The following is a 227,468-nucleotide window of genomic DNA, read 5'->3' as shown; positions in this document are numbered from 1 at the left end:
TTTATCGAGCGTTACCGTGCCCTGTCGGGGCATCGCCCGGGGCTGGCTAACATGGCGGAAAGCTTGTACGCCCGTTTCCAGGGCACATATCCGCAGGCGCTCAGGCTGATGGAGCTGGCCAGTGAGCAAGAGCCGCTGGACACTCGTATCCAACTGGAGCTGGCCCGGTTGTGGTTCGAGGACTATCAGGAAAAACGTGCAGGCAAAGGTTTTGAGCGGGTGTTGGCCATGGGCCTGCCCGAGCAGGCCCGGATGTTGGTGCAGCAATATCGCCAGGCACTGGATATCCGTGCCGACTGGCATGGCAGTGCGGCGCTGGGCTGGGGTTATAACGACAATATCAACCAAGGTAATGGTTACCAGCGTTGCGCTTCCTGGATCGGCAGCCACTGCTATATCAGACAGAAGATGCCCGAGGCCATCGATTCGGAACTAGTCAACTACGAGCTGTCGCTACAGCGCCGTTTCAATCTAGTCGGTAACCACAACCTGCAACTGCGTCCGCTCAGCTACGGCAACTACTATTCAGAGACCAATCCGTCCACGACCTCCAGGGTCAGGGACTACAGCAACAACCTGGCGATCCTGCAGGCGGGCTACCAGTATCTGAATGCTCGCGACAGTGTCACGCTCACGCCCTATGTGGAGCATTACTACCGCAATCGTGCCAGCGATTACCTGGCCCATGGACTGCAAGCGGAATGGCGCCGCTCCCTGAGCCGCCGCTGGCAGGTCGGCACCAGCCTGGATGCCAAGCGCTACGAATACACCTCCAAGGGTCTGCTGACCGGCGCTGACTACAAACAGTATCAGTGGGGGTTGTCCGCCTCCTTCTCTGCCAGCGCCGGCACCAGCTTGTACGGCGGCGTCAATCTCACCCGCAAGAAGTACGAAGTGGACCAGGCCAGCAGCCGCGAATGGGCCGTGCGTGGCGGCGTCTACCATGCCTTTGCCGGCAGCGCCGGGCTATTCGTCAACGCACTGGGCATCTACCGGGAAAGCCGCAACGATGCCTACGACTTCTTCCTCGGCGGACGGCGGCACGACAAGCAGCAGGTCTATATCCTCAGTGTGGGTGCCAATGGTTGGCAGGTCGCAGGGCTCACCCCCGAGCTGCGCCTGCGCCACAGCATCAATCACAGCAATATCGATTGGGCCTTCGGCTTCCGGCAGACGGAAGCGAGCCTGATGCTGAGGCGAAATTTCTGATTTCAGCCGGGAGCGATGGCGATGTGATGGAATCGGGTGCTAGTATTTTTCATTCGATACTATTTCTCATCTCTGGCTGAGGCATTTCACTGAGTCGTGGGGGATGGAAGCGACTCTTTCGGAAAAGCGTACCTTTGAGACAAGCGCCCAATGAAAACTCCAGGTCTGATTCAGATGCTTGCCGGCTCTTCGATTTTCGCCAGGGTCGGGAAGGACAAGCTGCAAGTGCTGGCAGAGGGCGCTTCGCTGGTGCGTCTGGAAAGCGGCCAGCATCTGTTCCGCATGGGCGACAAGGCGGCTTATTTCTTCCTGCTGCAGGCGGGCAGCGTGGTGCTGTACCGCCCCAGCTACACGGGGGAGCAGAAGGTCTTTCGCAGCATGGAGGCGGGCGACCTGCTGGCGGAGACGGCGATGTTCGCCGAGCCTTGTCGCTACCCTCTGTCGGCGCGGGCTGGCAGCGACTGTTCGATCTACCGCCTGCCGCGTGCGCGGCTGCTGGAGTTGTGCCGCGTATCCCCGGATTTCAGCATCGCGATGCTGGAGGGCATGGCGACGCGGATTTCCCAGTCGCTCAACCGTATCGACCTGCTCACCATCGGCAACTCCGCCCAGCGACTGGTGGCGTACCTGATGGACCTCTACCTGCAACAGCGCAGCGCGTGGCTGGCCTTGCCGGCAAGCCACGGTGTGCTGGCGCGCCAGTTGAACATTACGCCGGAAACTTTCTCCCGCCAGTTGAGCGCCTTCAGGCGCGCCGGTTTCATTGGTGGGCGTCCGCCAGAGCTGGTGCTGCTGGACGCCGATGGTTTGTGCCAGGAGGTGGGGTTGCCGGCGCCGGACATGACGTTCGAAGGCACAACGGCGATGGATCACCTTGGCAGCAGCCTGTTCGACTGCTGCAACTATGCCAGGCAGGCGCTGGGCAAGGGCTGAACCCAGCCTGCATTCAGTGTTGCTTGCCTTGCTCCCTGGGTGTCGCGCAGCCGTCCTGGCCATCCTCCCGAGGGCTGCTCAGGCGAATCCAGTTGTAGCCGCAGTAGACCGCGAAGCACGCGGCCCAGAGCAGCCCCGAGAGCGATAGCAGCGTTGGTGCGACCGTGCCCCACGACGGCAGGCTGGCCAGCAGTCGCAGCAGGGCGGCCATGCAGAGAACGATGGCGCAGGCGGGTAGCCAGAGACGCCGGTCGAGCCAGTTACCGTTGTGGATACGCCCGGCGATATTCATCACGGCGAAGATCGACAGTGCCATTGCGCCGCTGGTCAGCAGGTGGCGCCCGGCCGAAGGGCTGAAGCCGCCCGTCAGCCAGGCCAGCCCCATGGCTGCGTAGCCCAGCCCGATCAGCCAGTAGCTGGCGTACATCATCAAGGCCCAGCGGGTGAACAGCGGGCGACCGATGTGCCAGTCGTTGAGCAGGTTGAACATGGCGGCGGCGACTGCCAGTGCGGTCCAGCCGGTGATGCCGCCAGGCCCGTATACCAGTTCGGCGAGGCCGCAAAGGACGATGCAGAAGATCGCCAGGTTGCGCCGGGGCGGGCGTGCCAGGTAGCGGGTGCCGGGTGCCGTATTACCCGGAAGGCCTTCCTCGACCTGGCCGTTGAGTACGCTCATGGAGATACGGCTGGTGGCGATGATGATGAGGATCATCACCGCGCCGGTGGTGGCGCGCAGCCAGTCCATGGCATTGCCGGCCATAGCGTGCGAGATGAAGAACCCCACTTGCAGCCCCGCCAGCGTGGCGATGATCCAGGCGAAGCTGATATGCCGGCGGCCGGAGTCCCGCCAGAGGCGTGGAGCGATCAGGCGCAGCAGGGCCAGCCAGAATGCCAGGTTGCACAGGGCTACTGGCCAGAGTCCAAGCAGCTCCGGCCACAGCGGCGCGAGCAGGTAGCCGAGGCGCGCCAGCAGCCAGAGTACGATCAGCGGCAGCAGTGGTTTGCCGCTGATCTGTGGCGTGTTGGTGAACTCCGGCACCGCCGTCAGGGCGAAGCCGGCGGTGGCCGCGGCGGCGAAGCCGAACAGCAGTTCATGGGCATGCCAGAGCAGGCTGCCGCCAGGGGGATTCCAGCCGGGCAGCCAGCCGCCGAGGATCATCAGCCAGATCAGCATGAACAGTGCGGCGCTGCTCGCGGTCAGCAGGAAGAACGGGCGAAAGCCGCAGGACAAAAAGAGCGCAAGCGGCTTCATGCCTGGCACCCGGTGTGCCGTGGGTGACTGGAGGGTGGCGCCTCCAGCGTGCCAGGCTCCAGGCCGAAGCCGATACGTATTTCCCGGCTTTCCATCAACTCTCCGGTGATCTTGTGGACCCAGCTTTCGCTGCGCTCGGACTGTGGCAGGTCGAGGGTGAACTCATGCACCAGGCGACCGGGCGAGGGCACCATCAGCAGGATGCGGTCCGCCAGGCGCACGGCCTCCATGATGTCATGGGTGATCATCAGCACCGCGCAGCCGCGTTGCGCCACTTGCTCGCGCAGCAGGCCGTAGAGTTCGAGCTTGAGGCCGATGTCGAGGGCGGAGAAGGGCTCGTCGAGCAGTAGCAGGTCGGGCGAAACGGCCAGGGCGCGGGCCAGGGACACGCGGCTCTGCATGCCGCCGGAAAGCTCGTGGGGATATTTGTCCAGGTCGTCCTCAGCCAGTCCCAGGCGTGCGGCGATGCTGGCGGCCTGCTTGCGCCGTGCTGCTCGGGGCACGCCGAGTGCCTTCAGGCCCAGGGCGATATTGTCCGAGGCATTCATCCAGGGCATAAGGCTGGGTTGCTGGAAGACGCAGCCGATGCCGCGGAAGTCGCATTGCATAAGCACTTCCGTGGGGGTGATCAGCCCCGCAATCACGTGCAGCAAGGTGCTCTTGCCGCAGCCGGAGGGGCCGACCAGGGCGAGGGTCTCTCCGCTGTAGAGGTCGAGGCCGACATCGGCCAGCACCTCCGTAGGGCCGTAGCTGTGATAAAGGTGGCGAAGGTGCAGGGCGTTCATTCGGCCTCCGTGCGCCAGCGTTCCACGCGGCGCTTCAGCGGCTCGAGGAACAGGTATTCGGCCGCCAGCAGCAGGCCGAGCACTGCCAGGATCCAGGCCAGCGAAGTGGCGGTGTCCAGTTGTGCGCGGGAGGTCGCCAGCGCCGCGCCGACACCGTCGTTGGTGCTCAGCAGTTCAGCCATCACCACGACTTTCCAGGACGTGCCCAGGGCGGTGATCCAGGCCGGGAACAGGTAGGACATGACATGGGGAACGTACAGGTCGGTCAGCATCATGTGCCAGGGCAGACGGTAGGCGGTGGCGACCTTTTTCAACTGGTTGTCCAGGGTGCGCGTGCCCTGCATGGCGCCGGCGAAGACGATGGGAAAGCAGGCGATGAACACGGTGAACACCGGCGTGGCATCGCCCAGGCCGAACCAGAGCATGGCCAGTACCAGCCAGGCGATCGGCGGCATGCCCAGCAGCAACGTGACCAGCGGGCGCGACAGCATGGCCGCCGTCAGCGAGCGCCCGGCCAGCAACCCCAGGGCGCTGCCGATCAGTAATGCAGCGCCGAGGCCATACAGCGTGCGGCGCGTGGAAATGACCAGTTGCGGCTGGGCGATGCCGGCCTGGAACATCGCCAGCAGGCGTTCCAGGGTCGCCAGTGGGCCGGGCAGCACCAGTGGGCCGTAGACCTGCCCGGCCAGTTCCCAGGCGGCGCAGAACAGCAACAAGCTGGCAATGGCGCCCCAGCCACTCCACAGGTAGCTCAGCGTATGGCGTAGTGCGTGCAGGATGTATTTCATCTATTGCGGAGCGGCAGCTCCCCCATAGAAAGCGGCATCGGGCAGTTTGCCGCCCAGGGTTTGCGGTTGCCTCTGCAACAGGATACGGAAGAATGACTCCAGTTCTTCCCTGGCCTGGGCGGCACTGGCGTGGTGCCTGGGCAGTGTCTGCAGGGAGTCGGCGACGGCCACGGCATCGAGCAGCTTGATATGGCGGGCGACGAGTTCACCACAAGACTGCGGATGCTCGTTGCACCAGGCATTCGAGTGGGCGTAGGCAGTCTCCAGGCGTTCGACCAGGCGCGCGTCATCCCGGTTCTTGCCGAGCACGGCCAGGCCGGCCTGGGGGATGCGGGCCGGGCCTCCGAGCAGTTGTCCCCACTGTGCCTGCATGTCGACGCTGCGGAAGAGTTCCGGGGCGACCAGAGACACCGGGAAGGAACCGGTCTTGCGCAGCACCATGGAAACCGCCGGCTCCGTCAACAGGGCGTGGTCGACGCGACGCATCAGCAACAGTTGCAGGGCGTCCATCGGTGTGGCGGTGTAGCGCAGGCGAAAGTCCTTGAGCGGGTCCAGTCCCTGGCGCTCGGCCAGGGTGCCGAAGACGATGTCGGGCATGTCGGCGCGGAAGGGGATGGCGATCTCCTCGCCACGGAAATCCGCCAGGGTCAGCGGGCCGGGGTTGCGCGACACGATCCAGAGCGCGCCCCAGGTCGACACGTTCAGCAGGCGGATATCCGCGCCACGGTTATAAAGGTTGGCGGCGACATTGGTCGGGACGGCGATGAAATCAGCCTGGCCCTGTACCACGAGGGCGCGCAACTGGTCGGGATTGCTCCACTGGACGAAGCTGACGTCGCGCGCCAGGTCACTCAGTGCACCGCTTTCCAGCATATGCAGCAGCGCATAGGACACGGGAGCGGGCGGCCCGGCCAGCACCAGGCGTTCGCGTATCGGCGGTGCGGACCCCTGGGCCGCCGTCACGCTTGCATGCGCGAAAAGTGAGAGCGTGGTGGCGACCAGGAGCAGTGCCGGCAGCAGATGGCGTGTCAGGCCGGGCATCGGTTGTGGCCCTCGCAAGATGGCATGGCGGCTCCTGGCGATATTGGATTCGCCGGGGAGTGTATCTGCCGCCGCCTGGGGCCGGCATGACAATTATCAATATCATGCTCAAGAAACGGAATGCGCGGGGGCTGCGCCTGGAGCGTCGGCATGATTCGCGCCGAAACGGTCGTGAGCCACTGGGCACTTTACCGTGTGATTGGGGTCATCGCGTGATCGTCCTGTTGCCCTATGCGCGGACGGTTGTTAGAGTTTGCGCCACTTTTTTATCCGCGCCTTGTTTGCGCCATTTTCTTCCCACGCGTTCGCCTCAGGGCCCTTCCCTATGTTCAAGAAACTGCGTGGCATGTTTTCCAGTGATCTTTCGATCGACCTGGGCACTGCCAATACCCTTATTTATGTGCGCGATCGTGGCATCGTTCTGGATGAACCTTCCGTCGTCGCCATTCGTAGTCATGGCAACCAGAAAAGCGTAGTGGCCGTCGGGACCGACGCCAAGCGCATGCTGGGTCGTACACCCGGCAACATCAATGCCATCCGCCCGATGAAGGACGGCGTGATCGCCGACTTCAGCGTCTGTGAAAAGATGCTGCAGTACTTCATCAACAAGGTTCACGAAAACAGCTTCCTGCAACCGTCCCCGCGCGTATTGATCTGCGTGCCCTGCAAATCGACCCAGGTCGAGCGCCGCGCCATCCGCGAATCCGCGCTGGGTGCCGGTGCGCGTGAAGTCTTCCTGATCGAAGAACCGATGGCCGCAGCCATTGGTGCCGGCCTGCCGGTGGACGAGGCACGGGGTTCGATGGTGGTCGACATCGGTGGCGGTACCACCGAGATCGCGCTGATCTCCCTCAATGGCGTGGTCTATGCCGAATCCGTACGGGTCGGCGGCGATCGCTTCGACGAAGCCATCGTCACCTATGTGCGCCGTAACTACGGCAGCCTGATCGGCGAGTCCACCGCCGAGCGCATCAAGCAGGAAATCGGCACCGCCTTCCCTTGCAACGAAGTGCGCGAAGTCGACGTTCGCGGCCGTAACCTGGCCGAGGGCGTGCCGCGCAGCTTCACGCTCAACTCCAACGAAGTACTCGAGGCCCTGCAAGAGTCGCTGGCGACCATCGTGCAAGCGGTCAAGAGCGCTCTGGAGCAGTCGCCGCCCGAGCTGGCCTCCGACATCGCCGAGCGTGGCCTGGTGCTGACTGGCGGTGGCGCCCTGCTGCGCGACCTGGACAAATTGCTGTCCCAGGAAACCGGCCTGCCGGTGATCGTCGCCGAAGAGCCCCTGACCTGCGTCGCCCGTGGCGGCGGCAAGGCACTGGAGATGATGGATCGCCATGCCATGGACCTGTTGTCCACGGAGTGATTCGCTCGTCGCGGGCCGTGTTCCGATCGCTTGTGCCGGTCGGTGGAGCGCGGCCTGTCGCCTGACGTTGCCTCCCTGAGGAGCCGGCCATCAAACCACTATTCGCCAAGAAGACTTCGCCCGGTGTACGCCTTCTGGTGTTCGCCGTGCTGAGTGTCGCCTTGATGGTGGTGGACGCGCGCATGGACACGCTGAAAAGCGTGCGCAGCCACATGGGCATGGTGCTGACGCCGTTCTACTGGCTGGCCGACTTGCCGGTGCGTGTCTGGGAAGGTGCGACGCAGCAGATCACCTCCAGCAGCAGCCTGTTGGCCGAGAACCAGAAGCTCAAGGCCGAGCTGTTGCTGATGCAGCGCCGCCTGCAGAAACTGGCGACCCTGACCGAGCAGAATGTACGCCTGCGCGAACTGCTCAACTCTTCGGCCCTGGTCGATGATCGCGTCATCGCCGGCGAGCTTATCGGCGTCGACCCCAATCCCTTCACCCATCGCATCCTGATCGACCGGGGTGCGAAGGACGGCGTGTTCGTCGGCCAGCCGGTGCTCGATGCCAGCGGCCTGATGGGGCAAGTCGTGGAAGTGATGCCCTATGCGTCGCGCGTCCTGTTGATCACCGACGTGACCCACAGCATCCCGGTGCAGGTCAATCGCAATGGGTTGCGGGCGATCGCCGCCGGCACCGGGAATTCCGACTACCTGGAGTTGCGCCACGTCGCAGAGACGGCGGATATAAAGGTTGGTGATCTGCTGGTCAGCTCCGGGCTGGGCCAGCGTTTTCCTGCCGGCTACCCGGTGGCCCAGGTGACCGAGGTGATTCATGGCTCCGGTCAGCCGTTCGCCATCGTGCGTGCCGCGCCGACCGCCATGCTCAATCGGAGCCGCTACCTGCTGTTGGTCTTCAGTGATTCCAGAAGCCCGGAAGAGCGAGCCAATGCGGCCGCCGAGGCGCAACTGGATGCTGATCGTCAGGTTGAGGAAACCCCGGCCGCCGAGACGGCTCCAGCGCCTGAGCCGACGCAGGAGACCGCACAATGACTTCGCGAAACAGTTGGGTCATCTGGCTGAGCTGGGCGCTGGCATTGATGCTGAGCATCGTACCGATGCCGGAGGGCATGGCCCTCGGCCGTCCGCTCTGGCTGGGCATGGTGGTGGCTTTCTGGGCGCTGGCCCTGCCGCACCGTGGCGGCATGACCGTGGCCTTCTGCCTGGGGCTGGCGCTGGATGTGCTGACGGGGACGCTGCTTGGGCAGAACGGTTTGCCGCTGGTGCTGATCGCCTTCCTGGTCCTGAGCCTGCAACAGCGGCTGCAAATGTTTCCCCTGTGGCAGCAGAGCATGGTCCTGCTGGTGATTTTCGGGCTTGCCCAGTTGGTACAGCTCTGGTTGCGGACGCTGACGGGTAACCATCCGCCCACGCTGTTGTTCCTGGTTCCGGTGCCGATCAGCGCATTGCTGTGGCCTTGGGTCTACATTGCCCTGCAGGGACTTCGCCGTCGATTCCGCGTCAACTGACTCCGAATACTGTCGTTTCGCCGCAAATCATTGACGTGGGGCATGGCTTATGGCCATGAGAATCTTGAATGCGGGCGTTTTTTCTGAAACCATGCCGAGTCTTTCCGTTTTGAGCACCGTCTTTTCCGATGGTGATGGGGTGGGGCAAACGGTAGGTCGTGCGTCACTGCGTGGGGTTGCGCTGTGATCGTGATGAAACGTCGACAGGCTCCGATCCAGGCGGCCGTTTTCCAGAAGAAATAGAAACACCAACACAGAGCATGAGCGAGTGGTTATGGAAACTGATGTTTCGTATTGTTCCAAACCGGTTAGATATCTGGGCATAAGCAAACCGGTCTTCCTGACGGTATCGTTCTTCTCCGCATTGCTGGTGCTTTCTCTGGTCGGTGGCGGGGAGTCGCAGGCTGAGGATCGCAAGGCCGCACCGTCGCTGCTGGTCACCACCGGTGCCGGAGAAGAAGCCCCGGGTGATTCCTCTCAGGGAGCGCCATCCTCCCGTGCCCAGGCACTGGCGGCGAAGATTGCCGAGCTCGACGCGATCCTGCTGGAGCGCAAGCGCATGGAAGACAGCCTGCGCGTCGAGAAGAGCGCCCAGAGCGCCGCAGCGCTGCAATCGTCCAATGTCAAGAAGCTGGTACGGCTGGAGGTCGAGGATTTCTTCGAACAGACCTCCAACCGCGAGCGCCTGGACAGCCTGCTGGAAGACTACAAGCGCAGCGCCGACGAAGAGACTGCCGTGCGCCAGCGTGTCCAGAATGTCGAGCAGGAGCTCGGCGACCAGCACCTGCGCTTCACCCAGGCGGCCCGCGACGTCGAGCGCCTGAAGGCGCAGCTCGCTTCCGAGGTTCGCCAGCGTGACAGCAAGCGCATCCAGGCCATCGCCAGTCGTCTCGACCGCACCATTCACTTCAATGAAGCCGTCACCTTCCGTTGCTCGACCGCCAAGAGCCTGGCCGCATGCCTGGCCGACTACGAGTATGACGGTCGCATGCCGCAGTGGGTGCAGGAGCACTACCAGCGTGTCCTGGGCGAGGAAATTCGCGATCAGGTGAGCAGCCTCAAGGTCAGTCCCAACTGGTTCAGCTATCGCACCAAGAGCGACTTTTCGCAGGCCAGCATGAGCCTGGACGGCACCGTCTCGGCACAGGTCAGCATCGAAGCGGCGGTGACCGCCAAGAAGATGATGGCGTGCGCCATACTCGACGTGTCCTACGAGCTGTGCGACAGCAAGAGCCATTCGCTGATCGTGCGCAGCAACAAGTTCAACGATCAGGTGACCATCAACGATCAGGTCTATGGTTCCACGCCGGTATCGCTGATGCTCGACGGCGGCGTCTATGAGATCAAGGTCACTGTCGGCGGCCTGACCAAGAGCCGTTCCCTGACCCTGAACGGCGACCAGGTCGTCAATTTCAACTTCTGATACCCACGGAGCTGGCCGGCTTGCGGCCAGCTCCGATCCTGCCTCCCTCTTTCCTCGCTGATCCGCGCCCTTGGCGCTTCCCGCCGCATGCCGAGATATGCGAATCTGTCCGCATTTCCAACAAGGAGCCGGCATGGCCGCACTGTTTCTCGCCTCCGCATCGCCACGCCGCCGTGAACTGCTCGAACAGATTGGCGTTCCGTTCTCCCTCTTGCATGCCGCCATCGATGAAACCCCGTTGCCCGCTGAGGTCGCAGGCGACTATGTGCTGCGCATGGCGCGGGAAAAGGCCGAGTCGGGGCGGCAGCGGCTGGAGGCCAGCGTTGCGGCCTCATCATTCGTCCTTGGCGCCGATACCTCGGTGGTGCTGGATGGCCGCATTCTTGGCAAGCCTGCCGACCGTGAGGAGGGCATGGCGATGCTTGAATCACTGGGGGGGCGTGAACATCGCGTGCTGACAGCTGTCGCATTGGCCGGGCCGGAGGGCTGCGAGGCCGTTCTGGTGGAAAGCCGTGTCGGCTTTGGCGAGATTTCCACGCAGCAGGCCGAGCGCTACTGGGCAACCGGCGAGCCGCTGGACAAGGCGGGCGGTTATGCGATCCAGGGCGCGGCGGCGGTGTTCGTCGAGTACCTGTATGGCAGTTATTCCGGCGTGGTCGGTCTGCCCCTGCATGAGACGGCGCGCCTGCTCGATCGCTATGGCATTCCATGCTGGGATTTTCACGTCGACCCTGCGCAATGACGCTCACCCCGCCGTATCGAACAGCAAGAACCCGCTTACCAGGAGAGAAGAACAATGAGCGAAGAGATCCTGATGAACATCACCCCCATGGAGTCCCGTGTGGCGGTGGTGGAGAACGGCGTCTTGCAGGAAGTGCACGTCGAGCGCACGCAGAAGCGCGGGATCGTCGGCAATATCTACAAGGGGCGGGTGGCGCGTGTCTTGCCGGGCATGCAGGCGGCCTTCGTGGACATCGGGCTGGACCGTGCGGCCTTCATCCATGCCTCGGAAATTTCCAGCCGCGAAGGGAATGCGGTCGAGCCGATCAGCGCCCTGGTACACGAAGGCCAAAGCCTGGTGGTGCAGGTGACCAAGGACCCGATCGGCACCAAGGGCGCACGCCTGACCACCCAGCTTTCGATTCCCTCGCGCTATCTGGTCTATATGCCGAGCACCAGCCATGTCGGCATTTCCCTGCGCATCGAGGATGAGGCCGAGCGCGAGCGCCTCAAGCAGGTGGTGGCCGAATGCGTGGCCACCGAAGGCATCAAGGAGAACGGCGGCTTTATCCTGCGCACCGCCGCCGAGGGCGCGGGCAAGGATGAAATCCTCATGGATATCCGCTACCTGCGGCGGCTCTGGGAGCAGATCGCCGGACAGATCAAGACCGCGCCCACGCCTACCATGATCTATGAAGACCTGGCGCTGTCGATGCGCACGCTGCGTGACCTGGTCAATCCGCGTATCGAGAAGATCCGCATCGACTCGCGGGAGAACTTCCAGAAGGTCGGGCAGTTCGTCGAGGAGCTGATGCCGGAACTGAGCGAGTACCTGGAGCACTATCCAGGCGAGCGACCGATCTTCGACCTGTACGGGGTGGAGGACGAGATCCAGCGTGCCCTGGAGCGCAAGGTGCCGCTCAAGTCCGGTGGCTACCTGGTGATCGACCCAGCCGAGGCGATGAGCACCATCGACGTGAACACCGGCGCTTTCGTCGGGCATCGCACTCTGGAAGAAACCATCTTCAAGACCAACCTGGAGGCGGCTACCGCCATCGCCCGGCAACTACGGCTGCGCAACCTGGGCGGCATCATCATCATCGACTTCATCGACATGGAAGACGAAGAGCATCGCCGCCAGGTGCTGCGGACGCTGGAGAAGCAGCTCGAACGCGACCACGCCAAGACCAACATCATCGGCATCACCGAGCTGGGCCTGGTGCAGATGACCCGCAAGCGCACCCGCGAGAGCCTGGAGCAGGTGCTGTGCGAGCCCTGCGACCATTGCCATGGGCGCGGCAAGCTGAAGACGCCGGAAACGGTGTGCTACGAGATCTTTCGGGAAATCCTGCGTGAAGCGCGGGCCTACCAGGCCGAAGGCTATCGGGTGCTGGCCAACCAGAAGGTGATCGACCGCCTGCTGGACGAGGAGTCGGGCAATGTCGCCGATCTGGAAGCATTCATCGGGCGATCCATCAAGTTTCAGGTGGAAAGCATGTATGGCCAGGAACAGTACGACGTGGTGCTGCTCTGAATAGAGATTCAGGGCGTATCAGGAGAACACCCCTATGAAGCATTTCGCCGATCTCGCTGCCCGCACGCTCTACCGCTGTGCCGGCCTGCTGGGCATCGGCCTGGTGCTGTTGGCCCTGTATGTGAGCCTGGGGCGGCAACTGGTGCCATGGGTGGCCGAGCACCGCTCCGACATCGAGGCTGTCGTGGAGCGGCAACTGGGGATGCCGGTCAGCATCGGGCGCCTCGAAGGGCAGTGGGATGGCCTGCAACCACGGCTGCTGGCGCATGAAGTCTCCATTGGCGAGGGCGATAGCCCCTTGCACCTGGACCGCCTGGAACTGGTGCCTGATCTGGCCGAAAGCCTCTGGACACGTCAGCCGCATCTGGATGAGTTGCGGGTGGCTGGCCTGCACCTGAGCGTCGTGCAGGATGAGCAGGGCGCCTGGCGGGTCGACGGGATCGTCGCGCAGACGCCGCAGGCCGCGCCGGACCCGGCGGCGATCCTGCAAGGGCTGCGCAGGGTGCGTAACCTGGCTTTGCTCGACAGCCAGGTCACACTGCTGCCCCATGACGGTCCGGCCCAGACGCTGAGTTATGCCAATCTGTTGCTGCAGACCGCCGGCGAACGCCTGCGCCTGGAAGGGCGCCTGCTGTTGCCCAATGGCAAGCCGCTGGCCTTGCAGGCACAACTCGCTGTCGACAGCCGCCAATGGCAGGATTCCGCGCTGGACCTCTACCTCGATCTGCCCGAGAGCGAGTGGAGCGCCTTGCTCGCGGACCGACTGCCTGCGGATTGGGCAGTACGCCAGCTCGACCTGGGCGGAGAACTCTGGCTGCGGGTGCGCGAACGCCGTCTCGAACGTGGTGTGATGCGCCTGCACATGCCAGCCCTGGAGCTGGCACAGGGCGAGCGGGCGATAGCGCCCCTGAACGATCTGGCGGTCACCGTCTACGCCGAGCAGCGCAAGGAAGGCTGGCACATGCAACTGGACGGCCTGTCCTTCGCCCAGGGCGAGGCACGGCAGAGCGATATGCGTTTGCTGCTGGACCAGCAACAGGACAGCGGGCATTGGCGCCTGGGCATCGATCATGTGGGCCTGCAGCCGCTTGCACGCCTGGTGCGGGAGGTCGTGGCATTGCCGGAGGTCGCTGCCGGCGTGCTGGACGACCTGGCGCCGACGGGGCAGCTGCGCAACGTGCAACTCGTGTATCGCCCTGAAAAAGAGCTGGCGGAGCGCTTCTCCTACCACGCCAACCTGGACGGCGTGAGCATTCAGGAGCACGGCTGGGTGCCGGCGGCCGGCAATGTCTCAGGCAGTTTCACCGGCAACCTGGGCGGCGGTGAACTGCGCTTCGACAGCCAGGATTTCTCCCTGCACCTGGCACGCCTGTTCCCCGAGGCCTGGCACTACCGGCGTAGCCAGGGCAGCCTGCAATGGCGCCTGGATGATGAAGCCTTCACATTGCGTGCCCCTTATTTGCGGATCGACGGTGAAGAAGGGCAACTGGCGGGGGATTTCCTTATCCGCCTGGTGCGCGACCCGGAGGCCGAGGACTACATGGACCTGCGGGTCGGCATGCGCGACGGCGATGCGCGCTTCACCGAGCGTTATCTGCCGACCCTCTCGCCGGCGTTGAAGCCGGCGTTGTCCGATTGGTTGAAGGAGGCCATCCGTGGCGGGCATGTGGAGCAGGGTTATTTCCAGTACCAGGGCTCGCTGAACAAAGGTGCCCCGGCTGAGGCGCATAACCTCAGCCTGTACTTCAAGGTGCGTGACGCCGAGCTGGCCTTCCAGCCGGGCTGGCCCGCCCTGCGCGAAGGGCGCGGCGAGGTGCTGATCGAGAATGCCAGGGTGCGCGTGCGCTTGAGTGAAGGTCGCATTCTGGAGAGCCATATCCGACAGGCGCAGGCCGAGATTCCGCCGGCCAAGGCAGGGCATGCGCCGCGACTGGCCTTGCAGGGCGATATCAGCGGGACGTTGGCCGATGGCATGCATATCCTGCAGGGGGCGCCTCTGGGAACCGAGGGTATGTTCTCCGGTTGGAAGGCCGAGGGCCCGTTGCAGGCGCGGCTCGATCTGGACATTCCGTTGGCCCATGGCGAGCGGCCCCATGTGCGGGTGGATTTCTCCAGCCAGGACGCCAGCCTGCGCCTGCTCCAGCCGGAATTGAAGCTGAGCGCCCTGAGCGGCGATTTCACCTATGACTCGGACAAGGGCCTGAGCGCGGCACAGGTGCACGCCAAGGCATTCGGGCGTGACGTGAGTGGGCGGATCCTAGCGACGGGTAGGCCGGGTAAGCCGCTGTCACGGATCGAGGCGCGTGGCAGCGTGACACTGGCGAATCTGGTGCGTTGGCTTGAGGTCAAGCAGGCGTTGCCCGCCCGTGGCGAGTTGCCCTATCAGGTGCGTGTCGATATTGGTGGCGGTGCCGGGCGCCTGCAGGTGGACTCGTCGCTGCAGGGGCTGGCCATCGACCTGCCCGAGCCTTTCGGCAAGCAGGCTTCGGCGCGCAGGGATACTAGTTTCAGCATGACGCTGCAGGGGCCGCAGCGGCGTTACGAGATTCAACATGACGCACTGGCTGCGCTCGTCTATACGGCACCCGAAGGGCGCCTGCTGGATGGCCGTGGCGAGTTGCGGCTGGGCGGTGGTGCAGCCGGATTGCCGGGTACGCAGGGGCTGCGCGTGCGTGGGCGGCTGTCCCGCCTGGACTGGGATGCCTGGCAGCGTGCGTTGAAGACGGCGCAGGGCGATGGGCAGAAGAATCCCTTGGCAGAGGCTTCGTTCATTCGCGAGGTGCGCCTGCGCCTGGACCGCTTCGAAGGCTTCGGAACACGTATCGATACACTGGATGTGGACCTGCAACCGATCCAGAACGCCTGGCTGCTGGGGCTGCGCAGCCAGGTCGTTGGCGGCCAGGTTCGCCTGCCGCTGACGAGCGGTGCCCCTATCGCGATCAGCCTGCGGCACCTGCGCCTGCCGGCGGCGAAGGAAGCCGACGGCCCGCAAGCCGATCCCGTCGACCCGCTGGCGGGTATCGACCCCGCCAGCCTGCCTGCTGCCGATGTGCTGATCGAACAGCTGTTTCGCGGCGACAACCTGCTGGGGCGCTGGGCGCTGAAAGTGCGGCCGGTGGCCGGTGGTGTGGCGATGAGCAATCTCGATCTGGACCTGAAGGGCCTGAAGATCGGTGGTGAATTGATCTGGAAGGATGGGCGAACGGCCTACAAGGGGCGCTTGCAGGGTGGAAACCTCGAAGATGTGCTGCTGGCCTGGGGCTTCGCGCCCTCGACCAGTAGCAGCAGTTTCCGCCTGGATGCCGACGGCAGTTGGCCTGGCTCGCCAGCCTGGTTCGGCCTCAAGCGTTATTCGGGGACGTTGGCCCCGAACATGCGCAATGGTCAGTTCAAGGAAGTCGAGGGCAGTGCCCAGGCATTGCGGGTATTTGGATTGCTGAATTTCAACGCCATTGGCCGACGCCTGCGCCTGGACTTCAGCGACCTGTTTGGCAAGGGACTCGGTTATGACCGTCTCAAGGGCACCTTGCTGGCCTCCGACGGCATCTTCATGACGCGTGAACCGATCACGGTCACGGGGCCATCGAGCAACCTGGAGCTGGACGGTCGGCTGGATATGGTCAGCGATACCATCGATGCCAAGCTGCTGGTGACGTTGCCGGTCAGCAACAACTTGCCATTGGCCGCGCTGATCGTTGGCGCACCCGCTATTGGCGGTGCGCTGTTCATCGCCGACAAGCTGCTCGGCGACAAGGTGGCGCGGTTCGCCACTGTGCAGTACGACGTCAAGGGGCCGTGGCAGTCGCCGAAGATCACCTTCGACAAGCCGTTCGAGAAGCCGAACTGATAGTGCGGGTGGCGGCATTGTTTGGCTTTTGCGTACACCTGCAACGGGTGTGGTGGCTGGGCCACCGGTTGCGCCCTTACGGCGCCTCCCTTTCTTGGCTCGTGCAAAGAAAGGGAGCAAAGAAACACGCCCCCCTGTCATACGGCCCCTGCGCTGTGCTCCGGGGTTCCTTCACTCCGGCATCGCTCCGGGGGCCGGCGTACAAGGGCCGTCCTGGCCCTTTACGCCTCTCGTGGCATCCATGCCACTCGCTCCCCTACGCAATGCCTGCGTTCAGCCTTCTGAAAGGGGGGGGATGCTGCGCCTGTGACATCCACAACTGACCAGATCTGAAGATAAACTTCAATCAAGTCTGTTTAATTCGATCTTCCAGTCACCGCCCGCTTCACCACCCCCATCAGGAGGCCGAGCGGAATCGTCGTGCAAGGGGTTGAGCGGCAGGGATGCCGCGAGAGGTGCGATGGGCCATGGATGGCCCTTCGCGGCGTGCCCCTGGAACGGCGATGGAGCGAGGGAACCCCGGAGCGCAGCGCAGGGGCCGTATGCTGGGGGCGCATTCTCTTTGGTTACTTTCTCTTGTGCGAACAAGAGAAAGTGACTCGGCGTAAGGCCGAAACCGGTAGTTCGGCCATCAGACCTGTGACGGGTGTACACCAAAACCTCACATATATTGCAACCAGCCTCAGTCAGCTACCGGCCAGCGTCATACGCTCCACCAGGATCGAACCCGTACGGATGTTGCCACGGCTCTCGATATCGTTGCCGATCGCCACGATCTGCTTGCACATGTCCCGCAGGTTGCCGGCGATGGTTACCTCCTGCACCGGGAACTGGATCTCGCCGTTCTCCACCCAGTAGCCACCCGCGCCACGGGAATAGTCGCCAGTCACCAGGTTGAGTCCGTGGCCCATCAGTTCGGTGACCAGCAGGCCCCGTCCCATACGGCGGAGCAGGGCGGCCTGGTCTTCGTCGCCGTGGCTGACGAACAGGTTGTGGATGCCACCGGCGTTGGCGGTGCTTGGCAGCCCCAGCTTGCGTCCGGAGTAGGTGCCGAGCACGTAGCTGGCCAGCCGTCCGTTGTCCACGAAGGACTTGCCATAGGTGGCCAGGCCGTCGCTGTCGTAGGCGGCGCTGCCGAGGGCGCGGGGGATGTGGGGGCGTTCGTCGAGGCTCAGCCACTCGGGGAAGAGAATCTGCCCCAGAGCACCTTCCAGGTAGGACGACTTGCGGTAGAGGTTGCCGCCGGAGATCGCCGACATGAAGTGCCCCAGCAGGCCGCCGGCCAGGTCCGGGCTGAACAGCACCGGGACATCGCAGGTCGGCACCGGACGGGCGCCAAGGCGGCGTACGGTGCGTTCGGCTGCGCGTCGACCGATCAGTTCGGGGGCGGCCAGTTCGCCGCCGATGCGCTTGACGTCATAGTCGTAGTCGCGCTGCATCTGGCCATCGTCGGTTTCGGCGATCATCACGCAGCTCAGGCTGTGGCGCGTGCTGGCGTGGCCGCCGATGAAGCCATTGCTGTTGCCATAGGCCCGGCAGCCCTGGTGTGTGCTCAGGCTGGTGCCGTCTGCCTTGCGTACACGTGGGTCGCTGGCGAAGGCCGCCGCTTCGCATTGCAGGGCGCGTTCGATGGCCTGTTCGGGGGTGATGTCCCAGGGATGGTAGAGGTCGAGGTCGGGCAGGCTGGAGGCCATCAGCTCCGGCGCGGCCAGGCCCGCATAAGGGTCTTCCGAGGCGTGCCGGGCAATCGCCAGGGCTGCGGCGACGGTCTCGCGGATGGCTTCGGCACCGCTGCCGGTGGTGCTGGCCGAACCTTTGCTCTGGCCAACGTAGAGGGTGATGCCGAAGCCCTGGTCGCGGTTGAACTCGACGGTCTCGACTTCGCCCTGGCGCACGCTGGTGGACAGCCCCTGGTCCAGCGACACCGATACTTCGCTGGCCGTGGCGCCCTGGCGGCGTGCCTCGTCGATGATGCGCTCGACGGTTTCGTACAACTGCGGCAAGGCCTGCGGGCCTACCTGTGATGCTTCACTCATAAACACTCCAATTCCTGGAAGCTGCGAGCGACCGGCCGGTTCTTGCCCCGTCGCATGCAGCTCGCAGCTTGTCGCTGCTGTTATCATGGCGGCGTTTCCCTCTGGACCCGCCCCATGCCTGATTATTCCGACGCCGACGATTTCGGCGAAAAAAGCAAATCCCAGGTCAAACGCGAGCTGCATGCCCTGCAGGACCTCGGCGAACGCCTGACCACGCTCAAGCCCGAACTGCTCGACCGTCTGCCGCTGACCGACGCACTGCGCAAGGCCTTGCAGGACGCGTCCAAGCACACCGCGCACATCGCCAGCAAACGCCATCGCCAGTACATCGGCAAGCTGATGCGCGACCAGGATATCGACGCCATCCTGGCGCTGATCGAGCAGGTGGATGCCTCGACCCGGCAGTACAACGAGCGTTTCCACGCCCTGGAGCGCTGGCGCGACCGGCTGGTGGGCGGTGGTGACGATGACCTTGAGGCTTTCGTCAACGAGTTCCCCGAAACCGACCGTCAGCACCTGCGCAGCCTGGTCCGCCATGCCCAGCACGAAGCCGCGCGTAACAAACCCCCGGCCGCCGCCCGTAAAATCTTCAAATACATCCGCGAACTGGATGAAGTACAGCGCGGCCTGAAGTAAAAACCGCTACAGGCTACAGGTGTAGAACTGCTCTTGCCTGTAGCCCGTTGGCGCTACGCGCCAGTGCCTCCCACCGTGATCGCATCGATCTTCAGCGTCGGCTGGCCGACCCCTACCGGTACCGACTGCCCGTCCTTGCCACAGGTGCCGACGCCGGCATCCAGCGACAGATCGTTGCCGACCATCGACACCCGGCTCATCGCCTCCGGGCCGTTGCCGATCAAGGTGGCGCCCTTGACCGGAGCGGTGATGCGGCCATTCTCGATCAGGTAGGCCTCGCTGGTGGAGAAGACGAACTTGCCGCTGGTGATGTCCACCTGGCCGCCGCCGAGGTTGGCGCAGTAGATGCCTTTCTGCACCGAGCGGATGATTTCCTCCGGGTCGCTTTCCCCGGCCAGCATGTAGGTGTTGGTCATGCGTGGCATGGGCAGGTGCGCGTAGGACTCGCGGCGACCGTTGCCGGTCGGTGCCACGCCCATCAGGCGCGCGTTCAGGCGATCCTGGATATAGCCCTTGAGTACGCCGTTCTCGATCAGCGTGGTGCACTGGGTCGGGGTGCCTTCGTCATCGACGCTGAGCGAACCGCGTCGACCCGCCAGGGTGCCATCGTCGACGATGGTGCACAGGCTGGAAGCGACTTGTTGACCAACCTTGCCGCTGTAGGCGGAATGGCCCTTGCGGTTGAAGTCGCCCTCCAGGCCATGGCCGACCGCTTCGTGCAGCAGCACGCCGGACCAGCCTGGGCCCATCACTACCGGAAGGGTGCCGGCCGGCGCCGGTTGCGCGTCGAGGTTGACCAGCGCCTGGCGCAGGGCCTCGCGGGCATAGCCCATGGCACGGTCCTCGGCGAGGAACCAGGCATAGCCGGTGCGGCCACCGCCGCCCTGGCCGCCACGTTCGCGGCGGCCGTTCTGCTCGACGATGACGCTGACATTGAAGCGCACCAGTGGGCGGATATCGGCGGCCAGTACGCCATCCAGGCCCGCCACCAGGATATGTTCCCAGACGCCCAGCAGGCTCACGGAAACCTGCTTGATACGTGGATCGAGTGCACGGGTGGCGGCGTCGATGCGTTTGAGCAGCTCCACTTTCTCGGCACGGCCCAGGTCGTCCAGCGGGTTTTCCATGCCGTACAGCGAGGTGAACGATGGGCGCTGGGTCAGGCCGACCTGCTGCGACTGCCCGCTGCGGGCAATGGAGCGGGCGGCCTGGGCGGCCTGGCGCAGGGCGTCGGCGGTGATCGCGTTGCTGTAGGCGAAGCCGGTTTTCTCGCCGGACAGGGCGCGCACGCCGACGCCTTGCTCCAGGTGGAAGCTGCCTTCCTTGACGATACCGTCCTCCAGCACCCACGACTCGCTGACCTGATCCTGGAAGTACAGGTCGGCGGCATCGATACCGGGGCCGGCCAGGTGGCCGAGTAGCCCTGGCAGGTCATCGAGCGCCAGGCTGCCTGGGGTCAGCAGGCGGTTGGCAACGGGGACTAACAACTCACTCATATTCACTCCTGGGTGGCCGCGTCGATGCGCGGCACGGAAAATCGTCGGTGCGCCATCACCGGCATGCGTTGGCGAATACTGTCCTGCTCGGCGCTGTCGCGCCGGGCCAGCACTACACCGGGCGCCTGTTCCAGTTCGCCCAGCGTGCGCCCCCATGGGTCGATGATGGCGGCGTGACCGTAGGTCTGGCGTCCGCCGGGATGTTCTCCGCCCTGGGCAGCGGCCAGCACATAGCATTGTGTTTCCAGCGCCCGCGCGCGGACCAGCGTCTGCCAGTGGGCCGCTCCCGTCAGCGCAGTGAAGGCGGCAGGGGCGCTGATCAGTTCGGCGCCCGCCAGGCGCAACGCCGTATACAGTTCGGGAAAGCGCAAATCGTAACAGACCGTCATGCCCAGGCGCCCGTATGGGGTGTCCGCCAGTACCAGTTCATGCCCGGCGGCGTAGTCATCGGACTCCCGGTAGCGGCCGCGCGCATCCTGCACATCCACATCGAACAGGTGCAGCTTGTCATAGCGCGCCACCCGTTCGCCGTGTTCGTCGATCAGCAGCGAGCAGGCGTTGGGCTTGCCCTGTGGTTGACCGTCCGGCGGCAGCGGCAAGGTGCCGGCGACTATCCATAACTTGAGGTCGCGGGCGCTGCGTTTCAACCAGGGCAGGATCGGTCCCTGGCCCTGTGCTTCGGCCCGGGCCAGCGCCGGCATGTCAGGGTGGCCCATGGCGGCGAAGTTTTCCGGCAGCACGACCAGCTGCGCACCGTCCGTCGCGGCCTGCTCCAGCAGTCGGCGGGCCTCGACGAGATTGGCCAGGACATCGGCCTGGGTGGTCATCTGGATAACGGCGAGGGACATAAGGGCTCCGGTCGAGCGGTGTTCAGGGAAGCGGGTTCTCATCAAGGTAGGGTGCGCCGCGCGCACCGACGCGCCCTCCAGATGCTGTGCCGAGCAGCCCACGACATTAACCCATATCCAGCCGCTGCGGGTGGTAGCGCTCCAGGCTGGCATGGTGGGCCACGCTGACCACGGCGGTCATGGGCAGGTGCTCGTCGAGCAGGTGGTAGAGGTTGTCTTCGTTCTGTGTATCCAGTGCCGAGGTGGCTTCGTCGAGGAACAGGTAGTCGGGCTTGTGCAGCAGTACGCGGGCGAAAGCCAGGCGCTGCTGTTCGCCGGGTGACAGGCGTTTCTCCCAGTGATCGCGCTCATGCAACTGCGCCACGTACTGCGGCAGTTGCACCAGCTCCAGTGCCCGCGAGCACTGGGCATCGTTGAACGTGTCAGCGGCGGCGGGGTAGCACAGTGCATCCTTCAGGCTGCCGGGTGGCAGGTAGCTTTTCTGCGGCAGGAACAGTTGACTGCCGCGTGGCAACTGGACCTGCCCGTCGCCATGGGGCCAGAGCCCGGCCAGGGCGCGCAGCAGCGTCGACTTGCCGATGCCCGACGGGCCGCGCACCAGCCAGCGCTCGCCGGGGCGTACGTCGATGTCGCGAATGCTGCTGAGCGGTGAGCCGTCCGGGCGCTGCAAGTGCAGCGAGCGGGTGCTCAGGCTGTCGCTCGCATGCTGTTCCAGGCTGATACCTGACGTGGCGGGCTGGCGCAGCACGTGATCGAGTTCGTCGAGACGGCGCAGGGCCGAGCGCAGCAGGGCCAGTTCCTTGTAGTTGAACAGGAACCAGGACAAGGCGGTGCGCAGACGAGCGAAACCGACGCTGAGCTGCATCACGCCGCCGATGGTGATCTGTTTGGCGAAATAGCGCGGGATGGCGATCAGGTAGGGGAGGATGGAGCCGACCTCTATATAGACCGATTCGGTGAAGGCGACGCGCTTGGTGTAGGTCATCAGCCCTCGCCAGTTCTGGCGTATGACGTGGAAGGCGGTGCGCAGGCGGTTGTGTTCGACCGTTTCGCCCCGGTAGAAGGCGATCTGCTCCGCGTTCTCGCGCATGCGCACCAGCAGGTAGCGGAAGTCTGCTTCGTACTGTTGCTGGCGATAATCCAGACCGACCATCGGCTTGCCGATCTTCTCCATCAGCCAGGAGCCGAACAGGGCATAGATAATGGCCGCCCAGAGCATGTAGCCGGGCAGTTCGATATCGAGGCCGATGGCGCTCAGTGGCAGGCTGCCGGAGAGTCCCCAGAGAATGATGGCGAAGGACACCGCGTTGACCAGGTTCTTCAGCAGCCCGAGGCCGAGTTCGAGGGTCTTGCCTGCCAGCAGTGCGAGGTCTTCGGCGATACGCTGGTCCGGGTTGTCCGCCAGCCTGGCCGATTCGATGCGCTGGTAGGCATGTTCGCTCGTCCAGCGTGCGAGGTAATCCTCGGTCAGCCAGCTGCGCCAGCGTATTTCCAGCAACTGGCGAAAGAAGATGCTGAAGGTCGCGCAGAGGGTGCTCAGGATGATCAGCCCCGCCAGGCGCCACATCAGCGGCGAGATGAGCTCGCGCTGGTATTCGGACAGGGCGTCGAAGAAGCTTTTTTGCCAGGTACTGATCTGTACCGCGCTGTAGACCGTTCCCAGGTCCAGGCCGATGATCAGCGCCAGCAGCCCCCAGGCTCGCCACTTTTCTGCCGACGACCAGTAGGGGCGGATCAATTGCCAGGGGGATGCTGTGGTTTTCATGGTGGGTTTCGGTCAGGAGGGCGGTAGGACAGGGCGCGCGTGGCGCACCCTGCGACTCAGTACTTCAGGCGCAGCGACAGGGTGAAGTTGCGCGGGTCTCCGTAGGTGTTGTAGGTGTTGTTGCCAAGGCTGACATAGTACTTGCGGTCCGTGAGGTTTTCGCCATTCAGCGCCAGGGTGGCGTGTTCGTTCAACGCATAGCTGGCCACCGCGCTGGCGAGGGCATAGCCGCTCTGTTCGCGGTCCGAGGCGAAGCGGTCGCTGCCGTAGGCGCTGGTGGCCTGCACGCCGCCGCCCAGTGCCAGCCCCTTGAACAGGCCGTCCTGGACGCGGTAGTGGCTCCACAGCTTGAAGCTGTGCTTGGGCGAGGAGTGGCTGAACTGTCCGATGTTGCTGTCGTCGCTGAGGTAGCGTGTTTTCAGGTGGGTATAGCCCGCGCTGAGATCCCAGCCCGGCAACGGGCGACCACTGACGTCCAGCTCCCAGCCACTGCTCTCGACCTCTCCAGCCGCGATGTAGTAACTCGGATCATTCGGGTCTTCGAAGGGGCGGTTTTCGTCGCGGATGCGGAAGGCGGCGAGCGAGGCGTTCAGGGCATCGTCGAAGAAGCTGGTCTTGATGCCGACTTCGTATTGCTTGCCTACCCGTGGCTCCAGGGTGCCTCCGCCTGCTTTCTCGTAGTCCTGCGGGATGAAGATGTCCGAGTAGCTGGTGTAGAGCGACACCTCTGGCGTCACTTCGTAGACCAGTCCGCCATAAGGGGTGAATTCGTCGTTGCTCGACTCGCCCTTGCTCCAGGCACCAGGGGTGGAAGGCGCACGGTTGCGGCTCTTGTAGTCATAGTTGGTGAAGCGACCCCCTGCGACCAGGGTCAACGGGTCCAGTACGCGCAGGCGGACCTGGCCGTAGACGCCGCTCTGTTCGGTCAGGCGCTCCGAGCCGCGGTTACGGATTAGGTTGGGTTCCGCGAGGTTTGGGTTGGACAGGTCGAGGCCGCTGGCCGCGCTGCCCACCAGGCTCGATGCGCTGCGGTTGGAGCCCCAGGTATCGCTGGAGCGTACGCGGTAGTCGTCCTGGTTGTAGCCGATCAGCGCATGGTGTTCGCGGCCGAGCAGTTGGAACGGGCCGGAGGCATAGAGATCGGCGGCGCGGCGGCGCGACTCGCCGTCGTATTCGCGCAGGAAAACGTAGCTGAACGTGTTGTTGTTCAGGTTGACGCCTGCGCCTCCGGGGACGGCATCCTTCCACTCGCTGTCCTGGGTCAGGTAGCGCAGCTTGGCGGTCAGGCTCCAGTCATTGGCGAAGCGCTGCTCGGCGGCCAGCACGGTTTCCTTTGTATGGGCGCGGCTGTAGCTCCAGTCCGGGTAGGGGTTGGTCGAGCGGGAGACATCCAGCAGGCGTCCGGCGGCCCCGCCTGGCGCGCTGACCGGCAGGCCGGCGAATGGCACGTCGATGTCGTTGTCCTGCTGGGTGTGGCTCAGCGACAGGGTCAGGTCGTCGGTGGCGTCGAACTCCAGTACCCCATAGCCGACCCATTTGCGCTGGTGGGTGCGGTCGTAATAGAAGTCGCGATCCTGGCCAACGCCGACGAAGCGTCCGCGCAGACGGCCATTGGCGTCCAGCGGGCCGGTCACATCCAGCTCGCCACGGTGGTTGTCCCAACTGCCGGTGCTGATGGTGCCATTCAGGCCGAACTGGCTACGCGGCTTCTTGGTCACCACGTTGACCGTGCCGCCGAGGTCGCCGCTGCCTTGCAGGACGCCGGCAGGGCCGCGCAGGACTTCGACACGGTCGTACACCGCCAGGTCGAACTGTTCCGCGCCGCTCAGGCCGGCAGTGCTGGGTACGCCGTCGATGCTGACGTTGAGTCCGTAACCGCGCGCCCAATACTGGCTCTGGGCGGTATCGTTGGGTATCACGGTGACGCCGGGCACCCAGCGCAGAGCGTCTTCGAGGGTATTGAGGTTCTGGTCTTCGATGCGCTGGCGTGTCACCACCGAGACGGATTGCGGGATTTCCTTGAGTGACACGGGCAGTTTGCTGGCGACGGTGCTCTTTTCCGCACGGTAGGCATCGCTGTCTTCCGTGAGCGACTGGCCCCATACGGTGATCGTCTGCAGTTCGGCGGTTTCTTTTTCGACTGACTGGCCGTCTGCCAGGAGCTGTCCGGAGAGGCCGAACAGGGCGCCCAGGCTGATTGCCTGGCTGATCTTTGTATACCGGGTATGGGTATGCTTATGAGCGTGACGTTTGCACATGGTTTCCCCCACGGGAATGAATCCGAAAAACGGTGAGAATGGAGTACTTCCGCCAGATTCTGTGGCTGGTCAGTGGCGTGGATGTTAGGAGCGTTGAAAAAAGTTCTTAAAAGATTATTTTGATATATCTGAAGTTATAAAAATTCTATCAAAATGTAACATGTTGAATTCGTTGTGTTTTTTATTTGATGAATCGCTGATTTTATTTTTTATACCCCGTGTGGGTATTTCAAAAATACCCTGCATGGGTATGATCGTCGTGTCAGTCAATGGAAGCGTCCGCATGTCTTCTCAGCAGCCAAGAATCATCAGTTTTCCCATCGGTGGCATGACCTGCGCTGCCTGTGCCAGTCGTATCGAGCGTGTATTGAACCGCCTGCCGGGGGTCGCGGCAAACGTCAATTTCGCGACTGAGAAAGCCCAGGTCGAGTTGTCCGGCGAGCAGACACAGGCCGGCGAGGTGATTGCCGCCGTACGCAAGAGCGGCTTCGAGGTCGTTCCCGAGCGCGTCGAGCTGGCCGTCGGTGGCATGAGCTGCGCGGCCTGTGCCGCACGCATAGAAAAAGTGCTGAATGCGCAGGAAGGTGTCAGCGCCACGGTGAACTTCGCGGCCGAGCGTGCCCATGTCGAGTACCAGCCGGGGTTGGCCGAGGTCGACGGGCTGGTCGCGCGTATCGAGAAGGCGGGTTTTTCCGCCAGCGTCGTGGACGATGCCGCGCGGGATGCCGCCAAGCAGCGCAAGCAGCAGGAGTGGCAGTCCCTGCGCTGGCAGTTCGGACTGGCTGCGCTGCTGACGCTGCCGCTGATGATCGAAATGGTCGCCATGTTCATGGGCTATCACGAGGCGGTGCCGCGCTGGCTGCAATGGGCGCTGGCGACACCGGTGCAGTTTTTCTGTGGCCGGCACTTCTACCGCAATGCCTGGAACGCCTTGCGCGGCGGTTCGGCCAATATGGACGTACTGGTCGCCCTGGGCACCAGCGTCGCCTACCTGTACAGCGTCGTGGTGATCCTGGCGGGTGATCATCACGGCCATGTCTACTTCGAGGCCAGTGCCGCGATCATCACGCTGGTGCTGCTGGGCAAGTTGCTCGAAGCGCGGGCCAAGGCCAAGACCGGCGCGGCCATCGAGGGGCTGCTCGGGTTGCAGCCGCAGATCGCCCATGTCGAGGTGGACGGTGCGTTGCAGGACCGTGCCGTGGCCAGCCTGCGGGTCGGCGATATCTTCGTGGTCCGCCCTGGCGAGAGCATTCCGCTGGATGGCCTGGTGCTGGAAGGCGCTTCCGAGATCAACGAGTCGATGCTGACCGGCGAGAGCGTCCCGGTGCTCAAGGGCGAAGGTGACAAGGTGTTCGCCGCCACGCTCAACCACAATGGCGCGTTGCGCGTGAAGGCCAGCGGTGTCGGCAGCGATACCGCCCTGGCGCGTATCGTTCGCCTGGTCGAGCAGGCCCAGGGTTCCAAGGCCAGCGTGCAGCGCCTGGCGGACAAGGTGTCGGCGGTGTTCGTGCCGGTGGTGGTGGCCATCAGTGTGCTGACTTTCCTGCTCGGCTGGTGGCTGACCGGCGCTTTCACCCCGAGCCTGGTCAGTGCGGTCGCCGTCCTGGTCATTGCCTGCCCCTGTGCCCTGGGGCTGGCGACACCTACGGCGATCATGGTCGGCACGGGCCAGGGCGCGCGCAACGGTATCCTGTTCCGTAATGTCGACGCGCTGGAGCGTGCGCAGCAATTGAAGACGCTGGTGGTGGACAAGACCGGGACGCTGACCGAAGGACGGCCTTCGGTCAGTGACCTGTTGCCGGCCGAGGGTGTTTCGCCGGAGCGTCTGCTGGCGCTGGCGCTGGGTTTGGAACGCGACTCCGAGCATCCGCTGGCGCGGGCGCTGGTCGAGCATGCCAGCAGCCGTTCGGTGGCCGCCGTCGCTGTCAGTGATTTCCAGGCCCAGCCAGGCCGCGGCCTGACCGCGACTGTCGAAGGGCAAAAGGCCCTGCTGGGTTCTCCGCGCTTCCTGGCGGAAGAGGGCGTCGCCTTCGACCAGGCACGGATGGAAGCACTGGAGAGCAGCGGCAAGACCGCCATCGGCATTGCCCTGGATGGAACCCTGCAGGGGTATATCGGTTTTGCCGATCGCTTGCGCGAAGACGCGGTTGCCACCGTGGCGGCGTTGCAGGCGCGAGGTGTTCGCGTGGTCATGCTGACCGGCGACAGCCCGCGAGTCGCCGCCGTGGTGGCGGCCCAGGTCAAGGTGGATGACTTTATCGCCGGCGTGCTGCCCCAGCACAAGGCCGAGGAGGTCGAGCGCCTCAAGTCCCAGGGCGATGGCCTGGTCGGCATGCTCGGCGATGGCATCAACGATGCGCCTGCGCTGGCGTCGGCCGATATCGGCTTCGCCATTGGCGCGGGCTCCGACATTGCCCTGGATACGGCCGATGTGGTGCTGATGAGAAGCCAGCTGTCGAGCCTGCTGGATGCCATCGACCTGTCCGCCGCGACCCTGGGCAAGGTGCAGCAGAACCTGTTCTTCGCTTTCATCTATAACGTGCTGGGGATTCCCCTGGCGGCGTTCGGGCTGCTCAATCCGGTCGTGGCCGGTGCGGCCATGGCACTGAGTTCGGTTTCGGTACTGAGCAATTCACTGTTGTTGCGCAAATGGAAACCGGCGGCTCGCCAGGTTTCCACTCATAAACATTAATCCGATCAGGAGAAGATCCATGTCATCCATCACTTTCGAAGTCCAGGGCATGTCGTGCGGCGGCTGTTCCGGCAAGGTCAAGCGCGCACTGGAGGCCCTGGAGGGTGTCAGTTCCACCGAGGTGGTACTGGAAAGCGGCGCCGTCACCGTGGAGTATGAGGCGCCGGCCACTCCGGAAAGCTTCCGCAGCACGGTCGAGGAGTTGGGTTTCGACGTCGCATCCTGACACGACTGCCTCGCTGTCGTGCCTGATGCCGTAGGGATTTGCGGGTGTGCTTTGTTACACTCGCGGTCCCTCGACGATATGCCCGTGCCATGAGCCCTCAGAAACGTCCCCGCAAGACCCAGGCCGCCACTGGCGCCAGTCCCTCCGAAGCGCCACGTTGCGCACACTGTGAGCCGGATACCACGACAGCGGACGGCAAGACCGTTGTGCAGCCACGCAAGAAGGCGCTGCTCAATCGCCTGAGCCGCATCGGCGGGCAGGTCAACGGCATCGCGCAGATGATCGAGAAGGATCGCTACTGCGTCGATATCCTCACCCAGGTTTCCGCCGTGCGTTCAGCCCTGGATGCGGTGGCCAGCCAACTGCTTGCCGACCATGCCAATGGATGTGTACGCCAGGCGATTCTCGAGGATGGTGGCGAAGAAGCCATCACCGAGCTGCTGGGCATCATCAAGAAGATGCGTTGAGCCGAAACGATTCGACTGACCGCACCGGTGGTGCACTGGAGAAAACCATGAAAGCCAGGTTCCTGTTGTTGCCGGCGTTGTTCGCAGCACCGTTGTTCGTCGAGGCCGCCAGCCTCGATGTGGTGGTACAAGGCGTTCAGCATGATCAGGGGGCGTTGCGGGCCAGTCTCTACGACGTGCCCGAGACATTCCGCAAGGAAGCCAGGGCGGTTGCCGTGCAGCAGGTTCCTGCGGCCGAAGGTGATGTCGTGCTGCGCTTCGATGACGTGGCGCCGGGACGCTACGCGGTGATGGTCTACCATGACGAAAACGCCGATGGAAAACTCAACCTGCGCCTCGGCATGTTCCCCTCCGAGGGCTATGGCCTGTCGAACAACCCCAGGGTCATGGGGCCGCCGAAGTTCGAGGCCAGTGCATTCGAGGTGAGCGAGCCGGCGACCACCGTGCATATCGACGTTCGTTATTGATGCGACCGATGCGGTTGTGAGCGGGCGCGCCAGGCGTTTTTGTCGTTTGCCGGCGGACGCGGTATGTTCTGCTGGTCTTCAATCCAACCGGGAATCCCCATGAGCCTATACGGTGCTTACGACGACCAGAACATCTTCGCCAAGATCATTCGTGGCGAGGCGTCCTGCTACAAGGTGTACGAGGATGAGGATGTGCTGGCATTCCTCGACCTGTTCCCCCAGTCCTTCGGCCATACGCTGGTCATTCCCAAGCGCGCCAAGGCGCGCAACCTGCTGGAAGTCGATGCGGACAGCCTGACGAAGCTGACGCTGGTCGCGCAGAAGCTGGCCAGGGTGCTGGCCGATGAGTTGCAGCCGGACGGGATACAGGTGGCGCAGTTCAATGGGGCGCCGGCAGGGCAGACGGTGTTCCACCTGCATGTCCACATCATTCCCCGCTACAACGATGCGTCTCTGGGCGCACATGCCTCGGGCAAGGCCGACCCGGCCGAACTCAATGCCTTGCAGGAACGTCTGGTGCGCCGAATCGCGCAGGCGTGATGCTCAGTCGGATGACCCTGCCCCATGGACTGCCCGGCCAGGCCGGAACGGTAATGCACGGAGCGGGTCGCCCGACCGCTGAAGGGATCAGTCCTGGCGGCTGGTCACTTCCAGCAGGTGGTAGCCGAACTGGGTCTTGACCGGACCCTGCACGGTGTTCAGCGGGGCGCTGAATACCACGGTGTCGAATTCCCGGACCATCTGGCCCGGTCCGAACGAGCCCAGGTCGCCGCCCTGGCGGCTGGACGGGCAACTGGAGTTGTCCTTGGCGACCTGGGCGAAGTCGGCACCGGCCTCGATGCTGGCTTTCAGTTCGTTGCACTTGTCTTCGGTGGCGACCAGGATGTGACGCGCTGTAGCTTTGGCCATGTCGTTGCTCCTCTCGATAAAGCCGCCGAGCCTACCGGAATCATGTCCTGAGTCAACCGATGCCGGTGGCGCGAGTGCCCTGCATTCCTTATGCTTGCGGCTTTCATCGGAATCAAGATACCTGCCATGTTCGAAACAACCCTCGCCCAGCTTGAACACGTCGTTTCCCAATTGCTGGAGCAGAATCAAGCTCTGCGCGGCACCTGCTCCGAACTCGAGCAGCAACTGCAACAGGCCCGGGAGGAAAACGACAACCTGCAACTGGCCGCCCTCGAGCAGGAAGAGAAGCAGGGCGCTACGCTCGCCCGCATGCAGGCGCTGGTGCAGCGCGCCGGGGCTGGTGAGGTGGCATGAGCGATATTCGCGCACTGAACATTCTTGGGCGCGACTATTCGATCCGCGCCTGTGCCGAGGACGAGGCCGTCCTGGCGCAGGCCATGCAATTGCTGCAGACGCGCGTGCAGGAAAGCCAGCAGCGTTTCCCCCATGCCAGTCACCAGGAGTTGCTGGTGATGACGGCACTGAACCTGTGTGTGCCATTGATCCAGCAGGAACAGCGCCTGGGCGCCGCCGAGCAGGCCCTGGCCGATAGCCTGGCGCGTGTCAGCCGGCAGTTGGCGCAGTCAGAGACACAGGCACCTCCGTTGTAGCCATCTGGCATGCGGCGTAGAATCCGCACCATTCCAATTCTTCCAATATTCTTCCTGCTCCTTGTGGCTGCTTGTCGTGCAGCCCGGAGCTGCCTTTGACCGTGCCCGTGAGCTGCCTTTTCCCGACAGGGGAGTGGCGGTTCGCCATTCGAGAGTTTTTTCATGAGTGCGCCCACAAATGCCCAGAATGGCAGTTGGCTCAGCGTCATTGCGCTGGCGCTGGCGGCCTTTATTTTCAACACCACCGAGTTCGTACCGGTCGGTTTGCTGAGCGGTATTGGCGAAAGCTTCGACATGCCGATCGCCCAGGTCGGGCTGATGTTGACCATCTACGCCTGGATCGTGACGCTGGCTTCGCTGCCGATGATGTTGCTGACACGCAATATCGAGCGGCGGCGCCTGCTGGTCGCGGCCTTCGTGGTCTTCATCCTCAGTCACATACTGTCTGGCCTGGCCTGGAGCTTCGGCATGCTGATGCTGAGTCGGGTCGGTGTCGCCTTCGCCCATGCGGTGTTCTGGTCGATCACGGCTTCCCTGGCCGTACGGGTCGCGCCGCCAGGCAAGCAGGCCCAGGCGCTCGGGTTGCTGGCAACGGGCACTTCGCTGGCGCTGGTGCTGGGTATCCCCCTGGGGCGCGTGGTCGGTGAGGCGTTGGGCTGGCGCATGACTTTCATGTCGATCGCCGTAGCCTCCGGCGTGACGGTGCTCTGCCTGATGCGCGCCTTGCCGTTGCTGCCAAGCCAGAATTCCGGCTCCCTGAAAAGCCTGCCGAGCCTGTTCCGGCGCCCGTTGCTGATGGCGTTCTATGCATTGACGGCATTGGTGGTGACGGCTCAGTTCACGGCCTACACCTATATCGAGCCATTCTCCAAGCTGGTTGCCGGGTTGAGTGGGGAGCGGACCACATTGATCCTGCTGTTGTTCGGTGGGGCGGGGTTGGTGGGGTCTTTCCTGTTCAGCCGCTACAGTGGCCGTTATCCAAAAGGCTTCGTGATCTTCGCCATCGTCCTGCTGGCATCCTGCCTGTTGCTGTTGTTGCCATCGGCGGGTTCCTTCTCGCTGATCGGCACCCTGAGCGTGTTCTGGGGCATATCGATCATGTGCTTTGGCCTGGCACTGCAATCCAAGGTGCTTTCGCTGTCATCGGATGCGACGGACGTCGCCATGGCGCTGTTTTCCGGCATCTATAACCTCGGCATCGGTGGCGGCGCCTTGATTGGCAGCCTGGTTTCGACCCATGTGGGCCTGCCTTATGTCGGGTTGGCGGGGGGCGTGATAGCGCTGTGCGGCCTGGGGTTGTGTGTGTATGCGCTACGGAGTTTTTCTCCGGAGTCTGGGAGGTAGCAGGTGTAGGGTGGATGACGCTTTTCATCCACTGCTTGGGCGAAAACGAAGAGGCTGCCTTTCGGCAGCCTCTTCGTCGTACAGGGTGTGCAAAAAGGGGATATCAATCCCAGCTCAGCGCGCCCCCTGTCTGGTACTCGATCACGCGGGTTTCGAAGAAGTTCTTCTCTTTCTTCAGATCCATGATCTCGCTCATCCAGGGGAAGGGGTTGGTGGTGCCCGGGTATTCTTCCTTGAGGCCGATCTGGGTCAGGCGGCGGTTGGCGATGAACTTGAGGTAGTCCTCCATCATCGCCGCGTTCATGCCCAGGACGCCGCGGGGCATGGTGTCGCGGGCGTATTCGATTTCCAGTTGGGTGCCCTGCAGGATCATCTGCGTGGCATCGTCCTTCATCTGCGCGTCCCACAGGTGCGGGTTCTCGATCTTGATCTGGTTGATCATGTCGATGCCGAAGTTCAGGTGCATGGATTCGTCGCGCAGGATGTACTGGAACTGCTCGGCGGTGCCGGTCATCTTGTTGCGGCGGCCCATGGAGAGGATCTGGGTGAAGCCGCAGTAGAAGAAGATGCCTTCCAGTACACAGTAGTAGGCGATCAGGTTGCGCAGGAACTGGCGGTCCGTGTCCGGCGTGCCGGTCTCGAACTTGGGATCGGAGATGGAGCGGGTGTACTTGAGGCCCCAGGATGCCTTTTTCGCGACGCTGGGGATCTCGTGGTACATGTTGAAGATTTCGCCCTCGTCCATGCCCAGTGATTCGATGCAGTACTGGTAGGCGTGGGTGTGGATGGCCTCCTCGAAGGCCTGGCGCAGGATGTACTGGCGGCACTCCGGGTTGGTGATCAGGCGATAGACCGCCAGCACCAGGTTGTTGGCTACCAGCGAGTCGGCGGTGGAGAAGAAGCCCAGGTTGCGCTTGACGATGCGGCGCTCGTCCTCGGTCAGGCCATCGGCACTCTTCCACAGTGCGATGTCCGCCGTCATGTTCACTTCCTGCGGCATCCAGTGGTTGGCGCAGCCATCCAGGTACTTCTGCCAGGCCCATTCGTACTTGAACGGCACCAGTTGGTTGAGGTCGGCGCGGGCATTGATCATCTGCTTGTCGCCGACCTGTACGCGGGCGGATTCGCCCTCCAGTTCGTCCAGGCCTTCCTGGATGTCCAGCTCGTTCAGCGCGGCCTTGGCACGGGCCACGGCTTCGGAGTCGTCGGCGGCGACAGCGCGGGCTTCCTGCACGGAGCCGGCGGCCTGCTCGTCCTGTTGCTCGGTTGCAGTGGCGGTGGGCTGCGCCTTGGCAGCGACCGCAACGGTTTCGTCATCTTTGTCGAATTCGTCCCAGCTCAGCATGGTGGGGGCTCCTTTCAGGAGCAGCTTCAAGCGGCACGCTTCAAGCTGCAAGAGGGATGAGTGGCAGCGGGCAGCGATTCACTGCCCGCTCTTCGCGGCACGTCAGGCAATCATGGACAGCTTGCCGCTGCTTTATTGGCAGGCTTCACAGTCCGGGTTGTCGATGCTGCAGGCCAGCGGCACGGGAGCCGGCTGGGGCGCAGCGGCCGGTGCGGCCTGTACGGTGTCGCCACCACTGGATACGGCGTTCAGCTTGCCGGTGTTGATGGTCGACTTCTCGGTGCTGGTAGCGGCCAGGGCGCGGAGGTAATAGGTGGTCTTCAGGCCACGGTACCAGGCCATGCGGTAGGTCACGTCCAGCTTCTTGCCGCTGGCGCCGGCGATGTAGAGGTTCAGCGACTGAGCCTGGTCGATCCACTTCTGGCGGCGGCTGGCGGCGTCGACGATCCACTTGGTCTCCACTTCGAAGGCGGTGGCGTAGATGTCCTTCAGGTCTTGCGGGATACGTTCGATCTGCTGCACCGAACCGTCGTAGTACTTGAGGTCGTTGACCATGACCGGGTCCCACAGGTCGCGGGCCTTGAGGTCGCGTACCAGGTAGGGGTTGATCACGGTGAATTCGCCAGACAGGTTCGATTTCACATAGAGGTTCTGGTAGGTCGGCTCGATCGACTGCGAGACGCCGGTAATGTTGGCGATGGTCGCGGTCGGGGCGATGGCCATGATGTTCGAGTTGCGGATGCCTTTCTTCACGCGCTCGCGCACCGGTGCCCAGTCCAGCGTGGCGTTCAGGTCCACGTCGATGTACTTCTGGCCACGCGACTCGATGAGGATCTGCTGCGAGTCCAGCGGCAGGATGCCCTGGCTCCACAGCGAACCGTCGAAGGTCTGGTAGGCGCCGCGCTCGTCGGCCAGATCGCAGGAGGCCTGGATCGCGTAGTAGCTGACGGCCTCCATGGAGTGGTCGGCGAACTCGATGGCGGCGTCGGAACCATAGGCGATGTGCTGCAGGTACAGCGCATCCTGGAAGCCCATGATGCCCAGGCCCACCGGGCGGTGCTTGATGTTGGAGTTACGCGCCTGGGGCACGCTGTAGTAGTTGATGTCGATGACGTTGTCGAGCATGCGCACGGCGGTGCGCACGGTGCGCTCCAGCTTGGCGGTGTCCAGCTTGCCGTCGCGGATGTGGTTCGGCAGGTTGATCGAGCCCAGGTTGCAGACGGCAATCTCGTCCTTGTTGGTGTTCAGGGTGATCTCGGTGCACAGGTTCGAGCTGTGTACCACGCCGACGTGTTGCTGCGGGCTGCGCAGGTTGCACGGGTCCTTGAAGGTGATCCATGGGTGGCCGGTCTCGAACAGCATGGAGAGCATCTTGCGCCACAGGTCCTTGGCGGCGATGGTCTTGAACAGCTTGATCTTGCCGTACTTGGTCAACTCTTCGTAGTACTCGTAGCGCTCCTCGAAGGCCTTGCCGGTCAGGTCGTGCAGGTCCGGCACGTCGCTCGGCGAGAAGAGGGTCCAGGAGCCGTCGTCGAAGACGCGCTTCATGAACAGGTCGGGCACCCAGTTGGCGGTGTTCATGTCGTGGGTGCGGCGGCGGTCGTCGCCGGTGTTCTTGCGCAGCTCGAGGAATTCCTCGATGTCCAGGTGCCAGGTTTCCAGGTAGGCGCAGACCGCGCCCTTGCGCTTGCCGCCCTGGTTGACCGCGACGGCGGTGTCGTTGACCACCTTGAGGAAAGGCACTACGCCCTGGGACTTGCCGTTGGTGCCCTTGATATAGGCGCCGAGGGCGCGTACCGGGGTCCAGTCGTTACCCAGGCCGCCGGCGAATTTGGACAGCAGGGCGTTGTCGCGGATGGCGTCGTAGATGCCGCCCAGGTCGTCCGGCACCGTGGTCAGGTAGCACGAGGACAGTTGCGGGCGCAGGGTGCCGGCGTTGAACAGGGTCGGCGTCGAGGCCATGTAGTCGAACGAGGAGAGCAGGTTGTAGAACTCGATCGCACGCTCTTCTTTCTGTTCTTCCTCGATGGCGAGGCCCATGGCCACGCGCATGAAGAAGATCTGTGGCAGTTCGAAACGCACGCCGTCCTTGTGGATGAAATAGCGGTCGTAGAGGGTCTGCAGGCCGAGGTAGGTGAATTGCTGGTCGCGCTCGTGGTTGATCGCTGCGCCCAGCTTGGCCAGGTCGTAGTCCTTGAGCTTGGGATCGAGCAGCTCGAACTCGACGCCTGCTTCTACATAGGCCGCCAGGGCCTTGCCGTAGAGGTCGGCCATTTCATGGTGCGTGGCGCTTTCGGCGACGTTGAGGAACGACAGCGCTTCGGCGCGCAGGGTGTCCATCAGCAGGCGCGCGGTGACGTAGCTGTAGTTCGGCTCGCGTTCGACCAGGGTACGGGCGGTCATCACCAGGGCGGTATTGACGTCTTTCTCGGCCACACCGTCGTACAGGTTCTTCAGTGTTTCACGTTCGATCTGTGCACCGTCGACTTCGGCCAGGCCTTCGCAGGCGTCGGCGATGATGGTGGCCAGGCGAGCCATGTCCAGCGGCGTGACCGAGCCATCGGCACGGGCGATACGAATGCTCGGGTGCGGTTGGGCGACGCTGTTCTGGCCGCTCTCGGTCGCGCGCTTACGCTCCTGCGAGCGGGCTTCGCGGTAGAGCACGTAGTCGCGGGCGACTTTCTGCTCGCCGGCACGCATCAGGGCCAGTTCGACCTGGTCCTGGATTTCTTCGATATGGATGGTGCCGCCCGAAGGCATGCGACGTTTGAAGGTCGTGGTGACCTGCTCGGTCAGGCGCTGCACGGTGTCGTGGATACGCGACGAGGCAGCGGCGTTGCCGCCTTCCACCGCGAGAAAAGCCTTGGTGATGGCGACGGTGATCTTGTCATCGGTGTAGGCGACGACGGTGCCATTGCGTTTGATGACACGCAGCAGGCCGGGGGCTGTGGCTGCTACGTCGTCCAGTGCGCCACCTGTGGCCAATGGGTTTTCTCGGGATGGGTCGCTGTGCATGGAGGCTCCGAATGCTTTCACTAACTATCTATATGGCGGAAGTCTTTACCTTGCTGCTTGGGTGGGGCGGCAAGGCGGTCTTGAATCGGTACTGCAAAACGGGCTGTTTCGAGCCGGGGTAAGGCTCGAAAGGATTGCCTGGAAGAATAGCTAATCAGACGAAAAACACAACATATAGTGTTTTTGTTTTTTCTGTGACACTACTCGCGAGAAAGAGTTTCGTGAGAATGTCTCAAGGGCTCATCGTGTCCGCGGGCCAGGTAAGCCTGCGCCACGTCTGGCCTGGGAGGATGCTGGTGCATGGGGAAAATTCTTTCGCTGGCTACTTGCCAATTGTGTCTTCTATCTGCTTGTGACCCCATATATAGGGGCTCTGGTCTCGCGGCGCGACAAGATAATGGGCAGGGGGCGGGAATGCAAGGCGCCGCCTGTGGGTAACTTGTGAGTAAGTTGTGGGCTGATTGTGGGCTATTCGTGATCTGAGAGGCGCAGGCCGCATCCCCCGAGGCTTTGCCGGGGGCAGGTAAAATTAAGCGTTTTTATGGCCGCGCGAGCCTTTTGTCGCATGATGGCAAAACACTATATGTTGTGTTTGCCAATATGCGCTGCCAGGCGTGCAGGCAAGGGCTGGCATGGGCGACAATATGCCGGTCGAGTGCAGTGGATGGAGGCGCAATGGAGCAGGAAAGATGGAGCGTCCTTATCGTCGAGGATGACCGGCGTCTGGCTGCCCTGACCCGCGAGTATCTGCGGGGCAACGGTTTTTCTGCATCGGTCGAGAACGACGGCGAGCGGGCTGTCGAGCGGATCATCCATGAGCGGCCGGATCTCGTGGTGCTCGACCTGATGTTGCCAGGCCTCGACGGTATCGCCGTGTGCCGCCTGGTACGCGAGCACTATGCCGGCCCGATCCTGATGCTGACGGCCCGTGCCGACGATGAGGACCAGGTGCTCGGGTTGGAAAGCGGTGCAGACGACTATGTCTGCAAACCCGTGCGTCCGCGGGTGCTGCTCGCTCGTATTCGCGCTCTGCTGCGGCGGCTGGAAGGCAGCGAGCAGCTATGTCTGCAGTTCGGGCCGCTGGTCGTGGACAGCCGCCTGCGGGAGGCGACGCTGGGTGGTAGCGCGATCGAGCTGACCGGTGCCGAGTTCGACCTGCTCTGGCTTCTGGTGTCCAATGCCGGGCGCATCCTCTCGCGGGAGGAAATCTTCGCCCAGTTGCGTGGTATCGAGTACGACGGGCAGGACCGTTCCATCGATGTGCGCATTTCGCGCATTCGTCCGAAGATCGGCGATGATCCCGATCACCCCAGGCTGATCAAGACCGTGCGCAGCAAGGGTTACCTGTTCGTTGCCGCGGCTACCGGAACGCTGTGAACTCGATCTTCCTGCGTATCTATGGGGGAATGCTTGCCGTCCTGGTGCTGGTCGGCTTGCTGGGGGCGTTCAGCCTGCACTGGCTCAACGAAGTGCGCACCGATCGGTACCGTGAAGCCATGGCCGGAGGCACCTTCAGGCTGATGGCGCAGGCCATGCAGGAGATGACTGCTGTGCAGCGCCGCCAGGCCGCCAACGACTGGGGCCGCATGCTGGGTGCTGCACTGCGTGTGCGCACCTTCGATGATGCCCGCTTAGACCCCGGTATGGAGAGCCGTTTGCTGCGCGGACGGCTTCTGGTCGAGCAACTGCGACCCGGACAGTTCACGCTGTACAGCTTGGTCAGTGCCGAGGAGCGGCTGCTGTTGGCGGGTGAGCTGGCGCAGATCGGCGAGCAGATGGCTCGGACGACCAGCCGTCTGCTGATCGCCGAACTGATCCGCTACCCCGAGGATGAACAGCCGGCACGTTTGGCCGCGCTCACTGCTGAGCTGCAGTTCGGCTTCGATATCCGGCTGCTTGCCCCCGGTGCTGGCGGTGTGAGCCAGGAGCAGCGCTTGAGGCTCGCAGAGGGCGAGGCGCTGGTGCAACTGGAGGGCCCGGGTGAGGCGTTGAGGTTGCTGGATGCCGTGCCGGGGTCGTCATGGGTGCTGCAGGTCGGGCCGCTCTACCGGATGAGTCGCTATCCCGCACAATTACTGTTCCTGATCGCGGCCTTGGGTCTGACGCTGATAGGGCTGACGCTCTACCTGCTCGTGCGTCCGCTCGAGCGTCGCTTGTTCGAGTTGGAACAGGCGGCCAGCGATATCGCTGGAGGGCACCTTGAGGTGCGAGTGCCTGACTCCGGCAGTGATTCCGTCGGCCGCCTGGCGGCGGCGTTCAATCATATGGCCACGCGCCTTCAGCGCCTGCTGGCGATCCAGCGGGAGATGGTCAGTGCTGTGGCGCATGAGTTGCGCACACCGGTCGCCCGGCTGCGCTTTGGCCTGGAAATGAGTGCCGAGGCGCAGTCCGATGAATCCAGGTGCCGCTACCTGCAAAGCATGGACACGGACCTCGAGGAGCTGGACCAGTTGCTCGATGAAATGCTGGTTTATATCCGCCTGGAGAAAGGTGCCCCTTCGTTGAGTTTCACACCGGTCGCACTGGATGTGCTGATCGCCCAGGTCATCGCTGAGCTGGCGCCCTTGCGGCCGGGTGTCGAACTGCTGTGTGGTGCCTGTGACGGAGAGGCTGTCGCCGATGCAGAGCCGCGTTATCTACGGCGTGCCCTGCTCAATCTGGTGAGCAATGCCATGCGTCATGCGGAGTCGCGGGTGACGGTGCGTTTTTTTCACGACGGCGCGCGAGTGGGGTTGGAAGTGGAGGATGACGGGCCCGGCGTCCCCGAGGGGGATCAAGAGAAGATTTTCACACCCTTCCTGCGCCTGGATGACAGTCGCACACGCGACTCGGGAGGGTACGGGCTGGGGCTGTCCATTGTGCGCCGGGTGATCTACTGGCATGGCGGGCGTGTGGAGGTCGGGCGCGCGGCATTGGGCGGAGCCCGTTTCACCCTGCTCTGGCCGGCACGGCATGACCGGGGCTGAGCCTCAGTCTGCCAGGCGTACCTGATTGCGCCCGCCCTGCTTGGCGCGATACAGCGCGGCATCGGCCCGTTGCAGCAAGGTGTCGCTCGATTCCCCTGGCTGGTAGAGCGCGCAGCCGAGGCTGGCCGACAGGCGGACTGTCGCTGAGCGCAGTTCAAGTGGCGTTGTTTCTATGGCCAGGCGAATACGCTCGCCCACCAGTGCGGCGGCGTTGACTGGTGTGTTGGAGAGAATGAGCAAGAACTCCTCTCCACCGAAACGAAAGACCATGTCGATGTTGCGCAGTTGTGCCTTGAGCAGCTTGGCGACGCTTTTCAGGGCCTGGTCGCCAGCGTCGTGGCCATGCTCGTCGTTGAGTTTCTTGAAATGATCCATGTCCAGCATGATCAGCGAGAGTGGCTGGTTATAACGCCGGGCCAGTTCCGTTTCGCGTTGCAGGCTCTGTTGCAGCGCCGTTCTGTTGCCGGTACTCGTCAGTGGATCTTTCAACGACGCCTGCACGGCGCTGCGATAGAGCAGTGCATTGCGTAGCGGGAAGCGCAACGCATCGACCAGGTTTTCCAGCAGCAGGCGCTTCTGCGCATCGAAGGGGCGATCCTGATACAGGGTCAGTCTGCCGAGGGCTTCGGATTCATGGCTCAGCGGAAAGATGCAGGTCTCGCCAGTCGCCGAGCCAAGCTGCAAGTGCAGGTCGGTTTCCTCATGGCAATAGGCAAGCCCGTCGAGTGCGATAAGGGAGGTGATGTCTGTGAAGAAGTATTCGAGGAGGCGGTCCACTTCCAGGCTGGTCTGCAGGTGCTGTGTCAGCAGGCTGTGGAGGTCGTCCAGGTTTCTGGCGGTATGGCGGGTGTGCTGATAGGGCGGCAGGCCAAAAGACTTCAGGCGTGCTGTATCGAAGTTGATGGTTGTGCTCTTGGACGAGAGTGACAGCATAGCCAATGCCCCTGGTGCGATTACACTGAGTACAGGCAATAAGCGAATTTGATGCCAGATTTTTAAATTGATTTTAAATCAATGGGTTATGTTTTTCCATGGCAGGGATTGCCAATTTCTTGCCGGGCAGGAGGCAAGGTGATGCCGCTTTGACATCCTTGCGCTCCTGCTCGTGCCGGTAAAACGTCACTTTTAGAAGGGGCTTCCGCTTCTGGCGTCGAGCGCCTTTCCATTGACGCCCATGCTGTCTTTGCCCATCAAGTACAGGTAGAGCGGTGTGATCTCGTCCGGGTGCGGATTGCTGGCCGGATTTTCGCCTGGGTAGGCTTTCGCGCGCATGTCGGTGCGCGTGGCGCCGGGGTTGATGCTATTGGCACGGACAGGGACGGTATCGTCCACTTCGTCGGCGAGCACTTGCATCAGGCCCTCGGTTGCGAACTTGGAGACGGCGTAGGCGCCCCAGTAGGCCCGGCCCGTGCGGCCGACGCTGCTGGAGGTGAAAATCACCGAGGCGTTGTCCGACAGTTTCAGCAGGGGCAGCAGCGTGCTGGTCAGCATGAACATGGCATTGACGTTCACCTGCATCACCCGCATGAAGTTGTCGCCGGATAGCTGTTCCAGCGGTGTGCGCGGGCCGATGATGGCGGCGTTGTGCAGCAGTCCGTCCAAGTGGCCGAACTCCTGTTCCAGGGTGGCGGCGAGCTCGTCGTACTGATGGGGCAGGGCGGTTTCCAGGTTGAAGGGAATCACCGCAGCCTGAGGGTGTCCGGCGGCTTCTATGTCGTCATAGACCCGGTTGAGATTTTCTTCGTTCTTGCCCAGCAGCAGGACTGTCGCTCCGTGTGCTGCATAGGCCTTCGCGACCGACTCTCCGATTCCGCGTCCGGCACCGGTCACAAGAATGATGCGGCCCTTGAGCAAGTCGCCGGGTGCAGAGTAATCGAACATCATGAACCTCTATATATAAGTGGTGCCGCGTCAGCAGGAGCAGAGTGCGCGATCCAGCAGCGAGCGTAACTCGAAGGGGCTGTCGACCACGATGTCCGCTCCCCAATTGTTCGGGTTGTCCTGTGGGTGGATATACCCATAGCGCACGGCTGCGGTGCGGGTACCGGCGGCCTGGCCCGACTCGATGTCGCGTATGTCGTCACCGACGAACAGGACGCTGGACGGTTCGAGCTGCAGGCGTTCGCAGGCCAGCCGCATCGGCTCCGGGTCCGGCTTGCTGCGGCTGACATGGTCAGGGCAGATCAGGATCGAGGAGCGTTCGGCCAGACCAAGGCGCTGCATGATCGGTTCGGCGAAGCGTACGGGCTTGTTGGTGACCACGCCCCAGACCAGCTTGGCCTTCTCGATATCGGCCAGCAGCTCCGGCATGCCCTCGTAGAGACGCGAATGGACGGCGCAGCTCTCCTGATAGCGATCGAGGAACTCAAGGCGCAGATGCTCGAATTCCTCTGACTGCAGGGCAACCTCGAAGGCGGCCAGGACCATGGCCTGCGCGCCTCCGGACACTACGTCACGTATGCTTTGCTCCGTGACAGGCGACAGGCCGCGGGCAGCGCGCATGGCCTGGATGACGGCAATGAAGTCCGGCGCGGTGTCCAGCAGGGTACCGTCCATATCGAACAGAATGGCGCGCAGGCGCATCAGGCCTCCTTGAGAGTCTGGATCATGTAGTTGACATCGGCATTGTTGGTCAACTTGTACTCTTTGCTCAGCGGGTTGTAGGTCAGCCCGACGATATCCTTGATGTCCAGGCCGGCCTCGCGGCACCAGAAGCCCAGTTCGGAAGGGCGGATGAATTTCTTGTAGTCGTGGGTACCGCGTGGCAACAGCTGCAGCAGGTACTCGGCACCCACGATGGCCATTGCATAGGCCTTCAGGTTGCGGTTGATGGTCGAGAAGAACACCTGGCCGCCTGGTTTGACCAGGGTATGACAGGCGCGGATGATCGAGGACGGATCGGGTACGTGCTCAAGCATCTCCAGGCAGGTGACTACGTCGAACTGCCCGGCAGCTTCGGCAGCCATGTCCTCGGCTGTGATCTGGCGGTAGTCGACCTCGAGGCCGGACTCGAGCAAGTGCAGGCGTGCGACCGAAAGAGGGGCTTCGCCCATGTCGATCCCTGTCACCTGGGCACCACGCCTTGCCATGGACTCACTGAGAATGCCGCCACCACAGCCAACATCCAGGACTTTCTTTCCAGCCAGGCTTATGCGTTCGTCGATCCAGTTGACGCGCAGGGGATTTATCTCATGCAGTGGTTTGAATTCGCTGTCCTTGTCCCACCAGCGATGGGCCAGTGCTTCGAATTTGGCGATTTCTGCGTGGTCGACGTTGCTCATGCTCTGTTCCATCTCAAAACGGGTTTGGCTGGGTATCCGGGAGGGTCGCTTCGCAGAATACCGGTATCTTTCCTCACGAGGGGCGTCCGGATGCGATCTTGTCTGCCCACTGGCGAGCAGTGGCAATGATTCTCTGCTCGTCCATACGCAGCAACTGGCGATTATCCACTAATTGCCTGCCTGCGACCCATACATGTTTGACGCAGTCCCGGGTGGAGGCATAGATCAATTGCGAAACCGGATCATAGAGTGGTTGCTGCGCCAGGCTCGACATATCGAACGCAACCAGGTCGGCGAATTTGCCGATCTCCAGTGATCCAATCTGCTCATCCAGCCCGAGGGCGCGGGCGCCGTTGAGTGTGGACATGCGTAATGCCTGGTGGGCATTCAGTGCGCTGGCCGAACCGGCGACAGCCTTGGCCAGAAGGGCGGCAGTACGTGTTTCGCCAAGCATGTCGAGGTCATTGTTGCTGGCGGCTCCGTCGGTGCCCAGGGCTACATTGACGCCCGCTTCCCACAATCGCTCCACAGGGCAGAAGCCGCTGGCCAGCTTCAGATTGGATTCCGGGCAGTGAATGACACTGCAATTGTGCTCGACCAGCAGTTCGAGATCCTCATCTTTTATATGCACCATATGCACGGCCTGGAAGCGTGGGCCCAGCAACTGCATTCGCGCCAGCCTGGCCAGTGGGCGTTCGCCATGCGCTTTCTCGGCATCGTGAACTTCCTTGGCCGTCTCGTGTACATGCATCTGGATGCCAGCGTCCATCTCCGCGCTGAGCACCTGCAAGCGCTCCAGTGTCGTGTTGCTGACCGAATAGGGGGCGTGTGGGCCGAAGGATACGCTCAGGCGAGGGTGGTGCTTGAGGTCGTCATACAGGGCGACCGTCTTGCGGATGGCTTCATCCGCGTCCCGGGTGCCAGGAACCGGAAAGTCCATGATCGGAACGACTATCTGCGCGCGGGCACCGCTGGCATGCACTCGTTCGGTAATGCTCTCGGGGAAGAAATACATACTGGAGAAGCAGGTGGTTCCACCTTTCAGTTGCTCGGCGATCGCCAGCTCTGTTCCTGCCTGGACAAATGACTCATCGACCCAGCGTTGCTCGAGTGGCCATATATGTTGCTGCAGCCATATATGCAGAGGGCGGTCATCCGCGACGCCGCGTAGCAGTGTCATGGCCGCGTGCCCATGGGCATTGACGAACCCTGGGGCCAGAAGCGTCTCCGGCAGTTCCAGTCGTTGGGTTGCCTGAAGCCTTGCGGTTTCTGTACGTGGGCCGATAAAGACGATTCGACCGTCCCTGACGCCCAGTGCATGTTCGCGAAGCACGACTCCGGCGGGTTCGACAGGAACCAGCCAGGTCGGGAATAAAAGAAGATCCATTGGGGTCAGTGGCTTTGCAGGCATTGGCAGTCCATCTCCGAGGGGGTTGTCGGAGTGTATAGATTGTCCCAACTGCTTTGAAGGAAGGCGGGGTGTGGCCGTATTTCATGTGGGTTTGAGATATTTGTCACATGATTGAAAACAACGCTTGACGTGTTTTTCCGTTGGCCTATAATGCGCACCACTTCCGGCGCGGTAGCGAAGGAAAATCTCTTACAGATCAACGAGTTAAGTTGGATTTGAATGGTTTTTCCGGTGTGTCGAAGTGGTCGATTCGATAGCTGAATCGAAGCGAGAAAAGCGGTTGACAGTTCGGTAACGATCTGTAGAATTCGCCTCCCGCTTCAGGCTGGATCGAAGCGCAAGGGGTTGAGAAGAAACGAAAAGTTCTTCAAAAACAACTTGACAGGTAACAAGGCTGCTGTAGAATGCGCGGCCTCGGTTGAGACGAAAGACTTGATCGAAACGCTCTTTAACAACTTGAATCAAGCAATTCGTGTGGGTGCTTGTGAATGTAAGACTGATAGTCACCAGATTATCAGCATCACAAGTAACACTCGTTAATTTGAGAGTTTTTTGCGATTGCTGAGCTAAAATTTGAATCCTTCGGGGTTCTAGCAGTATTGAACTGAAGAGTTTGATCATGGCTCAGATTGAACGCTGGCGGCAGGCCTAACACATGCAAGTCGAGCGGTAGAGAGGAGCTTGCTTCTCTTGAGAGCGGCGGACGGGTGAGTAATGCCTAGGAATCTGCCTGTTAGTGGGGGATAACTCGGGGAAACTCGAGCTAATACCGCATACGTCCTACGGGAGAAAGTGGGGGATCTTCGGACCTCACGCTAACAGATGAGCCTAGGTCGGATTAGCTAGTTGGTAGGGTAAAGGCCTACCAAGGCTACGATCCGTAACTGGTCTGAGAGGATGATCAGTCACACTGGAACTGAGACACGGTCCAGACTCCTACGGGAGGCAGCAGTGGGGAATATTGGACAATGGGCGCAAGCCTGATCCAGCCATGCCGCGTGTGTGAAGAAGGTCTTAGGATTGTAAAGCACTTTAAGTTGGGAGGAAGGGCTTCAAGTTAATACCTTGGAGTTTTGACGTTACCGACAGAATAAGCACCGGCTAACTTCGTGCCAGCAGCCGCGGTAATACGAAGGGTGCAAGCGTTAATCGGAATTACTGGGCGTAAAGCGCGCGTAGGTGGTTTTGTAAGTTGGAAGTGAAAGCCCCGGGCTCAACCTGGGAACTGCTTTCAAAACTGCAAAGCTAGAGTATGGCAGAGGGTGGTGGAATTTCCTGTGTAGCGGTGAAATGCGTAGATATAGGAAGGAACACCAGTGGCGAAGGCGACCACCTGGGCTACTACTGACACTGAGGTGCGAAAGCGTGGGGAGCAAACAGGATTAGATACCCTGGTAGTCCACGCCGTAAACGATGTCGACTAGCCGTTGGGATCCTTGAGATCTTAGTGGCGCAGCTAACGCATTAAGTCGACCGCCTGGGGAGTACGGCCGCAAGGTTAAAACTCAAATGAATTGACGGGGGCCCGCACAAGCGGTGGAGCATGTGGTTTAATTCGAAGCAACGCGAAGAACCTTACCTGGCCTTGACATGCTGAGAACTTTCCAGAGATGGATTGGTGCCTTCGGGAACTCAGACACAGGTGCTGCATGGCTGTCGTCAGCTCGTGTCGTGAGATGTTGGGTTAAGTCCCGTAACGAGCGCAACCCTTGTCCTCAGTTACCAGCACTTCGGGTGGGCACTTTGAGGAGACTGCCGGTGACAAACCGGAGGAAGGTGGGGATGACGTCAAGTCATCATGGCCCTTACGGCCAGGGCTACACACGTGCTACAATGGTCGGTACAAAGGGTTGCCAAGCCGCGAGGTGGAGCTAATCCCATAAAACCGATCGTAGTCCGGATCGCAGTCTGCAACTCGACTGCGTGAAGTCGGAATCGCTAGTAATCGTGAATCAGAATGTCACGGTGAATACGTTCCCGGGCCTTGTACACACCGCCCGTCACACCATGGGAGTGGGTTGCACCAGAAGTAGCTAGTCTAACCTTCGGGAGGACGGTTACCACGGTGTGATTCATGACTGGGGTGAAGTCGTAACAAGGTAGCCGTAGGGGAACCTGCGGCTGGATCACCTCCTTAATCGACGACATCAGCTTCGTCATAAGCACCTACACGAATTGCTTGATTCACTTGCGAAAAGCGATTGGGTTTAGACCCGAGAGTAAGACGATTGGGTCTGTAGCTCAGTTGGTTAGAGCGCACCCCTGATAAGGGTGAGGTCGGCAGTTCGAATCTGCCCAGACCCACCAATTGTCAAGGGTCGTGGCCAGTCAGTAGATGGGGCCATAGCTCAGCTGGGAGAGCGCCTGCTTTGCACGCAGGAGGTCAGGAGTTCGATCCTCCTTGGCTCCACCATTCACTCTGAAATCGCTGAAAGCTCAGAACTGAGCGCCACTCGAAGCCGCAAGGTGGGAAGGGTGTTGAGTTCTGGACTTTGCGCCAGAACTGTTCTTTAAAAATTTGGGTATGTGATAGAAGTAAGACTGACTGATTGTTTTCACTGACAATCAGTTTGGTCAAGGTAAAATTTGTAGTTCTCAAGACGCAAATTTTCGGCGAATGTCGTCTTCACGTTCGAGATCGTAACCAGATTGCTTGGGGTTATATGGTCAAGTGAAGAAGCGCATACGGTGGATGCCTTGGCAGTCAGAGGCGATGAAAGACGTTGTAGCCTGCGATAAGCTTCGGGGAGTCGGCAAACAGACTTTGATCCGGAGATCTCTGAATGGGGGAACCCACCCAGCATAAGCTGGGTATCATGCACTGAATACATAGGTGTATGAGGCGAACCAGGGGAACTGAAACATCTAAGTACCCTGAGGAAAAGAAATCAACCGAGATTCCCTTAGTAGTGGCGAGCGAACGGGGATTAGCCCTTAAGTTGATTTGAGATTAGTGGAAGGCTCTGGAAAGTGCCGCCATAGTGGGTGATAGCCCCGTACACGAAAATCTCTTATCAATGAAATCGAGTAGGACGGAGCACGAGAAACTTTGTCTGAATATGGGGGGACCATCCTCCAAGGCTAAATACTACTGACTGACCGATAGTGAACCAGTACCGTGAGGGAAAGGCGAAAAGAACCCCGGAGAGGGGAGTGAAATAGAACCTGAAACCGTATGCGTACAAGCAGTGGGAGCCTACTTTGTTAGGTGACTGCGTACCTTTTGTATAATGGGTCAGCGACTTATTTTCAGTGGCGAGCTTAACCGAATAGGGGAGGCGTAGCGAAAGCGAGTCTTAATAGGGCGTTTAGTCGCTGGGAATAGACCCGAAACCGGGCGATCTATCCATGGGCAGGTTGAAGGTTGGGTAACACTAACTGGAGGACCGAACCGACTACCGTTGAAAAGTTAGCGGATGACCTGTGGATCGGAGTGAAAGGCTAATCAAGCTCGGAGATAGCTGGTTCTCCTCGAAAGCTATTTAGGTAGCGCCTCGTGTATCACTGCTGGGGGTAGAGCACTGTTTCGGCTAGGGGGTCATCCCGACTTACCAAACCGATGCAAACTCCGAATACCGGCAAGTGTCAGCACGGGAGACACACGGCGGGTGCTAACGTCCGTCGTGAAAAGGGAAACAACCCAGACCGTCAGCTAAGGTCCCAAAGTCATGGTTAAGTGGGAAACGATGTGGGAAGGCTTAGACAGCTAGGAGGTTGGCTTAGAAGCAGCCATCCTTTAAAGAAAGCGTAATAGCTCACTAGTCGAGTCGGCCTGCGCGGAAGATGTAACGGGGCTCAAACCATGCACCGAAGCTACGGGTTCAACGTAAGTTGAGCGGTAGAGGAGCGTTCTGTAAGCCTGTGAAGGTGAGTTGAGAAGCTTGCTGGAGGTATCAGAAGTGCGAATGCTGACATGAGTAACGACAATGCGAGTGAAAAACTCGCACGCCGAAAGACCAAGGGTTCCTGCGCAACGTTAATCGACGCAGGGTGAGTCGGTCCCTAAGGCGAGGCTGAAGAGCGTAGTCGATGGGAAACGGGTTAATATTCCCGTACTTCTGGTTACTGCGATGGGGGGACGGAGAAGGTTAGGCCAGCTTGGCGTTGGTTGTCCAAGTTTAAGGTGGTAGGCAGGTTTCTTAGGTAAATCCGGGAAATCAATGCCGAGAACTGATGACGAGCTTTCTTTTAGAAAGTGAAGTGGTTGATACCATGCTTCCAGGAAAAGCCTCTAAGCTTCAGGTAATCAGGAACCGTACCCCAAACCGACACAGGTGGTTGGGTAGAGAATACCAAGGCGCTTGAGAGAACTCGGGTGAAGGAACTAGGCAAAATGGCACCGTAACTTCGGGAGAAGGTGCGCCGGTGAGGGTGAAGTATTTACTACGTAAGCCTTTGCTGGTCGAAGATACCAGGCCGCTGCGACTGTTTATTAAAAACACAGCACTCTGCAAACACGAAAGTGGACGTATAGGGTGTGACGCCTGCCCGGTGCCGGAAGGTTAATTGATGGGGTTAGCGCAAGCGAAGCTCTTGATCGAAGCCCCGGTAAACGGCGGCCGTAACTATAACGGTCCTAAGGTAGCGAAATTCCTTGTCGGGTAAGTTCCGACCTGCACGAATGGCGTAACGATGGCGGCGCTGTCTCCACCCGAGACTCAGTGAAATTGAAATCGCTGTGAAGATGCAGTGTATCCGCGGCTAGACGGAAAGACCCCGTGAACCTTTACTATAGCTTTGCACTGGACTTTGAGTTTACTTGTGTAGGATAGGTGGGAGGCTTTGAAGCGTGGACGCCAGTTCGCGTGGAGCCAACCTTGAAATACCACCCTGGTAACCTTGAGGTTCTAACTCTGGTCCGTTATCCGGATCGAGGACAGTGTATGGTGGGTAGTTTGACTGGGGCGGTCTCCTCCTAAAGAGTAACGGAGGAGTACGAAGGTGCGCTCAGACCGGTCGGAAATCGGTCGTAGAGTATAAAGGCAAAAGCGCGCTTGACTGCGAGACAGACACGTCGAGCAGGTACGAAAGTAGGTCTTAGTGATCCGGTGGTTCTGTATGGAAGGGCCATCGCTCAACGGATAAAAGGTACTCCGGGGATAACAGGCTGATACCGCCCAAGAGTTCATATCGACGGCGGTGTTTGGCACCTCGATGTCGGCTCATCACATCCTGGGGCTGAAGCCGGTCCCAAGGGTATGGCTGTTCGCCATTTAAAGTGGTACGCGAGCTGGGTTTAGAACGTCGTGAGACAGTTCGGTCCCTATCTGCCGTGGACGTTTGAGATTTGAGAGGGGCTGCTCCTAGTACGAGAGGACCGGAGTGGACGAACCTCTGGTGTTCCGGTTGTCACGCCAGTGGCATTGCCGGGTAGCTATGTTCGGGAGAGATAACCGCTGAAAGCATCTAAGCGGGAAACTTGCCTCAAGATGAGATCTCACTGGAGCCTTGAGCTCCCTGAAGGGCCGTCGAAGACTACGACGTTGATAGGCTGGGTGTGTAAGCGTTGTGAGGCGTTGAGCTAACCAGTACTAATTGCCCGTGAGGCTTGACCATATAACACCCAAACAATCTGCTGCACAGCAGAGGGTGTCGAAGGTAAAGTCGACAAACCGAAAGTTTGCAAGAGCACTACAAAGCATTACCATAGACATCACATACCCAATTCGCTGTAGCGGCTAAACCCCGAGACAGCAACCGAATTGCTTGACGACCATAGAGCGTTGGAACCACCTGATCCCATCCCGAACTCAGTAGTGAAACGACGCATCGCCGATGGTAGTGTGGAGTTTCTCCATGTGAGAGTAGGTCATCGTCAAGCTTCTAATCAAACCCCCCGGTCCTAACGGATCGGGGGGTTTGTCTTTGCGATGAGAAAAATATTTTTGAAGACTTGGCGCACTTGTGTTGTGGCTCTTATATGTTTGTATTTGAGCCGTTGCGGTAGTTAGTGTGCTCAGATGTTCATGGCCTTGGGGGTATGGTGAAGTATTCGTCTCGCTGGTTTCTTTTTCTGGCCTTGGTTCTTGCAGCAATCAACCTACGCCCGGCCATTACATCATTTGCCCCTCTTATCGAGCGCATCGCCTCGGATCTTTCCTTGAGTCGTGGCTTCGTCAGCCTCGTAACAGCCCTACCCGTTCTATTGATGGGGTTGTTGGCCCCGCTGGCTCCACGACTGGCGGTACGGCTGGGGTTGGAAAGGGCTATCGCTTTCTGCATGGCGACCCTGTTCACTGCCTTGGGATTACGCCTGTTTTCACATCAGGAGTGGATCCTGATTGGAACCGCCGGGGTGGTCGGTATTGCCGTTGCCGTTGCTGGGCCACTGCTTTCTGGCTACATCAAGCGCTATTTTTTCGACCAGATGGGGAAGATAGGTGCCTGGTATGCCTTGAGCATGGCCGTTGGGGGGACGCTTGGTGCTGTTGTGACTGCACCTGTAACGGATCACTTGGCGGGTGACTGGAGTCTGGGTTTATCTGTCTGGGCTTTGCCAACGTTGGTGGCTTGTGCTGTCTGGCTCTGTTTGCCAAATCAACCGGAGAGCGTCCGAAAAGCTGCTGGCCTGCCTTGGCGATCTAGGCGAGCGTGGTTGATCAGTCTGTTCTTTACTCTGCAAGCTGGGCTTTTCTATGCCTTGGTGACCTGGTTGGTCGCTCGCTATCACGAAGCGGGTTTCAGTGTGGGAGAGGGGAATACGTTTTTCAGTGCCTTCATGCTTATCGGGCTGCCCAGTTCTTTTGCAATTCCATGGCTAGTGCAGCGATTCGGTAACAGACACATATGGATGGCCACGTGTGGCCTGGTTGCGGCTTGCGGTCTGGCGTTGATTGCTTGGCTGCCGAACTGGTCGCCTTTGCTCGTCTGCATGGTATTGGGGATCGCACTGAACGGTAGTTTTTCGCTGTCTCTGGTATTGCCCATGTACGAGGCCGCTACCCCGATGGATGTGAGTCGACTGACAGCCATGATGCTGTGTACGGGCTATGGGCTGGCCTGTCTGTCGCCGGTGCTGGTCGGGATAGGTCGCGATATCGGGGGGAGCTATCTGGTGCCATTTGCCGTTCTGGCTCTGCTGGCTATTTGCATGTCCCTGCTGGCGCTTTGCTTGCGGCCAAATCCTGTGCTCATCGAGACGAAGTAGGCCTGTCTGGGGTTAATGCTCTTCTTCCAGCCACTCTTTCGGAACCTCTTGCCGAAGTGCCAGTTGGCATTGCTGGGACTCACTGTCGAAGACGATGACTGCCTGGCCTTTCACTAAGGCTGCCCTGGCACGCTCCGTGCGGATATGAAAGGGCGTGTCATCGCCATTATCCGTCCCGTCCCGGGTGACAAAGTCTTCCAGGAGCCGAGTCAAGGTGTCCGGCTCCAGCATCTCGTATGGAATCAGCATTCCCCGCCTTCCTGTTGATTGTCTTTCGAGGTTGATTGTCGAGTCACGTCCAGGCCTTTTACCAGGCCGCGCAGCAGGTAACGATTCGGGTGGCAGGCTTCGGCGATTTCCCTTGGCAGTGGCAAGGGCTCATTGTCTATCCAGGCGGCCAGCAGTTCTCCGGACAAGGGCGCGCTGATCAGGCCGCGAGAACCATGTGCTGTATTGACATAAAGGCCTTGGTTCCAAGGGCATGCCTGGTCTGGAGTCTGCCGGGCGTTCTTCAGCAGGCTTGCATAGGCATGGCGGAATGCTTCTGCGTCTGCCACGGGGCCGACCAGTGGCAGGTAGTCGGAACTGGTACAGCGCAGTGAGGCTCTGCCTTCGAGGTTGGAGAGCCGAGGGGCGAGACGCTGGTGAAGATCTGACGATATTTCTTCGAGCATGCTCAGGTTGCTGGCGTGTTCTTCCTGGCTGGGTTCATTGTCATGACGCTGGAAGTTGAAGCTGGCTCCCAGTGTGTGCTCCCCATTTCTTTCTGGCGCGACATATCCTTCAGCGCAGATGACACATTTCAAATCGCGGCTTTGCTCATTTGCCGGAAGTCGTGTGATCTGGCCCCTGATACGCTTGAGTGGTAACCAATCCGTCTGGTTGAACCGTACACATTCCGCCGCGCCGGCCAGTATGACTACCGGTGCTTTTGCTATGGGTTCGTTGTTTTCGAGGACCTGCCATTCACCTGCTTGATGCCGCAGGTGCAGCGCCTGTCGTTGCATCACTCGCTCGATGCCCGGATGGCTTGCCAGCCACTGGCAGAGTGCTGGCGGGTGGACCCAGCCGGCTTCCGGGAAAAACAGCCCGCCGCTGTGTAGGCCGACACCGCATGCCTGTTCTGCAGTGTTCTGTTCCAGCAGTTGCAGGAGGCTTGTTGGGAAGTGCTGTGCCAGTGCCTGTTGGCGAGCACTTTCCTTGTCGTCGAAGCCCAGTTGCAAGACGCCGCAATCGTCCCACTCCACGCCTTTCTGCAGGTGCTGCAACAGGCGCCGTGTGTAGCCAAAGCCACTGACGATCAGGCGCGAAAGAGCCGTTCCATGTGCGGAAAGCTTCAGGTAGAGCACACCTTGCGGATTGCCTGATGCTTCCTGGGCGATGTCTGCATGTCGATCGATCAGCGTCACACGCCAGCCGCGGCGCGCCAGGCTGAATGCACTTGAGCAGCCGGCCATGCCGGCACCTATGACGATGGCATGGCGTTCTTGGGGCTGGTGGTCGGGTCTGGCATACCAGGGTTTGTATGCAGTGGCAGGTAGGCCGGTAAAGTTGCCTTGCAGAATCTCTCTCTTGTGGCCGAAGCCCGGCGCGCGCTTCATGGCGAAGCCTGCTTCGATCAGTCCGCGCCGAACAAAGCCGGCGCTGGTGAAGGTGCCGAGTGTCGCTGTCGGAGCCGAGAGGCGTGCCAGTTGCCGAAACAGTTCGGGTTGCCACATGTCCGGATTCTTGGCTGGGGCGAAGCCATCGAGGAACCAGGCGTCGACCTGTGCATCGAGCTGCGGCAAGCTTTCCAGTACATCCCCGACCAGCAGCGTAAGGGTTATGCGTCCGCTCCCCAGTATGAAGTGCTGGAAGCCCGTGTGGACGGCGGTGTATTGCGCCAGTAATTGACTGGACAGTGCGCTCAGGGATGGCCATAAAGCCATGGCGCGTGCCAGGTCTTCCTGCGTAAGCGGGTGTTTTTCCGTGCTGATGAAGTGCAGGCGGGTATCCGCTGATGCCGTCTCTTCGAACAGTTGCCAGGCACATAGAAAATTGAGACCGGTGCCGAAACCGGTTTCCCCGATGACCAGGCTTCGTCCCGAGCTCAGCGCTGCAAATCGTTCAGGTAGTCGGTTTTGCTCCAGGAACACATGCCGGGTTTCCTCCATGCCTGACTGACGGGAGAAGTAGACATCGCCATACTGGCGTGACTGCGGCTGGCCGTTCTCGTCCCAGTCGAGGTCGGCGTGTTGTAGCGGCTCTTGGTTCGGCATGACGGTTCTCGGGTTGTCAGGCGGGCGATTCTATCAGCCATGGCGTTGTCTATAGCTGCTCTACTGTCGCAAGCGGCCCATGGATGGCTATATGCCACTCGCTAAGAAGCCGCACGGCCTGTTAGGGTATCGAGCCAGTCGCTATACATTTTTCGATTGCTGGAAAAGGGAAGGTAGATGTTCGAGTCTGCGGAAATTGGTCACTCGATAGACAAGCAAACGTATGACGCCCAGGTGCCAGCCTTGCGCGAAGCGCTTCTGGCTGCTCAGTACCAGCTCAAGGAGCAGGCTCGCTTTCCTGTGCTCATTCTCATCAACGGTATCGAGGGTGCGGGGAAGGGGGAGACGATCAAGCTGCTCAACGAGTGGATGGACCCTCGTTTGATCCGTGTCGACAGTTTCGATACGCCCTCCGATGAGGAGTTGGCCCATCCGCCCGCGTGGCGTTATTGGCGCAGACTCCCCGAGAAGGGGCGCACCGGGATTTTCTTCGGCAACTGGTACAGCAAGATGCTGGAAGATCGGGTGCATGGCCGGATCAATAAAGCCGGCCTGGCACTGCAGATTGCCCAGGCACAACGTCTGGAGCGGATGTTGTGCGATGAGGGCGTGCTGATTTTCAAGTTCTGGATGCACCTGTCCAAGGACCGGATGATGGCGCGGCTCGAGTCGTTCCGGAGTGATCCGCTGCAGAGCTGGCGTATCAGTCCGCTGGATTGGCAGCAGTCCAAGACCTATGACAAGTTCGTCCGCTACGGAGAGTACATTCTGCGCCACAGCAGCCGTGAGTTCGCGCCCTGGTATGTCGTGGAGGGGACTGATGAGCGCTATCGCAGCCTGGCTGTTGGGCGCGTTCTGCTGGAGGGATTGCAGGCAGCCTTGAATGCAACGGAGGCCGAGCGTCATACGGTCCAGCCCCATACGGCGCCATTGATGCTGGACCTCGATCGCTTGAGCCTGCTTGATAGCCTGGATATGACCCAGTCGCTGGATAAGGCTGACTACAAGCAGCAGTTGGCAACGGAACAGGCGCGCCTTGCGCAACTTCTGCGTCATCGCGTGATTCGCAAACGGGGTGTGCTGGCGATGTTCGAGGGGCATGATGCCGCAGGCAAGGGCAGTGCCATACGACGGATCACGGGCGCACTCGATCCCCGTCAATACCGAACTGTCCAGATCGCCGCGCCTACCCAGGATGAGCTGGCCAAGCCTTGGCTATGGCGCTTCTGGAACAATATTCCCGAGCGAGGCAAGTTCACCATTTTTGATCGCTCCTGGTATGGACGGGTCCTGGTGGAGCGTGTCGAGGGGTTCTGCACGCCGGAGGAGTGGCTGCGCGCATACAGTGAGATCAACCATTTCGAAGAGCAGATGGTCGATTCAGGTGTGGTGTTGGTGAAGTTCTGGTTGTCGATCGACAAGGATACGCAGCTGGAGCGTTTCAAGGAACGAGAGGTTACGCCGTTCAAGCGCTTCAAGATCACGGAAGAAGACTGGCGCAATCGCGACAAGTGGGATGACTACAGCCATGCCGTTGCCGACATGGTGGACCGCACCAGTACGGAAATCGCGCCTTGGACATTGGTCGAGGCCAATGACAAGCGCTTCGCGCGTATCAAGGTCTTGCGCACGCTCAACGAGGCGCTGGAGGCGGCAATAGGAAAGGATCGCTGACACAACAGTGCGCGCCTGGAGACGTTGGTCATCCTGGCGCGCGCTTGGTTCTGTCAGGCTTCTTGAGCGGCTTGCTCTACGTCATGTGCGATCAGGGCAACCAGGGCATTCTGCTGACGATGGGTCAGTTGCCTGAAGCGCTGGAGCAGCTCGCGTTCGTGCAGGGAAAGCTCTGGGCTGTCTAGGCGAACGCTGGCATCTGAATCCAGAGCGCCTTCTTGAAGCAGGCTCTGTTCGATACGCGCGATGATTTCCGAGTTCATGCTGCGGTGGTGGTTGCGAGCCACCTCCGCGATGCGATCACGCATGCCGTCAGGAAGGCGAACCACGAACTTGTCAGCCGTGCGACTGGAATAAACTGCCTGTTTGATAGGGTTCATACTTAACCGTTTAGTCAGATGGACGATGCTGGCGTATTGCCGTAGTAGACACCGCGTGTGACAACTCAGGGGGCCGGCATGTTCCATGCGAGCAGAAATAAAGTTGCCTTGGACGGTTTCATGACGTCAATTGTACGGCGCCTTTTTGATTAGTAAAGGCATTATGGCATCAAAAATTGAATGGCCTACGTTGTCAGCCCATGGATGTTTGCCTTGGGTGGTCATGAGATTTGGTGCTGGCCAGTGTATCGAGCGGTTGTAAGTTCCGGATAAGCCAGTAGAATGTGCGAGCCCGCCGTTGTGCGGGCATGCTCGATGGTGGCCCTGTCGGTCCCCTCGCAATGATCAGCCGTGAACCCGGTCAGGCCCGGAAGGGAGCAGCCGCAGCGGTGACATCGTGTGCCGGGGTGTGGCTGACAGGGTCGCCTCCATTAAAGAGCATCTCTCCTGTGGTCCTTCGTTTCTTCTTCTTCTTCTTCATCATGTTCTCTCTGCATGTGTTTTCATGGCTGCGGCAGGTTTCGCCGTTGCTGCATGACGGAGGTCGCTGTGTCCAAGTCTGATGCGTGGGATATTTTTTGCAGTGTCGTCGACAATTTCGGCGATGTGGGCGTTACGTGGCGCCTCGCGCGGCAACTCGCCTCCGAGCATGGTGTGCCGGTCCGCCTGTGGGTCGATGATATGGCGACGTTCACCCGCCTTGCGCCCTCCATTGATATTCGTCTGGAGCGGCAGTATCTCGACGGCGTACAGGTCTGTCATTGGTCCCTCCCCTGGGAGCCTGTCGAGCCTGCCGATGTGGTGATCGAGGCCTTTGCCTGTGAATTGCCAGAGCATTACGTGCATGCCATGGCAGCGGCCAGTCGCCGGATTCTCTGGCTCAACCTCGAGTACCTAAGCGCAGAAGATTGGGTGACTGACTGTCACGCCATGCCATCTCTCCAGCCGGATGGTCTGCAGAAGTACTTCTTCTTTCCCGGGTTCGTGGCGAAAACCGGTGGCCTGTTGCGCGAGCGCGATTTACTGGCGCGACGCAGTCAGTTCCAGGCAGATCCTCGATGCCGTGGAAATTTCCTGGCGACTCTGGGTGTGAAGCCTGAGCCGGAGTGCCGCATCATTTCATTGTTCGCTTATGAAAATACCGGCTTGGCGAGCTGGTTCGATGAGTTGTCCAGGGATTGTCGCCCTAACCTGGTGCTGGTTCCGGAGGGGCGTGTCCTGAAGGATGTGGCGGCCTGGTGCGGGGAGGATGCGCTGAAGGCAGGGGGCGATCATGTGCGGGGTTCCCTGCGTATCGTGGTCTTGCCGTTTCTGGATCAGGACGCCTATGACCGCCTGCTGTGGTGCTGCGACTTCAATGCGGTGCGTGGGGAGGAGTCCTTCATTCGTGCGCAGTGGGCGGCAAGGGCTTTCGTCTGGCATATCTACCCGCAAGAGGACGATGCCCACTGGGACAAGCTCTGGGCATTCTTCCACCTTTATACAGAGGGCTTGTCCGATCCAGCGCGGGCTGCGCTGGAGGCTTTCTGGGCTTCCTGGAATGCCGGGCAGGCGGTTGGTTGCGCGTGGCGAGAGCTGCAGGCACATGAGGGCGAGCTGAGTGCTCATGCCTCGAATTGGGTTGATATTCAGGCATCCAACGGCGATCTGGCGAGTAATCTGCTGCGTTTCCATGCCGACTGGCACTCTGCATAAGTCGGTGGAGACTCGTGCTGGAACCAGTTATTATTGCCCCCCATTTGCTGCCTGCGGTCCTGTATGTGTGTCGTGGGCAGAGAAAACGGGCCTCTCGCTTGGGGGCTTAACAAAGGCTTGAGCTTGTCCGTACCTGCTATGGGCAATTCTCAGGGGATGGAACGCCTCGAGGTTTTTCTTCCCTGACTTTTCAATTCCATCGGATGTTCGTATGAAAACCGCACAAGAATTCCGTGCCGGCCAGGTGGCCATCGTCAATGGCGCGCCCTGGGTTATCCAGAAAACCGAGTTCAACAAGTCCGGCCGTAACAGCGCCGTCGTCAAGATGAAGTTGAAGAACCTGCTCAACGGTTCTGCGACCGAGACTGTCTACAAGGCCGATGACAAGCTCGAGCCGGTTATCCTCGAGCGCAAGGAAGTGACCTATTCCTACTTCGCCGATCCGCTGTATGTGTTCATGGATGGTGAGTTCAACCAGTACGAGATCGAGAAAGACGACCTCGAAGGCGTGATGACTTTCATCGAAGACGGCATGACCGACGTCTGCGAAGCGGTCTTCTACAACGAGAAAGTGATCTCCGTCGAACTGCCGACCACCATCGTGCGTGAAATCGTTTACACCGAGCCGTCCGTCCGTGGCGACACGTCCGGCAAGGTAATGAAGACTGCACGTCTGAAGAACGGTGCCGAGCTGCAGGTTTCCGCATTCTGCGAAATCGGTGACTCGATCGAGATCGATACCCGCACTGGCGAGTACAAGTCCCGCGTCAAAGGCTGATCAGCCGATACCGGTACTCGATACCCCGCCCTTGGAAAAGGTCGGGGTATTTTTTCGCCTGCGATTCCGTCTATGTGCTGGTTCCGGGGGATTACCCCTTGTCTTCGTTCGCCAGAGGCAGGTGCAGGCTGGCGATGAAGCCGCCTTCCGGGTGGTTGGCCAGAGCGAGCTTGCCGCCGTGTCGCTCGGCTGCGCGCTGTGCAATGGCCAGTCCCAGGCCGTGCCCTGCGGCAGTTTGGCCTGGGGCTCGGTAGAACGGCTCGCTCAGGTGGGGCAGGTAGGCGGGGTCTACACCTGGCCCTTGATCCTGCACGCTGAGGATCAGTTGTCCGGACTCGACCTGGGCGCTCAGCCTTATTTCTGCCTGTGCTGGGCTGAAGCGCAGGGCGTTGCGTAGCAGGTTGTCCAGGGCGCGTTCGAGTATGTCGGGCCACCCCAGGAAGTCGATGTCTGGCTGCACCTGGCTCATGATCTGTACGCCGGGGGCGGTTATCCGGGCGTTTTCCTGCAGTTGGAAAAAGATCTCTTCGAGATCGACTGGCGTCGGAGTGCCAGGCTCCGCATCCATCCGGGCGAGTTCCAGTATCTCCGCGATAAGGGTCTCCAGCCGGTCGCATTCCTTGCCCAGCCTGGGCCAGATGCTCTGGCGCTCTTCGGGTGTTGCACGTTCTGCCAGTGCCAGTGCGATACGCAGCCTTGCGAGGGGCGAGCGCAATTCATGGGAGACGTCGCGCAGGAGTTGGCGTTGGCTGCCGATCAGCTTTTGCAGGCGTGCGCCCATGCGGTTGAAGTCATTGGCCAGTAGGCCCAGTTCGTCGCGGCGCCGCGCCAGGCGGGCCAGGGAGGTCTGTTGATAGCTGGTCTGGCCCAGGTCGTGCACGGCGCCGCGCAGTCGGTCGAGTGGGCGGGTGATCGAGAGGGTCAGGAGCAGGCTGAAGCCTGTCAGCACGATCAGGGCGATGCCGATGGCACTCAGGGGCCAGAGCAGGCTGTCGCGGTGCCAGTCGTTGAGCTCGGGGTGCGGGATTCGGTAGATGAACAGGTAGGTCTCGCCGCTGCTGGGGCTGGTGTATTCAGTGGTCAGCCGCCGCCAGGGCAATTGTTCCTCGCGGTATTGCTTGCGCGCTTCGAACGCGGCGGCGCGAGGCGGGAAGGTGCCGGGGATGACGGGGTGGCCGTTTTCCGACAGTACTTGCGTGTCGATATGGAAGCGGTGCTTTTGCTGCTCCAGCAGCCGTTGTGCCGCCGATGAGCCTCTTTGCTCGTAGGTCTGCACCCAGTCGGCGGCGAGTCCCTTGATCGCAGGATGCCGGCCGATGATCCAGGCGTCCTGGTTCAAGGCGCGCCCCAGCAGCATGGCGAGTACTGCGACCAGGGTGATGGCCAGCCAGAATGTGGCGAGTATTCGCCAGAAGAGTGAGCGCAAGAGGCCTCCGCAATGTGTTCGCCCCGGCTGTCAGAGCTGCCGGGGCGTTGGATGGATCAGTTTTTCTTCTGTTCGCGCTCGGCTTTCCATTTCAGGAATTCAGCGTGTTCGGCGCGTTTTTCCTGTTGCTTGCGCTGATGTTCGGCGAACTGCTTCTGCTGTTCCGGGGTGAGCAGGGCCTTGATTGCCTTGTCGGTGTTTTCCCGGTTGGCGTTCAGTTCATTCTGGAACGCATTGCGCTCGGCTTCCGGCAGTTTATCGAGGTAGCGCTGGGTGATCTCGTGGCGATTCTTCATTTGGGTGCCGATCAGTTTGCGTACTTCTTTCTGCTGCTCCTTGCTCAGGTCCAGTTGGTGAAGCGGCGGTTTGCCATGGTGTTCGAAGGGGCGTGCCGGGTGCCCTTCGGGCGAGGCCATGGCCAGGGTTGGCAGGGCGGCGACGAACAGCAGGCTGATAAGGGTTTTTCGCATGATGGACTCTCCTGTGTATGACTCCCGGTTGTCTGGTTGCCTGGCGTTTGTCCGACAGGCTTGCCGAACCGGATGTACACAGTCTAGGGAGGGCAAGGTCAAGCGTGGTCAGGCATGGGTAAAGGCTTGGTAAAGGCGACCAATGCGTTGGCCGGGTGCATTTTCCGTCTGGCTCGATGTATTTGCCAGTGCGCTCATGTTCTGATTGGCGCCGATCATGGCATTGAACGTTCCCGCTTTCATATGAGTCTGTGTAGGCTCCGGGGTTGGAGCATGAGTGCTCCTGGGCGGTTTAAAACAAGGAGGCCCCATGGGCAATCTGATCTTCGAACAAAAGGTGTTCCTGAGTCTGTTGGTGCTGGTGACGCTGGCGTTCGGCTGGATACTCTGGCCCTTCTATGGTGCGGTCTTCTGGGCCGTCATTCTCGCCATCCTGTTCTCACCCCTGCAGCGCCGGCTGTTGATCCGCTTCAACAACCGGCGCAACCTGGCCGCCCTGACGACTTTGCTGGCCAGCCTGCTGATTGCTGTTCTGCCGGTCATTTTCATCACGGGATTGCTGGTGCAGGAAGGAACCACGCTGTACGCGCGTATCAACAGTGGCGAGCTGGACGTCGGCAGTTATGTCATCCAGGTCAAGGAGATGTTGCCCGCCTCGATCCAGGGCTATCTGCAGCGCTTCGGCCTGAGCGACATGAGTGATCTGCGCGAGCGCCTCGGCAGCAGCGCGTTGCAGGGCAGCCAGTATCTGGCGACCAAGGCGTTCAGCTTCGGGCAGGGTACCTTTCAGTTCGTCATCGGCTTCTTCGTGATGCTTTACCTGCTGTTTTTCCTGATTCGCGATGGGCGCGATCTGGTCAAGCGCCTCTATCAGGCCGTCCCGCTGAGCGGCGATCAGAAGAAGAAGCTGTTCAGCAAGTTCACCCAGGTGGTCCGTGCCACGGTCAAGGGCAATATCATCATCGCCGTGGTGCAGGGCGCGCTGGGTGGCTTGATCTTCGCCATCCTGGGTATTCCCAGCGCATTGCTGTGGGGTGTGCTGATGGCATTGCTGTCCCTGCTGCCGGCGGTGGGGGCGGGCTTGATCTGGACGCCCGTGGCCATCTACTTCCTGCTCAGCGGGTCGATCGTTTCCGGCGTGGTGCTGATTGCCTACGGCATCCTGGTGATCGGCCTGGTCGACAACCTCCTGCGTCCGACCCTGGTGGGCAAGGACACCAAGATGCCGGATTACGTCGTGCTGATCTCGACCCTCGGCGGTCTTTCGTTGTTCGGGCTCAATGGTTTTGTCATCGGTCCGTTGATCGCCGCGTTGTTCATGGCCAGTTGGGATCTGTTCACCGAGCGTGAGGAGGAGGCCGGTGTGGAGGGCGCGTAGGCATCGATGCGTCCGCCGGCTGTCGTTTCCTGTAGAATCCGCGGCTTGTTGATTCGGGACATGGGCAGTTTATGCGTATCGGTCATGGCTATGACGTGCATCGTTTCGGTGATGGAGATCATCTCGTCCTGGGAGGGGTGAAGATCCCTTACCACCGGGGGTTCGTGGCCCACTCGGATGGTGACGTGCTTCTGCATGCGCTGAGCGATGCCTTGCTGGGTGCCTGTGCCTTGGGTGATATCGGTCGGCATTTCCCTGACACCGATCCGCGTTACAAGGGTGCCGACAGCCGGGTGCTGTTGCGGCACGTGGTGTCGCTGGTACTGGGCAAGGGATGGCGGATCGGCAATGTCGACGCGACCATCCTGGCGCAGGCGCCGAAGATGGCACCCCATATCGACGCCATGCGTGCGCTCATCGCCGAAGACCTGCAACTCGATATCGATCAGGTCAACGTCAAGGCAACCACCACCGAGCGCCTGGGTTTCGTCGGGCGCGAGGAAGGTATCGCGGTGCACGCCGTGACCCTGTTGCTCAAGCCATGACCGAGCAGGAGTTGCTGGGGCCATGGGCCTATGGCGGGCCGTGCGGCAGCGCCGTGCTCAAGGAGACTGCCGAGGACTTCCAGGTCGACGAGGTGCTGGACATCCCGCTGGCAGGAGAGGGTGAGCATCTCTGGCTGTGGGTGGAGAAGCGCAACCTCAATACCGAAGAAGCCGCCCGGCAGATCGCCCGGGCCGCCCGTGTGCCGTTGCGGGCCGTCAGCTATGCCGGGCTCAAGGACCGACAGGCGCTGACCCGACAGTGGTTCAGCCTGCACCTTCCCGGCAAGGCCGATCCTGACCTCTCTTCCTTGCAAAGCGAGACGCTGCGCATCCTCGAGCAGACCCGGCACCTGCGTAAGCTGCAGCGTGGCGCGCATTCGGCCAATGGCTTCCGTTTGCGCCTGCGGCATCTGCAAGCGGACATCGCGGCCCTGGATGAGCGGCTGGAGCGTGTGCGCCAATCCGGCGTGCCCAATTATTTCGGTATGCAGCGTTTCGGCTTTTCCGGTTCCAATCTGATTCGGGCCCAGGAGTTCGCGCAGGCTGGCGTATTGCCGGAACAACGTAACCTGCGCTCCCGTTCACTGTCCGCCGCGCGCAGCTATCTCTTCAATCACGTGCTGGCGGGGCGGGTTGCCGATGGCAGTTGGGATCGCGCAACGGTCGGGGACTTGCTCGTGTTCACGGACAGTCGCAGCTTTTTTCCCGCAGGCGAGCCCGAGTGTCAGGACCCACGCCTGGCTGCGCTGGACCTGCATCCCAGTGGCCCGCTGTGGGGTGATGGCCCATCGCCCGCAGCCGGTGCGGTGCAGAGCGCGGAGCAGGCGGTGGCCGACAAGGCCAGGCAGTTGAGCGACTGGTTGTCTTCGGCGGGCATGAAACATGAGCGACGCATTCTGCGCCTCCCCATAAGCGGTTTGTCATGGCATTATCCCGAGCCTGAAATTCTGCAACTTGAATTCGTCCTGCCGACCGGATGCTTTGCCACAGCCGTGGTGCGTGAACTGGTCAGTCTGGCGGGGCAGACGGACATCTGAATGCATATTTTGATCGCCAACGACGACGGGGTTCATGCTCCCGGGCTCGCCGCGCTTCATGGCGCGCTTCGCGACGATGCCCGCTGCACGGTGATTGCACCTATCCGGGACATGAGTGGCGCGAGCAGTTCGCTGACGCTGGACCGTCCCCTGCATCCCGTGACGATGCCCAACGGGTTCATCGGGATCGATGGCTCGCCCACCGATTGCGTCCACCTGGGGATCAACGGATTGTTGCCCGACGTACCCGACATGGTGGTTTCCGGGATCAACCTGGGCGCCAACCTGGGCGACGACGTGCTGTACTCGGGGACGGTGGCCGCCGCCATCGAGGGGCGCTTCACCGGGCGGCCCGCGTTCGCCTTCTCCCTCGTCTCGCGTGAGCCGGACAACCTGCCGGCCGCCGCGCACATCGCTCGCATCCTGATCCAGAATCACGCCGCGCTCGACGTGCCGGCGCGTACCGTGCTGAGTGTGAACATTCCCAATCTGCCTCTGGAGCGCATTCGTGGCATGCAGCTGACGCGGCTGGGGCATCGGCAGCGCTCCAAGCCTCCGGTCCAGCAGGCCAACCCCCGTGGCAAGGTGGGGTACTGGATTTCCGCTGCAGGTGACGCGGAAGAGGGCGGCCCGGGAACGGACTTCCACGCCATCATGCAGGGCTATGTCTCGATCACGCCTCTGCAATTGGATCGCACCTTCCATGAAGCTTTCCAGGGGCTGGACAGCTGGCTGGGAGGCTTGATGTGAGCAGTCGGCAGGAAGAGTTTCTGCGTCATGGAACCGGCATGACCTCCCAGCGCACACGCGATCGCCTGATCCAGCGGCTCTATGAGGAGGGGTTGTCCAATCCCCATGTGCTGGAAATCATCAGGCGTACGCCCAGGCACCTTTTCGTCGACGAAGCGCTGGCGCACCGAGCCTATGAAGACACGGCACTGCCGATCGGCCATAACCAGACGATCTCCCAGCCCTTCATGGTCGCCCGCATGAGCGAGTTGCTGGTGGCGGATGGTCCGCTGGATAAGGTGCTGGAGATCGGCACCGGTTCCGGTTACCAGACGGCCGTGCTGGCGCAACTGGTCGAGCGGGTGTTTTCGGTGGAGCGTATCCAGGCGCTGCAGGATCGCGCCAAGGAGCGTCTGGCCGAACTCAGGTTGCGTAATGTGGTCTTTCGCTGGGGCGACGGTTGGGAGGGCTGGCCTGCGCTGGCGCCTTACAACGGCATCATCGTCACGGCGGCAGCGGCCGATGTGCCACAGGCGCTGCTGGAGCAGTTGGCGCCGGGCGGGCGCCTGGTCATACCGGTCGGTACGGGCGATGTGCAGCAATTGATGCTGATTGTCCGGGAGGAGGGTGGTTTCTCACGTCACTTGCTCGATACCGTGCGTTTCGTGCCCTTGCTCAACGGGCCTGTCATTTGAAGATTCAGCGGATGAATTCATGAAAAACACGTTCCTGCTTTACATCAAGGGCATGGCCATGGGCGCCGTCGATGTAGTGCCTGGGTTTTCCGGCGGGACTGTCGCCTTGGTCGTGGGCATCTATGACAAGTTGCTGCAGTCCATGGCCTCGATCCCGACTGCGTTGCTGATGTTCCTGCGTGGCCGTTTCCGCGATGCCTGGGCGCATTGCAACGCCACCTTCCTGCTGGTGCTGATCGTCGGCATTCTGACCAGCGTCTTCACCCTGGCGCGTGTCATTACCTGGCTGATGCAGGCGCATCCGGTACTGCTCTGGGCCTTCTTCTTCGGATTGGTGTTGGTGTCCGTCTACCTGGTCGGGCGCGAGGTGGCAGCCTGGAGCCTCGGCAGGCTGATGTTCTTCGCCGCTGGCCTGGCGCTGGCGCTGTGGATCACCATGGCGGCGCCCCTGCAACTGACGGCGACCCCGTTCACCCTGTTCTGGGCGGGTGCCGTGGCGATCAGTGCGATGATCCTGCCGGGGATTTCCGGTAGCTTCATTCTGGTGTTGCTTGGTCTGTATCCCGTGGTGCTTGGCGCGGTCAAAGGACTGGAGATCGGCACACTGGCTGTATTCAGTGCGGGTTGCCTGATTGGCTTGATGAGTTTTTCCAGGCTGCTCAGTTGGATGCTGCAGCATGTGCGTGACGTTACCCTGGCGTTCCTGACCGGTATCATGCTGGGCTCGCTGGGCAAGGTATGGCCGTGGAAGCAGACGCTGACCTGGCAGACCAACAGCCGGGGCGAGTCTTTCCCGCTGTTGCAGGAGAACCTGCTGCCCTGGGACTACGCCAGCGTCATCGGAGACGATCCTCAGTTGTGGATCGCCATCTCCCTGGCCTTGGCCGCCGTCGTGCTGGTGCTCGGTCTGGAGCGCCTGGCCGTGCGTGATGAGGTGGTTCTGGGCGAGGGTAGCCAGCATCTGCCGCAACGGACAAAGGAGTGAGTGTTTGAATCCCCACCTGCTGTCATCGATGCCGACTCTCGTGGCGCTGCTCGCGGCAGCCCTGTTGTTGTCCGGTTGTGCCTCTTCACCTGCTCCGGGCAATGTCCAGGTCGTGGATCGCAACAGCAGGCCGGCGGTTACCTCGGGGCAATATGTGGTACGGCGTGGGGATACGCTGTGGTCGATCGCATTCCGCTTTGGCTGGGATTTTCGCGCATTGGCGCAACGCAACAATATTCCCGCGCCCTATACCATCTACCCGGGGCAGACCATCCGCTTCGATGGGAGGGCTTCGCAGGCCGTGGCCAGCAGTCGTCCATCGGCGTCCTCACGGCCCGTGCAGAGCACGACGACATCTTCGCCGGTGGTGGTTTCGACCGTTCCCGTCCCTCCGCCCGTCACGCCTGTCCAGACGCCTGCGACGCCCCCCGTGCAGACGCCGGTATCGACTCAGGTGCGCTCATCGAGCGGCTGGGCGTGGCCTGCAAGCGGTACGATCATCGGGCGTTTTTCATCAAACGGCAGTTTGAATAAAGGCATTGATATCGCGGGGGAATTGGGACAGCCTGTCCTGGCTGCTTCTGATGGAACTGTGGTGTACGCCGGCAGTGGTCTACGGGGTTACGGCGAACTTGTGATCATCAAGCACAACGATACCTATGTAAGCGCCTACGGCCACAATCGTAGGCTGCTGGTGCGGGAAGGCCAACGAGTCAAGGTTGGGCAGACCATAGCCGAGATGGGATCGACGGGCACTGACCGGGTGAAGCTGCATTTCGAGATACGCCGTCAGGGTAAACCTGTGGATCCTCAGAACTATCTGCCCAAGCGCTGATTCATGGCCACCCGCTCCCGCACAGGGAGGCTCGGGTGATGACAAGGATCATGTGTGTTGCCCGAGTCTGTGGTCGAACTCAGAACGGGAAAACAATAATGGCACTCAAGAAAGAAGCGCCGGAGTTTGACGTGGATGACTGCGTCGTACTCATGGAGTCAACCACACTCCAGACCCGAAGCAAGCGGCGTCCTGCCGCTTCGCTAGCACAGCCCGCCGTCCGGCAGAATGCGTCCATCGAATACCACCGTGCGCTTGACGCGACCCAGCTCTATCTCAATGAAATCGGCTTTTCCCCGCTACTGACGCCTGACGAGGAAGTGCACTTTGCCAGGCTCGCCCAGAAGGGCGACCCGGCAGGGCGCAAGCGCATGATCGAAAGCAACCTGCGCCTGGTCGTGAAGATCGCCCGGCGCTACCTGAACAGGGGACTTTCGCTGCTCGACCTAGTCGAGGAAGGTAATCTCGGTCTGATTCGCGCTGTCGAGAAGTTCGATCCGGAGCGGGGGTTCCGGTTCTCCACCTATGCCACCTGGTGGATACGGCAGACCATCGAACGGGCGATCATGAACCAGACCCGTACGATCCGACTGCCCATCCACGTGGTCAAGGAACTCAACCTGTACCTGCGGGCGGCTCGCGAACTGACGCAAAAGCTCGACCATGAGGCTCGCCCCGAAGAGATCGCACAGCTGCTCGACAAGCCAGTCGCAGAGGTCAAGCGCATGCTCGGGCTCAACGAACGTGTCACCTCGGTGGATGTCTCGCTTGGGCCGGACAACGACAAGACGTTGCTCGACATGCTGAAAGACGAAACGCCAAACGATCCCTGTGAGTTGCTGCAGGACGATGACCTGGCGAGCAGTATCGATGCCTGGCTGTCTGACCTGAACGAAAAGCAGCGGGATGTGGTTATCCGCCGCTTTGGCCTGCGGGGGCATGACAGCTGTACGCTGGAGGAGGTCGGGCAAGCCATTGGTTTGACCCGTGAGCGTGTCAGGCAGATTCAGGTCGAGGCCCTCAAGCGCTTGCGGGAAATCATGGAGCGCAATGGGTTGTCCGGGGATTTCCTGTTTCGCTAGCGGTTCGTACAAGGCCTTTGCTGTCGTTTGACTATCGGGGCGCCATCCGCATGCGGATGGCGCCCTGTGTCATTGGGAGGATCGCTATTGTCGCGAAGGTTGGGCAGGTCTGCTCTTATTCGTGTAAGCATTCGCTTACAGGTGTTGTAAGTAATGTCTGAAAAAACCATATGAATCCTGGCTGTTTTCCCAGGGGGATTTTTAACTGACTGATTTGCAAAGGGTTCGCGTTCCTAGGGCGATGGCCTCGTAGGGTGTCCGATGTTTTTGCGAGGTTGTGCCCCTCACTGGAATCATTATCATCGGTTCCGTGCTCAGGATGGCGCAACCGCTCAAGGATTGAGTGGTAGGGACAATCCAGGGAATAGATTCATCAGGACGATGACAGGAACCAAGGGACAGGGAAGAAGGCGGGCGGGGTTTCCCCGCCCCTTTTTTATGCGCGCAATTCAGGCGCTGGTGCCGTGCCCGGTCTTTTGCATCTCTTCGAGCAGTGCTGGCAGAACGTTGTTTCTGAGCAGGGGTGCCAGTCTTTCCGGGGCGCTGCCTGGCCATTCCAGCCATTCGAGTTCTTCCAGTTCTGCCTGCGCTGCGACGGGCATATCCAACCTGGCAACGAATACAGTGGCCTGGACCGTGAAGCCCGGCTCGTTGGCTGCTTCTGCCTGAAAGTGCCCCAGGAGACGGAAGTCTTCGGGAGTCATCTGCACTCCCAGCTCCTCCATCAACTCACGAGTCAGGGTCTGCAGCGGCGTTTCGCCCTGTTCTGCCTTTCCCCCAGGGAGCATGAAAAGCTGCGTACCGCGCTTGCGCACGATCAGCAGTCGGTTGTCGCTGTCCAGCAGGCATGCGCTGGCGATGTTCAATGTATTCATGTTCGGGGCCTTGCTCATGGCTATCAGTGATTTGCTGCGCTGGTAGCGGGTCAGTCTTTCTGTGAGTGATTGTGGGAGCTCGTCGCAAGGGGTGAGGCCAGCCTTCTCGTACATGGGCTGTAGTGATGGATGACAGAACAGCCACACCGGGGCCTGAATGCGGGAGGACAGCTCCCGTAGCAGTACGCTGGCGATGCCTTGCATACGCTCGCCCGGTGCGACGAAGAGGCCCGTCAGCCAGAATCCTCCTGGCACTGCCGTCAGGCAGCAGGCCGCCACGATTTCGCCTTTCCTGGCGATCCAGTATTCGATGCCCTTTGGCGCCCGTGTCGGGCTTTTATGGCTTTTATAGAAGCCGTTCACCAGGGGCTGCTGTTCTGCGCGTAGGCGTTGAATGCTCAGCGTGTGCATGCCATGGCCCTTGATGCGAGGTCGTTAACGTGGCGTGGGGCGGCATTCTAAACCGATAAAGCCCCCTTGGCCCGGTTGCGCCGGGCGTTGCACCTCCAGGGATGATTTGCGCAAGCCATGTCGCCGCCGTCATTGCCGCTGTTTGCCCCCTGGCGGCAATGGCTTGCCGCTTTTTCTCGGGGAGACGGGCGCAAGGCCGCAGAATGGGCCATTCGAGAGTTGGCACATCTATTGCTAAAACTATTCAAAAGGTGCTCGTTTCGGGCTGTGAAGGAGGTAGGCAATGAGTACGACTGACGGTGTATCCAGCAGCAATTCGATATTGTCTCAATACTCCGGTACCACGACCTCCACGACCAATAAGTCCAGTTATGACAGCCTCGGGAAGAACGACTTCCTGATGCTGCTGGTTACGCAACTGAATAACCAGAATCCGCTCGATCCCCAGGACAACAGTGAGTTCGTGGCCCAGCTTGCGCAGTTCAGCAGCCTCGAGAGCCTGTCCAACCTGTCCACCTCGATGGATACCCTGGTGAGTTCGTACCAGTCGTCGCAGGCCTTGCAGGCTTCGTCACTGGTCGGGCGCAACGTGATCGTCTCGACAGGAACTGCTTATGTCGAGGCTGGCACTGAAATGAAGGGTTCTATCGTGATTCCTTCTGCCGCCGACTCGATATCGGTGAAGGTCTATGACTCCGCAGGAAGCCTGGTCAAGACGATCCCCCTCGACAGTCAGAGCAAGAGCGGGACCGTGGACTTCACTTGGGATGGCACCGATCAGGATGGCAATGCGATGGCGAGCGCTGCCTATACGTTCAAGGCCAGCGGCTCGCTGGATGGCACTACCACGGCATTGACGACTCACCTGCCAGCGAAAGTGAGCAGCGTGACCATCGGCAGTGGAGAAATGAATTTGAATCTTGCAGGTGCTGGCAGCCTTTCCTTGTCGAAAGTCATCAGTATCGGTCAGTAACGGAATTGCACGCGGGAGTATTCGGATATGTCGTTCAATACAGCGCTTAGTGGGTTGAAGGCCGCAAGTACCCACCTCAACGTGACGGGTAACAACATTGCCAACACGGGTACGACGGGTTTCAAGTATTCGCGTGCGGAGTTCGCTGACCTGTATGCCAGCACCATGTTCGGTACGGGCAGCAACCCGGTCGGTAGCGGTGTGCTCACCGCCGATATCGCCCAGCAATTCACGCAGGGCAACATCAGCTATACCGACAACAGCCTGGACCTTGCCATCAACGGCAGCGGTTATTTCATCGTCAATGACGGCGGTTCGCAGCTCTACACCCGGGCCGGGGCCTTCAAAGTCGATAACCAGGGCAATGTCGTCGACAGCTCCGGTAATAACCTCATGGGCTATGGCGTGGATGCCGACGGCAACCTGGTGAATGGCGTGCTGACCAACCTGGTGGTGGATACCAGCAACCAGGAGCCGAATGCGACCACTACCGTGACCCAGTCGCTGGCGCTCAACTCGGCGGCCAAGGTGCCGGCAACCACGCCGTTCAACCCGTCGACGTCCACGTCGTACAACTGGTCGACCTCCGTCTCGTTGTACGACTCCCAGGGCAACGCCCACACCATGAGCCAGTACTTCGTCAAGACGGATGGCAATGAGTGGACCATGCACGTGCTGATCGACGGGCGAAACCCGCAGGATCCGACCAGTACCACGCCTTATACGGCCGACCTGACCTTCACCACGGCGGGCAGCCTGGATCTTTCCTCGCTGGACTCCTCCGACTTCACCGTCAATACCGATGGCACCCTGAGCCTGACCAACTGGGTGCCGGCGGCGATCACCGATTCCACGACCAGTCCTGTCACCTGGGGCGAGAATGGGGCGGAAGCAAGTGGCACCGGCGTGACGCTGGACATGCGCAAGATGACCCAGACCAACACCAGCTTCGCGGTCAACAGCCTGTACCAGGATGGCTACACGACCGGGCAGTTGTCCGGTCTGTCGGTCGATGAGACCGGCCAGCTGTTCGCCACCTACACCAACGGGCAGTCGAAAGTGATCGGCCAGACCGCGCTGGCGACCTTCGCCAACATGCAGGGTCTGGTCCCGGTGGGCGGTACGGCCTGGAAACAGTCCCTGGCCTCGGGTGAGCCTGTCATCGGAACGCCGGGCTCCGGCACGCTAGGCTCCATCGCCGCTGGCGCACTGGAAGACTCGAACGTTGACCTGACCTCGCAACTGGTCGATCTGATCGTGGCGCAGCGCAACTACCAGGCGAACGCCAAGACCATCGAAACCGAGAACACCATCTCCCAGACGATCATCAATATCCGTTGATGAGTAGGATGGAGTGCCTGCGTGAAGCCGGAGGCATTCTTTTCATTGGCAAGGCTTTGATGTGTGTCGTCGTACTGTGCATGGGTGTCGTTTTTAGCTGGAGGTTGGTGTGAACAAGCTGCTTTATATCGTCATGACTGGCTCCGGCCAGCACCGATCCAGCCCGGAAGAGGCATTGTGCGAGCGCGTGGCGCTTTCAACAGAAGACTCCGAGGTGACTCATGGCTGACCTTCTTGCAATCGGAGTTTCCGGGATCCGCGTGAGCCAGACGGCACTGACGGTCACGGGTAACAACGTCACCAATACCGATACTGCTGGTTATACACGCCAGCGGGCTGTGCAGGTGGCCAGTTCGTCCCAGCAGCTAGGCGCAAGTTACCTTGGCAGCGGCTCGACCATCACGGATGTACGGCGCCTGTACAGTGGCTATCTTACTACCCAGGTGCGGACGTCGACGGCACTGGATAGCGAAGCGCAGACCTATCTGACCCAGATCAATCAGGTCAACTCGATGCTGGCTGACAGCACGACAGGTGTCACGAAGGTACTCGAGAGTTTTTTCGCGTCACTGCAGACGGCCTCTGCCAGCCCGACGGATACCGCCTCCAGGCAGTTGCTGCTGACCCAGTCCAAGTCTCTGGCAGAGCGTTTCAACTCGATACACAGCCAGTTGGTCGAGCAGAACGGCTATATCAACCAGCAGTTGTCCAGTATGACGCAGCAGGCCAACAGCCTGGCATCCAGCGTAGCCCAGTACAACCAGTCCATCATTACCGCAGCGGCATCAGGCTCATCCCCCAATGACTTGCTCGACAAGCGTGATGAGGCTGTTCGCGAGTTGTCCGAACTGGTCGGTGTGACGGTCGTCGAGCAGGGCAACAGTTATAACCTCTTCATCGGCAATGGCCAGCCTCTGGTCGTGGGTAGCTCCGCCTCGCAACTGAGTGCCGTGCCCAGCGCGGAAGACCCGTCGCGCTTCGCGCTGCACATGACACAGAATGGCTACTCGACACTGGACATCAGCACGGCAGCCAATGGGGGGCAGATTGGTGGCTTGCTGCGCTATCGCGACGATGTGCTCGACAGCACGCGCAATGATCTCGGGCGTATGGCCCTGGTTGCGGCTGACCGGATCAATAGCCAGCTGGGGCAGGGGCTCGACCTCAACAGTGAGCTCGGTGCCATGCTGTTCGGTGATGTCAACGACCCTGTTTTGCAAGGGCAGCGTAGTCTGGCCCGGGTCGGGAACAGCGATACGACAGCCAACCTCGGTGTCGTTATCGCCGATACCAGTCAACTGACCACCAGCGACTATGAGGTGACGTTCAGCAGTGCGAGTGAATATTCGGTACGGCGCTTGTCGGACGGCAAGAGCATAGGCAATTTCGATCTGACTACCAGTCCGACGCCCGTGATCGAAGGTTTTTCCCTACGGATCGATGCCGGTACTGTCGCGGCGGGCGATACATTCACTATCCTGCCGACCCGTTCGGGCGCGGGCGATATTTCCGTGAAGATGACTGATTCGAATCAGTTGGCCTTTGCTGCTCCGTTGAAGGGCTCGCTGTCGACAGGCAATGTCGGTACGGGCAGTCTCACCCAGCCGATCCTCACAACGCAGATTGATAGCCTCAATGGTGCTGCGGTAGCCGACATGCAGGCCAGCCTCGAGAACGGGACGCCGATCAAGTTGGTATACGACGCGGCCAGTGGCGGCACCCAGGGCTATACCCTCTACGATGCCGCGGGCAGCAGCATTGGTGTGGGCAGTATCGTGCCGGGGCAGAGTAATAAAATAAGCGTCACCGTTCCGTCCAATCCTCCCAGTGTGCCTGTCAGCTATTCGTTCGAAATGACACTGGCAGGCTCTCCAGCAGCGGGGGACAGCCTGACGGTCGCTTTCAACATCAATGGCAGTAATGACAACCGGAACGCATTGGCAGTGGCAGACTTGCAATCGGCCAATACAGTTGCGGTCAATGGCGGCAGTGGCATGAGCCTGACTACCACCTACAGCTCCCTGATCGAGACAGTAGGTGCCAAGACCAATCAGGCCAAGCTCGATGCGGCTGCTACCGAAGCCATCCTGACCCAGGCGGTCAGTAGCCAGCAATCGCTATCGGGGGTGAACCTCGATGAGGAAGCGGCCAACTTGATTCGGTTCGAACACTATTACACGGCGGCCTCACAGATTATTCAAGTTGCACGCTCTACGTTCGATACCCTGATCAATAGCTTTTGAGGCATGACGATATGAGTACGCGTATCTCGACCCCACAGATGTTCAACTCCAACATCTCTGGCTATCAGAAGGGGTATGCCGATGCCGTCAAGACCCAGCAGCAGATATCCAGTGGTGTGCGGATACAGACGCCAGCCGATGACCCGGTAGGTGCCGCGCGACTTTTGCAACTGGAACAGCAGAGTGCGCAGCTCAAGCAGTTCAGTAATAACATGACAGCGGCGACCAACCTGCTGACCCAGGAAGATGTGTTGCTCGAAACCGCCAAAAACGTGTTGCAGCGTGCGCGTGAGTTGACGGTGAGATCGGGAGGGGGCTCGCTGTCCGACGAAGATCGCAAGTCGAACGCCAGTGAACTGGATCAGATAACGAATCAATTGCTGGACATCATGAACAGCAAAGATGCCAGTGGGAACTATGTGTTCGCTGGCGCCAACAGCAGCATCCCTCCTTTCATTCGTAATCCCGATGGTTCCGTCTCTCATCAGGGCGATCAGACCAGCCTCGATTTGCAGGTTTCGGCATCGGGTGCATTGGCGGCGAATGATACGGGCTGGAGTATTTTCGAGAACGTCACCAACGCCAGCCGTACGCAGTCCAGTCTGACCAATGACCCTGCTACCGGTGGCCAGCGTGTCTACCTGTCACAAGGCCTGGTAGGCAACACGCCTCAGTACAACAAGAATTTTCGTGATGGGCAGCCCTATACAGTCGAGTTGCTCAGCAGTACGCAATTTCGCATTCTGGACGGTGCCGGCAATGATGTGACCAGCGAGGCCTCCACGCTGGCGGGAACGTTCGATCCAACTAATCTGGATCCCACGAAAATCAGTCTTCGTGGTGCTACGTTCGAGTTGGATGTGGTCTTGCAGGAGGGGGATGACAAGGAGAACCTGGACAGCCTGTTGACCGGTTACAGCTTTACCTTTGGCGCTGCTGTCCCTGAGATATCGGTGACGCGCAACTCCAGCAACACATCGGCGGCTCAACTGACTTCGGGGGCTGTGGTCAACCAGACTGCCTACACGACCCAGTTTCCAAGCGCGGGGGCACAGATTCGTTTTACCAGTGCCACCGATTACGAGGTCTATGCACAACCGTTCAGGGCGGGTAGCGCGCCGATTGCCAGTGGTTCGCTTTCCGGTACTTATCCCGAGACCATCAGCTTTGCTGGCACTCAGTTGCAGATCAGCGCAGGTGCAGCAGCAGGTGACTACTTCGTCGTACAAGGGCAGTCGCCCGAAGCCCAGAGTGTGTTTGAGACCATCAGTAATCTCAGTGCCGTGCTCAAGACGCCTGTCACCGGGGATCCGGCCGCACGTCTGGCCTTGCGAGATGCCGTGGCCTCTGCGCTCAGTAACCTGGATAACGGCAGGGACCAGGTCCTGGCCACGCAGTCTTCCATCGGTGCGCGCCTGAACGTCATCGAGACGCTGACCACCGAGAACGAAAGCCTGCAGATCAACAATGCCAGCAACCAGTCATCCATACGGGACACCGACATGGTCGAGGCTATTTCACGATTGCTCCTTCAGCAGAGCAAATTAGAGGCGGCGCAGTCCTCGTTCGTGCGTATCTCTCAGTTGAGCCTGTTCAACAAGATGTGATGCTGTTGCGTTGGGCGTTGAAGGGGCGGCAGGGTGATCTGGGTGGCGGCTCGGTCGCGACGAAACGGCAACAGCCGCTAACTGCAGGTTTCGAGAGCTTCAGCGGCGGGTTGTTGCGAGCATTCTTGTGCTCACTCGGTGCGACGAAGAGCCCTGTCAACCAGAACCCTCCGGGCACTGCTGTCAGGCAGCAGGCTGCCACTATTCCGTCTTTCCTGGCTTGAGCCCTTTTGGTGCCCGCGTCTGACTGTTATGGCTTTTATAGAAGTCGTTCACCAGAGGTTGCTGCTCTGCGGGCAGGCGTTGAATGGTCAGGGTGTGCATATCACATGACCTTGAGAGGGCGCTTGTACTCCTGATAGGAGCAGGTATGAGGTCTATAGTGTCATGAAGGCTGGTCGGTCCAAATGGACTAGGGACAAACATCTGGGTGACGGGTTAGGGTGCTGGATATCGTTTTGCTATTATGAGTCGCCAGTCATGTGGCTTGCCATGCCCGCACCTGCTATCCAGGGTACTGTACCAGTAGTATTGGACACTGAGAATTGCGTTACGCAATGCACCTTCAGGGGCTGATGATCAGGAATCTATGAAGAAAGTCATACCGGTCACAAGTCCTCTGCTTCCTCCTCTGGAAGAGTTCATTCCTTATCTGGAGGAAATCTGGCAGAGCCGCTTTCTCACCAACGGTGGGGCGATGCATCAGGCCTTGGAGCAGGAACTCTGCGACTATCTGGGGGTGGAGCACCTGTCCCTGTTTGCTAATGGCACTCTGGCGCTGATTACGGCCTTGCAGGCGCTGCGCATTTCTGGCGAAGTGATCACTACTCCCTATTCATTCGTTGCGACCAGTCATGCCCTGAATTGGAATGGGCTCAAGCCGGTTTTCGTCGATATCGACCCTGTGACGCTGAACTTGAATCCTCGGAAGATCGAGGCTGCCATCACGCCGCAGACCACGGCCATCATGCCTGTCCATTGCTATGGCAATCCCTGTGCGACCCGTGAAATCCAGCGCATTGCCGATACCTACAACCTGAAGGTCATCTACGATGCCGCCCACGCCTTTGGGGTGAAGGACGGAGGGGGAGGAAGCATCCTGCGCCATGGGGATCTCAGTATCCTGAGCTTCCATGCCACCAAGGTTTTCAACACCTTCGAGGGTGGCGCAATAATTTGCCCGGACGAAAAGACCAAACAGCGTATCGATCACCTGAAGAATTTCGGTTTTCTCGACGAGGTTACGGTGCTGATGCCAGGAATCAACGGGAAACTGAATGAAGTCAGTGCTGCATTCGGTCTGCTGCAGCTAAAGCATATCGACAAGGCCCTAGCTCAGCGTCGCCAAATCGACCAGCTTTACAGGTCGTTGCTGGCGAATGTTCCCGGAATACGCTGCCTGCAGGCTGGGAAGGAGGGCTGTTCGAACCATGCTTATTTCCCGGTGCTGGTCGAGGAGGGCTTCCCGCTGGGCCGGGATGGTCTTTACCACCACCTGCGTCAGCACGATGTTCTGGTGCGTCGTTACTTCTACCCGCTGATCAGCGACTTTCCCATGTACAGTAGTTTGCCGTCTGCAACTGCCGAGACTCTTCCGGTTGCGCGCGCTGTCTCGGCCAGAATCTTGTGCTTGCCTATTTATCCGGGCTTGAGTCGGCAGGAGGTAGAATCCATTGTTGAAGTGATTTCCGGAGCAGGTCGCTGATATGTTCTCAAGCTCCAGCCTCCACATGCCGATAACGCATTAACGCCACAGAAGGATCAAGTCATGAGTCAAGAGCAATTCATCGAGAGTTTCCTGTTCGCTACCGATTTTCTGAAGCCGGTCGAGGTAACGATGGATACTGCTCTGCGCGATCTGCCCGAGTGGGATTCGATTGCCGCCTTGGCTGTGATCGTCATGTTCGACATGGAATATGGCAAGACCATCACCGGAGCAGACCTGAAACAGGAGCAGACCCTCGGTGGCCTCTACACGTTGACGGGACTGTAACCATGTCCACTTCAACGTTGCGGAATGTCCGTTTTGCCGGTATGGCGACCTGTGTACCAAAGCAGGTCGTTCATAGTATTCATGATGTCTCGCCGCACCTGCGCGCCGAGCGTGAGCGACTGGTGCGTAATATCGGTATTGAGACGCGGCGTGTATGTCCTGATTGGCAGTGCTTCTCCGACCTTGCATACGATGCTGCCGAGAAACTGCTGGATGATCTGCAATGGGCACGCGAGGACGTCGGTGCGTTGATCGTGGTGACCCAGTCTCCCGATTACTTGGTGCCTGCCACAGCCATCATATTGCAGGACCGACTGGGGCTGCCGCATTCCACTATTGCCTTTGACGTCAACCTTGGCTGTTCGGCTTATCCGTTCGCCTTGCAAATCCTTGGCAGCATGATTGCCTCCGGAGTGATACGCAAGGGCCTGATATTGCTGGGCGATCGCTCCAGCTATAAGCACAAGGATCCATTGAAAGATCCGCTGTTTTCCGATGCAGGGACAGCAACTGCATTGGAATATAGCGAGGATGCTGCTCCCATGTATTTCGATCTGAACAGTGACGGCAGTGGCTATAAGGCGATCATCGTACCGGTTGGTGGGCACCGTAGCCCCTTCCAATTGGAGCATGCTATCGCTCGTAAGGGGGAGGATGGGTTTTGGCGTTCTGACCTTGATCTGATTCTCGATGGTCCGGCGATCATTAGTTTTTCGACCCAGCGTGTTCCTCCAATGGTGGAAAATCTGCTGGGGTATGCTGGTGTTACCAAGGGCGAGATTGATCATTTTGTCTTTCATCAGGCTAATAGGATGATCAATGAAACCATCCGCAAGAAACTTGGGCTGCCTGAGGACAAGGTGCCCTCGACCTTGCGCGAGTTCGGCAATACCAGTGGCGCCTCGTTGCCGGTGACGGTAACGGTACGTCTGCGCGATGCACTGGCCCAGGGGCGAACACGTTTATTGTTGTGCGGTTTTGGCGTGGGGCTCTCGTGGGGAGGTGCCATCGTCGATGTGGAAGGTGCCGTGTTCCCGGAGTTGATCGTTTCATGACGGCCAAGTCAGATCCGTTCTCGCTCAATGGCAAGCGAGTGCTGGTCACAGGGGCATCGTCCGGTATTGGCAGGCAGATTGCGATTACCTGCTCGCAGGTGGGGGCGCAGATGGTGATCTGTGGTAGGGATGCCAAGCGTCTGCAGAGTACATTTGCTGAGTTGTACGGTGAAGACCATGCTCTGATCGTCGCCGACCTATCCACAGAGGAGGGTGTGACGCGGGTCGCCAACGAAAGCGGAGCACTCGATGGCCTGGTTCACGCTGCCGGTATTGCTCGGCTGGTGCCTTTTCGCCTGATCAATGCCAGTCACCTGCAGACCATTTTCAATACCAATACCTATGGACCGTTGCTACTGACTCAAGCGGTGCTTGCAAGGAAATGCATCGCACGGCAGGGTTCCATCCTGTTCATCTCTGCGCTGGCCTCTCATAGCGGCGCGATGGCCACAGGCGCGTATGCTGCTAGCAAATCGGCGCTGCTGGGCGCCATGCGAACTCTTGCAATCGAGCTTGGCAGGCAGGGTATACGTGCCAACTGCATTGCTCCGGGCTATGTCCGAACCCCCATGTTGGAGGGGCTTGGGCAGGGTGGTGCGAACATGGCCGAATTGATTGCCAGAACCCCGCTCGGCATGGGCGAACCGGAAGACATTGCCTATACCTCGGTGTTCTATCTTTCGGATGCCAGCCGTGGGCTCACGAGCAATTACACCATCGTGGATGGTGGATTGAGCATACCCCTGGACATTCATTCATGAACAATTTGCCGTCGAGCGTGTTTTCTCTGCATGGCAAGATGATACTCATCAATGGTATCGACTCGAGTCCGGGCAGGTATATTTCTGAGGCCTGCATGCAGCGTGGCGCAACCATCATGCATGCCCCGCATCCAGGCCAGTTGATCCATGGTCTGGTGCATTGCGTGGATGAGCCATCATGGCAGGAGGTTGCCGATCTTGACGTTTCCTGCCTGACACGGGTGTTACAAGCCAACCTCGTACAGCCGGTGATGCTGACACAGCAATTGTTGCAAGGAAGTATGGCCAACAAGGCATCCATCGTATTCCTGCTGTCGGCCGCAAGGGGGGAGCGGGGGCGAGGCGCCTATGCGGCGAGTAAGGCGGGTCTGCTGGGAATCATCAGGTGTCTGGCGCTGGAGCAGGCTGGGCATGGTATCCGCGTCAATGGTATTTCGTCTCGGCTAGATGAGTCTGTTTGGCCGGACATCGCCAATACCATCACTTTCCTCCTGTCGGATGCCAGCCGTTGGATTACAGGTATCAACCTGCCGGTCAACGGAGGCGGAACTGTCTGATGAAAAGGTTGTACATAATCGGTGCTGGCGGCTGGGGGCGGGAAGTCCTGGTTCTCCTGCAGGATCATACTGACTATGACAGGGAGTGGATGCTGGCCGGCTTTCTCGATACGCGCCCGCACATGCTCGACGATATCGACTGTGGCTTCTCTATTGTGGGTAACCCACTGAGTCATCAGCCGCAGGAGGACGACATTTTCGTTTGTGCTGTTGGCCTGCCTAAGGGGCGCCAGCAGTTCGTGTGCCCGATTCTGAATAAGGGGGGAGAGTTTCCAGCGTTGCATGATGCTCCCCAGGGCTGGATCAGCGTGCGCGTGCGGATAGGTCGGGGGGCGATTCTGTCACATCGGGTTCAGGTCAGCCCCGATGTCCATATTGGCGATTTTGCCAATATCCACAGTGCAACCATCATCAGCCATGACGTATGTATCGGCGACTATGCGCAGATCGGCGCGATGGTGTTCATCGGCGGTGGGGCGCAGATCGGCGATCAGGCCATTGTCTACCCCAACGCCACCATTATTCCGGGCGTAAGCATAGGCAAGGGTGCCACGGTTGGCGCTGGCTCGGTGGTCGTCAAGGACGTTCCTGCCGGAGTGACAGTTTTCGGTAACCCTGCACGCATCATTTTCTAGCCGCGTATTCATAGGAAGTTTCGCCATGCAGTCGCGCATGCTACCCAGCTACTACCTGTCGCAGGATGTCTTTGCGCGCGAACAGCGCAAGATTTTCCGCAAGCTCTGGCTGTTCGCCGGGCTGACTTCTCTCGTGCCTGACAACAACTCGTTCATCGTCCGCAAGACCGCCGGAATTCCCGTGGTCATCCAGAATTTCCACGGCCAGCTCAAGGCTTTCGAGAATGTCTGCCTGCACCGTAGTGCTCCGCTACAGCAGGGGTTCTGTGGACGGAGGGCTCTGGTATGCCCCTATCATGCTTGGAGCTATGACGTTTCGGGGAGGGCTAAAAACATACCTGACTGCGATGCGATCTACGGTTTCGGCGAGGTGGAGAAACAGTCTCTGAAGTTGCGCGAGTTTGCCCTGAAACAGGTGGGGAGCCTGCTGTTCATCAATCTGGCTGATGAGCCCATGCCATTCGAGGAGCAGTTCCAGGCGGAGTTTGTCGAGTCCCTGCAAAGCGCTGCGGAGTCCTTCGACAGCGAGGTGATGGTGACCACCTGGCATGGTCGTTTCAACTGGAAACTGGTCTATGAGAACCTGCGGGACTTCAATCACGTCAAGTACCTTCATGGCAAGAGCCTGGCCAGTGTGGCCAGTTTTCCCTTCCTGGCCGAGGGGAGTGCTGAGCAGGCGCTGGAGCCGCTGATGGATATCTCGTCTGCCGGTTTGCGCAAGACCATGCGCCCATTCAGTTACGGCGGGCCTGAGGGGGTGATTGAAGCAATACGTGACGTTCCCTGGTTGCAAAGGGTGGAGCGTTGGGGCTCGCAGGATGCCTATTTTAATTGGCTGGCCTACCCGAACCTGCATATCGCCTCTGGCAACGGTGGCTATTCTTTCACCATTGAGCATCATGTGCCTGTGGCGCCTGACAGAACCGATGTGGAAATCTACTTCGTCACCGCGAAGAGGAAGGCGCCCTACGCCGCCTCATACCAGGTGCTGCTGGCGAACATGCACTACAGCAAGAAGATTCTGAGCGAAGACATCGAAATGCTGGAACGGATACAGAGTGTACTGCACGATGATGCCCCGATTCCCACGCAGGGGGCGTACGAGAGTACCAATCGGAAGATCGAGCGCTGGTACGCCACGCTGATGGAGACCGGGCATGAACTCTAGGTGGATCGTCGGAGGGGGGGATTACCTGGAGCTGGTCTTCCAGGCATGGCGCGGAGCCAGGCCGCATGAGCATGTGCAACGAGTGGAGGTTGCCCAGGGCGCAGATTATGAATTTGATTTTCGCGCGCTCGATGCCTTGAACCCGGCGCAGGGTGATGTGTTCATCGCCTTTGACGAGCGTTTTGGGAATTTCAAGCGTATGGAGCTGTTTCAGGCGGCGTTGGCGCGAGGGTTTTCCCTGCAGCCTTTCATCAGTGAGCGTGCCGATGTCGCGACGCATGTCGTGGTGGGTAAGAACGTATTCGTCGGGCCACTGGCGATTGTCGGCCATGGCAGCCGGCTGGATTACAACAGTGTGGTGCATGCCGGAGCCAATATCGGCGGCAACAGCCATATCCGCTCATCCGCCTGGGTGGAGCCTGGCGTGCAGATCGGCGCCCGGGTGGTCGTGGGGGCGCATGCGATCATTCGTAGCGGAGCGGTGGTCGGTAGCGGAGTCAAGGTGGGCAAGGGGGCGGAACTGGGATGGCCCAGGCGCTATGACGCCGATGTCGCCGACAAGACCATCTATGACCTGCGCTACGACGAACCCATATGTGTCTATGGCAGTTAATGGTGAACGCCATGAGCAGGTTTTTGTCGCGATCTGCCAGACGGGCGCGTGCCATCTTTGCTGATGGGGGAAAAGACACGAAAGTCGTAATCCTGGGAACGCACGGTATGGGGAATCGATTACTGTGCTTGCCCCACGAAAAAAGACCGTTCCGTCTCGTCGCTATCGTGGACGATTTTCGGGCGAGCAGTTCCCCGGAGTATTTCGGTGTTCCATTGCTGAGCTCCGAGGCATTGCGGGAAATGGCCTCGGCAACTCCCGGCATCATTGCCGTGAATACCTGCGAGCGAGCTGCACCGAGAAAGTATTTCCAGCAATTGTGCCGCAGCGCCGGCGTGGCCTGCATCGATTACGCACAAGCGTTGGAGGTGTTTTCCCTTGATCACGCGTTGGTTGGCGAGCGAGCCCGGAAAAGCAGGGGGAGGTATTTTCACAGGTTGGTATCCGTCATGGATCAGATCATTGCCACTTTCCCATGGCCGTCCGCGCAGAGTGGAAAAGTCGCACTGATCAAACTGGACGGTACGGGGGACTTCATGATCTGGCTGCATGGCGTCCCCTCCATTCGTCAACATTATGCCGAGAGTAGGATCGTGTTGTTCGCCTATGCGGCCTGGGCGGATTACGCGGCCACATTGCCTTGGTGGGACGAGGTCATAGCGGTCGATCACTACCGATTCAGCAGTGAGCTGCTTTATCGTTGGGCGATCCAGTGGCGTATGCGGCTTGCGGGATATTCGGTTGCCATCAATGCAATGCTGCCTCGTTTCGTCTATGGCGATGACCTGATCCGCTCAAGCCGCGCAGCTGTCCGTATCGGTTGTGCGGATGAGTCTCTGGAGATGACGAGCGAACAGAAAAGGCAAGGGGATGCCTGGTATACGTACTTGGTCTCGACCAGGCTTGAACCCTATGCCCACCAGATGTTCCAGCATGCGGTGTTTTGCTCGCCTTTCGGGAGAACACTGCATGCTGCAAGCCTGCCGCGAACCTACGGCGTGGCACTGCCGCAGAGAGACTACTGCATCCTGTTTCCTGGCGCGGGGTGGCGTTACAAGCGGTGGCCGGCAGAACACTTTGCTGCGTTAGGCCAAGCCCTCCAGCAGCGCTTCGGGTGGACAGTCGTCCTCTGTGGCGGCGAGGAGGAGAAGGCGCTCTGTGCGACTGTGGCAAGCGCCCTGGGGCCCGATGTGGTGGATCTTGGTGGGAGGACGACACTGGCCGAGTTGATCGAATGGGTCCGCGGCGCCAGGGTTCTGGTCAGCAACGATACCTCGGCCATTCATATTGCCCCGGCGGTCGAGACGGCATCCGTCTGTATTCTGGGTGGTGGGCACTATGGCGCCTTTCTGCCCTATCCCGAGCGTTTTCCTGGCCGCAGGCCGCTGATCGCGATGAAACAGATGGAGTGCTTTCAGTGCAATTGGCACTGCCGGCACGAGAGGTTGGAGGGGGATGCTTTTCCTTGTGTGGCGAATGTCTCCGTTGCTGATGTCTTCAGCCTGGTTGTCCAGGCGTCTGAGGACGACCGGATATATGAGGGTGATTCAATGAATGCGTCAGGCCGATAAGGTAGGAGTAGGGAATGTCTGAACTTGCATATTTGTACGACCTGCTCGCTAAAGGCTATTCCGGTGAATGGGTATTGCGGGAGTTGAGCCGGTTGGTGCGCTCGCAGAAGCTTGCTACCGCGAAAGAGCGCGAGGGCGTAACGGAAAAAGTGGCGTCGCTGCGTTATGCCGTGCAGTTGGGCGGTGGGTTGGGTGACATGCTGGTCTGCGCGCGATTCGTCCGTGATCTGCAGAGCGCCTTTGCCGGGGCGGCGCAGGTAGATGTTTACATCGATGGTGTGCCCAGCGAGCAGGTTGGTTTTCTCTTTGCCGCGCTTGAGGGCGTGGGCGGTGTCCACCCGCATACCCTGCTCAACTATAACAAGGGCGACTATGACTTCATCCTAGTGTGCGCTACCTGTGTGAGCTTCGACGAAGAACATATCAAGTGGGAACGTATCATGGCTTGCGAGGGCGCCAGGCAACTGGTCTGCTCCATTCACAGTGCCATTGTCAGAATCTGGCATGTGGTCGAGCCCTACATCAGGAATGCCCCTTGCCTTGATGGTGCCTATGCGCACAAAGAAGTCTTTCGCGGGCGTACACGCAGAAAGTCCCTGCATGCCATGAGCGGTATCGCCTACGGTGGCGATCATTATCCCATGTCCCTGCCCGCCCGGCCGGTGGAGCTTGCCGGGCGTCGGTACATTACGCTGAACGATGGCTGGGGCAAGAACTCGGGGGCACAGATGGAGCGACTGACAAAGTCCGTGCGTTTCGAGTTCTGGAATGAATTGGTCGTTCTTATCAAGTCAGCGTTCCCGGATATTCTGGTCGTGCAGATCGGCGGTGGCTTCGGCAAGAACATTGACGGTGTGGATCTGAATTACCGTGGCATGGCGAATTTCCAGAGTTCGCTGGCGGTACTTGCCGGTTCCATGCTTCACCTCGATATAGAAGGTGGGCTGGTTCATTATGCCGCTGCGCTGGGCGTGAAGTCGGTCGTCATGTTTGGCCCGACCAACATAGGCTGGTTTGGCTATCCGCAGAATCTGAACGTGCCGCCAGCTGCTTGTGGCAACTGCTGGTGGACGACGCGGGAGTGGTATAACCAATGCCCGGCTGGGCATGAGCAGCCTGTCTGCATGGAGCATTCGGCAATTTCTATTTTCGAGAGCGTTGCTCGTGAGTTGAAGGTGTTATCCGGCTCCAGCGAATGCGAGCATATGTTCGTTGCTCAGTGATGGGGAAATACTGAGAAAGCCCTTTGGTACTAGAGCCGTGTAGGAACGAGCAACGATCTTTTCAGAAGGAGCCTATTGAATTGCTCCGCATTGAAATACGAATGTCCTTCTGCTCAATGCAGTAGTGCAGGAGTTTGACGGCGGATAAAGCACAGCTATTCAAGGGGTAAGAGGGGGGTTGGCCTTGCCTGATATGGGGGGCTTTTTCGTACTTGGCGGCTAATTTTAAATTCATTGGGCTAATAGGCTAAGGGGGTATCAATCATGCAGCAGCGCTCCATATTTTTACTCGCGCCGATGTCTCGACTTGGTTCCGTCTGTGGGGAGCTGATTGCCTCTAGCTTTTTTAACGTGATTGCGGCTATTGATGATGAGAGAAACAGTACACATATTCATGGCGTTCCTCGATGGACAGCGGAGCAATTTCTGGCTCGCGCAAGTCAATATCCCGATGCACTTGCTATAGATCTGTCTGTCAGCCAAAAAGGTCATGAATGGGGCGGTCGGCTGTGTTCATCCGCAGGGATGGAGTGTTGTGATTTTGATGTTGTGAAAGCAGAGCTGATGTCGCTGCCGGCAAGGCCCCAGAAAGATAAATATAATTTTGATGTTCTCAGGGTGCTAAGGTCATGGTCTGCGGTGGAGGTTGAGCGCAATGCAAACCCCATCATGAGTCTTGGTAAAAAGGTCTATTCGCAGAATGAGGAAGATGGAATCATATTTGAAATCCTGCGGAGGATAGGTATTCGGCAAGGTGTGTTTTTTGAATATGGCGTTGAGTATGGAGCAGAAAATAACACATTGGCGCTACTGGCTTGTGGTTGTAAGGGGGAGCAAGTAATGAGGGGCTGGCATTCTCTCTATCCCGTAAACCAGAAACTGGTTTTCTATATTCAAAGAGCGGGATTACCCTGGATAATTTCGTTGATATCTACCGGGCGGGTTTGAGTCTGATAGGACAACGGGATTGCGATTTTATCTCGATGGATGTCGACGGTAATGATTGGCATTTTGTCAAGGCGTTGCTTGATGCGGGGACTCGTCCAAGCCTGTTTGTTACTGAATATAATGCAAAGTTTATTCCTCCGATAAGATTCGTGATGGATTATGATAGGGCCCATCAGTGGACGTTTGATGACTATTTTGGTGCCGGCTTCTCTTCTTTTTTTGATCTTTTCTCGGAATATGGCTACTTCCCTGTGTGCTGCAACATTACGGGCAGTAATGCATTTTTTGTACATTCGAGATACAAGTATCTTTTCCAGGATGTCCCGGGATATGTGGATAGGATTTTTGTGCCGCCAAATTATTTTCTCTCAGGGCTGGAATGTGCAGGTCATCCCATATCATTGAAAACAAGTTCAGCTATTGTCAATCGCGGTTGACATTGTAATGTTTTTGGTTTGCGGGCCATGTGGCGAATGATTTCAGGCCCCGTTAGTTTTTATGGGTGACACTGAGGAGGTGTGATGAAACTGTACATGGGAAGCAGGGAGTACAAACCAGAGGGTTATCTGACCGTCGATCTGGATGGGTCTTATACGCCTGATATCGTGGCAGATGTGTGTTGCCTTTCCATGATCAAGAGCGAGACGGTGGATGAGGTATATGCCAGCCATGTCCTGGAGCACCTCGCCTGGCCGGATAGTTACAAAGCACTGGCAGAGTGGGCGCGCGTTCTGAAACCGGGCGGTGTGCTCAAGGTTTCCGTGCCAGACCTGAAAATGCTCTGCTCCCTGCTCATGAATGGAGTGAACCCAGCCTTCTGCCTTGGCCTGATGTATGGTGAGCCTTACCGCGGTGAACTTGCTGCGCATCGCTACGGGTACACACGCGAAACATTGTCGGAAATGCTTGGCGTGTTGGGATTCGATGATTTTGATACGTGGGAGTCCGATATTCCCGACGCCTCGAATGGCTGGATGTATGTTCAGGATGCTGAGCAGGTGGCAATCGCGCTCAATATTGCCTGCCGCAAAAAGCGAGAGCCGTTGGTGGTACTGAACGAGCTGTTCCCTGTTCTTGCTGGGAATCTGACGGTGCCGTTCATGTCGGCTGTCAGGGAGTTGCTCAGTGAACGTGAAGAACCTATCGGACGAGTTGATATCGCTGCCGTCACCCAGCAGCGGTTAATGTTCAAGCTGATTGAAACAAGAAGAAATGTCACGTTCCTGAAGGAGGAAAATGCCCGCTTGGAGAGTCGGGTTCGGCGTTTGGAGGGGCAAGGTCGAGTCATTGAGCTTAAAGGTGGGGATACGCGAGAAAACAGGCGTGAGGGAGCGGTTTTCTTGTTTGCTCCCATGTCACGGTTGGGCGGAATCTATGTGGATAGTGTCGTGGCGTTTTATGGCAATGTCGTCGCTGTGGTCGATGACTGGTGCCAGGATGCACTTCTGTGTGGCGTGCCGCGCTGGAGCAGTGATCAGTTCCTGGCTCAGGCAAGAGAATATCCAGATGCGCTGATCATTGATTTTTCGGTGAGTAGCAAGGCTTGGAAGTGGGCCGTTGACATATGTGATGCTGTTGGCTTGAGAAACTGTCGTTTTCTGGATGGGCTGCGTGCATTCCATGGTTTGCCGGGGGGCGAGTCCTCGACTGCTCGGATAATGCCTATGATCGGTAAGGTTGCAAGTGATGGGGGGCGGTCTCATCCCGGAGTCATCAGTGCACTTTGGCCTGAAGCGTTGATGGCCGGCTTTCCGCAGCGCTATTTCGTGAATTATGAAAAATATATAGCTGCTGCAGGACAAATTCTGCCTGCGCTGGATGTGAAACCCTACATCGAGGGCAATGAAAACAATACGCTGGATATGGCTCGTTTTTTTAACTTCTGTTTGATCTTCGATCAGATTGAAAAAGAGGGGATTACAGGCCATATGGCTGAGTTGGGAGTGTACAAGGGTAATACGGCGGCAGTGATTGCCTCTTTCGCCAGAAGGTTGGGGCGCCAGGCATATTTCCTTGATACCTATGAAGGCTTTTCCCGAGATGATTTAACTGGGCCGGATCGTGATCAGGCCATTCAGTTTCAGGACACGAGCCTGGAAAAGGTCAAGGCTTTGGTAGGCGAGGAAAGTGCGTTCTTTATAAAAGGTTTTTTTCCGGAAACACGATCCGCCTTGCCGAATGATGTTCAGTATTCTCTTGTGCATCTGGATTGTGATCTGTATGCGCCTATGCTGGCTGGGCTCGAGTATTTTTACCCTCTCATGTCCCCCGGAGGCTTTATCATCATGCACGATTATTCAAGCCTGTATTGGCCGGGTGCCGAGAAGGCAATTGATGAGTTCTTTTCGGATAAGCTGGAGTATATCGTGCCTGTGGCTGATTGCTCGGGGAGTGTGATCGTTCGTAAAGTCGCTGCGTCCTGATATTGATGGTCGTCTTGATATGTGGTTTGTCCAACGTTTGTGCTAAACAAAAGATCAAGGCATTTTATAACTATGTCGCTGTGGGTTGTTGCGCATCTGTAGGCGCGGATTGATCCGAAAATTTGCGCCGCTGTGAGGTAATTCGGAGCAACAACAGCTAGTGGGGATATAGCCTTTTTTATACTGTCGATCAGCGAGAGGTGTGTTTGGAATGAAAGGCTGTGATCCGCTGGTGAGCGTTGTGATTCCTGCATTCAAGCGGGAGTATATTGAGTCAGTGCTGACCAGTGTGTTTGCTCAGACCTATACTGCCCTGGAAGTGGTGATTTGCAATGACAGTCCAACCTCCCATGTTGCAGATGCCATTGAGCGTGTACGTTGGCGATCGCCATTTCCGATCCGCCATTTCAAAAATGAGACCGCTCTGGGCGAACTCGATAATACGGTCAAGGCCATTCGCCTGGCGCAAGGAAAGTACATCAAGTTCCTCCATGATGACGATCTGCTGGAGCCCGATTGCATCCGTGAACTCGTCACGGTGATGGAGAACGAGCCGGACATCGTGTTGGCTTCTTCCCGTAGACAGCGTATTGATGAGCACGGCGAACCGTTGCCTGATATTCTGGCGAGCTGTTTTCCCTTTGCGGGTGATGTGATCATCGATGGTAAGGAACTGGTTTCTTTTCTCGCCGATCACACCATCAATTTTATCGGCGAGCCCAGCTGTATCCTGGCGCGGCGTGATGATGTACTGGGAATTGCCGACCAGTTGATGTCCCTCAATGGCAAGGCGATCCACTGGGTTGGTGATCTGGCGTTGTACGCCAAACTGTTGCAGCGCGGCAATCTGGCCTTTCTCTCCACGCGTCTGACTAGGTTCCGGGTTTCTCGTCAGCAATTCAGCCAGCAAGGCCGTGACCAGCCCGGTATCGGCGCGCAGGGCCATGAAGACTTCCGCCAGGCGATTCGTGACCTGGGTTGGTATCGCGCATCCGGAGATAACCGCTTCGTTCGGGTCGCACCGATCACTCAGCTCAAGGCGCGGGTGTTCAAGCCCATCAATGTGCTTTCGGCCATTCAGCGAGCTGGAGGCCTGGGCAGTGTGCCGCTGTCTGCCTGGCTGGGTGAGCGGTGGCCCAAGGATGTACAGCAGGGGCTGATCGACCAGCGTCTGCAAGCCAATGCTGGCGGACCTCGCATTGCGGTAGTGGTGCTCGATGGCAAAGGCGAGGTGGAGGCAGTCGAGCGGACGCTGCTCAGCCTGGAAAACAAGAACCGATATCGCAATCTGGACGTTTGGGTGCTCTCGCCAGTGGCTTTGCCGGGCGTCGAAGGACGGGCCGAAGTGTTACCGCTTGCCGATGGCCAGGAGGTGGCGGCACTCAATGCGGCGGCGGTCTCCAGTACGGCTGATTGGCTGCTGACCGTGGAGGCAGGAGTTGAATTTACCACCAGCGGGCTGCTTATTGCGGCGTTGGATTTGCTGGGGGCGCCAGACTCCTGCCTGGCGGTGTATGCCGATGAGCTGATGCGCCTGGAGGATGGTGAGCACGGGATTGCCCTGCGCCCGGATCTGAACCTGGACTTGTTGCTCAGCTTCCCGGCGGGACTTTCCCGGCACTGGCTGCTGCGGCGTGACGTTCTGTTGGAGCAAGGCGGTTTTGCGGCGGAGTGTGACGAGGCGTTCGAGCTGGACTATCAGTTGCGCCTGATCGAATGCCATGGCCTGGCTTGTATCGGCCATATCAGTGAGCCTCTTCTGACCAGTGACGCCTTCGCGTTGCGGGATAGTCTGCAGGAGCGAGCAGTGATCGAGCGTTATCTGCAGGCTCGCGGTTATCAGCAGGCCCGAGTGAGCAGTCGTCTTCCGGGGCGTTACGAGCTGGACTACGGACATGCGCAGTTGGGCTCGGTGAGCATCCTGATCGTGGTCCAAGATCGTTTGCCGCAGATACAGCGTTGCATGGAAACCCTGCTGGAGCATACCGGATACACCAATTACGAAGTGTTGTTACTCGATCATGGCAACCAAGCTCCGGAAATGCGCGAGTGGCTGGCAGGTGTGGAGGCAATGGGTGCAGATCAGCTGCGGGTGTTTCGCTTCGGTTCTGCCTTGTCGCGTTCGGCCCTGTGCAATCAGGCAGCTCAGCAGGCGAGAGGGGATTTTCTCCTGTGGTTGGGCGATGGCGCGGGAGTCATGGACAATGACTGGTTGCAGCAACTGCTCAATCACGGCCAGCGTTCGGAGGTTGGCGCAGTGGGCGGAAAGTTGCTCTCGGCGGATGGCAAGGTGCGCCACGCCGGATTTTTGCTCGGTCTTTGTGGGCCTGCGGGGCGTGCCTTCGAGGGCGCCTCGTTCGACGATCCCGGTTATATGCAGCGTTTGCAGGTCGAACAGAACTATTCGGCCCTCAGTGGTGAGTGCCTGATGATTCATCGCGAGGTTTTCCAGCAGGTCGGTGGTTTCGATGAAGCGCCTCTGCTGGCGCCTTGGCTGGATGTGGACCTCTGCCTGCGGCTACAGCAGGCTGGCTACCTGAATGTCTGGACGCCTCGGGTGCAACTGTTGATGGAGGCTGCGTCCGAGGTGCCGGCGACGTCCGAGCAAGAAGATGCGATGTATGCGCGCTGGCTTCCATTACTTGCTCGCGACCCTGCGTATAACCCGGGGTTCAGCCTGCAGACCGATCAGGGCTTCAAACTGGCCGATCCTCAGTTGTCCTGGCAGCCCCTGCAATCCTGGCGGCCCTTGCCCGTGGTGCTGGGGCATTATGCCGATCGCCAAGGCTGTGGCCATTACCGGGTGATCCAGCCGTTCAATACCGTGCGGGATGCCGGATTGATCGACGGGTATCTGTCCATGGAGCTGTTGTCGCCCGCCGAACTGGAGCGCTATACGCCGGACGTGATCCTGCTGCAGCGACAAGTGGGGGAGGCGCAGCAGGAAGCGCTGCGCCGGATAAAAGACTTTTCGAAGGCCTTCAAGGTGTTCGAGCTGGACGACTACCTGCCCAACTTACCGCTCAAGAGCATCTATCGCCAGCATATGCCCAAGGATATCCTGCGTAGCCTTCGGCGCTCGTTGGGGCATGTCGATCGTTTCGTCGTATCGACCCAGCCCCTAGCGGAGGCTTTTTCAGGCTTGCATAGAGATATCCGGGTCATCGAGAACCGCCTCCCGCTGGACTGGTGGTTAGGACTGCGCAGCGAGCGGCGTACTGGTAGCAAGCCGCGTGTCGGCTGGGCGGGTGGAGTTGGCCATACCGGCGACCTGGAACTGATCGTGGATGTGGTCAGGGAACTGGCCGAGGAGGTCGAGTGGGTCTTTTTCGGCATGTGCCCGGACAGCCTGCGGCCTTATATCCATGAGTTCCATGTCGGGGTGCCCATCCACCAGTACCCCGCGATGCTGGCGGGCTTGAACCTGGACCTGGCACTGGCTCCAGTCGAGCAGAATCTGTTCAACGAGTGCAAGAGCAACCTGCGCTTGCTGGAGTACGGTGCCTGCGGTTTCCCGGTCATCTGTTCTGATGTGCGTTGTTATCAGGATGACCGCTTGCCTGTGATGCGGGTGAAGAACCGCTTCAAGGATTGGGTCGATGCCATACGGGCACATATCCATGATCTGGATGCCGCTGCCAATGCCGGGGATGCACTGCGTGCGGCGGTGCAGCGTGACTGGATGCTGGAAGGAGGAAATCTGGAAGACTGGCGCAAGGCCTGGTTGCCGGACTGAGCAGGTCGCCAGAGTGAGTCATCTTGGCGGTTTATTCATGAAGCGTTTAGGGGGCTGCACCCCGTGGCACTAAAGAAATCTCGGGGAGAGCCGAAAGCTTTATCAAGCAGGATCGTCGAGTGGCTGCGGGGTTCGCACACCGGAAACGGTGAGCGGTAAAAAATCTCAAGGCCCCCTAAAGCTCGACGGAAATGCGCCGATAACAAGTTTGAATGCGAACTTCATGGTGCCTGGTTACAGCGCTCACCGAGCTCGCAACCAGGCAAACAAGCTAGGTCCGATGGAGGACAAACATCATGGCTTTGACCGTCAATACTAACGTTGCTTCCCTGAACACTCAGCGCAACCTCAGCAACTCGTCCAACGCGCTCAACACCACCATGCAGCGCCTGTCCACCGGTAGCCGCATCAACAGCGCCAAGGATGATGCCGCCGGCCTGCAGATCGCCAACCGTCTGGGCAGCCAGATCAGCGGCCTCAACGTTGCGGTGAAGAACTCCAACGACGGTATCTCCATGGCTCAGACCGCCGAGGGTGCTCTGCAGCAGTCCACCAATATCCTGCAACGTATGCGTGACCTGTCCCTGCAGGCAGCCAACGGCTCCAACAGCAAGTCCGAGCGCACCGCGCTGAATGATGAAGTGTCCCAGTTGAAGAAAGAGCTGGACCGTATCAGCAATACCACCACCTTCGGTGGTCGTCAGTTGCTGGATGGCACTTTCGGAACCACCAGTTTCCAGGTGGGAGCTGCTGCCAACGAAATCATCAGTGTCGGCATCGACAAGATGAACACCGAATCCCTGAAAGGAAACTACTTCGAGGCGTCTTTCGCGGCTGCCACTGCTGGCGCTACGGCAAGTGGCGGAGTGGGCACCGTAGAAATTACAACATCGGCAGCCGCGGGTGGTGGTACGGCCAAAACCGTCAAGGTGGATGTTGCACTCAAACAGGGCGACTCTGCAGCTGTCGTAACAGAGAAAATCGCGGCGGCCATCAACGATGCCAACCTGGGCATTGGTATCAGTAAGGATGCAAGTGGTGCATGGAAGGCTGTCGTCAAGGCAGACTCTGAAGGTGGTATTGCGGTAACGAACATTGGTGCGTTCACCGACGCTCCGGCGCCCGCGACTGCGACAGGTGCTGCCCGTATAGCACAGGATCTTTCCACTACGCAGCCGGTAGCTGCTACGGCGAATCGGGTGAAAGATATCAATATCAGCAATGCCGCCGGGGCTCAGGCTGCAGTTCTGGTAATCGACGATGCCATCAAGCAGATCGATAACCAGCGGGCCGATCTGGGTGCGGTGCAGAACCGCTTCGAAAATACCATCGCCAACCTGCAGAATATCGGCGAGAACGTTGCGGCAGCCAAGGGTCGTATCCAGGATACCGATTACGCCGCTGAAACCGCCGCGCTGAGCAAGAACCAGATCCTGCAACAAGCCGGTACTGCGATTCTGGCCCAGGCCAACCAGTTGCCGCAGGCGGTGCTCAGCCTCCTGCAGTAAACTGAAACAAGGTCTGCAATGACTGCGGGGGGAAGTGCTTGGCGCTTCCTCCCGTTTTGCCTTTGTGAGGTGATGAAATGGATATTGCACTTTCCAACCGCCTGCCCGGCAATACACCAGCCCCTCAGGCTGTCCAGGATGGCTTGCGCGGTACCGCAGCCAGACAAGCTGACTCAGGTACCGTGGCGGGTGTTGAAAAAGCCAGCGTGGCCCAGGAAAAACCTGCGCGCGTCGAATCTGTCGAAGAGGCTGTTTCCAGCATCAAGGATTTTGTCCAGACCATCCGTCGTGATCTGAACTTTGATCTGGACGATTCCAGTGGCAAGATGGTCGTCAAGGTGACTGATCGGGCCTCTGGCGAGATCATTCGCCAGATTCCGTCTGAAGAAGCGCTGCGTCTGGCTGAAAACCTGGAAGAGGCACGTAGCCTGTTATTCAAGGCCAAGGCCTGAGCCATTTTCCTCGGTCTGATTATTGCTTCATGTATTCTCACGCAAACTAAAGTGTCAACTCCATGACGAGGTGGTGAAATGGCAGGTATTACAGGCATCGGTTCAGGAATGAACATCGACACGATGGTCTCGACCTTGATCGCAGCAGAAAAGGCACCTAAAGAAGCCCAACTGACGCGCTTGACCACTGCCAACACCACAAAGATCACTGCGCTGGGAACCCTCCGCAATTCCTTGACTTCTTTTCAGAGCGCGCTCAAGGACCTGAATGATGTCAAGTTGTTCCAGAACCGCTCGGGCAAGTCATCCAATGAAGAATTGCTGACGGTCACAGCAGACAAAACAGCGCAATCTGGTAGTTACGCCGTCAAAGTGGAGCAGCTAGCCACTGGCAGCAAGACTGCGACAGCTGTGCTTGATGATGACTTCAAGACAGGCTCAGCAGGGCAGTTGACCGTCAAGGTCGGCAGCAGCGACAGTGGTGTCAGCGTAGACATCGCAGAAGGCGCATCCTTGAGTGACGTACGAGATGCGATCAATGCGGCACTGAAGGACAAAGGGGTCAGTGCCAACCTGCTGACCAATCCGAGCAATGGCGAGACACGCCTGGTACTGTCCTCGACCAATACAGGGGCAGACAAGGATGTTCTCATTGAGGCGGATGGCGTCGATAGCCGTTTGAACATCGGCTCGAACAATGTGGCCGGACCAGGTGCGGGCGTGCTTGAGCGTGCCCAAAATGCCAAGTTCACTGTGGATGGTCTTTCGCTCGAAAGTGCCACCAACAAGGTCGAAGGCGCTATTCCCGATGTAACCCTGAACCTGGCCAAGGCGGATAAGGACAAGACAACGGTTGTCACCGTAGGACAGGACATCGAAGGGGTGACGGCCAACATCAAAAAGTTCGTCAGTGCTTACAACGATCTGGTCAAGACTGCGAACTCACTGACAAAAGTAACCAAGGTCGGCGAGGATGGGACGCCGTTGACCGGTGGGCTGGTAGGGGACTCCAGTGTTCGCAACATCTTGTCCGGCTTGCAAAACGAACTGGTGTCTGCCGCGGGGGGGGATGTACGTCTGCTGTCCCAGCTTGGTATTACAACCCAGCAGGATGGCACGCTGGGCATTGAGGATGATGAGCTCAAGGCTGCTCTTGAAAAGAACTTTGATGCTGTCGGTAACTTTTTCGCGGGTGAGAATGGCTTGATGACTCGGATGAATGACCGGGTCGATGGATTCAACCAGACCGGTGGTGTGCTCGCACAACGGGTTTCTGGGCTTGAAGCCAGCAACAAGGACATTACGGCGCAGCGTGAGAAGCTGACACTGCGTATCGAGAGCATGACCAAGCGCCTTTATGCTCAATTCAACGCCATGGACAGCATGGTAGCTAGGCTCACCAACACCAGTAATAGCCTGGCCTCGGCGCTTTCCAACTTGCCCGGTGTCGTCAAGAAGAGCTCATAAATGACCAGTCCCATCGATGTTTACAGGCAGACCAGTATCAGTCAGGAAGTCAGCAACTACCGAGCTGTGCAGTTGTTGCTTGATGGTGCCATAGAGCGTGTATACCAAGCTCGGCAGGCGCAGCAGCAGGGAGATGCAGCCGTGCGGGGGCTGGCTGTCGGTTCTACCCTGGATATCCTGAGTGTCTTGCAGGCCAGTCTTGACAAGGAGTTGGGTGGTGCTATCGCCGAGAATTTGGATGTGCTCTATGACTATATGATTCGCCGTCTGGGCGGTGTGGCTGTGGAAACGAGCCAGGGCAGCCTGAATGAAGTGCTGGAGTTACTGGTACAGATTCGTGATGCCTGGGTTGCCATTGGCCCCGAGGTGGAGCCTGCCGCAGGCTGAGTGCTCCAGGTAGATCCAAGCCCGGTACTGCTGGTGAGTGCCGGGCTTTTGTGCATTCAGTTCCATGTATTTCAACCTCTTTGCCGAGGTGCTGTAGGTGGGCTGGCATCCGGTATGCGCGGATTTTTCATCTTTCCAATCCTTCCGCGCAGGGTGGGGGCGCTGGAGCAATGGAGGCAGATCATCGCAACGGCCAGCCCTCGCTTTTCTAGATGATGTAAGCCTGCTCAGGCTCAGGGGCAAGTTATCGGGTGCGGTGCTGATCAGAAGGTATGTCTACTGATTCGGGCGGGGTCTTCATGCAGACAGCTTCCGCACAGGTCTCGATCTGCAGGAGCCGTCGCTGTTTCACCGATGATCGTAACAACACCCAGGCCCAACTGCGCGAAACGGGTTTGTACCTGACGGAGAGCGGACAGGCCGGCCTGATTCGGCAGATCGATCTGTCGGTCTAGCCTGCGGGCCCCACTGGGTGGTAGGCGGATACGCTTAAGTGATTGTTCTGATTTCAAAAATCTTGGCGGTGCGCGAAAAATAATGTTGACAGGGCAGTGGCCTGACCCTAATATGCGCCCCGTCCTTGAGAGGGGCTATAGCTCAGCTGGGAGAGCGCTTGCATGGCATGCAAGAGGTCGACGGTTCGATCCCGTCTAGCTCCACCAAATCTCTCAATGAGTTTTAGCGATTCGCCGATTCCAGCCGGCGAGTTGCAGAAGGGTTAGCGTCCCCTTCGTCTAGTGGCCTAGGACACCGCCCTTTCACGGCGGTAACAGGGGTTCGAGTCCCCTAGGGGACGCCATATTCGGGGCTATAGCTCAGCTGGGAGAGCGCTTGCATGGCATGCAAGAGGTCGACGGTTCGATCCCGTCTAGCTCCACCAATTCCACGGTGAGTCGCAGGCTGCGATTCATTCATCGAAGGTTTCGTCCCCTTCGTCTAGTGGCCTAGGACACCGCCCTTTCACGGCGGTAACAGGGGTTCGAGTCCCCTAGGGGACGCCATTTTTGATTGCCCATCTTGGGCACTAGAGGGCCATCTCGCATGAGATGGCCCTTTTTGTTTTCACGGGTATGATCTTTCTCGGCAGGCTGCCATCCGGGGTCTGTCGTTTGCCGGTGTATTGGGAGGTCAGCATGGTGTGGGATCGGCCAGGCGCATTCGTCATCGACCTGAGGGTCGAGGCGGCGCATATCGATGAACTCGAACATGCCAACAATGCCGTGTATGTCACCTGGCTGGAGCGTTGCGCCTGGGCTCACTCACGCAGCCTGGGGCTCGATTTGGATGACTACCGCCGCCTGAATCGGGCGATGGCGGTGCTGCGGCATGAGATCGATTACCTGGCGGCAGGTTACCTGGGTGACGATTTGCAACTGGGGACCTGGATCGTCGAGTCCGACCAGCGCCTGAAGATGAAGCGTCGTTTCCAGTTGCTCAGGCCGGCGGATGGCGCTGTCCTGTTGCGTGCGGAAACCACGTTCGTCTGTATCGAGCTGTCCAGCGGCAAGCCGAAGCGTATGCCGCCGGAGTTCGTCGAGGGTTACGGCCGGGCACTGGCCTGATCGACGTCGTCGCGGCCATTGGCGATGACGACCCGGTTACGGCCACTCTGCTTGGCCTGGTAGAGCGCTTCGTCCGCGAGCTTGAGGGTGCGCTTGGGCGTTGCCTCGCCATTGGGCCAGAGGGCGATGCCGGCCGAGACGGTGATTTTCCCGACCTCGGGGATGAGGTTGGACTCGACCTTGCTGCGCAGCCGTTCGGCCACCATCGCAGCAATCTCCGGGCTGGCACCGGGCAGCAGCATGAGGAATTCCTCGCCACCGCTGCGGCAGAGAATGTCGTCGCCACGTGAGCAACTGCGCATCAGTTCGGCCATGTGGGTGATGACGTTGTCGCCGATGTCGTGCCCGTGGGTGTCGTTGACCTGCTTGAAGTGGTCGATGTCCAGCGCGATGGCGGCGAAGGATTGGCCCGAGGCTTCCCAGCTTTCCAGTGCGCTTTCCAGGCCGCGTCTGTTCTGCAGGCCGGTGAGCGGGTCGGTCTGGATATCCAGATTGAGCTTGCCGATTTTCTGTTGCAGCAGGCTGATGCCGACCAGCATGGCTTTCTTCAGTTCGGCGGCTTCGAAGTACCAGGAGCGGATGCGCTGGATGGAGTCGGAACTGCGCGGGTGGTCCATTTCCTCGGCGTGTTTGGCCAACTGCCAGAGCGGCTTGGAGATCTTGCGTGCCAGGATGCCGGCCAGCAGCAGCGTCAGTACGGCCAGTGGGGCGGAGTTCTTGAGCACCTTGAGCATCAGGTCGTGCAGGGGCGCCAGGGTGGCCTCCATCGGGCGCTGGGCAACGATACCCCAGCCTGAAAGCCCGATCGGCGTATAGCCCGCCAGCATCTCCGTCCCTTCGCTGTTGATGATGATCGAGGCGCTATCCTTGCCGTTGATCACGTCGCTGATGGCCTGGTTCGCTCCTACACGCTTGCCGACCCGTTCCGGTTGCGGGTGATAGAGCAGGGTGCGGTTGCGGTCGACGGCATAGAGGTAGGAGCCGTCACGGTGGTAATGGCTGCCGAGCAGGTTGTGCAGGATGTTGCCTTCGTTGAGATAGAGGGTGCCGCCGACCAGGCCCAGGTATTCGCCCGCGTCATCGAAGATCGGGCTCGATATGAAGATCACCAGCCGTCCGGTGATGGCGATATAGGGATCGCTGATCAGTGGGCGCCGCTCCTGCAAGGCCTGGATCGGGCCGGGGGTCGTCAGGCGTCGGCCTTTTATTTCCAGTGTTTCTGGCGAGGTGGCCAGCACCCAGCCCTGGGCATCGGTGATGACGACAGAGTTGAAACTGTTGAATTGCAGGCGCAGGCGTGAGGCCTGTGCCAGCAATTGCTCGGTGTCGTCCATGTTCTTGCGCAGGATTCGTGTGCTGTAGGCCAGCACTTGCTGTGTCGCCTTGAGAAAGTCCTCGGTGCTGTTGGCCAGCTTGGCGGCGTAGGCGTGATTGGCCTCCAGTGTGTTGTCGATCAGTAATTGCCGCTGTACGCGGTAGCTTGCGTGAAGGGCGTTGGCCAGGGTCGCCAGGGAGCTGATGATGGTCAGCAGCAGGATCAGGCGGCGTAGGTCGGAGCGGAACAGGTGCTGGATGGGCATGTGGCGCAAGTGGCTCTGGAGGCTGTGTTGGCGAATCTTAGGCTTTTGTCTCGTGCGTTCCAAATGAAATTTACTATTTAATCATGTGACTTTCGGTTTTATTTCTTTGCTGGAGGCAGTTCCAGTGGCACAGGCTCTGCTTCGCAGGCTTTGACCGCAGATTGGAGTATGCGCCCAGGTTTTCTCAGATTTGCTCAGATTCAAGCGCGGTGATTTAAGTAGGCTAGTGGCCAAGAGCTATTGTCTGTGCGTGGACCTCCCTCTGGATGAACAAGCTGTTATTCCGGCGCTTGATCTTTCTGGGAATGAGGTGCGAGTACAGGCCCCGATATCCTCTCGACCCGGGCGGTATTCACGACGGCCGGCAATATCGTCATGCCAGGCTTGTATGCTCCGTACACCTGGCTGGCCCTGGCCTCCGGCACTGGCGCGCTGAACATCGGCACCACCTGGGGCACTGCGGACAACCGCGGGTTGCTGCAGGTCGCCCGCCTGACCGTGCCGAATGCCGTCTCGGCCCGGTTGTTCGGCAGCATCGGTGGCGTGGGTGGCCGCAAAGTGGCGCGCAATATCGACTCGCCGCTCAAGCGTTCGCCTTACTTCATCAACGAAACACCCTGGGGCGGGGATGACTATATCGCCTAGATCGTGGCGTGCCGACTCGCTGTTCGACCGTGAAGTCCGGCCGGAAGGTGTGGCTCGGGACGCTCTGGACGCCTACCGGGCGCCCGGCGTACTGACCAGCGAGAGCTATCCGGAGATCGGTTGTGTAGACGATGGCGCCACATGCCGCCTGTAATGGGCGGCGTGACAGAATTTGACCCAATGAACGAAATGACGAGTGATCACATGACCCAGGCACAACCCGTTTTCTATAAGCAGCCACGCCCTCTGCGCGCCGAACAGGACGCGACGCTGGGCCTGCTCGAACGTGTCGACTACAGCTTCGCCAGCATCAGCAACTCGGTGCCGCTGGCGGCTGCGGAATTCACCCAGGCCTGCAAGCACTACCCGATCCTCTTCGCCGATGGCGCGAAGCCGCAGCCGGTGGCCCTGCTCGGCCTGCGCGGCGGGGAAAACCTCTTCGTCAACGAAGAGGGCGCCTGGAACTCCAGCTATGTGCCGGCCTACGTGCGCCGCTACCCGTTCATATTCATGGAGAATGCGGACAAGTCGGAATATGCCCTGTGCATCGATGACGCCGCCGAGGGTGTGGTCCGTGAGGAAGGCCGTCCGCTGTTCGCCGACGGCAAGCCGACGCCGCTGCTGGAAAACGCGCTGGCGTTCTGCCGTGACTACCAGGGCCACCACGTGTTCACCGAGCAGTTCGTGGCGGCGCTGGGCGAGGCCGACCTGCTGACCGACAACCGTGCTGATGTCTCGCTGGCCACGGGCGAAAAACTCAGCCTGGGCGGCTTCAAGGTCATCGACGAGGCGCGTTTCAACCAACTGCCGCAGGAAACCTTCCTGCTCTGGCGCGAACGTGGCTGGCTGCACCTGGTGTATAGCCACTTCATTTCGATGAGCAACTGGTCGACCCTCATCGACCTGACCGCCGAACGCGCCAAGGCCTGACCGTCGATACGCTCGGCCGCTCCGGAGGTTTCATGGGCGGTCGGGCGTTGCGTCGTACGTGATGCCGCATGGGCGGCCTGGCGCCGCGATCCAGTATCATGGCGCCATGGATCAACGAAAAATCATCCACGTGGATTGTGACTGCTTCTACGCGGCCATCGAGATGCGCGACGACCCCTCACTGGCGAATCGTCCTCTTGCCGTAGGCGGGGCGGCGGAGCGACGTGGGGTGATCGCGACCTGCAACTACGAGGCGCGTGCCTATGGCGTGCGCTCCGCCATGGCCTCGGCCCAGGCGCTCAAGCTGTGCCCGGACCTGCTGATCATTCGTCCGCGCTTCGAGGCCTACCGCGAAGCCTCCCGCGAGATCCATGGCATTTTCCGTGACTACACCGAACAGATAGAGCCGCTTTCCCTCGACGAAGCCTATCTGGACGTCACCCAGTGCACGCAGTTTTCCGGCAGTGCCACGCGCATCGCCGAGGACATCCGGCGCCGGGTATGGAAGCAGTTGCGCATCACCGTCTCGGCCGGCGTCGCTCCGAACAAGTTCCTGGCCAAGATCGCCAGCGACTGGCGCAAGCCGGACGGGTTGTTCGTGATCACACCAGGGCAGGTGGATGATTTCGTGAAAGCGCTGCCGGTCGCCCGCCTGCATGGCGTCGGCAAGGTCACCGCCGAGCGGCTCGGGCGGATGGGGGTGACGACCTGTGAAGATTTGCGTGGCTGGGAACGGCTGGCGCTGGTGCGTGAATTCGGCTCCTTTGGCGAGCGCTTGTGGGGGCTGGCCAGGGGCATCGATGAGCGGGAGGTGACGGCCGAGCATCGGCGCCAGTCCATGAGCGTGGAAAACACCTTCGACCGCGACCTGCCCGATCTCCAGGCCTGCGAGGCGCAGTTGCCCGCGTTGCTGGAGGAGTTGGAGCGCCGCCTGGCTCGTCTGGACGAGAGCTACCGCCCCGGCAAGCCGTTCGTGAAACTCAAGTTCCACGACTTTACCCAGACGACCCTGGAGCAGGCGGGTGCAGGACTCGAACTGGAGCACTACCGTGACCTGCTGGCGATGGCTTATGCGCGTCGCGATATTCCGGTGCGCTTGATCGGCGTTGGAGTACGCCTGGTCGATCTGCGGGGAGAGTTCGAACAGTTGAGTTTGTTTTGACCGGAGTGCTCTTCGGAGGAAGGTGAGCCAATCGCCGTCATATTTTTGGCTGATCAGTCAGGGTTGGCCCAAGGGAGAATACGGTCCCGATAGCCTTTTCTGTAGGCTTGCGCAGGCGTGGCGCGCCGAGGAACGGCGGGGGCTCGGGTTTTATGATGATTATTTGACGTTTATCAAAAAGGATTGGGCGTTACTCTATTCGTCGTGATATCCAAGGCGATGTTTTAGTGTTTAATATCACTTCGTTATCTAGCCGCACTGTTCGTGGTTCGGTGTCAGTTTCATGTCATACGGCCGGATGTGGTTTCGGGCCGTTTCGCCAGTGGAGTTTTCAAGGCTGTGAGATTTTTCCCTCGAAGGGCGAAGACAAGGACTGCCGGGCTGCTGGGGGTTGAAACCAGCCCGCAGGGTATTGCCGTCGCCCATGTCGAGCGAACCCCGGACGGCGTCAAGCTACTGCACTGCGATTACCGTGAAGTGGCGCCCGACGGGCAGGCCGAGGCCCTGAAGAAACTGGTGGCCGACAACGGCTGGCAAGGCCTCCCGGTGAACCTCCTGTTGCATCCTTCGCTGTACCAGATGTTCCTGCTGGAAGCAGCCGACGTTCCGGCGCAAGAGCTGCGCGATGCCATGCGCTGGCGCATGAAGGACATGGTCGGCGAGCCCCTGGAACAGGTGGTCATCGACTGTTTTACCCTGCCTGAAGATGCGTACCGTGGACGCTCGCGCATGGTCTATTGCGTCGCCTTCAACAAGGCGCGGATGCTCAAGTGCGATGAACTGGTGCGCCAGTCCGGCCTGAGGCTGGCGAGCATCGATATCACCGAAATGGCTTTTCGCAACCTGGGGCTGCTGGCGGGGGCCGAAGGCATCAACCTGGCGTTGCTGCGGTTGCGTACCAGCGAAGGGCTGGTGTCCATCCAGAACGGCGCCGACCTCTACATGGCGCGGCGTATCGAACACGGCCTGGCCCGCGCCGAACAGGACCTGTCGAGCATGACACTGGAGATCCAGCGCTCCCTCGATTACTTCGAGAGCCAGTTGGGCAAGGGCTATATCAGCCGCCTGCTGTTGCTGCCGATGAAGCAGGACGGCGAGCGCACCCATGACGCACTGGTGCGTGATCTGGCGGTCAAACTCCAGCGGCTGGACATGCGCGAACTTTTCCCCGGGCAACCGCAGGCCGAGCTGGACGAAGCACACCAGGCGTTCTGCCTGGGTGCGGTCGGTGCCGCCCTGCGTCAGGAAGCCGACTGAATGCAGAACATCAACCTTTATCAGCTCGAACGACGCACCGAGGCCGGTCTCCAGCCGCGCGCCGTGCTGACGGGGCTGCTGATGCTGGCGTTGCTGCTGGTGGCGCATGTCGCCTGGCAAGGGTGGAATATCCACCAGGCCGGAAAAGCTGCGCGGCTCGCCCAGGAACAGGCGACGCAGGCCCAGCAGCAACTGGACAGTTTCAAGGCCGTGTACCGCGAGCCGGTACTCGATGAGGCCTTGCGCCAGCAGGTCGTTGACCGAGAGCGTGAGAGCCAGCAACTGCAACGCATGGCGAACTACCTGCGTGAGCTGGACCAGCAGCGTCGTGGTGGATTCGTCACCCATCTCACTGCCTTGGCGGAGCGGCATCCGCCGAGCGGCCTCTGGCTGACCCGCATCCATCTTCTGGATGGCGGTAGCGAGCTGGCGCTGCATGGCTTCAGCCAGAATCAGGAACTTATCCCGCTGTATCTGGAGAGCCTGGGGCGCAGCGAGGTGTTCGGTGGGCGCCAGTTCGCCCGTTTCGAGATCGAGCGTGATTCGCATGACTTGTTGAAATTCCGTCTGGCTTCACGGCTGGCGGAGGAGGCGCGCGATGAATGAGCTATTGAAGCGCTGGCGCGCCCTGTCGTCCCGAGAGCAATGGCTGTGCTATCTGGTCGGGCTGGCACTGCTGGTCATGCTCTATTACCTGTTGCTGGCTGAGCCGATGGCGCAGCGCCAGCAGGCCCATGAGCGCGATCGCCAGGAGGCCGAGGCGCGCATGCAGGAGGCCGAGTCGACCCGTATCGATCTGGAAGCGCGCATGGCGGCTGACCCCAACCTGCCTTATCGGGATGCGCTGCGGGCCGCCGAGAATGCGAAAAGCGAGACACTGCGCCGCATCGACGAGGAAACCGGCTCGCTGATTCCGCCGGCCCAGATGAAGAACGTTTTGCAGGAGCTGTTGCGTAAACAGCCGCGCCTCAAGTTGATCAACCTGGAAACCTCCAGCGCTCCCCTGGCAATGCCGGGCGACACTCCTGCCGAGCCCGGAGCGGCGGCGCCCGTGGCACCGCTCACCCTGTATCGTCATGGTCTGAAACTGACCCTCGAAGGCAGCTATTTCGATCTGCTCGATTACCTGCGCACGGTGCAGATCTCCGGCTGGCGCCTGCACTGGGACAGCCTCGATCACCGTGTGAATGAAGCGGGCAACGAAAAGGCGCGCATCATCATCGACTTGCATACCTTGAGCCGTGATCCGGGGGTGCTGGGTGTCTGATCTGTCGAGATATTCCCTGTTCGCATTGTCGCTGGCGCTGCTCGTCAGCACCTCGGTGCTGGCGCGTGATCCGACCCAGCCGCCGGCGAGCCTGACGCCAGCGGGCGCCGTCGCGGCCTCGGCCAACCTGCATCTGCAGGCGATCATGCGCTCGCCGCAGGGCGCGCGCGCCGTCATCAATGGCAAATCCCTCAAGGCGGGCGAACGCCTGGGCGATGCCCGGTTGCTCGCCATTTATTCCCACTCCGTCCTGATCGAGCGGGAGGGCCGGCGCGAGACGCTGCGCCTGGCCACCTCGGTCATCACTCCGAGTCGAGCCAAGCCATGATGCTGAAAAATTTCCCGCACGTCGGTCTGCTGGGCGTGATCGGTCTGCTGACCGCATGCCAGTCCTTCACGGATGGGGACAAGCGGCTGTACGAGCAGAGCGACCGCCTGTTCGACGAAAGCCTGGCGCAGAGCCAGCAGGCGAAAGTCGTGCCGCCGCCTTCGGTGCAGGCGGCGCTGATCCCGCAGTTGGACATGGGCCTGCCAGCGACTGGTCGAGGCCCGCGCTTCGATGTGGCGGTGCATGGCATGCCGGCGTCCGAGTTCTTCCTGAGCCTGGCCGAGAGCGCCAACCAGAACCTGCTGGTGCATCCGCAGGTCAGCGGCGAGATCACCTTCAGCCTGCGCAACGTCACCCTCGATGAAGTGCTGACGGCGGTTCGCGACAGTTATGGCTACGATTTCCGCCGCACCAACTACGGCTACCAGATCCTGCCCAACCTGAAGTATGTGAAGACCTACAAGCTGAACTATCTCGATCTGGAGCGTGAGGGCACCACGGATACCAGGGTCAGCTCGGGGCAGATGGTGTCCTCGGACAGTACGTCCGCCAATGCGGGCGGTACGACCAATTCGTCTTCCAGCGTGACGCTGGACGCCAGCCGTGTTTCCACGCGCAACAGCAGCGATGTCTGGGTGACGGTGCGTGATGCGGTTGCGATGATCATTGGTATCGGTGATCTGACGGAGGTCAGTCCGCAACAGGTCGTTACCGGGGATCCGGCACTGGCGCAGGCGTTGGGTGGCGTGCTGCCTGCCACCGCTGCGCGTGCGACTGCGGCCACGGGAAACTGTCGGCAGGACGCCAATGGCAGTGTCTGTTTCAACTCCATGTCGGGGTTGCTGATTGTCCGTGCTTCGTCCCTGGAGCAGCAGAAGGTCGAGCAGTTCATCCGTGAGATCGAAAGCAACCTGCAACGCCAGGTGATCCTGGAAACCAAGATTCTTGAAGTGAGCCTGTCCGATGGCTTCCAGGCAGGCATCAACTGGTCCTACCTGCAAGGGCAGAAGGGCATCAGCCTGGGTGGTTTCGGCACCGCCGCCAATGGTGTGAATACGCCGAACATCCCCCTCAACACCCCGAGCAGTGCGCTCAGTGGGGCAGATGGGATCGGTGGTGTATTCGGCATGACATTCGACTTCGGCAATTTCGAAGGGGTCGTCCAGCTTCTGGAAACGCAAGGGCAGGTGCGGGTTCTGTCGAGTCCACGCATTTCAACGCTCAATAACCAGAAGGCCGTCATCAAGGTGGGAACGGACGAGTTCTTTGTCACCGACGTTTCTACCACCACCACGTCGCTGTCCGGGGGTAACACGTCGCCAGACATGAATATCACCCTGACGCCGTTCTTCTCTGGCATCTCCCTGGATGTGACGCCGCAGATCGACGAGAACGATCAGGTCACCCTGCATGTGCGGCCTACCGTCAGCCGTGTGTCGGACCAGAACAAGAGCATTCAGCTTGGCGGTGCGGACAACGTCTTCAACCTGCCGCTGGCACTGTCCACCACCCGTCAGTCCGACTCCATCGTGCGTGCCCGCAGTGGCCAGGTGGTGGTGATCGGCGGTCTGCTGGAAAACAGCAACACCAATGAAGACTCCAATGTGCCCTGGGCATCCAAGGTGCCGCTGCTGGGCAAGTTGTTCCAGCAGCAGCGCAAGGCGCTGGAGCAGACTGAACTGGTCATTCTCATGCGGCCGCAGGTGGTCAGCGACCAGGTCTGGCTGGACGAGCTGCGTAAAAGCGCCGAATCCTTCCAGCAGACGAGGTAACCGGGTTCATGTACGAAGCCTTCTTCGGCCTGCGTGAGAAGCCTTTCGCGCTGACGCCGAACACCGACTTTCTGGTCCAGTTGGCCCCTTACCAGGCCTGCCTGAACCTGCTGCGCGTGGCCCTCGGTGAGGGTGAGGGTTTCATCAAGGTCACGGGCGAGGTCGGGACCGGCAAGACCCTGTTGTGCCGTGCCTTGCTCAACGAGCTCGATGCCGAGCGCTATCAGGTCGCCTGGTTGCCCAACCCGGCGCTCAACCCGATGGGGCTGCGCCAGGCGCTGGCCCATGAGCTGCACATCGCCAATGTCGATGAACTGGATAACCATGCCTTGCAGGTCGCGCTGCACGAACGCCTGATTGAACTGGCGGCCGCCGGCAAGAGTGCCGTGGTGCTGATCGATGAAGCCCAGGCGCTGCCGAGTGCGACGCTGGAGGGGCTGCGCCTGCTGACCAATCTGGAAACCGAGCAGCGCAAGCTGTTGCAGGTGGTGCTGTTCGGCCAGCCCGAACTGGATGCGACCTTGGCTCGCGAAGACTTTCGCCAACTGCGCCAGCGCATCACCTTTTCCTATCGCCTGCGCCCGCTGGATGTGCGCGATGCGCGCCGTTACCTGCAAGAGCGCCTGGCGGTCGCCGGTTATCGCGGCGAGCCGCTGTTCGCAGGCAAGGCGGTACGCCTGTTGGTGCGTGGCAGTGTCGGTACGCCGAGGCTGCTGAATATCCTGGCGAACAAATGCCTGATGGCCGCTTATGGCGACGGCGCGCGGCAGATCAGTGCGCGCCATGTGCACCGAGCGCTGAAGGACACCGAGGGCGCCCGACGTGTGTCGTCGCGCTGGCCCTGGTGGCTGTTGGCGGGCGTCGTCGTTGCCGGCCTGTTGTTGCTCGGCTGGCCCTGGTTGGCGCAGGTGCGCGAGGTGCTGCCATGAGCCTGGTCAACGACATGTTGCGCGATCTGGAGGCCCGTCGCGCCTCGCCCGCGGAGCGGGAGCGGCTGGCGGATATGCAGGCTGTGGATGAGCGTCGTATCAGCCGATACCGGCGTTGGCAGTTGCTTGGGCTGCTGGCCGGGTTGTTGGTCGTCGTGTTGCTGATCGCGGCGTTGCTGTATTGGCGGCAGGGCAGTGCGCCGTTGGAGCCGGTCATTTCGCAGCCGGCTCCGCAGTTGGCGCCGGTCGAGCCGGTCGTGCCCGCGCAGCCCGAGGTTGCACTGGTCGAGGTGTTGCCGCAGAACGATGGTCGGCGTTTCGTACTGCAATTGCTGCTGGATGGTTCGGCCAGCTATCAGCGTGCGGATCAGCAGGGCGTGGTCGATCTGCTGCTGGAGCAGGTGCGCTTGCGTGGTGAAACCCGTAATGGCCGTATCGACAAGAACGGCCAGAGCTTGTCCTGGCGTGTCGAACAGCAGGGTGAGCAAGTACGCGTGCAGTTCGTCGGGCTGGGTGAGCGCCTGGAGGTTCGTGATCGCCTGGAGTCGATGGGCGATCGCTGGCAGCTCTGGCTCGAAGTGCCGCTGGAGCAGCAGCCCGACGTCACCGATATCGACCTGCCCCAGGCCGAGCCGGCTGCGCTGGCCGATACACAATGGCCTGACTGGGTCACCCGTACCGCACCTGCCCCCGATAGGCCGGCGCGCCCCGTCGAAACAGCTCTGGCGCCACCGCCCGCAGTGGCGCCTATCGCGCCCGTTGTGCGCGGACCGACCTCCGTCAGCATCACCAACCATACCCCTGACCCTCTGTCGCAGGCGCGCCAGTGGCTGAACGACGGTGACCATGCCAGGGCTATCGAGGCCTTGCAGGCACTGCACGCGAAGCAACCGGGCAACCGCGAAGTGACCCGCTGGTTGGCACGTGCCTACCTGGCCGAAGGCGATAGTGCGGCGCTGCTGGGCTGGTTGCCCGTGCAGTTGCAGCAGCGCCCCCAGGATTCGGAACTGCGCCTGTTGTTGGCGCGCGGACAATTGCTGGCAGGCGATACAGCGGCTGCCCTGGCGACCTTGAAACAGAACCCGCCCGCACTGGCAGCCGACACGGCCTACCATGCCTTGCTGGCGGCGCTGTACCAGCAGGTCGGCGACTGGCGTGGCAGTGCTGCCAGCTACCAGGCGCTGGTGGCGTTGCGTCCGGTGCAGGGCACCTGGCAATTGGGCCTGGCCATCGCCCTGGAACAACTGGACCGGCCTGGCGAAGCCGGTCGTCACTACCGCCTTGCCCTGCAAGGGCAGGGGCTCGATGACAGTGCGCGGCGTTTCGCCAACGAACGCGCTGGCGCACTGGGAGGCAGGCCATGAACCCGCAGGACATTCGCCAGCGCAAGGTCCGGATCGGCGACCTGCTGATCCAGGCCGGGCTGATCACCGAAGCACAATTGCAGCATGCCTTGCAGGAGCAGAAACGCACCGGCTCCAAGCTTGGGCGTACCGTTGTCGACCTGGGCTTCATCGACGAGAAGCGGCTGCTGTCGACGCTGTCCGAGCAGTTGCAGATTCCCTTCGTCGAGCTCAAGCACTACAAGTTCGACAGCGACCTGACCCAGAGCCTGCCGGAAGCCGTGGCGCGGCGTTTCCGCGTTATCGTCCTGTCGCGCCAGGGCGACGGTCTGCTGGTGGGCATGAGTGATCCGCTCGATCTGTTCGCCCAGGACGAAATGGAGCGCTTGCTGGGCAAGCGTGTCTACCCGGCGGTGGTGCGCGAAGCTGAATTGCTCGACACCCTCGATCGCGTCTACCGGCGTACCAGCCAGATCGCCTCGCTGGCCGGGGAGCTGGAAGGCGAGCTGCAGGAGAGCGATTTCGACCTGTCCCGCCTCGGCTCCGACAGCAACAGCGACGCACCGGTGGTGCGCCTGTTGCAGACCTTGTTCGAAGATGCGGTGCAGATGAAGGCCTCGGACATCCATATCGAACCGGACGAAGGCGTGGTGCGTATCCGCCAGCGGATCGATGGTGTGCTCAACGAGCAGGTGATGAAGGAGCAGCGTATCGCTTCGGCGCTGGTCATGCGCTTGAAGATCATGTCCGGGCTGGATATCTCGGAGAAGCGTCTGCCGCAGGATGGCCGCTTCAATATCCGTGTGCGCAACCACAACTTCGACGTACGGGTCTCGACCATGCCGGTGCAGTTCGGCGAGTCGGTGGTCATGCGTCTGCTTGACCAGAGCGGCAGCATGTCGACGCTGGAAGGCAGCGGTATGCCGCTGGGTATTCTCGAACGCTTTCGTCGGCTGTTGCAGCGGCCCCATGGCATGGTGCTGGTGACCGGCCCGACCGGTTCGGGCAAGACCACCACGCTCTACGGCGGCCTGGCCGAACTGAACAGTCCGGAGCTGAAGATCATCACCGTGGAAGACCCGGTGGAATACCGCATGCCGCGTATCAACCAGGTGCAGGTCAATACGCGGATCGACCTGACCTTCGCCCGCGTCCTGCGCGCCGCATTGCGCCAGGACCCGGACGTGGTGCTGGTGGGGGAGATCCGTGACCAGGAAACCGCCGAGATCGCCCTGCGCGCGGCGATGACCGGTCACTTGGTGCTGTCCACACTGCACACCAACGACGCCCTGACCTCGGCCATGCGCCTGATCGACATGGGCGTCGAGCCTTTCCTCGTTGCTACGGCGCTGAATGCCGTGCTGGCGCAGCGACTGATCCGTCGTGTCTGCGAAAACTGCATGGAAGACCATGAGCCCGAACCGCAGCAGCGGCTATGGCTGGAGGCTCTGCATGGCGGCTCGTTGGCGGGGGCCGTGTTCAAGCGTGGCAGCGGCTGTCACCACTGCCATAACACCGGCTACAGTGGGCGCATCGGCGTTTTCGAACTACTGGAAATGAACGAAGCGATGGTGTCCTCACTGCGCCGGGGCGATCCACAGAGCTTCGCCGAAGCGGCCCGCCAGCAACCGCATTATCGTCCGCTGGCTGCTTGTGCCCTGGACTACGCCATGGCGGGTGTCACCAGTGTCGATGAAGTGCTGAAAGTCTGCGCGACGCTGAGTGACGAGGACGTGCTGCAATGAACGCCTGCGAGGCTCGCCCCTGATGCCCAGCTTTCGCTATACCGGCCGCGACAGCTCGGGAGCCAAGGTCGACGGCACCCTGGAAACCGTCAGTGCGGATGCCGCAGCCAGCGAACTGCTGTCGAGAAGGGTCACCCCGCTGACCATCGACGAGGTCAAGGTGGAGTCCGGCGAAGATGCTTTGGCGGTCCTGCTGAAGCGCTTGCGCCGCAGAAAGGTCGAGCTGGACGAACTGATCATCTTCACCCGCCAGATGTACAGCCTGACCAAGGCCGGTGTGCCGATCATCCGTGCCATTGCCGGCCTCGGCGAATCCAACCGCAACCTGTATTTTCGCGAAGTGCTGCAGGATGTCCGTGCCGGGCTGGAGAGTGGCCAATCCATGGCTGTCTCCCTCAATCAGCATCCCAAGGTATTCAACAGCCTGTTCATCAGCATGATCAGCGTGGGGGAGAACACCGGCCAGCTCGACCAGGCTTTCCGCCAGTTGTCCAGCTACCTGGAACTGGAGCGCGAAACCCGCAAGCGCATCAAGCAGGCCACTCGCTACCCGATCTTCGTGATGGTGGCGATGGCGGTGGCGATGGGGGTGATCAATATCTTCGTCATTCCGGCCTTCGCCAAGGTATTCGACTCCTTCCATGCGCAACTGCCGCTGGCAACCCGCATCCTGATCGGCTTTTCCGATTTCACCCGTGATTGGTGGTGGTTGCTGCTGCTGGGGATTTTCGGCGGCATTCATGCTTTCTACCGATGGACCGCGACCGAGGCCGGCGAGCGCAAGTGGGACCAGATCAAGCTGCGGCTGCCGATCATCGGCGGGATTTTCGAGCGTATCGCCCTGGCGCGCTTTACCCGGACGTTCGCCATGATGTACCGCGCCGGCGTGCCGCTGCTGCAGACCCTTTCCATCAACAGCGCCAGTGTCGGCAATCGCTATATCGGCGAGGCTGTCCTGGGGATGCGCGAGAGTGTCGAACGCGGAGAGTCGCTGACACGCTCAGCCTCCAACAGCGGTCTGTTCACGCCACTGGTGCTGCAGATGATGGCCGTGGGCGAGGAAACCGGCGCCCTCGACGACCTGTTTATCGAAGTGGCGGACTTCTACGAGCAGGAGGTCGATTACGACCTCAAGCAGTTGGCCGATGCCGTCGAGCCGATCCTCATCGTGGGTATGGGCATCATGGTGCTGGTGCTGGCCCTCGGCGTGTTCCTGCCGATGTGGGAACTGTCATCGGCGGCATCCAGGGCGGGCTGATGGACAGGACGCAACGGGGCTTTACCTTGTTCGAGCTGATGGTGGTGATTCTGATCTTCTCCGTCGTGCTGGCGGTGGGCTTGTACCATTTCCAGGTCACCATCCAGAATTCCTACCGCCTGGCACTCAAGTTCACCGCGGGCAGTTTGTCGCGAGCAGTCTTGATGGCGCATGAACAGCGGCAATTGCCGAGTTATCTGGAGCGGCTCGATGGCACGCCCAAGCAAGCGCGCCTGGTCTTCAACGAACAGGGCTGGCCCATCGGGTCGGGAGACAGGAAAACGCTGGAAAGCGCCGATGACTGCATCGGTCTCTGGCGCGCTTTACTGCATGCGCCTGCGCCGACTATCGGTCTGGACGACAGTCAGGACTGGCAGACGCAATTGAGCGGCGTACAATGCATATATAAGTCGAACAAGACCGCTGGGCTTATTTATTTCAATAGCCAAACGGGTGAAGTAGACTACAGATGGAGCGATGGCTAATGGCCTTCGCAGTACAGAATTTTATCGGGCACGATAGTCGCTCTGATAAATAAAGAGTCCGGTCGTCATTTTTATGGCGTACGGAATTATGACGGTCGCCCGGAAATAAAGGGGTTTATGATGAAAAAGCAACAAGGCGGTTTTACCCTGATCGAACTGATCATGGTTATCGTGATTCTCGGTATTTTGGCGGCGGTGGCGTTGCCGCGTATTGGTAATTTGTCGGCAGATGCGCGTGCGGCCTCGATTAACGCCGGGCTTGGAGCTGCCAAGTCCGCTAGTGCTATCGTTCATGCTATGGTCACTGCGAAGGGGACAACAGGAACTCAGGCACAAGATGGAAGCGGTCTGACCATAGATTTGGAGGGACAGAATATTGATCTGGTTTTCGGTTATCCAGCTGCAACCGCGGCAGGTATCTTGAGGGCTGCTGGATTGGAAGGTGATTACACGATATCTAGTGGTGTTATTACCCAGCGAGGCAATCCTACTAATCTCTCTAGTTGCTCGTTTACTTATAGTGCAGCCACATCGGCAACTACGGCTCCTTCATTTGTAACCGGTGTGGGGGATGATGGTACAGCCTCGGCCTCTGGAACTGCGCGACTGACTGCTGCTCAGTGCGGTGGTAGTAACTGATTTCTGATTTATTGACTCCGGCAGCCCGTAGGATGGGTTGAGTCGCATCGCGACGATACCCATCATAGGCAACCCACAATGATGGGTATCGCTACGCTCAACCCATCCTACTTGGTGAAATAAACGACCCGGCTTGCCGGGTCGTTTATTGTTCGGCGGGAGAAAAGGAATATGCCCCCAAAGCAATCCGGCTTTACCTTGATCGAGTTGATCATGGTGATCGTTATATTGGGCATTCTGGCTGCCGTGGCCTTACCGCGCTTTGGCGATCTGCAGGCCGATGCCCGTGCGGCGACGGTCAATGCGGCCCTGGGCTCTGCGAAAACGGCAGTCAGGCTGGTCAACGCCGTTGCCCAGATGCGCGGTGAAGGCCTGGATGCCGGCGGCAGGCTGATCGCCTTCGAAGGTGTCGAGGTGCAGGTCGTGTTCGGCTACCCGGCCACACCCTATGCTCTGTTGCGAGCTGCCGGGCTGGAAACGGACTTCGATGGCCATGGCACGAATGGCATTGCGTTGAAAGACAGCCTGGGCACCCGCAATACCGGCTGTGGCTTTACCTACAGCGCGCCAACCCAGGCCAATACCTTCCCTGAATTCAAGCCCTTGCGTGGCGGTGGCGATTTCCCTGTCACCGCTGCCGATTGCCGTGACCGATAACCTCATGCCCCGACTGTCTACCAGGCAATCTGCCTTTACCTTGATCGAACTCATCATGGTCATCGTGCTGTTGGGTATCCTGGGGGCCGTGGCGATACCGCGTATGTACGACTTCGGTGCCCCGGCGCGGGCTGCTCGGGTCAATGCGGCGCTGGATGCCGTGCGGGTGACCGTGGCTGCCGTGCACAGCCAGTCCATGATCAGCGGCAAGGGCATGGGGGCGACCGCCGAGACGATGTCTTTCCGGGGTTCGGATATCAGCGTGCGCCATGGCTACCCGGCCAATCGCTATTCGCTTTTGCTGGCCGCCAACCTGCTGGATGATTTCGTCGGTGCGGGCCATGAAGATGACGAAGGTGTTTGCAATACAGCGCAAACGCCTTATTGCGGTATCGTGCACCGCAACGCCCACGATATGGCGACCGGTACCTGCGGCTTTATGTATCAACTCCCGGCCAATACGGGTGATTCTTTCAAATTCGTCGCCTGGCCCGGCAGCAGCTTTCCCGTGGCGGCGGCGGATTGTCGTCAATAAGCCCCTTCGGCATACCTGGAGGCCGGATGCAGTCACATGAACAAGGCTTTACGCTCGTTGAGCTGATCATGATCATCGTGCTGCTCGGTATTCTCTCCGCAGTGGCGATGCCGCGTTTTTTCGACCGCAGCGATTTCGACCAGCGCTTCTACTATGAAGAGCTGATCAGTGCCTCGCGCTATGCCCAGAAGGCGGCGCTGGCGACGGGGTGTCGTGTAGGGGTTACTGCCGTCGGCAGTAATTACTCCCTGAGATATACCGGTCTGCCGGCAACTTCAGGGTGTAACGATGCGCCGGTTTACCATCCCGGCGGCAATAACTACCAGGGCACCGCCCCTACGGGAATTGGTGCAAGCCTGTCAGGCCCGCTGGTTTTCGGCTCGCTGGGGCAGGTGGTCGACGCCACTGCGGATGTGACCGTAACCGTAACCGGTACAGGCGCTTCACTGAGCTTTACCGTGACCCCGCAAGGCTTTATCGACTAGGGAGCGCCCATGCGCCACTCTCCACACCGGCAACGCGGCATGACACTGATCGAACTGGTCATGACCCTGGTTATCCTGGGTATCGTGCTGGTGGCGCTCTATGCTGCCCAGGCCAGCATTATCAGCCGCTCGGTCGACCCGCTGCTCCAGCAACAGGGCCTGTACCTCGCCGAGGGTGTGCTGGAAGCCCTGCAAGCCATGTCGGAAGGTGACGCCAAGACGCATGCCGATCAATACATCAACGCCCGGACATTGCTCAACCCCATCGACGACCAACCCATGGCGATCCTGCAGAACTACCTGATAAAGGTTGAACGCAATGAAATCAGCATGGATTCGGTCGATCTGACATCGTTCACCGTGACCGTTTCCAATGACGGGCAAGACATCCGCCTGACGGGCTATCGTCACTATGGGGAGGGTGAGTAATGCTCATCTTCCGCAAACCCACCCGCCAGCAAGGCTTTACCCTGATCGAGATGATCATGGTGATCGTCCTGGCCTCCATCGTCGTCGTGCTGGTCAGCACGGCAATGAACCGCCCGCTCAAGGCCTTTACCGACCAGCGCCTGCGGGCGTCGCTGACCGACCAGGCCGCCATCGTGCTGGACCGTATGGCGCGGGATATACGCCTGGCCGTGCCCAACTCGGTGCGAGTTGCCGGTGCCGGCGGTACGACGCTGGACCTTATGCTGATCGAGGTTGCGGGCCGCTATCGGGCCAATACCATTGTTTCTAATGGCGAGCGCTTTGACCCTCCGCGCTGTCCAGCAGGAGCATGTACCATTCCGATTCTGGGGCCTTTCCAGGTGCCTTCCGTTTCAACGACGGGCTATTGGTTGATCATCTACAACACCCGGCCAGAAAATATCTGGGGCAACTCTCTCGTCAAGGCGGCCTTTGCCTGGAATAGCGTAACGTCCGAATTAAGCAAGGGTGTTGGTACCCCGGAAGTGCTCTTTCCTAATGCATCGCCTCAGCATCGCCTTTATATGGCGAAAGACACGGTGCGTTACCAGTGCGCGGGTAGTCGCTTGAGTCGCCATGAAGCGCCGGATGTGACGTTCACAAAAGGCACACCCACGATCCTGGCCAACAGCGTCGGCACCTGCCGCTTTCACTACGATGCAGGCACCCTGGAGCGTAATGGCCTGGTAACCATCGAACTGAAACTCCAGCAGGATGGCGAGTCCGTCACCCTGTATCGCCAAGTACAGGTGAACAATGCGCCCTGACCTGAGTTATCGCTCACAGGCCGGTTTCGGCCTGGTTGCCGCCATTTTCGTCATGCTGATCGTCGCGGGAGCCATCGCCGCCATGATGCAACTGGCAACCACCCAGCACGGCACGGTCGTCCTTGCCCTGCAACAGGCCCGCGCTTATCAGGCGGCAAAGGCGGGGGTGGAGTGGGGTATTGGAGCGGTGGAGACGACGGGTTGCAGTAATTTCTCTGCTCAGAAGAAGGAGTTTCCGAATTTGAGCGGATTTAACGTGGAAATAAGTTGCACGAACGAAACGATTCTGGTGCCAGAAGAAGAAAGTGGCAGCGTTACGATCTATGAAATTACTTCTACGGCTGAATATGGTGCTTCTGGTTCTCCGGATTATGCCTATAGACGATTGACGGCGGTGATTGAAAGTGAGTAATAGTATCTTAAAGCTTAAAATCTATTCGTGTGCCGCTGTATTCTCTTTTGTCATCCTCTCTTTCTGTGGGTGGGTGCAAGCAGCTACTTATAATCTGGCTCCGCCACAAACGCCAGCTTTGTGTAATGGTAACGCTGGGACATGGAGTGGCAGTGTTTATGTTTGTGCTTGGCATCAGCCGTTTTCTCTGGAGCCTGGGGATAAATTATTATCAGGTGGTAATATACGTATTCTTTCTTATAGTGGTTTTAATTTAAGTAAAGTTGTTATTGGTGGTGCTGGTTATACCATTGATTTGGAGGCGCAAGGAAGTAATACGACAAGGCTTGTAGGTGTGGAGCTAAATGGTTCTATCTACGGGCAGAGTAATAATGTTCGACTTGAGGGTGGGGCTATTGTAAGAGGCTCTGTAAGTGTGACGGGGAGTTTTTCCTCTGCGAGTGCTAGTGTGTATGGTAACGTCAGTGCCAATAATGGAGTTTCGGCTGAAGATACGGTGTTTTATGCGAATATAAATTCTAGTAGTGGTGGGGTTAGTTTGGTTGGTGGGGCGGTTGAGAATGATGTGGTTGTTACGGCAACCAAAATTTCTGCGCAAGGTACTGTTTTTAGGGGGGCGTTGACCAGTACAAGTGGGTCAATTGAATTGATCGGAGGTAGTGTTGCGAAACTTGTCAAAACTAATTGCTGCAGTATATCGACCAATGGCACTAATCTCTATGGTGGGGCGACAGCGCAGTCAGGTATGACCATCAAAGGTGATGGCAATACAGAGATTCGAGGTGATTACACATTCACTGATTTGAATCCCGGCTACTTTGAAGGGGTGAAAATGACCTCGGGAAATTCCATTGGGGTTGCTGGTTCAGCTACTTTTGTCAATAGTACTATTGGGTCTGACTCGAATCCGGTTAATATAAGGGTTAACGGTAGTGCCAATGTTAAGTTGAATGGGAGTACTATATATGGCACTGTCTATGTGCCAGATTATGGTCAGTGGAGTCCGTTGATTACTGGTGACTCATCTAGCCGTATTGTTGGAGAGTGTCAGAGGTTTAGCGGTGGTACTCGACCCCTTTCGACACCCGCTAGTTTGTGCGATGGCTCGGGTAGTATAAAAATAAATCATCTGCGTCTGTATCACACTGGTTCCGCAATAAGCTGCATGGCTACTGAAGTTTCTGTGCAGGCCTGTGCTGATTCGAGTTGTACGAAAGTATTTCCGGGGCCGGCATCTTTCTCTCTTGCTGTAGGTAATGGTTCTTTTGTCAACTCTGTCGTGGCTATTGATGCAAGTGGTCAGGGTAAGACGTTTTTAAGGAATCCGAATGGTGGCCTCTCGAAGATTACATCGGATACTCCTCTAGTATGTGACTTCTCCAATTGCTCAATAAATTTCAAGGACTCTGTACTTTTTATTTCGGGTGATAAAAGTGCGCTGACCAAAATTCCCGCTCAGATTGCAGGTAAGCCTTTCGATGCCTACTTGCATTCAATTACTACAAATCCAGACACAAAAGCCTGCGAAGCGAGGGTTGAAGGTCAGAAGAGTGTTTCATTTGATTTCTCCTGTGTTGACCCCAATAAATGTGTGGCGGGGCAGACGTTCAAGGTTGGTGAGAACGCGATTCCCGGGAGCAGATCGCTGACATTTAAAAATGGTGTCTCCGAAAAGTTGGAAATGGCGTATTCGGATGCCGGGAAAGTAAAGGTGACTGCGGAGCTGTCTTTGCCTGCCGAGGGCAATCATCCTGCAGTAGTTCTGGCGGGAGAGACGAGTTTTGTTTCCCGTCCTTGGGGACTCTGTCTCGAAACGGATACTGATAAGAGCGTCACTAATAAAGCGACCGATAAGATCTTGACCAAGGCCGGCGATGGATTCGAGCAGCGAATGAAGGCCGTGATCTGGACGTCGAGTACCGATGGAAAAGAAACGGATCGCCGCAGTGTGAGCCTCTGTTCAAATGCAGTCACGCCCAACTACCAGCAGGCGTCGATTGCGTTGGAAAGCGAAGTTATCGCACCAAGCAATGGTAAATCCGGTGCTTTGGGGGCGACCGAATATGCTCAGGGAAAAGGTGTGACGACACTGACTCAGACACTGAGTGAAGTCGGTATCTTCAGGGTTATTGCCTCGCCGCCGAACTACCTGGGTGAGTCGATGGGGCATGCCGTCAGTGCCAGTGGGGCAGTCGGTCGTATCATCCCCGCCTGGCTGGAAGTTGGTGCAACGCTCAGTCAGGCTGTCGGTTGCCAAAACCCATCAGGTTTTACTTACCAGGGCCAGACCACATCGCTGAGCGGGGCGCTTAAGGTTATCGGTAAGAATCGCGTTGGGGATGAGACGAAAAACTATATAGGCGACTTCTGGCGGTTTAGTGGAAATTTGAGCTACGAACTTTATCAAGAATCAGCCAGCCCGAAATCAGGTCAGGCGTCCGCTATTGCCGGGCGTGTCATTCCGCTACCAGCCTTTGCTGCAACGTCCGCCAGCGCATCTTTCCTTCCCAGCGGCAGCTACAGCTATACCCGGCCCCTCAGTCCGAGTGCGCTCGATACACCTTTCAGCCTGAAGTTGGCCGTATGGGACTGGCATGATCTGGACAATGTTTATTTCAAACGTACCGATATCACGCAGAGCGTGGCAGCACGCGGTTTGGCTACGACGGGTGTGCCTGTCGTAGCTGCGATCAGTACCAGCGCCTTCCGGCTTGGACGTGTCCGCAGTGAGAATATCAATGTGCCGACTGGCAGTACGGGTACCGTTCCTTTGCTTCTGGAGCATTGGGGAACTGCCGGTTGGGCTGCTGCGGTTGATAGCTGTACAAGCCTGGCTGCTCCGAACGATCTGAAGGAACGATTGGTTTACGAAAACCCTCCGATTACCAGCGTTACGGCCGATGCTGTTGGAACATGGAATCAACAATCGCTGGGTATCAGCGTACAGCCTTCCACTCCGCGTGGGCAGGTTCTACTCAAGCACCTATTGACCGGCCCGAATAATGGAGCGACTGCTCAGCCTGCTATATGGCTTTGCCAGCAGCGTACCGCTGGCGATGCCCCTTTGGGTGGCGTGTGCAGTTATAGCGGTACCAGCCCGGCAGAGGTACGCAGCTCCGTGACCTTTGGTATCTACGAGGGCCGCAAACCCCTGATCTTCCGCCGCGAGGTCTATCGCTAGTGGTTCCTGCATAGCCGCAGGTATCCGCTGCCCCGGTCTCGTTGCATTTCATGTCCCTGGCAACGTGCAGGGCGGCTCTGTGCAAGAATACGCCGAGGCCCGTCCGGGCCTTTTCATTGGTCATCGGGAGTCTTGCATGTCCGAGCATGCGTTGTTGTTGGTCAATCTGGGTTCGCCTGCGTCCACCTCGGTAGCGGATGTCCGCCGTTATCTGAACCAGTTTCTGATGGACCCCTATGTCATCGATGTACCCTGGCCGGTGCGGCGCCTGCTGGTGTCGCTGATTCTGCTGCGCCGTCCAGCTCAGTCGGCGCATGCTTATGCATCGATCTGGTGGCCCGAGGGCTCGCCGTTGCTGGTGCTGAGTCGTGCGTTGCAACAGGCGGTGGCGCCTCGCTGGGCCCATGGGCCGGTCGAGTTGGCTATGCGCTATGGCGAGCCGTCCATCGAAAGCACGCTCTTGCGTGTGGTCGGGCAAGGCATCCGGCGAGTGACGCTGGCGCCGCTCTACCCGCACTTCGCCGACAGCACGGTGACTACGGTGGTGCAGGAGGTCCGGCGGGTCATCGCCCGGCATGGCCTGGACGTGCAGATCTCGACGCTGCCGCCGTTCTACGATCACCCCGCCTACCTGCAAGCCCTGCTGGCCAGTGCCGAGTCGTACCTGCAGCAGCCTTTCGATCACCTGCTGCTGAGCTTCCATGGCCTGCCTGAGCGGCACTTGCATCGGGACGACCCCAAGGCCAAGGAATACCTTCGAAATGAGGATTGCTGCCTGGGGGCCTCGGATGATGTCATCGCGGGCTGTTACCGTGCCCAGTGTCTCAAGAGCGCTGCCGACTTTGCCGGCCTGGCGGGTTTGCCTCGGGACAAGTGGTCAGTGTCCTTCCAGTCACGCCTGGGACGTGCCAAGTGGATCGAGCCCTACACCGAGGAAACGCTGGATGCCTTGGCTGCTCGCGGGGTCAAGCGCTTGCTGGTCATGTGCCCGGCGTTCGTCGCGGACTGTATCGAAACGCTCGAGGAAATCGGTGATCGTGGCCGCGAGCAATTCCAGGCCGCAGGTGGCGAGGAGCTGATTCTGGTTCCATGCCTCAACGATCATCCGGCCTGGGTGAAGGCGCTGGTGGACATGAGTGAGGCCGCGTCGGACGCTTGATCGGTGTCCTGTAGCCTCTGTCGTTCATACCTGTAGAGGCGAGGTTGCCGTTATGCCATGCGCTGCCAGTCGTTTGCCCGTGAGCGTGATACTGGATTGCGGGATGCGGGTGCGCTTCCTGCACACGCCGGAGGTGGGGCAGTGTGCCGCGCTGGTGCGTGTGCATGCGGGGGCTCACGACGCGCCGGCACAGTACCCTGGGTTGGCGCATTTTCTGGAACACATGGTGTTCCAGGGCAGCGCCGGCTATTGCGCCGAAGATGGGCTGATGCCATACATTCAGCGCCATGGCGGGCAGCTCAATGCCTCGACCCGCGAACGTCATACGGATTACTTCTTCCAGGCGCCAGTCGAGCGCCTGGAGGCGGGGCTGGACCGCTTGTCCGATATGCTCACGGCTCCTCTGCTGGATATCTCAGCGCAGCGGCGTGAGCGTGAAGTCGTGCATGCCGAATTCCTGGCGCGCTCGACGGACGCCGAAACGTTGTGCGATGCGGCACTGGGGACGCGGGTACAGGCGCATCCTTTTGCGGCTTTCCATGCCGGTAATCGTGACACGCTGCCTGTGGATGACGCCGCCTTCCAGCATGCGCTGACAATCTATCACCGCGATTTCTACCACGCAGGCGCGATGGAGTTGCTGCTCGCGGGGCCTTTTTCCCAGTCAGTGTGCGAACGGTATGCGCAGTCGTTCTCCGTGTGTTTGCGCAAGGGCCGGGTCGAGCCTGTCCAGGTGCCTGCACTGAGGGTGGAGGCGCGGTGTGCGCTACGACTGCAACTCGAGCGCTCCCAGCCTTTTCTGGGGTTGGCGTTCTACCTGGATGGTCTTGCCCAGGATGCATCTCTGGCCTTGGCGTTTCTCACGCAGCGGATCGTGTCCCGGGCGCGTCATGGTCTGCATGATCGCCTGCTGCATGAAGGGTTGTGCCATGGCCTGCGCCTGCGCGCGCCTTATTGGCATGCTGGGCAGGGCGTCGTGGTCTTCGATGTGGCCTTGTCCGAGGCGGGGTTGGCATGCGTCGCGCGAGTCGAAGCGATACTGTCGAGCTGGTTGGCGTTCACTGCCCGGCAGCCGCTTTCCACCGAGGCCTGGCAGGACTACTGCCAGGTTCGTAGTAATGCCCTGTCGAGCATGACGCCGTTGGAGCGGTTGCGACACTGGGTCGAGCAAGCGCCAGATGCCGATCACTCACATGCGGCGTTGGCCAAGGCACTGCATGAGCTTGTGGCGAGCATGTCGAGCCAGCGGCCATTGCAACTGTTGACGGACACCAGGGATGCACCCTGGGTCCGATCCACGGGTTTCAGTCTTCGGTTACTGGAGCACATGGAGACGCCTGTTCATGTCGATGAGTGGCACTGGCAGGTGCCCATGCGCAATCCGTGGTTGCGGTCGGAAACATTGGCGAACGAGGTTTCTATTCCGCCGGCTTTGCGCATGGTCATGGCTGGCGGAGAAAGTCGTCTGGGAAGCTTGCATATTCGCTGGCGCTTCAGTGATGGCTCGCCGTCCGATATCAGTCGGCAGCGATTGCAAGCGTTCTTGCGAGCACATGCATGGAAGGCTGAAGAAGCGGGTGTGCATTGGCGACTGGAAGACTTCGGCTACACCTGGGTGCTGACGCTGCGGGGCATTGCGGATGCCATTGTTACCGTCGTGGCGGCGCTCGCTCCGGGGTTGCATGATCCGGTCACCAGGGGTGAAGGCTATTCGCCGACGGATGATCGGATGCTGCTGAGGCGGTTGCTGGAGCGCCTGCCTATGGTCGTGGGCAAGGACGCTTGCACACTTCGTCAGGATTTTCCTGCGCTCTGGGTAAATGCCCAGTGGGATGCGCTGGCCGTTGGGCTGCCGCAGTCCCTTGCGGGCGCTTTGGCCGAGCTACCAGGCATACCGGCCACGGATGTTGGCGCGCCGCCTGTCATGCCGGTTGGGGAGCGTTGGTTCGATGCCGATATGCGAGGCGATGAAGTGGCTTTGTTGCTGTTCTGTCCGCTGCCGTCGCAGGAGCCGAGCGTCGAAGCCGGGTGGCGATTGCTGGCGCGCCTTGTGGAACCTGCGTTTTTCCGGCGTTTGCGCACGGAGTTGCAGCTCGGCTACGCCGTGTTCGCAGGGTTTCGCCAGTGTGGCGAACAGTGCGGCATTGTTTTTGGCGTCCAGTCACCGACTGCCGGTGGCGAGGGCATTCTCGAACACATACGTGTATTCCTCGACGCTTTCGACGAGTCACTTGCCGCTTTGCCGTTAGCGAGTGTGCAAGAGCAGGCTCGACTGATCGCGCGGCAGCTGGATGATCCGGACGCCTCTGCATACGAACGTGCCGATCTGCTCTGGCAGGCCTGCCTGGCGGGCCATGCTCTGGACCGGTCTGAGGTGGTGGTGCAGGCCTTGCGCACGGTCGATATCGATCTGCTGCGCACGAGTTTGCAGGCGCTCCGCTTGGGCAGCTGGCGGATTCTCGTCAGTCAGCGGTAGGCGTGGAACGTCTGGAATAAGGCTCTGCTGTATCCATAGTTCCAAAGCGCTACTACTTTGGGGTGGCGGGCCAGAGTCTTTGTATGCGGTCGGTCGGAAGACTCCAAAGAAGTAGCGGTTCGACGCCATGGCATCGTATGAGGGGAGGGTGGGGCTTTCGATAATCGACTCCGACACGACTGCCGTCGTCAATACAGCGGAGAGCGCCATGTACAAGAACAAGAAAGCCCTGATTCCCCTGACCCTCGCCAGCGCCGTTGCCATGGCCCTGAGCCAGGCGGCCAATGCCGAGATCGTCCTGTACGACAAGGACGATACGACCTTTTCCACCGATGGCTATATGAACGCCTTCTACGTGCACAGCAATGTCAACAGTGACAACAATGTGCGCGACCGGAATCAATCCCGCGTGAAAATGGGCTTTCTGCCCAACTGGATCGGCTTCAACTTCGGCAAGCAGGTCGACGGCCTGCAGATGGGTGGGCGTGCCTCCTTCTGGGTCACCATCAACGACAGTGACGACAACGGCACTGGCACCGATATCGATGTTCGTCAGTTCTATGGCACCGTGGCCAGTCCGGAGTGGGGCGAGGTGTTGATCGGTAAGGATTTCGGCCTGTTCGGTCGCTCCAACATCTTCCTCGACGAGTTGCTGGCCGGTTACGGCAATGTCAGCGACAGCCTGGGACTGGTGGACGGTAATGGCGTTTCCTTCGGCAATATCGGTACAGGCTATGTCTATGCCTTCCCGACCTCGCAGATCACCTATCGCAACAACAACCTGGCCGAAGGGCTGCGCGTTGCCGTGGGTATCATGGATACCTTCGACTCCAACCAGCTCGACACCAGTATCGTGGACAACCAGGCTTACCAGGACAAGCCGCGTTTCGAATCCGAGGTGAGCTACCAGTTCGAACTGGGCGGCTCCAAGATCTACAGCTGGGTCAACGGCACTTACCAGAACTCGAAAAATCGTGTCAACAACGCTGCCTATGAGGACGACCTGACCAGTAAAGGTCTCGGCTATGGTCTGCAGGCCAAGATGGGCGGCCTGTCGCTGACCGCTTCGGGCTTCCAGGCCAAGGGTATCAACCCCTTCTTCAGCAACAACGCGGGTCAGGGCATCCTGCGTGATACCGACAGCGATGGCTACCTGCTGCAGGGTTCCTATACCTTCGGCAAGAACCGTATCGCACTGTCCTACGGCCAGACCAAGGACGATGGCAACGGGCTGGGTGCGAAAGCCGACTACGAAACCAGCGGTATCGCGTACTTCCGTACCATCAATGACAACCTCAAGTTGGTTGCCGAATACAACGTGCATGAAACCGATGCCAAGGATGCCTATGTAGCCGGCACTCTGACCGGTGCAGGCAGTATCCCTGACGTGGAAACCAAAACCTTCGCGGTGGGTGCTGTCGTCAGCTGGTAAGCGCTGCCAGGAGTTTCTTCTCGATTGGCAGGGGGCGTGAGCCCCCTGCCTTTTTTCGTTTTCCTGGCGCATTGATAGTTATTTGACGGCTCTTTGACGTAGACGATTGCGTCGATGTGACCTGCATGCAGGTACTCGCGTCTGAACTGCATGACACGGTGAGGTGCGTATGCGCGATCCCTTTGAAGAATCCTTGCGTGACCTGCTCAACAAGCCCACGATGCGCGACGACGATGCCCGTCTCGGGCGGGTGCTGAAAACCGCGAATCGTCAGGTTGGTGCCTGCGATATCTTCGGCCTCGTGGGGCATTGGTTGCAGGCTTCGCTGATTGCCCTGAGTGGCGGTTCCCGTCACGTCATGCCGGTATCACGGCGCCATTCCCCGTCCACTTCGTTCGACAAGGCCGATTGACCATGGAACTCGATCCCTGGACACATAGTCTTCTTTCCGCCATGAGCTCCCTGTGGGCGTCCGTGGCTGCATTCATTCCCCGGCTGTTCGGCGCATTGATCGTGGTGCTGATCGGTTTCGTCGTGGCGCGACTGCTCGATGCGCTGCTGTCCAAGCTGCTGGCCAAGCTTGGCCTGGACCGGCTGATCGCGGGTACGGGGCTGAACAAGTTGCTGGGGCGTGTGGGCATCCGTGTCCCGCTGTCCACGTTGATCGGCAAGATCGTGTATTGGTTCGTCTTGCTGATCTTCCTCGTATCGGCGGCGGAGTCCTTGGGGTTGGAGCGCGTCTCTGCGACGCTCGACATGCTCGCCCTCTATGTGCCCAAGGTGTTCGGCGCTGCACTGATTCTGCTTGGTGGCGTGCTGCTGGCGCAGTTGCTCAGCGGCCTCGTGCGCGGTGCGGCGGAAGGTGTTGGTCTCGATTATGCCGGTGGGCTTGGCCGTATTGCCCAGGGGCTGGTGATCATCATCAGTATCTCGGTTGCCATCGGGCAGTTGGAGATCAAGACCGAGCTACTTAATTACGTCGTGGCCATCGTGTTGATTTCAGTGGGGCTGGCGGTTGCCTTGGCGCTTGGTCTTGGGAGTCGAGAGCTGGTCGGACAGATTCTGGCGGGTATTTACGTACGTGAGTTGTACGAGGTTGGGCAGCGTATACAGTTGGGTGAGCTGGAAGGGCAGATCGAGGAAATTGGCACGGTCAAGACGCTGTTGCTGACAGACGATGACGAGCTCGTGTCGATTGCCAACAAGACACTGCTGGAGCAGCGTGTTGGCAGTCGTTGAGACGCCGTATCTGGTAAAATCGGCGCCAATGCGGCCTTGTGGTCGGTGGTTGTGCGCCCCTCAGTCGGCCTGATGCTCCTTGACTAAATCCCACTCATCCTCAATGCGTTACAACCCGTGCGAGCTTACGGACGAAGAGCTTGTGCTGCGTGCCCATGGCGAGTTGTTCCATGTCACGCGGGCTTACGAGGAGCTCATGCGGCGGTATCAGCGCACGTTGTTCAATGTGTGTGCGCGCTACCTGGGTAATGACCGGGATGCGGATGATGTGTGCCAGGAAGTGATGCTCAAGGTGCTTTATGGGCTGAAGAACTTCGAAGGTAAGTCGAAGTTCAAGACTTGGCTCTATAGCATCACTTATAATGAGTGCATAACGCAGTACCGCAAGGAGCGACGTAAGCGCCGGTTGCTGGATGCCTTGAGCATGGATCCGGTGGAGGAGGCTTCCGAGGAGAAAACGCCGAAGCTGGATGACAAAGGCGGCCTTGATCGATGGCTGGTACACGTCAACCAGATTGATCGCGAGATCCTTGTGTTGCGTTTTGTCGCAGAACTGGAGTTTCAGGAAATTGCGGACATCATGCACATGGGGCTCAGTGCGACTAAAATGCGCTACAAGCGCGCCCTTGATAAATTGCGGGAAAAATTTTCTGAGGAAGTGGAAACTTAATCGGCACTCAATGTCCTAATGCCAAGTGAACAGCTTGGGCATGCAGACAGCCGGTATCCTTAGATTGTTCTGATAACTAACCACCAGATGGGGATTTACGGATGAAACTGAAAAACACCTTAGGCGTCGTAATTGGTTCGCTGGTTGCCGCCACTTCTGTCAGCGCGCTGGCTCAGGGCCAGGGCGCCGTCGAGGTGGAGGCTTTCGGTAAGCACTATTTCACCGACAGCTCGCGCAACCTGGAAAACGGTCAACTGTACGGCGCTAGCGTCGGCTACTTCCTGACCGATGACGTAGAGCTGGCTCTGTCGTACGGTGAGTACCACAACCTGAACTCCGATGACCGTGTTCTGGACAACAATACTCGTCACAAGAACATCAAGGGCAGCCTGTCCTCCCTGGACGCTCTGTACCACTTCGGTCAGCCAGGCGTTGGCCTGCGTCCGTACGTTTCCGCAGGCGTCGCTCACCAGAGCATCGGCCAGGCCGATCGTTCGGGTCGTGATCGCAGCACCTTCGCCAACATCGGCACCGGTCTGAAGTATTACTTCACCGAAAACTTCTATGCTCGTGCTGGCGTCGATGGCCAGTACAACATCGATGCGAACGAGTCCGAGTGGATGGCTGGCGTTGGTGTCGGTCTGAACTTCGGTGGTGGCGCGCGTCCTGCTCCAGTCGTCGAGCCGACGCCTGAGCCGGCTCCTGCTCCGATCGTTGACGAAGAGCCGGAACCGCAACCGGAGCTGGTTCGTGTCGAGCTGGACGTCAAGTTCGACTTCGACAAGTCCCGCGTTCGTGAAGAAAGCTACGGCGACATCAAGAACCTGGCTGACTTCCTGAATCAGTACCCGCAGACCAGCACCACCGTTGAAGGTCACACTGACTCCGTTGGTACCGATGCCTACAACCAGAAGCTCTCCGAGCGTCGTGCTGGTGCCGTTCGTGACGTACTGGTCAACCAGTATGGCGTCGACAGCGGTCGCGTGAGCTCGGTTGGTTATGGCGAGTCCCGACCGGTTGCTGACAACGCAACCGAAGAAGGTCGTCAGATCAACCGCCGCGTTGAGGCTGAAGTCGAAGCTGAAATCCGCTGATCCAGCGGTCCAGGCTTGACCGGCACTTCCCGGTTTGAATATCGGGAGTGCTGAATAAAAAGGCCCGCATCGAAAGATGCGGGCCTTTTTGCTGGTGCGGTCAGGAGTCTTTCATTCTGATGGTTGTCGTCGTGACAGGCTCGTTCAATCGCTGGATAATGGCTCTTTTGTTCTTGAAGGTCGTGCCTGGCCGAGTTCGGTCGGATCGATTCTGGAGTGCCTGGTTTGATTGTTTTCCGTTACCTGGCCCGTGAGCTTCTGGTCACTGTTGCTGCTGTCAGTGCGGTGCTGCTGGTCATCATCATGAGTGGTCGCTTCATCAAGTACCTGGCCCAGGCGGCGCAAGGTCTGCTGGACCCCGGTGTGCTGTTGATGATCATGGGTTTCCGGCTGCCTGGCTTTTTGCAACTGATTCTTCCGCTGGGGCTTTTTCTCGGGATTCTGCTGGCCTATGGCCGTCTTTATCTCGACAGTGAGATGACGGTTTTTTCTGCGACGGGAATCAGTCCGCGACGCTTGCTTCTCTACACCCTTGCGCCTGCTGCCTTGGTCGCTGGCCTGGTCGGGTGGCTGAGCCTTGGTTTGACGCCGCAGGGCATCGTCGAGGTCGACCGTATTCTGAGCCAGCAGGAGTCTCTGACCGAGTTCGATACGCTGGTGCCGGGGCGTTTCCAGGCGTTGCGGGGTGGGGCGCGTGTCACCTATACCCGTGAGCTCTCCGAGGATCGCAGCGAGCTGGCTGGAGTCTTTATTTCCGAAACCAATCTTTCCCAGTCCGGCAAGAGTCGAGGGGTTTCGGTGTTGGTCGCCGAGCGCGGCCGGCAAGAGGTACAGCCTGACGGTAGTCGGTACCTGATTCTGGAGAACGGCCATCGATATGACGGTAATCCTGGGCAGGCGGACTATCGCGCCATCGAGTACGAAACCTACGGTGTACTGTTGCCCAAGCCCGAGGTGGCTGATGAGGTTAGCGAGCGTGAAGCAATTGCTACGCGAGACTTGATCGGAAGCCAGGACATTCGTTACCAGTCCGAGCTGCAGTGGCGCTTTTCCTTGCCGCTGCTGGTTTTCATCGTGACGCTCCTGGCTGTTCCATTGGCGAGGGTCAATCCGCGGCAGGGGCGATTCCTGAAATTGCTGCCAGCCATATTCCTGTATATGGCCTACCTGGCTTTGCTGATTGCCGCGCGTGGGGCGTTGGACAAGGGGCGGATTCCCCTTTCGCTTGGCTTGTGGTGGGTTCATGGCCTGTTCGCGGTTATCGGCCTGCTGCTGGTGTATTGGGAGTCGCTGCATCTTTGGTTCAAGCGTCGTCGTGCGCTACGAGGAGTGATGAATGGTCAAGCTTGACCGCTACATCGGCGTTCATGTTCTTTGGGCCATTTTGGCTGTCCTCGGCGTGATCGTTGGCCTGGCGCTATTGTTCGCGTTCATCGATGAACTGGGCGATATCAAGGGAAGCTATGGTCTGCTCGATGCATTCGAATATGTCTTGCTGACCGGGCCACGACGTCTTTACGAGATGCTGCCAATGGCTGCCCTCATAGGCTGCCTGGTTGGTCTGGGGACTTTGGCCAGTCGCAGTGAGTTGACGGTCATGCGTGCTGCCGGTGTGTCGCTCGGGCGCATTGTCTGGGCTGTCATGAGGCCCATGATCGTATTGATGCTTGCGGGTGTGCTGATCGGTGAGTATCTGGCGCCCTGGACCGAAGATACTGCGCAGGCCAGGCGCTCGATGGCGCTTGGCAGTGGGGAGGCGCAGAGCAGCAAGCATGGTCTCTGGCACCGTCAGGGCGAAGAGTTCGTTCATATCAACTCCGTGCAACCCGGTGGTGTTCTGCTCGGGGTTACTCGCTACCGCTTCGATGAAGAGCGACATCTGCTGTCTGCGAGTTTTGCGCGCCGTGCGGAGTATCAGAGTGGAACATGGCAGCTCAGCAATGTCTCTACCACGCACTTCAGGGATGAACACACTGAAGTGCTCAAGGCTGCTCAGGAAAGCTGGGATGTGCAGCTGACTCCGCAACTGCTGGGTACGGTCATCATGGAGCCGGAGGCGCTGTCTATTACCGGGTTATGGAGCTATATCCACTATCTGGGAGAGCAGGGGCTCAACAATGCACGCTACTGGCTGGCATTCTGGGTCAAGGCGTTGCAGCCACTGGTGACGGTGGCGCTGGTTCTGATGGCGATTTCGTTCATCTTTGGCCCATTGCGTTCGGTAACGCTGGGGCAGCGCATATTCACCGGGGTAGTGGTGGGTTTCGTCTTCCGCATCATTCAGGATCTGCTGGGGCCGGCCAGTCAGGTTTTCGGTTTCTCGCCCCTGCTTGCGGTGGTGCTGCCGGCGGCGGTATGTGCGCTGGCCGGGCTCTGGCTCTTGCGACGAGCAGGCTGATGTTGCCTGCGAAGGAGTGCGCGGGCACTCCTTCGCTGCGGGATATGGCTATTTCTTGTGTATGTTCTTTGGCAATTGCACGGTTCGGGTTTCCGAGTAGATGTCGTGCCAAGTGCGCTTCTGCTTGTCTATCAGGCTCCACCAGAAGCCAAGCCCGAGAGCAAGCCAGGAAAGAATCGCTATCAGGAAGCGGAGCAGTGCCTGCCATAGGTCGATTGCGCTGCCGTCGGTGTTTTCCACGCGTATCCCCCAGACCTGCATGCCGAGTGTCTGGCCGTTGTGCGTCCAGAATTTGGCGAAGAAGCCGAACAGGCTGAAAAGCAGCAGGGTCGAGAGCAGTGGGTCGATGTCCAGGCCGCCGCTTTCTGCAATGGCCTGCAGTTTTTCGCTGCCGTATATCAGGCGCAGGATCACCTGCTGATAGCAGAGCGTCACTACGATCATCAGTGCTATCGAGAGCAGGCTGTCATAGAAAATGGCGGCCAGCCGGCGTAACAGGCCTGCGGATGGATATTGGCCTTGCGGGTGAAGCATGTGCTTGCGCTTGCGCATCTGGCGTCTCGCAGAAGGGGCGGGCGGGCATTCTACCGAATATGGGGTGTCGAGAGGCTGAGTGAAATCGGCGCACAAAAAAGCCCCCGCTGTTGCCAGCGGAGGCTTTTGAGCTGCTTGGATTCAGCCCTGGACTTGGACCTGGTCGGCCTGCATGCCCTTTTGACCTTGCACAGCTACGAAGCTGACTTTTTGGCCTTCTTTCAGGCTCTTGAAGCCGTTGCCTTCGATTGCGCGGAAATGTACGAACAGATCCGGACCGCTCTCTGGAGTGATGAAACCAAAACCTTTCTCGTCGTTAAACCACTTGACGGTACCGTTCTGACGATTCGACATATCTTTGTGTCCTTGAAACTCAAAAGTAGAATTGCCCCTGTGCATGACAGGAAGCTGGAACTGGTTGCAAGGAGCTTGATAGCCGAACGGGAATGTAGCGGATCAGATGATCTACCGCACCGGTCACGATCAACTGCGACCCATGCAAACACAGTGGGCACACTCTACGATAACTCGCCGGGGAATGCCAACCCCTCGGAGCCATAGAGTCCGTCCACTATCTTGCGTCATGTTTGACGCGATATTTCGGTATTGTTGTTCTGATCGTTTGTCGCTGAGACCGGCTTTTCAGGCGTTAGCTGCTGCCCGATCCTTTGGCAGTTCGTATGCGAACTGTTGATGCTTCATCTGAACCTGAAGCCTGCAGAACCCAGTAACACTGGGATGCCTTTTGCGCTCCATACGGCAGTAATGGCCGTATATGTTGATTGGTGCCTCGAGAGAGACTCGAACTCTCACACTGTTACCAGCGGCGGATTTTGAATCCGCTGCGTCTACCGATTCCGCCATCGAGGCTTGAGCGCGGCGCAGTATAGAGGTGGGAAGACGGACGGTCAATCGTTCTGTCATGGTCAGATTCGGGGCTATCGGATAAGCTCTGCGACCTTTCACGTGCCGGCTTTTTCACATGCAAGTTGCTGATTTCTCTTTTGAGCTGCCTGACGAGCTGATCGCTCGTCATCCTCTGGCCGAGCGTCGGGCCAGTCGCCTGTTGGTGCTGGAAGGGGAAAGTGGGCAGTTGGCCCATCGTTCCTTTGGCGACTTGCCGAGTCTGCTCGAACCAGGCGATCTGCTGATTTTCAACAATACGCGTGTCATCCCTGCCCGGCTTTTCGGGCAGAAGAGTACCGGGGGCAAGCTGGAGATACTGGTCGAGCGTCTGTTGGACGAGCGACGGGTACTGGCCCACGTGCGTTCGAGCAAGTCGCCCCAGCCTGGTGCAGCGATCATCCTCGATGATGCGAGCGAGGTCCGGATGCTGGCGCGCCACGATACGTTGTTCGAGCTGCAGTTCGCGGAGGATGTCTTGCCGCTGCTCGAGCGCATCGGCCATATGCCATTGCCTCCTTATATAGATCGTGCGGATGACACGTCCGATCGTGAACGCTACCAGACCGTCTATGCCCAGCATGCCGGTGCCGTCGCGGCGCCGACGGCGGGCCTGCATTTCGATCAGGCGTTGCTGGACACCTTGCGTGAAAAGGGTGTGGAGACTGCCTTCGTCACGCTGCACGTCGGGGCTGGCACTTTCCAGCCTGTACGTGTCGAGCGGATCGAGGACCATGTCATGCACCGCGAGTGGCTGGAGGTCGGCCAGGATGTGGTCGATGCGGTGGCTGCATGCCGCGAGCGTGGCGGGCGAGTGATCGCTGTCGGCACCACCAGCGTGCGCTCATTGGAGAGCGCCGCACGTGACGGCGTGCTCAAGCCCTATCGGGGTGACACCGATATTTTCATTTATCCGGGTAAGTCGTTTAACGTCGTCGACGCCCTGGTGACCAACTTCCACCTGCCCGAGTCGACCCTGCTGATGCTGGTGTCGGCCTTCGCGGGTTATCCCGAGACGATGGCGGCTTATGCCGAGGCCGTTGCCCGGCGGTACCGTTTCTTCAGTTATGGCGATGCCATGTTCATTACACGCAATCCCGCGGCACGCGGGCCGAAGGAGTCCGTATGAGTCGCACCTGCCACATGGGTTTCGAGTTGCTGGCAACCGAGGGCAGAGCGCGGCGTGGACGCCTGACGTTCCCTCGTGGCGTGGTGGAAACGCCAGCCTTCATGCCTGTAGGTACCTATGGCACGGTCAAGGGCATGTTGCCGCGCGACATCGAGGGGATCGGGGCGCAGATCATTCTGGGCAATACCTTCCATCTCTGGCTTCGCCCTGGAACCGAGGTGATCCGCAAACATGGCGATCTGCATGACTTCATTCAATGGCAAGGCCCGATCCTGACCGACTCGGGCGGCTTCCAGGTGTTCAGCCTGGGAGCGATGCGCAAGATCAAGGAGGAGGGCGTGTACTTTTCCTCTCCGGTCGATGGCGCCAAGGTGTTCATGGGGCCTGAGGAGTCGATGCAGGTCCAGCGTGACCTGGGTTCGGACGTGGTGATGATCTTCGACGAGTGCACGCCCTATCCGGCCGATGAGGATGTCGCACGCCGCTCCATGGAGTTGTCGTTGCGTTGGGCCAAGCGCTCGAAAGTGGCGCATGGCGATAATCCGGCGGCGCTGTTCGGCATTGTCCAGGGTGGTATGCACGAGAACCTGCGCATGCGCTCCCTGGATGGACTGTGCGAAATCGGTTTCGACGGGCTGGCCATTGGTGGCCTCTCGGTGGGTGAGCCCAAGGAGGAGATGCTACGGGTGCTGGATTTCCTGCCGCCGCATATGCCGGTCGACAAGCCTCGCTACCTGATGGGGGTGGGCAAGCCGGAAGACCTAGTCGAGGGCGTGCGCCGTGGTATCGATATGTTCGACTGCGTGATGCCGACCCGCAATGCGCGCAATGGTCACCTGTTCACTGCTGATGGCGTGATCAAGATCCGCAACGCGACCCACCGCCACGACGACTCGCCCCTGGAGGCCGAGTGCGACTGTTACACCTGCAAACACTTCTCGCGCTCTTATCTGCACCATTTGGACAAGTGCGGCGAAATGCTGGGCAGCATGTTGAATACAATTCACAACCTGCGCTACTACCAGCGCTTGATGGCCGGTTTACGCGACGCTATTCAACAGGGTAAATTGGCCGCCTTTGTCGATGCCTTCTACGCCCGACGTGGCTTGCCAACGCCACCGATGCCGTAACGAGTTACCGTCATACACAATCCCTTACGCAACTGGAGTGCTACATGAGTTTTCTGATTCCTGCCGCTTACGCCGACGCTTCCGCAGCCGCCCCCGCGGGTTCCGGCTTCGAATGGCTTTTCCTGATCGGCTTCCTGGCGATTTTCTACTTCATGATCTGGCGCCCCCAGGCCAAGCGTGCCAAGGATCACAAGAACCTGATCGGCAACCTGCAGAAAGGCGACGAGATCGTCACTTCCGGTGGCATCGTCGGCAAAGTCGTCAAAGTGGCCGATGATTTCGTGGCGATCGAGGTGTCCGACTCCGTCGAGCTGAAATTCCAGAAAGTGGCCATTGTTGCAACGCTGCCCAAGGGCACGCTGAAAGCCATCTGAGCTGATCCGATTCAATAGCAACGACGGGGCGCAAAGGCGCCCCGCGTCATTACGTGGGCGGCACCATGCTGAACAAATATCCCCTGTGGAAATATCTGCTGATTCTGGTCGTTCTGGCCGTCGGCCTGGTTTACTCCGCACCCAATCTCTATCCGGATGACCCAGCCATCCAGGTCACCGGCGCGAGCGCAGCCCTGCAGCTCGACGAAGCGACTCTGGAGCGAGCCAGCAAGTCGCTGGTCGATGCCGGCATCGCCGTCAAGGCGAGTGAGCTGGGCGAGCGTGGCGGTCTGATACGCCTGACCAAACCCGCGGACCAGTTGCCGGCGAAGGATGTCGTACGCAAGGCCATGGGGGATGACTATGTGGTTGCCCTCAACCTGGCACCGACCACTCCGCAGTGGTTGCGCAACCTGGGCGCGAGCCCGATGAAACTGGGCCTGGACCTTTCCGGCGGTGTGCACTTCCTGCTGGAAGTGGACATGGACAAGGCCGTCAGTGCGCGTCTGAAGATTTACGAAGGCGAGGTCAAGAGCCTGCTGCGCAAGGAGCGTCTGCGCTATCGCAGCCTGCCGAGCAGTGATGCAGCCTTCCATATCGGTTTCACCGACGAAGAGTCCCTGAGGAAAGCCCAGGCGCTGATTCGCAAGGACTTCACCGATTTCGAGTTGACCACCAGCACGCGCAACGAGCTGCAGGTCGTCACGCTGACCCTGACCCAGGCCAAACTGGCAGAGATTCGTGAATACTCGATCCGTCAGAACCTGACCACCGTCCGCAACCGGGTCAACGAACTGGGGGTCGCCGAGCCGCTGGTGCAGCGCCAGGGTGCCAACCGCATCGTGGTCGAGTTGCCGGGCGTGCAGGACACTGCCGAAGCCAAGCGTATCCTCGGCAAGACCGCCAGCCTGGAGTTCCGCCTGGCTGCCGAGTCCGATGCACCGCGCGCGACCACCGAGGCCTTCGAGTTCCGCGAGCCGGGTCGTCCGCCTGTGGCTCTGGAGCGCAGCCTGATCATCACCGGTGACCAGGTGACCGATGCCCAGGCCAGCTACGACGAGAACGGTCGTCCACAGGTCAACATCCGCCTGGACGGGCACGGTGGCGACCTGATGAACCGCGCCACGCGCAATAACATTGGCCGCAGCATGGCGGTGATCTTCATCGAGCAGCGCCCGCAGACCCGTTACGTGATCCAGGAAGTCGATGGCGTCGAGAAGGAAGTCGCTGTCCAGAGCTTCAAGGAAGAGAAACAGGTCATCAGCCTGGCGACCATCCAGTCGGCGCTTGGCAGCCAGTTCCGTATCACCGGCCTGAATGGCCAGGGCGAATCGTCCGAACTGGCGCTGTTGCTGCGTGCAGGTGGCCTGGCCGCACCGATGTATTTCGCCGAGGAAAGGACCATCGGTCCGAGCCTGGGTGCCGAGAACATCACCAAGGGCATCGAGTCGACCTGGTGGGCACTGATCTTCGTATCGCTGTTCGTGGTTCTGATCTACAAGTTCTTTGGAATCCTGGCTACTGTGGCGCTGATTTTCAACTTGGTGCTGCTGGTTGGTTTGATGTCGGTGATCGGCGCTACGCTGACCCTGCCGGGTATCGCGGGGATCGTGCTGACGCTTGGGATGGCGGTGGATGCAAACGTGTTGATCTACTCGCGTATTCGTGAAGAACTCAACGGCGGGCTATCCGTGCAGCGTGCCATTCATGAGGGTTTTGATCGCGCCTATACGGCGATCATCGACAGTAACCTGACGACCCTTCTGGTTGGTGCCATCCTCTTCGCATTGGGGACCGGTCCGATCAAGGGCTTCGCCGTCACTCTGTCGCTGGGCATTCTTACCTCCATGTTCACAGCAATCATGTTCACCCGTGGCATGGTCAACCTGATCTTCGGTGGCCGTAACTTCAAGAAGCTCTGGATCTGAGGACAGGCCATGCTGAAGAAAACCATTCCATTCATGGCGATTCGCAATATTGCGTTCGCCATTACCATGCTGCTGACCGTAGTAGGGCTGGTCAGCCTATTCAGTAAGGGGCTTAACTTCGGCCTGGACTTCACTGGAGGTACGCTGATCGAGTTGCAGTACGAGCAAGCGGCTGATCTGGAGTTGATCAAGTCCGAACTGGGCCAGGCAGGTTATACCGATGCCGTGGTGCAGAGTTTCGGGGCGACCACGGACGTGCTGATCCGCCTGGCCGGGGATGATCCCCAGTTGGGGGCCCTGGTGGGCGAGGCGCTGCGCAAGATAGACCCGGATACGTCGTTCGAGGTCAAGCGGGTCGAGTTCGTAGGTCCGCAAGTCGGTGAAGAGTTGCGTGACCAGGGCGGCCTGGCGATGTTGCTGGCGCTGGGCGGTATCCTGTTGTACCTGGCTTTCCGTTTCCAGTGGAAATTCGGTCTGGGAGCCATTGCCTCGCTTGCACATGATACGGTCCTGACCCTGGGCATCCTGGCTTTCCTGCAGGTGCCTTTCGACCTGACGGTGCTGGCTGCGGTGCTGGCAATGATCGGCTACTCGCTTAACGACACCATCATCATCTATGACCGTATCCGCGAGAATTTCCGGGTGATGCGTAAAGCCGACCTGATCGAGAATATCGATGTTTCGGTGACGCAGACGTTGTTGCGTACAATCGCAACCTCCTTGTCTACGGCGCTGGCACTGGTTGCGCTGTTGGTCTTCGGCGGCGATACCTTGGCTGCATTCGCGCTGACGCTGCTGATCGGTGTCGTCGTCGGTACCTATTCGTCGGTCTACATCGGCGCGACCGTACTGGTCTGGCTGAAGCTGACCTCCGACGACCTGATCCCGCCGGTGGCTACCGAAGTCGACGAGCGTCCCTGACGTCGCCTCCCCATGCCCTGCGTGGGCATGGGGTTTCCCTCCCGTTCTGCCGGCGCTCGCCGGAACTCCGCTGATTGCAGTCTGTCGAAGGCGACAGAGTGGGCCGAGGCCCTGTTGTCAGAGGAAGTCACAGTGAACAAATCCATGTTGGTCGGTGGTGTATTGGGTGCCGCAGTCGCTACTGCTGGCGGTGCTTTCGCGACGTACGGCCTGCTCGATCGAGGCCCGGAGTTTGCCCAGGTGGTCGGCGTAGAGCCGATAAAGGAAACCATCAAGACCCCACGCGAAGTCTGCAAGGATGTGACAGTGACCCGCCAGAAGCCGGTAAAGGATCAGCACCAGTTGGCAGGCACCGCCGTCGGGGCGGTGGTCGGTGGCTTGCTGGGCAATCAGGTCGGCGGCGGTAACGGCAAGAAGATCGCCACGGTTGCAGGAGCCCTCGGTGGCGGCTATGCCGGCAACAAGGTGCAGGAGGGCATGCAAGCCCGCGACACCTACACCACGACTGAAACCCGCTGCAACACCGTCACCGACACCCATGACAAGGTCGTTGGCTATAACGTGCGCTATGAGCTGGATGGGCAGACGCGCAGTGTCCGCATGGATCGTGATCCCGGTGGCCAGATTCCGGTGAAGGATGGGCAACTGGTGCTTTCTCAGAACTGATCTTGCCCGTGTAAACGAAGCGCCCGGCCATTGCCGGGCGTTTTGCTGTGCGCGACCTCTTCTGCTACGAACCTTTTTCTGTCATATACAGTCGATAGGGTGTCAATGACCAAGAAGAGAGCATATGAGAATGGATGAGTATCAGGATGAAATGCTGGAGTGGCATGCCGCGGAACAGGATTGCCAAGACGCGGGCGAGGATGCCTTCGAGTTGTAGTCATGGCCTTTCGGCCATCCCTTGCCATGTTGCGCCGAGCTGCACGTTTACTTTTCTGCCTTCCGGGGCTTGATATCAGCGCCTGGTTGATCAGGCGGCAGTATTGCCGATAGCCCTGGCCAGCCAGGTTTCCAGCTCGCCAGGGGCCAGTGGCTGGGAGAACAGGTAACCCTGTGCGATGGGGTAGCCCTGGTCGCGCAGCATCAGGTTCTGTGTTTCGTTTTCCACACCTTCGGCGACTACCGTGAGTTGCAGGTTCTTTCCTATGCCGAGGATGGCATTGCTCAGGGCCTGCGCGGTCAGGTCATGCTCGAGGTCCGCCACGAAGCTTCGGTCGAGTTTCAGTTCCGAAACCGGCAGTCGGTGCAGGTAGCTGAGGCTCGAATAGCCCGTGCCGAAGTCATCCATCGACAGGCTTATGCCCTGGGCGTGTACTTCTCCGATGGTTTTCATGGTGCTGGGGTTGGTGTCCAGCAGGATGCTTTCCGTCAGCTCCAGCGTCAGGTCCTGGGGTGTCAGGGCATTGATCTGCAGGGTGTCGGCGATCATGCGCGGAAGATCCAGGTTGTGGAAATTGCTTGGCGACAGGTTGACCGAGACGGCCGGGATGAGCAGCCCTTTGGTACGCCATTCCGATAGCTGCCGGCAGGCTTCCTGCAACGCCCAGCGCCCGAGGTCGCCAACCAGGCCACATTCTTCGGCCAGCGGAATGAAGCGGGCCGGCGATATTTCACCCAGTTCGGGGTGGGTCCAGCGCGCGAGAGCCTCGACACCGTAGAGCTGACCGCTGGCCAGCTCGATCTGCGGCTGGTAGTGCAGGCGCAACTGATCCTCTTGCAGCGCCTTGCGCAATGCGGTCTCCAGCATCAGGCGCTCCTGGGCGAGCTGGTTCATTTCATTGCTGAAGAAACTGAAGTTGCCGCGCCCGCAGTGTTTGGCCTGGTACATGGCCATGTCCGCACGGTGCAGCAGGGTTTCCATGTCGCGGCCATCCGCCGGGTACATGGCGATGCCGACGCTGCCTGAGATCGAGACGCTGGTGCCGGCGATCAGCATCGGCTGGCTCAGCAGGTTCTGGATGCGTCCGACGGTTTCCTTGACGCTCTCGGCATTGCATTGCGGGAGAACCACGACGAATTCGTCGCCCGACTGCCGGCCTGCGATATCCGATACGCGTACGGTCTCGCTGATCCTGGTCGCGACCTGGCGCAGCAGTTCGTCGCCCGCCGGGTGCCCAAGGGAGTCGTTGATGTTCTTGAAGCGATCCAGGTCGATGAACAGCACCGCCAGTTGCTCGTTGTTGCGGTTGGCGATGGCGATGGCCTGGTCCGCCTTGGCTTGCAGCAGGCTGCGGTTGGGCAGGCCGGTCAGTGCGTCATAGAACGCCAGTTGGCGGATGCGGCGGCGCGTATGCTCGCGCTCTATCGCCAGGGTGCACAGATACCGGCAAGCGTCGGCCAGCCCCTGGTGCAGCGATGTCGACAGCGACCCATGCGTGTGGCGTGTGTAGAAGCCGAAGATGCCGATGACCCGGCCCTGCCTGTTGTGAATGGTGCTGGGCCAGCACTGGATGAAGCCATGCGCCTGCAATGACGAGCTGTAGTCATCCCACAGCGGGTTGGATGAACTGCTTCCCGATTCATCGATGACAACGCCGTCGAGGCGCCGCGCATGCTCCTCGGGCATGCTTGGGGCGGCCAGTGGGTGCATGCGACCCTGTTCGTCCACTTCGAGGATGGCGACAGTGAGCTCTGGCGCGATGCGTTCGACTTCCAGGCAGATCAGCTCCAGCACCTCGGCCAGCGGCTGCTCGCGTGCCATGGCTTCCAGCGCCTTGCGTTGCAACACTTCGTGCAGCTTGGCGCGGGTAATATCGGTCAGGATGGTGATGGTCAGGCTCCAGCGACCATTGTGATCGTGGATCGGGTTGCTGATGACCTTGGCCCAGTAGCGCTGGCCATTCTTGCCTTGCACGATCACTTCACGCTCGACGGGGTTGCCGGCGCTGAGGGCTGCCTGGTACTCCTGCGAATAGGCTTCGTCCTTGTCGGGGGCGAGCAGGGCCAGGGGTTTCTGCCCGCATGCTTCCTCGCTGCTCCAGCCGAACATCCGGCTGAAACCGGCATTCACGTATTCGATATGCGGGCTGGCATCGCTGATCAGGATGGCCGAGTCGCTGGCGTTGGCCACCAATGAGAGCAGTTGCAGGTGTTGCTGCCGGGCGCGTTCTTCTTGCAGCCGCTCGCTGATGTCGGTGGCGATCTTCAGTATCTGCACGACCTGGCCCTGGTCATCCACCACTGGCGTGTAGGTGGCTTCGAGCCAGCGGCTCTCGCCATCCCGCCGCAGCCGTTCGACGATGCCTGAGCGTGCCTGGCCCGAGAGTAGGGCCTGCCAGAATGCGGCATATTCCTTTCCCTCGGAGAACACCGGCAGGCAGAAACTGCCATGTGGCCGGCCGATGGCTTCTTCATGGGTGTAGCCGAGGAGGTTGAGGTAGTTGGTGTTTGCGCGGGTGAGCGTGCCGTCGGGGGCAAATTCGGCAATGGCCATGAAGCGTTCCATGGCGGCGCGCTGGGCTTTCGCCGAGACAGGCTGAGACGTTGATTTCGGCATTGCTCTCTACCCTTTCGTCTGTTGACGTTGCGTGCCGGTAACCGGAGGGCAGCACGTGCTTTGGTGATCACGCGTTATTGTTTTTCAGCTTTTCACATCCTAAGGCCATTATTCGTCCATGTGCCAGTACGATCTTGCTGGGCACCGAGTGTCCGTAGCCGGCGATGCGCGCTATGGCTGGAAAGGTGTCAGGCGCCGCGCCGGAACGCCCCGGGCGTCTGTCCGGTCCAGCGCTTGAACGCCCGTTGGAAGGCTTCTGCGGACGAGAACCCGAGCAGCCAGGCGATTTCGCCGAACGACGCCTCGGTGTCGCGGATATAGGCCGTCGCCAATTCCTGGCGAGCACTGTTGAGCAGGCCGCTGTAGTTGGTGCCTTCGGCTGCCAGGCGACGTCTCAGGGTCCACTCCGGCATGCGCAGGCGTTGTGCGATCTGTGCCAGTTCAGGCTCCTGGCCTTTCAGCAGCGGGCCAAGCAACGCCGTCACTCGCTCGCTGAGGCTGTGCGTGCGCAGGCAGAGGGTACGTTTCTCTTCGCACAACTGGAGCAGCTCCTGCCAGGTGCCAGGGCAGTGCAGCGGGTTGCGCAAGGCCAGGCTGGCCTTGTCCAGGTAGAGCTGATTGGCCCTGGCACAGAAGCGCAGCGGGCAGTCGAAGAGTTGCTCATGGGCTTCGGCGTAGGCCGGGCGCGGGTATTCGATCTCGACTTCGCGCGGGGATAGATGGACGCCGCACAGCGTCCGCAATTGCGTCAGCCAGCCGGCCAGCACACTGTCGACGACGAAGGTGTTGTAGGCGTTGTAGGGGCTTATGGAATAGAAGCGCAGCCAGGCACCGCCGGGGTCTTCGTGAAAACTGGAGTTGCCCCGATAGTTGCTGGCATACAGTGGCTCGAAGCGAATCAGGGTTCGGGCGGCCTCGCGGACATTGGGTGCCAGCGCCGCGGTCACACCGGCCAGGCCCAGGTGGGAGGCCTGGCGCAGCCGCCCCATGGCCAGGCCCAGAGCCGGGTCCTGGCTGGCCTGGATGGCCGCATGCCCAAGGCGCATGAAGCGTGGGATGGAAAGGCGCGCCTGTGGCTCCGCCAGCCGTTGCGCGTCCAGTCCGTAGGCCTCCAGCAACGCTTGTGCATCCAGCCCTTTTTCCTCCAGGGCCTGGCCCAGGCTGAGGGCGAAGCCGACGGAGAGGTCGCCCAGGCGGATGCGCGAACCGCTCATGACTCCGGTAGCCAGTGGTTGTGCAGGCGCACGGGCAGGCGATGGTCGACAGGGTCTGCGCGGCGTGGCGAACCGACCAGGTTCCATGGCAGGCCGAGGGTGCGTACGGTGAGTTGTCGGTGGTCCGCAGGCGGTTGGCAGGCGTCCTCAGCGGGTCCCAGCCGCACCGAGAGCTCTGCCTTGGGCGACGGCTCTTCACAGCCGAAGATCACCTCCAGGCGTCCGAGCGGTGTCGCGCTGAAGCCATGCTCCGGCTGGTCGGGCGCATCGCTGTAGCGTCGTTCGTAGCGTGTCAGTTGTTGCTTATGGTGCAGGGGGGGAAGTATGCGGCCTTCCGGGTCGAATACCAGGCTGACTTGCCGTAGCGGACCCTCACCGATGTACAGCCGCTCCTTCTCGATATACGGCTCGGGCAGGACGATCGAGCCGGCCACCAGCGTGACACCATACTCCCTGGCCAGGCTGGAAAAGATCGCCTGGTAGGCCTTGGCCATATGCTTGGCCCGCGATCGTAGCACCGCCTCGGTGCGCCGGTCGTCGCTGCTGTTGTCGAGCTGCCAGCGCAGGTAATCCCAGGGGTTGCTCAATGCCATCCACTGCATGGCATCACGCAGCGTCCGCGCCTGCTGGACCTCGGGCTTTTCCCCGATGGCGAACAAGCCGGTGCCGACATGCTCGGGCAGGGCCACGATGCTGGCGGCGGAGAGTATGCCGGCCTCCCTGGCCTGTTCCAGGTATGTGGCGAATTTCAGGCGCAGGCGCTCCCTGCTCTGGTAGTCGGCGGGTTGCAGGCGCGTCTCGATGGCGAGCAGGTTGCCGCCGTGGCCGGGCGTGCCTTCGCTCTCGATAGGCAATAGTCGCAGGTCCGACAACAGGGGGCCGCTGCGCTTGTCCTGTGCCCAGTACAGGTAGGCCAGGAGCAGGGCCAGGCTGGTGAGCAGCAGCAGGGCCGCTTTGAGTAGCCGGTATCGGCTCGTCAGGCGGGGGGCGCGTGTTTCACTCATCACGGGCAATCTTCGAAGATCATCGTCATGCCGACTCGGCCAGTGTGTCGTTTCATCATGCCTCGGTCGTGCCGCTGACCTGGTTACGCCCGTTGCGCTTGGCTTTGTACAGCGCGGCGTCGGCTGCCAGGAGCAGGTTGACGCAATGTTCGCTGACCGAGGCCGCCGCTGCCAGCGGGTCGAGGCTGGCGGTGCCGATGCTGACCGTGATGCAGCCCGAGCCGTTCAGCGCGTGGGGCAGGTTGGCTTGCTGTACCCGTTGGCGCAGACGTTCGGCCACCAGCAGGGCGGCAGTGGCGTCCGTTTGCGGCAGGATCACCGCGAATTCGTCGCCGCCATAACGGCAGATCAGGTCCGCCGGGCGAAACAGGCCGCTGCGGAAGATATCGGCCAGGAGCCGCAGGCATTCGTCACCCGCCTGGTGGCCGTAGTGATCGTTGTAGGTCTTGAAACCGTCCATATCCAGCATGAACAGCGACAGCGGAAGCTGCTCGCGCAAGGCCCTGGCGACTTCCCGCTGCAAGCTGTCGTCGAAGCGGCGGCGGTTGTGCAGGTCGGTCAGGTGGTCGCGTTCCACCAGTTCGTTGAGGCGCTCGTTGGCTTGCTCCAGTTGGCGGTAGGCCTCCGCCAACTGCTGGCGTATGGCGTACTGCTCGGTCATGTCGCTGAAGGCCAGGGTCATGCCGATGATCTGTTCGTCCGCATCCGTGACCCGCTGTAGGGTCAATTGATAGTGGCGGGTCTGCCAGTCCAGCGTCTGGATCAGGCGGACTTCGCCCTGGCGCAGGCGCTCCAGGGAGGCTTCGGTATCGAGCAGCTCGGCGGGCAGGTAGCGTTGGATAGGTTCTCCGACCAGCCGCTCGGGAGTACTGGCCAGCATGGCGGCCATGGCATGGTTGGCATTGACGAAACTGCCTGCGCGGTCGAGCAGGGCCAGTGCCACCGGTGCGGCCGCGTAGAGCGCTTCGAGTTGTACCGAGCGCACGCCGAGTGGGGCGACTTTCGGCGATATGTCACGGTCAATGCCCCGGTAACCGGTGAATTCGCCGCGCTCATCGAAGAGCGGGATGCCGCTGGTTTCCAGTACGACAAGGCTGCCATCCGCTTTCAGGTTGCGGTTGATCAGCCCGCTGAAAGGGCGGCGCGCCGTGATGATGTCGGTGAATTCCGCTGCCACCCGCTGCGCTTCCCCTGGCGGCATCAGGTCGAACGGGGTACGCCCCAGCAATTGCTCGGGCGTGTAGCCCAGCAACTGCACGCACAGGGGCGAGCAGAAGGTGTAGCGCCCCTGGGTATCGACCTCCCACAGCCAGTCGGAATTGTGCGCGATGATCTCGCGCAGGCGGCGAATTTCCTGTTGCTGATGGTCGTGGGGAGGTTTGTCTGCTGGCATGTTGTCGAACGGGACGCTGGATATCCGGGGTCTGCGGTCGGCGCGGGGTGTGGCATGCGCGTCGAGGCAGTTCCCCGCCGATGACATCCGGCGGGGTGTGGCCATTGTACCTGTCTGGAATGCTTCGTGTTCGATCGCCGGCGTCATTCGCTGACGGAAGGAATGTCGGCCCGGCGCTCGGCCTGCTCCAGGTGCTTGAGACGAATGTCATAGGCCTGGCATTCGTCACCCAGCTGTTCTTCGCTGCGCTTGAGATCCATCTGGTGGAGTTCTTCGTTTATCTCCCTGGCCCGTTCCGGGTCGGACAAGGTGAGCTGGTTGACACGCTCAGCCAATCGGGCGGCTTTCTCGTTCGCTTCGTCCACTGTACAGGCCAGTGCAACAGGGCTTGCCAGAAGGCCGGCCAGCAATGCGCAGGTAGATGTCTTCATGGTATTTCCTCCATCGAGCACCGCCCTGGCAGGCGCTGCTCGTTCGATGATTGCGCCACGGCGCTCATTGAAATTGAGCGCCGTGGGCCGCTTTTGGTTCATCGCAGGAGGTTATCCGGGGTTGCCAGCAGCAGGGTTTCAGGGCGTTGGAGTGTCGCTCTGGCAATACTGGAGGCACAGCGCTGGCGCGCCGCTGTCTGGTCGTGGTGGTGGCTGCACCAGTTGGCTGACCAGCTCCAGGGCTTTTTCGAAGGAAGGGTAGCCGCTGCGTGCTACATCCAACTGGCTGTAGGCCTGTCGGTAGTGATCGGCCTGCTGCGGGTCGGCCTCCTCCAGCAAGTAGGGTTGTGCATGCATTTTGTAGAGCAGGGCCGTGGCATGGGGATGGCCTTTGTCCGCCGCTTGCTCCAGCAGCGACTGGACGTCGGCGGTGGGCGCGGCCTGACGGATCAGCAGGATGGCGCGGTAGAACTCGGTCTCGCCGCGTTGGTCCAGGCGCGCGCTACGCTCTAGCAGGGCGCTGGCCAGCTCGTAGCCTTCTTCGTCCCCCAGCGAGGCCAGTATCTTGGCCTGCATCAGATCGTTCTGGAACAACAGCCGCTCCGTCCGGCAGGCCGCATCGCTGCTATCCAGCGTGCACGGCTGCGAGGCACAGCCGCCAAGGGTTGCCAGCAGCACGATCAGCCCGGCTCTCTTCATCGGTATTCCCTCCGTCGTAGTCGGCCCAGTATGCCTGTTGGGGCTGGCGAGGGAAACGCTGTGGGCGTCGGGTTGTCTGACACGCAGGGCCTGGTACCGTTGTCCGCTCAATCCATTCATGGAGGTGATTCATGCTGCGTCGATCATTGGCTTTTGTGTGCTGTATGGGAGTGTCGGCGACCGTGCTGGCCAGTGAAGAAAAGCTGCGTCACTACACCAGCGAACAGGGCCGGATCTCGGTCGAGGAAGTCGCGACGGGGCTGGAAAATCCCTGGGGGCTGGCCTTCATCCCTGTGGATGGCGAACTGCGTCTGCTGGTGACGGAACGTCCTGGTCGCCTGCGGCTGCTCCAGGCCGATGGCGAACTCTCCGAGCCGTTGCAGGGCTTGCCCAAGGTTTTTGCCCAAGGGCAGGGCGGTTTGCTCGATGTGCAACTGTCGCCCACGTTTGCCCAGGACCGACTGGTCTATCTCAGTTACGCCGAGCAGGGCTCTGACGGCAAGGCGGGGACGGCCGTTGGCCGTGGCCGACTGAGCGATGACCTGCGCAGCCTGGAAAACTTCCAGGTGATCTTCCGCCAGGAGCCGAAACTTTCCACGGGCCTGCACTTCGGTTCCCGCCTGGCTTTCGATGCCGACGGCCTGCTGTTCATCGCCCTTGGCGAGAACAATGAGCGCGCCACGGCCCAGGACCTGGACAAGTTGCAGGGCAAGCTGGTCCGGTTGCAGGCCGACGGCAAGGTGCCGCAGGACAACCCCTTCGTCGGGCGTGCCGGTGCGCGGGAGGAAATCTGGTCCTATGGGCACCGCAATCAGCAGGGCGCGGCGGTCAACCCCTGGACCGGTGCACTGTGGACCCACGAACACGGCCCGCGCGGTGGCGATGAGATCAATATTCCCAAGGCGGGCTTGAACTACGGTTGGCCCAAGGCGACCCACGGCGTCAACTACAGCTTCCTGCCGATCCCCGAGGCGCAGGGCAAGGAGGTTGCAGGCACCGAGTCACCGCACCATGTCTGGGAGAAGTCACCCGCGATCAGCGGCATGGCGTTCTACCAGGCGGACCGTTTCGCACCCTGGCAGCACAACCTGTTCATTGGCGCCCTGGCCGACCGCTCGCTGATCCGCCTGCAACTGGACGGCGACCGTATCGTGCATGAGGAGCGCTTGCTCAAGGACCTGAAAGTGCGCATCCGCGACGTTCGCCAGGGGCCGGACGGCTATCTCTACCTGCTGACCGACGAGGCCAAGGGCAAGGTTCTGCGGGTTGGTCTTGAGGAGGGGTGAGTGGATGGCTCTTGGGTCGTTGTGCCGGCGTGCTTTGCAACTGGATTGGCAAGCTGTGGTTGGCCATGAATCGTTTGCGCTGTCCTGACGTCCGTGGTGTTGCGAACCCGACCAGCCCCTCTACGCAACACGCATGAACCCATCCATGGGGCTCTTCGCCGACGTCCCTGTCGGCGAAGGTTGCTCCGAGGGGCTGGCCGGGCCCGCAGTCAATACCGAAGCGCCCATAAGGAAAAGCACAGCATGAAAACAACACCACTCGTCGTTCCCGCGTAGGCGGGAACCCAGGTGCGCGGGCTTATGGACAACGAGCTTTTTCTACAAACACCACCGACACCCGCTAAGAAGCACCGCACCATCGTTCGCCTGCCAGGCCCAGCGGGCTGCTAGAATCCACCGCTTTCATTTACTGGGGAATTCGTCATGGCCTTGGTCGGACGCTACAACAGCCTGGCAATCGTCAAGCACACCAGCTTTGGCCTGTATCTGGATGGTGGCGCCGACGGCGAAATCCTGCTGCCCAATCGCTATGTTCCCAAGGGTGCAGACACCGAGGTAGACGACTGGCTGAACGTTTTCGTTTACCTCGACAGTGACGACCGGCTGATCGCGACCACACAGAAACCCAAGGTCCAGGTCGGTGAGTTCGCCAGCCTCAAGGTGGTGGAGATCAACCGTACCGGCCTGTTCCTCGACTGGGGGTTGCCGAAGGACCTGTTGCTGCCTCACTCGGAGGAGAAGCAGCCGCTGCAAGTCGGCGACTACTGCGTCGTCTATGTCTACCTCGACACCCGCACCCGGCGCATCACCGCTTCGGCACGCCTGGATCGTCACCTGGACAACGTCCCGGCGCAGTACAAGGTGGGCGACGAGGTCGACCTGTTGATCGTCGAGCCCACGGACCTGGGCTACAAGGCGATCATCGAGGGCAAGCACTGGGGGCTGATCCACAAGAACGAAGTCTTCAAATTCCTGCGCCCCGGCATGCGCGAGCGTGGCTTCATTCGCGAGCTGCGCAGCGACGGCAAGATCAGCCTGAGCCTGCAACCGGTCGGTGCCCAGGCACGGGATGCGCTGCAATCGCTGATCCTCGACAAGCTGGCGGCGGAGGGTGGCGTACTCGCGGTCAGTGACAAGAGCGCTCCAGAGGTGATCAGCCGTTTGTTCGGTGTCAGCAAGGGCAACTTCAAGAAGGCCATTGGCGGCCTGTTCAAGCAGGGTGCCATTCGCATCTTCGACGATCGTATAGAGCGTGTCTGAGCGGTACACAGTGTCCCGGTACTTGAGTCCTGAACGACAACCCTGAATAATGCGCGCGCGCCGACATAGCTCAGTAGGTAGAGCAGCGCACTCGTAACGCGAAGGTCGTAGGTTCGATTCCTATTGTCGGCACCAGTAAAACAAAGGCCAGCAGAGATGCTGGCCTTTTTTGTTGCTTTGCCCTGCGTTGCCCATCTGGCTCGATGTGCCGCAGCGTCGGCAGGTTCAGGACCAGGTATTGAGGGTGCTGCTCTTCTGGTTTCCCAGCATGGCGTCCAGTGCGGATTGAAGCTGCCCAGCGTGGCGGCTCTCGCCCCTGGAGTCAGCGCCCTCTATGCCGCCGCGAAAGAGAGCCACGAAGTCGAGTGTCTCGTTCTGGTTGACACCAGGCGAATGCAAGGCGAGTAGCGCCTGCATGCCTATCTTCAGGTTGTCTTCGAGAGATATCTGGCCGGATTGGTACAGGTCCTGGCTTGCATCCAGTGCTTGTTGCGGCGTCATGTCCGAGAAGTCATAGCCTGCTGCGCCCGTTGAATGGTTCTGGGGCTTCAGGTCGCTGGATCTCATGACCTGGGCTTGGGTCGTGAGGAAGTCGGATGCCTCGTTCTTCTGGCGTGCGGCTTCGTAGGACTGTAGGCGGTTGGCCTGAAAGGATGCTCCCTGGATCTGCATGGCGTATCTCGTTCGTCTGGAATGCCCATGGCTTCAAGCAAGTACGATGCCAGCGCTTCTGACCAGCCCAACTGTGTGGGTTCTCGCGTCATGCGAGCCGCCTTGGGTCCGCGCGGGGGGCCGTGTTGCGGCACGGTCTTTCCGCTTGCCGGAACGCTTTTGCCGTTCGTGCCGCCGCTTTGTCACTTGCAGCGCTGCAGCTTCGCTCAGGCGCCGTGCGTTTCCCTTTCCCTGCATGGTAGAACTCTTGCCGGCAATCACCGTCCGAGTTGCTATCGGAAATGCACAGGGAGTACGCATGGAATCCGCCAACACGCGTCGTATCGGGAGCATTGCGCTGCTCTGGCGCACGATCCAGCGCTTCAATGAAGACGACATGAGTACCTATGCCTCGGCGCTGGCCTATCGGGCATTGTTCGCGTTGTTCCCGTTCCTGCTGTTCCTGATGGCGATGCTCGGCTTCCTGCACTTGCCGGAGTTCTTCGACTGGCTGCGCGAGCAGGCGACGCTGGTGTTGCCGCCGGTGGCGCTGGACCAGGTGAACCCGGTGATCGACCAGTTGCAGCGGCAGAACAGTGGCCTGGTGTCCTTCGGTATCCTGGTGGCGCTGTGGACGGCTTCGAGCGGCATCCGTTCGCTGATGAATGCGATGAACAAGGCGTATGACGTGGAGGAGGGGCGGCCGCTGTGGAAGCTGTTCCTGCTGTCGTTTCTCTACACCATCGGTATTGCTGTGATGCTGCTGCTCGCCGCTGGCCTGATGATCATCGGACCGCAGGTGATGGAGTGGCTGGCGACCCATGTCGGGTTGCGTGAGCAAGTGGTGGTGGTCTGGGCCTGGGCGCGCTGGCCGGTGGTGGTGCTGTTGATGATGATGGCGGTGGCGCTGCTTTACTACGTGACGCCGGACGTCGAGCAGGACTTTCGCTTCATCACCCCAGGCTCGGTGCTGGCCGTGGTGATCTGGATCGTCGCATCGCTGGGCTTCGGCTTCTATGTGCAGAACTTCGCCAACTACAACGCCACCTACGGCAGCATCGGCGCGATCATTGTCTTGCTGCTGTATTTCTATATTTCGGCGGCGGTACTGCTGTTGGGGGCAGAACTGAATGCCGTGATCGAGCATGCCAGCGCCGAGGGCAAGGATCGTGGCGAGAAATTACTGGATGAGTGAAACTGGCCGGCATCCCTTGCCGGCCAGTCTCGTGCATCAGAAGGCGCCGCTCTCGTTTTCAGACAACAGGCGCTCGCTGGCGCGTTCGCCGAACAGCCAGAACAGCACTGGCGTCAGGTAGGTGTCGAGCAGCGTCGAGCTGACCAGCCCGGAGAAGATCACCACTGCCACCGGGTGCAGGATTTCCGTCCCCGGACGCTCGGCCTCGAACAGCAGCGGGGCGAGGGCGAAGGCCGTCACCAGGGCGGTCATCAGCACCGGGCTGAGGCGCTCCAGCGAGCCGCGCAGGATCATCGCCTGGTTGAACGACTCGCCTTCGATGCGCATCAGGTTGATGTAGTGGCTGACCTTGAGGATGCCGTTGCGCACCGAGATACCCGCCAGGGTGATGAATCCGATCAGTGCCGCGATCGACAGCGGTTGCCCGGACAGCCACAGCCCGAGCACCGCGCCGACCAGTGCCAGCGGAATGTTGGCCATGATCAGCAGCGACAGCACGGACGACTTGTAGCGGCTGTAGAGCACCACGAACATCAGCACCAGGGAGACCAGCGAGAGCAGGCCGACCAGCCGCGAGGCTTCCTCCTGGGCCTGGAACTGCCCGCCGAGGGTGATGAAGTAGCCCTCCGGCAGTTCGTTGCGCGCCACCACCTGGCGGATGTCCTCGACGATGTCCGATAGTGCGCGGCCCTGGGCGTTGGCGGACAGCACGATGCGGCGCTTGCCGTCGTCGCGACTGATCTGGTTGGGGCCGTCACCATCTTCGATGGTCGCCAGGCGCGACAACGGGATCGGTCCGTTGGGCGTGTCGATCATCAGGTTGGCCAGACCGGCGAGGGAGCGGTCGTCCTCGGGGATGCGCAGCACCAGGGCGAAGCGCCGGCCTTGCTCGACGATCTGGGTGATCTTCTCGCCTTCCACCAGGCCCTGCAGGGTCTTGAGGATCTGCGGCGCGGCAACGCCATGGCGGGCCGCCGCGGCGTAGTCGATGCGCACCTTGATCTGCGGCGCCAGCACCTGCTTCTCGATTTCCAGATCGGCCAGGCCGGGGATGGCCGACAGCCGCGTGCGCAGGGCTTCGGCCTGGCCGCGCAGGGTGTCGAGGTCTTCGCCGAACAGTTTGATGGCGATCTGCGAGCGCACCCCGGAGAGCATGTGGTCGATACGGTGGGCGATCGGCTGGCCGACTGCGACCGCCGCCGGCAGGCTGGCCAGGCGCGCGCGGATGTCACCGATGATCTCGCTCATCGGGCGCTCCAGTTCGGCGCTGGGCTTGAGGCCGACATCGAGTTCACTGACGTGCACCCCTTCGGCATGCTCGTCGAGTTCGGCACGACCGCTGCGGCGACCGACGTGCAGCACTTCCGGAACCTGCATCACCAGTTCCTCGGCCTGACGCGCCAGTGCCGAGGAGTCCGCCAGCGTCACACCCGGGCTGAGGCGCAGGCCGACCAGCAGCGTGCCCTCGTTGAAGGGCGGCAGGAAGGTCTTGGGGAACAGCGGGATACTGGCCATGGCCAGCAGCACCGCGACCAGGGCCGTCGCCACGGCGGCGCGGGGGTGTCGCAGCACGCTTTCCAGGCTACTGCGGTAACCGCGCTTGAGCCATTGCAGCAGGCGTGTGTCGTCATGGTGCAACGACTTCATGCGTGGCAGCAGGTAGAAGGACATCACCGGTGTCACCGTCACCGACACCACCAGCGACGCCAGGGTGGAGACGATGAAGGCCACGCCCAGCGGCACGAACAGGCGGCCTTCCATACCGGGCAGGGCGAACAGCGGCAGGAACACCAGCACGATGATCAGCGTGGCATAGAGGATCGCCGAGCGGACTTCCAGTGTGGCTTGTGCCACCAGCTCCAGCGGATGCAGGCGCTGCTTGCCGGCATGCTGCTTGAGGCGTCGCAGCACGTTCTCCACGCCGACCACGGCATCGTCCACCAGGCCGCCGATGGCGATGGCCAAGCCACCGAGGGTCATGGTGTTGATCGACAGGCCGAAGTACTTGAACACCAGCCCGGTGATCAGGATCGACACCGGGATCGCGGTGAGGGCGATCAGCGTCGGGCGCAGGGTGCCGAGGAAGAAGAACAGGATCACCGCGACGAACACCGAGGCGCCGATCAGTTTGCCCTGCAAGGTCTCGATGGAGGCCTCGATAAAGCTCGCCTGGCGAAAGGTGACGCGGGGTGGCAGCAGGTTTTCCGGCAGCGATTGCTGCATCTGTTGCAGGGCGTCTTCCAGGGCGCGGGTCAGCTCGATGGTGTCGGCGCTGGGCTGCTTCTGGATGCCGAGGATCACTGCGGGCCTGCCCTCGAAACCAGCATCGCCGCGTTTCAGGGCGGCGCCGAAGCTGACTTCGGCGACCTGGCGCAAGAGGATCGGTTGCCCGCCGCTGGCGCCGATGGCCAGGTTGGAGAGGTTTTCCAGGTTGCTGGTCTGGCCGAGGTTGCGGATCAGGTATTCGCGGCCGTTGAGTTCGAGAAAGCCGCCGGAACTGTTGGCGGCGAAGCCGTCCAGGGCTTCGATCAACTGGCCGTGGGTGATGCCCAGCGCGGCCATGCGGCGGCTGTCGGGCTGTACCTGGAACTGCCGCACTTCACCGCCGATGGGGATGACCTGGGCGACGCCGGGAATCGCCAGCAGGCGCGGGCGCAACACCCAGTCGGCGTACTCGCGCACCTGCATCGGCGTGCTCTTCGCCTCGTCGATGGGGATGGCGACCTGCATGATCTCGCCCATGATCGAGCTGATCGGACCCATGGCCGGCGTGACGCCGGTGGGCAGGCCTTCCTCCATGGCCGACAGGCGCTCGCTGACCATCTGCCGCGCGCGGAAGATATCGGTGCCCCAGTCGAAGGTGACGTAGATGAAGGACAGCCCACTGCTGGAGACCGAGCGGATGCTCTCCACGCCGGGCAGGCCGTTGAGGGTGGTTTCCAGCGGGAAGGTGATCAGTTGCTCGACCTCTTCCGAGGCCATGCCACCCGCTTCGCTCATGATGGTGACGGTGGGTTTGTTGAGGTCGGGGAACACGTCCACCGGCATGCGTGACAGGGTGAAGGCGCCATAGGCCATCAGCACCAGACTGGCGATGATGACGAGCAGGCGGTTGGACAGACTGTTGTCCAGGAGCCATTTGAACATGGAGAAGTCCTCGTCAACGAATCTGGTTGATCAGCGCGGTGGCTTCGGTGACGACACGCTCATCGGCCTTGACGCCGGAGGTCAGCACCACACGCGAACCGTCCAGCGGCGTGAAGGTGACCGTGCGTGGCGCGTAGCGTTCGGCGTCGCTCTTGACCCAGACGATGTCCTGGTTGGAGGCGTTCTTCGCCAGGGCGCTGATCGGCGCCGGCATGCCGTGCAGAGTGCTGGCGCTGCGCACCGTCAGGTTGAGGTTCTGGCCTGTCGGCAGGCGTGGCAGGTCGCTGCCAGAAGCCTGGAAGCGCAGCGGCAGGGCCTGGGCGCGCAGGCTGTTGGCGGCACCGATGAAGCTCAGTTCGACGGAACGCCCGGCGATGCTCAGGCTGGCGCCGGCGATGTCGTCGGCCAGGGCCGGGTCATAGGCCAGGGCCTCGACCTGGATGTGCGTCGGGTCGCTGACTTCGAACAGCAACTCGCGTGCGTCGACGATCTGGCCGATCACCGCGCTGCTGGTGGAAATGATGCCGGACACCGGCGCCTTGAGCGGCTCGCGGGCGTTCAGGCCGGCATTCAGGGCGCCGATACGCGCCTGCAGGCTGGACAACTCGGCGTCCAGCGCCTCCAGTTCGCGCCGTGGGATGCTGTCGCTCAATTCCTTCAGGCGCGCCTGGCGTTGCAGCAGCAGGCTCCTGGCGGAGCGCCATTCGGCCAGTTGCGCGGCTTGACCGGCACGCTCCAGGGTGTCGCCGGTGGCGACCACGTAGCCGAGGATGTCACCCTTGCTCACACGCTGCCCGAGTCGCGGCAGGCCGTTCGGGCCGGCTTCCAGGCGCCCGGCGAGCAATGGCTGGACCCAGCCGCTGGCATTCGGGTCGGGCACCACGGTGGCGGACAGGGTCTGTGTCCGTGGCCATTCGCCGGCTTGCAGTATCTGCGTGCGGACACCCAGTTGGCGTTGGGTCGGTTTGGGCAGGAACACGCTGCCATCTGGCTGACGGCGCGGGCTGTCGGCCGAGACCGGCGCGGGGGCTTCGTCATCATGGCCTTCGTGGGCCAGTGCCGGGATGCTCAGGGCCAGACAGGTCAGGCCGATTAGAAAATTCGATTTCATACGATCACCTTCAGGCCCGAGTGGATGCTTGGTTTTTCTTGCGCAGCAGGTAGACGCCTGCCAGCACCAGTAGCAGGAGCGCCAGCAGGCCGGCGATGCGCAGGCCGTTGCCGCTTTCCGCATGGTCATGGCCGGCATGTTCGTCTTCGCCATGCAGGTCCAGGTGCGTGCTCAACGTCTCGTCGAGCTCACCGCTGCGAATGCGTGCCGCGATCTGGTGCTCGCCCTCTGCCAGCGGTGCTGCCAGGTCGACCTCGAATTCGCCCGGCGCGTGCCGTTCTACGGCCATTGCCTGGCCGTTCAGGTTCAGTACCAGGGTCGCGTCCTCGACCGGGCTGTTGTCGGCGTAGTGGTCGACGTAGAGGGTGATCTGGTGTTCGCCGACGATGCCGGTCAGTTCGAAGTTCGCCGAGTGGCCGGAGAAGCGTGGCGAGCTGGACTCCGTGCCGCTGGCGGGAGCGGGTTCATCGTCATGGCCCTCATGGGCTTGCAGCGGCAGGGCGAGGGTGAGCAGCAGCGCCATGGCCAATTTCATACGAGTGTGCATGGATAAGTCCTTGTCGATCATTCTGTTCATTGGGGCAGCAGGCCAAGCGCCTGGCGCAGCATCGAGTTCTCGCGGGCCAGCGTCAGGCGGGCGATGACTGCCTGGCGGCTGGCCTCGCGGGCTTCGGCTTCGATGCGCAGGCGATCCGGCAACCCGCTTTCGCCCAGGCGATAGGATTTCTCGATGGCGGCACGGCTGCTTTGCAGCAGGCTGGCGCGTTGCTCGGCGATTTCGGCGCGTTGCTGCGCGGCCTTCAGCTTGAGGCGGCTGGCCCGCAGTTCGGCGCCGAGCAGTTCCTGCTGACGCTGCTTCTGCACCAGGGCTTCGATGGCTTCGCCTTCGGCCTGGGCACGCTGGGCGCGCTGGCGGCTGGGTGAACCCAGCGGAATGCTCAGCCCCAGGGTCAGGCTCTGGTCGTAGCGGGCGCGCGAGTCGTCGCGGGCGTTGGTTGCGGTCAGGCGCAGTTCCGGGTTGCCACGGCTCTGCACACCGGCCAGTTCAGCCTGGCGCTGGGCGGCCTCGGCCTGGTCCGCCAGTTCGGTGAGGCGCGGATGGCTGGCCAGCGCGCGTTCGTCTTCTGCGTCTGGCGAGGCCTCTGCGACGATGGCCGAGCTGGCCCGCGCAGGCAGCGGACTGCCGGTCAGGGCCTGGAATTGCAGGCGCGCCTCTTCGAGTGTGCTGTCGGCTTCGCTCAGTTCTAGTTCGACCTGGGCCAGAGCGGCCTGGGCTTGCTGGCGGTCGGTCTGGGCCTGTTCGCCGGCACGCACCCGGCGCTCCACGTCGTCGGCCAGGCGTCGGGCGTCTTCGACCCGGTCACTGGCCAGGGACTGCAACTGCGCGGCCAGTAGCCATTGCCAGTACTGCTGGCGAACCTCTCCGGCGGTGCGCAACCTGGCCGCCGCGTAGCGACTGCCATTGGCTTGCGCCTGGGCATCGGCGAGGGCGCCGCTGCGCGAGCGCTCGCCGGGCAGCCACAGGGGCATGGCCAGGCCTGCCTCGTGTTCGCGTTCGCCCTGGTTTCGGTTGAGCTGGTCGCCCTTGGTCGACAGCTCCAGGCTCATGCCGTCGGCCAGCCAGCTTTGCGCGGCCTTGCGCCGGGCCTGGCTGGCCTGCTCGAACGCATCTGCCGAAGCAGACTCCGGTTGCAGGGCCCAGGCCGCCTCGAAGGCTTGCTGCAGCGTATAGTGGCTCGCGTCATTGGCTGATTGCGCAGGGCTGGCCAGGAGCAGGCCGGCGAGGGGCAACCAGCAAGTAATGCCTTTGATGTGCATCCGATTCTCCGGTGACTTGAATTCGTCGGGAAATCGGCGGGGAGGTGCTGTCGGTCCTGTCCAGAGGTCGCACGGCAGTTGGCCTGTGTCGCTTAAAGCAGGCGTTCGCTGTGCGAGGTCGTCGAGGGATCAGGAAAGGCAGCGTGCAGGAAATGTCCGCCCGCCGTCAGACGACGGCTGGCCAATTGGGGCGCTCGGGGCGCGCCTCGGGATGTGCCGGTGTATGTGGCGAACGGTACGCGGTGATGGGCTGTGGCGTGTGTGCCAGCGGCAGGCTGAACTGGCTCGGCATGACCGGCGTGGTCATGGCCGCGCAGGCATTGCAGTCGGTGTGGGCATGCAGTGGCAGTTGTGTCGACTTGCTTTCGCTGTCACTGGCTACGATATGGCGATGCTGGTGATGCCCGATGTGGGACTGGCTGGCAGGATCGTTCTCGCTGTGCAGGCACGCAGCACTGACCGCGCCCAGTGCAATCTGCATGGGGGCCAGGAGCGACAGGATAAGTACGAGCCAGATGCGCATGGAGGTTCGATGCTTGGGCGGGACGCGGCATACTAGGGCCAGTCGAGGTTGCGACGCAAGTCGCAGCTGTTGCCGGAAATGGCCTGCCGGCTTCCCCGTCTGGAGGTGGCCTGGCGCGAGCCGCTCATGAACGAAGCGGCGGATAACCTGATGCAGGAGTGAGCAGGGTATGCACCCTCGTATAGTGGAAGTCACCGAGCGTCTGGTCGAGCGTAGCCGCAAAAGCCGGGCGCATTATCTGGCACTGATGCAGGCCGCTGCCGTGGAGGGGCCGCGACGCGGCCAGTTGCAGTGCGCGAATTTCGCCCATGGCGTGGCGGGCTGCACCTCGGCGGATGATCGCCAGGCCCTGCGGCTGATGAACCAGGCCAACGTAGCGATCGTCTCGGCCTACAACGACATGCTTTCGGCGCACCAGCCCTACGAGCGCTTCCCGGCATTGATCAAGCAGGCCTTGCGCGAGGTCGGCTCGGTCGGGCAGTTCGCCGGTGGCGTGCCGGCCATGTGCGATGGCGTGACCCAGGGCGAGCCCGGGATGGAGCTGAGCCTGGCCAGCCGCGAGGTGATCGCCATGTCCACCGCCATCGCGCTGTCGCACAACATGTTCGATGCGGCGATGTACCTGGGCATCTGCGACAAGATCGTGCCGGGCCTGTTGATCGGCGCGCTGCGCTTTGGCCACCTGCCGGCCATTTTCGTACCGGGCGGGCCGATGCCCTCCGGCATTCCCAACAAGCAAAAGGCGCAGGTGCGCCAACTGTTCGCCGAAGGCAAGGCCAGTCGCGAAGAGCTGCTGGCTTCCGAGATGCAGTCCTACCATAGCCCTGGCACCTGTACGTTCTATGGCACGGCCAACACCAACCAGGTGGTGATGGAAATCATGGGGCTGCACCTGCCGGGTTCCTCCTTCGTCAACCCGGACACGCCGCTGCGTGAGGCGCTGACCCGCGAAGCGGCGCATCAGCTCACACGCTTGACGATGCAGGCCGGGCAATACCTGCCGCTGTACCGCATCATCGACGAGAAGGCCATCGTCAATGCGGTGGTGGCGCTGCATGCCACCGGCGGTTCGACCAATCACACCCTGCATATCCCGGCCTTCGCACGTGCGGCGGGCATCCAGTTGACCTGGCAGGACATGGCCGAGCTGTCGGCCGTGGTGCCGAGCCTGGCGCGGGTCTACCCGAACGGGCAGGCCGACGTGAACCACTTCCATGCCTGCGGCGGCGTCGCCTTCATGGTGTATACCCTGCTGGAGGCCGGGCTGTTGCATGAGGATGTCGAGACGGTGGCCGGGCATGGGCTACGTCGTTATACGCAGGAGCCGTTCCTCGATGATGGCCGCCTGACCTGGCGCGATGGCCCCCGTGAAAGCCTGGACGAGACGATCCTGCGCCCGGTGTCGCGGCCTTTTTCCAGCGAGGGTGGTTTGCAGGTCATGACCGGCAACCTGGGGCGTGCGGTGATCAAGACGTCCGCCGTGGAGCCACGGCACCGCGTGGTCGAGGCGCCGGCCCGGGTATTCAACGACCAGGCTGAACTGGCGCAGGCATTCGCCGCCGGCGAGCTGGAGCGGGACTTCGTCGCCGTGGTGCGTTTCCAGGGGCCGAAGGCCAATGGCATGCCGGAGTTGCACAAGCTGACGCCTTACCTGGGCGTGCTGCAGGATCGCGGCTATCAGGTCGCACTGGTGACCGACGGGCGCATGTCGGGGGCTTCAGGCAAGGTCGCCGCGGCCATTCATGTGTGCCCGGAAGCGCTGGATGGTGGGCCGCTGTCGAGGGTCATGGACGGCGATATCATTCGTGTCGATGGTGTCACCGGGCACTTGAACGTATTGGTGGACGATGCTGAATGGGCCGGGCGGACGGCGGCATCCTTGCCGAACTGGTTCGGTGGCGAGGGCTGCGGGCGTGAGCTGTTCGGTTTCATGCGGGCCGCTTTCAGTTCGGCGGAGTCGGGGGCCAGCGTGTTCGTCGATGCGTTCGATGCCGGCTGGCAGCGCTGAAGCGTCCGGGAACAGGCTTCAGGTTTCAGGTGCCGGGGCGCCTAAAGATGGCTGGACGTGAGCCGTCGCTGGTATGACACTGTGCATGACCGGCGCCATGTGCCGGATTTTTCATGATTTTTGCGGAGCGGTGCTGATCATGGCGATCACGGAATTCGACCTGCCGACCGGCGTGGTGGCGCACAGCCTGGCCGATGCCCAGAGCCAGGCAAGGGTGTTGGCCGAGCATGTGGCCAAAGCGCTGGATTTTGCAGTGCAGACCCATGGGCTGGCGAATCTGGTGGTGTCTGGAGGGCGCAGTCCGGCAGGTTTCTTCGAGGAACTTTCCCGCCAGGAACTCGACTGGAGTCGAGTCCAGGTGGGCCTGGCGGACGAGCGCTGGGTCGATCCGCTATCGCCGGACAGCAACGAAGGGCTGGTACGCCGGCATCTGCTGCGCAACGCGGCCGCCCCGGCGCGGCTGATCGGTCTCTATCATCCTGCCGAAACGCTGGAGCAGGCCGCCGAATTGGCCAGCGAGGCATTGGCGGTGCTCGAGCAGGGTATCGACGTCCTGGTGCTGGGCATGGGCGACGATGGTCATGTGGCTTCGCTGTTTGCCGGCAGCCCCTTGCTGGCGCAGGCGCTCAGCGAGGATTGCCAGGCACATTGCCTGCCGATGCTGGCACCCCAGGAGCCGCATCAGCGCATCAGCATGACCTACCCCTTGCTGGCCTCGGCACGTTTGCAGTGCCTGGCCATCCAGGGACAGCCCAAGCTGGAAACCCTGCGTCAGGCACTGGTGGCCGATGCGTTGAAAATGCCTGTGCGTGCCTTCATGCATGCGCCCCTGGAAATCTACTGGTGCCCTTGAAGAACTGCCCGACGCTTCGCCGCCTTTCGGCGGTCTGGCCTGCTGGCGGATGCTGAACCATATGAAGGGAGAGTCGCTCGTGTCCCAGGAGCAAAAGAACGCACGATTGGATGCCTTGTGCTCACGCGCGCGCATCCTGCCTGTAATCACCATCACCGATGAACGGCATATCCTGCCGTTGGCCGACGCGCTGGCGGCGGGTGGCATCGAGACGCTGGAGATCACCTTGCGCTCCAGCCACGGCCTGGCGGCCATCCGGCTGTTGCGTGAGCAGCGGCCGGCGCTGTGCGTCGGTGCCGGCACGGTCCTCGACGGCCAGATGCTGGCCAGGGTCGAGGACGCCGGCGCCCAGTTCATCGTGTCGCCGGGCAGCACCGAGGAATTGCTGCTGGCCGCCCGCGCAAGCCCCTTGCCCTACCTGCCCGGCGTGAGCAATGCCTCGGACATCATGCGGGGCTATGTGCTTGGCTACCGGCGCTTCAAGCTGTTTCCGGCACAGGTGTGCGGTGGTGTCGGTGCATTGAAAGCCCTGGGCGGGCCTTTTCCCGATGTGCGCTTCTGCCCGACCGGTGGTGTCAACGACGACAATGTCGCGGACTATATGGCGCTGCCCAATGTGATGTGCGTGGGGGGGAGCTGGATGATAGGGCCGGCCGCCCTGGAGGCGGGCGATTGGTCATCGATTACGCGTGCGGCGGCGCGTGCGGTGGCCGCCATTGGTCAGGTACGCGCCCTGTGACGATGGCTCGACGGAACGGAATCCGTTACCTGCCATTCAAGGCGGTGGTTGCAGGTCTGCTCGTTGCACTGCCGCTGGTCGGCATGCTGGAAGGATGGCTGCGGGATGGTGCCTGGTTGCTTCCCTGCGTCTATGGGGGCGTCAGCGTGGTGGCTTTCTATCTCTATGGGCAGGACAAGCGCAATGCTTCCCGAGAGATGCGGCGAGTCCCGGAAAATACCTTGCACCTGTTCGAACTGCTCGGCGGATGGCCCGGTGCGCTGTGCGCGCAGCAGGTGTTCCGGCATAAAACCCGCAAGCTCGGCTATCAGGTGGTGTTCTGGGGCATCGTTCTCGTGCACCAGCTTGCCTGGTATGTCTACATCATGGGTTGGCCGCAGTTCTGAGGCCGCTGCGTGGACATCGGACAGTGTCCACGCAAGCCCGTGTATCAGACCTTCCGGACGAATTCCGACTTGAGCTTCATTGCACCGATGCCGTCGATCTTGCAGTCGATGTCATGGTCGCCATCGCACAGGCGAATCCCTTTGACCTTGGTGCCGACCTTGACGACCAGGGAGGAGCCCTTGACCTTCAGGTCCTTGATGACCGTGACGGTATCGCCATCCTGCAGGACGTTACCCACCGAGTCCTTGATCACCTTGGCATCATCTTGCGAGCTGCTGTCGGCAGCCGTTGCCGACCACTCATGGGCACACTCTGGACAGACCAGTTGGATACCGTCTTCATAGGTGTATTCGGAGTTGCATTTCGGGCAGGGTGGCAGAGCGCTCACGGCATTCCTCTCATTCGTTGGCGAAAACCGCGAATTATATAAGGTTTTGCCGGGAGAGGGCGGATGCTTGTTGAATGCGGGACAATTGCCTGAGGTTTTTCTCCCCTCGCCCATTTATGGGAGAGGGGCTGGGGGAGAGGGCTTATGCGTTTTTACCCTCTCCCCAGCCCTCTCCCGCAAGCGGGAGAGGGGGTAAAGAGCATCCCAGCGGCTTACTGACCCTCGCCGAAGTAATCTTCGATCAGATCGACCAGTGCTTTCAGCGCCTGCTCTTCCTGTTCGCCTTCGGTGCTCAGGTGCAGTGGGGTGTGCTGGCTGGCGGCGAGCATCATCACCGCCATGATGTTCTTGCCATCCACCAGGTTCTCGGCGCTACGACCTACCATGACTTTGCAGGGATAGAGCTTTGCGACGCCGGTCAGCTTCGCCGCGGCGCGCGCATGCAGGCCGAGTTTGTTGATGATGGTGGTTTCACAGCTTGGCATGTGGCAGATCCCGATGGCGAACCTGAAGGTTCCTGAGTGGTTCCAGCAGCGCCTTCCCAAGGCGTTCGGCGATGTAGACCGAGCGATGGTGGCCGCCGGTGCAGCCAATCGCGATGGTGACGTAGGCCCGGTTGCTGGCGGCGAAGCGGGGCAACCACTTGCTCAGGTAGGCATGGATGTCCTGGAACATATCCTCGACATCCGGTTGGGCGCTCAGGTAGTCGATGACCGGTTGATCCTGGCCGGAGAATTCGCGCAGCTCGGCTTTCCAGTAGGGGTTGGGCAGGCAGCGCACGTCGAAGACCAGGTCGGCATCCACCGGCATGCCACGCTTGAAGCCGAATGACTCGATAAGGAAGGCCGTGCCCGGTTCAGGCTTGTTGAGCAGGCGCAGCTTGAGCGTGTCGCGCAACTGGTACAGGTTGAGATTGGTGGTGTCGATCTTGAGATCGGCGTTGTCGATGATGTGCGACAGCAGCAGCTCTTCATCGCGAATGGCTTCGGCCAGCGAGCGGCTGTCATTGGTCAGGGGGTGGCGCCGGCGTGTTTCCGAAAAGCGCTTGAGCAGGGTTTCGTCATCGGCGTCGAGGTAGAGCACGTCGCAGTGGATGTGTTTGGCGCGTACTTCCGCCAGCAGCTCGGGGAAGCGTTGCAACTGGCTGGGCAAGTTGCGTGCGTCGATGGAAACCGCGACCTGCGGGTGCAGCAGTTCGGTATGCAGCAACGCTCGCTCGGCCAGTTCCGGCATCAGCGCGGCGGGCAGGTTGTCGATGCAATAGAAGCCGTTGTCCTCCAGCACGTCGAGCGCCGTGCTTTTACCGGAGCCAGAGCGACCGCTGACGATGATCAGGCGCATGGTGCTTCACGCTGCGTGCGGTGGACCGGATGCAGGGCAGTCGTCTGGCTCAAGCGTGTTCTCCTATGGCAAAAGGCTTTGCTGTGCGCGTACCACTTCCTGGTACAGGGCTTCGTTGCTCGTCGCGGCGCGCAGGCGCGCCCTGATTTCGGCGTCGTCCAGCATGCCGGCGATCTGGCGCAGCAGCTCCAGGTGTTCGTCGGTGGCAGCCTGGGGGACCAGCAGCACGAAGAGCAGGTCGACAGGTTGGCCGTCGAGTGCATCGAAGTCCACGGGTGTTTCCAGGCACAGCACGGCGCTCAGGGGCTGGCTGCAGCCGGTGATGCGGCAATGGGGAATCGCGATGCCATTGCCGAAGCCGGTCGAGCCGAGCTTTTCCCTGGCGATCAGGCTTTCGAATATGGTTTGTTCGTCGAGGTCGGGTGCGTCCTGGGCGATTACCCGGGCAATCTGTTCGAGAACGCGCTTCTTGCTGACGCCCGGAACGCCCGTCAGGGCGCGTCCGGGGGAGAGGATAGAGTCGAATCGAATCATGGCATGCTCAGCGAGCGACCGTACCCTGGTGGTGATCGAGTTGCTTTTCCTTGTGCTTGATCAACTGGCGGTCGAGCTTGTCGACGAGCAGGTCGATAGCGGCATACATGTCTTCATGTTCGGAGTTCGCAACCACTTCCTTGCCGGCCACATGCAGGGAACCTTCGGCCTTCTGCTTGAGTTTTTCGACTTGCAGGGTGACCTGCACGGTGATGATGCGATCGAAGTGCCGCTCCAGGCGATCGAACTTTTCCTCGATGTAGTCGCGCAGGGCTGGAGTCACTTCCAGATGAACGCCGCTGATGTTGACTTGCATACTACTACTCCTTTTTTATTTCTATGAAGAGCGAGCTGTCGAGGCTTGCACCCTGTTTCGGCCGCGTTTGGCTAGATCAGCCGCTTGCGTTCGCTGGACGGTGCAATTCCCAACGATTCCCGATACTTGGCTACGGTGCGACGGGCGACCTGTATGCCTTGTGCCTCCAGTAGACCAGCGATCTTGCTGTCGCTCAATGGCTTTTTCTGGTTTTCCGCGGCGACCAGCTTCTTGATGATGGCGCGTATCGCGGTGGAGGAGCATTCGCCGCCTTCGGAGGTGCTGACATGGCTGGAGAAGAAGTACTTCAGCTCGTAGATGCCCCGTGGCGTGTGCATGTATTTCTGCGTGGTGACGCGGGAAATGGTCGACTCGTGCATGCCCACGGCCTCGGCGATGTCATGCAGCACCAGCGGCTTCATGGCTTCGTCGCCGTGCTCGAGAAAGCCCTTCTGGTGCTCGACGATCTGCGTGGCGACCTTCATCAGGGTCTCGTTGCGGCTGAGCAGGCTCTTGATGAACCAGCGCGCTTCCTGCAACTGGTTGCGCATGAAGGTGTTGTCGCTGCTCGAGTCGGCGCGTTTGACGAAGCCGGCATACTGGGCATTGACGCGCAGGCGCGGGATCGCTTCCTGGTTCAGTTCCACCAGCCAGCGTTCGTTGTGCTTGCGCACGATCACGTCCGGTACCACGTATTCCGGTTCGCTGGCCTCGATCTGCGAGCCAGGGCGCGGGTTGAGCGACTGGATCAGTTCGATCACCTGGCGCAGCTCGTCTTCCTTGAGCTTCATGCGCCGCATCAGCAGGTTGTAATCGCGGCTGGCGAGGACTTCCAGGTGATTGTCGATCAGGTGCCGGGCCTGTTCCAGCCAGGGTGTCTGCGGCGGCGATTGGCGCAGTTGCAGCAGCAGGCATTCGCGTAGATCGCGTGCGCCAACGCCTGAGGGCTCGAAGTGCTGGATACGGCGCAGGACGGCCTCGATCTCGTCAAGCTCGATCTCAAGCTCCGGGTCGAAGGACTCCAGTACTTCCTCGAGGGTTTCTTCCAGGTAGCCCTGGTCGTTGATGCAGTCGATCAGGGTCTCACCGATCAGCCGGTCGGTGTCGCTCATGGGGGACAGGTTCAGTTGCCAGAGCAGGTGGCTCTGCAGGCTGACGCCGGCGCTGGTGCGGGTAGTGAAGTCCCACTCGTCGTCATCGTTGCTGGGCAGGCTGCTGGCGCTGGTCTGGTAGATGTCTTCCCAGGCGGTGTCCACCGGCAGTTCGCTGGGAATGCGTTCGCCCCAGTCGTTGTCGTCGAGGCTTTCCGAGGTGGCGGACGGCTCGTCGTAGCTTTCCTGCTTGGTCGCGGATTCGCCCGTGGCGGTTTCCGTGCCTTCGGCCATGGGGTCCGAGTTGTCGAAGTCGTCGCCGTCTTCTTCCCGTTCCAGCATCGGGTTCGAGTCCAGTGCTTCCTGGATTTCCTGCTGGAGGTCCAGCGTGGAAAGCTGGAGCAAACGTATGGCCTGTTGCAGCTGCGGTGTCATCGTTAGCTGCTGGCCCATCTTTAGGACGAGAGATGGTTTCATGGCAGAGACTTCAAACCCTGTTTGCCGGCGCTGGCGCCTGTTGCTACATACATGGACGCCCCGGCGTCCGCTATGAAGCAAATTATATGCCTACTTCTTGGGTGTTTGGCTAGGGTCTGTTGACGTTTCAATGTTGCGCCGCACGCCAGCCGTTCGGCGGGAGGCGGCTTGTATCCGTACTCAGCGTTCTGCGTCGAGGGCCTTGAGGTAGTCTGCAGTGGCTTCGTTACCAGCAGCGGCTGCGCGCATGAAGTAGGCGCGAGCTTTGTCGAGGTCCCGAGGAACGCCCTGGCCCTTCTGGTAAAGCAGGCCGATGTCATTGAGGGCATCGCTGTCGCCTTGCTGGGCAGCACGCTCGAACCAGCGCCTGGCTTCGGCGTAGTCCTGCGCTACGCCTTCCCCCCTGGCATAGCGCAATGCGAGGTTGTAGGTGGCCAGGGTGTTACCGTGCTCTGCGGCCTGGCGATACCAGTTGGTGGCCTGCGTGTAGTCCTGTCGTACACCGATGCCCTGGGAATACAGGTAGCCAATGGAGTTCATCGAGGCTGCGTTGCCCGCGGCGGCGCCTCTGAGGTACCACTGCATGGCGAGTTCCGGGTTGCGTGTGACGCCGATACCGTTCTGGTAGCAATAGCCGATATTATTGAAGGCGTTGATTTCTCCTGCGTTCGCTGCCTGTTCGAACAGGCGAGCCGCTTCAACGCTGTCTTGCGGAACACCCTCGCCACTGTTGTAGAGCATGCCCAGGTTGTTCAGTGCGCTGGCATGGCCACTGTCAGCGGCTTTCCGATACAGGATCACTGCGCGTTCAAGGTTTCGGCTGACACCGTGTCCTTCGGCGAGTCGTAGGGCCAGGTTGTACATTGCCTGTGGATGATTCTGCTCGGTGGCTCGCTCATACCAGTCAATGGCCTTGCGTTCATCCCGGGGCCTGCCTTCGCCTGATGCATACATGGCGGCGAGCGAGAACATGGCCTCTGCATTGCCTTTGGTGGCGGACTTTTCGTACCAGGCCAGCGCTTCAGAGTAATCCTGGCGAGTGCCGATACCGTAGTAATGGCGTTCGCCGCGGTTATAAAGGTCCTTTGCCTGTTGTTGGGCGGTTTCCCGCTGGCTGGCTGGTGCGGCACCGGGAGAAGATGTTGGCGGTTGCGTGGTGCATGCAACCAGACAGACTGCGCTGCAGAGAACGGTCAAGGGACGGAGATGGTGGAGCATTGACGATTCTCGAGGGGTAGCTTTATTCATATATGACCAACGTGGCGTCGATAGCCTACCTCTACAGCCGGAACTCATGCCCCAGGTATACCTCTTTCACCAGTTCATTGCTCAGGACCGACTGGGCGTCGCCCTCGGCGATAAGCTGGCCGTCGTTGACGATATAGGCCGTTTCGCAGATATCCAGGGTCTCGCGCACGTTGTGGTCGGTGATGAGTACACCGATGCCCTTGTCCTTGAGGTGATGGATGATCTGCTTGATGTCGCCGACGGAGATCGGGTCGACACCGGCGAAGGGCTCGTCGAGCAGGATGAACTTGGGCGCGCTGGCCAGGGCGCGGGCGATTTCCACGCGGCGCCGCTCGCCGCCGGACAGGCTCATGCCGAGGCTGTCGCGGATATGGCTGATGTGGAATTCCTGTAGCAGGGATTCCAGTTCACGCTGGCGTCCGGCGCGGTCGAGGTCCTTGCGGATTTCCAGGATCGCCATGATGTTGTCGGCCACCGACAGCTTGCGGAAGATCGACGCTTCCTGGGGCAGGTAACCGACCCCGGCACGGGCGCGACCGTGCATTGGCAGGTGGGTGACGTCGTCCTGATCGATCAGGACGCGGCCCTGGTCGGCATTCACCAGCCCGACGATCATGTAGAAACAGGTGGTCTTGCCGGCGCCGTTGGGGCCGAGCAGGCCGACGATCTGGCCGCTCTCGATGGACAGGCTGACGTCACGCACGACCTGGCGGCCCTTGTAGCTCTTGGCCAGGTGCTGGGCTTTCAGGATCGCCATTATTGCGTCTGCTCTTTCTTGCGGGGCTGGATCACCATGTCGATGCGCGGACGCGGGCTGGTGATCTGGGTGTCGTTGGCGCGGCCGGCGTTGACGATCTGGCGCTTGGTGTCATAGACGATTTTCTCGCCTTCGAAGGTGTTGCCTTCCTGCACCACCTTGGCCTGGTCGATCAGAACGATGCGCTCGCTGCTGGAGAAATACTGGATGGTCAGGCCGTAGGCCTTGACGATCGGCTTGTCGATCGCCGGCTTCTGCTCGTAGTAGGCCGGTTTGCCGACCGAGGTGAACACGTCGATCTCGCCGCTCGGGGTCTGGGTGATGGTGACGGTATCGCCGGTGATCTTCAGGGTGCCCTGGGTGATCACGACATCGCCACGGTAGACGGCCACGCCTTGCTTGTCGTCGAGTTCGGCGGTGTCTGCCTGGACGTGGATAGGCTGCTCACTGTCTTCGGGCAGTGCCCAGGCGCTGGCGGCGCCCAGCAGGGATGCGCTCAAGCCGAGCAGAAGGGGAAGTGTCTTAACGCAGCTCATGCTGGCCTCTTACGTTGGAAAGCAGGAGCATCCTGCCCTCGTTAAGGTACGTTTTCATGCCCGTTGCGGTGGTGACGCCGTTGGCTGCCACGATTCTAACGGGTTGCCGGGTCTCGGCATAATCCTTCTCGGGGTGTACGGTCATGCGGCTGGTGGTGAGGACGGTCTGGCGGCCCTTGGCGTCGGTGCGCTCCACCTTGACCTGTTCGATCAGTTCGATTTGCTCGCCGCCGGGCGATGCCTCGCCGCGTTCGCTGCGGATATGCCAGGGGTGTTCGTTGCCACGGAAGGAGTGCAGCTGCGGTTTGGTCAACAGGCTGATGTCACTGGCGTCGATGTGTTCGAGTTTTTCCGCGGTCATCTTGTAGTCGAGCTTACCGTCAGCCTGGTATTGCACGGTGCTCGAGTTGAGCACGTAGAAATCCACCGCCGGTTTCGTCGAGCGCGGGCTTTCCTTCTGGCTCATGAAACTTTCCGGACGGATATTCCAGTAGCCGACCGCCACCAGCAGCGCCGTGATCGATGCCAGGATGGCTGGCAGACGTAATTTTTGCAGCATGTTTCCTCCTGCTTACAGGTAGGCCGAGCGAGCGCTTTCCAGGGTGCCCTGGGCGTGCATGATCAGTTCGCAGAACTCGCGTGCCGCACCTTCTCCGCCGCGTGCGTGCGTGACGCCATGGGCGTTGTCGCGCACGAAGCTGTCGGCGCTGGCGACGGCCATGCCCAATCCGACCCTGCGAATCACCGGAAGGTCAGGCAGGTCGTCGCCCAGGTAGGCGACCTGGCTGTAGTCGAGGCCCAGTTCGGCGAGCAGGCCGTCGAGCACCACCAGCTTGTCTTCGCGTCCCTGAAAGAGGTGCTGGATGCCCAGGTTGTTGGCGCGTCGCTCGACCACCGGAGTCTTGCGGCCGCTGATGATGGCGGTGCGCACGCCGGAGGCGATCAGCATCTTGATGCCGTGGCCGTCCAGGGTGTTGAAGGTCTTGAGCTCACTGCCGTCTTCGAGGAAATACAGGCGTCCGTCGGTCAGTACGCCGTCCACGTCGAAGATGGCCAGGCGTACGTTGCGTGCGCGTTGCAGCAGATCGTCCGGCATTACATCACTCCCGCGCGCAGCAGGTCGTGCATGTTGAGCGCACCGATCGGGCGGTTGCGTTCGTCGACGACGATGAGCGAGCTGATTTTGTGGTCTTCCATGATTTTCAGGGCTTCGGCTGCCAGCATTTCGGCATTGGCGACTTTGCCGCGTGCGGTCATGACGTCGTCGATGCTGGCCTGGCGTACGTCGATGCCTTTGTCCAGGGTGCGGCGCAGGTCGCCGTCGGTGAAGATCCCGGCCAGGCTGCCGTCGTGTTCGACGACGACGGTCATGCCCAGGCCCTTGTGGGTCATTTCCAGCAGTGCTTCGCGCAGGGACGTACCACGTTTCACAGTCGGCAGCTGTGCGCCGGTGTGCATGACGTTCTCCACCTTGAGCAGCAGGCGGCGGCCCAATGCGCCGCCCGGGTGCGAGAAGGCGAAGTCTTCGGCGGTGAATCCGCGGGCTTCCAGCAGGGCGATGGCCAGGGCATCGCCGAGCACCAGGCTGACCGTGGTGGAGGAGGTCGGGGCCAGGTTGAGCGGGCAGGCTTCGATACCGACGCTGGCGTCCAGGTTGACCTCGGCGGCGCGCGCCAGGACCGAGGACGGGTTGCCGGTCATGCTGATCAGGGTGATGCCGAGGCGCTTGATCAGCGGCAGCAGGGTGATGATTTCGTTGGTGGTGCCCGAGTTGGACAGTGCCAGCACCACGTCATCGCGGGTGATCATGCCCATGTCGCCGTGGCTGGCTTCCGCCGGGTGCACGAAGAAGGCTGCCGTGCCGGTACTGGCCAGGGTGGCGGCGATCTTGCGCCCGATGTGGCCGGACTTGCCCATGCCGACGACGACGACGCGCCCTTTGCTTTCGAGGATGAGCTGGCAGGCGTTGACGAAGGATTCGTCGATGCGCGCGCGCAGTTGTTCGACGGCTTCGGTTTCCAGGCGGATGGTCCGCAGGGCTGTCTCGATCAGTTGGTTGCTTTGAGTCATCGCGTCGGGTCGCCAGACTGAAAAGGCGTGATTATAACGATAATCCGTCGTGCGCTCACCGAGAAAAGCCCGCTGATCGAGCATTACGGGTGCTTTCATTCGGCCTTATCGAGAATGACTCTTTATTAGGCGCGAATGCACTTGAACAAGGGCTGAATGAATACACGCACTGACACGCTCTCGGGTTGGGAGGTGCCAAGGGCGGTGATATAGTTCGCCGCCTTGAGGTGCGTGCAGAACGTATCCCGGCGCCGTCTCGCGGCGTCTGTTCTGCGGTCCCTGTGCCGAGGAAACCTGATGAGTGTCGCTGACGCCTACGCTGTCGAGCTGAAGAACCTGACCTTCAAGCGCGGTGAGCGAAGCATTTTCAAAAATATCGATCTGGCTATTGCCCGGGGCAAGGTCACGGCCATCATGGGGCCGTCCGGCTGCGGCAAGACGACCCTGTTGCGCCTGATCGGCGCCCAGTTGATGCCCGACCGGGGCGAGGTCTGGGTCGGCGGGCAGAACCTGCCGACGCTGTCGCGTGGCGAGCTGTTCGAGATGCGCAAGCAGATGGGCGTGCTGTTCCAGAGTGGTGCGCTGTTCACTGACCTGGACGTGTTCGAGAACGTCGCCTTTCCCTTGCGCGTGCATACCCGGCTGCCGGAAGAGATGATCCGCGACATCGTACTGATGAAGCTGCAGGCGGTCGGCCTGCGCGGTGCCGTGGAGCTGATGCCGGACGAGCTGTCCGGTGGCATGAAGCGCCGTGTCGCGCTGGCGCGAGCGATTGCGCTGGACCCGCAGATTCTCCTGTATGACGAGCCGTTCGCCGGGCAGGATCCGATCGCCATGGGCGTGCTGGTACGCCTGATCCGCATGCTCAACGATGCCCTGGGCATCACCAGCGTGGTGGTTTCCCATGACCTGGCCGAGACCGCCAGCATTGCCGACTATATCTATGTGGTCGGCGATACCCAGGTGCTGGGGCATGGCACACCGGAGCAACTGCGTGAAGCGGACGATCCGCGCATCCGTCAGTTCATGCAGGGCTCGTCGGACGGTCCGGTGCCGTTTCATTTTCCCGGGCCGGACTACGCCGCGGATCTGTTGGGAGGTAGCGATGCGTAAGCGTTCCGCGCTCGAGCGCGTACGCCTGCTGGGCAAGGCGGGGCTCGATGTGGTGGCGGCTCTTGGGCGTTCCTCATCGTTCCTGTTCCATGCCCTGGCCGGGCGCCGGGGCTTTTCCGGTGGTTTTTCCCTGCTGGTCAAGCAACTGTATTCGGTTGGCGTGCTGTCGCTGGCGATCATCGCCGTGTCGGGCCTGTTCATCGGCATGGTGCTGGCCCTGCAGGGCTACAGCATCCTCAGCAACTATGGTTCGGAGCAGGCGGTAGGGCAGATGATCGCCCTGACCCTGCTGCGCGAGCTGGGGCCGGTGGTCACCGCGCTGCTGTTCGCCGGGCGCGCCGGCTCGGCGCTGGCCGCCGAGATCGGCAATATGAAGTCCACGGAGCAACTGTCGAGCCTGGAGATGATCGGGGTCGATCCGTTGAAGTACATCATCGCGCCGCGCCTGTGGGCCGGCTTTATCTCCCTGCCGCTGCTGACGCTGATCTTTAATGTCGTCGGCATCTGGGGTGGGGCGATGGTCGCGGTGCAATGGCTGGGCGTCTATGAGGGCTCGTTCTGGGCCAACATGCAGAACAGCGTCAGTTTCGGTTCGGATGTGCTCAACGGTGTGATCAAGAGCTTCGTCTTCGCGCTGGTGGTGACCTGGATCGCGGTGTTCCAGGGTTACGACTGCGAGCCGACCTCCGAAGGTATCAGCCGTGCCACGACTCGCACCGTGGTGTATGCCTCGCTCGCGGTGCTTGGACTCGATTTCATTTTGACTGCCTTGATGTTTGGAGATTTCTGATGCGTATCCGCACCCTTGAGATCGGTGTCGGCCTGTTCCTGCTGGCCGGCCTGCTGGCCTTGCTACTGCTGTCGTTGCGCGTCAGTGGCCTGACCGTCGCCAGTGGCGAGGGTTACAAGCTCTACGCCTATTTCGACAATATCGCGGGTTTGACGGTCAGATCGAAAGTGACCATGGCCGGTGTGAATATCGGCAAGGTCACTGCCATCGACCTGGACCGCGAAAGCTACATGGGGCGTGTCACCCTGGAAATCCGCAAGGACGTGGACATCCTGCCGACCGACTCGACCGCCTCGATCCTGACGGCTGGCCTGCTGGGCGAGAAGTACATCGGGATCAGTGTCGGTGGCGAGGAAGAACTGCTGAAGGATGGCGACACCATCGCCGATACCCAGTCGTCGTTGGTGCTCGAAGACCTGATCGGCAAGTTCCTGCTCAACTCCGTCAATAAAGAATGAGGACTAGCGAGATGATGACTGCCTTGCGTCGCGGCCTGCTGGTCGCCCTGGCCATGCTGCCGCTGCTGGCCCAGGCTGCCCCCAGTGCCCATGAAGTGATCCAGACGACCACCACCGAACTGCTGGCCGATCTGAAGGCCAACAAGGAGCGCTATGTCAGGGATCCGGCCGCTTTCTATGATTCGCTCAACCGTATTCTCGGGCCCGTGGTGGATGCCGAAGGTATTTCCCGCAGCATCATGACGGTGAAGTACTCGCGCTCAGCCAGCGCCGAGCAGATGCAGCGCTTCGAGGAAAACTTCAAGCGCAGCCTGATGCAGTTCTATGGCAATGCGCTGCTCGAGTACAACAACCAGCAGATTCGTGTGTTGCCGCCGAGCGGTCGACAGGACCCGCAGCGCACCAGCATCAACATGGAAGTGACCGGTCGCCAGGGCGAGATCTACCCGGTGTCCTACACCATGGTCAATCTCGCGGGCGAGTGGCGCGTGCGCAACGTCATCATCAACGGCATCAATATCGGCAAGCTGTTCCGCGACCAGTTCGCCGATGCCATGCAACGCAATGGCAACAATCTGGAGCGTACCATCGATGGCTGGGCCGAGGTGGTGGCGAAAGCCAAGGACAGCGAGGCGGCCAAGCAGGCCGGTGGCAATGAGTGAAGGGCGGATTGCCCTCGATGACCAGCGCCGGCTGCTGCTGAGCGGTTCGCTCGATCATCGCAGCGGCCCGGCCTTGCGCAAGGCCGGTCAGGCGCTGCTGCGGACTGCGGGGGCGGATGTCGTGGTGCTCGATTGTACGGGTGTCACGCATTCCAGCAGTGTCGGGTTGTCGCTGCTGCTGGCGTTTACCCGCGATGCGCGTGCGCTCGGCAAGCAACTGCGTATCACTGGCCTGCCGTCGGATATGTCGAAGATCGCCAGCGTCTCCGGGCTGGACGATGTGCTGGCGCTGGAGCCGGGCATTCCTGCCTGAGTCGCCGCCTGAGGCCTGTGCGGTGATCGGAGTTCTATTTCAAGGAGACGGGTCATGAAGTGGGCGAACAACAGTCGTGAGCGCATGCACGATACGGCGAACGCCATCGGTAACCTGCTGGTCGAGGGCTTCCACTATCTCGGCCTGTTCGCCATTGGCGCGGTCACGGCCTGGGCTTCGGTGGTGGCGTTCATGGGCATGGTCAGCAAGGGCCACGCCAGCATCGACGATATCCTGCTGCTGTTCATCTACCTGGAGCTGGGGGCGATGGTCGGCATCTATTTCAAGACCAATCACCTGCCGATCCGCTTCCTGCTCTATATCGCCATCACCGCCCTGACGCGCTACCTGATCGGCGATGTTTCCCACCACAAGGCGCCGGATATCGGCTTGCTGTACCTGTGTGGCGGCATCTTCCTGCTGGCGCTGTCGGTGCTGGCCGTGCGTTATGCCTCCTACAAGTACCCGTCGAGCAAAGCCATCGACTCCACCGGAGAAGTGGTCGGCGACAATGTCGCCAATTGAATGCTCATGAGCGGGAAGCTCTGCATATCCGGGCTTCGCAGCCTTGCGGCTTTTTTGTATGATGGCCGGCCCGTGCGCGCTGGCGCCGAACGAGGTTGAACATGCAGGCTCTAGAAGTTAAGCGTTTTCTGGAAGAGAAACTTCCTAACGTGCAGGTGGAAGTGGAAGGTGAAGGCTGCAACTTCCAATTGAATCTGGTCAGCGACGAATTGGCCGCGCTCAGCCTGGTCAAACGGCAGCAGCAGATCTATGCACACCTGAATCCCTGGATCGCGGACGGCAGCATCCACGCCGTCACCATGAAATTCTTCAGTCAGGCCGATTGGGCCGCTCGCGCCTGAGGCGAGTAACAGACACTTCTGGCGGCCTTGCGGCCGGCCTTTTCGAGATTATTCCATGGACAAACTGATCATTACCGGTGGCGACCGCCTCAGCGGCGAGATTCGCATCTCCGGTGCCAAGAACTCGGCCCTGCCGATTCTGGCCGCGACGCTGCTGGCCGATACGCCGGTCACCGTCTGCAACCTGCCGCACCTGCACGACATCACCACGATGATCGAGTTGTTCGGACGCATGGGCGTCGAGCCGGTGATCGACGAGAAGCTCAGCGTCGAAGTCGATGCCAGCCGTATCAAGACGCTGGTCGCGCCCTATGACCTGGTCAAGACCATGCGCGCCTCGATCCTGGTGCTGGGCCCGATGCTGGCGCGTTTCGGCGAAGCCGAAGTGGCGCTGCCGGGCGGCTGCGCGATCGGTTCGCGTCCGGTCGACCTGCACATCCGAGGTCTCGAGGCCATGGGCGCGCAGATCGACGTCGAGGGCGGCTATATCAAGGCGCGGGCGCCGGCCGGCGGCCTGCGTGGCGCGACCTTCTTCTTCGATATCGTCAGCGTCACCGGTACCGAGAACATCATGATGGCGGCGGCCCTGGCCAATGGCCGCACCGTGCTGGAAAACGCCGCGCGTGAGCCGGAAGTGGTCGACCTGGCCAACTTCCTCAACGCCATGGGCGCGCAGGTGTCCGGCGCGGGTTCCGACACCATCGTCATCGACGGCGTGAAGCGCCTGGGTGGCGGACGCTACAGCGTCATGCCGGACCGCATCGAAACCGGCACCTACCTGGTGGCCGCCGCTGCCACGGGTGGCCGGGTCAAGCTCAAGGACACCGATGCCACCCTGCTGGAAGCCGTGCTGCACAAGCTGGAAGAGGCGGGTGCCTACATCGATACCGGCAGCAACTGGATCGAACTGGACATGAAGGGTAACCGCCCGAAAGCGGTGAATGTGCGTACCGCGCCTTACCCCGCGTTCCCGACCGACATGCAGGCGCAGTTCATCGCGCTGAACGCCGTGGCCGAAGGCACCGGCACCGTGATCGAGACGGTGTTCGAGAACCGCTTCATGCACGTCTACGAGATGAACCGCATGGGTGCGCAGATCCTCGTCGAGGGCAATACCGCCATCGTCACCGGTGTCCCGCGCCTCAAGGGCGCGCCCGTGATGGCGACCGACCTGCGCGCCTCCGCCAGCCTGGTGATCGCCGGCCTGGTGGCCGATGGCGATACGCTGATCGACCGCATCTATCATATCGACCGTGGCTACGAGTGCATCGAAGAAAAACTGCAACTGCTCGGGGCGAAGATTCGCCGTATTCCGGGCTGACCTTTGGCGTCGCGAGACGCCAAGCAGATTGCGGGGCTGCTCCTGCCATTTTCCAAGGAAACCGTTTCATGCTTACCATCGCGCTCTCCAAAGGTCGCATCCTCGATGACACGCTGCCGCTGCTGGCGGAAGCGGGCATCGTGCCGACCGAGAACCCGGACAAGAGCCGCAAGCTGATCATCCCGACCACTCAGGATGACGTACGGCTGTTGATCGTGCGGGCCACCGACGTGCCGACCTACGTCGAACACGGTGCCGCCGACCTGGGCGTGGCGGGCAAGGATGTGCTGATGGAATATGGCGCCCAGGGGCTCTACGAGCCGCTGGACCTGAAGATCGCCCGCTGCAAGCTGATGACTGCCGGGCGTATCGGCGAGCCCGAGCCCAAGGGCCGCCTGCGAGTGGCGACCAAGTTCGTCAACGTGGCCAAGGCCTACTACGCCGAGCAGGGTCGCCAGGTCGACATCATCAAGCTCTATGGCTCCATGGAACTGGCGCCGCTGGTCGGTCTGGCGGACAAGATCATCGACGTCGTGGACACCGGCAACACCCTGCGCGCCAATGGCCTGGAGCCCCAGGAGCTGATCGCCCATGTCAGTTCGCGGCTGGTGGTGAACAAGGCTTCGATGAAGATGCAGCACGTCCGCATCCAGGCACTCATCGATACGTTGAGTTCTGCTGTCGAGCGACACCACGGCTGAGAACCGGTTCACGATCTGCTGCGCGTCGGCCCTGCGGCGTTAAAAACAGGCTCGGAATGCTCATTTACCACTTGTAAACTCCGCTTCCTCGCCTGTTTTTGCCTTGCAGGGCTCTAGCTCGCAAGATCGTGAACCGGTTCTATACCTTGCGCGACCGAACGTCGCGCCCGCTTATCCGTGTCATAGCCTAAATTCTCGGGTGCCCGCACGGTGGGCTTGGTAATCTAGCGGCGCCTGAGCATTTGCCAACCAAGAGGCCCGCTATGACTGCTCCTATCGCTATTCGCCGACTCGACGCCGCTGACCAGGACTTCAATCGTCATCTGGATCATCTGTTGAGCTGGGAAAGCGTTTCCGATGATGGCGTCAACCAGCGCGTGCTGGAGATCATTGCGGACGTGCGTAGCCGCGGTGACGCCGCCCTGGTCGACCTGACCCAGCGTTTCGATGGCCTGGAGGTCGCCTCGATGGCCGACCTGATCCTGCCGCGCGAGCGCCTGGAGCTGGCCCTGCAACGCATCACCCCGGCCCAGCGCGAGGCGCTGGAAATCGCTGCCGAACGGGTGCGCAGCTACCACGAGAAACAACGCCAGGATTCCTGGACCTACACCGAGGCCGACGGCACCGTGCTGGGCCAGAAGGTCACGCCTCTGGACCGCGCTGGGCTCTATGTGCCGGGTGGCAAGGCGTCCTACCCGTCTTCGGTGCTGATGAACGCGATTCCGGCCAAGGTCGCCGGTGTACCGGAAGTGGTCATGGTGGTGCCGACCCCGCGTGGCGAGATCAACGAAATCGTACTGGCCGCGGCGGCCATCGCCGGGGTCGACCGGGTCTTCACCATCGGCGGCGCCCAGGCCGTGGCTGCACTGGCCTATGGCACCGAGAGCGTGCCGCCGGTGGACAAGATCGTCGGGCCGGGCAACATCTATGTCGCCACCGCCAAGCGCCATGTGTTCGGCAAGGTGGGTATCGACATGATCGCCGGTCCTTCGGAGATTCTCGTGGTCTGCGACGGCCAGACCGACCCGGACTGGATCGCCATGGACCTGTTCTCCCAGGCCGAACACGATGAGGACGCGCAGTCGATTCTGGTCAGTCCGGACGCCGCTTTCCTCGACCGCGTGGCCGAGAGTATCGAGCGCTTGCTGCCGACCCTGGAGCGCGAGGCGATTGCTCGTACGTCGCTGGCCGGGCGTGGTGCGTTGATCCAGGTGCGCGATATGCAGCAGGCGATGGAGGTCGCCAACCGCATCGCACCGGAACACCTGGAGTTGTCGGTGGCTGACCCGGAGCAGTGGCTGCCTTCCATTCGCCATGCCGGTGCGATCTTCATGGGCCGCTACACCGCCGAAGCCCTGGGCGACTACTGCGCAGGCCCGAACCACGTCCTGCCGACTTCGGGCACCGCGCGCTTTTCCTCGCCACTGGGGGTGTACGACTTCCAGAAGCGTTCGTCGATCATCCATTGCTCGGCCGAAGGCGCTTCTGTGCTGGGGCGTACAGCCTCCGTGCTGGCACGCGGCGAGTCGCTGACGGCCCACGCCCGCAGTGCCGAATACCGCATCAAACCCTGAAGGTCGGGTGCGCCGTGCGCACCTTGTGATTATCTGGTGCGCACGGCGCACCCTGTGTATTCGAGGAGAGAAGGGCGGATGAGCAAGTTCTGGAGCCCCTTCGTCAAGGACCTGGTGCCTTACGTGCCGGGCGAGCAGCCGAAGATCGAGCGGCTGGTCAAGCTCAACACCAATGAAAACCCCTATGGCCCGTCGCCCCGCGCGCTCGAAGCGATGCGTGCGGAGCTGAACGACAGCCTGCGCTTGTACCCGGACCCCAATGGCGAACGGCTGAAGCAGGCCGTCGCCGACTACTACGGGGTGACACCGGCCCAGGTCTTCGTCGGCAACGGTTCGGACGAAGTGCTGGCGCATTCCTTCCACGGCCTGTTCCAGCAGTCGCGCCCGCTGCTGTTCCCGGACATCACCTACAGCTTCTATCCGGTGTACTGCAACCTCTATGGCGTGACCTTCGAAACCGTCGCGCTGGACGAGCATTTCCAGATCGATGTGGCCGACTATGCGCGGCCGAACGGCGGCATCATCTTCCCCAATCCCAACGCCCCCACGGGCAGGCTGCTGCCGCTGGAGGCCGTCGAGCGCCTGCTGCAGGGCAGTCCGGATTCGGTGGTGCTGGTGGACGAAGCCTATATCGACTTCGGCGGCGAGAGTGCCATCGCCCTGGTGGATCGCTACCCGAATCTGCTGGTCACCCAGACCCTGTCCAAGTCCCGCTCCCTGGCCGGCCTGCGCGTCGGTATTGCGGTCGGGCATCCCGATCTGATCGAGGCGCTGGAGCGCATCAAGAACAGCTTCAACTCCTACCCACTGGACCGCCTGGCGATTGCCGGGGCGGCGGCGTCCTTCGAGGACCGTGAGTACTTCGAGCGGACGCGCCAGGCAGTGATCGACCATCGCCAGGTCCTGGTGGACGGATTGGAAACGCTGGGCTTCGAGGTGCTGCCATCGGCTGCCAACTTCGTCTTTGCCCGCCATCCCGGCCAGGATGCGGCAGCACTGGCGGCGGCACTGCGCGGGCAGGGCATCATCGTGCGGCACTTCCGCCAGGCGCGCATCGAGCAGTTCCTGCGCATCACCGTGGGCACGCCCGAGCAGAACCAGGCGCTGCTGGACGCGTTGCGTTCGCTCTAAAAGGCTGTCGGGGCGCCACGGGTGTAGCCGATAAGCGTTCCTTGCCCCCAGTCATTCCCGCGCGGGTGGCAATCCACGTAGTGTCTGCTGCTCTGCGCACCTGGGTCCCCGCCTGCGCGGGGACGACGGGGTGGTGTAGCGCTCGTGTTTCGAACTGTCGATAGGCGCTCCCCCGGCGCCTTCGTCATTCCCGCGTAGGCGGGAATCCATACGGTGGCAGTAACGCCATCCGTCTTGTCTGTTCGCAAGGGTTACCGTTCACCTTGGCGAGTGTTCGCCGGGTGCTGGTATCGGCGCGTCAGGGATTGACCTGTACTTTCTGTGGGCGTTGTCCCACTGCCGCTTGCAGGGTCAGCAGCTTTCCATTGCGCAGGATGCGGATGTCGATGTGCTCGCCAGGGCGGACACGCGCCACCTGGTTCATCGATGACCGTCCATCTGCCGCTGGCGCGCCGTCGATGCTCAGGATCAGATCGCCCCGGCGCAGCCCGGCCTGGTCCGCCGGGCCATCGCGGTAGGTGTCGGTGACCAGGATGCCGTTGTAGCCCGCCTTGTGGTAATGCTCGACCATTTCGGCCGGTATCGGCTTCACTTCCACGCCGAGCCAGCCACGGATCACCTGGCCGTGGGCGATGATCGATTTCATCACTTCCAGCGCCAGCTTGGTCGGAATGGCGAAGCCGATGCCCTGGGAGCCGCCCGACTCGGAAATGATCGCGGTGTTGATGCCGATCAGGTTGCCATTGGCATCGACCAGCGCGCCGCCCGAGTTGCCTCGGTTGATCGCCGCGTCGGTCTGGATGAAGTCTTCGTAGGTGTTCAGGCCAAGCTGATTGCGGCCAGTGGCGCTGATGATGCCCATGGTGACGGTCTGGCCCACGCCGAACGGGTTGCCGATGGCCAGGGTGACGTCGCCGATGTGGATATTGTCCGATTGCCCGAGGCTGATGGCCGGCAGGTTATCCAGGTCGATCTTGAGAACCGCCAGGTCGGTATCGGGGTCGCTGCCGATCACGTGGGCAAAGGTCTCGCGGCCATCCTTGAGGGCGACGATGATCTGCTCGGCATTGGCGGTGACGTGGTTGTTGGTCAACAGGTAGCCCGACGGCGTCATGATCACCGCCGAGCCAAGGCTGGATTGCATGCGTTTCTGATGGGGCTGGTTGTCACCGTAGAAGCGCTGGAAAAGTTTTTCTTCCAGGCTCGGGTCTCTGTCCTTGTCGACGATCTTGGTCGTGTAGAGGTTGGCGACTGCCGGTGCGGCACCGTTCACGGCACTGGCGTAGGAATAGGGGGCGGATTGTGCCGAAGTCTGTAGCAGGCCGCTGTCGTCGAGGCCCACCCAGTGCGGGTAGCGTTGGATGATCAGTAACGCCAGAAGCACGCCAGCCAGGATTGGCCAGCCGAGGAAGCGCAAGGTGTTGAACATCGGAGTCGGGTATCCGGGAAAGTGACAGGGTAGAATCTCTGGGCTGGGTGCTGCTGAAAACCGCCGGCGTGGCCATTGCTGCGCGGGTCGTCCGTTCTCAGGGTAGTCCGGCTGATGGGCGGCATTATACGAGGCCGCCGGGTGAATGTAGCCGTGTACTTGTAGAGGAATTTGCATGCCCGTATCTCTTGCGGCCCTGGTCGGTGAGGCCAGCCGTTACCTCGATGCCGCGCGGATCGCCGATTACTGCCCCAATGGCCTGCAGGTGGAGGGGCGCTCCGAGGTCCGGCGTATCGTCAGTGGTGTGACCGCCAGCCAGGCGCTGCTGGACGCTGCGCTCGAAGCCGGGGCCGATTTGGTGCTGGTGCACCATGGCTACTTCTGGAAGGGTGAGGACGCCTGTATCACCGGTATGAAGCGCCGCCGCCTGCAGACGCTGCTGGGCAATGACATCAGCCTGCTGGCCTACCACCTGCCACTGGATGTGCACCCCGAGGTGGGCAACAACGTGCAACTGGCACGGCGCCTGGGTATCCGCGTCGAGGGGCCGCTGGAGCCGGGCAATCCGCGTACGGTCGGCCTGGTTGGGCGGCTGGAGCAGCCCTGTTCCTCTGCCGAGTTCGCACGGCATGTCGCCAAGGTGCTTGGCCGCGAGCCTCTGCTGGTTGAGCGCGACGGGTTGATCGAGCGGGTAGGTTGGTGCACCGGTGGTGGCCAGGGCTATATCGACCAGGCGATTGCCGCTGGCGTCGACCTGTACCTGACCGGCGAGGCCTCCGAGCAGACCTATCACAGCGCCCGGGAAAACGGCGTCGGCTTTATCGCCGCGGGCCACCATGCCACTGAACGCTATGGCGTGCAGGCGCTGGGTGACTACCTGGCGGCGCATTTCGCTATCGAGCACCAGTTTATCGATTGTCCGAATCCGGTCTGACGACAGGTTTCTCTGGATAGGTGCGCGCGGCGCACCTTGCCTGGGCGAGCGGGCGGTCGCGCCACTGCCGCCAGGCGTCTTGCCAGCCATCGTCGTGGCCGAGCGTGGGCAGTTCGATGATCTCCACGCAGGGCGGGTCGCCTAGCAGTTTCCGCCATTCATGGGCCAGGCTGGCCGGTACGTTGTCGTCCATGGCGCCTGCCAGGTGCCGTTGCGGGAGTTGCACGAGCCTGTCGCGTCGATCCTGTGGGTCAAGGGAGCCGTGCAGCGGGCTGAGCCCTTGCCGTTCGGCCCAGCGTCGGGGGCTTAGGCTGCCGGCCAGGCTCTGGATGGATATGACATCGTCGCGCCGCGCCGCCAGCAACAGGGCCATGGCCGCACCGCCGGAGTAGCCGATCAGCTCCAGCCGCTCGCTGGCATGGCGCTGCTTGAGTTGGTCGATGGCCTGGTCCAGCGCGGCTACGGCGTCTTCGGAAAAGCGTGCATCGGTCCATTCGCGCACCTGGCAGCGCTCATTGCGCACGTACTGGCAGGGCCGTGCGAGCCAGGCTGAGGGCCGAGGGTCTTCCAGCGCCAGAAGGGCGAACCAGGGATCGCGGGGCGTCGGGTCCAGGCTGGGCTGGCGGGCGGTGATCCAGGCCCGCCCATCGCCTTCGATATAGATGCGCAGCACCTGGCTGGGCCGCGCTGCCTGGCTGACGCCCGCCAGCAGAGGGAAGGGCTGGGTATCCAGGTGCAGCAGGCTGCGCCCCGGCGGCAGTTGTTCCTCCAGGCGCTGCATGGAGTCGCTGGCGCAGGCCGTGAGCAGGGTCGCGGCCAGCAGCAGGACGGCTCGCAGGCGGTTGTCAGTCAAGGCCGACGAAGCCTCCGGTCTGGCGTTGCCACAGGCGGGCATAGAGACCGCCACGTTCGAGCAACTGCGCGTGGCTGCCGGTCTCTATGACCTGGCCCTTGTCGATCACCACCAGGCGGTCCATGCGTGCGATGGTCGACAGCCGGTGGGCGATGGCGATCACTGTCTTGCCCTGCATCAGCAGGTCGAGGCTTTCCTGGATGGCGGCCTCGACCTCCGAGTCGAGGGCCGAGGTGGCTTCGTCGAGGATCAGGATCGGCGCGTCCTTGAGCAGCACGCGGGCGATGGCGATGCGCTGGCGCTGGCCACCGGAGAGCTTGACGCCGCGCTCGCCGACCAGGGCCGCGAGGCCTTGCCCACCCTGGCCATCGTCGAGGGTCTGGATGAAGCCGTCGGCGTGCGCCTTGCGCAGGGCTTCCTGTAACTGCTCGTCGCTGGCGCCGGGCTTGCCGTAGAGCAGGTTGTCGCGGATGGAGCGGTGCAGCAGCGAGGTGTCCTGGGTCACTACGCCGATATTCGAGCGCAGGCTTTCCTGGGTCACCGTGGTGATGTCCTGGCCATCGACGAGGATGCGGCCATCCTGCAGTTCGTAGAGGCGCAGCAGCAGGTTGACCAGCGTCGACTTGCCCGCACCGGAGGGGCCGATCAGGCCGATCTTCTCGCCCGGGCGGATGTCCAGGTCGAGCCCCTCGATAACGCCGCTGCGCTTGCCGTAGTGGAAGTGAATGCCTTCGAAACGTATGTGCCCGCGCGGTGCTGGCATGGGCGCGGCGTCCTCGCGGTCGAGCACCTGGCGCGGCTGGACCAGGGTGTGCATGCCGTCCTGCACGGTGCCGACGTTCTCGAAAATGCCGTTCACCACCCACATGATCCATTCCGCCATGTTGTTGATGCGGATCGCCAGGCCCAGGGCCAGGGCGATGGCGCCGGTGCTGATCGCGTCGCCATTCCACAGCCACAGGGCCAGGGCGCCGGTGCCGACGATCAGCAGACCGTTCAGGCTGGTGATGAGCACGTCCAGGGTGGTGATGGTGCGTGATTGCAGACGTACTTTGCCGAGCAGTTCGCCCATGGCTTCGCGGGTGTAGCTTTCTTCTTCCCGCGCGTGTGCGAACAGCTTGAGCGTGGCGATATTGCTGTAGCCATCGACGACCCGCCCCATGACCTTGGAGCGTGCGCTGGAGGCTGCCGCGGAGCGTTGCTTGATGCGTGGCACGAAGTACCACAGGGCGCTGGCGTAGCCGACGATCCACAGGCTCAGCGGGATCATCAGGCGCGGGTCGGCCTCGGCGAACAGGTACAGCGCACTGCCGGCGTAGACCAGCACGTGCCACAGGGCATCGACCACCTGCATGGTCGAGTCGCGCAGGGCAGGGCCGGTCTGCATCACACGCTGGGCGAGGCGCCCGGCGAAGTCGTTCTGGAAGAAGCTCAGGCTCTGCTTGAGCAGGTAGCGGTGGTTCTGCCAGCGGATCATGTTGGTCAGACCGGGAATGATGGTCTGGTGGGTGAGCAGGTCATGCAGGCCGAACACCAGCGGGCGGATGATCAAGGCCACCAGCGCCATCCAGAGCAGATCGTCGCTGTGGCGGGCGAAGAACTCGCCGCTCGGCGTGGTCTGGGTCAGGTCGATCAGGCGGCCGAGGAAACTGAACAGCGCGACTTCGATCACCGCCGCGACGAACCCCACCACCAGCACCACGATCATCAGCGGCCAGACCTGTTTCAGGTAGTGCGCATAGAACCGCAGCATGCCCTGGGGTGGGGCGATATCCGGTACGGGTTTGAAGACGTCGATGAGCTTTTCGAAGCGTTGGAACAACATGGGGCGGGGCGCTCTGGCAGGTCGGCGGTGGGATGCCCGAAGCGGACAGTGGTGACCTGTCCATCGGAAACTGGGCATGGCATTGCGTGCGATTCGCAGCAATGACGTGGCAGGAGGGTAGCAGAGTCGCCACGGCGAGTCCTGTCTGCCTGGCGGGTTTCAGGGCATTGTGAAAGGCAGGGCGGTATGTCGCTCAGAGGCTGTCCAGCGGGATTTTCAGGTAGCGCACGCCGTTGCTTTCCGCCGGCGGCAGCTCCCCAGCGCGCATGTTGACCTGGACCGAAGGCAGGATCAGCGTCGGCATGCCCAGCGAGGCGTCGCGCTCGCGGCGCATCTCGACGAAGTGGGCGGCATCGATGCCTTCGTGGATATGCACGTTATGCCGGCGTTGTTCGCCGATGCTGGTCTGGCACTGGTAATGCTCGCGGCCTGGCGCCTTGTAGTCATGGCAGAGAAAGACGCGGGTCGCATCCGGCAGGCTGAACAGGCGTTCGTGGATCGAGCGATAAAGCGTCTGCGCGTCGCCACCGGGAAAATCGCAGCGCGCCGTGCCGTAGTCGGGCATGAACAGAGTGTCGCCAACGAAGGCGGCATCGCCGATCAGGTAGGTCATGCAGGCAGGCGTATGCCCGGGCGTGTGCAGTGCCTGGGCTTGCAGGTTGCCGATGGTGAAACGCTCCCGGTCATGGAATAGCTGGTCGAACTGGCGACCATCGGTGGCGAAGTCCGGCCCGGCATTGAACAGGGTGCCGAAGGTTCGCTGGACCTGGGTGATCTGCGCGCCGATACCGGTGCGGCCACCCAGTTGCCGGCGCAGGTAGGGCGCGGCGCTGAGGTGGTCGGCGTGCACATGGGTTTCGAGAATCCACTGCACGTTCAGGCCCTGTTCGCGCACATGGGCGATCAGCCGGTCCGCACTCTCCCGCGAGGTGCGGCCCGCCGCCGGGTCGTAGTCCAGCACCGAGTCGATGATCGCGCAGGCGTCGCTGGCCGGGTCGCTGACCACATAGCTGTAGGTGAAGGTCGCCGGGTCGAAGAGGGCGTGTACATGCGGGTTCATGGCGGTTTCTCCTGTCATGCGGGTGGCGTTCGTTCGAGCGCGCTGCGCGTGGTGTCGGGGTCGAGGGTACGCAGCGCCTCGAACTGGCTGACGAACAGCTGTCCGCTCAGACGTTCGAGGAAGTCCGTGCGTTGCAGTCGGTCGAGCACCGGTCCTTTGACCTCCGACAGGTGCAGGGCGATCCCGGCGCTGCGCAGGCGTTCGTCGATCGCCTCCAGGCTGTCCAGGGCGCTGGCGTCGATCAGGTTGATGCCGGAACACATCAGCACCAGATGACGCGTTCGAGGATGGCGGGCGACCAGTTCGAGGATGCGCTCTTCGAGGTAGCGGGCGTTGGGAAAATACAGGTTTTCATCGACCCGTACGGACAGCACGCTCTGGCTCGCCACCACATGGAAGCGCTCGACGTTGCGAAAGTGCTCGCTGCCGGGCAATTGCCCGACCACCGCGATATGTGGCCGGCGTGTGCGCCAGAGGAACAACAGCAGCGACAGGCCGACACCGAGCAGAATGCCACTCTCTATGCCGATCAGCAGCACGCCGGCCAGTGTCGCGAGCATGGCGGCGCCGTCCTGGCGGCTGTAGCGCCAGGTCTTGCGCACCGCCTTGAGGTCGACCAGGCCGAGTACGGCGACGATGATGGTGGCGGCCAGCACGGCCTGTGGCAGGTTGTGCAGCAGAGGGACGAACAGCAGCAGGACGATTGCGCTGCCGATGGCGGTCATGGCGCTGCTCATGGGCGTCTGTGCGCCGGCATCCTGGCCGATGGCGGTGCGGGCGAAACCGCCACTCACGGGCAGGCCGCCGCTCAGGGCCGCGGCGATGTTGGCGCTGCCCAGTGCGGCCAGTTCCTGATCCAGGTCGATGCGCTGGCGACGCCGTGCCGCCATGCTCTGGGCCACGGAAATCGATTGCACGAAGCCGACCAGGGCGACCAGTACGGCGGCAGGCAGCAATTGGCGGATCAGCTCGGGCTCCAGTGGCGGCAGGGTCAGTGGTGGCAGGCCGCTGGGGATATGGCCGACCACGCGTACGCCGGCTTCATCCAGTCTCCAGAACGTGACGACGGCGATGGAGCCGACCAGCGCAATGATCGGGCCGCTCCGGGCGAGCTGTTGTGCCATGCGGGGGGCAAGCCCCAGTCGAGCCAGCCACGCCGCGCCCCGGTGGCGCATCAGATGCAGCAGCACCAGGCTGCTGGCGCCGATGGCCAAGGTGGGCAGGTGCGTAGCGGGGAGCGCTGGCAACAGGCTTTGCAGCAGCTCCAGGACGTTGTTGCCATGGCTGTCGACACCCAGCAGGTGCTGCAACTGGTTGAGGGCGATAAGCAGCCCCGAGGCGCTGATAAAGCCGGAAATCACCGGATGGCTGAGGAAGTTGGCGAGGAAACCCAGGCGCAGTACGGACATCGCCAGCAGCACCAGTCCGCTCAGCAGTGCCAGCAGCAAGGCCGCGCCGGTGTAGGCGGCGGTGCCTGCGGTGGCGATCGGCCCGAGGCTGGCGGCCACCATCAGCGACACAATGGCCACCGGACCGACCGCCAGCGTATGGCTGGTGCCGAACAGCGCATAGGCGATCAGCGGCAGGATGCTGGCATACAGACCGGTGACGGGCGGCAGCCCGGCGAGCATGGCGTAGGCCAGGCTCTGCGGGATCAGCAGCAGGGTCATGACCAGGGCGGCGAGGGCGTCCTGGCCCGCGGTCCGGCGATCGTAGTCTTTCAGCCAGCGCAGGCAGGGCAGGTAGCGTGTGCGAGGCCGATTCATGGTTGTGCCGGGTGCGGGCCGAAGACTGGGCGAGAGGCCGTTCTTTCCAGGCGTGCTGGCTCGATGCGTGCGGCTGCGAAGGGGCGCGGGGTGTCGTTTTCTATCATCTCAGGTGGTCCTGTTTTGATATGTGTGAGGGTGTTCGTGGCGTGTCGTGATCTTTCCGACGCGCAGTCACGGTCATGGCGGCTGTGTGAGCGATGGCGCTCTGTCGTATGCAAGCCTGTGTCTTCACTATGGCCGGTAACTGTACTCGCTCCTCTGGATTGTCGTTCATTCCTCGTGCACCGAATTTACCATACCCCCTATGGTATTTTAGAGGTGACTTGTGATCGAATGACAGGGTAATGCCCGACAGGCAACGCTGCGTCGGGGGGAATCCTGCAGGAGGTGAGCGATGACGATCGACTGGGCCGCTTTCACGCCCTGGACGGCCTTGGCGGGCGGGGCGCTGCTGGGGCTGGGGGCCGGGCTGTTCATCATGACCAACGGGCGGATCGCGGGCATCAGCGGTTTGCTCGGTGGTTTGTTGCGACCGGACAGCGAGGGGCGAGGAGAGGGTGGGTTGTTCCTGCTGGGGTTGCTCTGTGCGCCGCTGCTCTGGGGGCTGTTCGGGCATTGGCCGCGTCCGTCGGTCCAGGCGGATGTGCCGGCGTTGCTGCTGGCCGGTCTGCTGGTCGGGCTGGGCTCGCGCTACGGCGCGGGTTGCACCAGTGGCCATGGTGTCTGCGGGCTGGCGCGCCTGTCACCACGTTCGCTGCTGGCGACGCTGTGCTTCATGGCCAGCGGCTTCCTGAGCGTGTTCGTCATCCGTCATCTCTGGGGAGGCTGACATGAGGCGTGTAACGGCTTTTCTCTCCGGCCTTCTGTTCGGCCTCGGCCTGTTGCTGGCCGGCATGGCCGATCCGGCCAAGGTGCTGGCCTTTCTCGACCTGGCGGGTGCCTGGGACCCTTCGCTGGCACTGGTGATGATCGCGGCCATCGGTGCCAGCGCCTGGCCGATGCATTGGGCGAGGCGGCACGGCGTGACGCTGCTGGGCGCGCCGATCTGCTTGCCCACTCGTCGCACGCTGGATCGCCGCCTGGTCGGTGGCAGCCTGCTGTTCGGCGTCGGCTGGGGTATCGCGGGTATCTGTCCTGGCCCGGCGCTGGTGCTGCTGCCGACCGGGCACTGGCAAATCATCGTGTTCGTGCTCGCCATGCTGGCGGGCATGGGCCTGTTCAGCGTGCTGGATAACCGGCGCGCAAGCTGATCGAGGAGATCGTCATGAAAGCGAATATCGGAACTGTCGACCGTGGCATGCGCATCCTGCTGGGTGTGGTGCTGATCGTCGCAAGCCTGTCGGGGGCGATTGGCGCGTGGGGCTGGATCGGACTGGTGCTGTTGCTCACCGGAGTCTTCAGGTTCTGTCCGCTCTATACGTTGCTGGGTATCCAGACCTGCAAGCGCTGCCAATAACCCGAACTGGCGGCCCTTATCGATCAGCGTTACCCTGACGACCAGGCGCGCGGTTTCGATGAAGGGGGACTGCGGGGCGCCTTCACCTTGAGACGCTCGTTGGAACACTAGGCATGACGCGAAAAAGCACGCTTTCCCCGCAGGAAGCCATGATCAATCGGCTGGCCCGTATCGAGGGCCAGATCCGTGGCTTGCAGGCGATGATCCGTCGGGGTGATGAGTGCGAGGAAATCGCCGTGCAGTTCAGTGCAGCGCGCAAGGCGCTGGACAAGGCTTACCAGGAGTTGCTGGCCTGCCTGCTGGAAGAAGCTTTCGCGGATGCGGGGCAGGATGCCGATCAGGCGTTGCAGCGTGTCAGGGCGATCTTCACCAAGTACACCTGACGGCATTCCCTGTATCGGCCACGGCAGGCCCGATTGGGGTCATCTTAAGCTCTATGGCTATAAGCATAGATCGTTTCCATCTAAGCGGCCTTCCGAACCGCGAGTGCCCTCATGGTAAAGTTCGCGCCTTTACCTGGCCGTGCCTGGCCGTCCATTTCAAGATCCGTGAGTAGCCATGGTTGACAAGCTGACGCATTTGAAACAGTTGGAAGCCGAGAGCATCCATATCATCCGCGAGGTGGCTGCCGAGTTCGACAACCCGGTCATGCTGTACTCGATCGGCAAGGACTCCGCCGTCATGTTGCATCTGGCGCGCAAGGCGTTCTTCCCGGGCAAGCTGCCGTTCCCGGTGATGCACGTGGATACCCAGTGGAAGTTCCAGGAAATGTACCGCTTCCGTGACCGCATGGTTGCCGAGATGGACCTGGACCTGATCACCCACGTCAACCCGGAAGGTGTGGCCCAGGGGATCAACCCCTTCACCCACGGCAGTGCCAAGCACACCGACATCATGAAGACCGAGGGCCTGAAGCAGGCGCTCGACAAGTACGGCTTCGATGCCGCCTTCGGTGGCGCGCGGCGGGACGAGGAAAAGTCCCGTGCCAAGGAGCGTGTCTACTCCTTCCGCGACTCCAAGCACCGCTGGGACCCGAAGAACCAGCGCCCGGAACTGTGGAACGTCTACAACGGCAAGGTGAAGAAGGGCGAGTCGATCCGCGTCTTCCCGCTGTCGAACTGGACCGAGCTGGACATCTGGCAGTACATCTACCTTGAGCAGATCCCGATCGTGCCGCTGTACTTCGCCGCCGAGCGCGAAGTGATCGAGAAGAATGGCACGCTGATCATGATCGACGACGATCGCATCCTCGAGCACCTGAGCGACGAGGAAAAGGCGCGTATCCAGAAGAAGATGGTGCGTTTCCGTACCCTGGGCTGCTACCCGCTGACCGGCGCCGTGGAGTCGACCGCGACCACGTTGCCGGAAATCATCCAGGAAATGCTCCTGACCCGTACTTCCGAACGCCAGGGCCGTGTCATCGACCATGACGGGGCCGGGTCGATGGAAGAGAAAAAACGCCAGGGCTATTTCTAAGGATCGCGCACCATGAGTCATCAGTCTGATTTGATCAGCGAGGATATCCTCGCCTACCTGGCCCAGCATGAACGCAAGGAACTGTTGCGCTTCCTGACCTGCGGCAACGTCGACGACGGCAAGAGCACCCTGATCGGGCGCCTGCTGCACGATTCCAAGATGATCTACGAGGATCACCTGGAAGCCATCACCCGCGATTCGAAGAAGGTCGGCACCACCGGTGACGACGTCGACCTGGCGCTGCTGGTGGACGGCCTGCAGGCCGAGCGCGAGCAGGGCATCACCATCGACGTGGCCTACCGCTATTTCAGCACCGCCAAGCGCAAGTTCATCATCGCCGACACCCCCGGCCATGAGCAGTACACCCGCAACATGGCCACCGGGGCATCGACCTGCGACCTGGCGATCATCCTGGTCGATGCGCGCTATGGCGTGCAGACCCAGACCCGCCGCCACAGCTTCATCGCCTCGCTGCTGGGTATCAAGCACATCGTCGTGGCCATCAACAAGATGGACCTGATGGGCTTCGACCAGGCCGTGTTCGAACGCATCAAGGGCGATTACCTGGACTTCGCCAAAGGCCTGGAACAGCAGCCGACGTCGCTGTACTTCGTGCCGATGTCGGCGCTCAAGGGCGACAACGTGGTCAACCGCAGCGAGCAGGCGCCCTGGTACGACGGGCAGTCGCTGATGGAAATCCTCGAAACCGTGGAAATCGCCGGCGACCGCAACTTCGACGACTTGCGCTTCCCGGTGCAGTACGTCAACCGCCCGAACCTGAATTTCCGTGGCTTCGCCGGCACCCTGGCCAGCGGCGTGGTGCGCAAGGGCGACGAAGTGATCGTGCTGCCGTCCGGCAAGGGCAGCCGCGTCAAGTCCATCGTCACCTACGAGGGCGAGCTGGAGCAGGCGACCCCGGGCGAGGCGATCACCCTGACCCTGGAAGACGAGATCGACGTCTCCCGTGGCGACATGCTGGTGCATGCCGACAACCTGCCGCGCATCAGCGACAGCTTCGAGGCCTCGCTGGTGTGGATGGCCGAAGAGCCGATGCTGCCGGGCAAGAAGTACGACATCAAGCGTGCCACCAGTTACGTACCGGGCTCCTTCGCCAGCATCGACTACAAGGTCGATGTGAACACCCTGGAGCATGGCGCGGCGAGCAGCCTGCAGCTCAATGAAATCGCGCGGGTCAAGGTCAGCCTGGACGCGCCGGTCGCGCTGGATGGCTATGCGCAGAACCGCACTACCGGTGCCTTCATCGTCATTGATCGGCTGACCAACGGCACTGTCGGTGCCGGCATGATCGTGGCCGCGCCGAATGCCGTCGCACACGGCGGCCAGCATGGCGCGCTGGCGCACGTTTCCACCCAGGAGCGGGCGCTGCGTTTCGGCCAGCAGCCGGCCACCGTGCTGTTCAGTGGCCTGTCCGGCGCGGGCAAGAGCACCCTGGCCTACGCCGTGGAACGCAAACTGTTCGACCTGGGCCGTGCGGTCTATGTGCTGGACGGCCAGAACCTGCGCCACGACCTGAACAAGGGGCTGCCACAGGACCGCGCCGGGCGTACCGAGAACTGGCGTCGTGCCGCCCATGTGGCGCGTCAGTTCAACGAAGCCGGCCTGCTGACCCTGGCCGCGTTCGTCGCGCCGGATGCCGAAGGCCGCGAGCAGGCCAAAGCGCTGATCGGCAGCGATCGCCTGATCACCGTCTACGTGCAGGCATCACCGGATACCTGCCGCCAGCGTGACCCGCAAGGTCTGTACGCTGCCGGCGGGGACAATATCCCGGGCGACTCCTTCCCCTACGACATTCCTGGCAATGCCGACCTGGTGATCAACACCGAGTCGCAGAGCGTGGAAGACGGGGTCAAGCAGGTCATCGCGTTGCTGCGCGAGCGCGGCGCGATCTGAGGGACTGCCCCAAGCTGCACGCTACCGGCCTGTAGCCCATCGCCGCATGGTAGGCGGTGTTGCGGCCAGCGCATGGATTCCCGCCTTCGCGGGAATGACGAGGTGGGGGGATAAAGTGCGATCCCTACTCCCGTCGTCCCCGCGAAGGCGGGGACCCAGGTGTGCGGATTTCCGGCGCTATGCATGCAAGCGCCAATAGTGGCTTAAAAACGCGAGCTCTTTGCTCCCTCTCCCGCTTGCGGGAGAGGGCTGGGGAGAGGGTGGCAGGCGCTATATAACCCTCTCCCCCAGCCCCTCTCCCATAAATGGGCGAGGGGAGAAAGACTTAATGCCATTGCTGGTGCAGGGCTCTTATCCCACCACCTCGATCCGACTCTGCCCATTGCCCTGACGCTGCACCTGGATCTGCACCGGGATGCGTTCGTGCATTTCCTGTACATGGGAGATCACCGCCACCTTGCGGCCCTGAGCCTGCAGGGCGTCGAGGGCATCCATGGCGATCTGCAGGGACTCGGCGTCCAGACTGCCGAACCCTTCGTCGATGAACAGCGATTCGATGCGCAGCCGGTTGGAGGCCATCGACGCCAGGCCGAGGGCCAGGGCCAGCGACACCAGGAAGGTTTCGCCACCGGACAGCGAGTGCACCGAGCGCAGTTCGTCGCCCATTTCCGTATCCACCACCAGCAGGCCCAGCGGGCTGCCGCCACGTTTCAGCCGGTAGCGGCGCGCCAGTTGGCGCAGTTGCACGTTGCTGTGCTGGACCAACAGGTCGAGGTTGTAGGCCTGGGCGATACGGCGGAAGGCCGCGCCGTCGGACGAGCCGATCAGGCTGGCGATGCGTCCCCAGCGCTGGTTTTCCGCCTCGGCCTGGCCGAGTTGCTGTTCCAGCGCGCTGCACTGGTCGCGGCGGCGGTCATCCTCGATCAGTGCGGCGCGCGAATGGGTGCAGCGTTGTTCCTGCTGTTCCAGTGCCTGCTGGCAGGCGCTCATGGCTTCTTGCAGGGTCTCGGTCGAGAGGTCCTGTGGTTGCCGTTGCCGGTGTTCACGCAAGCGTGACTGACGCTCCTGCTGGCGCGCGCGGGCTTCGGTACGGGCGCGCTCGTGCTGTTGCAGGCGCTCGCGGCTGTCGCCCAGCCAGGTGTCGTCGTGGGCCAGCAGACTGGCCAGGTTGTCGTCGTCCAGCAGCGCTGCCTGGTTGCGCCATTGACTGAGCTGTTCGTCGAGCAGTGCGTGCTCTGCCTGCCACTCATGTAATCGCCGGGCATGGGCCTGGTTTTCTTCGTCGAGGCGGATCAGGGCGATCCGCGCCGCATTGGCCTGGCGCTCGTTGTCGGCCAGCGCCACGCGGGCCATGTCGATGGCCTGGCGCAATGCCTGTTGCCAGCTTTGTGTGTCGAGGCGTCCGTCGAGCAGCGCCTGCAACTGTTGTTGTTCGGTTTGCTGCTGTTGCAGGCAGTCTTGCAGGTCGCGGGCGCTGTGCTGTCGCTGTTCGTCGCGGTAGTGCCGTTCGTTGCGTTGCAGTTCCAACGCCTGGTGGGATTGGCGCTGGCGCTCGTGCAACTGCTGTTGGCGTTGCAGGTTCTGCAGGTAGGCATCGACCTGCTGTTCCAACTGGGCGAGCCGCGCTGTCGGTGCCTCTCGCCAGCCCTGTGCGATATCACCTGGCAACAATGGGCCAAGGGCTTGCATCTCCGTATCCAGCCAGGTGCGGTCGCGTTCGATGTTTTCCGTGTGGCGCTGCCATTGCCGGGCACTCTGCTCGGCCTGTTGCTGGAGCGTTTGGCGCTGGGCCTGCAAGCCTTCGATCTGCTGCTGCACTTCCCGTAGCCGTTGCTGTTCCTGTTCGGCCTGTTCGATCGATGCGGTCAGTCGCTGGAGTTGCTGCGTCAGCCAGTCCGCTCGCTCTGGAGCAGCCTGCGCCAGCAACTGTGCGTGCAATGGCAGGGCATTCAGTTGAGCGTCCAGCCTGGCCAGGTTGGCGTCGATCTCTTCCAGCGCCTGTCCATCCTGCTCGATACGGGTACGCAGTTCAGTGTGGCGGTCGCGCAGTGTTTGCAGTTGCTGTTCCAGTACCTGCAAGGCCTGGTTGGCCTGTTCGGCTTCGCTGGCGTCCTGGCGGCCGAGGGCTGTCAGCAAGGCCGTGGGGTCGTGCCAGGGATGTTCCTGGCTGCCGCAGACCGGGCAGGCTTCGCCAGGGCAGAGGTTGGCGCGCAGGTTTTCCACTTCGCTCTTGCGGGCCAGGCGCTGGCGTTCCAGTAGGGCCTGCACGGCATCGCGCGTCTGTGCCGCGGCGTCCCGTTGTTGGCGAGTGAGTTGTCCATCCTGCTGCACGGTTTGTAGGGCAACTTGCTGCTGGCGTTGCTGTTCGAGGCGTCGTGCCTGCTGTTGCTGGAGTTCCTGCTGCTGTTGCCAGAGTCGCTGCAACTGTTGGCTGGCGACAAGCTGCTGGCGCTCCTGCTGGAGCCGCTGGTCGAGTTGGGCGGCGTGCGCGCTGGTGGATTCCGTACCGACCTGGCGCTGCAGGTCCAGCAGTGCCCGCTGGACCTCGTCCAGGGCCTGGGCATCCCGTTCCGCTTGGCTGCTGATGGCGGGCAGCGTCTGCTCCGCATCGCGTAACTGCTCGCTGACCTGGGCACACTGGCGCAGGCGTGGCAGATACCCGACCCAGGCGCTGGCCAGCGGTTGCAGGGCGGCGTCTTTCTGCAGCAGGGCATCGAGCGCCTGGCGCTGGTCGTCCAACTGTTGCTGCTCTTGTTCAAGGCGCTTGCACGCCGCGTCGCTGGCCAAGCAGTGTTGTTCGGCCTGTTGCGCCGCGTTGCGCACTTCCAGCAGACGGTTGTCCAGGTGTTGCAGGCGCTGCTCGGCTGCGCGGGCGCTGGCCAGCAGCGGTTCGGCCGCGAGCTGTGCCTGCTCGGCCTGGCTCAGGTGTGTCTGGGCCTGCTGGTGTTGGCTGTCGAGGGTTTCGCATTGCTGCTGCACGCGCTGCTGCTCGGCGTGCTGGCGTTCCTGCTTCAGTCGCTCGCTCTGCAGCCGCGCGCTCAACTCCTGCGCGCGCAGGAAGCGATGCCGCTGCGGTGCCAGGCGCTCCACCTGGGCGACCTGCTCGCGCAGGCCGAGCAGGTGCAGGTGTTCGTCGTCGAGTGCCTGCACGGCGGCGTCAGCCTGGCTCGACTCCTGCTGCAAGCGCTCCAGTTCCCCCAGCCACTGCTGCTGTGCTTCCAGTTGGCGCAGGCGCTGCTGCTGGGCCTTGAGCTGCTGGTTGTCCTGTTCGAGGGTCTGTTGCAGTGCCTGGCGTGCTTCATCGTCGAGCGGTTGCAGGGTGCCTGCCTGCTGTTGCAGGGCCTTGTAGTCTTCGCTGGCCTGCTTGGCCTTTTCGTAGGCGGCCTGGCCCAGCTGGCTGTAGAGGCCGGTGTCAGTGAGTTTCTCCAGCAGGGTGCTGCGCTGGTCGTCGCTGGCCTTGAGAAAGGTGCTGAATTCGCTCTGGGCCAGCAGCACGGCGCGGGTGAATTGCTCCAGGGTCAGGCCCAGGCGGCTTTCCAGCAGTTCCTTGAATTCACCCTTGCGACCACTGGCCAGCAGCGTGCCGCTTTCCAGGTCGAGCAGGCTCTGGCGGCTCGGTTGCAGGCGACCGTCGGCCCGCTCGCGGGCGCGGTTGGTTTCCCAGCGGGCGCGGTAGCGGCGCTGGTCGATGCCGATGAAATCCACTTCGGCGTAACCCTGGCCGCAGCCCCGGCGCAGCAGGGTGCGCTCGTCGCCGCTGGACAGTTCCTCATCGCCATCGGGGACCTTGCTGGACTTCTGCCGGGCGGCATCCTTCATCCGTGGCGTGCTGCCGAACAGCGCCAGGCACAAGGCATCGAGCAGGGTGCTCTTGCCCGCGCCGGTGGGGCCGGTGATGGCGAAGAGGCCCGCGCTGGCCAGCGGTTCCTGGGTGAAGTCGATGCTGTGTTCGCCGGCCAGCGAGGCCAGGTTCTTCAGGCGGATGGCAAGGATTTTCATGGTGCGCTCGGCTCGCTCGACTGGACCTGCAGCAGCAGGCTGGCAAAGTCCTCGATGGCCTGGGCGTCGGCCTCCTGGCCGAAGTTTTCCTGCCAGGCGCGGCAGAACAGTTGTTCCGGGGTGATCTGCTCCAGGCCTGGCAGGCTCGGGCCATCCTGGCTTTCCCCGCTGCCGTGGTAGCTGCTGGCGATACGTACCAGCCGTGCCGCCTTGCCTTCCAGGGCGGCTTCCAGGCGTTGGCGCAGGTCCGGACGCGGTTCGTCCAGTCGCACGCGAATCTCCAGCCAGGGGCGCTGGTCCAGCAACAGGTCGGCCGCAGGCAGGGCCGCGACCTGTTCGAGTATCGCTTCCAGCGATGCCGGGCCGAGTCGCAACAGGTCCACGCTGCACGGAATCAGCAAGGGGTCGACGGCTTCCAGGCGTTCGCCTTGCAACGTCACCCGCAGGACCTGGTGGCGGTAGTCGATTTCCGCGAACGACAGCGGCAGCGGTGAGCCGCTGTAGCGGATGCGCTCCTGCCCGGCGACCCGCTGCGGCTTGTGCAGATGGCCGAGGGCAACGTAGGCGATGCTCTCCGGAAACAGGCCGGCCGGCAGCGCCTCGGCGTTGCCGATGACGATATTGCGCTCGGATTCTTCCGAGACGCTGCCACCCGCCAGGTGCGCATGGCTGATGGCGATCAGTGCCTGCCCCGGCTGGCGGCGGTCCTCGGCTCGGGCGATCAGGTCTTCGTGCAAGGTGCGGATGCCCTGCATGTAGTCGCTGCCGGCCCGCAGGCCGGTGACCTCCGCCGGGCGCAGGAAGGGCAGGGCCAGGCACCAGGCGGCGGTCTTGCCGCTGCTGTCGGGCAGTGGCAGCAACAGGCGTTCCAGGTCGGGCTGGCCGCTGTCCAGCCAGGCGATACGGCCGATGGCATGGGTGTTCAGGCGCTGCATCAGCGGGGCCGGCAGTTCGATGCGGCCGCCCGAGTCATGGTTGCCGGCGATCATCACGATATGCAGGGCCGGCAGGCGCTGATGGGCCTCGACGATAAAGTCGTAGAGGCGTTCCTGGGCCTTGAGCGGTGGGTTGACGCTGTCGAAGATGTCCCCGGCGATCAGCAAGGCATCGGGCCTTTCCCGTTGCAGGCAATCCAGCAGCCAGGCCAGGAAGCAGGCGTGCTCGTGATCGCGCTCCTGTCCGTGCAGGCTCTGGCCGAGGTGCCAGTCGGAGGTGTGGATCAGACGCATGGGGGCTCTCGCGGGGGATGGACGGCGCAGGGACGCTACCGGCAATCGCCTGGCAGTTCAAGGCGGGGGCACTGACGGGGTACCGATCCAGGCGTGGGCGCGTGTCCAATCGTTTGCCCTGGGCCAGTTGGAGCCTGCCGCTCCGGGGTTGAATCGGGCATCGAGATAAAAAAGGGGAAGATGGCTTTGCCTGGCGCCATCTTCCCCAAACTTCAGTGAGCGACGGATGAGCGCTCACCTGCGATGTTCACATCCCTGTGGAATCTTGCTCGACAAGACTCACTCCGTAAGGTCCGCATGGTGCATGCGGAAAGTTTCAGTTCCAGATGGACACGTCCTGTGCATCGACCTTGGCGGGCAACAGTTTTTCCTTGAAGAAGGCGTCCGCGATCTTCTGCTGCTCGCTCAGGCTGTCCCGGTCGACCTTACGCACGTCGTAGCTGCGCCGGGCGTTGGCCTTCTCGACGATGGCCGGGTCCAGGTTGCCCCACAATGGCCCGAGGATGCGCGCCGCTTCCTGTGGATTGGCCCGCAGCCATTGGCCGGTGCGGGCCAGTTCTTCGAAGAGGGTTTCCAGTACCTGTGGGTGCTGTTTGGCGAATGCGTTGGAGGCCAGGTAGTAGCGCTTGTAGTCCGCCAGGCCGGTTCCATCGGCCAGGGTGCGGGTGTGCAACTGTTGTTGCGCGCTGCTGAGGAAGGGCTCCCAGGCGACCCAGGCATCCACCTTGCCGTTCTCGAAGGCGGCCCGGCCATCGGCCGGGGTCAGGTAGGCGGGTTGGATGTCATTGAAGGAAAGACCGGCCTTGGCCAGGGCAGCCAGCAACAGGTAGTGGCTGCCTGCCGCCTTGGTCACTGCGATTTTCTTGCCTTTCAGGTCACCGAGGCCGCGCAGGGCCGAGCCCTCGTGCACGAGGATCGCCTGCGCCGTGGGTGATGGGGTTTCCTGGGCGAAGTAGGTCAGCTTGGCGCCGGCGGCCTGGGCGAATACCGGCACGGTGTCGGCCACGTCGGCGGAGACATCGATGTTGCCGACGTTCAGTGCTTCGAGCAGCGGCTGGCCATTGGGAAACTCGTGCCAACTGATGCGGATGCCTTGCTTGCCCAGCGCTTGTTCGAGGGTGCCCTGGCTTTTCAGCAGGCTGATGAGTGTCGAGGACTTCTGGTAGCCGATGCGCACCTGGGTGTCGGCTTCGGCGGTCCAGGGCAGGGCGGTGAAAATACCCAGCGCCAGCCCGAGGGCCAGCAAGGGGCGACGTTTGCTTCGCAGAGACATGGAGTACCTCTATTTATGACTGCAGCCTGTCCTGGCTGGAGGAAATCGATCGGCGCGTTCAGTGCCGTGCTGCGAAAGCTATACGATCTAAAAAAATGAAAATAAATAATTTTTAGGAATTAGCTTAGAGGCGCGTCATTGTGGCCCATATTCTTTTTTAGAATTTATTTCTAATTAAATATTCTTTTTAAGAATTTAAACGGGTGCTTACTCTTGTCATCAGGCTTTCATAAAGCGTCCCGCGCAGAAGCCAGGGAATAGGCCAAGGCCGTTGGAAAGCGGCTGGTCCATAAGAAATCAAGTCCTGTAACTGGAGCATCGAGCATGAACAAATCTACCTTGGCACTGGCTGTCTCTCTGGGTGTGATCGCCCAGCAGTCGAGTGCGGCCGGTTTTATCGAAGACAGCAAGGCGAGCCTGGGATTGCGTAACTTCTATTACGACCTGAACACCACGGATACGGCGAACAACAATGCCGAAGCACGCGAGTGGGGGCAGGGCTTCATCTTCAACTATCAGTCTGGCTTTACCGAAGGCACGGTGGGTGTCGGGGTCGATGCGGTCGCTCTGCTGGGTGTGCGTCTCGATGGCGGAAGCCGGACCGGCAAGGTCGGTCGCGACCGGACGCCAGGGCAGTTGTTCCCGACGGACAGTGACGGCAGTGCCGTGCGTGACTACAGCAAGGCCGGAGCAACCCTGAAACTGCGCCTGTCAAAGACCGAGGCGCATATCGGTACGCTTCAGCCCAAGTTGCCGGTCGTGACGTTCAACGATGGCCGACTGCTGCCGCAATTGTTCGAGGGTGGCCAGATCACCTCGAAGGAAATCGATGGCCTGAGTGTGGTCGCCGGACAACTGGAGCACACCAAGACCCGCAGCTCGACGGACAGCGTGTCGCTGGGCGTGCCGGGCGCCGCTGCCGCTGCGCGCAGCAACAAGTTCTACTATGCCGGTGGTGACTATCAACTGACCAAGGACCTGACCGCGCAGTACTACTACGGCAACCTTGAGAACTTCTACAAGCAGCACTTCCTCGGCCTGCTGCACAGTTGGGCATTGCCGGTCGGCTCGCTGAAAACCGACCTGCGTTATTTCGACAGCGGTTCTGACGGCAAGAACGGCAGCGCTGCTGGGCGTGCCGATGGCTACCGGGGTGCTGGGTACTGGACGAATGCCGCCAAGGCCGGAGAGATCGACAACCGTACCTGGAGCGCACTGTTTACCTACGGGTATCAAGGGCATGAGTTGAGTGCGGGTTATCAGAAGGTGTCTGGAAACAGCGCGTTCCCGTACCTGAGCGAGGGCGGCGGTGCGACGGCCTACCTGATCACCGACCGGCAGATCGGTTCGGGTGGCAAGTTCCTCAGTGCCGGCGAGCGCACCTGGTTGGCCGGTTATGCCTATGACTTCGGCCAGGTCGGCGTACCTGGCCTGAAGGCTTCGGTCGTGTACCTCTCCGGCGACCAGATCGACAACGCCCAAAGCGGCCGCAAGGAATGGGAGCGCGACCTGCGGGTTGACTACACCTTGCAGGACGGCGCTTTGAAAGGTCTCGGCCTGTCCTGGCGCAATGGTTACCTGCACAGCAATGTTGCCAACACTGCGCAGGAAAACCGCCTGATCGTCAGCTACACCATTCCGCTGCTTTGAGGCATCGCCCCGCACTGCCGTCGACTGGCTGTGCGGGGTGTTTTACCCGTGTGTTTACGTGTGGGTGTACCTTCGCCGGACCTTGGTCCGGCTTTTTAATGGATGAGTTTTAATATTCTTTTTTAGGATAAATAAATCATTATTTATTCTTTTTAATTTCTACGATTCCTGAGCATAGTGTCTTCACGCAAACAGACAACCTCAGGAGCAAGGCAAATGAGTATTCGACTTGGCGATATCGCCCCCGACTTCGAGCAGGACTCCAGTGAAGGGCGTATCCGTTTCCATGAATGGCTGGGCGACAGCTGGGGCATCCTGTTCTCCCACCCCGCCGACTTCACCCCGGTCTGCACCACCGAGCTGGGTTTCACCGCCAAGCTGAAGGACGAGTTCAGCAAGCGCGGCGTCAAGGCCATCGCACTCTCGGTGGACCCGGTCGAGTCCCACGTGAAGTGGATCGACGACATCAACGAAACCCAGAACACCCTGGTCAACTTCCCGATCCTGGCCGATGCCGACCGCAAGGTCTCCGACCTCTATGACCTGATCCATCCCAATGCCAACGACACCCTGACCGTGCGTTCGCTGTTCGTCATCGATCCGAACAAGAAGGTCCGGCTGACCATCACCTATCCGGCCAGTACCGGGCGCAACTTCAACGAAATCCTGCGTGTGGTCGACTCCCTGCAACTGACCGACAGCCACAAGGTCGCGACGCCGGCCAACTGGCAGGACGGCGACGAGGTGGTGATCGTGCCGTCGCTGAAGGACGAAGAAGAGATCAAGCAGCGTTTTCCCAAGGGCTATCGCGCGGTACGTCCCTACCTGCGCCTGACGCCGCAACCCAACCGTTGATTCCATACGCAGTCGTTCAGGGGGCGTGTGATGCTGGTTGTATCTCTTGCGGGCAGTCCGAGTGAGCGTTCGCGTGGTGGTGTGGTGCTCGACAAGGCCAGGGCATGGCTGGAGGCGCGTGGCGTCGAAGTGGTCACCTATGGCGTGCGGGACTTCGACGCACAGGACCTGCTCTATGCACGCTTCGACAGCCCTTCGGTGCTGCGCCTGCGCGAGCACATTGCCGAGGCCGATGGCTTGCTGGTGTCGACACCGATCTACAAGGCTTCGATTGCCGGTGCGCTGAAGGTGATTCTCGACCTGCTGCCCGAGCGCGCCCTGGCGGACAAGGTGGTGCTGCCGATCGCCAACGGCGGCAGCGAAGCGCACCTGCTGGCGGTGGACTATGCGCTCAAGCCGGTGCTGGCGGCGCTCAAGGCCCAGGAGGTGCTGCAGGGCGTGTATGCGGTCGATCGCCAGGTCAGCTATGCCGAGCAGGAGCGCCCGGCGCGCCTGGAGGATGGTTTGCAGCAACGCCTGGACGATGCCCTGGCGCAGTTCCACGAGATTCTGCTGCGGCGTCCGCGCACGCTGGCGCCGGAGACGCTGTACGAGCGCCTGGTCCAGTCGCGCTGGAGTATCTGATCTTTCCTGTACCCGGACAGACTCCGGGCCAGGTTCGCTTATCGCTGACCGCCGTTGCGGTCGAGCATTACCTTCCTGCCCGCCAACGGGTAGCCGGTGATGGCCATTCAATGATCTGAAGGAGAGTGCCATGCGTACTATCACTTTGCGCCGGAGCCTGGCGGCTCTGTTCGCCGCGGCCATTACCTTTGGTGCCATCACTCAGGCCCAGGCCGAGTCGTTGCGCATCGGCTACCAGAAATACGGCACGCTGGTGCTGCTCAAGGCCAAGGGCACGCTGGAGAAGCGCCTGGCCGAGCAGGGCATCGACGTGCAATGGACCGAGTTCCCGGGGGGGCCGCAGTTGCTCGAAGGGCTGAACGTCGGCTCCATCGACTTCGGCGTGACCGGGGAAACGCCACCGGTGTTCGCCCAGGCGGCAGGTGCCGACCTGCTCTATGTCGCCCATGAGCCGCCAGCCCCGACCGGCGAAGCGATCCTGCTGCCCAAGGAGTCGCCGATCAAGTCGGTGGCCGAACTGAAAGGCAAGCGCGTGGCGCTGAACAAAGGCTCCAACGTGCATTACCTGCTGGTGCGCGCGCTGGAAGATGCCGGCCTGAAATACAGCGATATCCAGCCGGTCTACCTGCCGCCCGCCGATGCGCGTGCCGCCTTCGAGCGTGGCAGCGTGGACGCCTGGGTCATCTGGGACCCGTTCCAGGCAGCCGCCGAGAAGCAGTTGAACGCACGCACCCTGCGCGACGGCAGCGGGCTGGTCGACAACCACCAGTTCTATCTGGCGACCCGCACCTTCGCCGAGAAACATCCGCAGGCGGTCATCGCCTTGGTGGAGGAAATCCGTGGGGTGGGCGAGTGGGTCGGCAGCAACCTGGACGAAGCCACCGCGCAAGTGCAGCCGCTGATCGGCCTGCCGACCGACATCACCCGCCTGGCCGTCGAGCGGCAAGGCTACGGCGCTACGTTCATCAGCCCTGATGTGGTCGAGGCGCAGCAGAAGATCGCCGACGCCTTCACCGACCTGAAGCTGATTCCCAAGCGCCTGAGCATCAAGGACGTGATCTGGACGCCGCCGGCCGCTGCCACGGCGGAGCACGCCCACCACGCCCACTGAACCGGGCAAGCCACGGGGTGCCTGCGGGCGCTCCGTCCTGTACCGCTTGAACGATGTCGCTCCGCATGGGAGCGACCGGAATGACGAGATCACGAGATCACATCAATGAGTCTGAATATTTTCTGGTTTCTGCCTACACACGGCGACGGTCACTACCTGGGCACTTCCCAGGGCGCGCGCGCGGTCGATCATGGTTATCTGCAGCAAGTGGCCCAGGCGGCGGACCGGCTGGGCTACGGCGGCGTGCTGATCCCCACCGGACGCTCCTGCGAGGATTCCTGGCTGGTGGCGGCGTCCCTGATCCCGGTGACGCAGAAACTCAAGTTCCTGGTGGCGCTACGCCCCGGCATCATTTCGCCAACGGTGGCGGCGCGCCAGGCCGCGACCCTGGACCGCCTGTCCAATGGCCGGGCACTGTTCAACCTGGTGACCGGCGGCGATCCGGAGGAGCTGGAGGGCGATGGCCTGCGCCTGTCCCACGCCGAGCGCTACGAGGCGTCGGTGGAGTTCACCCGTATCTGGCGGCATGTACTGGAAGGCGAGAATGTCGATTACGAAGGCAAGCACCTTCAGGTCAAGGGTGCGCGGCTGCTTTATCCGCCGGTCCAGCGTCCGCGTCCACCGCTCTATTTCGGTGGCTCTTCCGATGCGGCCCAGGACCTTGCCGCCGAGCAGGTCGAGCTGTACCTGACCTGGGGCGAGCCGCTGGAGGCCGTGGCCGAGAAGATCGCCAGCGTGCGGGAAAAGGCTGCGCAGCAGGGGCGAACCCTGCGCTTCGGGATTCGCCTGCACGTGATCGTGCGTGAAACCAGCGAAGAAGCCTGGCAGGCCGCCGAGCGTCTGATCAGCCACCTGGACGACGACACCATCCAGCGCGCCCAGGCTTCCCTGGCGCGCTATGACTCGGTGGGCCAGCAGCGCATGGCGGCACTGCACCAGGGCGACCGCAACCGCCTGGAGGTCGCGCCCAACCTGTGGGCCGGTGTCGGCCTGGTGCGCAGTGGCGCCGGGACCGCGCTGGTCGGCGATGCCGCGACCGTGGCCCAGCGGATCAACGAATACGCGGCACTGGGCATCGATACCTTCATCTTCTCCGGCTATCCGCACCTGGAGGAGTCGTACCGGGTGGCCGAGCTGCTGTTCCCGCTGCTCGACGTGGCACCGCAGCAGACGCCGGAAAACCTGGCGCCGGTGGCGGCCGCTGGCGAGATGATCTCCAGCGACATTCTGCCCAAGGGCGCTTCGGCGCAGTGACCATGGCCATCAGGGAAATGACTCATGAGCGATAGAACCCATCAACTGATTCTGCGCCTGGCCCCCTGGGCGCTGCCGGTTGTCTTGCTGGCGATCTGGCAACTGTCGGTCAGTGCCGGGCTGCTGTCCACGCGCATCCTGCCGGCACCGAGCGCGGTGCTGGCGGCGGGCTGGCAACTGCTGTCCAGTGGCGAGATCTGGACCCACCTGGCCATCAGTGGCTGGCGCGCCGGGATCGGTTTCGCCATCGGCGGCGGCATCGGGCTGCTGCTGGGCTTCATCACCGGCCTGTCGAAATGGGGCGAGCGCTTCCTCGACAGTTCGGTGCAGATGATCCGCAACGTGCCGCACCTGGCGCTGATCCCGCTGGTGATCCTGTGGTTCGGCATCGACGAGAGCGCGAAGATCTTCCTGGTCGCGCTGGGCACGCTGTTCCCCATCTACCTGAATACCTACCACGGCATTCGTAACGTCGATCCGGCGCTGGTGGAAATGGCGCGTAGCTATGGCCTGTCCGGCTTCGCCCTGTTCCGCCAGGTGATACTGCCCGGTGCCTTGCCGTCGATCCTGGTCGGTGTGCGTTTCGCCCTGGGCTTCATGTGGCTGACGCTGATCGTGGCCGAGACCATTTCGGCCAGCTCGGGCATCGGCTACCTGGCGATGAATGCCCGTGAGTTCCTGCAGACCGACGTGGTGGTGCTGGCGATCCTGTTGTACGCGGTGCTCGGCAAGCTGGCCGATGTGGCGGCGCGTGGCCTGGAACGTATCTGGCTGCGCTGGCACCCGGCCTATCAGAGCAAGGGGGACCGGGCATGACCGTCCTGCACAATCTCAAGCGTGGTATTCCCCTGTTCGTCGATGGCTTGCGCAAGTCCTTCGGTGAGCGTGAGGTGCTCAAGGGCATCGATCTGAACATTCCCGCCGGGCAGTTCGTGGCAGTGGTCGGGCGCAGCGGCTGCGGCAAGAGCACGCTGCTGCGCCTGCTGGCCGGGCTCGACAAGCCGACCTCCGGGCGCCTGTTGGGTGGGGCTGCGGCACTGTCCGAGGCGAGCGACGACACCCGGCTGATGTTCCAGGATGCGCGCCTGCTGCCCTGGAAGAAGGTCATCGACAATGTTGGCCTGGGGCTTTCCGGCGACTGGCGGCCACGTGCCTTGCAGGCGCTGGCTTCGGTCGGCCTGGCCGAACGCGCCAATGAATGGCCGGCGGCGCTGTCCGGTGGGCAGAAGCAGCGAGTGGCGCTGGCGCGGGCACTGATCCACGAGCCCCGCCTGCTGTTGCTCGATGAACCCCTTGGCGCGTTGGATGCCCTGACCCGTATCGAGATGCAGCAACTGATCGAACGTCTGTGGCAGCAACACGGTTTTACCGTGCTGCTGGTGACCCATGACGTCAGCGAGGCAGTGGCAATCGCCGACCGCGTGATCCTGATCGAGGAAGGGCAGGTGGGACTCGACCTGACCGTCGACCTGGCGCGCCCACGCAACCGGGGCTCGGCACGTTTGGCGGCGCTGGAGTCGCGCGTACTCGATCAGGTGCTGGAGCGCCCCGCGCCACCGGAACAACCCGATCCCGTTTCACCCCTCCCGACGCAGTTGCGTTGGGCGCTTTAAAAACAGCTTGAAGCGCGCCGTCGAGCGCCGGAGGCGAAGCCGCCTCCAGCGACCGGCCCAGCGCTCAGGGCTTCTTTCGAACCGAGGAGAAATACCATGACCATCAAGGCAATCAACGTCCGCAACCAGTTCAAAGGCACCATCAAGGAAATCATCATCGGCGACGTACTGTCGGAAATCGATGTACAAACCGCGGCCGGCACCGTGACGTCGGTCATCACCACCCGCTCGGTGCGCGAGCTGGAACTGGTGGTGGGCAGCGAGGTGATCGCGTTCGTCAAATCCACCGAGGTTTCCATCGCCAAGCTCTGAGTCGGTCGCAGCAGGGTGCGCCATGCGCACCGCTTTCACCGTATCGGTGCGCATGGCGCACCCTGCTGCGAGGTTCTCAGAAGGAGCCGATGATTCGTCCGAGGACAGCCATTGCCTGCTCGCTACGGGCATCCCAGGGGTGCCCGTGGTTCAGGCGTGCGCAGTTCTCGAAACGGCGGGTCGCCGAGAAGATCGGACCGGGCGCCAGGCTGATGCCTTGTGCCAGCGCCTGCTGGAACAGGCGCAACGAGTCGACGCGCCGAGGGAATTCGAACCATAGGAAGTAGCCGCCGTTCGGCTGCGTTACCCGCGTGGTCGCCGGAAAATGCCGCGCCGCCGAGGCCAGCATGGCAGCCTGCTGGGTCTCCAGTGCGTGCCGTAACTTGCGCAGATGGCGGTCGTAGCCACCGTGTTGCAGGTAGTCGGCCAGCGCCGCCTGGGCCGGAACGGACGGGGAAATGGTCGTCATCAGTTTCAGTCGGGTGATCTGCTCCGCGTAGCGGCCTCCCGCCACCCAGCCGACCCGATAGCCGGGCGCCAGGCATTTCGAAAAAGAACCGCAGTGCATCACCAGGCCTTCGCTGTCGAAGCTTTTCACCGGCCTTGGCGGTTGCGGGCCGTAGTACAGCTCCGCGTAGACATCGTCTTCGATCAGCGGCACCTGGTGCTGTTTCAGCAGTTCATAGAGGTTGCGTTTCTTCTCTTCGCGCATGCTGGCGCCGAGCGGGTTCTGCAGGCTGCTCATGAACCAGCAGGCCTTGATCGGCAAGTGCTGCAGGCTGTCGCGCAGGATGGACAGGTCCATGCCGTCGCGTGGATGTACCGGAATTTCCACCGCCTTGAGTTCCAGCCGTTCGAGCACCTGCAAGGTGGCGTAGAAGGCCGGCGACTCGATGGCGACCAGGTCGCCTGGGCGCGTCACGCATTGCAGGCACAGGTTCAGGGCTTCCATCGCGCCGTTGGTGATCACCAGTTCCTCGGGCGGCAGCATGACGCCGCTGACCATGTAGCGCAGCGCCAACTGGCGGCGCAGGTCGGGGTTGCCGGCGGTCATGTCGGAAATGATCGCGTTGGGAGACGCCAGGTTTCGCAGCCCATGTGCCATGGAGCGGGCCAGGCGGGCGAGGGGGAACAGGTCCGGACTGGGGAAGGCTGAGCCGAATGGCACGGTGGCCGGGTCGCGCAGCGAGCCGAGGACGGAGAACACCAGTTCGCTGACGTCGACCTCGGTGGTGCGCGCTTCATGGGTGTCGTGCTGCACTTCCGGCAGCGGCTTCTGCGCGTGCTGGCGCACGAAATAGCCTGAGCGCGCCCGGGCCTGGATCAGCCCCCGGTCCTCCAGCAGGTAGTAGGCCTGGAAAACCGTGGAAGGGCTGATGCCGTAGGTCCTGCTGGCGTGGCGCACCGAGGGGACTTTCTCGCCGGGCGCCAGTACCCCGCTGCGTATCAGTTCGGCGATTTCATCGGCGAATTTTTCATAGCGCTTCATCGGGTACGGCTTCCTGGGTTGGCGAGATCATCCGGTGCCTGTGCACTGGCGGCCTCGTTCGTCAGCGGTTGATCGGAGAGACGAAGGTACTGCGTGTGCTGGCACTAATCGAGGGGTCATCCAGGTCATTGACGGCGAAGCGCAGGCTTTCCGAACTGCTGACCTTGCCTTGCCCAGCCAAGGCGACACTGACCGGCAGGTCGATGATTTCGCCCGGTTCCAGGCGTATTTCGTGGGCACCCTGCAGGCTGAACGGGCCTGCACCGGCAAGTGACAGACCGTAGCGGCGCGCTTGCTGGGTCTTGTTGATGATCTTCAGGCGGTAGATGTTCTCGATCTGCCCCTGGCTGTTCTCGCGGAACAGTCCGCGGTCCTTGGTCACGTCGAGTGAGACCAGCGGGCGGGCGTCCAGCGCCCAGACGAAGGCACCCAGCATGATCGCCAGCATGGCCGCATAACCGACCAGGCGTGGGCGCAGCAGGCGTGTCGCCTGGCCGGCCATGGCATGTTCCGAGGTGTAGCGGACCAGGCCGCGCGGGTAGTTCATCTTGTCCATCACCGTGTTGCAGGCGTCGACGCAGGCGCCGCAGCCGATGCAGTCGAGTTGCAGGCCGTCGCGTATGTCGATGCCGGTCGGGCACACCTGCACGCAGACCGTGCAGTCGATGCAGTCGCCCAGGCCTTCGTCGCGGTACGCCGCGCCTTTCTTGCGCGGGCCACGGCTTTCGCCACGGGCGCTGTCATAGCTGACGATCAGGGTGTCGGCATCGAACATGACGCTCTGGAAGCGTGAGTAGGGGCACATGTCGCGGCAGACCTTTTCACGCAGCCAGCCGGCGTTGATGTAGGTGGCCGCCGCGAAGAACAGCACCCAGAAGGCCGTGGTGGCGCCGATCTGCAGGGTGGCGATGTCCAGGGTCAGGTCCCGGATCGGGGTGAAGTAGCCGATGAATGTCAGCCCGGTGGCCAGGCTGACCGCCAGCCATAGCCCATGCTTGGCGCCGCGCTTCAGCAGCTTGCCGGCGGACCACGGCGCCGCGTCCAGCTTGATGCGCTGGTTGCGGTCGCCCTCGGTGACCTTTTCCGCCCACATGAAGACCCAGGTGAAGACGCTCTGCGGGCAGGCATAGCCGCACCAGACCCGGCCGGCGAAGACCGTGATGAAGAACAGGCCGAAGGCGCAGATGATCAGCAGGGCGGAAAGCAGGATGAAATCCTGTGGCCAGATGGTCGTGCCGAATATGTAGAACTTGCGTCCGGCCAGGTCCCAGAGCACGGCCTGGCGATCACCCCAGTCGAGCCAGGCCGTGCCGAAGAACAGCAGGAACAGCAGCCCGGCCCCGGCCAGGCGCAGATTGCGGTACAGACCGGTGAAACTCCGGGTATGGATGGCGCCTCCGGCCTGGGCGGGTGTCAGGCGGGCAGGGTGGACACTGGAGTTTTCCAGGATTTTGGCGGGTATGACGTCGCTCATTCTTGTTGCCTCATCAGGCATTTCTACGGTGAGCGAATGATCGGCAGTGTGGCTGTATTGGAAACAGATTCAGGTTTTTAAATAAAAACCATGTCAGATGGTGGGCGTGTGTCGCCTTGTGAGGCTCCAGGCCAGTTGCTGCAGGGGTTTACGACGCTGTGTGCGGCGAGCCAGTTGGGCCACTGTGGCAAATGACCACATCGATTGAGGTGTTTTCAGGGTGTGGGCAGGAAAACCTGTCGCGATGGCTCTGGAAAAGGCATTGCACGGGAATTTTGCGTCCCCGGACGCAGCGAAATAGATTGACAAGAATTTCCTGTAAAAGATAATGCGATGAATTCCTATTTGGTGTTGTCACAGGTGAGACGCTGATGCCGACATCACCTGAGCACACCAGGGCTGTGCAGGTCGTTCGCCCCGTTGTCCTGGCTGTCTTGTCGCAATGCTCGACACGCCTCGTGGCAAGGATCTGCACCGACGGAATACCCGGACGATGCACGGACGCCGGGAACCCCAGTTCATCTCATCGCAGGAGGATGCTGCCATGATCGATACCGCCGTAGAACGCATAGACCGGATGCTGGCAGGCTTGCCGACACGCGCCCGCCGGGCATTTCTGCTCAATCGCCTGGAAGGTCTGCCCCGACAGATGATTGCCGAGCGCCTGGGCGTATCCCAGGGCACCGTGGAGCGCGACTTGCGCCGCGCCTTCATTCACTGCCTGGCGCCGAGTGGTGAATGTCGGTGAGCCAAGCCAGGGTCGACCCGGTCACCCGCGAAGCCATCGACTGGCTGTTGCGGCTGGATGCCGGCTACGCCCGTGCGGGAGAGCGACAGGCATTCAATGCCTGGCTCGACAGTGACCCGCAACATATGGAGGCCTGGCGCCGTGTCAGCGGCCTGCTGCAAGAGCCGCTGGCCGAACTGCAAAGCGCCGAAGCCCTTCATCCGGGGCAGATGGAGGCGGCCAGTCGCCTTCTGGCCGGACAAGGCCTCCGGCGCCAGCGCTTCGTGTGGCTCGGCCTGGCCTTGCTGGCCGTAGCGGCACTGGCACTGGCACTGGCCGTGTTCCTGCTCTGACAGGCGATGCAGGGCTGGTCAGCCCTGCTCTCGCTCCCTGACCCAGAACAACGTGGCAGCCGCAACGGCTGCGGGCATGATCAGCAGGTTCAACAAGGGCACCAGCAGCGCGGCATAGGTGATCGCACCGAAGCTCAGGCAGCGCCAACGACGCTCGCGCAGCCAGGCGAGCATGTCCTGCCAGCTCATCTTGTTGTTGTCCGCCGGGTAGTCGATGTACTGCACCGCCATCATCCAGACACCGAACAGCAGCCACAGCGGCGCCGCCAGGATGTTGAGCACGGGGATGAACGACAGCACCAGCAAGGCCAGCGCCCGTGGCGCGAAATAGGCCAGCTTGCGCAGTTCACGGCCTACCGTGCGAGGCAGCATGGCGGCCAGTTCGGCCCAGTCGAAGGGCGGGGCATTGTCTTCTCCGCGCACCACTTGCTCGACCTTCTCGGCCAGGAAGCCATTGAAGGGGGCGGCAATGATGTTGGCCAGCATGGTGAAGGTGAAGAAGATGATCAGCAGCGCCAGGACGACGAACAGTGGCCACACCAGGTATTCCAGAAAGGCCAGCCAGTCCGGCAGGCGCGGCATGATCGCATCGACCCAGCCCGAGAACCTGCTCACGGCGAACCAGATCAGCGCGCTGAACAGCAGCAGGTTGACGCTGATTGGCAGGATCACGAACAGGCGCAGGCCAGGGCTGAGCACCAGGCGCAGGCCTTCCCTCAGGTATTGCGGGCCGGACAGCGTGGCCGCTGTCAGTCGATTGCCGCTCATTTGCGCTGCAGGGGCGACTGGTCGAAGCGCACTTCGTCCAGGCCGTGCTCGATCAGCGCCCGGATATTGCCGTGGTCGGTGCCCGAGGGGGTTTCCAGCACGCTGCGGTAATGCTCGCCGAAGGCCAGCAACGCTTCTTCGGTCGAGAGGCCTTCCAGTGTAGCCAGGCCGAGGGTCTTGCACGAGCCTTCGTTGACACCCGCCGCATTCTCCACTCCGCCATTGATGAAGCGACTGGGCTGGTAGCTGTAGTGCTGTTCGATGAAGGCCAGGGTGTCCTTGAACAGGTGATCGTTGCTGCGCAGGCGGGTGCGGAAGTCTTGCAGGGAAGCGGTCATCTGGGGTTCCTTTGTTCGCGTGTCGCCGGTGATGGGTAAGGCTGGATGTGGTGGAGGATGGTTCAGTCGCGATGGGCGGTCAGGGTGATCGAGACCGACTCCGAGAAGCGCAGGGCATGCGGCTTGTCCACCTCGACCTCGGCATAGCGCACACTCTCGTGCTGCATGACAAGGTCGAGGATTTCCTGTGTCAGCCGTTCCAGCAGTGCGAAGCGATTGTCCTCGACGTGCTGGATGATGGCCTTGGTGATGGTGCGGTAGTTCAGGGCGTGTTCGATGACGTTGTCACGCACGGCGTCGGTGGCCGGGTAGAGGATCGTCAGGTTGATGATGACGTCCTGCCGGTTGAGGATTTCTTCTTCCTTGATGCCGATGAAGGTGCGCAGGCTCAGGTTCTTCACGCGGATGCGGGCCAGGCCGGGTTCGAGTCGTGGCATGAGGGCTTCCTAGATGAGGTGGCGGCCGCCGTTGACGGCCAGGGTGGTTCCGGTGACGTAGGGCGTGTCCAGCAGGTAGCGCAGCGCCTGGTAGATCACCTGTGGGCCGGGCTCGATGCCCAGCGCCGACTTGGCCAGGGCCTTGCGTCGGTATTCGTCGTCGTCCGTCGGATTGAACTGGATCAGCGCCGGGGCGATGGCGTTGACCTTGATGGCGGGCGCCAGGCTGGCGGCGAAGGACAGGTTGAGGTTCTCCAGTCCGGCCTTGCTGGCGGCGTAGGCGATGTGTTTCTTGCTGCCTTTGCGGGTGACGTCGTCGCTGATGTGCACGATGTCCGCTGCGCCACCGTGCCGTAGCAGTTCGGCGCAATGCAGGTTGATCAGGTAGGGCGCCTGCATGTGCACCTGGAACATGCGCTGGAAGACATCGGCCTGCTGCCCGGTCTCGTCGCCGTGCCAGTCGGAGGCATTGTGGACGATGGCGCGCAGGTGGGTGGTCTGGGCCTTGAGCCGCTCGATGAAGGACAGGATGCCCTGGTTGTCGGCGAAGTCCGCCTGCAGGGTGATGGCGCCTCGCTGGCGCAGGGCGTCCAGTGCTTCGCGTTCCTGGCGGTAGCTGACGATGACTGGTTGCCCTTCGTCCAGCAGGCGCTGGGCGCAGTACAGGCCGATGCGTTGGCCGGCGCCAGTGATCAGGATAGGGGCCTTGTGGTCCATGGTGATCCGTCGGCAGAGGTTGAGTGGTGCCGCCCTGGCGGCGCGCCTCAGCTTACCAGATCGTCCGGCAACTCCGGCTGCAATTCGGGGTGCAGTTTCTGGTGTTGCGCGTAGAGGAAACTGCGCACCCGCTCGGCGTCCCGGCCTTCGGGAAACTCGACTTCGTAGGCTGTCATGCCATCTGCCAGCTCGCGGACACGCCGCGCGTTGATCTGCAGGAAGCCTTGGCCGGGGAGGGCCAGTTGCAGGTGGAAGTGCCGAGGGGCGCTGCGTCGGTTGCCAATGTCCACCAGAAGACTGTCGGGCGAGAGTTCGTGCACGCTCAGCGGGCTTTCTTCACCGTCTTCTTCGATTAACTGGAGGGGCTGGTCGAGTTGCAGGCGCCAGGTGCGCAGGGTGGGGCCGCGCTCGTAGATGGTTGGCGGTGCCAGTTGCAGATGCAGGCTGTGGAATTCGTCTTCGCTCAGTTGCAGCGGGAAGGACATGCAGAACTCGTCGAACTGGGCCTCGAAGGTCAGTTGGCTCTGGCTGGCAAGCTGCATCAGCAAGGCATTGGCCTTGCTGCCACCGTCGATATGAAAGCCGGCCCCTTCCTTGTGGGTGATATCGCTTGGGCTGCGCATCAGCTTGTGGATATAGCGCAGCTCGGCTTTTGTGAGAAGGTTCGTAGCCATCATGTGGAACTATCCTGGAAGACCGAGACACAGGATTGTGCTGCCGTGGCGAGTCGTTGCCCGGCACAAGGTGGGACCAGAGGCGTGACCATAAGTTTGTTGCGATGTTCCGAGTATCCGACCAGCGGCGTAGGTCTTGCGCTATTTTGCCGTGGCTGCCAATCCCTATTTCGCCGGGCAGCTTGAACGATGTGGTTCTAGGGCATAATGCCGCGCTCGTATTCAGTACTCGGATTTAGTAACGGAGCCGCTTAATGAGAGTCGCCATTCTTTCCGGGACCGTCTATGGCACTGCCGAAGACGTTGCCTGCCATGCCGCCAGCCTGCTTGCCAGCGCCGGTTTCGAGACCTGGCACGACCCGCGTGCAACGCTGGAGCAGGTACTGGCCTTCGAGCCGCAGGCATTGTTGGTGGTGACGTCCACCACGGGCATGGGGGAGCTGCCGGACACCTTTGTCGGGTTGTACAGCGCGATTCGCGATCGTTTTCCGGCCTGGAGTGGCCTGCCTGGCGGTGTCATCGCCCTGGGCGACAGCAGCTATGGCGACACCTTCTGCGGCGGCGGCGAGTTGATCCGCGAGCTGTACCAGGAACTGGGCGTACGTGAGATTCAGCCGATGCTGCGTCTCGACGGTAGCGAGACGGTCGACCAGGAAACCGATTCGCAGCCCTGGATCGCCGATTTCGCCAACGCTCTGCGCGCCTGACCAGACAGCCAGAGGCTTACCACCGGACCGGTGCGATGAGAGAGAAATGAGCAAGGACGAGGAGCGGTTACTGGCCGAAGTGCAGGACGACTTCGGCTCGATTCGTGTGCTGGAGGTCGGTGACTACCGTTTTCTCGAGTTCGGCGAGTGCATCGAGCAGAGTTGTGTCTTTACCCGCGACCCAAGCTGGCTGGAGTACGACTACACCCGCGCCATGCTCATGGGGGCGCTGGCGCATGAGGCTCCGGAAACCGCGCTGTTCCTGGGCCTTGGTGGCGGTACGCTGACCCAGGCCTGCCTGAAGTTCCTGCCGCTGGACGATGTGGAAGTCATCGAACTGCGCCCGGCCGTGCCTGAGCTGGCCATGCGCTACATGGGGCTGGAGGATGACGAGCGTCTGTATATCCGCATCGGCGATGCGCTGGAACTGCTTGATTCGGCTGAAAGCGCCGACCTGATCTTCGTCGACCTTTATACCGACACCGGGCCTTCCGCCGCGCACCTGGCCTGGTCATTCCTCAAGCGTTGCCAGGAAAAACTCAATCCGGGTGGCTGGCTGGTGATCAACCAGTGGGGCACCGATGCGGATCAGCCGCTGGGTGCCGCATTGCTGCGTGGCCTGTTCCATCGGCATTACTGGGAGTGCCCGGTGAAGGAGGGCAATGTGGTGTTGCTGATTCCCGCCGACCTGGAGCAAACCCTCGACCTGCAAGGGCTGCGTGAGCGCTCGGCATTCCTGGCACCTCAGTTGGGGTATTCGCTGGAGCCGCTGATTGCGGCTCTGCGTGCACCAACCTGAGGCAATTCGGGCAAGCGTGCGCCATTGTGGGGAGTTGCGCGTACGGCGTTTCCACTGCGCGGTTCAGCCTCTTTTCGTTCTTTTCCCGTCCAGCGCGCCATGGCATGGCGTGTTGTCAGCTTGATGACAATGCGTGCATTGGCATTTCGCTTTGGCCCTCCGATTCGCTGGTCCGTTAATTGCTTTTTGCCAGTATCCCTGAATGAGCATAAGGAATCAGAGCGTGGATACGGCAAAGATGCATCTGTCTGCCCAGGAGCGTCATTGGTTACCGTTGTTCGGCAAGACCGGGAAAATGGCGATGCGCTGGTCCTGCTGGCTCAACCGTGACATCCAGCCCGCCATCGGACAGGCTTTCGAGGGTATCTCGCAGAGTCGCGTGCGTTTGTTGCAGGGATGGGCGACGGCCCATTGGGAGCACCTGGCCGAGCTTGCCGAGGGGCTGGGCAGCGATGCACTGCTGGTGGAAAGCCGCCTGCTCGATGAAAAGCGCGTGCAGATGCCTGACTTCTCCGAACTGTTCGTCATCGATCCAGCGGGTCGGGTCGGTGCCTCCAGCCATGCCGGGCATGTCGGACGGCAACAGCAGGACATCCGCGCCCTGCAGCAGGGGCTGCGCGCACCTTTCCTGCATGGGCCCTACAGCGACCCGCTGACACTGTCCCTCGGTGCTTCCACGTCCAGTTTCCACGATGCGGTCACACTGATGTTCTACCAGCCGCTACCCAATGGCCAGGGCTGCCTGTGCGGTCGGGTACCCAACGATGTGCTGGGCGACCTGATCCAGCGCGAGGCGGGGCATATCTACCCCGAGTCCGGCGATAACTACCTCTTCATGGTCGACTCACGCTTCGATCCGTCGATCCAGCCGGGTACCGCGCTGTCGCGTTCGCGTTTCGAAGACTCCACTTTCAGCCTGGGCGATAACCTCAAGGACGGTATTCCCACTCGCTGGGGGCAGGTGCGTGTGCGTCACCACACCGAACTGGAACTGCGCTTCACCGACCCGGCCACCGGGCAGTTGCACCCCGGTGTGCGGGAAACCATCGCCAGGGGTTCCAATCTTTACGTGGCCTACCCGGGCTACTCGGATTACCGGCACATCCCGGTGGTCGGCAAGGGCACCACGTTCCAGTTGCAGGGCTCGCCCGACCGCTGGGGAATGATGTGCGAGGGTGATCTTGAGGAGGTCTTTCGTCGGCGTTCGCTGAGCTTCGGCATGATGAAGACCTACCTGGCGACAGTGATCAGCCTGTTGCTGCTGAGTACGCTGTTGCAGGCCTACAGCGGGTTGCCCGAGCCCATCCTGTATGGCCTGGATGTGCTGCTGCTGGTGCTTGGCGCCTGGATTTTCTCCGCGTTCGGGCCAAAGCGGCTGGCGCGACGGATGCAGGCGATGAGTGATGTGGTGAGGACCCTGGCCGAAGGCGAGGGCGACCTGTGTCAGCGCCTGACGGTCGAAGCGCGGCGGCGCGACGAGGTGGTCGATCTCGGACGCTGGCTCAACAGCTTCATCGACAGCCTGGACACCGTGGTCGGACGGGTGATCCAGGTGTCGCGGCATGTGCGCCAGGATAACGAACTGATGCTGGAGCGCAGCCGCGAGGCGGGCGATGCCACGCGCGAGGTCGGCGATTCGATCCACCGCCTGCTGTTGCTGGTCGAGCAGCAGTTGGGCGAGATCCAGCAGGCTGGCGCCACCGCCGAGGAGATGAAATTGGCCATGGAGCGGGTGGTCGAACACGCCCGTGAGCGTTTCGAGACGGTGCGCGAGAGTACCGAGTCGATCCGCAATGTGGTCGAGCGCTCGGCCGGCAGCGTGCAACTGCTCGACAGCCGCATGGGCGAGATCGGCAACATCGTGCGCCTGATTACCGACATCACCACCCAGACCAACCTGCTGGCGTTGAACGCGGCGATCGAGGCGGCGCGTGCAGGCGAGCACGGGCGTGGTTTCGCCGTGGTGGCGGGCGAGGTGCGCTCACTGGCCGAACGCACCGCCCATGCGGCCAAGGATATCCGTGACATGGTCGAGAGTCTGCAAAGCGAGACGCGTCAGGCAGTGTCCCTGATGGAGGGCGGCGTGGCCGATGTCGATGGCAGCCTGCGCCTGAGCGAGCAGGCGTCCTCGGAGAACCATGAACTGCACCAGGCGGTGGCGCGCATGTTCAGTGCCATCCAGCAACTCAACGAACGCAGCCTGCAATACGGGCAGACCGTCGGCGGTGTGGAAGTGGTGTCGGGGGAAATGGGGTCGACGCTGCAGGTGTTGCAGGGCAGTGCCGAGCGCGTGCGGCACACGGTCGGCAAGCTGCATTCGCTGGTCGGACGCTTTCGTGTCAGTGCGGGTGAGCGCAAGGCTGCCTGAGTCCGGTTATGCAAAATACGAGCACAACCGGTGAAAATTCCGGTATAGTGCGCGCCGGCTGAAATCCAGCCGGCGTTCAGGTACTGCAACAAAAACGAAGCGCGTGCTTCGGCTGCTGTCCGTCCGACGGACTATCCTTGACGATTCATCATCCATACGTTTTCGCAAACCCGCCGACCAGGCTGCCAGGGTGACCCACAAGGTCTTGCATGGCATGCGCAGCTTCGGAGCATGGGTCTTTGCGGAGCATCAGAGACAAGACCCATGACCCAGGAAATCGGCGGCTTTGCCGCACTCGGCCTTCATTCCGCTGTTCTGGCCGCCATCTCGGCTGTCGGCTACGAAGAGCCTTCCCCCATCCAGAGCCAGGCGATCCCGGTGATCCTCGGTGGCCACGACATGATCGGCCAGGCCCAGACCGGTACCGGCAAGACCGCCGCCTTCGCGCTGCCGCTGCTGTCGAAGATCGACCCGGCACGCCGTGAGCCGCAGGTGTTGGTGCTGGCACCGACCCGCGAGCTGGCGCTGCAGGTTGCCACGGCTTTCGAAGTCTATTCCAAGCAGATGCCAGGCGTTGGCGTCGTCGCCGTCTACGGTGGCGCTCCGATGGGGCCGCAGCTCAAGGCCATCCGCCAGGGTGCGCAGATCATCGTCGCCACGCCGGGCCGTCTGGTCGACCACCTGAGCCGCAATGCCGGCCTGCTGTCGACCATCGGTTTCCTGGTGCTCGACGAAGCCGACGAAATGCTCAAGCTGGGCTTCATGGACGATCTGGAAGTGATCTTCGAAGCCATGCCGGAAAGCCGCCAGAGCGTACTGTTTTCGGCCACGTTGCCGCATTCGATCCGCGCCATCGCCGAGAAGCACCTGCGCGAGCCACAGCACGTCAAGATCGCCGCCAAGACCCAGACCGTCGCCCGTATCGAGCAGGCGCACCTGATGGTGCATGCCGACCAGAAGATCCCGGCTGTCCTGCGTCTGCTGGAAGTCGAGGATTTCGACGCGCTGATCGCGTTCGTGCGCACCAAGCAGGCCACCCTCGACCTGGCCAGCGCTCTTGAAGCCAAAGGCTACAAGGCGGCGGCACTGAACGGCGACATCGCCCAGAACCAGCGTGAGCGCGTCATCGACTCGCTGAAGGACGGTCGCCTGGACATCGTGGTTGCCACCGACGTTGCCGCACGCGGCCTCGACGTGGCGCGTATCACCCACGTCTTCAACGTCGACATGCCTTACGATCCTGAATCCTACGTTCACCGCATCGGCCGTACCGGTCGTGCCGGTCGCGAAGGCCGTGCGCTGCTGCTGGTCACTCCGCGTGAGCGCCGCATGCTGCAGGTGATCGAGCGTGTGACCGGGCAAAAGGTGGCCGAAGCCCGTCTGCCCAATGCCCAGCAGGTGCTGGAAGCGCGCATTCGCAAGTTGACCAACAGCCTGGCGCCGCTGGTGGCCGAGGCCGAGGCGAGCCATGGCGAACTGCTCGACAAGCTGGTTGCCGAGATCGAGTGCAGCCCGCGCGCCCTGGCTGCCGCGCTGCTGCGCAAGGTCACCAATGGCCAGCCGCTGACCCTGGCCGAAGTGGAGAAGGAGCAGCCGCTGGTGCCGAGCAGCGCACCGCGTGAGCGCTCTGAGCGTCCCGAGCGCAGTGGTGATCGCGAGCGCCGCGCGCCGGTTCCCCTGGCCGAAGGCCGTGCGCGTTGCCGCACGCCGTTGGGCGCGCGTGACGGCATTGCCGCACGCAACCTGCTGGGTGCGATCCTCAATGAAGGTGGCCTGGCCCGCGAAGCGATCGGTCGCATCCAGGTGCGTGACAGCTTCAGCCTGGTGGAATTGCCCGAGGACGGTCTCGAGCGTCTGCTGACCAAGCTCAAGGACACCCGCGTTGCCGGCAAGCAGTTGAAGCTGCGCCGTTACCGCGAGGACTGAGGGGCTCTCTGTCTCCTGCGCCGTCACGCTGCATGCCTCCATGTTTCGTGACGGTGCCGCGATGCCGGTAGGGTGCGCTGTGCGCACCTGATCAGCACGGCTCTACGGATAGGGCCACTCCTTGAGCAGGCCACGAAAGACCGTGTCGATGATCACCGGCGCATCCACCACCGGGTCGAACAGGCTCGGGTCGCGTGTCCAGTCGGTCATCAGGCCGACGATCAGGGCGTGTATCGAAATCACGGCTTGACGTGGCGTAATGCCAGGGCGCAAGTAGGCTTCGGCGCGCTGCACCACCTGTTCGCTGAGCCTGATGAATTCGCTGATGAAGGCGTTGTGGCGTTCTTCCGCCTCGCGCAATTCCTCGGTGAATTCGCAGCGGTGCAGCAGGATGGTGAATATCCTGCATTTCTGCGGGTTCATCCCGATCGATTGCATGACCTCGATACACATGTCGCGCAAGGCCGTCAGCGGCTGGTGCGGATCGCAGTCCTGCATCCGCTCGGCCAGTTGCTCCGGTGGCAGGCGCACCTGATTGAGCATTTCGTTGACCAGATGCGCCTTGTTCTGGAAGTGCCAGTAGACTGCGCCTCGGGTCACGCCTGCGTCGCGGGCGATCTGGTCGAGACTGGTGTGGGCCACGCCTTTGTCGAGGAACAGTCGTTCGGCGGCTTCCAGGATGGCGATGCGGGTCTTCTCGGCTTCTTCTTTGGTTCTGCGCATGATCGGGTCGTTCTGCAAGTGGCGCCGGTTGGCATGGATGTCCGGCTATTTACAATCGGTGGTGTATGTAACAGCATCTGCCGGTCTTGTAAATCTCTCGCTCGCTGGCGCTTGCCGCTACGCGTCCAGCTTTCTTCTGCCCACGAGTGTCTTATGGTTTTTCGGATTCTCCTGATCCTGGGGGCCTTGAGTGCCTTTGGCCCCATGGCCGTCGATTTCTACCTGCCGGCCTTTCCGGCCCTGGCGCAAGGTTTCGCCACCGACATCGAGCATGTGCAACTGACCCTGGCGGTCTATTTCATCGGCCTGGCTGTCGGGCAGTTGCTCTATGGGCCGCTGGCGGACCGCTATGGGCGACGCGGGCCGCTGCTGGCCGGTATCACGCTGTTTACCCTGGCATCCTTTGCCTGTGCCTTCGCACCTACTCTGCAGTGGCTGATCGCGGCGCGTTTTGTCCAGGCACTTGGCGGTTGTGCGGGGATGGTGATATCGCGGGCAGTGGTGCGTGACCTCTGCGACCCGATTACCTCGGCGCGGGTCTTCTCGCAGCTCATGCTGGTCATGGGGCTGGCGCCGATCCTGGCGCCGCTGGGGGGCGGTCTGCTGCTGAATCTCTCGGGTTGGCCGGCGATTTTCTTCGTGCTGGGGCTGTTCGGTGCCGTCTGCCTGCTGGCGGTGAAGCTGTGGCTTCCGGAGACCCTGGATACACAGCAGCCCGTGGCGCCATTGCGCGGTGCGCTGGGCGAGTACCGGCGTCTGTTCCGTGACCTGCCTTTCATCGGCCACGCATTGACGGGCGGGCTGGCGATTGCCGGCATGTTCGCCTATATCGCCGGTTCGCCGTTCGTCTTCATCGAACTCTATGGTGTGCCGAGCGAGCACTACGGCTGGCTGTTCGGCCTCAACGCGCTGGGCTTCATTCTGTTCGCCCAGGTCAATGCCTGGCTGGTGGCACGCCGTGGGCCGGGCTACTGGGCCAGGCGGATCGTCTGGTTCTATTGCTTCTGTGGTTGCGTGCTGCTGGGCGTCGCCCTGGCACGACCAGAGCACCTGTGGCCGTTGTTGCTGCCTTTGTTCGGTGGCATGGGCTGCCTGGGGATTCTTCTGCCCAATACCTCTGCTTGCGCGATGGCTGGTCAGGGGCGCCATGCCGGCAGTGCTTCGGCACTGCTCGGCAGCCTGCAATTCGCCATCGCTGCCTGCGCCGCGAGCACAGTCGGTTTACTGCACGATGGCAGTGCGCTGCCGATGGCGCTGGTGATCTGGGGTTGCAGCCTGCTGGCACTCGGTATGTCGCGCTTGACGCTGCTGGCCGAGCGTCGAGCCGGGCATCCGTTGAGTTGATATGAGGCCGGGGGCTCGCCCACCGGCCTCATATTGGCGCGCTGTACAAACAGTGCCTGCGCATTGGCGATGCTGCAGTGAAAGCAGGCCCGGAATGCGCATTTACGGCACCTGAACTCCACTTTTGCCTGTCTTGCCTTGCTTGTGCGTGCAGCCCCTAGAGCTGGTAGCGCAGGGTCATGGCGACATTGCGCGGATCGCCGAAGGCGTTGGTGAAGTTGAGGTTGGAAATGGACTGGTAGTAGGTCTTGTCCAGGGCATTGTTGAGGTTCAACTGCAGGTCCAGGTTGCTGTTGATGCGGTAGTTGCCATGCAGGTTGAGCAAGGTATAGGCGCCCTGGCGGATCACCTGGCCTCGGTCCTCGCTGGTCATTCGGCTCTGGTGGTAGAGGCTGCCGCCGATGCGTACGGCGTCCAGTGCACCCGGCAGTCGATAGTCCGTGGAGAGTTTCAGCAAGCGTTTGGCGCGGCCATTGTAGTCGTCGCCATTGTTAGGGCCCGCGACGAATTGCGGGTCGTTGTAGGTGTAGCCCAGCGTGGCGTTCCAGCCCTGGGCCAGGCTGCCGGACAATTCGGCTTCGAAGCCCCGGTTCCGCACTTTCTCTCCGGCCCGGTAGCAGGTTTCGCTCGCTGTGACACCGCAGATATTGAGCCCGGCGATGGCCACCGGCAGGTGACTCTGGTCGACCTGGAACAGCGCCAGCGAGGTGTTCAGGCGGCCCTCGAAGAATTCGCTTTTCATGCCGATTTCATAGTTCTCGCCGGTGACTGCGTCGAGCAGGCTGCCACCCACGCCATAGGCACTTTGCGGACGGTAGATTTCCGTGTAGCTGGCGTACAGCGAATGCCGGGCATCGAGGTCGTAGACCAGACCGGCATAGGGAATGGCCTTGCCGTTCTCGCGTGCGCGGCTTTCGGCACCGCCTCGGTTGCCTTCATAGTCGAACCAGCTCAGGCGGCTGCCGAGTATCAGGCTGAGTGAGTCGTTCAGGGAGATGCGGGTGGCCGCCGACACGCCCTTCTCCTTGCGTACGTCGGTCACGTCGGAGGCGAAGAATGTCGTGGGCAATGTGTTCGGAAAGGGGAAGGTGCCGGGGTTGGTGACGTCGACCGATACCGGGTAGTTGCTCGCCTGGTTGCGCACGTTCCATTTGAAGGTGTCCTTGCGTGTGCTGGCCGACAGCATCAACTGGTGCTCCCTGCCCAGCCATTCGAAGGGACCGCTGCCATACAGGTCGAAGTTGCTCTGGCGGTCTTTGTAGGTGGTCTGGTTGATGCGCATGGGGAATATGTCGTCGCTGCTGCGCAGGAACCAGAACAGCGACCGCAGGTCCGCATCGGCGGCAACACGATTGAAGGCGGCGGTCAGTTTCCAGCCGTTGTCCAGGCTGTGGGTGATGTCGCCGAACAGGCTGTAGTTGGTCTTGTCCAGGTAGCCCCAGTCCGCTGCCAGCGAGGTCGAGCGGGAGAAATCGTAGAAGCTGCCATCGGCCCGTGTCGGCAGTCCCATGAAGCTGTAGCCGTTGGTGTTGTCCTTTTGTGCTGTGCCGCCGAGGGTCAGTACGGTGCGCTCGCCGAGGTCGAGCTCGCCGATCAGGTAGAGCAACTGGTTGTCCCGGGCCAGCTCGTCACGGAAGCTGCCGGAGGTGTTGTAGAAGGTCACTGCGCGGCCTCTGAGATTGCCGCCCTGGGTGAGTGGGCCGGAAACGTCCAGTTGCGTGCGGTAGTTGTCCCAGGAGCCTGCACCCAGTTCAGCGCCTACCTGGAGATCACGGGTCGGTCGCTTGCGGATCAGGTTGATGGCCGCCGATGGATTACCTGCCCCTTGCAGCAGGCCATTGGCGCCACGGACGAACTCCACACGGTCATAGATGGCCATGTTGTTGATCGACAGGGCGTCCATCGAGTAAGCGTTGCCGATGTAGGCGGGCATGCCGTCGAACTGCACTTCGGAGATCTCGAAGCCCCGGGCGTAGTAATAGGAGCGCTCCGTACCGTTCTTGCTGTAGCTGATGCCGGTGGCGCTCTGCGCCACGTCGTCCAGCGATTGCATGTTTTCGTCGTCCATCTTCTGGCGCGTGACCACGGTGATCGACTGGGGTGTCTCGCGCAGCGTCAGGCCAAGGCGGGCTGCGGTGTTGCTGGGGCCGGTGGCGGTGTAGCTGGAGCTGCCCTGGGTGGTACCTGTGGCATTCAGGCCGATTCCGCTGATACTGGTGGCGCCCAACTCCAGAGCCGAATCGTCCGCGTCTCGCTGGCTCAGCGTGTAGCTGCCATTGGCTTGCCGCATGGCTTGCAGGCCGCTCCCCTGTAGCAGGTAGAGCAGTGCCTGCGGAACGCCGTAGTCACCTTCCAGCCCGGCGCTATGCCTGCCTTGTGCCAGGCTGCTGGCACCGACCAGCAGGATGCCGGCCTGGCTGGAGAATTGAGTCAGTACCTGGCTCAAGGGGCCGGCGGGAATACTGTAGTGGCGGGTGGCCTGTTGCTGTGCGTTATCGGCCAAGGCCAGGGGGTGCCAGGCGGCCAAGGACAGTGCGCCGAAGTGCATGGCCAGGGCCATGGGGCGCAGGCCGAAGCCGAAGGCGGGGGAGCGGCGGGACATGGAAGTTCCTCTGTTGGTCAGTGTGAGAACCTGTCCACGATCTGCTACGCGTCGGCCCAGCTGCGTTAAAACAGGCTCGGCAAGCCGCTTGCGGCTAACGCACTTCAGTGCGGCCCCAAAGGGGCGAGCAAGGCGAGTCATACTCATTTACAATTCGTAAACTCCGCTTCCTCGCCTGTTTGATTCGCTAGCGCTCACCCTTCGGGCCAGCCTACGGCTGTTACTCCCGTTGGTTGTTGCGCCTTGCAGTGCTCTAGCTCGCGAGATCGTGAACAGGTTCTAAGAGGAAATGCGCTGGCGCTTCTCGAAGGCGCCATGGCGTTTCCCTACTGACTGAATCAAGCGAGAGGCGAAAAAGCGGAACCATCCTGGCGTAAAAAATTGCGCACCCGTATCAGTCTTCTCCGGCGACCGGTTGCAGGCTGCTCCACCAGGGCAACGGTTGGTGCAGGCGCAGGGGCAGGGCATCGACCAGCATGGCCAGGGCGGTGCGGCTGTCGTTCAGCGGGAAGCTGCCGAACACGCGCAAACCGGCGACCTCGTCGGCGACGCCAAGGTAGCCGTTGTGGAAAGGCCGTAGCTGCTCGATGACTTCGCGCAGGGGGATGTCACGAGCGACCAGCAGGCCCTGCGTCCACAGCTCGCGGGCGGGATCGGCCGGAGCGTTGTCGCCTGGGCCTCGGCTGTCGAAAAGCACTTGTCGTCCTGCTGGAATAACGGCCTTGGACGAGCCATCGAGTGGGCGGACTTCGACCGCTCCCTGGTAGACGCAAAGCCGCGTGTAATGGCCTTCCCGGCGTACGCTGAAGCGAGTGCCGAGGGCGCGTAGCCGGCCTTGGGGCGTGTCCACGACGAACGGGCGTAGTGGGTCGCTGGCCGTGTCGATGAGTATTTCGCCCCGCAGCAGGCGCAGGCGCCGCAGGTCGTGGCGCAGCTCCTGGTCGAAGGCGCTGGCGCTGTTCAGCCAGACCTGGCTGCCATCGGCCAGGCGCAGGCTGCGTATTTCCCCATTGCCGCTGCGCTGGTCGGCTCCCCAGCCTTGTGCGAAATCCGGCCAGTCGTCACGGTGCCAGCCCGCCAGACCAAGGGTGCCGACCCCGGTCAGGACGATGATCCCGCCGAGCACGCGGCGGCGACTGACGACCCGCTCGTTGGCGCGCCAGAGCGCATTGGCTGTATGCCGAGGGTCCGTGATGGCCTGCAATGGCTGAAAGCGTTGGCTGATGGCCTCGACATAGCTCCAGGCCTGGCGGTGTTCCGCACTGCGGGCCAGCCAGGCTTGCCAGTCGGCGTGCTGGTTTGCATCCGCCTGGCCAGCACGCAGCAATGCATACCATTCGGCTGCTTGTTCCATGGCCTGGCTGGAGGGCTCTTGATGGTGGTCCCGAGGTGTGTTCAAAACGGTTCCCGGTTGATCTCATCCAGGGTCTGGCGGGCATGCAGGCGCATGCAGGCAAGCATGGCCTGGGCGATGTACTTGCGCACCATGCGATCGGAAACACCGAGGGCTTGTGCGACCTCCCGGTCGGTCATCTGGCAGGCTTCTGCCAGCAGGAATGCACGTGCCGCCTTGGGGGGCAGGTCGAGCAGCATCCGGCCGATTTCATGCAGTGCTTCGATCACCATGGCCTGGCGTTCGGCAGAGGGGGCGAAGGCTTCGGGGCGTGCTGCCAGGGTGTCCAGCCAGGCCTGTTCGATCTCGCGTCGATGCCAGAGGTTGATGCACATGCCCTTGGCCATGCAGCGCAGGTAGGCGCGAGCTTCCAGTGGTGTGGAAAACCCCCGGGGTGCGGGTTTGCAGAGCAGGCGCAGAAAGGCGTCCTGAGCCAGGTCGGCGGCGTCGGCGGTGTTGCCAAGGCGCCTCAGCAGCCAGCCTTGCAGCCAGGCGTGGTGGTCGCCGTAGAGGGTTTCGACACTGGATTGCAAGGGGACTTCCGGAGCCTTTACGGGCTGGGCGAGATGATTGATGGCAAGTCGAATCAATTGCGTCTGATTCTCAGCCGTGAATCATAGGGGGCGGATAGTGCCTTTGCAATGTCGTGTCGCGGAGGGCGGAACGAGTGTGTTCGTGCAGCAGGAGGGCTGGATTCGACGGGTACTGCGGAGTGTTCCCACGGCAGGGTGTGGGCGAGACTGCCTGCCCGTGGATACGGTGCCGCGTTGCAGGCAGGTGGCGGGTCAGGCTTTTGCGGGGGCGACGAGGCGTTCGATGGTGGGCGCCAGGCGGCGTTTCAGTTCCGCTTCGATCTGTGGTGCAAATTCGTCGATGACATCCTGCAGGATCGACTGGGCGGCGGTACGCAACTCGTGATCGAGATGACGCTCCGCAAGGTCGCGGAAAGCCGTGCGTGCCGATGACGGTCGCGTTTCCTGTGGTGCGACATCCGGCTGGCTGTCATTCGCGGCGAGGGATGCCGCTGGGGTATCCAGGGGGCTTTCCACTGTGTGGGTGAGCAGTGGCGGCTCGATATGTTCGCCAAGCAGGGCGCGGATGGATTCCAAATCGTCGAGCAGGGCAGGAGCGGGGGAGGTCTTCGTGTGCATATGGGTTTTCAGTGTACTGCCGTCCATCAGAGGTCGAGTCGTTGTGGAGCATAGCCCCGTTGGCGGTAATGGCGGAAATTCTCGCGACAGCAGGCCAGCAGTTCGGGTTGCTGGTTGACGATCTCTATCACGCGACTGAACTGGTCGACATGGGGCGAGAGGGTCGTGCCGAGGTTGATCAACAGGCCCTGGGGATGCTCGGGTGTCTGTTCAAGCCCGATGGCGACCGGTGTCCGTGGGTTGTCCTGATGCAGGTCGTGGGGGATGAAGCGCTCGCTGCGAAAGCGCCACAGCAGGTCGTCCAGCGTCTCGCACTGCTGTTCGTCCTGGCAGCGGATAAAGACCGGCATGTCATGCTGCCAGCCTTTCAGCGCCAGTTTGCAGGCCGCGTGCAAACGGCCTGCCGGATCACTGTCCGGCAGTACGTAGAAGTCGATGCGGGTCATCTGCGCGACCTGCCAAGGCCTGTCGGCATGCTCAGCCCGCCCGGTCCAGCAGGTACTGGGTCAGCAGTGGAACCGGACGGCCGGTGGCACCCTTGTCCTTGCCGCCACTGATCCAGGCTGTCCCGGCGATGTCCAGGTGCGCCCAGGACAGGTTCTTGGTGAAGCGCGAGAGGAAGCAGGCGGCGGTGATGGTGCCGGCCTTCGGGCCGCCGATGTTGGCGATGTCGGCGAAGGGGCTGTCGAGTTGCTCCTGGTACTCGTCGAACAGTGGCAGTTGCCAGGCGCGGTCATAGGCCTGGTTGCCGGCTTGCAGCAGTTGCTGCACCAACTCGTCGTCGTTGCCCAGCAGGCCCGAGGTGTTGCTGCCCAGGGCGACGATGCAGGCGCCGGTCAGGGTGGCGATGTCGATCACCGCGCGCGGCTTGAAGCGTTCGGTGTAGGTCAGTGCGTCGCACAGCACCAGGCGCCCTTCGGCGTCGGTGTTGAGGATTTCGATGGTCTGGCCACTCATGCTGGTGACGATGTCGCCGGGGCGGGTGGCGCCGCCGCTAGGCATGTTCTCGGCACAGGCCAGCACGCCCACCACATTGATCGGCAGTTGCAGTTCGAGGATGGCGCGGAAGGTGCCGAAGACGCTGGCGGCGCCGCCCATGTCGTACTTCATTTCGTCCATGTTCAGCCCTGGCTTGAGGCTGATGCCGCCGGTGTCGAAGGTGATGCCCTTGCCGACCAGTGCGTAGGGGCGCTCGTTCTTCTTGCCGCCGTTGTACTGCAGGACGATCAGGCGCGGCGGTTGCTCGCTGCCCTGGGCCACGGCGAGGAAGGAGCCGGCACCGAGCTTGGCCAGTTTCTTCTCGTCGAGGATCTCGACCTTGAGGCTCTTGTACGCTTCGGCCAGTGCCTGCGCCTGCTCGGCCAGGTAGACCGGGTTGCAGACGTTGGGCGGCAGGTTGCCGAGGTCGCGGGTCAGTGCCATGCCGTTGGCGATCGCCTGGCCATGCTGGGCGGCGCGCTTCAGTTGAGCCTGGGCGTCACGTTCGCCGAGCAGGGTGATTCTCTTCAGGCTGCGGGCAGGGGCCTTGCTGCTCTTGAAGCGGTCGAAGACGTACTGGCCGTCCGCGAGGATCTCCACCACCTGGCGGGCGCTGGCATAGGCGTCCAGGCCGCTGACCTGTACATCCTGGAAGGCCAGTACGGCATCGGCGCCATTGAGGTTCTTCAGTGCGCCGACCAGGGCCGAGGCGATCTTGCGCCACTGGCGGATGTTGCGTTCGCTATCCTGGCCAGTGCCCAGCAGCAGTACGCGGTCGGCCTTGAGGCCGGCAAGGCCTTGCAACAGCAGGGTCTGGCCGGCCTTGCCGGTCAGGTCGCCACGGGCGAGGGCCGCCTTGAGGGCGCCGTTGGCGAGGCTGTCGATTTCCTGTGCGGTATTGCCTAGCACGCCACCTTCGGCGACGGGCAGGACCAGAATGTCGGTTTTCAGGGTTGTGGCTTTGGCGCTTTTGACGACGAATTCCATTGGCTGATGTGTCCCTGGTCGATTGGCTGCCGACGGGCGGGTCCGGTTCATTGCCGGGGCCGTGAGTCGGGCGGTGTGGCGGTATCCTACCGCTGCCGAGGGCCGATGCCCAGCCGCAGAGCGCCGGAAGCCATGAACGCAAACGCCCCGAACGAGTCGGGGCGTTTGTTTTCAGCTCATGACACCCTGGAGGGTGTCATGTCGTCCGGGTTATCAGACTTCGACGACCTGGATCTTGGCCTTCTCCGCGGACTCGCGGAACTCGGCGATCTGGTCGAAGGACAGGTAGCGATAGATGTCGGCAGCCATGCTGTCGATGTTCTTCGCGTATTCCATGTACTCCTCGACGGTCGGCAGCTTGCCGATGATCGAAGCGACGGCGGCCAGCTCGGCGGAAGCCAGGAACACGTTGGTCGCGTCACCCAGGCGGTTCGGGAAGTTACGGGTCGAGGTGGAGACCACGGTGGAGCCGGTCTGTACGCGAGCCTGGTTACCCATGCACAGCGAGCAGCCTGGCATTTCCATGCGCGCGCCAGCCTTGCCGTAGATGCCGTAGTAGCCTTCTTCGGTCAGCTGGTGGGCGTCCATCTTGGTTGGCGGAGCCAGCCACAGACGGGTCGGAATACCGCCCTTGACCTTCTCCAGCAGCTTGCCGGCAGCGCGGAAGTGGCCGATGTTGGTCATGCAGGAGCCGATGAAGACTTCGTCGATCTTCTGGCCCTGGACACTGGACAGCAGGCGGGCATCGTCCGGGTCGTTCGGCGCGCAGAGCACAGGCTCCTTGACGTCGGCCAGGTCGATCTCGATGACGGCGGCGTATTCGGCGTCCGCATCACCTTCCAGCAGTTGCGGGTTGGCGATCCAGGCTTCCATGGCGCGTGCACGACGCTCCAGGGTACGCGGGTCACCGTAGCCTTCGCTGATCATCCAGCGCAGCAGGGTGATGTTGGATTGCAGGTACTCGGCGATGGCTTTTTCCGGCAGCTTGATGGTGCAACCAGCAGCGGAGCGCTCGGCCGAGGCGTCGGACAGTTCGAAGGCTTGCTCGACGGTCAGGTCGTTGAGGCCTTCGATCTCCAGGACGCGACCGGAGAAGATGTTCTTCTTGCCTTTCTTCTCGACGGTCAGCAGGCCCTGCTGGATCGCGTAGTAGGGGATCGCATGGACCAGGTCGCGCAAGGTGATGCCGGGGTTCAGCTTGCCCTTGAAGCGAACCAGTACCGACTCCGGCATGTCCAGCGGCATGACGCCGGTGGCGGCGGCGAAGGCGACCAGGCCCGAACCGGCCGGGAAGGAGATGCCGATCGGGAAGCGGGTGTGGGAGTCACCACCGGTACCGACGGTGTCCGGCAGCAGCATGCGGTTCAGCCAGCTGTGGATGATGCCGTCGCCCGGACGCAGGGACACGCCGCCGCGGGTCATGATGAAGTCCGGCAGGGTGTGGTGGGTGTTGACGTCGATCGGCTTCGGATAGGCCGCGGTGTGGCAGAAGGACTGCATCACCAGGTCAGCGGAGAAGCCCAGGCACGCCAGGTCTTTCAGCTCGTCGCGGGTCATCGGGCCAGTGGTGTCCTGGGAACCGACGGTGGTCATCTTCGGCTCGCAGTAGGTGCCGGGACGTACGCCCTGGCCTTCCGGCAGACCGCAGGCGCGACCGACCATCTTCTGCGCCAGGCTGAAGCCCTTGCCGCTGTCGGCGGGGGCAACCGGCTTCTTGAACAGATCGGTTGGGCCGAGGCCCAGTTCGGCGCGGGCTTTCTCGGTCAGGCCACGGCCGACGATCAGCGGGATACGGCCGCCAGCGCGGACTTCGTCCAGCAGGACGTCGGTTTTCAACTCGAAGCTGGTGACCAGTTCGTCGCTGCCATGACGGCGTACTTCGCCTTTGTACGGGTAGACGTCG

205 protein-coding genes, 8 tRNA genes, 3 rRNA genes, 1 other RNA gene and 1 pseudogene (2 of these 218 cut by a window edge) are annotated in these 227,468 nt (G+C 61.3%); 144 read left to right on the top strand and 74 right to left on the bottom strand.

The features are described 5' to 3' along the window. Positions 1–1,209 carry the 3' portion of a surface lipoprotein assembly modifier gene (locus tag HW090_RS04780; protein WP_179112396.1) on the top strand. 219 nt of this gene lie to the left of the window's left edge, so the window shows 1,209 of its 1,428 coding nt (coding positions 220–1,428); its start codon lies beyond the left edge, outside the window; the stop codon is at positions 1,207–1,209. 150 nt (positions 1,210–1,359) lie between these two features. Next, positions 1,360–2,142, top strand: coding sequence for a Crp/Fnr family transcriptional regulator (locus HW090_RS04775; protein ID WP_179112395.1), 783 nt, complete (start codon positions 1,360–1,362; stop codon positions 2,140–2,142). A gap of 13 nt (positions 2,143–2,155) precedes the next feature. Here HW090_RS04775 and HW090_RS04770 read toward each other — a convergent pair whose 3' ends face one another. From HW090_RS04770 to HW090_RS04755, 4 genes are read right to left on the bottom strand one after another with little or no spacing between them, the layout of a single operon-like run. Next, positions 2,156–3,394 carry an NnrS family protein gene (locus HW090_RS04770; RefSeq protein WP_179112394.1) on the bottom strand — a complete coding sequence of 413 codons (1,239 nt, stop codon included), beginning with the start codon at positions 3,392–3,394 and terminating at the stop codon, positions 2,156–2,158. Continuing rightward, the gene (locus HW090_RS04765; protein WP_179112393.1) at positions 3,391–4,179 is read right to left on the bottom strand and encodes an ABC transporter ATP-binding protein; all 789 of its coding nucleotides are present in this window, start codon (positions 4,177–4,179) and stop codon (positions 3,391–3,393) included. Before HW090_RS04765 ends, HW090_RS04770 begins: the two co-directional genes overlap by 4 nt. Continuing rightward, positions 4,176–4,967, bottom strand: a complete 792-nt coding sequence (locus HW090_RS04760; RefSeq protein WP_179112392.1) for an ABC transporter permease — start codon at positions 4,965–4,967, stop codon at positions 4,176–4,178. Before HW090_RS04760 ends, HW090_RS04765 begins: the two co-directional genes overlap by 4 nt. Beyond that, positions 4,968–5,999, bottom strand: coding sequence for an ABC transporter substrate-binding protein (locus HW090_RS04755; protein WP_373416380.1), 1,032 nt, complete (start codon positions 5,997–5,999; stop codon positions 4,968–4,970). A 334-nt stretch (positions 6,000–6,333) separates the two neighbouring features. On the opposite strand from HW090_RS04755, the gene mreB reads away from it, so the two are divergent. From mreB to HW090_RS04720, 7 genes are all read left to right on the top strand, one after another. After that, complete coding sequence (gene mreB / locus HW090_RS04750) at positions 6,334–7,371, top strand: rod shape-determining protein MreB (RefSeq protein ID WP_179112390.1); 1,038 nt, start codon at positions 6,334–6,336, stop codon at positions 7,369–7,371. 137 nt (positions 7,372–7,508) lie between these two features. Beyond that, entirely contained in the window at positions 7,509–8,405 is an 897-nt protein-coding gene (gene mreC / locus HW090_RS04745) for a rod shape-determining protein MreC (protein WP_256930748.1), read from the top strand. Beyond that, a complete protein-coding gene (gene mreD, locus HW090_RS04740; protein WP_179112389.1) occupies positions 8,402–8,881 on the top strand; it encodes a rod shape-determining protein MreD in 480 nt (159 codons plus the stop codon). The genes mreC and mreD overlap by 4 nt, the downstream gene beginning before the upstream one ends. 274 nt (positions 8,882–9,155) lie before the next feature. After that, positions 9,156–10,304, top strand: a complete 1,149-nt coding sequence (locus HW090_RS04735; RefSeq protein ID WP_179112388.1) for a PEGA domain-containing protein — start codon at positions 9,156–9,158, stop codon at positions 10,302–10,304. Between the two features lie 133 nt (positions 10,305–10,437). Next, entirely contained in the window at positions 10,438–11,046 is a 609-nt protein-coding gene (locus HW090_RS04730; RefSeq protein WP_179112387.1) for a nucleoside triphosphate pyrophosphatase, read from the top strand. A gap of 54 nt (positions 11,047–11,100) precedes the next feature. Next, entirely contained in the window at positions 11,101–12,558 is a 1,458-nt protein-coding gene (gene rng, locus HW090_RS04725) for a ribonuclease G (RefSeq protein WP_179112386.1), read from the top strand. Between the two features lie 34 nt (positions 12,559–12,592). Next, on the top strand, positions 12,593–16,405 hold the full coding sequence (locus HW090_RS04720) for a YhdP family protein (protein ID WP_179112385.1): 3,813 nt from the start codon (positions 12,593–12,595) through the stop codon (positions 16,403–16,405). Positions 16,406–17,091: 686 nt separating this feature from the next. Here the strand turns inward: HW090_RS04720 and pmbA are convergent. Beyond that, on the bottom strand, positions 17,092–18,441 hold the full coding sequence (gene pmbA / locus HW090_RS04715; protein WP_179112384.1) for a metalloprotease PmbA: 1,350 nt from the start codon (positions 18,439–18,441) through the stop codon (positions 17,092–17,094). A 114-nt stretch (positions 18,442–18,555) separates the two neighbouring features. Here pmbA and yjgA point away from each other — a divergent pair, with 114 nt between their 5' ends. Then, a complete protein-coding gene (gene yjgA, locus HW090_RS04710; RefSeq protein WP_179112383.1) occupies positions 18,556–19,077 on the top strand; it encodes a ribosome biogenesis factor YjgA in 522 nt (173 codons plus the stop codon). A 53-nt stretch (positions 19,078–19,130) separates the two neighbouring features. Here yjgA and tldD read toward each other — a convergent pair whose 3' ends face one another. From tldD to HW090_RS04690, 4 genes and pseudogenes are all read right to left on the bottom strand, one after another. Beyond that, positions 19,131–20,573, bottom strand: coding sequence for a metalloprotease TldD (tldD, locus tag HW090_RS04705; RefSeq protein ID WP_179112382.1), 1,443 nt, complete (start codon positions 20,571–20,573; stop codon positions 19,131–19,133). Further along, positions 20,566–21,421: pseudogene (locus HW090_RS04700) on the bottom strand (carbon-nitrogen hydrolase family protein). Before HW090_RS04700 ends, tldD begins: the two are co-directional and overlap by 8 nt. Positions 21,422–21,527: 106 nt before the next feature. Next, positions 21,528–23,186, bottom strand: a complete 1,659-nt coding sequence (locus HW090_RS04695; RefSeq protein ID WP_179112380.1) for an ABC transporter ATP-binding protein/permease — start codon at positions 23,184–23,186, stop codon at positions 21,528–21,530. Between the two features lie 56 nt (positions 23,187–23,242). Continuing rightward, positions 23,243–25,444 carry a TonB-dependent siderophore receptor gene (locus HW090_RS04690; protein WP_179112379.1) on the bottom strand — a complete coding sequence of 734 codons (2,202 nt, stop codon included), beginning with the start codon at positions 25,442–25,444 and terminating at the stop codon, positions 23,243–23,245. A 283-nt stretch (positions 25,445–25,727) separates the two neighbouring features. Between HW090_RS04690 and HW090_RS04685 the strand changes: the two genes are divergently transcribed. From HW090_RS04685 to HW090_RS04665, 5 genes are all read left to right on the top strand, one after another. Then, complete coding sequence (locus HW090_RS04685; protein ID WP_179112378.1) at positions 25,728–28,136, top strand: heavy metal translocating P-type ATPase; 2,409 nt, start codon at positions 25,728–25,730, stop codon at positions 28,134–28,136. A 19-nt stretch (positions 28,137–28,155) separates the two neighbouring features. Further along, a complete protein-coding gene (locus HW090_RS04680; RefSeq protein WP_179112377.1) occupies positions 28,156–28,362 on the top strand; it encodes a heavy-metal-associated domain-containing protein in 207 nt (68 codons plus the stop codon). A gap of 89 nt (positions 28,363–28,451) precedes the next feature. Beyond that, on the top strand, positions 28,452–28,829 hold the full coding sequence (locus HW090_RS17980; protein WP_179112376.1) for a metal-sensitive transcriptional regulator: 378 nt from the start codon (positions 28,452–28,454) through the stop codon (positions 28,827–28,829). Between the two features lie 47 nt (positions 28,830–28,876). Continuing rightward, positions 28,877–29,296 carry a DUF2141 domain-containing protein gene (locus tag HW090_RS04670; RefSeq protein WP_179112375.1) on the top strand — a complete coding sequence of 140 codons (420 nt, stop codon included), beginning with the start codon at positions 28,877–28,879 and terminating at the stop codon, positions 29,294–29,296. Positions 29,297–29,395: 99 nt separating this feature from the next. Continuing rightward, positions 29,396–29,836, top strand: a complete 441-nt coding sequence (locus HW090_RS04665) for an HIT family protein (protein ID WP_179112374.1) — start codon at positions 29,396–29,398, stop codon at positions 29,834–29,836. An 87-nt stretch (positions 29,837–29,923) separates the two neighbouring features. Here HW090_RS04665 and HW090_RS04660 read toward each other — a convergent pair whose 3' ends face one another. After that, the gene (locus HW090_RS04660; RefSeq protein WP_179112373.1) at positions 29,924–30,205 is read right to left on the bottom strand and encodes a peptidylprolyl isomerase; all 282 of its coding nucleotides are present in this window, start codon (positions 30,203–30,205) and stop codon (positions 29,924–29,926) included. A 126-nt stretch (positions 30,206–30,331) separates the two neighbouring features. Between HW090_RS04660 and HW090_RS04655 the strand changes: the two genes are divergently transcribed. From HW090_RS04655 to HW090_RS04645, 3 genes are all read left to right on the top strand, one after another. After that, a complete protein-coding gene (locus tag HW090_RS04655; protein ID WP_179112372.1) occupies positions 30,332–30,559 on the top strand; it encodes a hypothetical protein in 228 nt (75 codons plus the stop codon). Next, the gene (locus HW090_RS04650) at positions 30,556–30,855 is read left to right on the top strand and encodes a cell division protein ZapA (protein WP_179112371.1); all 300 of its coding nucleotides are present in this window, start codon (positions 30,556–30,558) and stop codon (positions 30,853–30,855) included. The genes HW090_RS04655 and HW090_RS04650 overlap by 4 nt, the downstream gene beginning before the upstream one ends. 162 nt (positions 30,856–31,017) lie before the next feature. Further along, positions 31,018–32,199: a sugar transporter gene (locus HW090_RS04645; RefSeq protein ID WP_179112370.1), complete on the top strand. Its 1,182-nt coding sequence runs from the start codon at positions 31,018–31,020 to the stop codon at positions 32,197–32,199. A 103-nt stretch (positions 32,200–32,302) separates the two neighbouring features. On the opposite strand, the gene HW090_RS04640 is transcribed toward HW090_RS04645, so the two are convergent. Together HW090_RS04640 and HW090_RS04635 are read right to left on the bottom strand one after the other, a co-directional pair. Further along, a complete protein-coding gene (locus tag HW090_RS04640) occupies positions 32,303–33,544 on the bottom strand; it encodes a ribonucleotide-diphosphate reductase subunit beta (protein WP_179112369.1) in 1,242 nt (413 codons plus the stop codon). Between the two features lie 132 nt (positions 33,545–33,676). Then, the gene (locus tag HW090_RS04635) at positions 33,677–36,559 is read right to left on the bottom strand and encodes a ribonucleoside-diphosphate reductase subunit alpha (protein ID WP_179112368.1); all 2,883 of its coding nucleotides are present in this window, start codon (positions 36,557–36,559) and stop codon (positions 33,677–33,679) included. 675 nt (positions 36,560–37,234) lie between these two features. On the opposite strand from HW090_RS04635, the gene HW090_RS04630 reads away from it, so the two are divergent. Together HW090_RS04630 and HW090_RS04625 are read left to right on the top strand one after the other, a co-directional pair. Next, positions 37,235–37,936 carry a response regulator transcription factor gene (locus HW090_RS04630; protein WP_179112367.1) on the top strand — a complete coding sequence of 234 codons (702 nt, stop codon included), beginning with the start codon at positions 37,235–37,237 and terminating at the stop codon, positions 37,934–37,936. Further along, a complete protein-coding gene (locus tag HW090_RS04625) occupies positions 37,933–39,525 on the top strand; it encodes an ATP-binding protein (RefSeq protein ID WP_179112366.1) in 1,593 nt (530 codons plus the stop codon). Before HW090_RS04630 ends, HW090_RS04625 begins: the two co-directional genes overlap by 4 nt. 3 nt (positions 39,526–39,528) lie before the next feature. Here the strand turns inward: HW090_RS04625 and HW090_RS04620 are convergent, their stop codons facing one another. From HW090_RS04620 to HW090_RS04600, 5 genes are all read right to left on the bottom strand, one after another. Then, positions 39,529–40,455 carry a GGDEF domain-containing protein gene (locus HW090_RS04620; protein WP_179114832.1) on the bottom strand — a complete coding sequence of 309 codons (927 nt, stop codon included), beginning with the start codon at positions 40,453–40,455 and terminating at the stop codon, positions 39,529–39,531. 195 nt (positions 40,456–40,650) lie between these two features. Beyond that, positions 40,651–41,406 carry a YciK family oxidoreductase gene (locus HW090_RS04615; protein WP_179114831.1) on the bottom strand — a complete coding sequence of 252 codons (756 nt, stop codon included), beginning with the start codon at positions 41,404–41,406 and terminating at the stop codon, positions 40,651–40,653. A gap of 30 nt (positions 41,407–41,436) precedes the next feature. After that, positions 41,437–42,108 carry an N-acetylmuramic acid 6-phosphate phosphatase MupP gene (gene mupP / locus HW090_RS04610; protein WP_179112365.1) on the bottom strand — a complete coding sequence of 224 codons (672 nt, stop codon included), beginning with the start codon at positions 42,106–42,108 and terminating at the stop codon, positions 41,437–41,439. Further along, positions 42,108–42,806, bottom strand: coding sequence for a bifunctional 2-polyprenyl-6-hydroxyphenol methylase/3-demethylubiquinol 3-O-methyltransferase UbiG (gene ubiG, locus HW090_RS04605; protein ID WP_179112364.1), 699 nt, complete (start codon positions 42,804–42,806; stop codon positions 42,108–42,110). The genes mupP and ubiG overlap by 1 nt, the downstream gene beginning before the upstream one ends. 73 nt (positions 42,807–42,879) lie before the next feature. Beyond that, positions 42,880–44,217, bottom strand: coding sequence for a TRZ/ATZ family hydrolase (locus tag HW090_RS04600; protein WP_179112363.1), 1,338 nt, complete (start codon positions 44,215–44,217; stop codon positions 42,880–42,882). 601 nt (positions 44,218–44,818) lie between these two features. On the opposite strand from HW090_RS04600, the gene HW090_RS04595 reads away from it, so the two are divergent. From HW090_RS04595 to HW090_RS04570, 6 genes are all read left to right on the top strand, one after another. Further along, positions 44,819–46,354: ribosomal RNA gene (locus tag HW090_RS04595) — 16S ribosomal RNA — on the top strand. Between the two features lie 93 nt (positions 46,355–46,447). Further along, positions 46,448–46,524 (top strand) — tRNA-Ile (locus tag HW090_RS04590). A gap of 30 nt (positions 46,525–46,554) precedes the next feature. Continuing rightward, positions 46,555–46,630, top strand: a tRNA-Ala gene (locus HW090_RS04585). 252 nt (positions 46,631–46,882) lie between these two features. Then, positions 46,883–49,773: ribosomal RNA gene (locus tag HW090_RS04580) — 23S ribosomal RNA — on the top strand. A 149-nt stretch (positions 49,774–49,922) separates the two neighbouring features. Further along, a 5S ribosomal RNA gene (rrf, locus tag HW090_RS04575) occupies positions 49,923–50,038 on the top strand. Together the 16S, 23S and 5S rRNA genes with 2 tRNA genes alongside form the textbook arrangement of a ribosomal RNA operon. Positions 50,039–50,197: 159 nt before the next feature. Then, positions 50,198–51,364: a CynX/NimT family MFS transporter gene (locus HW090_RS04570; protein WP_373416366.1), complete on the top strand. Its 1,167-nt coding sequence runs from the start codon at positions 50,198–50,200 to the stop codon at positions 51,362–51,364. A gap of 12 nt (positions 51,365–51,376) precedes the next feature. On the opposite strand, the gene HW090_RS04565 is transcribed toward HW090_RS04570, so the two are convergent. Both HW090_RS04565 and mnmC read right to left on the bottom strand, forming a co-directional pair. Continuing rightward, the gene (locus tag HW090_RS04565) at positions 51,377–51,613 is read right to left on the bottom strand and encodes a YheU family protein (RefSeq protein WP_179112362.1); all 237 of its coding nucleotides are present in this window, start codon (positions 51,611–51,613) and stop codon (positions 51,377–51,379) included. After that, positions 51,607–53,622 carry a bifunctional tRNA (5-methylaminomethyl-2-thiouridine)(34)-methyltransferase MnmD/FAD-dependent 5-carboxymethylaminomethyl-2-thiouridine(34) oxidoreductase MnmC gene (mnmC, locus tag HW090_RS04560; protein ID WP_179112361.1) on the bottom strand — a complete coding sequence of 672 codons (2,016 nt, stop codon included), beginning with the start codon at positions 53,620–53,622 and terminating at the stop codon, positions 51,607–51,609. The genes HW090_RS04565 and mnmC overlap by 7 nt, the downstream gene beginning before the upstream one ends. Before the next feature lie 177 nt (positions 53,623–53,799). Between mnmC and pap the strand changes: the two genes are divergently transcribed. Then, on the top strand, positions 53,800–55,296 hold the full coding sequence (pap, locus tag HW090_RS04555) for a polyphosphate:AMP phosphotransferase (RefSeq protein ID WP_179112360.1): 1,497 nt from the start codon (positions 53,800–53,802) through the stop codon (positions 55,294–55,296). 53 nt (positions 55,297–55,349) lie between these two features. Here the strand turns inward: pap and HW090_RS04550 are convergent, their stop codons facing one another. Further along, positions 55,350–55,676: an Arc family DNA-binding protein gene (locus tag HW090_RS04550; protein ID WP_179112359.1), complete on the bottom strand. Its 327-nt coding sequence runs from the start codon at positions 55,674–55,676 to the stop codon at positions 55,350–55,352. Positions 55,677–56,001: 325 nt separating this feature from the next. Between HW090_RS04550 and ffs the strand changes: the two genes are divergently transcribed. The 3 genes from ffs (at position 56,002) to efp (ending at position 58,149) form a co-directional block, all read left to right on the top strand. Further along, positions 56,002–56,098: signal recognition particle sRNA small type (ffs, locus tag HW090_RS04545), an RNA gene on the top strand. A gap of 127 nt (positions 56,099–56,225) precedes the next feature. Beyond that, positions 56,226–57,371, top strand: coding sequence for an elongation factor P maturation arginine rhamnosyltransferase EarP (gene earP / locus HW090_RS04540; RefSeq protein WP_179112358.1), 1,146 nt, complete (start codon positions 56,226–56,228; stop codon positions 57,369–57,371). Positions 57,372–57,582: 211 nt separating this feature from the next. Further along, a complete protein-coding gene (efp, locus tag HW090_RS04535; protein ID WP_179112357.1) occupies positions 57,583–58,149 on the top strand; it encodes an elongation factor P in 567 nt (188 codons plus the stop codon). Between the two features lie 91 nt (positions 58,150–58,240). Here efp and HW090_RS04530 read toward each other — a convergent pair whose 3' ends face one another. Both HW090_RS04530 and HW090_RS04525 read right to left on the bottom strand, forming a co-directional pair. Further along, positions 58,241–59,575 carry a HAMP domain-containing sensor histidine kinase gene (locus HW090_RS04530; RefSeq protein ID WP_179112356.1) on the bottom strand — a complete coding sequence of 445 codons (1,335 nt, stop codon included), beginning with the start codon at positions 59,573–59,575 and terminating at the stop codon, positions 58,241–58,243. 56 nt (positions 59,576–59,631) lie between these two features. After that, entirely contained in the window at positions 59,632–60,045 is a 414-nt protein-coding gene (locus HW090_RS04525; protein WP_179112355.1) for a Spy/CpxP family protein refolding chaperone, read from the bottom strand. 310 nt (positions 60,046–60,355) lie between these two features. Here HW090_RS04525 and HW090_RS04520 point away from each other — a divergent pair, with 310 nt between their 5' ends. The 8 genes from HW090_RS04520 to rpoS all read left to right on the top strand — a co-directional run bounded on the left by HW090_RS04520 (position 60,356) and on the right by rpoS (position 67,331). Then, the gene (locus HW090_RS04520; protein ID WP_179112354.1) at positions 60,356–61,423 is read left to right on the top strand and encodes an AI-2E family transporter; all 1,068 of its coding nucleotides are present in this window, start codon (positions 60,356–60,358) and stop codon (positions 61,421–61,423) included. A 71-nt stretch (positions 61,424–61,494) separates the two neighbouring features. Beyond that, positions 61,495–61,968, top strand: a complete 474-nt coding sequence (gene ispF / locus HW090_RS04515) for a 2-C-methyl-D-erythritol 2,4-cyclodiphosphate synthase (protein WP_179112353.1) — start codon at positions 61,495–61,497, stop codon at positions 61,966–61,968. Then, a complete protein-coding gene (truD, locus tag HW090_RS04510; RefSeq protein ID WP_179112352.1) occupies positions 61,965–63,005 on the top strand; it encodes a tRNA pseudouridine(13) synthase TruD in 1,041 nt (346 codons plus the stop codon). Before ispF ends, truD begins: the two co-directional genes overlap by 4 nt. After that, positions 63,006–63,755, top strand: a complete 750-nt coding sequence (gene surE, locus HW090_RS04505; RefSeq protein ID WP_179112351.1) for a 5'/3'-nucleotidase SurE — start codon at positions 63,006–63,008, stop codon at positions 63,753–63,755. A gap of 38 nt (positions 63,756–63,793) precedes the next feature. Continuing rightward, positions 63,794–64,429, top strand: coding sequence for a protein-L-isoaspartate(D-aspartate) O-methyltransferase (locus tag HW090_RS04500; RefSeq protein ID WP_179112350.1), 636 nt, complete (start codon positions 63,794–63,796; stop codon positions 64,427–64,429). A 19-nt stretch (positions 64,430–64,448) separates the two neighbouring features. Next, complete coding sequence (locus HW090_RS04495) at positions 64,449–65,414, top strand: DUF368 domain-containing protein (protein WP_179112349.1); 966 nt, start codon at positions 64,449–64,451, stop codon at positions 65,412–65,414. 28 nt (positions 65,415–65,442) lie between these two features. After that, positions 65,443–66,249, top strand: coding sequence for a peptidoglycan DD-metalloendopeptidase family protein (locus HW090_RS04490; RefSeq protein WP_179114829.1), 807 nt, complete (start codon positions 65,443–65,445; stop codon positions 66,247–66,249). Positions 66,250–66,347: 98 nt separating this feature from the next. Next, positions 66,348–67,331, top strand: coding sequence for an RNA polymerase sigma factor RpoS (rpoS, locus tag HW090_RS04485; protein ID WP_179112348.1), 984 nt, complete (start codon positions 66,348–66,350; stop codon positions 67,329–67,331). 449 nt (positions 67,332–67,780) lie between these two features. Here rpoS and HW090_RS04480 read toward each other — a convergent pair whose 3' ends face one another. Further along, complete coding sequence (locus tag HW090_RS04480; protein WP_179112347.1) at positions 67,781–68,617, bottom strand: GNAT family N-acetyltransferase; 837 nt, start codon at positions 68,615–68,617, stop codon at positions 67,781–67,783. Positions 68,618–68,900: 283 nt separating this feature from the next. Between HW090_RS04480 and HW090_RS04475 the strand changes: the two genes are divergently transcribed. The 28 genes from HW090_RS04475 to HW090_RS04340 all read left to right on the top strand — a co-directional run bounded on the left by HW090_RS04475 (position 68,901) and on the right by HW090_RS04340 (position 96,840). Beyond that, positions 68,901–69,590, top strand: a complete 690-nt coding sequence (locus tag HW090_RS04475; RefSeq protein WP_179112346.1) for a flagellar hook assembly protein FlgD — start codon at positions 68,901–68,903, stop codon at positions 69,588–69,590. Positions 69,591–69,617: 27 nt separating this feature from the next. Beyond that, entirely contained in the window at positions 69,618–70,931 is a 1,314-nt protein-coding gene (flgE, locus tag HW090_RS04470; protein ID WP_179112345.1) for a flagellar hook protein FlgE, read from the top strand. Positions 70,932–71,152: 221 nt separating this feature from the next. Then, a complete protein-coding gene (gene flgK / locus HW090_RS04465; protein ID WP_179112344.1) occupies positions 71,153–73,174 on the top strand; it encodes a flagellar hook-associated protein FlgK in 2,022 nt (673 codons plus the stop codon). 11 nt (positions 73,175–73,185) lie between these two features. Further along, positions 73,186–74,781, top strand: coding sequence for a flagellar hook-associated protein 3 (locus HW090_RS04460; protein ID WP_179112343.1), 1,596 nt, complete (start codon positions 73,186–73,188; stop codon positions 74,779–74,781). Positions 74,782–75,370: 589 nt separating this feature from the next. After that, positions 75,371–76,486, top strand: a complete 1,116-nt coding sequence (locus HW090_RS04455) for a DegT/DnrJ/EryC1/StrS aminotransferase family protein (RefSeq protein WP_179112342.1) — start codon at positions 75,371–75,373, stop codon at positions 76,484–76,486. 63 nt (positions 76,487–76,549) lie between these two features. After that, positions 76,550–76,774 carry an acyl carrier protein gene (locus HW090_RS04450; protein WP_179112341.1) on the top strand — a complete coding sequence of 75 codons (225 nt, stop codon included), beginning with the start codon at positions 76,550–76,552 and terminating at the stop codon, positions 76,772–76,774. Between the two features lie 2 nt (positions 76,775–76,776). Then, entirely contained in the window at positions 76,777–77,829 is a 1,053-nt protein-coding gene (locus tag HW090_RS04445) for a ketoacyl-ACP synthase III (RefSeq protein WP_179112340.1), read from the top strand. Further along, positions 77,826–78,590, top strand: a complete 765-nt coding sequence (locus HW090_RS04440) for an SDR family NAD(P)-dependent oxidoreductase (protein WP_179112339.1) — start codon at positions 77,826–77,828, stop codon at positions 78,588–78,590. Before HW090_RS04445 ends, HW090_RS04440 begins: the two co-directional genes overlap by 4 nt. Beyond that, on the top strand, positions 78,587–79,147 hold the full coding sequence (locus HW090_RS04435) for an SDR family NAD(P)-dependent oxidoreductase (protein WP_179112338.1): 561 nt from the start codon (positions 78,587–78,589) through the stop codon (positions 79,145–79,147). The genes HW090_RS04440 and HW090_RS04435 overlap by 4 nt, the downstream gene beginning before the upstream one ends. Continuing rightward, positions 79,147–79,782: an acetyltransferase gene (locus HW090_RS04430; protein WP_218673562.1), complete on the top strand. Its 636-nt coding sequence runs from the start codon at positions 79,147–79,149 to the stop codon at positions 79,780–79,782. The genes HW090_RS04435 and HW090_RS04430 overlap by 1 nt, the downstream gene beginning before the upstream one ends. A 25-nt stretch (positions 79,783–79,807) precedes the next feature. Beyond that, positions 79,808–80,950 carry an aromatic ring-hydroxylating dioxygenase subunit alpha gene (locus HW090_RS04425; RefSeq protein ID WP_179112337.1) on the top strand — a complete coding sequence of 381 codons (1,143 nt, stop codon included), beginning with the start codon at positions 79,808–79,810 and terminating at the stop codon, positions 80,948–80,950. Beyond that, entirely contained in the window at positions 80,940–81,563 is a 624-nt protein-coding gene (locus HW090_RS04420) for a UDP-3-O-(3-hydroxymyristoyl)glucosamine N-acyltransferase (RefSeq protein WP_179112336.1), read from the top strand. Before HW090_RS04425 ends, HW090_RS04420 begins: the two co-directional genes overlap by 11 nt. 11 nt (positions 81,564–81,574) lie before the next feature. Beyond that, a complete protein-coding gene (locus HW090_RS04415) occupies positions 81,575–83,134 on the top strand; it encodes a glycosyltransferase family 9 protein (protein WP_179112335.1) in 1,560 nt (519 codons plus the stop codon). Positions 83,135–83,148: 14 nt separating this feature from the next. Next, the gene (locus HW090_RS04410; RefSeq protein WP_179112334.1) at positions 83,149–84,357 is read left to right on the top strand and encodes a glycosyltransferase family 9 protein; all 1,209 of its coding nucleotides are present in this window, start codon (positions 83,149–83,151) and stop codon (positions 84,355–84,357) included. A gap of 264 nt (positions 84,358–84,621) precedes the next feature. Next, positions 84,622–85,305 carry a hypothetical protein gene (locus HW090_RS04405; protein WP_179112333.1) on the top strand — a complete coding sequence of 228 codons (684 nt, stop codon included), beginning with the start codon at positions 84,622–84,624 and terminating at the stop codon, positions 85,303–85,305. 35 nt (positions 85,306–85,340) lie between these two features. After that, entirely contained in the window at positions 85,341–85,742 is a 402-nt protein-coding gene (locus tag HW090_RS04400) for a hypothetical protein (RefSeq protein WP_179112332.1), read from the top strand. 84 nt (positions 85,743–85,826) lie between these two features. Then, the gene (locus HW090_RS04395) at positions 85,827–87,728 is read left to right on the top strand and encodes a TylF/MycF/NovP-related O-methyltransferase (RefSeq protein ID WP_179112331.1); all 1,902 of its coding nucleotides are present in this window, start codon (positions 85,827–85,829) and stop codon (positions 87,726–87,728) included. Positions 87,729–87,939: 211 nt separating this feature from the next. Further along, complete coding sequence (locus HW090_RS04390) at positions 87,940–91,464, top strand: glycosyltransferase (RefSeq protein WP_179112330.1); 3,525 nt, start codon at positions 87,940–87,942, stop codon at positions 91,462–91,464. Positions 91,465–91,760: 296 nt separating this feature from the next. Beyond that, positions 91,761–92,972, top strand: coding sequence for a flagellin (locus HW090_RS04385; RefSeq protein WP_179112329.1), 1,212 nt, complete (start codon positions 91,761–91,763; stop codon positions 92,970–92,972). A 77-nt stretch (positions 92,973–93,049) separates the two neighbouring features. Further along, positions 93,050–93,424, top strand: a complete 375-nt coding sequence (locus tag HW090_RS04380) for a flagellar protein FlaG (RefSeq protein ID WP_179112328.1) — start codon at positions 93,050–93,052, stop codon at positions 93,422–93,424. 78 nt (positions 93,425–93,502) lie between these two features. After that, entirely contained in the window at positions 93,503–94,891 is a 1,389-nt protein-coding gene (fliD, locus tag HW090_RS04375) for a flagellar filament capping protein FliD (RefSeq protein ID WP_179112327.1), read from the top strand. Further along, positions 94,892–95,278: a flagellar export chaperone FliS gene (gene fliS, locus HW090_RS04370; RefSeq protein ID WP_179112326.1), complete on the top strand. Its 387-nt coding sequence runs from the start codon at positions 94,892–94,894 to the stop codon at positions 95,276–95,278. A 299-nt stretch (positions 95,279–95,577) separates the two neighbouring features. After that, positions 95,578–95,733: a hypothetical protein gene (locus HW090_RS04365; RefSeq protein ID WP_179112325.1), complete on the top strand. Its 156-nt coding sequence runs from the start codon at positions 95,578–95,580 to the stop codon at positions 95,731–95,733. 131 nt (positions 95,734–95,864) lie between these two features. After that, a tRNA-Ala gene (locus HW090_RS04360) sits at positions 95,865–95,940 on the top strand. Positions 95,941–96,001: 61 nt separating this feature from the next. Further along, positions 96,002–96,077 (top strand) — tRNA-Glu (locus HW090_RS04355). A gap of 5 nt (positions 96,078–96,082) precedes the next feature. Continuing rightward, positions 96,083–96,158: transfer RNA gene (locus HW090_RS04350), tRNA-Ala, on the top strand. 45 nt (positions 96,159–96,203) lie between these two features. After that, positions 96,204–96,279 (top strand) — tRNA-Glu (locus tag HW090_RS04345). 132 nt (positions 96,280–96,411) lie between these two features. Further along, on the top strand, positions 96,412–96,840 hold the full coding sequence (locus HW090_RS04340; protein WP_179112324.1) for a thioesterase family protein: 429 nt from the start codon (positions 96,412–96,414) through the stop codon (positions 96,838–96,840). On the opposite strand, the gene HW090_RS04335 is transcribed toward HW090_RS04340, so the two are convergent. Then, entirely contained in the window at positions 96,819–98,420 is a 1,602-nt protein-coding gene (locus HW090_RS04335) for a sensor domain-containing diguanylate cyclase (protein WP_179112323.1), read from the bottom strand. The genes HW090_RS04340 and HW090_RS04335 overlap by 22 nt on opposite strands. Before the next feature lie 375 nt (positions 98,421–98,795). On the opposite strand from HW090_RS04335, the gene HW090_RS04330 reads away from it, so the two are divergent. The 31 genes from HW090_RS04330 to lptG all read left to right on the top strand — a co-directional run bounded on the left by HW090_RS04330 (position 98,796) and on the right by lptG (position 129,153). Then, positions 98,796–99,065, top strand: a complete 270-nt coding sequence (locus HW090_RS04330) for a hypothetical protein (RefSeq protein WP_179112322.1) — start codon at positions 98,796–98,798, stop codon at positions 99,063–99,065. Then, positions 99,049–99,219 (top strand): hypothetical protein, encoded by a 171-nt coding sequence (locus tag HW090_RS04325; protein ID WP_179112321.1) that lies wholly within the window; start codon positions 99,049–99,051, stop codon positions 99,217–99,219. Before HW090_RS04330 ends, HW090_RS04325 begins: the two co-directional genes overlap by 17 nt. Before the next feature lie 50 nt (positions 99,220–99,269). After that, positions 99,270–99,995, top strand: a complete 726-nt coding sequence (locus HW090_RS04320) for a SapC family protein (RefSeq protein WP_179112320.1) — start codon at positions 99,270–99,272, stop codon at positions 99,993–99,995. Positions 99,996–100,101: 106 nt separating this feature from the next. Further along, positions 100,102–101,157 carry a DNA polymerase IV gene (gene dinB / locus HW090_RS04315; protein WP_179112319.1) on the top strand — a complete coding sequence of 352 codons (1,056 nt, stop codon included), beginning with the start codon at positions 100,102–100,104 and terminating at the stop codon, positions 101,155–101,157. A 339-nt stretch (positions 101,158–101,496) separates the two neighbouring features. Further along, positions 101,497–102,414: an MSHA biogenesis protein MshI gene (locus HW090_RS04310; protein ID WP_179112318.1), complete on the top strand. Its 918-nt coding sequence runs from the start codon at positions 101,497–101,499 to the stop codon at positions 102,412–102,414. Beyond that, a complete protein-coding gene (locus HW090_RS04305; RefSeq protein ID WP_179112317.1) occupies positions 102,415–103,020 on the top strand; it encodes a PilN domain-containing protein in 606 nt (201 codons plus the stop codon). Then, on the top strand, positions 103,013–103,681 hold the full coding sequence (gene gspM / locus HW090_RS04300) for a type II secretion system protein GspM (RefSeq protein WP_179112316.1): 669 nt from the start codon (positions 103,013–103,015) through the stop codon (positions 103,679–103,681). The genes HW090_RS04305 and gspM overlap by 8 nt, the downstream gene beginning before the upstream one ends. Next, the gene (locus HW090_RS04295) at positions 103,674–104,009 is read left to right on the top strand and encodes a type II secretion system protein N (protein WP_256930745.1); all 336 of its coding nucleotides are present in this window, start codon (positions 103,674–103,676) and stop codon (positions 104,007–104,009) included. Before gspM ends, HW090_RS04295 begins: the two co-directional genes overlap by 8 nt. Further along, positions 104,006–105,781, top strand: coding sequence for a pilus (MSHA type) biogenesis protein MshL (gene mshL, locus HW090_RS04290; protein ID WP_256930744.1), 1,776 nt, complete (start codon positions 104,006–104,008; stop codon positions 105,779–105,781). The genes HW090_RS04295 and mshL overlap by 4 nt, the downstream gene beginning before the upstream one ends. An 8-nt stretch (positions 105,782–105,789) precedes the next feature. Next, positions 105,790–106,710, top strand: coding sequence for an ExeA family protein (locus HW090_RS04285; RefSeq protein ID WP_179112315.1), 921 nt, complete (start codon positions 105,790–105,792; stop codon positions 106,708–106,710). Continuing rightward, complete coding sequence (locus HW090_RS04280) at positions 106,707–108,074, top strand: lipopolysaccharide assembly protein LapB (RefSeq protein ID WP_179112314.1); 1,368 nt, start codon at positions 106,707–106,709, stop codon at positions 108,072–108,074. Before HW090_RS04285 ends, HW090_RS04280 begins: the two co-directional genes overlap by 4 nt. Beyond that, entirely contained in the window at positions 108,071–109,798 is a 1,728-nt protein-coding gene (locus HW090_RS04275; protein ID WP_179112313.1) for a GspE/PulE family protein, read from the top strand. The genes HW090_RS04280 and HW090_RS04275 overlap by 4 nt, the downstream gene beginning before the upstream one ends. A gap of 22 nt (positions 109,799–109,820) precedes the next feature. Next, on the top strand, positions 109,821–111,056 hold the full coding sequence (locus HW090_RS04270) for a type II secretion system F family protein (RefSeq protein ID WP_179112312.1): 1,236 nt from the start codon (positions 109,821–109,823) through the stop codon (positions 111,054–111,056). 26 nt (positions 111,057–111,082) lie between these two features. Next, positions 111,083–111,541 carry a type II secretion system protein gene (locus HW090_RS04265; protein ID WP_179112311.1) on the top strand — a complete coding sequence of 153 codons (459 nt, stop codon included), beginning with the start codon at positions 111,083–111,085 and terminating at the stop codon, positions 111,539–111,541. A gap of 120 nt (positions 111,542–111,661) precedes the next feature. After that, a complete protein-coding gene (locus HW090_RS17975) occupies positions 111,662–112,180 on the top strand; it encodes a type II secretion system protein (protein WP_179112310.1) in 519 nt (172 codons plus the stop codon). A 171-nt stretch (positions 112,181–112,351) separates the two neighbouring features. Continuing rightward, positions 112,352–112,837, top strand: a complete 486-nt coding sequence (locus HW090_RS17970) for a prepilin-type N-terminal cleavage/methylation domain-containing protein (protein WP_179112309.1) — start codon at positions 112,352–112,354, stop codon at positions 112,835–112,837. 4 nt (positions 112,838–112,841) lie between these two features. Next, on the top strand, positions 112,842–113,372 hold the full coding sequence (locus tag HW090_RS04250; protein WP_256930743.1) for a Tfp pilus assembly protein FimT/FimU: 531 nt from the start codon (positions 112,842–112,844) through the stop codon (positions 113,370–113,372). Positions 113,373–113,398: 26 nt separating this feature from the next. Further along, positions 113,399–113,857: a prepilin-type N-terminal cleavage/methylation domain-containing protein gene (locus HW090_RS04245; protein WP_179112308.1), complete on the top strand. Its 459-nt coding sequence runs from the start codon at positions 113,399–113,401 to the stop codon at positions 113,855–113,857. 9 nt (positions 113,858–113,866) lie between these two features. Beyond that, complete coding sequence (locus HW090_RS04240; protein WP_179112307.1) at positions 113,867–114,286, top strand: prepilin-type N-terminal cleavage/methylation domain-containing protein; 420 nt, start codon at positions 113,867–113,869, stop codon at positions 114,284–114,286. After that, a complete protein-coding gene (locus tag HW090_RS04235) occupies positions 114,286–115,092 on the top strand; it encodes a type II secretion system protein J (RefSeq protein ID WP_179112306.1) in 807 nt (268 codons plus the stop codon). The genes HW090_RS04240 and HW090_RS04235 overlap by 1 nt, the downstream gene beginning before the upstream one ends. Then, a complete protein-coding gene (locus tag HW090_RS04230) occupies positions 115,082–115,504 on the top strand; it encodes a hypothetical protein (protein WP_179112305.1) in 423 nt (140 codons plus the stop codon). The genes HW090_RS04235 and HW090_RS04230 overlap by 11 nt, the downstream gene beginning before the upstream one ends. Then, positions 115,497–118,685 carry a DUF6701 domain-containing protein gene (locus HW090_RS04225; protein WP_179112304.1) on the top strand — a complete coding sequence of 1,063 codons (3,189 nt, stop codon included), beginning with the start codon at positions 115,497–115,499 and terminating at the stop codon, positions 118,683–118,685. The genes HW090_RS04230 and HW090_RS04225 overlap by 8 nt, the downstream gene beginning before the upstream one ends. A gap of 136 nt (positions 118,686–118,821) precedes the next feature. Further along, complete coding sequence (gene hemH / locus HW090_RS04220) at positions 118,822–119,844, top strand: ferrochelatase (RefSeq protein ID WP_179112303.1); 1,023 nt, start codon at positions 118,822–118,824, stop codon at positions 119,842–119,844. A gap of 103 nt (positions 119,845–119,947) precedes the next feature. Continuing rightward, positions 119,948–122,320: a pyrroloquinoline quinone biosynthesis protein PqqF gene (gene pqqF / locus HW090_RS04215; RefSeq protein WP_179112302.1), complete on the top strand. Its 2,373-nt coding sequence runs from the start codon at positions 119,948–119,950 to the stop codon at positions 122,318–122,320. A gap of 208 nt (positions 122,321–122,528) precedes the next feature. Beyond that, positions 122,529–123,752: a porin gene (locus tag HW090_RS04210; protein ID WP_179112301.1), complete on the top strand. Its 1,224-nt coding sequence runs from the start codon at positions 122,529–122,531 to the stop codon at positions 123,750–123,752. A gap of 169 nt (positions 123,753–123,921) precedes the next feature. Further along, positions 123,922–124,164, top strand: a complete 243-nt coding sequence (locus HW090_RS04205; protein WP_179112300.1) for a CrfX protein — start codon at positions 123,922–123,924, stop codon at positions 124,162–124,164. 2 nt (positions 124,165–124,166) lie between these two features. Beyond that, positions 124,167–124,991 (top strand): mechanosensitive ion channel domain-containing protein, encoded by an 825-nt coding sequence (locus HW090_RS04200; protein WP_179112299.1) that lies wholly within the window; start codon positions 124,167–124,169, stop codon positions 124,989–124,991. A 103-nt stretch (positions 124,992–125,094) separates the two neighbouring features. Next, positions 125,095–125,661, top strand: coding sequence for an RNA polymerase sigma factor SigX (gene sigX, locus HW090_RS04195; RefSeq protein WP_373416365.1), 567 nt, complete (start codon positions 125,095–125,097; stop codon positions 125,659–125,661). A 101-nt stretch (positions 125,662–125,762) separates the two neighbouring features. Next, the gene (locus tag HW090_RS04190) at positions 125,763–126,755 is read left to right on the top strand and encodes an OmpA family protein (protein WP_179112297.1); all 993 of its coding nucleotides are present in this window, start codon (positions 125,763–125,765) and stop codon (positions 126,753–126,755) included. Positions 126,756–126,980: 225 nt separating this feature from the next. Continuing rightward, positions 126,981–128,105 carry an LPS export ABC transporter permease LptF gene (gene lptF, locus HW090_RS04185; RefSeq protein WP_179112296.1) on the top strand — a complete coding sequence of 375 codons (1,125 nt, stop codon included), beginning with the start codon at positions 126,981–126,983 and terminating at the stop codon, positions 128,103–128,105. Beyond that, entirely contained in the window at positions 128,092–129,153 is a 1,062-nt protein-coding gene (gene lptG / locus HW090_RS04180; RefSeq protein ID WP_179112295.1) for an LPS export ABC transporter permease LptG, read from the top strand. Before lptF ends, lptG begins: the two co-directional genes overlap by 14 nt. 48 nt (positions 129,154–129,201) lie before the next feature. Here lptG and HW090_RS04175 read toward each other — a convergent pair whose 3' ends face one another. The 3 genes from HW090_RS04175 to HW090_RS04165 all read right to left on the bottom strand — a co-directional run bounded on the left by HW090_RS04175 (position 129,202) and on the right by HW090_RS04165 (position 130,557). Continuing rightward, positions 129,202–129,705, bottom strand: a complete 504-nt coding sequence (locus tag HW090_RS04175; protein ID WP_179112294.1) for an RDD family protein — start codon at positions 129,703–129,705, stop codon at positions 129,202–129,204. Positions 129,706–129,828: 123 nt separating this feature from the next. Further along, positions 129,829–130,041, bottom strand: a complete 213-nt coding sequence (locus tag HW090_RS04170) for a cold-shock protein (protein WP_179112293.1) — start codon at positions 130,039–130,041, stop codon at positions 129,829–129,831. 429 nt (positions 130,042–130,470) lie between these two features. Continuing rightward, positions 130,471–130,557, bottom strand: a tRNA-Leu gene (locus tag HW090_RS04165). Between the two features lie 112 nt (positions 130,558–130,669). Between HW090_RS04165 and queA the strand changes: the two genes are divergently transcribed. The 6 genes from queA to HW090_RS04135 all read left to right on the top strand — a co-directional run bounded on the left by queA (position 130,670) and on the right by HW090_RS04135 (position 136,738). After that, positions 130,670–131,719 carry a tRNA preQ1(34) S-adenosylmethionine ribosyltransferase-isomerase QueA gene (queA, locus tag HW090_RS04160; protein ID WP_179112292.1) on the top strand — a complete coding sequence of 350 codons (1,050 nt, stop codon included), beginning with the start codon at positions 130,670–130,672 and terminating at the stop codon, positions 131,717–131,719. A gap of 14 nt (positions 131,720–131,733) precedes the next feature. Next, complete coding sequence (tgt, locus tag HW090_RS04155; protein WP_179114824.1) at positions 131,734–132,849, top strand: tRNA guanosine(34) transglycosylase Tgt; 1,116 nt, start codon at positions 131,734–131,736, stop codon at positions 132,847–132,849. 44 nt (positions 132,850–132,893) lie between these two features. Beyond that, positions 132,894–133,223 (top strand): preprotein translocase subunit YajC, encoded by a 330-nt coding sequence (yajC, locus tag HW090_RS04150; protein WP_179112291.1) that lies wholly within the window; start codon positions 132,894–132,896, stop codon positions 133,221–133,223. A 65-nt stretch (positions 133,224–133,288) separates the two neighbouring features. Continuing rightward, a complete protein-coding gene (gene secD, locus HW090_RS04145) occupies positions 133,289–135,151 on the top strand; it encodes a protein translocase subunit SecD (protein ID WP_179112290.1) in 1,863 nt (620 codons plus the stop codon). A 9-nt stretch (positions 135,152–135,160) separates the two neighbouring features. Beyond that, positions 135,161–136,072 (top strand): protein translocase subunit SecF, encoded by a 912-nt coding sequence (secF, locus tag HW090_RS04140; RefSeq protein ID WP_179112289.1) that lies wholly within the window; start codon positions 135,161–135,163, stop codon positions 136,070–136,072. Positions 136,073–136,204: 132 nt separating this feature from the next. Further along, entirely contained in the window at positions 136,205–136,738 is a 534-nt protein-coding gene (locus tag HW090_RS04135; protein ID WP_179112288.1) for a glycine zipper 2TM domain-containing protein, read from the top strand. Positions 136,739–137,045: 307 nt separating this feature from the next. Here HW090_RS04135 and HW090_RS04130 read toward each other — a convergent pair whose 3' ends face one another. The 6 genes from HW090_RS04130 to HW090_RS04105 all read right to left on the bottom strand — a co-directional run bounded on the left by HW090_RS04130 (position 137,046) and on the right by HW090_RS04105 (position 144,312). Then, positions 137,046–139,508, bottom strand: coding sequence for an EAL domain-containing protein (locus tag HW090_RS04130; protein ID WP_256930742.1), 2,463 nt, complete (start codon positions 139,506–139,508; stop codon positions 137,046–137,048). A 251-nt stretch (positions 139,509–139,759) separates the two neighbouring features. Further along, entirely contained in the window at positions 139,760–140,785 is a 1,026-nt protein-coding gene (locus HW090_RS04125; RefSeq protein WP_179112286.1) for an AraC family transcriptional regulator, read from the bottom strand. Then, the gene (locus tag HW090_RS04120; protein WP_179112285.1) at positions 140,782–141,789 is read right to left on the bottom strand and encodes a carbon-nitrogen hydrolase; all 1,008 of its coding nucleotides are present in this window, start codon (positions 141,787–141,789) and stop codon (positions 140,782–140,784) included. The genes HW090_RS04125 and HW090_RS04120 overlap by 4 nt, the downstream gene beginning before the upstream one ends. Before the next feature lie 55 nt (positions 141,790–141,844). Further along, the gene (locus HW090_RS04115; RefSeq protein WP_179112284.1) at positions 141,845–143,182 is read right to left on the bottom strand and encodes a diguanylate cyclase; all 1,338 of its coding nucleotides are present in this window, start codon (positions 143,180–143,182) and stop codon (positions 141,845–141,847) included. Positions 143,183–143,325: 143 nt separating this feature from the next. Beyond that, positions 143,326–143,613 (bottom strand): hypothetical protein, encoded by a 288-nt coding sequence (locus HW090_RS04110; RefSeq protein ID WP_179112283.1) that lies wholly within the window; start codon positions 143,611–143,613, stop codon positions 143,326–143,328. A gap of 138 nt (positions 143,614–143,751) precedes the next feature. Next, positions 143,752–144,312 (bottom strand): hypothetical protein, encoded by a 561-nt coding sequence (locus HW090_RS04105; RefSeq protein ID WP_179112282.1) that lies wholly within the window; start codon positions 144,310–144,312, stop codon positions 143,752–143,754. Positions 144,313–144,476: 164 nt separating this feature from the next. Here HW090_RS04105 and HW090_RS04100 point away from each other — a divergent pair, with 164 nt between their 5' ends. From HW090_RS04100 to HW090_RS04090, 3 genes are all read left to right on the top strand, one after another. Continuing rightward, positions 144,477–145,598, top strand: a complete 1,122-nt coding sequence (locus HW090_RS04100; RefSeq protein ID WP_256930785.1) for a PQQ-dependent sugar dehydrogenase — start codon at positions 144,477–144,479, stop codon at positions 145,596–145,598. A 423-nt stretch (positions 145,599–146,021) separates the two neighbouring features. Beyond that, positions 146,022–146,858 carry a S1 RNA-binding domain-containing protein gene (locus HW090_RS04095; protein WP_179112280.1) on the top strand — a complete coding sequence of 279 codons (837 nt, stop codon included), beginning with the start codon at positions 146,022–146,024 and terminating at the stop codon, positions 146,856–146,858. A gap of 59 nt (positions 146,859–146,917) precedes the next feature. After that, a tRNA-Thr gene (locus tag HW090_RS04090) sits at positions 146,918–146,993 on the top strand. Positions 146,994–147,083: 90 nt separating this feature from the next. Here HW090_RS04090 and HW090_RS04085 read toward each other — a convergent pair. Beyond that, positions 147,084–147,530, bottom strand: a complete 447-nt coding sequence (locus HW090_RS04085) for a hypothetical protein (protein ID WP_179112279.1) — start codon at positions 147,528–147,530, stop codon at positions 147,084–147,086. Positions 147,531–147,828: 298 nt separating this feature from the next. On the opposite strand from HW090_RS04085, the gene HW090_RS04080 reads away from it, so the two are divergent. Continuing rightward, complete coding sequence (locus HW090_RS04080; protein WP_179112278.1) at positions 147,829–148,704, top strand: YihY/virulence factor BrkB family protein; 876 nt, start codon at positions 147,829–147,831, stop codon at positions 148,702–148,704. A 36-nt stretch (positions 148,705–148,740) separates the two neighbouring features. On the opposite strand, the gene HW090_RS04075 is transcribed toward HW090_RS04080, so the two are convergent. From HW090_RS04075 to HW090_RS04055, 5 genes are all read right to left on the bottom strand, one after another. Beyond that, positions 148,741–151,851 (bottom strand): efflux RND transporter permease subunit, encoded by a 3,111-nt coding sequence (locus tag HW090_RS04075; RefSeq protein ID WP_179112277.1) that lies wholly within the window; start codon positions 151,849–151,851, stop codon positions 148,741–148,743. A gap of 13 nt (positions 151,852–151,864) precedes the next feature. Further along, the gene (locus HW090_RS04070) at positions 151,865–152,962 is read right to left on the bottom strand and encodes an efflux RND transporter periplasmic adaptor subunit (RefSeq protein WP_179112276.1); all 1,098 of its coding nucleotides are present in this window, start codon (positions 152,960–152,962) and stop codon (positions 151,865–151,867) included. Between the two features lie 10 nt (positions 152,963–152,972). After that, a complete protein-coding gene (locus HW090_RS04065; RefSeq protein ID WP_179112275.1) occupies positions 152,973–153,509 on the bottom strand; it encodes a hypothetical protein in 537 nt (178 codons plus the stop codon). A gap of 26 nt (positions 153,510–153,535) precedes the next feature. Next, complete coding sequence (locus HW090_RS04060; RefSeq protein WP_179112274.1) at positions 153,536–154,780, bottom strand: TolC family protein; 1,245 nt, start codon at positions 154,778–154,780, stop codon at positions 153,536–153,538. 166 nt (positions 154,781–154,946) lie between these two features. Further along, positions 154,947–155,303: a hypothetical protein gene (locus tag HW090_RS04055; RefSeq protein WP_179112273.1), complete on the bottom strand. Its 357-nt coding sequence runs from the start codon at positions 155,301–155,303 to the stop codon at positions 154,947–154,949. Between the two features lie 169 nt (positions 155,304–155,472). Between HW090_RS04055 and edd the strand changes: the two genes are divergently transcribed. From edd to HW090_RS04035, 4 genes are all read left to right on the top strand, one after another. After that, entirely contained in the window at positions 155,473–157,311 is a 1,839-nt protein-coding gene (gene edd / locus HW090_RS04050; RefSeq protein WP_179112272.1) for a phosphogluconate dehydratase, read from the top strand. A gap of 139 nt (positions 157,312–157,450) precedes the next feature. Next, positions 157,451–158,164 (top strand): 6-phosphogluconolactonase, encoded by a 714-nt coding sequence (gene pgl, locus HW090_RS04045; RefSeq protein WP_179112271.1) that lies wholly within the window; start codon positions 157,451–157,453, stop codon positions 158,162–158,164. A 49-nt stretch (positions 158,165–158,213) separates the two neighbouring features. Beyond that, positions 158,214–158,903, top strand: a complete 690-nt coding sequence (locus HW090_RS04040; protein ID WP_179114823.1) for a bifunctional 4-hydroxy-2-oxoglutarate aldolase/2-dehydro-3-deoxy-phosphogluconate aldolase — start codon at positions 158,214–158,216, stop codon at positions 158,901–158,903. Positions 158,904–158,905: 2 nt separating this feature from the next. Beyond that, positions 158,906–159,289, top strand: coding sequence for a DUF1294 domain-containing protein (locus HW090_RS04035; RefSeq protein WP_179114822.1), 384 nt, complete (start codon positions 158,906–158,908; stop codon positions 159,287–159,289). A 44-nt stretch (positions 159,290–159,333) separates the two neighbouring features. Here HW090_RS04035 and HW090_RS04030 read toward each other — a convergent pair whose 3' ends face one another. The 12 genes from HW090_RS04030 to HW090_RS03975 form a co-directional block, all read right to left on the bottom strand. Further along, positions 159,334–159,678, bottom strand: a complete 345-nt coding sequence (locus HW090_RS04030; RefSeq protein WP_179112270.1) for a zinc ribbon domain-containing protein YjdM — start codon at positions 159,676–159,678, stop codon at positions 159,334–159,336. Between the two features lie 212 nt (positions 159,679–159,890). Next, positions 159,891–160,163 carry an HPr family phosphocarrier protein gene (locus tag HW090_RS04025; RefSeq protein WP_179112269.1) on the bottom strand — a complete coding sequence of 91 codons (273 nt, stop codon included), beginning with the start codon at positions 160,161–160,163 and terminating at the stop codon, positions 159,891–159,893. Then, the gene (rapZ, locus tag HW090_RS04020) at positions 160,150–161,019 is read right to left on the bottom strand and encodes an RNase adapter RapZ (protein WP_179112268.1); all 870 of its coding nucleotides are present in this window, start codon (positions 161,017–161,019) and stop codon (positions 160,150–160,152) included. Before rapZ ends, HW090_RS04025 begins: the two co-directional genes overlap by 14 nt. Before the next feature lie 63 nt (positions 161,020–161,082). Continuing rightward, on the bottom strand, positions 161,083–161,553 hold the full coding sequence (gene ptsN, locus HW090_RS04015; protein ID WP_179112267.1) for a PTS IIA-like nitrogen regulatory protein PtsN: 471 nt from the start codon (positions 161,551–161,553) through the stop codon (positions 161,083–161,085). A gap of 7 nt (positions 161,554–161,560) precedes the next feature. Next, positions 161,561–161,869: a ribosome hibernation-promoting factor, HPF/YfiA family gene (hpf, locus tag HW090_RS04010; protein WP_179112266.1), complete on the bottom strand. Its 309-nt coding sequence runs from the start codon at positions 161,867–161,869 to the stop codon at positions 161,561–161,563. Positions 161,870–161,940: 71 nt separating this feature from the next. After that, positions 161,941–163,437, bottom strand: coding sequence for an RNA polymerase factor sigma-54 (locus HW090_RS04005; RefSeq protein WP_179112265.1), 1,497 nt, complete (start codon positions 163,435–163,437; stop codon positions 161,941–161,943). A 180-nt stretch (positions 163,438–163,617) separates the two neighbouring features. Further along, a complete protein-coding gene (locus tag HW090_RS04000) occupies positions 163,618–164,655 on the bottom strand; it encodes a tetratricopeptide repeat protein (protein WP_179112264.1) in 1,038 nt (345 codons plus the stop codon). Positions 164,656–164,716: 61 nt separating this feature from the next. Then, positions 164,717–165,442 carry an LPS export ABC transporter ATP-binding protein gene (gene lptB / locus HW090_RS03995; RefSeq protein WP_179112263.1) on the bottom strand — a complete coding sequence of 242 codons (726 nt, stop codon included), beginning with the start codon at positions 165,440–165,442 and terminating at the stop codon, positions 164,717–164,719. Beyond that, on the bottom strand, positions 165,442–165,978 hold the full coding sequence (lptA, locus tag HW090_RS03990) for a lipopolysaccharide transport periplasmic protein LptA (protein ID WP_179112262.1): 537 nt from the start codon (positions 165,976–165,978) through the stop codon (positions 165,442–165,444). The genes lptB and lptA overlap by 1 nt, the downstream gene beginning before the upstream one ends. Further along, positions 165,965–166,537, bottom strand: a complete 573-nt coding sequence (gene lptC, locus HW090_RS03985) for an LPS export ABC transporter periplasmic protein LptC (protein ID WP_179112261.1) — start codon at positions 166,535–166,537, stop codon at positions 165,965–165,967. The genes lptA and lptC overlap by 14 nt, the downstream gene beginning before the upstream one ends. A 12-nt stretch (positions 166,538–166,549) precedes the next feature. Then, positions 166,550–167,074 carry an HAD family hydrolase gene (locus HW090_RS03980; protein WP_179112260.1) on the bottom strand — a complete coding sequence of 175 codons (525 nt, stop codon included), beginning with the start codon at positions 167,072–167,074 and terminating at the stop codon, positions 166,550–166,552. Continuing rightward, positions 167,074–168,048, bottom strand: coding sequence for a KpsF/GutQ family sugar-phosphate isomerase (locus tag HW090_RS03975; RefSeq protein ID WP_179112259.1), 975 nt, complete (start codon positions 168,046–168,048; stop codon positions 167,074–167,076). The genes HW090_RS03980 and HW090_RS03975 overlap by 1 nt, the downstream gene beginning before the upstream one ends. Before the next feature lie 297 nt (positions 168,049–168,345). On the opposite strand from HW090_RS03975, the gene HW090_RS03970 reads away from it, so the two are divergent. The 11 genes from HW090_RS03970 to hisC all read left to right on the top strand — a co-directional run bounded on the left by HW090_RS03970 (position 168,346) and on the right by hisC (position 176,977). Next, positions 168,346–169,161 (top strand): ATP-binding cassette domain-containing protein, encoded by an 816-nt coding sequence (locus tag HW090_RS03970; protein ID WP_179112258.1) that lies wholly within the window; start codon positions 168,346–168,348, stop codon positions 169,159–169,161. Beyond that, a complete protein-coding gene (gene mlaE / locus HW090_RS03965; protein WP_179112257.1) occupies positions 169,154–169,951 on the top strand; it encodes a lipid asymmetry maintenance ABC transporter permease subunit MlaE in 798 nt (265 codons plus the stop codon). Before HW090_RS03970 ends, mlaE begins: the two co-directional genes overlap by 8 nt. Beyond that, on the top strand, positions 169,951–170,409 hold the full coding sequence (gene mlaD / locus HW090_RS03960) for an outer membrane lipid asymmetry maintenance protein MlaD (RefSeq protein WP_179112256.1): 459 nt from the start codon (positions 169,951–169,953) through the stop codon (positions 170,407–170,409). Before mlaE ends, mlaD begins: the two co-directional genes overlap by 1 nt. An 11-nt stretch (positions 170,410–170,420) precedes the next feature. Beyond that, positions 170,421–171,071, top strand: coding sequence for a phospholipid-binding protein MlaC (locus HW090_RS03955; RefSeq protein ID WP_179112255.1), 651 nt, complete (start codon positions 170,421–170,423; stop codon positions 171,069–171,071). Further along, positions 171,064–171,384: a lipid asymmetry maintenance protein MlaB gene (locus HW090_RS03950; RefSeq protein WP_179112254.1), complete on the top strand. Its 321-nt coding sequence runs from the start codon at positions 171,064–171,066 to the stop codon at positions 171,382–171,384. The genes HW090_RS03955 and HW090_RS03950 overlap by 8 nt, the downstream gene beginning before the upstream one ends. Positions 171,385–171,438: 54 nt before the next feature. Further along, positions 171,439–171,909: a phosphate-starvation-inducible protein PsiE gene (locus tag HW090_RS03945; RefSeq protein WP_179112253.1), complete on the top strand. Its 471-nt coding sequence runs from the start codon at positions 171,439–171,441 to the stop codon at positions 171,907–171,909. Positions 171,910–172,010: 101 nt separating this feature from the next. Further along, positions 172,011–172,250, top strand: a complete 240-nt coding sequence (locus HW090_RS03940; protein ID WP_179112252.1) for a BolA family protein — start codon at positions 172,011–172,013, stop codon at positions 172,248–172,250. A gap of 55 nt (positions 172,251–172,305) precedes the next feature. Beyond that, entirely contained in the window at positions 172,306–173,571 is a 1,266-nt protein-coding gene (gene murA, locus HW090_RS03935) for a UDP-N-acetylglucosamine 1-carboxyvinyltransferase (protein WP_179112251.1), read from the top strand. 68 nt (positions 173,572–173,639) lie between these two features. Next, positions 173,640–174,272 (top strand): ATP phosphoribosyltransferase, encoded by a 633-nt coding sequence (hisG, locus tag HW090_RS03930; protein WP_179112250.1) that lies wholly within the window; start codon positions 173,640–173,642, stop codon positions 174,270–174,272. A gap of 263 nt (positions 174,273–174,535) precedes the next feature. Further along, positions 174,536–175,846 carry a histidinol dehydrogenase gene (gene hisD, locus HW090_RS03925; RefSeq protein WP_179112249.1) on the top strand — a complete coding sequence of 437 codons (1,311 nt, stop codon included), beginning with the start codon at positions 174,536–174,538 and terminating at the stop codon, positions 175,844–175,846. A 78-nt stretch (positions 175,847–175,924) separates the two neighbouring features. Further along, positions 175,925–176,977 carry a histidinol-phosphate transaminase gene (gene hisC, locus HW090_RS03920; protein WP_179112248.1) on the top strand — a complete coding sequence of 351 codons (1,053 nt, stop codon included), beginning with the start codon at positions 175,925–175,927 and terminating at the stop codon, positions 176,975–176,977. A 298-nt stretch (positions 176,978–177,275) separates the two neighbouring features. Here the strand turns inward: hisC and HW090_RS03915 are convergent, their stop codons facing one another. Next, complete coding sequence (locus tag HW090_RS03915; RefSeq protein ID WP_179112247.1) at positions 177,276–178,406, bottom strand: S1C family serine protease; 1,131 nt, start codon at positions 178,404–178,406, stop codon at positions 177,276–177,278. 175 nt (positions 178,407–178,581) lie between these two features. On the opposite strand from HW090_RS03915, the gene HW090_RS03910 reads away from it, so the two are divergent. Next, positions 178,582–179,340 carry a Nif3-like dinuclear metal center hexameric protein gene (locus tag HW090_RS03910; RefSeq protein WP_179112246.1) on the top strand — a complete coding sequence of 253 codons (759 nt, stop codon included), beginning with the start codon at positions 178,582–178,584 and terminating at the stop codon, positions 179,338–179,340. Here HW090_RS03910 and HW090_RS03905 read toward each other — a convergent pair. The 4 genes from HW090_RS03905 to HW090_RS03890 form a co-directional block, all read right to left on the bottom strand. Further along, the gene (locus HW090_RS03905) at positions 179,315–180,193 is read right to left on the bottom strand and encodes an alpha/beta hydrolase (protein ID WP_179112245.1); all 879 of its coding nucleotides are present in this window, start codon (positions 180,191–180,193) and stop codon (positions 179,315–179,317) included. The two genes, HW090_RS03910 and HW090_RS03905, sit on opposite strands and share 26 nt — an antisense overlap. Further along, positions 180,186–182,018, bottom strand: coding sequence for an ABC transporter ATP-binding protein (locus HW090_RS03900; protein WP_179112244.1), 1,833 nt, complete (start codon positions 182,016–182,018; stop codon positions 180,186–180,188). The genes HW090_RS03905 and HW090_RS03900 overlap by 8 nt, the downstream gene beginning before the upstream one ends. Positions 182,019–182,211: 193 nt before the next feature. Beyond that, positions 182,212–183,078 carry an MBL fold metallo-hydrolase gene (locus HW090_RS03895; protein ID WP_179112243.1) on the bottom strand — a complete coding sequence of 289 codons (867 nt, stop codon included), beginning with the start codon at positions 183,076–183,078 and terminating at the stop codon, positions 182,212–182,214. 14 nt (positions 183,079–183,092) lie between these two features. Further along, positions 183,093–184,844: a SulP family inorganic anion transporter gene (locus HW090_RS03890; protein WP_179112242.1), complete on the bottom strand. Its 1,752-nt coding sequence runs from the start codon at positions 184,842–184,844 to the stop codon at positions 183,093–183,095. 397 nt (positions 184,845–185,241) lie between these two features. Here HW090_RS03890 and HW090_RS03885 point away from each other — a divergent pair, with 397 nt between their 5' ends. From HW090_RS03885 to cysN, 6 genes are all read left to right on the top strand, one after another. After that, positions 185,242–185,676: a YeeE/YedE family protein gene (locus tag HW090_RS03885; protein ID WP_179112241.1), complete on the top strand. Its 435-nt coding sequence runs from the start codon at positions 185,242–185,244 to the stop codon at positions 185,674–185,676. A gap of 1 nt (position 185,677) precedes the next feature. Continuing rightward, entirely contained in the window at positions 185,678–186,097 is a 420-nt protein-coding gene (locus tag HW090_RS03880) for a DUF6691 family protein (protein WP_179112240.1), read from the top strand. 14 nt (positions 186,098–186,111) lie between these two features. Continuing rightward, complete coding sequence (locus HW090_RS03875) at positions 186,112–186,303, top strand: DUF2892 domain-containing protein (RefSeq protein WP_179112239.1); 192 nt, start codon at positions 186,112–186,114, stop codon at positions 186,301–186,303. Between the two features lie 113 nt (positions 186,304–186,416). Then, on the top strand, positions 186,417–186,686 hold the full coding sequence (locus tag HW090_RS03870; RefSeq protein WP_131184926.1) for a metal-sensing transcriptional repressor: 270 nt from the start codon (positions 186,417–186,419) through the stop codon (positions 186,684–186,686). A gap of 175 nt (positions 186,687–186,861) precedes the next feature. Beyond that, the gene (gene cysD, locus HW090_RS03865; protein WP_179112238.1) at positions 186,862–187,779 is read left to right on the top strand and encodes a sulfate adenylyltransferase subunit CysD; all 918 of its coding nucleotides are present in this window, start codon (positions 186,862–186,864) and stop codon (positions 187,777–187,779) included. Between the two features lie 12 nt (positions 187,780–187,791). Next, complete coding sequence (gene cysN / locus HW090_RS03860) at positions 187,792–189,690, top strand: sulfate adenylyltransferase subunit CysN (RefSeq protein ID WP_179112237.1); 1,899 nt, start codon at positions 187,792–187,794, stop codon at positions 189,688–189,690. A 351-nt stretch (positions 189,691–190,041) separates the two neighbouring features. On the opposite strand, the gene HW090_RS03855 is transcribed toward cysN, so the two are convergent. From HW090_RS03855 to HW090_RS03845, 3 genes are all read right to left on the bottom strand, one after another. After that, complete coding sequence (locus HW090_RS03855; protein WP_179112236.1) at positions 190,042–193,689, bottom strand: AAA family ATPase; 3,648 nt, start codon at positions 193,687–193,689, stop codon at positions 190,042–190,044. Continuing rightward, positions 193,686–194,918 (bottom strand): exonuclease SbcCD subunit D C-terminal domain-containing protein, encoded by a 1,233-nt coding sequence (locus HW090_RS03850; RefSeq protein ID WP_179112235.1) that lies wholly within the window; start codon positions 194,916–194,918, stop codon positions 193,686–193,688. Before HW090_RS03850 ends, HW090_RS03855 begins: the two co-directional genes overlap by 4 nt. A 316-nt stretch (positions 194,919–195,234) precedes the next feature. Further along, positions 195,235–196,191: an aliphatic sulfonate ABC transporter substrate-binding protein gene (locus HW090_RS03845; RefSeq protein ID WP_179112234.1), complete on the bottom strand. Its 957-nt coding sequence runs from the start codon at positions 196,189–196,191 to the stop codon at positions 195,235–195,237. A gap of 324 nt (positions 196,192–196,515) precedes the next feature. Here HW090_RS03845 and HW090_RS03840 point away from each other — a divergent pair, with 324 nt between their 5' ends. From HW090_RS03840 to HW090_RS03805, 8 genes are all read left to right on the top strand, one after another. Next, positions 196,516–197,841: an OprD family porin gene (locus tag HW090_RS03840; protein ID WP_179112233.1), complete on the top strand. Its 1,326-nt coding sequence runs from the start codon at positions 196,516–196,518 to the stop codon at positions 197,839–197,841. Positions 197,842–198,057: 216 nt separating this feature from the next. After that, positions 198,058–198,696 (top strand): peroxiredoxin, encoded by a 639-nt coding sequence (locus HW090_RS03835; RefSeq protein ID WP_179112232.1) that lies wholly within the window; start codon positions 198,058–198,060, stop codon positions 198,694–198,696. A 30-nt stretch (positions 198,697–198,726) separates the two neighbouring features. Beyond that, entirely contained in the window at positions 198,727–199,320 is a 594-nt protein-coding gene (gene ssuE, locus HW090_RS03830) for an NADPH-dependent FMN reductase (protein WP_179112231.1), read from the top strand. 130 nt (positions 199,321–199,450) lie between these two features. Then, entirely contained in the window at positions 199,451–200,431 is a 981-nt protein-coding gene (locus HW090_RS03825) for a sulfonate ABC transporter substrate-binding protein (RefSeq protein WP_179112230.1), read from the top strand. Positions 200,432–200,536: 105 nt separating this feature from the next. Next, positions 200,537–201,685, top strand: a complete 1,149-nt coding sequence (gene ssuD / locus HW090_RS03820) for an FMNH2-dependent alkanesulfonate monooxygenase (protein ID WP_179112229.1) — start codon at positions 200,537–200,539, stop codon at positions 201,683–201,685. 24 nt (positions 201,686–201,709) lie between these two features. Beyond that, complete coding sequence (gene ssuC / locus HW090_RS03815; protein ID WP_179112228.1) at positions 201,710–202,501, top strand: aliphatic sulfonate ABC transporter permease SsuC; 792 nt, start codon at positions 201,710–201,712, stop codon at positions 202,499–202,501. Further along, a complete protein-coding gene (ssuB, locus tag HW090_RS03810; protein WP_179112227.1) occupies positions 202,498–203,298 on the top strand; it encodes an aliphatic sulfonates ABC transporter ATP-binding protein in 801 nt (266 codons plus the stop codon). Before ssuC ends, ssuB begins: the two co-directional genes overlap by 4 nt. A 96-nt stretch (positions 203,299–203,394) precedes the next feature. Beyond that, complete coding sequence (locus HW090_RS03805) at positions 203,395–203,610, top strand: molybdopterin-binding protein (protein ID WP_131183328.1); 216 nt, start codon at positions 203,395–203,397, stop codon at positions 203,608–203,610. 76 nt (positions 203,611–203,686) lie between these two features. On the opposite strand, the gene mapR is transcribed toward HW090_RS03805, so the two are convergent. Both mapR and ccoG read right to left on the bottom strand, forming a co-directional pair. Next, positions 203,687–205,099 (bottom strand): GntR family transcriptional regulator MpaR, encoded by a 1,413-nt coding sequence (mapR, locus tag HW090_RS03800; protein WP_179112226.1) that lies wholly within the window; start codon positions 205,097–205,099, stop codon positions 203,687–203,689. Between the two features lie 61 nt (positions 205,100–205,160). Then, positions 205,161–206,573 carry a cytochrome c oxidase accessory protein CcoG gene (gene ccoG, locus HW090_RS03795; protein WP_179112225.1) on the bottom strand — a complete coding sequence of 471 codons (1,413 nt, stop codon included), beginning with the start codon at positions 206,571–206,573 and terminating at the stop codon, positions 205,161–205,163. A 442-nt stretch (positions 206,574–207,015) separates the two neighbouring features. Between ccoG and HW090_RS03790 the strand changes: the two genes are divergently transcribed. Together HW090_RS03790 and HW090_RS03785 are read left to right on the top strand one after the other, a co-directional pair. Beyond that, complete coding sequence (locus HW090_RS03790) at positions 207,016–207,321, top strand: sigma-70 family RNA polymerase sigma factor (protein ID WP_179112224.1); 306 nt, start codon at positions 207,016–207,018, stop codon at positions 207,319–207,321. After that, positions 207,312–207,653: a DUF4880 domain-containing protein gene (locus HW090_RS03785; RefSeq protein WP_256930739.1), complete on the top strand. Its 342-nt coding sequence runs from the start codon at positions 207,312–207,314 to the stop codon at positions 207,651–207,653. Before HW090_RS03790 ends, HW090_RS03785 begins: the two co-directional genes overlap by 10 nt. 18 nt (positions 207,654–207,671) lie before the next feature. Here the strand turns inward: HW090_RS03785 and cysZ are convergent, their stop codons facing one another. The 5 genes from cysZ to HW090_RS03760 all read right to left on the bottom strand — a co-directional run bounded on the left by cysZ (position 207,672) and on the right by HW090_RS03760 (position 210,590). Continuing rightward, a complete protein-coding gene (gene cysZ / locus HW090_RS03780) occupies positions 207,672–208,421 on the bottom strand; it encodes a sulfate transporter CysZ (RefSeq protein WP_373416363.1) in 750 nt (249 codons plus the stop codon). Next, the gene (locus HW090_RS03775) at positions 208,418–208,759 is read right to left on the bottom strand and encodes a HopJ type III effector protein (RefSeq protein WP_179112223.1); all 342 of its coding nucleotides are present in this window, start codon (positions 208,757–208,759) and stop codon (positions 208,418–208,420) included. Before HW090_RS03775 ends, cysZ begins: the two co-directional genes overlap by 4 nt. Before the next feature lie 62 nt (positions 208,760–208,821). Continuing rightward, positions 208,822–209,196, bottom strand: a complete 375-nt coding sequence (gene folX / locus HW090_RS03770; RefSeq protein ID WP_179112222.1) for a dihydroneopterin triphosphate 2'-epimerase — start codon at positions 209,194–209,196, stop codon at positions 208,822–208,824. Between the two features lie 9 nt (positions 209,197–209,205). Then, positions 209,206–209,913 (bottom strand): dihydromonapterin reductase, encoded by a 708-nt coding sequence (gene folM / locus HW090_RS03765; RefSeq protein ID WP_179112221.1) that lies wholly within the window; start codon positions 209,911–209,913, stop codon positions 209,206–209,208. Between the two features lie 47 nt (positions 209,914–209,960). After that, positions 209,961–210,590, bottom strand: a complete 630-nt coding sequence (locus HW090_RS03760; protein WP_179112220.1) for a PilZ domain-containing protein — start codon at positions 210,588–210,590, stop codon at positions 209,961–209,963. 251 nt (positions 210,591–210,841) lie between these two features. Between HW090_RS03760 and HW090_RS03755 the strand changes: the two genes are divergently transcribed. The 4 genes from HW090_RS03755 (at position 210,842) to HW090_RS03740 (ending at position 216,387) form a co-directional block, all read left to right on the top strand. Next, complete coding sequence (locus tag HW090_RS03755; protein WP_179112219.1) at positions 210,842–211,294, top strand: flavodoxin; 453 nt, start codon at positions 210,842–210,844, stop codon at positions 211,292–211,294. 46 nt (positions 211,295–211,340) lie between these two features. Continuing rightward, positions 211,341–212,093, top strand: a complete 753-nt coding sequence (locus tag HW090_RS03750; RefSeq protein WP_179112218.1) for a spermidine synthase — start codon at positions 211,341–211,343, stop codon at positions 212,091–212,093. A gap of 202 nt (positions 212,094–212,295) precedes the next feature. Continuing rightward, complete coding sequence (locus HW090_RS03745) at positions 212,296–214,461, top strand: methyl-accepting chemotaxis protein (RefSeq protein ID WP_373416362.1); 2,166 nt, start codon at positions 212,296–212,298, stop codon at positions 214,459–214,461. 231 nt (positions 214,462–214,692) lie between these two features. After that, the gene (locus HW090_RS03740; RefSeq protein ID WP_179112216.1) at positions 214,693–216,387 is read left to right on the top strand and encodes a DEAD/DEAH box helicase; all 1,695 of its coding nucleotides are present in this window, start codon (positions 214,693–214,695) and stop codon (positions 216,385–216,387) included. A 102-nt stretch (positions 216,388–216,489) separates the two neighbouring features. Here HW090_RS03740 and HW090_RS03735 read toward each other — a convergent pair whose 3' ends face one another. Next, positions 216,490–217,110, bottom strand: a complete 621-nt coding sequence (locus HW090_RS03735) for a TetR family transcriptional regulator (RefSeq protein ID WP_179112215.1) — start codon at positions 217,108–217,110, stop codon at positions 216,490–216,492. A gap of 153 nt (positions 217,111–217,263) precedes the next feature. Here HW090_RS03735 and HW090_RS03730 point away from each other — a divergent pair, with 153 nt between their 5' ends. Further along, the gene (locus HW090_RS03730; protein WP_179112214.1) at positions 217,264–218,454 is read left to right on the top strand and encodes a multidrug effflux MFS transporter; all 1,191 of its coding nucleotides are present in this window, start codon (positions 217,264–217,266) and stop codon (positions 218,452–218,454) included. A 157-nt stretch (positions 218,455–218,611) separates the two neighbouring features. Here HW090_RS03730 and HW090_RS03725 read toward each other — a convergent pair whose 3' ends face one another. From HW090_RS03725 to acnB, 7 genes are all read right to left on the bottom strand, one after another. Then, a complete protein-coding gene (locus tag HW090_RS03725) occupies positions 218,612–221,056 on the bottom strand; it encodes a TonB-dependent receptor (protein WP_256930738.1) in 2,445 nt (814 codons plus the stop codon). Between the two features lie 394 nt (positions 221,057–221,450). Then, positions 221,451–222,455, bottom strand: a complete 1,005-nt coding sequence (locus HW090_RS03720) for a FecR domain-containing protein (protein ID WP_256930737.1) — start codon at positions 222,453–222,455, stop codon at positions 221,451–221,453. Then, positions 222,452–222,982 carry a sigma-70 family RNA polymerase sigma factor gene (locus HW090_RS03715; protein ID WP_218673561.1) on the bottom strand — a complete coding sequence of 177 codons (531 nt, stop codon included), beginning with the start codon at positions 222,980–222,982 and terminating at the stop codon, positions 222,452–222,454. The genes HW090_RS03720 and HW090_RS03715 overlap by 4 nt, the downstream gene beginning before the upstream one ends. Positions 222,983–223,234: 252 nt before the next feature. Beyond that, the gene (locus tag HW090_RS03710; RefSeq protein ID WP_179112213.1) at positions 223,235–223,600 is read right to left on the bottom strand and encodes a DNA polymerase III subunit chi; all 366 of its coding nucleotides are present in this window, start codon (positions 223,598–223,600) and stop codon (positions 223,235–223,237) included. Between the two features lie 26 nt (positions 223,601–223,626). Continuing rightward, entirely contained in the window at positions 223,627–224,046 is a 420-nt protein-coding gene (locus tag HW090_RS03705; RefSeq protein ID WP_179112212.1) for a DNA polymerase III subunit chi, read from the bottom strand. 31 nt (positions 224,047–224,077) lie between these two features. Beyond that, on the bottom strand, positions 224,078–225,565 hold the full coding sequence (locus HW090_RS03700) for a leucyl aminopeptidase (protein WP_179112211.1): 1,488 nt from the start codon (positions 225,563–225,565) through the stop codon (positions 224,078–224,080). Between the two features lie 213 nt (positions 225,566–225,778). Then, positions 225,779–227,468 carry the 3' portion of a bifunctional aconitate hydratase 2/2-methylisocitrate dehydratase gene (acnB, locus tag HW090_RS03695; protein ID WP_179114815.1) on the bottom strand. 920 nt of this gene lie beyond the right edge of the window, so the window shows 1,690 of its 2,610 coding nt (coding positions 921–2,610); the start codon falls outside the window, past its right edge; the stop codon is at positions 225,779–225,781.

It is taken from the genome of Pseudomonas sp. ABC1, assembly GCF_013395055.1.
Lineage (GTDB): Bacteria > Pseudomonadota > Gammaproteobacteria > Pseudomonadales > Pseudomonadaceae > Stutzerimonas.
This window is presented reverse-complemented; position numbering and strand designations above follow the sequence as displayed.

Bases quoted from the DNA above. Each gene is read 5' to 3' on its own strand.
- HW090_RS04775 (WP_179112395.1), top strand. From the start codon at position 1,360: ATGAAAACTCCAGGTCTGATTCAGATGCTTGCCGGCTCTTCGATTTTC.
- HW090_RS04770 (WP_179112394.1), bottom strand. From the start codon at position 3,394: ATGAAGCCGCTTGCGCTCTTTTTGTCCTGCGGCTTTCGCCCGTTCTTC.
- HW090_RS04765 (WP_179112393.1), bottom strand. From the start codon at position 4,179: ATGAACGCCCTGCACCTTCGCCACCTTTATCACAGCTACGGCCCTACG.
- HW090_RS04760 (WP_179112392.1), bottom strand. From the start codon at position 4,967: ATGAAATACATCCTGCACGCACTACGCCATACGCTGAGCTACCTGTGG.
- mreB (WP_179112390.1), top strand. From the start codon at position 6,334: ATGTTCAAGAAACTGCGTGGCATGTTTTCCAGTGATCTTTCGATCGAC.
- mreD (WP_179112389.1), top strand. From the start codon at position 8,402: ATGACTTCGCGAAACAGTTGGGTCATCTGGCTGAGCTGGGCGCTGGCA.
- HW090_RS04735 (WP_179112388.1), top strand. From the start codon at position 9,156: ATGGAAACTGATGTTTCGTATTGTTCCAAACCGGTTAGATATCTGGGC.
- HW090_RS04730 (WP_179112387.1), top strand. From the start codon at position 10,438: ATGGCCGCACTGTTTCTCGCCTCCGCATCGCCACGCCGCCGTGAACTG.
- rng (WP_179112386.1), top strand. From the start codon at position 11,101: ATGAGCGAAGAGATCCTGATGAACATCACCCCCATGGAGTCCCGTGTG.
- HW090_RS04720 (WP_179112385.1), top strand. From the start codon at position 12,593: ATGAAGCATTTCGCCGATCTCGCTGCCCGCACGCTCTACCGCTGTGCC.
- pmbA (WP_179112384.1), bottom strand. From the start codon at position 18,441: ATGAGTGAAGCATCACAGGTAGGCCCGCAGGCCTTGCCGCAGTTGTAC.
- yjgA (WP_179112383.1), top strand. From the start codon at position 18,556: ATGCCTGATTATTCCGACGCCGACGATTTCGGCGAAAAAAGCAAATCC.
- tldD (WP_179112382.1), bottom strand. From the start codon at position 20,573: ATGAGTGAGTTGTTAGTCCCCGTTGCCAACCGCCTGCTGACCCCAGGC.
- HW090_RS04695 (WP_179112380.1), bottom strand. From the start codon at position 23,186: ATGAAAACCACAGCATCCCCCTGGCAATTGATCCGCCCCTACTGGTCG.
- HW090_RS04690 (WP_179112379.1), bottom strand. From the start codon at position 25,444: ATGTGCAAACGTCACGCTCATAAGCATACCCATACCCGGTATACAAAG.
- HW090_RS04685 (WP_179112378.1), top strand. From the start codon at position 25,728: ATGTCTTCTCAGCAGCCAAGAATCATCAGTTTTCCCATCGGTGGCATG.
- HW090_RS04680 (WP_179112377.1), top strand. From the start codon at position 28,156: ATGTCATCCATCACTTTCGAAGTCCAGGGCATGTCGTGCGGCGGCTGT.
- HW090_RS17980 (WP_179112376.1), top strand. From the start codon at position 28,452: ATGAGCCCTCAGAAACGTCCCCGCAAGACCCAGGCCGCCACTGGCGCC.
- HW090_RS04670 (WP_179112375.1), top strand. From the start codon at position 28,877: ATGAAAGCCAGGTTCCTGTTGTTGCCGGCGTTGTTCGCAGCACCGTTG.
- HW090_RS04665 (WP_179112374.1), top strand. From the start codon at position 29,396: ATGAGCCTATACGGTGCTTACGACGACCAGAACATCTTCGCCAAGATC.
- HW090_RS04660 (WP_179112373.1), bottom strand. From the start codon at position 30,205: ATGGCCAAAGCTACAGCGCGTCACATCCTGGTCGCCACCGAAGACAAG.
- HW090_RS04655 (WP_179112372.1), top strand. From the start codon at position 30,332: ATGTTCGAAACAACCCTCGCCCAGCTTGAACACGTCGTTTCCCAATTG.
- HW090_RS04650 (WP_179112371.1), top strand. From the start codon at position 30,556: ATGAGCGATATTCGCGCACTGAACATTCTTGGGCGCGACTATTCGATC.
- HW090_RS04645 (WP_179112370.1), top strand. From the start codon at position 31,018: ATGAGTGCGCCCACAAATGCCCAGAATGGCAGTTGGCTCAGCGTCATT.
- HW090_RS04640 (WP_179112369.1), bottom strand. From the start codon at position 33,544: ATGCTGAGCTGGGACGAATTCGACAAAGATGACGAAACCGTTGCGGTC.
- HW090_RS04635 (WP_179112368.1), bottom strand. From the start codon at position 36,559: ATGCACAGCGACCCATCCCGAGAAAACCCATTGGCCACAGGTGGCGCA.
- HW090_RS04630 (WP_179112367.1), top strand. From the start codon at position 37,235: ATGGAGCAGGAAAGATGGAGCGTCCTTATCGTCGAGGATGACCGGCGT.
- HW090_RS04615 (WP_179114831.1), bottom strand. From the start codon at position 41,406: ATGTTCGATTACTCTGCACCCGGCGACTTGCTCAAGGGCCGCATCATT.
- mupP (WP_179112365.1), bottom strand. From the start codon at position 42,108: ATGCGCCTGCGCGCCATTCTGTTCGATATGGACGGTACCCTGCTGGAC.
- ubiG (WP_179112364.1), bottom strand. From the start codon at position 42,806: ATGAGCAACGTCGACCACGCAGAAATCGCCAAATTCGAAGCACTGGCC.
- HW090_RS04600 (WP_179112363.1), bottom strand. From the start codon at position 44,217: ATGCCTGCAAAGCCACTGACCCCAATGGATCTTCTTTTATTCCCGACC.
- HW090_RS04570 (WP_373416366.1), top strand. From the start codon at position 50,198: ATGGTGAAGTATTCGTCTCGCTGGTTTCTTTTTCTGGCCTTGGTTCTT.
- HW090_RS04565 (WP_179112362.1), bottom strand. From the start codon at position 51,613: ATGCTGATTCCATACGAGATGCTGGAGCCGGACACCTTGACTCGGCTC.
- mnmC (WP_179112361.1), bottom strand. From the start codon at position 53,622: ATGCCGAACCAAGAGCCGCTACAACACGCCGACCTCGACTGGGACGAG.
- pap (WP_179112360.1), top strand. From the start codon at position 53,800: ATGTTCGAGTCTGCGGAAATTGGTCACTCGATAGACAAGCAAACGTAT.
- HW090_RS04550 (WP_179112359.1), bottom strand. From the start codon at position 55,676: ATGAACCCTATCAAACAGGCAGTTTATTCCAGTCGCACGGCTGACAAG.
- efp (WP_179112357.1), top strand. From the start codon at position 57,583: ATGAAAACCGCACAAGAATTCCGTGCCGGCCAGGTGGCCATCGTCAAT.
- HW090_RS04525 (WP_179112355.1), bottom strand. From the start codon at position 60,045: ATGCGAAAAACCCTTATCAGCCTGCTGTTCGTCGCCGCCCTGCCAACC.
- HW090_RS04520 (WP_179112354.1), top strand. From the start codon at position 60,356: ATGGGCAATCTGATCTTCGAACAAAAGGTGTTCCTGAGTCTGTTGGTG.
- ispF (WP_179112353.1), top strand. From the start codon at position 61,495: ATGCGTATCGGTCATGGCTATGACGTGCATCGTTTCGGTGATGGAGAT.
- truD (WP_179112352.1), top strand. From the start codon at position 61,965: ATGACCGAGCAGGAGTTGCTGGGGCCATGGGCCTATGGCGGGCCGTGC.
- surE (WP_179112351.1), top strand. From the start codon at position 63,006: ATGCATATTTTGATCGCCAACGACGACGGGGTTCATGCTCCCGGGCTC.
- HW090_RS04500 (WP_179112350.1), top strand. From the start codon at position 63,794: ATGACCTCCCAGCGCACACGCGATCGCCTGATCCAGCGGCTCTATGAG.
- HW090_RS04495 (WP_179112349.1), top strand. From the start codon at position 64,449: ATGAAAAACACGTTCCTGCTTTACATCAAGGGCATGGCCATGGGCGCC.
- HW090_RS04490 (WP_179114829.1), top strand. From the start codon at position 65,443: ATGCCGACTCTCGTGGCGCTGCTCGCGGCAGCCCTGTTGTTGTCCGGT.
- rpoS (WP_179112348.1), top strand. From the start codon at position 66,348: ATGGCACTCAAGAAAGAAGCGCCGGAGTTTGACGTGGATGACTGCGTC.
- HW090_RS04480 (WP_179112347.1), bottom strand. From the start codon at position 68,617: ATGCACACGCTGAGCATTCAACGCCTACGCGCAGAACAGCAGCCCCTG.
- HW090_RS04475 (WP_179112346.1), top strand. From the start codon at position 68,901: ATGAGTACGACTGACGGTGTATCCAGCAGCAATTCGATATTGTCTCAA.
- flgE (WP_179112345.1), top strand. From the start codon at position 69,618: ATGTCGTTCAATACAGCGCTTAGTGGGTTGAAGGCCGCAAGTACCCAC.
- flgK (WP_179112344.1), top strand. From the start codon at position 71,153: ATGGCTGACCTTCTTGCAATCGGAGTTTCCGGGATCCGCGTGAGCCAG.
- HW090_RS04460 (WP_179112343.1), top strand. From the start codon at position 73,186: ATGAGTACGCGTATCTCGACCCCACAGATGTTCAACTCCAACATCTCT.
- HW090_RS04455 (WP_179112342.1), top strand. From the start codon at position 75,371: ATGAAGAAAGTCATACCGGTCACAAGTCCTCTGCTTCCTCCTCTGGAA.
- HW090_RS04450 (WP_179112341.1), top strand. From the start codon at position 76,550: ATGAGTCAAGAGCAATTCATCGAGAGTTTCCTGTTCGCTACCGATTTT.
- HW090_RS04445 (WP_179112340.1), top strand. From the start codon at position 76,777: ATGTCCACTTCAACGTTGCGGAATGTCCGTTTTGCCGGTATGGCGACC.
- HW090_RS04440 (WP_179112339.1), top strand. From the start codon at position 77,826: ATGACGGCCAAGTCAGATCCGTTCTCGCTCAATGGCAAGCGAGTGCTG.
- HW090_RS04435 (WP_179112338.1), top strand. From the start codon at position 78,587: ATGAACAATTTGCCGTCGAGCGTGTTTTCTCTGCATGGCAAGATGATA.
- HW090_RS04430 (WP_218673562.1), top strand. From the start codon at position 79,147: ATGAAAAGGTTGTACATAATCGGTGCTGGCGGCTGGGGGCGGGAAGTC.
- HW090_RS04425 (WP_179112337.1), top strand. From the start codon at position 79,808: ATGCAGTCGCGCATGCTACCCAGCTACTACCTGTCGCAGGATGTCTTT.
- HW090_RS04420 (WP_179112336.1), top strand. From the start codon at position 80,940: ATGAACTCTAGGTGGATCGTCGGAGGGGGGGATTACCTGGAGCTGGTC.
- HW090_RS04415 (WP_179112335.1), top strand. From the start codon at position 81,575: ATGAGCAGGTTTTTGTCGCGATCTGCCAGACGGGCGCGTGCCATCTTT.
- HW090_RS04410 (WP_179112334.1), top strand. From the start codon at position 83,149: ATGTCTGAACTTGCATATTTGTACGACCTGCTCGCTAAAGGCTATTCC.
- HW090_RS04405 (WP_179112333.1), top strand. From the start codon at position 84,622: ATGCAGCAGCGCTCCATATTTTTACTCGCGCCGATGTCTCGACTTGGT.
- HW090_RS04400 (WP_179112332.1), top strand. From the start codon at position 85,341: ATGGATGTCGACGGTAATGATTGGCATTTTGTCAAGGCGTTGCTTGAT.
- HW090_RS04395 (WP_179112331.1), top strand. From the start codon at position 85,827: ATGAAACTGTACATGGGAAGCAGGGAGTACAAACCAGAGGGTTATCTG.
- HW090_RS04390 (WP_179112330.1), top strand. From the start codon at position 87,940: ATGAAAGGCTGTGATCCGCTGGTGAGCGTTGTGATTCCTGCATTCAAG.
- HW090_RS04385 (WP_179112329.1), top strand. From the start codon at position 91,761: ATGGCTTTGACCGTCAATACTAACGTTGCTTCCCTGAACACTCAGCGC.
- HW090_RS04380 (WP_179112328.1), top strand. From the start codon at position 93,050: ATGGATATTGCACTTTCCAACCGCCTGCCCGGCAATACACCAGCCCCT.
- fliD (WP_179112327.1), top strand. From the start codon at position 93,503: ATGGCAGGTATTACAGGCATCGGTTCAGGAATGAACATCGACACGATG.
- fliS (WP_179112326.1), top strand. From the start codon at position 94,892: ATGACCAGTCCCATCGATGTTTACAGGCAGACCAGTATCAGTCAGGAA.
- HW090_RS04365 (WP_179112325.1), top strand. From the start codon at position 95,578: ATGCAGACAGCTTCCGCACAGGTCTCGATCTGCAGGAGCCGTCGCTGT.
- HW090_RS04340 (WP_179112324.1), top strand. From the start codon at position 96,412: ATGGTGTGGGATCGGCCAGGCGCATTCGTCATCGACCTGAGGGTCGAG.
- HW090_RS04335 (WP_179112323.1), bottom strand. From the start codon at position 98,420: ATGCCCATCCAGCACCTGTTCCGCTCCGACCTACGCCGCCTGATCCTG.
- HW090_RS04330 (WP_179112322.1), top strand. From the start codon at position 98,796: ATGCCAGGCTTGTATGCTCCGTACACCTGGCTGGCCCTGGCCTCCGGC.
- HW090_RS04325 (WP_179112321.1), top strand. From the start codon at position 99,049: ATGACTATATCGCCTAGATCGTGGCGTGCCGACTCGCTGTTCGACCGT.
- HW090_RS04320 (WP_179112320.1), top strand. From the start codon at position 99,270: ATGACCCAGGCACAACCCGTTTTCTATAAGCAGCCACGCCCTCTGCGC.
- dinB (WP_179112319.1), top strand. From the start codon at position 100,102: ATGGATCAACGAAAAATCATCCACGTGGATTGTGACTGCTTCTACGCG.
- HW090_RS04305 (WP_179112317.1), top strand. From the start codon at position 102,415: ATGCAGAACATCAACCTTTATCAGCTCGAACGACGCACCGAGGCCGGT.
- gspM (WP_179112316.1), top strand. From the start codon at position 103,013: ATGAATGAGCTATTGAAGCGCTGGCGCGCCCTGTCGTCCCGAGAGCAA.
- mshL (WP_256930744.1), top strand. From the start codon at position 104,006: ATGATGCTGAAAAATTTCCCGCACGTCGGTCTGCTGGGCGTGATCGGT.
- HW090_RS04285 (WP_179112315.1), top strand. From the start codon at position 105,790: ATGTACGAAGCCTTCTTCGGCCTGCGTGAGAAGCCTTTCGCGCTGACG.
- HW090_RS04280 (WP_179112314.1), top strand. From the start codon at position 106,707: ATGAGCCTGGTCAACGACATGTTGCGCGATCTGGAGGCCCGTCGCGCC.
- HW090_RS04275 (WP_179112313.1), top strand. From the start codon at position 108,071: ATGAACCCGCAGGACATTCGCCAGCGCAAGGTCCGGATCGGCGACCTG.
- HW090_RS04270 (WP_179112312.1), top strand. From the start codon at position 109,821: ATGCCCAGCTTTCGCTATACCGGCCGCGACAGCTCGGGAGCCAAGGTC.
- HW090_RS17975 (WP_179112310.1), top strand. From the start codon at position 111,662: ATGAAAAAGCAACAAGGCGGTTTTACCCTGATCGAACTGATCATGGTT.
- HW090_RS17970 (WP_179112309.1), top strand. From the start codon at position 112,352: ATGCCCCCAAAGCAATCCGGCTTTACCTTGATCGAGTTGATCATGGTG.
- HW090_RS04250 (WP_256930743.1), top strand. From the start codon at position 112,842: ATGCCCCGACTGTCTACCAGGCAATCTGCCTTTACCTTGATCGAACTC.
- HW090_RS04245 (WP_179112308.1), top strand. From the start codon at position 113,399: ATGCAGTCACATGAACAAGGCTTTACGCTCGTTGAGCTGATCATGATC.
- HW090_RS04240 (WP_179112307.1), top strand. From the start codon at position 113,867: ATGCGCCACTCTCCACACCGGCAACGCGGCATGACACTGATCGAACTG.
- HW090_RS04235 (WP_179112306.1), top strand. From the start codon at position 114,286: ATGCTCATCTTCCGCAAACCCACCCGCCAGCAAGGCTTTACCCTGATC.
- HW090_RS04230 (WP_179112305.1), top strand. From the start codon at position 115,082: ATGCGCCCTGACCTGAGTTATCGCTCACAGGCCGGTTTCGGCCTGGTT.
- hemH (WP_179112303.1), top strand. From the start codon at position 118,822: ATGTCCGAGCATGCGTTGTTGTTGGTCAATCTGGGTTCGCCTGCGTCC.
- pqqF (WP_179112302.1), top strand. From the start codon at position 119,948: ATGCGGGTGCGCTTCCTGCACACGCCGGAGGTGGGGCAGTGTGCCGCG.
- HW090_RS04210 (WP_179112301.1), top strand. From the start codon at position 122,529: ATGTACAAGAACAAGAAAGCCCTGATTCCCCTGACCCTCGCCAGCGCC.
- HW090_RS04205 (WP_179112300.1), top strand. From the start codon at position 123,922: ATGCGCGATCCCTTTGAAGAATCCTTGCGTGACCTGCTCAACAAGCCC.
- HW090_RS04200 (WP_179112299.1), top strand. From the start codon at position 124,167: ATGGAACTCGATCCCTGGACACATAGTCTTCTTTCCGCCATGAGCTCC.
- sigX (WP_373416365.1), top strand. From the start codon at position 125,095: ATGCGTTACAACCCGTGCGAGCTTACGGACGAAGAGCTTGTGCTGCGT.
- HW090_RS04190 (WP_179112297.1), top strand. From the start codon at position 125,763: ATGAAACTGAAAAACACCTTAGGCGTCGTAATTGGTTCGCTGGTTGCC.
- lptG (WP_179112295.1), top strand. From the start codon at position 128,092: ATGGTCAAGCTTGACCGCTACATCGGCGTTCATGTTCTTTGGGCCATT.
- HW090_RS04175 (WP_179112294.1), bottom strand. From the start codon at position 129,705: ATGCGCAAGCGCAAGCACATGCTTCACCCGCAAGGCCAATATCCATCC.
- HW090_RS04170 (WP_179112293.1), bottom strand. From the start codon at position 130,041: ATGTCGAATCGTCAGAACGGTACCGTCAAGTGGTTTAACGACGAGAAA.
- queA (WP_179112292.1), top strand. From the start codon at position 130,670: ATGCAAGTTGCTGATTTCTCTTTTGAGCTGCCTGACGAGCTGATCGCT.
- tgt (WP_179114824.1), top strand. From the start codon at position 131,734: ATGGGTTTCGAGTTGCTGGCAACCGAGGGCAGAGCGCGGCGTGGACGC.
- yajC (WP_179112291.1), top strand. From the start codon at position 132,894: ATGAGTTTTCTGATTCCTGCCGCTTACGCCGACGCTTCCGCAGCCGCC.
- secD (WP_179112290.1), top strand. From the start codon at position 133,289: ATGCTGAACAAATATCCCCTGTGGAAATATCTGCTGATTCTGGTCGTT.
- secF (WP_179112289.1), top strand. From the start codon at position 135,161: ATGCTGAAGAAAACCATTCCATTCATGGCGATTCGCAATATTGCGTTC.
- HW090_RS04130 (WP_256930742.1), bottom strand. From the start codon at position 139,508: ATGGCCATTGCCGAATTTGCCCCCGACGGCACGCTCACCCGCGCAAAC.
- HW090_RS04125 (WP_179112286.1), bottom strand. From the start codon at position 140,785: ATGAGCGGTTCGCGCATCCGCCTGGGCGACCTCTCCGTCGGCTTCGCC.
- HW090_RS04120 (WP_179112285.1), bottom strand. From the start codon at position 141,789: ATGAGTGAAACACGCGCCCCCCGCCTGACGAGCCGATACCGGCTACTC.
- HW090_RS04115 (WP_179112284.1), bottom strand. From the start codon at position 143,182: ATGCCAGCAGACAAACCTCCCCACGACCATCAGCAACAGGAAATTCGC.
- HW090_RS04110 (WP_179112283.1), bottom strand. From the start codon at position 143,613: ATGAAGACATCTACCTGCGCATTGCTGGCCGGCCTTCTGGCAAGCCCT.
- HW090_RS04105 (WP_179112282.1), bottom strand. From the start codon at position 144,312: ATGAAGAGAGCCGGGCTGATCGTGCTGCTGGCAACCCTTGGCGGCTGT.
- HW090_RS04100 (WP_256930785.1), top strand. From the start codon at position 144,477: ATGGGAGTGTCGGCGACCGTGCTGGCCAGTGAAGAAAAGCTGCGTCAC.
- HW090_RS04095 (WP_179112280.1), top strand. From the start codon at position 146,022: ATGGCCTTGGTCGGACGCTACAACAGCCTGGCAATCGTCAAGCACACC.
- HW090_RS04085 (WP_179112279.1), bottom strand. From the start codon at position 147,530: ATGCAGATCCAGGGAGCATCCTTTCAGGCCAACCGCCTACAGTCCTAC.
- HW090_RS04080 (WP_179112278.1), top strand. From the start codon at position 147,829: ATGGAATCCGCCAACACGCGTCGTATCGGGAGCATTGCGCTGCTCTGG.
- HW090_RS04075 (WP_179112277.1), bottom strand. From the start codon at position 151,851: ATGTTCAAATGGCTCCTGGACAACAGTCTGTCCAACCGCCTGCTCGTC.
- HW090_RS04070 (WP_179112276.1), bottom strand. From the start codon at position 152,962: ATGAAATCGAATTTTCTAATCGGCCTGACCTGTCTGGCCCTGAGCATC.
- HW090_RS04065 (WP_179112275.1), bottom strand. From the start codon at position 153,509: ATGCACACTCGTATGAAATTGGCCATGGCGCTGCTGCTCACCCTCGCC.
- HW090_RS04060 (WP_179112274.1), bottom strand. From the start codon at position 154,780: ATGCACATCAAAGGCATTACTTGCTGGTTGCCCCTCGCCGGCCTGCTC.
- HW090_RS04055 (WP_179112273.1), bottom strand. From the start codon at position 155,303: ATGCGCATCTGGCTCGTACTTATCCTGTCGCTCCTGGCCCCCATGCAG.
- edd (WP_179112272.1), top strand. From the start codon at position 155,473: ATGCACCCTCGTATAGTGGAAGTCACCGAGCGTCTGGTCGAGCGTAGC.
- pgl (WP_179112271.1), top strand. From the start codon at position 157,451: ATGGCGATCACGGAATTCGACCTGCCGACCGGCGTGGTGGCGCACAGC.
- HW090_RS04040 (WP_179114823.1), top strand. From the start codon at position 158,214: ATGCTGAACCATATGAAGGGAGAGTCGCTCGTGTCCCAGGAGCAAAAG.
- HW090_RS04035 (WP_179114822.1), top strand. From the start codon at position 158,906: ATGGCTCGACGGAACGGAATCCGTTACCTGCCATTCAAGGCGGTGGTT.
- HW090_RS04025 (WP_179112269.1), bottom strand. From the start codon at position 160,163: ATGCCAAGCTGTGAAACCACCATCATCAACAAACTCGGCCTGCATGCG.
- rapZ (WP_179112268.1), bottom strand. From the start codon at position 161,019: ATGCGCCTGATCATCGTCAGCGGTCGCTCTGGCTCCGGTAAAAGCACG.
- ptsN (WP_179112267.1), bottom strand. From the start codon at position 161,553: ATGATTCGATTCGACTCTATCCTCTCCCCCGGACGCGCCCTGACGGGC.
- hpf (WP_179112266.1), bottom strand. From the start codon at position 161,869: ATGCAAGTCAACATCAGCGGCGTTCATCTGGAAGTGACTCCAGCCCTG.
- HW090_RS04005 (WP_179112265.1), bottom strand. From the start codon at position 163,437: ATGAAACCATCTCTCGTCCTAAAGATGGGCCAGCAGCTAACGATGACA.
- HW090_RS04000 (WP_179112264.1), bottom strand. From the start codon at position 164,655: ATGCTCCACCATCTCCGTCCCTTGACCGTTCTCTGCAGCGCAGTCTGT.
- lptB (WP_179112263.1), bottom strand. From the start codon at position 165,442: ATGGCGATCCTGAAAGCCCAGCACCTGGCCAAGAGCTACAAGGGCCGC.
- lptA (WP_179112262.1), bottom strand. From the start codon at position 165,978: ATGAGCTGCGTTAAGACACTTCCCCTTCTGCTCGGCTTGAGCGCATCC.
- lptC (WP_179112261.1), bottom strand. From the start codon at position 166,537: ATGCTGCAAAAATTACGTCTGCCAGCCATCCTGGCATCGATCACGGCG.
- HW090_RS03980 (WP_179112260.1), bottom strand. From the start codon at position 167,074: ATGCCGGACGATCTGCTGCAACGCGCACGCAACGTACGCCTGGCCATC.
- HW090_RS03975 (WP_179112259.1), bottom strand. From the start codon at position 168,048: ATGACTCAAAGCAACCAACTGATCGAGACAGCCCTGCGGACCATCCGC.
- HW090_RS03970 (WP_179112258.1), top strand. From the start codon at position 168,346: ATGAGTGTCGCTGACGCCTACGCTGTCGAGCTGAAGAACCTGACCTTC.
- mlaE (WP_179112257.1), top strand. From the start codon at position 169,154: ATGCGTAAGCGTTCCGCGCTCGAGCGCGTACGCCTGCTGGGCAAGGCG.
- mlaD (WP_179112256.1), top strand. From the start codon at position 169,951: ATGCGTATCCGCACCCTTGAGATCGGTGTCGGCCTGTTCCTGCTGGCC.
- HW090_RS03955 (WP_179112255.1), top strand. From the start codon at position 170,421: ATGATGACTGCCTTGCGTCGCGGCCTGCTGGTCGCCCTGGCCATGCTG.
- HW090_RS03950 (WP_179112254.1), top strand. From the start codon at position 171,064: ATGAGTGAAGGGCGGATTGCCCTCGATGACCAGCGCCGGCTGCTGCTG.
- HW090_RS03945 (WP_179112253.1), top strand. From the start codon at position 171,439: ATGAAGTGGGCGAACAACAGTCGTGAGCGCATGCACGATACGGCGAAC.
- HW090_RS03940 (WP_179112252.1), top strand. From the start codon at position 172,011: ATGCAGGCTCTAGAAGTTAAGCGTTTTCTGGAAGAGAAACTTCCTAAC.
- murA (WP_179112251.1), top strand. From the start codon at position 172,306: ATGGACAAACTGATCATTACCGGTGGCGACCGCCTCAGCGGCGAGATT.
- hisG (WP_179112250.1), top strand. From the start codon at position 173,640: ATGCTTACCATCGCGCTCTCCAAAGGTCGCATCCTCGATGACACGCTG.
- hisD (WP_179112249.1), top strand. From the start codon at position 174,536: ATGACTGCTCCTATCGCTATTCGCCGACTCGACGCCGCTGACCAGGAC.
- hisC (WP_179112248.1), top strand. From the start codon at position 175,925: ATGAGCAAGTTCTGGAGCCCCTTCGTCAAGGACCTGGTGCCTTACGTG.
- HW090_RS03915 (WP_179112247.1), bottom strand. From the start codon at position 178,406: ATGTTCAACACCTTGCGCTTCCTCGGCTGGCCAATCCTGGCTGGCGTG.
- HW090_RS03910 (WP_179112246.1), top strand. From the start codon at position 178,582: ATGCCCGTATCTCTTGCGGCCCTGGTCGGTGAGGCCAGCCGTTACCTC.
- HW090_RS03900 (WP_179112244.1), bottom strand. From the start codon at position 182,018: ATGTTGTTCCAACGCTTCGAAAAGCTCATCGACGTCTTCAAACCCGTA.
- HW090_RS03895 (WP_179112243.1), bottom strand. From the start codon at position 183,078: ATGAACCCGCATGTACACGCCCTCTTCGACCCGGCGACCTTCACCTAC.
- HW090_RS03890 (WP_179112242.1), bottom strand. From the start codon at position 184,844: ATGAATCGGCCTCGCACACGCTACCTGCCCTGCCTGCGCTGGCTGAAA.
- HW090_RS03885 (WP_179112241.1), top strand. From the start codon at position 185,242: ATGACGATCGACTGGGCCGCTTTCACGCCCTGGACGGCCTTGGCGGGC.
- HW090_RS03880 (WP_179112240.1), top strand. From the start codon at position 185,678: ATGAGGCGTGTAACGGCTTTTCTCTCCGGCCTTCTGTTCGGCCTCGGC.
- HW090_RS03875 (WP_179112239.1), top strand. From the start codon at position 186,112: ATGAAAGCGAATATCGGAACTGTCGACCGTGGCATGCGCATCCTGCTG.
- HW090_RS03870 (WP_131184926.1), top strand. From the start codon at position 186,417: ATGACGCGAAAAAGCACGCTTTCCCCGCAGGAAGCCATGATCAATCGG.
- cysD (WP_179112238.1), top strand. From the start codon at position 186,862: ATGGTTGACAAGCTGACGCATTTGAAACAGTTGGAAGCCGAGAGCATC.
- cysN (WP_179112237.1), top strand. From the start codon at position 187,792: ATGAGTCATCAGTCTGATTTGATCAGCGAGGATATCCTCGCCTACCTG.
- HW090_RS03855 (WP_179112236.1), bottom strand. From the start codon at position 193,689: ATGAAAATCCTTGCCATCCGCCTGAAGAACCTGGCCTCGCTGGCCGGC.
- HW090_RS03850 (WP_179112235.1), bottom strand. From the start codon at position 194,918: ATGCGTCTGATCCACACCTCCGACTGGCACCTCGGCCAGAGCCTGCAC.
- HW090_RS03845 (WP_179112234.1), bottom strand. From the start codon at position 196,191: ATGTCTCTGCGAAGCAAACGTCGCCCCTTGCTGGCCCTCGGGCTGGCG.
- HW090_RS03840 (WP_179112233.1), top strand. From the start codon at position 196,516: ATGAACAAATCTACCTTGGCACTGGCTGTCTCTCTGGGTGTGATCGCC.
- HW090_RS03835 (WP_179112232.1), top strand. From the start codon at position 198,058: ATGAGTATTCGACTTGGCGATATCGCCCCCGACTTCGAGCAGGACTCC.
- ssuE (WP_179112231.1), top strand. From the start codon at position 198,727: ATGCTGGTTGTATCTCTTGCGGGCAGTCCGAGTGAGCGTTCGCGTGGT.
- HW090_RS03825 (WP_179112230.1), top strand. From the start codon at position 199,451: ATGCGTACTATCACTTTGCGCCGGAGCCTGGCGGCTCTGTTCGCCGCG.
- ssuD (WP_179112229.1), top strand. From the start codon at position 200,537: ATGAGTCTGAATATTTTCTGGTTTCTGCCTACACACGGCGACGGTCAC.
- ssuC (WP_179112228.1), top strand. From the start codon at position 201,710: ATGAGCGATAGAACCCATCAACTGATTCTGCGCCTGGCCCCCTGGGCG.
- ssuB (WP_179112227.1), top strand. From the start codon at position 202,498: ATGACCGTCCTGCACAATCTCAAGCGTGGTATTCCCCTGTTCGTCGAT.
- HW090_RS03805 (WP_131183328.1), top strand. From the start codon at position 203,395: ATGACCATCAAGGCAATCAACGTCCGCAACCAGTTCAAAGGCACCATC.
- mapR (WP_179112226.1), bottom strand. From the start codon at position 205,099: ATGAAGCGCTATGAAAAATTCGCCGATGAAATCGCCGAACTGATACGC.
- ccoG (WP_179112225.1), bottom strand. From the start codon at position 206,573: ATGAGCGACGTCATACCCGCCAAAATCCTGGAAAACTCCAGTGTCCAC.
- HW090_RS03790 (WP_179112224.1), top strand. From the start codon at position 207,016: ATGCTCGACACGCCTCGTGGCAAGGATCTGCACCGACGGAATACCCGG.
- HW090_RS03785 (WP_256930739.1), top strand. From the start codon at position 207,312: ATGTCGGTGAGCCAAGCCAGGGTCGACCCGGTCACCCGCGAAGCCATC.
- cysZ (WP_373416363.1), bottom strand. From the start codon at position 208,421: ATGAGCGGCAATCGACTGACAGCGGCCACGCTGTCCGGCCCGCAATAC.
- HW090_RS03775 (WP_179112223.1), bottom strand. From the start codon at position 208,759: ATGACCGCTTCCCTGCAAGACTTCCGCACCCGCCTGCGCAGCAACGAT.
- folX (WP_179112222.1), bottom strand. From the start codon at position 209,196: ATGCCACGACTCGAACCCGGCCTGGCCCGCATCCGCGTGAAGAACCTG.
- folM (WP_179112221.1), bottom strand. From the start codon at position 209,913: ATGGACCACAAGGCCCCTATCCTGATCACTGGCGCCGGCCAACGCATC.
- HW090_RS03760 (WP_179112220.1), bottom strand. From the start codon at position 210,590: ATGATGGCTACGAACCTTCTCACAAAAGCCGAGCTGCGCTATATCCAC.
- HW090_RS03755 (WP_179112219.1), top strand. From the start codon at position 210,842: ATGAGAGTCGCCATTCTTTCCGGGACCGTCTATGGCACTGCCGAAGAC.
- HW090_RS03750 (WP_179112218.1), top strand. From the start codon at position 211,341: ATGAGCAAGGACGAGGAGCGGTTACTGGCCGAAGTGCAGGACGACTTC.
- HW090_RS03745 (WP_373416362.1), top strand. From the start codon at position 212,296: ATGAGCATAAGGAATCAGAGCGTGGATACGGCAAAGATGCATCTGTCT.
- HW090_RS03740 (WP_179112216.1), top strand. From the start codon at position 214,693: ATGGGTCTTTGCGGAGCATCAGAGACAAGACCCATGACCCAGGAAATC.
- HW090_RS03735 (WP_179112215.1), bottom strand. From the start codon at position 217,110: ATGCGCAGAACCAAAGAAGAAGCCGAGAAGACCCGCATCGCCATCCTG.
- HW090_RS03730 (WP_179112214.1), top strand. From the start codon at position 217,264: ATGGTTTTTCGGATTCTCCTGATCCTGGGGGCCTTGAGTGCCTTTGGC.
- HW090_RS03725 (WP_256930738.1), bottom strand. From the start codon at position 221,056: ATGTCCCGCCGCTCCCCCGCCTTCGGCTTCGGCCTGCGCCCCATGGCC.
- HW090_RS03710 (WP_179112213.1), bottom strand. From the start codon at position 223,600: ATGCACACGAAGACCTCCCCCGCTCCTGCCCTGCTCGACGATTTGGAA.
- HW090_RS03705 (WP_179112212.1), bottom strand. From the start codon at position 224,046: ATGACCCGCATCGACTTCTACGTACTGCCGGACAGTGATCCGGCAGGC.
- HW090_RS03700 (WP_179112211.1), bottom strand. From the start codon at position 225,565: ATGGAATTCGTCGTCAAAAGCGCCAAAGCCACAACCCTGAAAACCGAC.